Source organism: Streptococcus infantis SPAR10, assembly GCF_000279535.1.
Taxonomy (GTDB): Bacteria; Bacillota; Bacilli; order Lactobacillales; family Streptococcaceae; genus Streptococcus; species Streptococcus infantis_I.
Genome location: NZ_ALCH01000004.1, coordinates 525110 through 710905, shown reverse-complemented (window position 1 = coordinate 710905; position 185796 = coordinate 525110). Strand labels below are relative to the sequence as shown.

General features: G+C 36.6%; 168 protein-coding genes, 1 tRNA gene, 10 pseudogenes, 1 riboswitch and 2 other annotated features (1 of these 182 running past the window's edge). Of the genes and pseudogenes, 38 read left to right on the top strand and 141 right to left on the bottom strand.

Annotated elements, in window-relative coordinates:
* The 6 genes and pseudogenes from SPAR10_RS11370 to SPAR10_RS08570 form a co-directional block, all read right to left on the bottom strand.
* Nucleotides 1–162, bottom strand: a pseudogene (locus SPAR10_RS11370) (DUF4365 domain-containing protein); the annotation flags it as partial.
* Nucleotides 163–586: 424 nt separating this feature from the next.
* Nucleotides 587–2656 (bottom strand): zinc-ribbon domain-containing protein, encoded by a 2070-nt coding sequence (locus tag SPAR10_RS08590; RefSeq protein WP_004253002.1) that lies wholly within the window; start codon nucleotides 2654–2656, stop codon nucleotides 587–589.
* A 10-nt stretch (nucleotides 2657–2666) separates the two neighbouring features.
* The gene (locus tag SPAR10_RS08585; RefSeq protein ID WP_004253000.1) at nucleotides 2667–3389 is read right to left on the bottom strand and encodes a hypothetical protein; all 723 of its coding nucleotides are present in this window, start codon (nucleotides 3387–3389) and stop codon (nucleotides 2667–2669) included.
* The gene (locus SPAR10_RS08580) at nucleotides 3382–5043 is read right to left on the bottom strand and encodes a hypothetical protein (protein ID WP_025170567.1); all 1662 of its coding nucleotides are present in this window, start codon (nucleotides 5041–5043) and stop codon (nucleotides 3382–3384) included. The genes SPAR10_RS08585 and SPAR10_RS08580 overlap by 8 nt, the downstream gene beginning before the upstream one ends.
* Nucleotides 5043–6896 (bottom strand): hypothetical protein, encoded by a 1854-nt coding sequence (locus SPAR10_RS08575; protein WP_004252995.1) that lies wholly within the window; start codon nucleotides 6894–6896, stop codon nucleotides 5043–5045. Before SPAR10_RS08575 ends, SPAR10_RS08580 begins: the two co-directional genes overlap by 1 nt.
* A 13-nt stretch (nucleotides 6897–6909) precedes the next feature.
* Complete coding sequence (locus SPAR10_RS08570) at nucleotides 6910–8166, bottom strand: site-specific integrase (RefSeq protein WP_004252993.1); 1257 nt, start codon at nucleotides 8164–8166, stop codon at nucleotides 6910–6912.
* 502 nt (nucleotides 8167–8668) lie between these two features.
* On the opposite strand from SPAR10_RS08570, the pseudogene SPAR10_RS11365 reads away from it, so the two are divergent.
* Together SPAR10_RS11365 and SPAR10_RS08565 are read left to right on the top strand one after the other, a co-directional pair.
* Nucleotides 8669–8881 (top strand): annotated as a pseudogene (locus SPAR10_RS11365) (S24 family peptidase).
* A 201-nt stretch (nucleotides 8882–9082) separates the two neighbouring features.
* On the top strand, nucleotides 9083–10174 hold the full coding sequence (locus SPAR10_RS08565) for an Abi family protein (RefSeq protein WP_004252990.1): 1092 nt from the start codon (nucleotides 9083–9085) through the stop codon (nucleotides 10172–10174).
* Nucleotides 10175–10467: 293 nt separating this feature from the next.
* Here the strand turns inward: SPAR10_RS08565 and SPAR10_RS08560 are convergent, their stop codons facing one another.
* From SPAR10_RS08560 to SPAR10_RS08545, 4 genes are all read right to left on the bottom strand, one after another.
* Nucleotides 10468–11634: an HNH endonuclease family protein gene (locus SPAR10_RS08560; protein WP_004252984.1), complete on the bottom strand. Its 1167-nt coding sequence runs from the start codon at nucleotides 11632–11634 to the stop codon at nucleotides 10468–10470.
* A 3-nt stretch (nucleotides 11635–11637) separates the two neighbouring features.
* Entirely contained in the window at nucleotides 11638–12798 is a 1161-nt protein-coding gene (locus SPAR10_RS08555) for an adenine-specific methyltransferase EcoRI family protein (RefSeq protein WP_004252982.1), read from the bottom strand.
* A 417-nt stretch (nucleotides 12799–13215) separates the two neighbouring features.
* Nucleotides 13216–14199, bottom strand: a complete 984-nt coding sequence (locus SPAR10_RS08550; RefSeq protein WP_004252980.1) for an Abi family protein — start codon at nucleotides 14197–14199, stop codon at nucleotides 13216–13218.
* A gap of 265 nt (nucleotides 14200–14464) precedes the next feature.
* Entirely contained in the window at nucleotides 14465–15460 is a 996-nt protein-coding gene (locus tag SPAR10_RS08545; protein WP_004252979.1) for a DUF5677 domain-containing protein, read from the bottom strand.
* Between the two features lie 797 nt (nucleotides 15461–16257).
* On the opposite strand from SPAR10_RS08545, the gene SPAR10_RS08540 reads away from it, so the two are divergent.
* Together SPAR10_RS08540 and SPAR10_RS10895 are read left to right on the top strand one after the other, a co-directional pair.
* A complete protein-coding gene (locus SPAR10_RS08540; RefSeq protein ID WP_004252970.1) occupies nucleotides 16258–17280 on the top strand; it encodes a hypothetical protein in 1023 nt (340 codons plus the stop codon).
* Between the two features lie 504 nt (nucleotides 17281–17784).
* A pseudogene (locus tag SPAR10_RS10895) lies at nucleotides 17785–18052 on the top strand (transposase); the annotation flags it as partial.
* A 559-nt stretch (nucleotides 18053–18611) separates the two neighbouring features.
* Here SPAR10_RS10895 and SPAR10_RS08535 read toward each other — a convergent pair.
* The 8 genes and pseudogenes from SPAR10_RS08535 to SPAR10_RS08500 all read right to left on the bottom strand — a co-directional run bounded on the left by SPAR10_RS08535 (nucleotide 18612) and on the right by SPAR10_RS08500 (nucleotide 26168).
* A pseudogene (locus tag SPAR10_RS08535) lies at nucleotides 18612–19354 on the bottom strand (CPBP family intramembrane glutamic endopeptidase).
* 123 nt (nucleotides 19355–19477) lie between these two features.
* The gene (locus tag SPAR10_RS08530; RefSeq protein WP_004252962.1) at nucleotides 19478–21028 is read right to left on the bottom strand and encodes a ClC family H(+)/Cl(-) exchange transporter; all 1551 of its coding nucleotides are present in this window, start codon (nucleotides 21026–21028) and stop codon (nucleotides 19478–19480) included.
* 12 nt (nucleotides 21029–21040) lie between these two features.
* Entirely contained in the window at nucleotides 21041–21823 is a 783-nt protein-coding gene (locus tag SPAR10_RS08525) for a ribonuclease HII (RefSeq protein ID WP_004252958.1), read from the bottom strand.
* Complete coding sequence (gene ylqF / locus SPAR10_RS08520) at nucleotides 21810–22661, bottom strand: ribosome biogenesis GTPase YlqF (protein ID WP_004252955.1); 852 nt, start codon at nucleotides 22659–22661, stop codon at nucleotides 21810–21812. The genes SPAR10_RS08525 and ylqF overlap by 14 nt, the downstream gene beginning before the upstream one ends.
* Before the next feature lie 147 nt (nucleotides 22662–22808).
* Nucleotides 22809–23783, bottom strand: coding sequence for a phosphate acetyltransferase (gene pta / locus SPAR10_RS08515; protein WP_004252952.1), 975 nt, complete (start codon nucleotides 23781–23783; stop codon nucleotides 22809–22811).
* A gap of 15 nt (nucleotides 23784–23798) precedes the next feature.
* Nucleotides 23799–24698: an RluA family pseudouridine synthase gene (locus SPAR10_RS08510; protein ID WP_004252949.1), complete on the bottom strand. Its 900-nt coding sequence runs from the start codon at nucleotides 24696–24698 to the stop codon at nucleotides 23799–23801.
* Entirely contained in the window at nucleotides 24695–25513 is an 819-nt protein-coding gene (locus SPAR10_RS08505; RefSeq protein WP_004252947.1) for an NAD kinase, read from the bottom strand. The genes SPAR10_RS08510 and SPAR10_RS08505 overlap by 4 nt, the downstream gene beginning before the upstream one ends.
* Nucleotides 25497–26168 (bottom strand): GTP diphosphokinase, encoded by a 672-nt coding sequence (locus SPAR10_RS08500; RefSeq protein ID WP_004252944.1) that lies wholly within the window; start codon nucleotides 26166–26168, stop codon nucleotides 25497–25499. Before SPAR10_RS08500 ends, SPAR10_RS08505 begins: the two co-directional genes overlap by 17 nt.
* Nucleotides 26169–26301: 133 nt before the next feature.
* On the opposite strand from SPAR10_RS08500, the gene SPAR10_RS08495 reads away from it, so the two are divergent.
* The 7 genes from SPAR10_RS08495 to SPAR10_RS08465 all read left to right on the top strand — a co-directional run bounded on the left by SPAR10_RS08495 (nucleotide 26302) and on the right by SPAR10_RS08465 (nucleotide 31083).
* Nucleotides 26302–26871: a CYTH domain-containing protein gene (locus SPAR10_RS08495; protein ID WP_004252943.1), complete on the top strand. Its 570-nt coding sequence runs from the start codon at nucleotides 26302–26304 to the stop codon at nucleotides 26869–26871.
* Nucleotides 26872–26993: 122 nt separating this feature from the next.
* The gene (locus SPAR10_RS08490) at nucleotides 26994–27944 is read left to right on the top strand and encodes a ribose-phosphate diphosphokinase (protein WP_004252940.1); all 951 of its coding nucleotides are present in this window, start codon (nucleotides 26994–26996) and stop codon (nucleotides 27942–27944) included.
* A 15-nt stretch (nucleotides 27945–27959) separates the two neighbouring features.
* Nucleotides 27960–29078 carry a cysteine desulfurase family protein gene (locus SPAR10_RS08485; RefSeq protein WP_004252937.1) on the top strand — a complete coding sequence of 373 codons (1119 nt, stop codon included), beginning with the start codon at nucleotides 27960–27962 and terminating at the stop codon, nucleotides 29076–29078.
* A 5-nt stretch (nucleotides 29079–29083) separates the two neighbouring features.
* Nucleotides 29084–29431, top strand: a complete 348-nt coding sequence (locus SPAR10_RS08480) for a DUF1831 domain-containing protein (RefSeq protein WP_004252935.1) — start codon at nucleotides 29084–29086, stop codon at nucleotides 29429–29431.
* 9 nt (nucleotides 29432–29440) lie between these two features.
* The gene (locus tag SPAR10_RS08475) at nucleotides 29441–29656 is read left to right on the top strand and encodes a DUF4649 family protein (protein WP_004252933.1); all 216 of its coding nucleotides are present in this window, start codon (nucleotides 29441–29443) and stop codon (nucleotides 29654–29656) included.
* Nucleotides 29657–29736: 80 nt separating this feature from the next.
* Nucleotides 29737–30378 (top strand): redox-sensing transcriptional repressor Rex, encoded by a 642-nt coding sequence (locus SPAR10_RS08470; RefSeq protein WP_004252929.1) that lies wholly within the window; start codon nucleotides 29737–29739, stop codon nucleotides 30376–30378.
* Nucleotides 30379–30393: 15 nt separating this feature from the next.
* Entirely contained in the window at nucleotides 30394–31083 is a 690-nt protein-coding gene (locus tag SPAR10_RS08465; RefSeq protein ID WP_004252925.1) for a gamma-glutamyl-gamma-aminobutyrate hydrolase family protein, read from the top strand.
* 23 nt (nucleotides 31084–31106) lie between these two features.
* Here the strand turns inward: SPAR10_RS08465 and radC are convergent, their stop codons facing one another.
* On the bottom strand, nucleotides 31107–31787 hold the full coding sequence (gene radC / locus SPAR10_RS08460) for a RadC family protein (protein WP_004252924.1): 681 nt from the start codon (nucleotides 31785–31787) through the stop codon (nucleotides 31107–31109).
* A 63-nt stretch (nucleotides 31788–31850) separates the two neighbouring features.
* Nucleotides 31851–33131, bottom strand: a complete 1281-nt coding sequence (locus SPAR10_RS08455; protein WP_004252921.1) for an O-acetylhomoserine aminocarboxypropyltransferase/cysteine synthase family protein — start codon at nucleotides 33129–33131, stop codon at nucleotides 31851–31853.
* A 191-nt stretch (nucleotides 33132–33322) separates the two neighbouring features.
* Here SPAR10_RS08455 and SPAR10_RS08450 point away from each other — a divergent pair, with 191 nt between their 5' ends.
* The gene (locus SPAR10_RS08450; protein WP_004252914.1) at nucleotides 33323–34018 is read left to right on the top strand and encodes a VIT1/CCC1 transporter family protein; all 696 of its coding nucleotides are present in this window, start codon (nucleotides 33323–33325) and stop codon (nucleotides 34016–34018) included.
* 588 nt (nucleotides 34019–34606) lie between these two features.
* Here SPAR10_RS08450 and SPAR10_RS08445 read toward each other — a convergent pair.
* The 8 genes and pseudogenes from SPAR10_RS08445 to SPAR10_RS08410 form a co-directional block, all read right to left on the bottom strand.
* A complete protein-coding gene (locus SPAR10_RS08445; RefSeq protein WP_004252900.1) occupies nucleotides 34607–35107 on the bottom strand; it encodes a hypothetical protein in 501 nt (166 codons plus the stop codon).
* Entirely contained in the window at nucleotides 35104–35727 is a 624-nt protein-coding gene (locus SPAR10_RS08440) for an ATP-binding cassette domain-containing protein (protein ID WP_004252896.1), read from the bottom strand. Before SPAR10_RS08440 ends, SPAR10_RS08445 begins: the two co-directional genes overlap by 4 nt.
* Nucleotides 35724–37696: pseudogene (locus SPAR10_RS08435) on the bottom strand (ABC transporter permease). Before SPAR10_RS08435 ends, SPAR10_RS08440 begins: the two are co-directional and overlap by 4 nt.
* 205 nt (nucleotides 37697–37901) lie before the next feature.
* Entirely contained in the window at nucleotides 37902–39899 is a 1998-nt protein-coding gene (locus SPAR10_RS08430) for an ABC transporter permease (RefSeq protein WP_004252891.1), read from the bottom strand.
* A 1-nt stretch (nucleotide 39900) separates the two neighbouring features.
* The gene (locus tag SPAR10_RS08425) at nucleotides 39901–40659 is read right to left on the bottom strand and encodes an ABC transporter ATP-binding protein (protein WP_004252890.1); all 759 of its coding nucleotides are present in this window, start codon (nucleotides 40657–40659) and stop codon (nucleotides 39901–39903) included.
* A 341-nt stretch (nucleotides 40660–41000) separates the two neighbouring features.
* Entirely contained in the window at nucleotides 41001–41273 is a 273-nt protein-coding gene (locus SPAR10_RS08420; protein ID WP_004252886.1) for a PspC domain-containing protein, read from the bottom strand.
* Nucleotides 41274–41332: 59 nt separating this feature from the next.
* Entirely contained in the window at nucleotides 41333–41782 is a 450-nt protein-coding gene (locus SPAR10_RS08415) for a SprT family protein (protein WP_004252885.1), read from the bottom strand.
* Nucleotides 41769–43898 carry a Tex family protein gene (locus SPAR10_RS08410; RefSeq protein WP_004252883.1) on the bottom strand — a complete coding sequence of 710 codons (2130 nt, stop codon included), beginning with the start codon at nucleotides 43896–43898 and terminating at the stop codon, nucleotides 41769–41771. Before SPAR10_RS08410 ends, SPAR10_RS08415 begins: the two co-directional genes overlap by 14 nt.
* Before the next feature lie 155 nt (nucleotides 43899–44053).
* Here SPAR10_RS08410 and SPAR10_RS11295 point away from each other — a divergent pair, with 155 nt between their 5' ends.
* The 3 genes from SPAR10_RS11295 to SPAR10_RS08400 are packed head-to-tail and all read left to right on the top strand — an operon-like array spanning nucleotide 44054 to nucleotide 45903.
* Nucleotides 44054–44185, top strand: coding sequence for an SPJ_0845 family protein (locus SPAR10_RS11295; protein ID WP_000268695.1), 132 nt, complete (start codon nucleotides 44054–44056; stop codon nucleotides 44183–44185).
* Nucleotides 44186–45091: a permease gene (locus SPAR10_RS08405; RefSeq protein ID WP_004252881.1), complete on the top strand. Its 906-nt coding sequence runs from the start codon at nucleotides 44186–44188 to the stop codon at nucleotides 45089–45091.
* Complete coding sequence (locus SPAR10_RS08400; protein ID WP_004252879.1) at nucleotides 45088–45903, top strand: TIGR03943 family putative permease subunit; 816 nt, start codon at nucleotides 45088–45090, stop codon at nucleotides 45901–45903. Before SPAR10_RS08405 ends, SPAR10_RS08400 begins: the two co-directional genes overlap by 4 nt.
* 30 nt (nucleotides 45904–45933) lie before the next feature.
* On the opposite strand, the gene aguB is transcribed toward SPAR10_RS08400, so the two are convergent.
* The 7 genes and pseudogenes from aguB to SPAR10_RS08365 all read right to left on the bottom strand — a co-directional run bounded on the left by aguB (nucleotide 45934) and on the right by SPAR10_RS08365 (nucleotide 54210).
* Nucleotides 45934–46809, bottom strand: coding sequence for an N-carbamoylputrescine amidase (aguB, locus tag SPAR10_RS08395; protein ID WP_004252878.1), 876 nt, complete (start codon nucleotides 46807–46809; stop codon nucleotides 45934–45936).
* Nucleotides 46810–46818: 9 nt separating this feature from the next.
* The gene (gene aguA / locus SPAR10_RS08390; protein ID WP_004252877.1) at nucleotides 46819–47904 is read right to left on the bottom strand and encodes an agmatine deiminase; all 1086 of its coding nucleotides are present in this window, start codon (nucleotides 47902–47904) and stop codon (nucleotides 46819–46821) included.
* The gene (gene nspC / locus SPAR10_RS08385) at nucleotides 47901–49028 is read right to left on the bottom strand and encodes a carboxynorspermidine decarboxylase (RefSeq protein WP_004252876.1); all 1128 of its coding nucleotides are present in this window, start codon (nucleotides 49026–49028) and stop codon (nucleotides 47901–47903) included. The genes aguA and nspC overlap by 4 nt, the downstream gene beginning before the upstream one ends.
* Entirely contained in the window at nucleotides 49028–50287 is a 1260-nt protein-coding gene (locus SPAR10_RS08380; RefSeq protein ID WP_004252875.1) for a saccharopine dehydrogenase family protein, read from the bottom strand. Before SPAR10_RS08380 ends, nspC begins: the two co-directional genes overlap by 1 nt.
* Nucleotides 50284–51144 carry a polyamine aminopropyltransferase gene (gene speE, locus SPAR10_RS08375; RefSeq protein ID WP_004252874.1) on the bottom strand — a complete coding sequence of 287 codons (861 nt, stop codon included), beginning with the start codon at nucleotides 51142–51144 and terminating at the stop codon, nucleotides 50284–50286. Before speE ends, SPAR10_RS08380 begins: the two co-directional genes overlap by 4 nt.
* Nucleotides 51145–52598 (bottom strand): annotated as a pseudogene (locus tag SPAR10_RS08370) (aminotransferase class I/II-fold pyridoxal phosphate-dependent enzyme).
* A gap of 595 nt (nucleotides 52599–53193) precedes the next feature.
* On the bottom strand, nucleotides 53194–54210 hold the full coding sequence (locus tag SPAR10_RS08365) for a hypothetical protein (protein WP_004252872.1): 1017 nt from the start codon (nucleotides 54208–54210) through the stop codon (nucleotides 53194–53196).
* 250 nt (nucleotides 54211–54460) lie between these two features.
* Here SPAR10_RS08365 and SPAR10_RS08360 point away from each other — a divergent pair, with 250 nt between their 5' ends.
* Entirely contained in the window at nucleotides 54461–55480 is a 1020-nt protein-coding gene (locus SPAR10_RS08360) for a hypothetical protein (RefSeq protein WP_004252871.1), read from the top strand.
* 61 nt (nucleotides 55481–55541) lie between these two features.
* Here the strand turns inward: SPAR10_RS08360 and SPAR10_RS08355 are convergent, their stop codons facing one another.
* The 12 genes from SPAR10_RS08355 to SPAR10_RS08300 all read right to left on the bottom strand — a co-directional run bounded on the left by SPAR10_RS08355 (nucleotide 55542) and on the right by SPAR10_RS08300 (nucleotide 69393).
* Complete coding sequence (locus SPAR10_RS08355) at nucleotides 55542–55853, bottom strand: hypothetical protein (RefSeq protein WP_004252870.1); 312 nt, start codon at nucleotides 55851–55853, stop codon at nucleotides 55542–55544.
* A gap of 4 nt (nucleotides 55854–55857) precedes the next feature.
* Nucleotides 55858–56040 carry a hypothetical protein gene (locus tag SPAR10_RS08350; RefSeq protein ID WP_004252868.1) on the bottom strand — a complete coding sequence of 61 codons (183 nt, stop codon included), beginning with the start codon at nucleotides 56038–56040 and terminating at the stop codon, nucleotides 55858–55860.
* 13 nt (nucleotides 56041–56053) lie between these two features.
* Entirely contained in the window at nucleotides 56054–56932 is an 879-nt protein-coding gene (locus SPAR10_RS08345) for a DUF4300 family protein (protein ID WP_004252866.1), read from the bottom strand.
* A gap of 55 nt (nucleotides 56933–56987) precedes the next feature.
* The gene (locus SPAR10_RS08340; RefSeq protein ID WP_004252864.1) at nucleotides 56988–57869 is read right to left on the bottom strand and encodes a diacylglycerol/lipid kinase family protein; all 882 of its coding nucleotides are present in this window, start codon (nucleotides 57867–57869) and stop codon (nucleotides 56988–56990) included.
* 247 nt (nucleotides 57870–58116) lie between these two features.
* Complete coding sequence (locus SPAR10_RS08335; RefSeq protein WP_004252858.1) at nucleotides 58117–58689, bottom strand: hypothetical protein; 573 nt, start codon at nucleotides 58687–58689, stop codon at nucleotides 58117–58119.
* A 111-nt stretch (nucleotides 58690–58800) separates the two neighbouring features.
* The gene (locus SPAR10_RS08330) at nucleotides 58801–59127 is read right to left on the bottom strand and encodes a DUF7668 domain-containing protein (protein WP_004252856.1); all 327 of its coding nucleotides are present in this window, start codon (nucleotides 59125–59127) and stop codon (nucleotides 58801–58803) included.
* A 164-nt stretch (nucleotides 59128–59291) separates the two neighbouring features.
* Nucleotides 59292–61568, bottom strand: coding sequence for a zinc-ribbon domain-containing protein (locus tag SPAR10_RS08325; RefSeq protein ID WP_004252854.1), 2277 nt, complete (start codon nucleotides 61566–61568; stop codon nucleotides 59292–59294).
* Nucleotides 61569–61577: 9 nt separating this feature from the next.
* Nucleotides 61578–62303 carry an MreC domain-containing protein gene (locus SPAR10_RS08320; protein WP_003007349.1) on the bottom strand — a complete coding sequence of 242 codons (726 nt, stop codon included), beginning with the start codon at nucleotides 62301–62303 and terminating at the stop codon, nucleotides 61578–61580.
* Nucleotides 62296–63957, bottom strand: coding sequence for a hypothetical protein (locus SPAR10_RS08315; RefSeq protein ID WP_004252853.1), 1662 nt, complete (start codon nucleotides 63955–63957; stop codon nucleotides 62296–62298). The genes SPAR10_RS08320 and SPAR10_RS08315 overlap by 8 nt, the downstream gene beginning before the upstream one ends.
* Nucleotides 63954–65807, bottom strand: a complete 1854-nt coding sequence (locus SPAR10_RS08310) for a hypothetical protein (protein WP_004252851.1) — start codon at nucleotides 65805–65807, stop codon at nucleotides 63954–63956. The genes SPAR10_RS08315 and SPAR10_RS08310 overlap by 4 nt, the downstream gene beginning before the upstream one ends.
* 12 nt (nucleotides 65808–65819) lie before the next feature.
* Entirely contained in the window at nucleotides 65820–67079 is a 1260-nt protein-coding gene (locus SPAR10_RS08305) for a site-specific integrase (RefSeq protein WP_003007331.1), read from the bottom strand.
* A gap of 1111 nt (nucleotides 67080–68190) precedes the next feature.
* Nucleotides 68191–69393 (bottom strand): Abi family protein, encoded by a 1203-nt coding sequence (locus SPAR10_RS08300; protein ID WP_003007328.1) that lies wholly within the window; start codon nucleotides 69391–69393, stop codon nucleotides 68191–68193.
* 917 nt (nucleotides 69394–70310) lie between these two features.
* Here SPAR10_RS08300 and SPAR10_RS08295 point away from each other — a divergent pair.
* Genes SPAR10_RS08295 through SPAR10_RS08280 form a run of 4 tightly spaced genes read left to right on the top strand, consistent with a single transcriptional unit; the run spans nucleotide 70311 to nucleotide 71555 of the window.
* The gene (locus SPAR10_RS08295) at nucleotides 70311–70556 is read left to right on the top strand and encodes a hypothetical protein (RefSeq protein ID WP_001813542.1); all 246 of its coding nucleotides are present in this window, start codon (nucleotides 70311–70313) and stop codon (nucleotides 70554–70556) included.
* Nucleotides 70553–70888 (top strand): DinB/UmuC family translesion DNA polymerase, encoded by a 336-nt coding sequence (locus SPAR10_RS08290; RefSeq protein ID WP_000806926.1) that lies wholly within the window; start codon nucleotides 70553–70555, stop codon nucleotides 70886–70888. Before SPAR10_RS08295 ends, SPAR10_RS08290 begins: the two co-directional genes overlap by 4 nt.
* Before the next feature lie 12 nt (nucleotides 70889–70900).
* A complete protein-coding gene (locus SPAR10_RS08285) occupies nucleotides 70901–71269 on the top strand; it encodes a hypothetical protein (RefSeq protein WP_000567222.1) in 369 nt (122 codons plus the stop codon).
* A complete protein-coding gene (locus tag SPAR10_RS08280) occupies nucleotides 71256–71555 on the top strand; it encodes a DUF5960 family protein (protein WP_001072467.1) in 300 nt (99 codons plus the stop codon). The genes SPAR10_RS08285 and SPAR10_RS08280 overlap by 14 nt, the downstream gene beginning before the upstream one ends.
* Nucleotides 71556–71672: 117 nt before the next feature.
* Here the strand turns inward: SPAR10_RS08280 and msr(D) are convergent.
* The 18 genes and pseudogenes from msr(D) to SPAR10_RS08195 all read right to left on the bottom strand — a co-directional run bounded on the left by msr(D) (nucleotide 71673) and on the right by SPAR10_RS08195 (nucleotide 90180).
* A pseudogene (msr(D), locus tag SPAR10_RS11090) lies at nucleotides 71673–73135 on the bottom strand (ABC-F type ribosomal protection protein Msr(D)).
* A gap of 119 nt (nucleotides 73136–73254) precedes the next feature.
* Entirely contained in the window at nucleotides 73255–74472 is a 1218-nt protein-coding gene (gene mef(A) / locus SPAR10_RS08270) for a macrolide efflux MFS transporter Mef(A) (RefSeq protein ID WP_000417519.1), read from the bottom strand.
* 385 nt (nucleotides 74473–74857) lie between these two features.
* Nucleotides 74858–75028 carry a hypothetical protein gene (locus SPAR10_RS08265; RefSeq protein ID WP_000873143.1) on the bottom strand — a complete coding sequence of 57 codons (171 nt, stop codon included), beginning with the start codon at nucleotides 75026–75028 and terminating at the stop codon, nucleotides 74858–74860.
* A gap of 761 nt (nucleotides 75029–75789) precedes the next feature.
* The gene (locus SPAR10_RS08260; protein ID WP_004252845.1) at nucleotides 75790–76668 is read right to left on the bottom strand and encodes an aminoglycoside phosphotransferase family protein; all 879 of its coding nucleotides are present in this window, start codon (nucleotides 76666–76668) and stop codon (nucleotides 75790–75792) included.
* Between the two features lie 526 nt (nucleotides 76669–77194).
* Entirely contained in the window at nucleotides 77195–78562 is a 1368-nt protein-coding gene (locus SPAR10_RS08255) for a sensor histidine kinase (RefSeq protein ID WP_004252841.1), read from the bottom strand.
* Nucleotides 78553–79212, bottom strand: a complete 660-nt coding sequence (locus SPAR10_RS08250; RefSeq protein WP_004252839.1) for a response regulator transcription factor — start codon at nucleotides 79210–79212, stop codon at nucleotides 78553–78555. The genes SPAR10_RS08255 and SPAR10_RS08250 overlap by 10 nt, the downstream gene beginning before the upstream one ends.
* Before the next feature lie 75 nt (nucleotides 79213–79287).
* Entirely contained in the window at nucleotides 79288–80028 is a 741-nt protein-coding gene (gene pcfG, locus SPAR10_RS08245; protein ID WP_004252837.1) for a lantibiotic protection ABC transporter permease PcfG, read from the bottom strand.
* Nucleotides 80028–80768, bottom strand: a complete 741-nt coding sequence (gene pcfE, locus SPAR10_RS08240) for a lantibiotic protection ABC transporter permease PcfE (RefSeq protein WP_004252835.1) — start codon at nucleotides 80766–80768, stop codon at nucleotides 80028–80030. The genes pcfG and pcfE overlap by 1 nt, the downstream gene beginning before the upstream one ends.
* 4 nt (nucleotides 80769–80772) lie before the next feature.
* Nucleotides 80773–81474 carry a lantibiotic protection ABC transporter ATP-binding protein PcfF gene (gene pcfF / locus SPAR10_RS08235; protein WP_004252834.1) on the bottom strand — a complete coding sequence of 234 codons (702 nt, stop codon included), beginning with the start codon at nucleotides 81472–81474 and terminating at the stop codon, nucleotides 80773–80775.
* A 286-nt stretch (nucleotides 81475–81760) separates the two neighbouring features.
* Nucleotides 81761–82360 (bottom strand): hypothetical protein, encoded by a 600-nt coding sequence (locus SPAR10_RS08230; protein WP_004252832.1) that lies wholly within the window; start codon nucleotides 82358–82360, stop codon nucleotides 81761–81763.
* Between the two features lie 652 nt (nucleotides 82361–83012).
* Entirely contained in the window at nucleotides 83013–84500 is a 1488-nt protein-coding gene (locus SPAR10_RS08225; RefSeq protein WP_232672993.1) for an LA2681 family HEPN domain-containing protein, read from the bottom strand.
* Between the two features lie 122 nt (nucleotides 84501–84622).
* Nucleotides 84623–86380 (bottom strand): DUF4365 domain-containing protein, encoded by a 1758-nt coding sequence (locus SPAR10_RS08220; RefSeq protein WP_004252826.1) that lies wholly within the window; start codon nucleotides 86378–86380, stop codon nucleotides 84623–84625.
* Nucleotides 86381–86650: 270 nt separating this feature from the next.
* Entirely contained in the window at nucleotides 86651–86839 is a 189-nt protein-coding gene (locus tag SPAR10_RS08215; RefSeq protein ID WP_004252825.1) for a hypothetical protein, read from the bottom strand.
* Between the two features lie 137 nt (nucleotides 86840–86976).
* Nucleotides 86977–87468 (bottom strand): nucleotidyltransferase, encoded by a 492-nt coding sequence (locus tag SPAR10_RS08210; RefSeq protein ID WP_004252824.1) that lies wholly within the window; start codon nucleotides 87466–87468, stop codon nucleotides 86977–86979.
* Between the two features lie 50 nt (nucleotides 87469–87518).
* Nucleotides 87519–87650, bottom strand: a complete 132-nt coding sequence (locus SPAR10_RS11290; RefSeq protein WP_004252823.1) for a hypothetical protein — start codon at nucleotides 87648–87650, stop codon at nucleotides 87519–87521.
* An 11-nt stretch (nucleotides 87651–87661) separates the two neighbouring features.
* Complete coding sequence (locus tag SPAR10_RS08205) at nucleotides 87662–88447, bottom strand: hypothetical protein (RefSeq protein WP_004252821.1); 786 nt, start codon at nucleotides 88445–88447, stop codon at nucleotides 87662–87664.
* Nucleotides 88448–88513: 66 nt separating this feature from the next.
* On the bottom strand, nucleotides 88514–89362 hold the full coding sequence (locus SPAR10_RS08200) for an ADP-ribosylglycohydrolase family protein (RefSeq protein WP_004252819.1): 849 nt from the start codon (nucleotides 89360–89362) through the stop codon (nucleotides 88514–88516).
* Nucleotides 89363–89373: 11 nt separating this feature from the next.
* Nucleotides 89374–90180, bottom strand: coding sequence for an alpha/beta fold hydrolase (locus tag SPAR10_RS08195; RefSeq protein WP_004252817.1), 807 nt, complete (start codon nucleotides 90178–90180; stop codon nucleotides 89374–89376).
* 305 nt (nucleotides 90181–90485) lie between these two features.
* Here SPAR10_RS08195 and SPAR10_RS08190 point away from each other — a divergent pair, with 305 nt between their 5' ends.
* Complete coding sequence (locus SPAR10_RS08190; protein ID WP_004252815.1) at nucleotides 90486–91373, top strand: helix-turn-helix domain-containing protein; 888 nt, start codon at nucleotides 90486–90488, stop codon at nucleotides 91371–91373.
* A 4-nt stretch (nucleotides 91374–91377) separates the two neighbouring features.
* The gene (locus SPAR10_RS08185) at nucleotides 91378–92169 is read left to right on the top strand and encodes a CPBP family intramembrane glutamic endopeptidase (RefSeq protein ID WP_004252810.1); all 792 of its coding nucleotides are present in this window, start codon (nucleotides 91378–91380) and stop codon (nucleotides 92167–92169) included.
* 410 nt (nucleotides 92170–92579) lie between these two features.
* On the opposite strand, the gene SPAR10_RS08180 is transcribed toward SPAR10_RS08185, so the two are convergent.
* From SPAR10_RS08180 to SPAR10_RS08130, 11 genes are all read right to left on the bottom strand, one after another.
* Entirely contained in the window at nucleotides 92580–93329 is a 750-nt protein-coding gene (locus SPAR10_RS08180; protein ID WP_004252806.1) for a CPBP family intramembrane glutamic endopeptidase, read from the bottom strand.
* 260 nt (nucleotides 93330–93589) lie between these two features.
* Nucleotides 93590–94957, bottom strand: a complete 1368-nt coding sequence (rlmD, locus tag SPAR10_RS08175) for a 23S rRNA (uracil(1939)-C(5))-methyltransferase RlmD (RefSeq protein WP_004252804.1) — start codon at nucleotides 94955–94957, stop codon at nucleotides 93590–93592.
* Between the two features lie 74 nt (nucleotides 94958–95031).
* On the bottom strand, nucleotides 95032–96006 hold the full coding sequence (locus SPAR10_RS08170) for a DUF1002 domain-containing protein (protein WP_004252795.1): 975 nt from the start codon (nucleotides 96004–96006) through the stop codon (nucleotides 95032–95034).
* A gap of 81 nt (nucleotides 96007–96087) precedes the next feature.
* Nucleotides 96088–96690: a lysozyme family protein gene (locus SPAR10_RS08165; RefSeq protein ID WP_025170566.1), complete on the bottom strand. Its 603-nt coding sequence runs from the start codon at nucleotides 96688–96690 to the stop codon at nucleotides 96088–96090.
* Nucleotides 96690–97664 carry a nucleoid-associated protein gene (locus SPAR10_RS08160; protein ID WP_004252789.1) on the bottom strand — a complete coding sequence of 325 codons (975 nt, stop codon included), beginning with the start codon at nucleotides 97662–97664 and terminating at the stop codon, nucleotides 96690–96692. The genes SPAR10_RS08165 and SPAR10_RS08160 overlap by 1 nt, the downstream gene beginning before the upstream one ends.
* A 6-nt stretch (nucleotides 97665–97670) precedes the next feature.
* Nucleotides 97671–98927, bottom strand: coding sequence for a serine hydroxymethyltransferase (gene glyA / locus SPAR10_RS08155; protein WP_004252787.1), 1257 nt, complete (start codon nucleotides 98925–98927; stop codon nucleotides 97671–97673).
* Nucleotides 98924–99370, bottom strand: a complete 447-nt coding sequence (locus SPAR10_RS08150; RefSeq protein WP_004252785.1) for a GNAT family N-acetyltransferase — start codon at nucleotides 99368–99370, stop codon at nucleotides 98924–98926. The genes glyA and SPAR10_RS08150 overlap by 4 nt, the downstream gene beginning before the upstream one ends.
* 1 nt (nucleotide 99371) lies before the next feature.
* Nucleotides 99372–99974 carry an L-threonylcarbamoyladenylate synthase gene (locus SPAR10_RS08145; RefSeq protein WP_080581399.1) on the bottom strand — a complete coding sequence of 201 codons (603 nt, stop codon included), beginning with the start codon at nucleotides 99972–99974 and terminating at the stop codon, nucleotides 99372–99374.
* Nucleotides 99958–100794, bottom strand: coding sequence for a peptide chain release factor N(5)-glutamine methyltransferase (gene prmC / locus SPAR10_RS08140; RefSeq protein WP_004252780.1), 837 nt, complete (start codon nucleotides 100792–100794; stop codon nucleotides 99958–99960). Before prmC ends, SPAR10_RS08145 begins: the two co-directional genes overlap by 17 nt.
* On the bottom strand, nucleotides 100794–101873 hold the full coding sequence (gene prfA / locus SPAR10_RS08135) for a peptide chain release factor 1 (protein ID WP_004252778.1): 1080 nt from the start codon (nucleotides 101871–101873) through the stop codon (nucleotides 100794–100796). Before prfA ends, prmC begins: the two co-directional genes overlap by 1 nt.
* A gap of 2 nt (nucleotides 101874–101875) precedes the next feature.
* A complete protein-coding gene (locus SPAR10_RS08130) occupies nucleotides 101876–102460 on the bottom strand; it encodes a thymidine kinase (RefSeq protein ID WP_004252774.1) in 585 nt (194 codons plus the stop codon).
* Nucleotides 102461–102582: 122 nt separating this feature from the next.
* Here SPAR10_RS08130 and SPAR10_RS08125 point away from each other — a divergent pair, with 122 nt between their 5' ends.
* Both SPAR10_RS08125 and mnmE read left to right on the top strand, forming a co-directional pair.
* Nucleotides 102583–102765, top strand: a complete 183-nt coding sequence (locus SPAR10_RS08125) for a 4-oxalocrotonate tautomerase (RefSeq protein ID WP_001117401.1) — start codon at nucleotides 102583–102585, stop codon at nucleotides 102763–102765.
* Between the two features lie 114 nt (nucleotides 102766–102879).
* Nucleotides 102880–104253 (top strand): tRNA uridine-5-carboxymethylaminomethyl(34) synthesis GTPase MnmE, encoded by a 1374-nt coding sequence (gene mnmE, locus SPAR10_RS08120; protein WP_004252771.1) that lies wholly within the window; start codon nucleotides 102880–102882, stop codon nucleotides 104251–104253.
* A gap of 394 nt (nucleotides 104254–104647) precedes the next feature.
* Here the strand turns inward: mnmE and hemH are convergent, their stop codons facing one another.
* Entirely contained in the window at nucleotides 104648–105742 is a 1095-nt protein-coding gene (gene hemH / locus SPAR10_RS08115; protein WP_004252769.1) for a ferrochelatase, read from the bottom strand.
* Between the two features lie 154 nt (nucleotides 105743–105896).
* Here hemH and pepT point away from each other — a divergent pair, with 154 nt between their 5' ends.
* A complete protein-coding gene (pepT, locus tag SPAR10_RS08110; RefSeq protein ID WP_004252759.1) occupies nucleotides 105897–107120 on the top strand; it encodes a peptidase T in 1224 nt (407 codons plus the stop codon).
* Nucleotides 107121–107147: 27 nt separating this feature from the next.
* Here pepT and SPAR10_RS08105 read toward each other — a convergent pair whose 3' ends face one another.
* The 10 genes from SPAR10_RS08105 to SPAR10_RS08060 all read right to left on the bottom strand — a co-directional run bounded on the left by SPAR10_RS08105 (nucleotide 107148) and on the right by SPAR10_RS08060 (nucleotide 118700).
* Nucleotides 107148–110435, bottom strand: a complete 3288-nt coding sequence (locus tag SPAR10_RS08105) for a pneumococcal-type histidine triad protein (protein WP_004252756.1) — start codon at nucleotides 110433–110435, stop codon at nucleotides 107148–107150.
* A gap of 7 nt (nucleotides 110436–110442) precedes the next feature.
* A complete protein-coding gene (locus SPAR10_RS08100; RefSeq protein ID WP_416068962.1) occupies nucleotides 110443–111345 on the bottom strand; it encodes a metal ABC transporter solute-binding protein, Zn/Mn family in 903 nt (300 codons plus the stop codon).
* Nucleotides 111346–111554: 209 nt separating this feature from the next.
* Nucleotides 111555–112466 (bottom strand): bifunctional riboflavin kinase/FAD synthetase, encoded by a 912-nt coding sequence (locus tag SPAR10_RS08095; protein WP_004252750.1) that lies wholly within the window; start codon nucleotides 112464–112466, stop codon nucleotides 111555–111557.
* 54 nt (nucleotides 112467–112520) lie between these two features.
* Nucleotides 112521–113504, bottom strand: a complete 984-nt coding sequence (locus tag SPAR10_RS08090) for a dihydroorotate dehydrogenase (RefSeq protein WP_080581398.1) — start codon at nucleotides 113502–113504, stop codon at nucleotides 112521–112523.
* The gene (locus SPAR10_RS08085) at nucleotides 113467–114267 is read right to left on the bottom strand and encodes a dihydroorotate dehydrogenase electron transfer subunit (RefSeq protein WP_004252740.1); all 801 of its coding nucleotides are present in this window, start codon (nucleotides 114265–114267) and stop codon (nucleotides 113467–113469) included. The genes SPAR10_RS08090 and SPAR10_RS08085 overlap by 38 nt, the downstream gene beginning before the upstream one ends.
* A 248-nt stretch (nucleotides 114268–114515) precedes the next feature.
* Nucleotides 114516–115205 (bottom strand): sugar phosphate nucleotidyltransferase, encoded by a 690-nt coding sequence (locus tag SPAR10_RS08080; RefSeq protein WP_004252737.1) that lies wholly within the window; start codon nucleotides 115203–115205, stop codon nucleotides 114516–114518.
* Nucleotides 115206–115217: 12 nt separating this feature from the next.
* Entirely contained in the window at nucleotides 115218–116096 is an 879-nt protein-coding gene (locus SPAR10_RS08075) for a DMT family transporter (protein ID WP_004252734.1), read from the bottom strand.
* Entirely contained in the window at nucleotides 116086–116961 is an 876-nt protein-coding gene (locus SPAR10_RS08070; protein WP_416068961.1) for a phosphotransferase, read from the bottom strand. The genes SPAR10_RS08075 and SPAR10_RS08070 overlap by 11 nt, the downstream gene beginning before the upstream one ends.
* 6 nt (nucleotides 116962–116967) lie before the next feature.
* Nucleotides 116968–117990: a ribitol-5-phosphate dehydrogenase gene (locus SPAR10_RS08065; RefSeq protein WP_004252728.1), complete on the bottom strand. Its 1023-nt coding sequence runs from the start codon at nucleotides 117988–117990 to the stop codon at nucleotides 116968–116970.
* Nucleotides 117991–117992: 2 nt separating this feature from the next.
* Entirely contained in the window at nucleotides 117993–118700 is a 708-nt protein-coding gene (locus SPAR10_RS08060) for an IspD/TarI family cytidylyltransferase (protein WP_004252727.1), read from the bottom strand.
* Nucleotides 118701–119019: 319 nt separating this feature from the next.
* Between SPAR10_RS08060 and SPAR10_RS08055 the strand changes: the two genes are divergently transcribed.
* Nucleotides 119020–119319 carry a YbaB/EbfC family nucleoid-associated protein gene (locus SPAR10_RS08055; RefSeq protein ID WP_004252725.1) on the top strand — a complete coding sequence of 100 codons (300 nt, stop codon included), beginning with the start codon at nucleotides 119020–119022 and terminating at the stop codon, nucleotides 119317–119319.
* 44 nt (nucleotides 119320–119363) lie between these two features.
* On the opposite strand, the gene SPAR10_RS08050 is transcribed toward SPAR10_RS08055, so the two are convergent.
* The 12 genes and pseudogenes from SPAR10_RS08050 to SPAR10_RS08000 form a co-directional block, all read right to left on the bottom strand.
* The gene (locus SPAR10_RS08050) at nucleotides 119364–121127 is read right to left on the bottom strand and encodes a glycerophosphoryl diester phosphodiesterase membrane domain-containing protein (RefSeq protein ID WP_004252722.1); all 1764 of its coding nucleotides are present in this window, start codon (nucleotides 121125–121127) and stop codon (nucleotides 119364–119366) included.
* Nucleotides 121128–121135: 8 nt separating this feature from the next.
* Entirely contained in the window at nucleotides 121136–121726 is a 591-nt protein-coding gene (locus tag SPAR10_RS08045) for a 3'-5' exonuclease (protein ID WP_004252720.1), read from the bottom strand.
* Nucleotides 121727–121794: 68 nt separating this feature from the next.
* A complete protein-coding gene (locus SPAR10_RS08040) occupies nucleotides 121795–122286 on the bottom strand; it encodes a DUF536 domain-containing protein (protein WP_004252719.1) in 492 nt (163 codons plus the stop codon).
* 194 nt (nucleotides 122287–122480) lie between these two features.
* Nucleotides 122481–123359, bottom strand: coding sequence for a tRNA pseudouridine(55) synthase TruB (truB, locus tag SPAR10_RS08035; RefSeq protein ID WP_004252717.1), 879 nt, complete (start codon nucleotides 123357–123359; stop codon nucleotides 122481–122483).
* A 3-nt stretch (nucleotides 123360–123362) separates the two neighbouring features.
* The gene (locus SPAR10_RS08030) at nucleotides 123363–124166 is read right to left on the bottom strand and encodes an alpha/beta fold hydrolase (protein ID WP_004252716.1); all 804 of its coding nucleotides are present in this window, start codon (nucleotides 124164–124166) and stop codon (nucleotides 123363–123365) included.
* A gap of 46 nt (nucleotides 124167–124212) precedes the next feature.
* Entirely contained in the window at nucleotides 124213–124641 is a 429-nt protein-coding gene (locus SPAR10_RS08025) for a GNAT family N-acetyltransferase (protein ID WP_004252714.1), read from the bottom strand.
* 9 nt (nucleotides 124642–124650) lie between these two features.
* Nucleotides 124651–125925: a DUF2130 domain-containing protein gene (locus SPAR10_RS08020; RefSeq protein ID WP_004252712.1), complete on the bottom strand. Its 1275-nt coding sequence runs from the start codon at nucleotides 125923–125925 to the stop codon at nucleotides 124651–124653.
* 80 nt (nucleotides 125926–126005) lie between these two features.
* The gene (locus SPAR10_RS08015; RefSeq protein WP_004252711.1) at nucleotides 126006–126803 is read right to left on the bottom strand and encodes a formate/nitrite transporter family protein; all 798 of its coding nucleotides are present in this window, start codon (nucleotides 126801–126803) and stop codon (nucleotides 126006–126008) included.
* Nucleotides 126804–127057: 254 nt separating this feature from the next.
* Nucleotides 127058–127477 (bottom strand): annotated as a pseudogene (locus SPAR10_RS0102045) (formate/nitrite transporter family protein); the annotation flags it as partial.
* 12 nt (nucleotides 127478–127489) lie between these two features.
* Nucleotides 127490–128128: pseudogene (locus tag SPAR10_RS08010) on the bottom strand (hypothetical protein).
* Nucleotides 128129–128194: 66 nt separating this feature from the next.
* The gene (locus tag SPAR10_RS08005) at nucleotides 128195–128578 is read right to left on the bottom strand and encodes a hypothetical protein (RefSeq protein WP_004252706.1); all 384 of its coding nucleotides are present in this window, start codon (nucleotides 128576–128578) and stop codon (nucleotides 128195–128197) included.
* 147 nt (nucleotides 128579–128725) lie between these two features.
* A complete protein-coding gene (locus SPAR10_RS08000; protein ID WP_004252705.1) occupies nucleotides 128726–129235 on the bottom strand; it encodes a QueT transporter family protein in 510 nt (169 codons plus the stop codon).
* Nucleotides 129233–129330, bottom strand: a riboswitch (PreQ1 riboswitch). (Overlaps the previous gene by 3 nt.)
* 28 nt (nucleotides 129331–129358) lie before the next feature.
* Between SPAR10_RS08000 and SPAR10_RS07995 the strand changes: the two genes are divergently transcribed.
* The 3 genes from SPAR10_RS07995 (at nucleotide 129359) to SPAR10_RS07985 (ending at nucleotide 130423) form a co-directional block, all read left to right on the top strand.
* The gene (locus SPAR10_RS07995; RefSeq protein ID WP_004252703.1) at nucleotides 129359–129793 is read left to right on the top strand and encodes a GtrA family protein; all 435 of its coding nucleotides are present in this window, start codon (nucleotides 129359–129361) and stop codon (nucleotides 129791–129793) included.
* Between the two features lie 70 nt (nucleotides 129794–129863).
* The gene (mscL, locus tag SPAR10_RS07990) at nucleotides 129864–130304 is read left to right on the top strand and encodes a large conductance mechanosensitive channel protein MscL (protein WP_004252701.1); all 441 of its coding nucleotides are present in this window, start codon (nucleotides 129864–129866) and stop codon (nucleotides 130302–130304) included.
* 47 nt (nucleotides 130305–130351) lie between these two features.
* Nucleotides 130352–130423 (top strand) — tRNA-Arg (locus SPAR10_RS07985).
* Between the two features lie 64 nt (nucleotides 130424–130487).
* Here SPAR10_RS07985 and abc-f read toward each other — a convergent pair.
* Nucleotides 130488–132389 (bottom strand): ribosomal protection-like ABC-F family protein, encoded by a 1902-nt coding sequence (gene abc-f, locus SPAR10_RS07980; RefSeq protein ID WP_004252700.1) that lies wholly within the window; start codon nucleotides 132387–132389, stop codon nucleotides 130488–130490.
* A 79-nt stretch (nucleotides 132390–132468) separates the two neighbouring features.
* On the bottom strand, nucleotides 132469–133680 hold the full coding sequence (locus SPAR10_RS07975; protein ID WP_004252699.1) for a DUF5105 domain-containing protein: 1212 nt from the start codon (nucleotides 133678–133680) through the stop codon (nucleotides 132469–132471).
* A 238-nt stretch (nucleotides 133681–133918) separates the two neighbouring features.
* On the opposite strand from SPAR10_RS07975, the gene SPAR10_RS07970 reads away from it, so the two are divergent.
* Complete coding sequence (locus tag SPAR10_RS07970; RefSeq protein ID WP_004252698.1) at nucleotides 133919–135637, top strand: phospho-sugar mutase; 1719 nt, start codon at nucleotides 133919–133921, stop codon at nucleotides 135635–135637.
* A 107-nt stretch (nucleotides 135638–135744) separates the two neighbouring features.
* Complete coding sequence (locus SPAR10_RS07965; RefSeq protein ID WP_004252697.1) at nucleotides 135745–136092, top strand: thioredoxin domain-containing protein; 348 nt, start codon at nucleotides 135745–135747, stop codon at nucleotides 136090–136092.
* A 37-nt stretch (nucleotides 136093–136129) separates the two neighbouring features.
* Here the strand turns inward: SPAR10_RS07965 and SPAR10_RS07960 are convergent.
* The 5 genes and pseudogenes from SPAR10_RS07960 to mutY form a co-directional block, all read right to left on the bottom strand.
* Nucleotides 136130–136901, bottom strand: a pseudogene (locus tag SPAR10_RS07960) (potassium channel family protein).
* Between the two features lie 94 nt (nucleotides 136902–136995).
* Complete coding sequence (locus SPAR10_RS07955; RefSeq protein WP_004252694.1) at nucleotides 136996–137805, bottom strand: MBL fold metallo-hydrolase; 810 nt, start codon at nucleotides 137803–137805, stop codon at nucleotides 136996–136998.
* A 1-nt stretch (nucleotide 137806) separates the two neighbouring features.
* A complete protein-coding gene (gene vicK, locus SPAR10_RS07950) occupies nucleotides 137807–139156 on the bottom strand; it encodes a cell wall metabolism sensor histidine kinase VicK (RefSeq protein WP_004252692.1) in 1350 nt (449 codons plus the stop codon).
* Entirely contained in the window at nucleotides 139149–139853 is a 705-nt protein-coding gene (gene yycF, locus SPAR10_RS07945; RefSeq protein WP_004252689.1) for a response regulator YycF, read from the bottom strand. The genes vicK and yycF overlap by 8 nt, the downstream gene beginning before the upstream one ends.
* Before the next feature lie 66 nt (nucleotides 139854–139919).
* Nucleotides 139920–141077 (bottom strand): A/G-specific adenine glycosylase, encoded by a 1158-nt coding sequence (gene mutY, locus SPAR10_RS07940; RefSeq protein WP_004252687.1) that lies wholly within the window; start codon nucleotides 141075–141077, stop codon nucleotides 139920–139922.
* A 171-nt stretch (nucleotides 141078–141248) separates the two neighbouring features.
* Here mutY and SPAR10_RS07935 point away from each other — a divergent pair, with 171 nt between their 5' ends.
* The gene (locus SPAR10_RS07935) at nucleotides 141249–143528 is read left to right on the top strand and encodes a Xaa-Pro dipeptidyl-peptidase (protein ID WP_004252685.1); all 2280 of its coding nucleotides are present in this window, start codon (nucleotides 141249–141251) and stop codon (nucleotides 143526–143528) included.
* Nucleotides 143529–143577: 49 nt separating this feature from the next.
* Here SPAR10_RS07935 and SPAR10_RS11085 read toward each other — a convergent pair whose 3' ends face one another.
* The 29 genes from SPAR10_RS11085 to ybeY all read right to left on the bottom strand — a co-directional run bounded on the left by SPAR10_RS11085 (nucleotide 143578) and on the right by ybeY (nucleotide 172488).
* Nucleotides 143578–143739 (bottom strand): hypothetical protein, encoded by a 162-nt coding sequence (locus SPAR10_RS11085; protein WP_004252684.1) that lies wholly within the window; start codon nucleotides 143737–143739, stop codon nucleotides 143578–143580.
* A gap of 9 nt (nucleotides 143740–143748) precedes the next feature.
* Nucleotides 143749–145059, bottom strand: a complete 1311-nt coding sequence (obgE, locus tag SPAR10_RS07925; protein ID WP_033630851.1) for a GTPase ObgE — start codon at nucleotides 145057–145059, stop codon at nucleotides 143749–143751.
* A 76-nt stretch (nucleotides 145060–145135) separates the two neighbouring features.
* Nucleotides 145136–145270 carry a DUF4044 domain-containing protein gene (locus SPAR10_RS10860; protein ID WP_000863850.1) on the bottom strand — a complete coding sequence of 45 codons (135 nt, stop codon included), beginning with the start codon at nucleotides 145268–145270 and terminating at the stop codon, nucleotides 145136–145138.
* A 21-nt stretch (nucleotides 145271–145291) separates the two neighbouring features.
* Nucleotides 145292–145483, bottom strand: a complete 192-nt coding sequence (locus SPAR10_RS07915) for a PspC domain-containing protein (protein WP_004252681.1) — start codon at nucleotides 145481–145483, stop codon at nucleotides 145292–145294.
* 26 nt (nucleotides 145484–145509) lie between these two features.
* Nucleotides 145510–146826: a glycosyltransferase family 4 protein gene (locus SPAR10_RS07910; protein ID WP_004252679.1), complete on the bottom strand. Its 1317-nt coding sequence runs from the start codon at nucleotides 146824–146826 to the stop codon at nucleotides 145510–145512.
* Nucleotides 146827–146834: 8 nt separating this feature from the next.
* Nucleotides 146835–147878 (bottom strand): glycosyltransferase family 4 protein, encoded by a 1044-nt coding sequence (locus SPAR10_RS07905; protein WP_004252678.1) that lies wholly within the window; start codon nucleotides 147876–147878, stop codon nucleotides 146835–146837.
* A gap of 108 nt (nucleotides 147879–147986) precedes the next feature.
* Entirely contained in the window at nucleotides 147987–148316 is a 330-nt protein-coding gene (locus tag SPAR10_RS07900; protein WP_004252676.1) for a metal-sulfur cluster assembly factor, read from the bottom strand.
* 16 nt (nucleotides 148317–148332) lie between these two features.
* Nucleotides 148333–149442: an RNA polymerase sigma factor RpoD gene (gene rpoD / locus SPAR10_RS07895; protein WP_004252673.1), complete on the bottom strand. Its 1110-nt coding sequence runs from the start codon at nucleotides 149440–149442 to the stop codon at nucleotides 148333–148335.
* A 2-nt stretch (nucleotides 149443–149444) separates the two neighbouring features.
* Nucleotides 149445–151205: a DNA primase gene (dnaG, locus tag SPAR10_RS07890; protein WP_004252672.1), complete on the bottom strand. Its 1761-nt coding sequence runs from the start codon at nucleotides 151203–151205 to the stop codon at nucleotides 149445–149447.
* 246 nt (nucleotides 151206–151451) lie between these two features.
* Entirely contained in the window at nucleotides 151452–152210 is a 759-nt protein-coding gene (locus SPAR10_RS07885) for an ABC transporter ATP-binding protein (protein ID WP_004252670.1), read from the bottom strand.
* Nucleotides 152207–153073 carry an ABC transporter permease gene (locus tag SPAR10_RS07880; RefSeq protein WP_004252669.1) on the bottom strand — a complete coding sequence of 289 codons (867 nt, stop codon included), beginning with the start codon at nucleotides 153071–153073 and terminating at the stop codon, nucleotides 152207–152209. The genes SPAR10_RS07885 and SPAR10_RS07880 overlap by 4 nt, the downstream gene beginning before the upstream one ends.
* Before the next feature lie 60 nt (nucleotides 153074–153133).
* Complete coding sequence (gene trpX / locus SPAR10_RS07875; protein WP_004252668.1) at nucleotides 153134–154132, bottom strand: tryptophan ABC transporter substrate-binding protein; 999 nt, start codon at nucleotides 154130–154132, stop codon at nucleotides 153134–153136.
* A 134-nt stretch (nucleotides 154133–154266) separates the two neighbouring features.
* Nucleotides 154267–154481 (bottom strand) — a binding site (T-box leader).
* Between the two features lie 93 nt (nucleotides 154482–154574).
* Nucleotides 154575–157400 carry a phosphoenolpyruvate carboxylase gene (ppc, locus tag SPAR10_RS07870; protein ID WP_004252666.1) on the bottom strand — a complete coding sequence of 942 codons (2826 nt, stop codon included), beginning with the start codon at nucleotides 157398–157400 and terminating at the stop codon, nucleotides 154575–154577.
* A 23-nt stretch (nucleotides 157401–157423) separates the two neighbouring features.
* Nucleotides 157424–158635 carry a cell division peptidoglycan polymerase FtsW gene (gene ftsW, locus SPAR10_RS07865; RefSeq protein WP_004252665.1) on the bottom strand — a complete coding sequence of 404 codons (1212 nt, stop codon included), beginning with the start codon at nucleotides 158633–158635 and terminating at the stop codon, nucleotides 157424–157426.
* 212 nt (nucleotides 158636–158847) lie between these two features.
* Complete coding sequence (gene prsA, locus SPAR10_RS07860) at nucleotides 158848–159837, bottom strand: peptidylprolyl isomerase PrsA (protein WP_004252664.1); 990 nt, start codon at nucleotides 159835–159837, stop codon at nucleotides 158848–158850.
* A 74-nt stretch (nucleotides 159838–159911) separates the two neighbouring features.
* Nucleotides 159912–160625 (bottom strand): O-methyltransferase, encoded by a 714-nt coding sequence (locus tag SPAR10_RS07855; protein WP_004252662.1) that lies wholly within the window; start codon nucleotides 160623–160625, stop codon nucleotides 159912–159914.
* A gap of 5 nt (nucleotides 160626–160630) precedes the next feature.
* Entirely contained in the window at nucleotides 160631–162433 is a 1803-nt protein-coding gene (pepF, locus tag SPAR10_RS07850) for an oligoendopeptidase F (RefSeq protein WP_004252660.1), read from the bottom strand.
* An 18-nt stretch (nucleotides 162434–162451) separates the two neighbouring features.
* On the bottom strand, nucleotides 162452–163408 hold the full coding sequence (locus SPAR10_RS07845) for a competence protein CoiA (protein WP_004252658.1): 957 nt from the start codon (nucleotides 163406–163408) through the stop codon (nucleotides 162452–162454).
* A 237-nt stretch (nucleotides 163409–163645) separates the two neighbouring features.
* A complete protein-coding gene (locus SPAR10_RS07840) occupies nucleotides 163646–164794 on the bottom strand; it encodes a PDDEXK family nuclease (protein ID WP_004252656.1) in 1149 nt (382 codons plus the stop codon).
* Between the two features lie 192 nt (nucleotides 164795–164986).
* On the bottom strand, nucleotides 164987–165844 hold the full coding sequence (gene tehB / locus SPAR10_RS07835; protein WP_004252654.1) for an SAM-dependent methyltransferase TehB: 858 nt from the start codon (nucleotides 165842–165844) through the stop codon (nucleotides 164987–164989).
* 14 nt (nucleotides 165845–165858) lie between these two features.
* The gene (gene smpB, locus SPAR10_RS07830; protein ID WP_001051741.1) at nucleotides 165859–166326 is read right to left on the bottom strand and encodes an SsrA-binding protein SmpB; all 468 of its coding nucleotides are present in this window, start codon (nucleotides 166324–166326) and stop codon (nucleotides 165859–165861) included.
* On the bottom strand, nucleotides 166289–168631 hold the full coding sequence (rnr, locus tag SPAR10_RS07825; protein WP_004252652.1) for a ribonuclease R: 2343 nt from the start codon (nucleotides 168629–168631) through the stop codon (nucleotides 166289–166291). The genes smpB and rnr overlap by 38 nt, the downstream gene beginning before the upstream one ends.
* A 93-nt stretch (nucleotides 168632–168724) precedes the next feature.
* The gene (gene secG, locus SPAR10_RS07820) at nucleotides 168725–168958 is read right to left on the bottom strand and encodes a preprotein translocase subunit SecG (RefSeq protein ID WP_000282517.1); all 234 of its coding nucleotides are present in this window, start codon (nucleotides 168956–168958) and stop codon (nucleotides 168725–168727) included.
* A gap of 39 nt (nucleotides 168959–168997) precedes the next feature.
* On the bottom strand, nucleotides 168998–169147 hold the full coding sequence (gene rpmG / locus SPAR10_RS10855; protein WP_007519517.1) for a 50S ribosomal protein L33: 150 nt from the start codon (nucleotides 169145–169147) through the stop codon (nucleotides 168998–169000).
* A gap of 84 nt (nucleotides 169148–169231) precedes the next feature.
* The gene (gene coaE, locus SPAR10_RS07815; protein ID WP_004252651.1) at nucleotides 169232–169825 is read right to left on the bottom strand and encodes a dephospho-CoA kinase; all 594 of its coding nucleotides are present in this window, start codon (nucleotides 169823–169825) and stop codon (nucleotides 169232–169234) included.
* Complete coding sequence (gene mutM / locus SPAR10_RS07810) at nucleotides 169825–170649, bottom strand: DNA-formamidopyrimidine glycosylase (RefSeq protein WP_004252650.1); 825 nt, start codon at nucleotides 170647–170649, stop codon at nucleotides 169825–169827. The genes coaE and mutM overlap by 1 nt, the downstream gene beginning before the upstream one ends.
* A gap of 48 nt (nucleotides 170650–170697) precedes the next feature.
* The gene (gene era, locus SPAR10_RS07805) at nucleotides 170698–171597 is read right to left on the bottom strand and encodes a GTPase Era (protein ID WP_004252648.1); all 900 of its coding nucleotides are present in this window, start codon (nucleotides 171595–171597) and stop codon (nucleotides 170698–170700) included.
* A 17-nt stretch (nucleotides 171598–171614) separates the two neighbouring features.
* Nucleotides 171615–172010 (bottom strand): diacylglycerol kinase family protein, encoded by a 396-nt coding sequence (locus SPAR10_RS07800; RefSeq protein ID WP_004252647.1) that lies wholly within the window; start codon nucleotides 172008–172010, stop codon nucleotides 171615–171617.
* The gene (gene ybeY / locus SPAR10_RS07795) at nucleotides 171991–172488 is read right to left on the bottom strand and encodes an rRNA maturation RNase YbeY (RefSeq protein WP_004252646.1); all 498 of its coding nucleotides are present in this window, start codon (nucleotides 172486–172488) and stop codon (nucleotides 171991–171993) included. The genes SPAR10_RS07800 and ybeY overlap by 20 nt, the downstream gene beginning before the upstream one ends.
* A gap of 104 nt (nucleotides 172489–172592) precedes the next feature.
* Between ybeY and SPAR10_RS07790 the strand changes: the two genes are divergently transcribed.
* Entirely contained in the window at nucleotides 172593–174245 is a 1653-nt protein-coding gene (locus tag SPAR10_RS07790) for an Rqc2 family fibronectin-binding protein (protein WP_004252644.1), read from the top strand.
* Nucleotides 174246–174307: 62 nt separating this feature from the next.
* Entirely contained in the window at nucleotides 174308–175168 is an 861-nt protein-coding gene (locus SPAR10_RS07785; protein WP_004252643.1) for a YitT family protein, read from the top strand.
* A 61-nt stretch (nucleotides 175169–175229) separates the two neighbouring features.
* Here the strand turns inward: SPAR10_RS07785 and nox are convergent, their stop codons facing one another.
* Nucleotides 175230–176609 (bottom strand): H2O-forming NADH oxidase, encoded by a 1380-nt coding sequence (nox, locus tag SPAR10_RS07780; RefSeq protein WP_004252642.1) that lies wholly within the window; start codon nucleotides 176607–176609, stop codon nucleotides 175230–175232.
* A gap of 317 nt (nucleotides 176610–176926) precedes the next feature.
* Here nox and SPAR10_RS07775 point away from each other — a divergent pair, with 317 nt between their 5' ends.
* Genes SPAR10_RS07775 through SPAR10_RS07765 form a run of 3 tightly spaced genes read left to right on the top strand, consistent with a single transcriptional unit; the run spans nucleotide 176927 to nucleotide 179752 of the window.
* On the top strand, nucleotides 176927–177847 hold the full coding sequence (locus SPAR10_RS07775; protein ID WP_004252641.1) for an FAD:protein FMN transferase: 921 nt from the start codon (nucleotides 176927–176929) through the stop codon (nucleotides 177845–177847).
* A 34-nt stretch (nucleotides 177848–177881) separates the two neighbouring features.
* Nucleotides 177882–178487, top strand: coding sequence for an NADPH-dependent FMN reductase (locus SPAR10_RS07770; protein WP_004252640.1), 606 nt, complete (start codon nucleotides 177882–177884; stop codon nucleotides 178485–178487).
* 17 nt (nucleotides 178488–178504) lie between these two features.
* Nucleotides 178505–179752, top strand: coding sequence for an NAD(P)H-dependent oxidoreductase (locus tag SPAR10_RS07765; RefSeq protein ID WP_004252639.1), 1248 nt, complete (start codon nucleotides 178505–178507; stop codon nucleotides 179750–179752).
* A 78-nt stretch (nucleotides 179753–179830) separates the two neighbouring features.
* Here SPAR10_RS07765 and SPAR10_RS07760 read toward each other — a convergent pair whose 3' ends face one another.
* From SPAR10_RS07760 to rplJ, 5 genes are all read right to left on the bottom strand, one after another.
* Nucleotides 179831–180088, bottom strand: a complete 258-nt coding sequence (locus tag SPAR10_RS07760) for a DUF896 family protein (RefSeq protein ID WP_000187071.1) — start codon at nucleotides 180086–180088, stop codon at nucleotides 179831–179833.
* Between the two features lie 29 nt (nucleotides 180089–180117).
* Complete coding sequence (gene glyS, locus SPAR10_RS07755) at nucleotides 180118–182154, bottom strand: glycine--tRNA ligase subunit beta (protein WP_004252638.1); 2037 nt, start codon at nucleotides 182152–182154, stop codon at nucleotides 180118–180120.
* A 216-nt stretch (nucleotides 182155–182370) separates the two neighbouring features.
* Nucleotides 182371–183288, bottom strand: a complete 918-nt coding sequence (gene glyQ, locus SPAR10_RS07750; RefSeq protein WP_000038760.1) for a glycine--tRNA ligase subunit alpha — start codon at nucleotides 183286–183288, stop codon at nucleotides 182371–182373.
* Between the two features lie 588 nt (nucleotides 183289–183876).
* Complete coding sequence (rplL, locus tag SPAR10_RS07745; protein WP_004252633.1) at nucleotides 183877–184245, bottom strand: 50S ribosomal protein L7/L12; 369 nt, start codon at nucleotides 184243–184245, stop codon at nucleotides 183877–183879.
* Nucleotides 184246–184319: 74 nt separating this feature from the next.
* Nucleotides 184320–184820 carry a 50S ribosomal protein L10 gene (rplJ, locus tag SPAR10_RS07740; RefSeq protein WP_004252632.1) on the bottom strand — a complete coding sequence of 167 codons (501 nt, stop codon included), beginning with the start codon at nucleotides 184818–184820 and terminating at the stop codon, nucleotides 184320–184322.
* A 38-nt stretch (nucleotides 184821–184858) separates the two neighbouring features.
* Nucleotides 184859–184994: a sequence feature (ribosomal protein L10 leader region), on the bottom strand.
* Nucleotides 184995–185628: 634 nt separating this feature from the next.
* On the opposite strand from rplJ, the gene SPAR10_RS07735 reads away from it, so the two are divergent.
* Nucleotides 185629–185796: the 5' portion of an ECF transporter S component gene (locus SPAR10_RS07735; protein WP_004252631.1), read on the top strand. 360 nt of this gene lie beyond the right edge of the window; 168 of the gene's 528 nt are visible here — the first part of the coding sequence; its start codon is at nucleotides 185629–185631; its stop codon lies off the right edge, out of view.

Genomic DNA, 185796 nt, shown 5'->3' with positions numbered 1-185796 from the left:
TTTCGCTCTTTTTCTCACTAGCATTTTTAAGACATGAATTTCCCCATCCCACGCTGGAGTTTTATCATTGTTATCGAAATAAGTCTGAAGCAACTTATTTCTGTTAATAAATGTTGCCAGATATGAAACGCCTAACGTTTCAATTTGTCTATTATTTGCCAAATTATCACCTCATAACATAACACTATGTATTATTTATTATACCATCAACAAAATAAAAATCTATATCTTGTGTTCAATTGAAACTTAAATAAGCTTCAAAAAATGTACAATTGAACCACCACTTCTTCTACACCTATTAGAGTCGAAAATGTACAAATCAATTTCTTCGATTAGATGATATTATGTACTAGAAAACATACAAAATAACACTCCAGAATAATGTACAAAATAAAAATAAAGTACACTATTTAAAGAATGTACTTTATGCTTCTAATTCATTTGTATCAATGGTTTAAGTCTTGTTTGGTCAATTGTACATAAATTTTTAGTTTTTGAGAATTCAAAGTATTTTTATGTAGCTGCTGGGTTTGTTGAAATTGTCTAAAACTAAAAAACCAAGCTACTTTTTAGCAACCTGGTCTTCCTAAATATTCTTGAAAGGCACAAAATGTTGCCTTTTTCTTCTCCGTCCTTTACAAATTAAACATGGTTCTTTGTGACGTTTCTCAAATAAAACTCTATTATATAAGGACATCTTGTACCTATGTTCACCATTATTCTTGCAGGTCCACCACACATTGATCCGACTCTTTTCACTGACTTCACTAGGGTTTGCTAATAGAATATTATTTAAGTAATCCCATTCCTGAACTAAGATTGGCTGCGTAACATCAAATGAATTATATCCTGGTAGTACTTTTCGTCCAAAACAGTAAGGACAGCAATTATCGTTTTCTTCACGTTCACAGATTCTAGCTTCAAATTCCCCCTGACACCTTCTACACTTCCAATTAACTTTTGCTGTAGAGGATGGAAAGACTGCTGAAATGCTCCCATAGATATCCGACTGCCATTCTTCAATAAGGAGTGGTTTTACTACGTCTATTGATTCTGTTTTGGGGTTTGGGAGCAGATGTGTGCAATAGGGACAAATATCTTTTAGACTTTTGGTTTCCGAGGTTAAATAACGTTTTAGCACGGTATTCATTCTTTCTTTAAAGTCTAAATTACAGCTATTGCAATGCCACATAAAAGTCCGTTTTTCAACTTCATTGGGAACTATAGAATCTGTTTGCTCCTGATTTTTAGGACTCCAAATACTTACTAATTCAGGGTAAGCATCTAAAAGTGTGTTATAGCCCTTGAGGGGGGTCTCCTTGTTGCAATAAGGACATGGGTTAGCTGAGGCTCTTCGAATAGGAATAGAGCACTGATAATCTCCTTGGCAGGTTGAGCAATGCCACCAATATTTCTTGGTCTCGATTGTCGTTTGAGCTAGATAGATTGGAACATCGTTTTTATCGCTCCACTCTTTAACCAACTCAGGTTCGCTATAAAAGATTTGATTTTGGAACACTTCAGTATTCCAATCGCATAAGTTGGGACATGTTTGAAAGACTTGATTTTCGAAATTAGTGCGAAGAACCATCTCTTGGGGACTGCACTGAAAAACAATTTGGCAACAAGGGCATAGCCAAGTTAGTGGCTCGGTAGAATATTGCCAGTAATCAGTCAAGCTACCATCATTGTCAGAAGACCAGAATATATCAAGATAGGCATGAGTTTTATCAAGTGTGTTAAAGCCACTTAACAACTGTCTATTTGAACAAAATGGGCAACTCTCCTGATTCTTTTCTCGAACTAAACACGCATACTCTCCATGGCATACTGAGCAGGTCCATAGGGCTTCTATATTTGACAAGTTATCTACTTGTTCTACGGCTATATTGTTATTAGTTGACCATTCGTCTAAGTAAGATGGTGTTAAAAAGGACAATGGCTCATAATCGACATTGTCATCCAGTGGCATATCAAATGAGGCCTGACAGTTCGTACAATAATAGCCATTTCGCTTGATACGATTAAATAGTTGATCAATGGATAACTCGAATTGACTATTGCAGTGGTCACATTTCCATTGAACAGGTAGGGTGACGTTGTGATGAAGTTGTAACTGGGCAAACGAAATTTGGTTGCTATCATCACTATAAATCTTAGCAAGGTTTGGATATACCTCATGATAATAATAGTGATAACCCCATTCATTACAATCTAAATGAAAGAGCTCTTTGTCCTCTGATTGAAATAATCGAAGATTCATTACTGTGTCGCGCCAACTGACCTGACATGTAGGGCATTTTAAGTGGAAAACACGCTTTGAATTAAACTTTTCATTCCAAAGCTCTTCTAGGATGGTATCCTTGTTTTCATGGTGAAAATTGATATAGTTTTCGAAATCAGGAAAGACGGCAGGAATGCTATTCTTTTCTTTGACCAATAATTTCCCTAGCTGACAACAAGGGCAAAATGCCTTACTGTTCAAGCTACTTCTGTACACATCATAAACCTTTGCTTCCCAACTGTAAGAACAATCAGGACAAATCCAATGAGCACATGCTCGTCGATTTATTTTTGTCATTTCAATATCAAGATGATTTAATTTGAAGTCCCAATACATCAAAAGTAAAGGGCAATCTTTTATCACATCTATCATTAAAACCTCCTTAGTAATTGGTTTTACTATCCAGTAAATCTTTGATTGCTACTACCTTTTTAGGTTTTCTTATGTCGCCTTTATCATCTTTACTGTTAGTAGTATCAGAATGAAAGTTAATTTCTGAATCAGCAGTGAGAATATTATTCACCATAAACTCATCTGTAATCACTTGTTGCTCAGATTGAAGTATTCCCTCTTCTTTCAATAATTCATTTGCAATCTCAGGATATACACTTGATTTAATTAGAGCACGTAGCTTTATATTTTCCGTTTCTAAAGCTTTTCGACTTGTTTCCTTCTGGAGCAATTGTTGAATTTGCTCCTTCAGTTCTTCATTCTCATCTTGGAGTTTCACATTTTCATTTTTAAACTCAAGAGCAGCTTCTGCAACCTTCTTGTAGTATAGATTCAATTCAGATAAACCAGTGCGGATAGCATTAGGTGTCCGATTTGTCGCCATGAAACTATCAACATCAATAGTCTTATAAGTGATGACAGTTCGATACTCTTCCTCCTCGTCGTATTTAGCTTTTCTTTCGGCAAGCACCTCTCTAAAGCTAGTATTTCGTCTTAAGGTTGTGTCTGCAACACTTGGAAAGCCATTCTTTCTAAGATAGTCGCCGAATCTAGGTATTTTAAAAAGAGATACATTATTCGAACATTCTTCTTGCAAATATTTTTCAAAGTGCTCTATGATTTCAACGTCTTCTATATGTTTTCTTCTAGCCATTTGATTCTTCCTCTAACGATAGCTGTTTTGCTTTTAAATACTCTTGATACGAGTGACTAACTGATTTTAGCTTTAGTAAAGCCTCTCCAATATCCTCCACATGACCTTTACCTTCTCGAACTCGTTTTATTGCTTCATCAACACTCAGTGCCTCCTCGTCAATGGCCCTTTTATAACTTTTGTCCATGGTGAAATAGTCTTTTCCAGCCTTACGGTAAAACGGGCAACTGGTACAAGCTCCAAGCTCTGCATGTGAGCTGATCACTTTGAGGCAATCTGAAAAATCACCTTTAGCGTAACATGGAGAATAACATCGACCTTTGTTGTCTAAGGTGACATAATCCTTTCCAATGGTGTATTGACGTTGAGCTTTACTTACAGCATAGTTGGTCTGAGAACTGGTAAGTTTTCGATAAACTTGATAACTACTACATTCAATGAATTGACTAAGATTTGAGAAATAATGGGATGAAGTCGCCACATTGTCATGTCCTGCCAATAACATTGCTGTCACTGGGCTAGCTCCTTCTGCAATCAAGTTAATCATAGCAATGTGCCTAGTGTCACCAATATGAATAAAGTTAATTTCCTTGTCCTCTAGCTTTGTAGGGGGGTTTAGATAGTAAACTTGATAACCATATTGTTCAGTAATTATTTCATTGTAGAAATACTTGAGAATGGTATTAAGGTTGGTATAGGTCAAGAAACGATTGTTTACCCCAGTCCTACGTTCCCACCGTTTGTAGTGAGAATCAGTGACAAAGAGGGTGTTGAGCTTTGTTGCTGATTGACTATTTGTTAAGTTTAAATAATCTTGTATGTCCATAGCCAAACTTTTAGGAATCTCATAAGTGGTCTTATAATAATCCTCGGAAATCTTGTGAGATACCGATTTCTCTTTTCCCTTTAAGTTATTACGTCTAAGTGTGAGAAAATACTTACCATCTTTTTCAGACAAGCAATCCCTTTGAGTTAGCAAAAATTCTCTGGGTCTTAGTGGAATCACAGCTGTAATTTGCCACCAAAGATAGAGTGGGAAGTAAAAGAGCCTTTGTTCTTGAGATAAGGCTTGACCCCAATAATCCGCTAATATATCATTGAATGCAAAATAGGACTGGAACTGAGCCAATTGTCGTTGTTGTTTGGGCTTGTTTTGGTAGACAATAGTCATCGTATTATCCAGCTGCTCAAGAAGCTGGCTCACTTCACTATCATCTGGATAGGGAAGACTGGCCAGAAAATCAATACAAAGACTAGGAGAGCTGATTTTAATGACTTCAATGTCTGAAAGAATATCCCGCTTCGTCTCCTTGATCATACGCTTTATATCTCGTAAAAAAGCTTGTAAAGAGCCCAGTACATGTTGATCCATGGACAGCACAATAAAGCTTTTAAGATAGGCGATAAATCCTTCATAATCTATACCAAAGAAAGGCTGATAGAACCGTTTGTATTGAAAGGTATTGACGTTGAATAAAAAGGTGACATTAGCATATTCATTGGTAGTCTCCCATTTGTGATGATCAAAGTCATAATTGAGGATAATCCCCTTCTCTATGTAATCATCAAAAACCTCTCTGGCATGACCAATCAGATTGTTGTCGAAAATGGTAAAGTTTGTCACGGTTCGAAATAACTTAGCTGGATCACTCATCATTTAATTAACTCCTTTATAATCTCTTCATAGTCGTTTAGCACATTCTCTCCATATTGTTCAGCTAGTGCTTGTAGCATTTCAGTCAAACAAGGTTTGAGCTGTTTTTCTATAATCGCTCGAATTTTACCTTTTTCTAGATTGCTTTGCACTTTGACATATTTTTTATTCAATCGGTTAAACTCACCAACAAGTAGTAACAGGGTGGATTTTGTCTGGAGCTCATACTGACAGCCTACACAGTGCATTCTGTCATTATAGGGACAAAACTTGCCCAGGGCGGACAAGAGACACATGCTTTCTCCCTGTTTAGAAAAAGCTTCACCATTACCAATACGATGGCAAACTGTAAGTAGTTGGTCAGGGTTCATATCCTCTCTCACGACTGTTTGGAGGGCTTTTTGAGCCTTTGAATCTGCTCTAATACTCAACTCCAGCGTTTTTTCAATCTCACTAGGTGTTAGATCTAGTTGTTGAATCATTTGAGTTTGCTGGCTAGGGCTTAACTCCTTATACTTACCTCTGGTTACTATCGTTAACAGCATGGATGGAATCATAGATAAAACACCACGTTCGAAGAGTTCTTTTGCAACCATCTCAGGCTGTAATTGACCAAGTTGAGCATCCTTCAAATAAGCAGTTGTAGTTTGGGCAAATTCATTGTAAGTGCCTTTATGACTTCTAGCTAAAGCTGCTAAGAAATAGCCTTTTATATTCAATTCCGATTTTTCCTCTAGAACATCATCTGCCAACATGGCAACAGCTTGTAAGTAAGACTTATTGGCTGATCGACTACTGAAGTCCCGCTCAAGGAAGAGAGAACCAATCTCATCACCCATGTACTTACAAATCCGTTCGTAATCATTGATTTTACGGATAAGAGACTCTTCGCTATCTGTGTTATTTCCTAATTGATAATGAGATTCACAGATAGCCAATAAGGTTCCGATGAGGACCTGACAACTCTCAGGAACATGGAATTTTAGCTTACTAACATTGGAAGATCGTTTTGTTTTATTAGGTCTAACATTGAGATAGGTTAAACGTGTGGTGATACTAAAAAGGGTTCGTCTTGCCTCACTACTACTCCATGTCCCATTCTGAACGGCTTCTAGCACCCCTTTGGGCTCTCTAGGCAGTTCTGGATGGCCAAGACGTTCAAGGTCTGTTGTTCGCAAGGCACAAATGAAATGAAGGGCTAAGTATAGCCAAGTATCGGCATAGTTCTTTGAAGAAGCTGCATGATAGAGCATATCCTGCTTTTCAATATAGGCATCGTTGAAGAGGTAATACATGAGTTCTAGATAGTCATCTAACTCATATGCCCCATTTTTATCCTCTAAGGTGTATCTGGCCGTCATTTCAAAGCTCTTACGATAATGAGTAATGCCTTTAGCCATCATCCATCTGATAAAGTCGTTTAACTCTTCACCATAGGATTTACTGAGCACTTCTGTTGCCTCTTGAACCAGCCGTTCTATTTCACTATCACTGTAAAGAAACAAATCCTTGGTTAAATCATAAGCAAGAAAATCTTGAAGGTAGAATCTACTACTTCTGGACAACTTTTGCTCTTTTGAGAAATCTTGAAACAGCTCAAATGTCATTGGGAACTTCTGTTTAAAAATAGGCTGTAGGCCCGTTAAACCCACTGGACCAGATAGGAAAGCCTTTATTTTGTCAGTCAATAAATGGGCATCTGATTCTGATATGCTAAGGTTTGTCATATCTACCTTAATACCAAACCAAGCGTTATCAAGTAAAAACTGACTGATGACTTCTCTGTTCTCAGATGTATCAGCATTTAGTTCTGCTAAACTCTTCTCCAGAATATCCTTCACCAAATAAGCCATTGCTACTCCTTATCTATTTACCATACATTTCACTTGCTCGCCAGTTCATATAGTCAAAAACCCCGTCATTGACTTGTCCATATTGTTTTGCAATCTCTCCCTTGTTTTGCAGGTAAACCCATGCACTCTCAGGCGATTTGTCACCTCTTGCTGACATGAGCTCACTGATTTCAGAAACTCCTGATAAGACTAACTGTGTCGTGTACCAATGTCTAAAGATATGCGGAGAGATATTGTGCTCTTGTAAAAGCCTGCCAAAGAAAACAACCTCTTCATCGTCAGCATTGAGATAAAGAGAAATCATCTCTTCACGAATGATTTTACGGAATCGTTGGTAGTACACGTCATAGGTTAACGCCTTGCCTTGTTTATTAAGATTGAGTGGCCCATAGTCCCTCTCATATTTCTTACCTTCCAGATAAGTCATATAGTCATTGTAGGTGTCTAAAAAGACCTCCAAGAAGATATAAGGTACTGCTTGAAGTCTTTCCTTTTTAATCCGTCCAGTCGGCTTTAAATCGCTCCTAAGAGGTATTTCTTTTCGTAAGTCAATTTCTATCTTAAATACTTGGCCATCACTTTGGTGGAATAAAACACCTGGTCCTAAAGGACTATCTTCACGCCTTACGTTGCATGCTTCTGATGGTCTTAAGCCAACAAAGGCTCCCAAGGCAACAACCATGAGTAGATCTTTATGATAATGAGCAATGTGAGAAAACAACATCTCAAAAGCACTATTTGGCATATCACGAAAAATAGCTTTCTCAGTGTTACTATCATCTACGTAGATTTCAAAATTTGGTTCTTTACGTTTTATAACCCGCCCTCGACTATTCGTAAAAGTTGTCGTAGAATACAATTCTTCTGCTTTTAACTTAGCCTTTCCCTCACGCTCACTTAAATAGAAAGTTAAGAAGTCAAGAACTGCATTTACGCATTGTTCAACAGTGCTTTTTTTCCTTTTTCCGCTATCCCCTGGTAACTGAGATAATCCATAAAGCGTAAAAAACTCTCTAACCATTTCAAGTGTAAGTTGATCTACACTTTTAAGTCCAAGAGTACCAAATATGAAATTAAGAAACTTAACAACGTAAGAAAAGCGTTTATTCCCATCATCTGAGATCGACTTGATTCTTGAAGTAGATTTAACATAACGATGAAAATCAGTAAATTGTAGATTGCCATCATCGTGCTTCAAAACAATAAATTGCTTTGTCACAATGTTGTTATCGCCTAAAACCAGCGAATGTTTATAAACTACAAATTTCATTAATTCTCCTTGTTTATTATAACTGAAGGTTCTGACTGGGTTTTAGGATGTCAATACGCAAAAAAACGACCAAATCAGTACTGTCCTCCTTTGCGCTCTAAACTGCGAAAAGGGAATATCGATGAGTACTTTCATTGATCGTTATTATTATTTAAATTAATTCAAGAATAAAAGTAACTTCATCTAAGTAATAAGAGCAATTAATTAGCCCAGCAACAACGATAACCACAGCAACCCTTCTAAACGATGAAAGGAATATCTGCCGTGGCTATCTATTTACTTTTTTTCTTTTACTTTTGTAAGTTACTTTTATTATTTTTACTTTTTCTGCATTATAACATATTTTGACTAAATTGTCATCTGAGATAATGATTTTAAAGTTGTATTCGACAACAAAGTTGTTGATCTCTTCAGTTATAAAACCTATGAAGGTCTTTCTGCAGGAACGGGCTACTCCTACTTTGGAGATGAAGATTATACTCTTACTTATTCAACCTAAAATATTCCTCATGATTTTGCAACATGGGTTGTAGGTGACTCAATGGAGCCAGAACTTCCTGATGGTGATGTAGTATTGATTAAGCAATCTACAAATGTCGAGGACAGATAAATTTATGCGTTTGAGTTTAATAATCAAACCTATGTAAAAAAAGTGTATCGTTACAAAAACTATCTACGACTCGTTTCAATAAACGAAATTTATAGTAAAAATTAATTCTTCTCAAAAAACTTCACAATTTGATTATTACAGAAGTTAAATAATAGGTCATTACGTTTCAGTAGAAACGAAAAAACCTTGATTTAAGGCAAGATAATATAGTAGAAGAAATTTTCAGATATATTTTTTTGTGATATAATGAATACTATAGCAAATCATATTAATGTTATGATTTTGAAAGGTTAGAGACTTATAACTGTGGGAATTAAGAATTTTGAGACAAGAACTAATTTAAGAGATAAGTTAATAAAGAGAGGCTTGAAAGCTGATAAAAATAAATTAGAAAAAGCTTTGATCAATTATAATTATTTTGAAATGTTTAATGGAATTGAATCGTTACTCTTGGATAATTGTACCCCTAAAAGGTATCAAGGGGTACACCTAAGAGATTTTTTACATATCTATAAATTTGATAAAAAATTTACTTCGGAAGTCCTTGCCATTCTTAATCAAGTTGAAGAGAGACTGAAGGCATCTGTTTCTTACCATTTTTCTGAAGCTTATTGTTCTAGTTTAAATGATACGATGCAATATACGAATAAGAATAATTATATGGATCCGAAAGATAGTAATCCATCAAGTAGTACTTATTGTAGTTTTTCAGCTTCTTATCCGTTCCAAAATGAACAAAATTTTCCTATTTATCAATATTTTAATGACTTTGTGCTATTTAAATCTGGATTTTTGAATAAGCTTACTGTAAATTACGAACATATTGATGATAGTTTTTATCAAGACCATTCATATATACCTCCGAATGATGTAGATACTCATACTAATTTGCAAGTTGCTGTACCATTATGGGTGGCAATTGAAACACTTGAGTTTGGGAAACTACTAAGATTTCTGCATTATTTAAAAATTCCTGTATTAGAAAAAATTATGGCAGATTTTGGATTTGGAACGGGTAAAAGAAATCAATTTTTAAATATGCTGGATTTTTTATTATGTTTAAGAAATAATTGTGCTCATAATTCACTGATTCAAAGATTTAGAACACCAAATAAGTATAAAATCAATAGATTATTAATTAGAAGTTTTAAGTTAAATCCAATTAATTTAGGTAATTTGCCTTCTGGGTTAAAACTTTTTGATACGTTAAAAATCCTTAGTTTTTTTGCAGATATATCTATACTTGAAAGACATTTAAGAAAAATATACATTGCTAATATTTTTAGTATGGGACTGAAAAAAGGCAAGTTGACAAATAACTTACTTCTTAAACGAATGGGCAATGAAAATTTTAGAGAATGGAAAGCTGTATTAAGAGGCCAAAAATATATTCTGTAAAATAGTTGACAATTTTCTTTTTATTTTGTATAGTATTTGTATATGAGACGCTCTTAAGAGCACAAAGCGATGGCGGCATTGCTTTAAATAAAAAAAACCAGACAAAAATTATTGCTGGTTTTTTTATTTAGAAGTTAAATAATAGGTCATAGTTGCATTTTTTCTAAAATAATTTAGATGTTCGGATATTATAAAAGACAGTAGATTTGATTCTACTGTCTTATTTTTATAAAAAATCCCATTATAAAAGAAAGAAATATTCATTTTTGACCATGGATAAAGAATTCCTCAGTTTATCTATTCCCTTTTGCACGATTGTGTGTAACACAGAGCATTTGACAATTTGATTCGTCTGTAGCCCCCCCTTTACTCCATGCAGTAACGTGGTCTGCATCCATTTCGGATAATTTCCAAATACGATTCGAGTTGTTGTCGTTACCAATCGCACATAGAGGGCAATTTGAAGTGCCATCTTTTTCAGCTGCAATAGTTTGTTTATTATAAACGGCTTGCTTAGTTCTTTTATCAAACACACGAACATTTAGAAGACTTGGGTTCTTCTCACCTCCAAGAATATATTCAAAAATTCCTTTTCTATCTTGTATTTGAGGATCTTTTAAGAGTTCATTGACCTTTTGATTAACTGTTGATTTCGAATATGGTGTACGGTGGTATTCTTTATATAAACGCCCCCATTCAATCCCACATAACTCATTACCTGTATAGTCAAAAATAGCATCAACCCAATTAATAACTGTTTCAAAATACTTTTCTAGTTCGTTGACGTTATCATCATTTCGATGACTTGCCATATAATCTTCAATCTCTCCATCACTAACCCAACTAAGAGCTGTTTCAAGGATTGCTTGTCGTTTAGGATCACCTTTAACATATGTTCTCCAGCGATTCATATTAGCGTTTCCAGTATTTGAAAACAATTTTCTTGCCTCAGTTACAAATGTACCATGATAAGCAGCATTTCTTAATTCTTGCTTAACCAATGGGACTCCCGCTATATTAATAATTTTAAACCATTCTTGAATTTCAGAAGGTTCTCCCTCACATACATAAATTGTAAGTTTAGTATTTAGTATCAAATCTTGCTTATCTTTAGGAAGTGTACTAAAGTAGTAAGGTTTATTTTCAATATCTATCTTGAATGGGTGTGTCTCATTAACATAACGCGCAAAAGAAGTAATACGTTGTTGTCCATCAAGCACTTCAAAGTTTCCGTCTTGATTTTTTACAAAATAAATTAAGCCCAGTGGATAACCTTTTAAAATAGACTCTATAACGGCAACATCACGCTTCCCATCGTCATAAATATAGTTTCTCTGATATTCAGGTTGAATAATTAATTTCCCATCCAAGCCAAAAAGGCCCTTACCTTCATAAGTTGAAAATACAAAACCTTCACAAATATCTTCTATTGTCCAATCGGTATGCAAAGTTGTTTTCATTAGTTACTCCTTCATTTTTCTTCTAATAAAAAATCGGTCATATGTAGTATTCGCGATTCCCTTTTCATCCACATAATACGCATTTTGTACTCGCCACGTTTTTGTTTGTTGTTTGTAGATTAGTTTCTCGTCTTCAGTAGGAGGAATAAAAAAATCACACTCATCAGATTCAGCCCACTCGATATTCCCAGTTCGTCCAATTAAATCAAATTGTTCAGGATTATATTTCTCTAAGAAAGAAATGGGGACACCCATGATGCCATCGTAATCAGAAGGAATACATTCTACGTAAGGGACTTCAATTGCATCGTAATTTGCATACTTGACATATTCAGTCTTCCCAAAAGTTTTTTTAAGTTTTTTTATAAGTTTTTTATTAAATTTCAAATTATTTTTCATGGTGTCAAGCAATAATGGAGAATGTCTTAGACCATGATCGATATTTGTAAACCAACAAATATTACCAAATTTAGCAAACGTTACACCATCAGGATTAGTATACATATTATTTCTAGTTGATAAAATCTCAGGAACTACAAACTCTTTAGGATTAGTAGTTCCTAGCCAAATTTTGTTTTGTTGTAATAGTGGAAATATTTCTCTATATTTAACAGCGTTCATGTTTCCAATCACAATAAACTCTTTTTTTGATTCATTCAACCAAGACATAAATTCTCGAAAAAGAGAAAATGGAGGATTTGTGACGATAATATCAGCTTCATCACGTAATTTTTTAACCTCTTCAGATCTAAAATCTCCGTCTCCCTCAAGATAACCAGAAAATTCTATATCATTAATATCAATAGTTCCAGAATTATCTTTATCATACTCTAGAACAAATAGTTTTCCCTTTGTACTGTGCTTCTCTTCATCATAATACGATGATCCAAGTTCGAACAGTGTCATCTGCTTATTTCCTGCACCTTTTGAATAAGATGTTGAAATTAATTTTTTTAAACCTAATCGTTCAAAGTTTGCTGCAAAATATTTTGTGAAGTTCGACCATTCTGGATCATCGCAAGGTAAAAGTACAGTTTTCCCGTTAAATACTTTGGGGTTGAAATCGATATAAGAATTCATTTCTCTTTCGATATCAGAGTATAAAGTATAGAATTCATCATTTTTATCACTCATTGCTGTATGTAGAGCAGAATTTTCAGCCATTTGTTCCCCTCTCTTTTATTAGGAAGTAAAAGATAAATACAAAATCGTTGTATTTAGTTTTAAAAACATATTCAAAATTCTTTATTTTATAACGAACGATTTGTTATGAAAATAAGGAATTTTGGATTTATATCGTTTAATCTTATATTAATTCCATGATATAAGTATATTTAAACGATTATAATTTAAGTAAGTATATTAAGTTATTCCTATTTCTTACCATTTCATTTTACATTATATCATTAATTAATAATTTTTTACTAGAGAAAATTTACTCAGAGGTAATTAAAAAAAGAAAGGACGACGCTAGTCCTTTCTCGATATCAGCATTCTATCTCACTATAGTTGATTCCAAAAGAGCTTTTCTTTTTGAATTTAATTAATTAACAAATTATACAGAGATAATTTTAACACAAACTACGTTAACAAGTAGCTACCATTAGCAAATGTAGCTAAATCCAACGCTGTAGTCGAATTTGCAAATCCTATGATATTAGCGTTCAAATCAGCTTTATGAACATCAGAATCTTTGCAAATTGTAGCGATGTTACTCCTAATAGGCTTCCACCAGTATTTTTTATTTATTTCATTCACTAAAGTAATTGTAATCAAAATTATAGTGGCAACTTTATGTATTACTATTTTGTTGCCATTACTATCTGTCGTAGTATACAAAAATTTATCTTTCCATTCATTACGTATTATAGGTTTGGTTTGTAAATTGATATCAATGATATTGGCATTGTGAGCACAGACATTCCTAGCAAAGTTTAAACATTTAAGCCACGATAACAACTCTTTGAATGAACAATTATAAAATTTTGCTAGTTCATTTTGATTTTTGGTACTCATGATTTTTATTAAGTGAACTAGCTCACCAAACATTAAAATTTCAGTTGCAATCCAAATTGTTGGGAATCCTTCAGTATTCAAATTTCTTTTATCGCCTAAATCTGAGAGGGACGATTTTTTTACCGTTTTAAGTAAATCCTTTTTAAAATAGAACTGTTCTTGCTCTAGTTCAAATTTTTTGTAATCTTTTTTATTTGCCCATTTATCAAATTCTAAATACCCATAAGCACCATATCTACTCCCTAAAATGAAAGAAATATTTCTTTTTATTGATATTTCTATTTTCTCAATGGCATGAAGAAGATTTATTCTTAAATTTTTGTTTTGATAATATCTTTTAACAATATCTTCAAATGTAATGTTGGAGTATTTCAATACAGGTACTTCACCGTACATTGTTATACTAGAATAAGGTCTAGCGAAATCTTTAAGCCTGTAATAACTAATGTGCTTAAGCTTCTCTAGGGCCTTAATTTTATCTGTTATAAAAACACCTCTTCTATAGAAGAGGTCGAGTTGGTCTTCGATTTTTAAAGATTTTGGTTCCATATATGCTCCCTAGGGTAAAATAAAAGCCCTCATGTCAGAACGTGTCTGCCTTAACGGAATGAGGGGATTGTCTTTACGTTTTTATTGTACAATATCCAATAATAGTTGTCAAATCACCACTCGTGACACAACATGTAGTAATTTTCAATGAAAACTTTATGTTTACAAATGAAAAAATCAATATATTGTGTTTTGCTGAATCTTTGATAAAAATAATTTTAATTTTTTGTACTTTTTTTATTCTATCAAATATCTATCTTAGACTTTAATTTATTTCATCGTCCCATAATTTAGGTTCATCAGGAAAAATATAGTCATGTGTCTTAAAATATTGCTCTCTTACTACATCTACCCATTTATTTATCATTTTTGCAGCTACTATAGAATCACCAGATGGATATACCATCAAAAGCAACCCCGTAAGTTGCGCTATTGTGATAGCAGAGTGTTCACCAGGTATTGTTAGTCCATAATCAGTATGTCCTACACTTATTTTCTCTTCCCCGTCCATTAGACCTAATCGATTAAATGTGCCTTGTGATGATGCATGTGTGACTTCATTAGAGATTCGATATGGTTGTTGCCATAATTCTGATGGGAAATTGGATTTTTTTCTGATATCGTCAAAACTTATATATCTCTTTTTAGGACTAAATTCACCGCAAGCTCTTGCCCATTCATAACGATCTTCTGTATTATGTGATGAAATATAAGCTTCAGCAACTTCCTCTCCATATTCTGAAATAAACGACGCAATAATATTTAATTCGTAGAGTGAACGCCATCTAGAATACGCACCATCAGCAAATCCATTTTTCATTAAAGTGATTATCTCTAAAAATTGTTGTAGACCTCTTCCGTGTATGTATTTTAAGGCTGTGTATTTATGAATAGATTTTTCTCTCTCCTTGTTATCAATTTTATTTACATAATCAGAATAATCTTTTACAGATTCAAGAACCATCATATACATGGTCTCAGATGTAGCAAACGCATTAGACCACTTTTGCTCTATTCTTGCAATTATTTCTGTTTCCTCTCCTCTAAACAGTAACGTATTCTCATGCATTATCATCTTAGCATCGCTTACCATTTGATTTGAAGTGTCATTAATCATTTCTAGATATAATCCTGAAAAATCAGCCTTTTCATATTTTTCATAAAATTTATCAATTTCAGATTGATTTTTTAATTCTTTTACATGTTCTACGAGAATTTCTTTTAGTGTATCTTTAAAAAACTGTCCAAATTTATCGGCCATTATAGCTCCTACCTTTTTAATAATTTATACATAGTATTTATTGCAATAATCTTCTAGTCTAAAAGAAAATAAATTAGAAAATCTTGTATTTTACGTTTAGAAATAGCGCATCATCTATCATTAATTATACCATCAACAAAATAAAAATCTATATCTTGTGTTAAGTAGGAACATAAATAAGTTTCAAAAAATGTACAATTGAACCACCACTTCTTCTGCTGTTACTTGAGTAAAAAATGTACAAATCAATTTCTTAGATTTGAGGATATTATGTACTAGAAAACATACAAAATACCGCCTCAGAATAATGTACAAAACAAAAATAAAGTACATTTCTTGAAGGATGTACTTTATGCTTCTAATTCAGTTGTATCAATGGTTTAGCTCATGTTAAGTCAATTGTACATAAACTTTTAGTTTTTAAACTAGTTAGCTAATCTCTTACTTAATTTAAATCAGACTTTTACTTTCTATTTTGGATTTTCCATAAGGTCTCCTAACTTCATATTGAATATAGGACTCCTGAATTACTTCGATAAAAAAGTTAACTACAGAAACAACGAAATTAAATTTGTTTTTTGCGTTAAAATGATGCGCACATTTAGAATAAAACAAGTATTAAACTTACTACAAGTTTAACATAGCGAAAAAGAGGTGTAAAGAATAAATACTCTGAAAAGCTTGTATACATTTTAGATTCGTGCACAATTATGTAAATATTGTAAAACAATTTCAAAATGTGGTAGACTAGATATGAATTTTGATGGACGATAATTAGGTCAGAGAAAAGGTTACAGATGGAAAAATTAGTTTTTATCGGAATGCTAGTGTTCTTGGCATTTGTGTTTATTGGAATATTGTTTTGGCTGCGTTTTAGAATGAAGAACACCTTTGAGAACGGTGTTCCAGTGTACGATGCCCCAGCAAATAATCAGACTAGGACGAGTAAGCTAAGCGCAGGAGAGTATGCAGTGCACATAATTTTAATACTAATTAGCGCTGTAATTGCCTTTAAGGTCATGAGCATGTTCCGTCATGGGGCGGCGCCAATTGGTGCTGCTATAATCACGCCTTCTATAATGTCGCTTTTCAATGCACGAAGGAGGACCGGGAAATCTTGGATAGGTATCGTTGCAGTGCTTATGGTATTCGTGTTTTTGATGTTTGTATATATAATTATAGGTCTACCTGATAACGCACCTCCACTTAAAATTGACGGAACTGAAATTCATCTTACAGAGACTAAGATTTCGGATTTGATAGACAAGGAGTTTGAAATTTATGTGTCAAATGGTAGACATGATTATCCTAATTATAACGAGCTTTTGACAACGGGAAGCTATACTAAATACCAAGGAGCTGGGGTTAGCGTACCAAACGGCTTTAAGTCCTATGACTCAGCAGTTACGCGATCCACCTATCTTCTTGTAAAGAAGAATGTAGTTCTCGGATGTATAGGTGTTTACGGAGATAAGAGGAAGAGTACGGAGCTGAAGGACTGTGTAGTTACGCAGGTTTGCTTCGATTCTGAGTGCACAGCTGTTGCCAAAAAACATGGAATTTCATATAATATAGATGGTATAGATTTGCTAAAGAAGCTTGACGAAAACGAGTTCACGAAAGTATTTGGGAAAAAAATATGGCTGACTCCAAACGAGCCAAGAGATGAATATTTGGGTCATTATGGCGTGCAGTGGGGAGCAGGTAACAATGAATTCTTTTGGAATCATTATTTTATGAATTTAGACCTTGATTCGAATAATGATATAGTTAATTTTAATTTTAGTTCCAAGATTGCAGCTGAGCGATTGGAAAATTAGCAAGGATACTTAGATAAAATGAAAAAGAAAAAACGCTAAACAAGACAAAGTATGCCATTTATCTTCTTGTTGTCCATCTTATATGCATACTTTTCACTATAAGCAAAATAATGATACCTTCATGGGGACGCTGGTTAGAGACAACACGCTTTCTTTGGACAAGCTTTCCCATCTATGTATGTATACTAATAGCCATTTTTCCAATGGCATGTTTTTGGCCTTATTTGATTAGTGCAGATTTTAGGCCGGGTACATCAAAGACAATACTTGCGACTTTCGGCCTAATAGTAGGTAACGTGACTCTGATTTTGATATATACGACTATTTTGCACAAGGTATTATAGGTATAAAAAAATCCCTTTATAGGGATTTTTTGATTGCTTCAAGTAGCTCGTCATATTCTTCAAATGCTGGAACCTCTGGGTGATCCTTCTTGATTGATTCGGTGCTTCTAAACAAGAATCCTTGTGGGTGTCTCCTTGAAAGAAGTCGGTTTAATCGACGGTCAAGGCAGTTGATGACTTACTAGAAAATTGTTCTCAACCCTATGTTTTAGCTGATTTAGCTTATCTTAGCTATGAACTCAGAGAACAGTTGAAACAGAAAGGTTACCATCTTTGGATGCCTTTATGTCAAAAATATGGCAAGAGCTAAACAACATAATCATTGGAAACTAATGGCTATGAGACGGACTATTGAAACTCGATTTTCAGAACTTTGTGCTTTTTTTGATGTCGAACAAACACTAACTAGAGGCTTAACAGGATTGTAGTTGAGAATGGAGCAAATTGTACTGACTTATAATCTGAGATACTTTGAGATTAACTAGCACCACGAGTAAAAAATCTATATCTTACTATCAATAAGACCTTAAATGAGTAGCAAAAAATGTACAATTGAACCACTACTTCTTCTGCACCTATTAGAGTAAAAATGTACAAATCAATTCCTTAAATCAGATGATGTTATGAACTAGAAAACATACAAAATATCACCCCAGAATAATGTACAAAATAAAGTACACTCTTTAAAGAATGTACTTTATGCTTCAAATTCAGTTGTATCAATGGTTTAGCACTTGTTAAGTCAATTGTACATAAACTTTTAGTTTTAAAAAATTTTTCTAGAGCTAATTATTCTTAATTATGTACTTTATTTAAGTGAAAACTAGAAATTGTTCAAATGTACATTAACTTTTAGTTTTTCTATCAATGTTTAAATAACTTTTACATAAACTTATAATTTTCTCTAAAATCAATAAAATCCAAATCAACAAAGTGATTTGGATTTTTAACTCTCTATTAAATGTTCAAAATTATTCTAAATACTATTTAATAAGTTTTATACTTAACTTTGCTAGACATTACTAGATAACACGATGCAACAATAACAATAATTCTGATTAGATACATTCCGTAATGGTCGTCACTCATAGTCATTTGAGAAAATACATTAATCATTGAATGCGTCATCACACAAATCCAGAGATTTTTTGTTTTTAAATAAAGAGCTGAAAGAATAAACGAATTTGTCAGCAACCCAAATAAAAAAGGTACTATTTGAAGGATGGCTAGAGAACCATCTATATAAAAGAACAATAAATGCCAAATTGACCATATGATAAATGTTAAAATTGTCGCTTGAAAATAGTGGAACTTTTCTTGTAAAAGTGGCTGAAATACATATCTCCAACCAATTTCCTCCAAACCGCCAAATACAATAAACTTGAAAAACATCAGAAAAGGAAGATACCAGATAAATTGTACGATTTTCCCCCAAAAAATAGAAAAGAGAAATCAAGAATAATAAGAAAAAATGCTAATAAATAATGTTTGTAACTGGTCTGAATGTTAAAAAAATCTTTTATTATTTTCTTTAAGTCAATCTCATAATAGCAAATGGCAACAATGCTACCCCATAAGGCTGTAGAGATTCCACCAATCATTACTCCGAAAACATTTACTAGAACAGAATGAACGCCATAATAATTGCAGAAAAATACAACTAAACAAACTAATAATAATTGACTAAAAGTCCCAAATAAATAAACTGCAAGAGCTTTATTTCTACTCATAGCATCTTCCTTTAATTATTTAAAAATATCCTAAAAAATATATTTGTTACATAAATTATATTATGCAACAAATATATTCTATTATCTTTTTGTTCTTAAAAATACATAACTTTTTTTATGTTTTTATAGTAACAAATCTTTCACTTTCCCAATCTCGCTTTTTGGAATAACAAGATGGATCATATCTCCTAAATACATTCTTGTTGAACCGTTAACCGTCTTACGTTTTCCGTTATGAACTTGGGTTGTGATCAGAACGTTATGTGGTAAATTAAGTTCATGTACTTGCTTGCCTGCTATTTTATCAGAAACAGGAATTTCAATAAGAGTAACTTCTCCATCGTCACTTGCGGTTTCAGGTAACATTTTCTCCAGCATGGCTTCATATACAGGCGCTCCTTTAAGCAAATCCATAACGATGTAAGCAACAAGAGTTACCATCCCTAGAGGCATGAGATTACGGATATCTCCGACCATCTCAGTCACAAGAATCATAGCTGTCAAAGGTGCTTTTGAGATAGCACCAAAATACCCACTCATTCCAAGAATCACAAAGATAGGAAATTGCTGCTGGGTGGCGAGTCCAAGATTGACACAAATAACACCGACCAGAGCACCAAGTAAAGACCCTAAAGCTAAAATTGGTAAGAAAATACCACCTGGTAGTCCACTTCCGTAACTAATCATACTCCAGATAAAACGAATGATGAAGTAAACTAAGAGAATTTGGAAACTATAATCTTGTTCTGTTAAGGATAAGACAACCTGATTGCCCCCACCAAGTATTTGAGGTAGGAATATTCCCACAGGAATAATCAGGATAAAAGCAAAAATTGGATGATAAGCTTTGTCAATGTGAACCTTTTTCCCAATCCAATCATAAACTTTGCCGACATTCAGAACCGCTTTCTCATAAAGAAAACCTGAAAAACCAAGAAAAATCCCCATAAGCAGATAAATCCAATACTGACTCAAACTCATGAGAGGGATATTATCTGGCATATCCAGAACGGGTGTCAAGCCAAAGATAAGAAGAGAAACAAAGTTTGCTACTAGACTAGCAGCTAAGGTAGAAACCCAGAAGAATCGTGAAAAATGGTGATAAACTTCTTCTACTACAAATAATAACCCCGCAATCGGTGCGTTAAAGGCTGCAGCAAGTCCAGCAGCAGCTCCGCTAGCAATCAAAGAACGCTCCTCAACAGGGCTAGAATTGAGCCATTTAGCAATTCCTTTTCCTCCAGCGGCACCTAGCTGAATACTGGGACCTTCACGACCGAGCATAAGCCCACTCGCAATGGCCAAGATACCTAGAATGTATTTCTTCCAGAGGACACTCCACCAGTTGAGAGACATGAGACCTTTTAACTCCGCTTCAACTTGAGGAATACCAGAACCTTTGATATCTTTTTCTGAACGTGTTAATTTGGCACTAAGTAAGCAAATGAGGATATAAAACAATAAAACAATCAATAGATTCCATATCAGATTCTCTTGGTCTTGATAAAATCCTTGAACGATATGAAAGCCTTTTTCGATCAAAAATCGAAATGATCCCACAATAATTCCTACGACTAATCCGACAATAATACCTCGCCCTACTTGAGCTAAGATCGTACTGGACGCGAAGGCAAATTCTTTCTTGGAACTAAGTGTTTCCGAGTGCTCCTCCATAGTTGCTTCCTCTCAATTCTTTTCTTTACTTGACGCAACAAGTGTTTTAACGGGTTCAAAACTAGTGCGATGAATGGGTGTAATACCCTGCTTATCTATACCTTCTAGATGTTTAGCGGTTCCATAGCCAGAGTTTTGACCAAAATCATAACCTGGGAATTCTTGGTCATAGTTTGCCATGATCTTATCTCTCGTAACCTTAGCAACGATAGATGCCGCTGCAATAGACAGCGAGTTAGCATCTCCTTTAATGATGGATGTCTGAGAAATCGGCAAATCCAACTTCATAGCATCAATCAAAAGATGTTCTGGCTGAGGTTCAAGTTGCGAAACAGCTTCCTTCATAGCTAGTTTTGTCGCTTCATAGATATTGACTTGGTCAATGACATGATTGTCCATAATCCCAATACCGATTGTTAGGGCATTCTCTTTGACAGCCTGAAAAATCTCCTCGTGTTTTTTCTTAGGAATTTTTTTGCTGTCATTTAAACCTTTTATTTTACAATTTTTGGGAAGAATGACTGCCGCAGCAACAACAGGTCCGGCCAAAGGACCACGTCCAACCTCATCTACACCAGCAATTAGGGATGTCCCTTTACTATATAGATCTTTTTCATAGCGAAGCATGCCTTCTAAGCGGAGATTTTCATCCATTTCTGCTTGGATGGCCTTTTTACGCTTTTCAATTTCCTTTTGGACACCTGAACGAGAATCTTTTTCAAATTCCTTAAATAAGGGACTTTCAAGTTCTCTTATTTTTGCTAATTCTTCTTTGATTTCTTTAATCGTTGTCATTGAGATCATCCAATGTATCTAAGGTATAGTTACCAAGTTTTCCATCACGAACTTCTTTGACAAAAAGGTTGTAAAAACGGTCGTAATCATCACGAAAACCTAGGATGCGAGTCATATTCATAATGATTTCTGGAGCTTCATCGTTCAGATTCATTTGTTTAAAACGTTCTTGAAGCTTCTCGGGGTAATGTGTTTTAAAGTAATTGAGACCGAAAATCGTTACCTCATCCATTGGAAGTAACTGATCCTTGATGGCTCCCGTAAGTGCAAGTTTAAGGGCGACGGTTTCATCTTCAAATTTTGGCCAGAGAATTCCTGGAGTATCCAAAATTTCTAAATCCTTATTGGTTTTAAGCCATTGCTGGCCTTTTGTCACACCAGGCTTGTTTCCAACTACGGCAATTTTCTTACCAGCCAAACGGTTCATCAGAGTTGACTTTCCTGCGTTTGGAATCCCAATAATCATTGTACGTAAGGTCTCAATTTGAATACCACGTTCTTTTTGACGAGCAATCTTATCAGCCATGAGTTTCTTTGCAGCATCGGTCACGACTTTTACCGTAATTTGCTCTTTAGAGTTGATAGCAAGCGTTTGAATTCCTTGCGATTCAAAGTGCTGACGCCACTCTTTTGTTAATGCTGGGTCTGCAAGGTCTGCCTTGTTCAGAATCAATAGTCTTGGTTTGTCCCCGATGATTTTAGTCAGCATTGGATTTTGGCTAGACAAGGGCAAGCGTGCATCCACTAAAACTGTCACAAAATCAACAAATTTTAAATTTTCCTGGACTTGACGTCTTGCTTTTGACATATGGCCAGGAAACCATTGAATAGTCGCCATTTTATTTCCTTTTCTTCATACAAACTTATTTCATAAAATATAGATGATTACTGACTATTTTACCATATTTTGGCTATTTTTGCAGGTGAATTGTATCTTCAAAAAAGGGAAATCCCCCTTTGCCAAGAGGAAAAGAGGGAAAAATTTTTATTGATGAACAGCTTGCGCTGCAGTAATTAGAGTTAGTTTGTAGACATCATCAGAGTTACATCCACGTGAAAGGTCATTTACTGGTTTGTTAAGGCCTTGCAAAACAGGTCCAACTGCAGCAAATCCACCAAGACGTTCTGCCATCTTGTAACCAATGTTACCTGCTTCAATACCAGGGAAGATGAAGACATTAGCTTGTCCAGCTACATTACTTCCTGGAGCTTTAAGAGCTGCAGTTTCCGGAACGAAGGCAGCATCGAATTGTAATTCACCATCAATTTCAAGGTCTGGACGCAATTCGTGTGCGATTTTAGTTGCTTCAACAACCTTATCAACACTTTCACCAAAACCTGAACCTTTAGTTGAGTAGCTAAGCATAGCAATCTTAGGTTCAATACCGAACATTTTAGCTGTGATAGCTGAGTTAATAGCAATTTCAGCTAGAGCATCAGCATCGGGGTTGATGTTGATCGCACAGTCACCGAACAAGTAACGCTCAGTGCCACGGACCATGAGGAAGGCACCTGATGTACGGCTAACATTTGGACGAGTCTTGATAATTTGAAGAGCTGGACGAACAGTTGAAGCTGTTGAGTGAATAGCACCTGAAACCATACCATCTACTAAGCCCATATAAACTAACATAACACCAAAGTAGTTCACATCATTGATAAGTACTTCTCTCGCTTCTTCTTCTGTCATTTTTCCTTTACGACGTTCAACAAGAGAAGCTACCATTTCTTCAAATTGTGGGTAATTTTCTGGATTAATAACTTCGTAGCCGTCTGTAATTCCTTCAATTTCAAGATAAATTTTAATCTTTTCAGGGTTTCCTAATAGTACAGGGATAACTTCTGTTTCTTTTACCAAACGCTTGGTTGCTTGTAGAATACGTGGTTCTTCACCTTCAGGTAAGACGATGCGTGCATTTTTACCAACTAGGTTGGCTTTCAAACTTTCAAAAACTTCCATGAGTTTTGACTCCTTTTAAGATAAATTATTATTTGATAACTGTGTTATAAGTGTGTTGAAATCATCCGGCAGTGGGCATTCCAGCTCTAACTGCTCTTCTAAGAAAGGATGATAGAACGATAAGTAATGACAATGAAGAGCTTGGCGTTCTATGCCATGATCTAGGCTTCCCCCATAAAGGTCATCTCCCAGCAATGGAAACCCTATATGCGAGAAATGTACTCGAATCTGATGAGTTCTACCCGTGTGAAGACGAATATCGACTAGATGGATATCCCCATAAGATTCCACAATTTGATAGGAAGTGTGAGCATATTTTCCACCCTTTGCTACTCGCCTTGTAATGATGGAATCTTCATCTCGAGCTATTGGTGCTATGATTTCTCCCTGAGGTTCCAGATACCCATTTCCCTTGACTAAAGCGAAATACCGCTTTTCAATTGCTTTTTTTTGCAACTGCTTGTCTAATCTGGCATGCGCATAGCCATGTTTAGCAAAAAGCATCAATCCAGAAGTATCTCTATCAAGTCGTGTCACAATGTGAACCTGCTGATTCTCATAGTTTTGTTTTACATAGTAGCCTTTGATAAAGTTGGCAATGGTATTAGAATGATTGACACTAGGAATTGATGCAACTCCAAATGGTTTGTTGATAATCAAGAAATGATCATCTTCAAATAGAATCTCTAGAGGATAATCAATTGCTTCAAGTGTCTCGAATCCTTCCTCTGGCGGAATATCAATGACGACTTCATCTCCGATATCTAAGAGATAGGTTGCATTCTGCGGATGCCCGTTTACTCGAATATCACCACCTCGAAACTTAATCTTGGCAAGTAAGCCTTTTGAAACTTCATGTTTTTTCAAAAAAGTTTTGACCTTGACATGTTCGTCGGCAATAAACTGAAACCTCATTCGTCCACCTCACCAATAAAGGCATCTTTAACACGATTCCAAAAACTAGTGTGGCTTGGCGTGGCTACAAAATGAATCTTGTGGTGATCAATCTGATACTCTATTTTCTCAATATTTCGGAAAGAATAAATACTATTATCGATTGAGATTGTGTGATAGTCATTTCGTGTTGGTATCAATTCAATCTTGTCTTTTTTTGGAACAATAATTGATGAACCAAGCGTGCGGTAGATTCGGTTGTTCAAACTAGCAATTTCAGCCAATTGTAGGGCCTCTATGGTCGGGTGCAGTACTGCTCCACCAAGTGATTTATTATAAGCAGTACTTCCAGTCGGCGTTGAAACTGTTAGGCCATCACCACGAAAGCGTTCGAAGGGAACATGGTTAATAATGACATCAGCAACCATAGTTCGATCCGCTCGACGAATGCTAGCTTCATTTAGTGCTCGGAAAGACTTGACTTCACCATTTTCGAGAAATATTTTGACACTTAAGAGTGGATAAGACACTTGAGCACCATTATCCAACTGTAAATTTGTAACCAATTGGTCCAACTCAAAATCACGATAATCCGTATAAAAGCCTAAATGTCCTGTATGAACCCCAACAAAACGAACCTTATCCAGTTGGTTTTCATACTTATGAAAAGCAGACAACAACATCCCATCTCCACCAATAGAGACGACGATATCTGGATTTTTATCATTCAGGATAAAATTATTCTTTTTTAATCGTTCTTTTAACTCGAATAGAACTTTCTGACTCTGAGGCTTACGGTTGGCAATTAGGTCAATTCGTTTACCTGTATTCTTCATCGGTATCGTCACTGTTTCCTACCCCGTCATTTAACTTTCTGTGCAAAGGATCAAAGAGCGCTTGTGCTTCCTGGATATCAGCACGTATTTTACTCATTTCTTCGTCTAGCTGATGTGAAATTCTGGCTGTAATCTCAAGTCTTTCTTTGATTTCCTCTGGGAAATCTCCTTGATATTTATAGTTGAGTGAATGTTCGATTGTAGCCCAAAAGTTCATAGCCAAGGTACGAATTTGAATCTCAACTAGAATGGTTTTTGCACCGTAAATCGTATCAACCATATACTCAATAATCACATGGTAAGAACGATAACCCGAAGCCTTTCGATGAGTTATGTAATCACGTTCTTGAACAACTCTCATATCCTGTCTTTTACGAAGGATAGAAACAACTTCATTTACGTCGTCTACGAATTGAACCATGACACGTAAACCTGCAATATCTTGCAAATCCTGTTCAAGTGTGTCATAGCCAATACCCCGGCGTGCCATTTTCTCTTTGATACTTTCAATCGGTTTAACCCGACCCGTGACAAACTCGATTGGAGAATGTCGGTTTTGTTTTCTGTATTGTTTTCGGATTCCTCGGAGTTTTATTTTTAATTCTCCGACAGCTTGAATGTAAGGATCTAAAAATTCTTCCCATTCTGTAATCATATAACTCTTACGTCCAATTCTCTATGCAGTTTAATTTATCTAGTTTTTGATTTTCTCATGAAAATCATATACAATAAATACAATGCTTATTATACCATAAATCGCTTTCAAATATAAAGAAAAGGTTGCAAAAATGAAACATTTAGAAATTGAAATGAAAACACTTCTCAGTGAAGAAGAATATGATCGATTGCTAGCTCAATTTTCAGAAGTCACTCCTGTTACACAAAAAAATTACTACCTAGATTCGCCTGATTTTTACCTTCGCCAGCATAAAATCGCTATGCGAATACGTACTTTTGAAAATAGTGCCGAATTAACCATTAAGATTCCTCAAAAAGTTGGAAATATGGAATACAATCAATCCCTTACTCTTGAGGAAGCTAAATATTGTCTTGAAAATTGTAAACTTCCTCAGGGGTTGATTTTGGAAGAACTAAAAAGCCGTGGACTTTCAACAAGTGGTTGGGTGGTTTTAGGTTGCCTAACTACTGTTCGTTACGAAAAAGAAACAGCAATTGGGCTCATGGCGCTTGACCAAAGCCGCTACTTTGATATTGTAGATTATGAACTAGAGCTAGAAGTTGAAAATGGTGACCAAGGAAGTCTTGATTTTCAGGAGTTTTTACAAGCCAATGATATCCATTACAAGAAAGCTCCTTCTAAATTAGTGAGATTTATAGAAAATATGAAAAAAAACTGAAATTATCTTCTTTTTTTGATAAAATAGAAGAGATAAAAAATAATAGAATCTGTGAAAGAAAACACTTTCCTTTGAAAATGTTTTTTCACCGATTCACTTAATTTATAGAGGACGGTTTATCAATGTCAGATACAAAAAATATGAAGCTTTTTTCTCTTTCATCCAATCATGAAATAGCTCAAAAAATTGCAGATGCTGCAGGTGTTCCACTTGGAAAGTTGTCATCACGTCAATTCTCCGATGGCGAAATCCAAGTTAACATTGAAGAAAGTGTACGTGGATATGATGTTTACATCATTCAGTCTACTTCTTATCCAGTTAGCAATCATTTAATGGAACTTTTAATCACAGTCGATGCTTGTGTCCGCGCCAGTGCAAATACAATTAATGTTGTCATGCCCTATTTTGGTTATGCACGTCAAGACCGTATTGCTTCTTCTCGAGAACCTCTTACGGCTAAACTTGTTGCAAATATGTTAGTAAAAGCTGGGGTTAGCCGTGTATTGACACTGGACCTTCATGCTGTTCAGGTACAAGGTTTCTTTGATATTCCTGTAGATAACCTCTATACAATTCCGCTATTTGCTAAACACTACATTGATAAAGGTTTAACTGGTCCAGATGTGGTTGTTGTCAGCCCTAAAAACTCAGGTGTAAAACGTGCTCGTAGCCTTGCTGAATACCTTGATGCTCCGATTGCTATCATTGACTATGCTCAAGATGATTCTGAACGTAGCCAAGGTTACATCATCGGAGAGGTTGAAGGTAAGAAAGCAATTTTAATCGATGACATTCTTAATACAGGCCGTACTTTCTCAGAAGCTGCTAAAATTTTGGAACGCGATGGTGCTACTGAAATTTACGCGGTATCCAGCCATGGATTGTTCGTCAACGGTGCTGCAGAGTTGTTGGATGCAGCTAATATCAAGGAAGTCTTGGTTACAGATTCTGTATTGACAGAAAGTAAAAAGCCTAAGAATGTACAATATATTACCGCAAGCGAACTAATTGGTGATGCCATGGTTCGTATTCATGAAAGAAAACCAGTTAGTCCACTATTTAAATTTAAATAGAAATTAGGTGAGTTTTTGATTTATTTAGATAATGCTGCTACGACACCCATGTCATCTGCAGCTATCTCAGCAATGACTCAAGTCATGCAGGAGACTTATGGCAATCCTTCTAGTATTCATGGTCATGGGCGTCAAGCAGGAAAATTATTACGTGAAGCCCGTCAAGAGTTAGCAGGTATACTAGGTACAAAGCCCCAACACATTTTCTTCACATCTGGTGGTACAGAAAGTAATAATACTGCTATTATCGGCTACTGTCTTCGTCATCAAAATCGCGGAAAACACATTATTACTACTGCTATCGAACATCACGCTGTGCTTGAGCCAATTGAATATCTGGTGGAAAATTTTGGGTTTGAAGTGACTATTTTAAAACCCGACGACAATCATGAAATCACTGCAGATCAAGTCAAAAATGCACTGCGTGAAGATACTATTCTCGTTTCAACTATGTATGTTAACAATGAAACAGGTACTCTTTTACCAATCGCTGAAATTGGTCAGATTTTAAAAGTCCATTCAGCTGCTTATCATGTAGATGCTGTTCAAGCTGTCGGGAAGCTAGAGATTCTTCCTGAAGAACTAGGGATAGATTTCCTCAGTGCTTCTGCTCATAAATTTCACGGTCCAAAGGGTATCGGTTTCCTATACGCTGCTTCTACAGATTTTGATCCTTATCTACATGGTGGAGATCAAGAACAGAAAAAAAGAGCAGGGACAGAAAACCTTCCCGCAATTATAGGTATGGTTGCAGCTCTTAAGGACGATATAGATCATCTAGAGGCTAACTTTAATAAAGTTCAAAAACTACAGAAAGTTTTTCTAAATGAAATGGCTGAATCAACCTATTATCTTAATCAAGGTAAAGAGCAACTCCCTTATGTCCTAAATATCGGATTTCCGGGACAACGCAACGATCTACTACTACTTCGTTTAGACCTTGAAGGTATTTCTATTTCAACAGGTTCTGCTTGTACAGCTGGTGTTGTTCAGGTCAGTCATGTTCTTCAAGCCTTCTACGGAGAAGAATCTCCTCGCTTACACGAGTCTGTACGTGTCAGCATTTCACCTCAAAATACAGAACAAGAAATGATAACTCTTGCTAAAACTCTTAAAAATATCATCGGAGGATAAACTTAATGGCATTTGAGCAAACGATTAAACTTAAAAATTGTCGTTACGAATACACACTTAGTCCAACTGTTAAAAAATTTACGCTTAAAGATAATACTTTTTTTGAAACTAAAGTTGGGAACTATGAATTAACGCGTCTACTTGAAAAAGTTCCAAATAGCGGAGAAGGATTCCAACTTAAGATTATCATCAACAAAGACTTAACTGGTGTAAAAATCAATATCACTGATAAATTTGGTCTACGTTTAGTTGATATCTTCAAATCAGAAGAAACTCATATCCACCAAGAGAAATTTTACTTTTTGATGGATAGCCTGGTTGAACGTGGCGTATTTACAAAAAGCGAAAGATAGAAGGTCATTATGTTTCGATTAACTTACAAGGACTCCTATCAAGTAGAGCGTGTGCAAGAATATGAAGACTATGAAGCTCTTATGCTCTCTCTATCGGGTTGTGTAACTCTCCCTGATACTACTCATATTACTTCATTAACACATGATGGAGTTGAAATCTATCAAGGGCTTCTAGGTAACCTCTACCGCTTTTTAAGGACTTACCACGAAACGAAGATAAACTAAGAATTTTCTTAGTTTTTTTCGTTATTGTTGCAATTTTCACAAGCTTTCTATAAAATAGTAGATAGAAAGGTTGTGATTTTGTGAAAGAAAAACAGTCTGCTATTCCTAAAGCAACAGCAAAGAGACTTTCTCTCTATTACCGTATTTTTAAAAGATTTAATGCCGAGAAAATTGAAAGAGCTAATTCCAAACAAATTGCAGAAGCGATTGGAATTGATTCTGCCACTGTTCGTCGTGACTTCTCTTACTTTGGCGAACTTGGACGTCGTGGATTTGGCTATGATGTCAAAAAGCTTATGAACTTTTTCGCTGATCTTTTAAATGATAATTCTATTACCAATGTTATGCTGGTAGGTATTGGAAATATGGGGCATGCCCTCCTCCACTACCGCTTTCATGAGCGTAATAAAATGAAAATCATCATGGCTTTTGACCTAGATGATCATCCTGAGGTTGGTACAAAGACACCCGACGGTGTTCCAATCTATGGAATCTCTCAAATAAAGGATAAAATTAAGGATAGTGATGTTAAAACTGCTATTCTTACTGTTCCTAGTGTTAAATCTCAAGAAGTTGCGGAACTTTTGGTTGATGCTGGTATCAAAGGTATCCTCAGTTTTTCTCCTGTTCACCTACATCTTCCTAAAGACGTAGTTGTTCAGTATGTCGATCTTACTAGCGAACTTCAAACCCTCCTCTATTTCATGCGAAAAGAGGATTAGAAAGCGAATTGATTTATGAAAAAACCAGTTATTGGGATTACAGGAAACGAAAAAGCCCATCCAGACGATGAGCTTATGATGAGTTATGCTGCCAAAGGCTTTGTTGAAGGAGTTAAGGAAGCTGGAGGTATCCCCATTATCCTACCAATTGGTGATGAAGAAATGGCCGGTTACTACATTAGTTTAATTGATAAACTTATTCTAACTGGTGGACAAAACGTTGACCCTGAATACTATGGTGAGCCAAAAGCTATTGATAGCGACGATTACCACCTTCAACGCGATATTTTTGAGTTAGCCCTCATTAAAGAAGCAATCAAGCAAAAGAAACCTATTTTTTCTGTCTGTCGTGGTACTCAGCTCTTTAACGTAGCCATGGGTGGGTCTCTTTATCAAGATATCGAAGATCATTGGCAAGATACTTCCGCTGAATACACCACTCAGCGGCTTGTCACCGAACCAGATACTATTCTAAGAGAAATCTATGGAGAAATCTCTCATATCAATTCTTTCCACCATCAGAGCATCAAAGATTTAGCCCCTAATCTTAAGGTTGTAGCACATGATCCTAAAGATGGTATTATCGAAGCTGTAACAACTACGGACGGCTTCCCTTATCTTGGTGTTCAATGGCATCCTGAATTTCTCTTTGAAAATCGCCCCAAAGAGAAAACACTTTTCGACTATGTCGTCAATGAATTGTAAAACCTGTATCATATACAGGTTTTTTATACCAGATCCGTCTTCTCGCGGTAACTAAAATAATCAGAATGAGAGACAATTAAATGATCCAATAAGACCAATCCCATTAATTCGCAGGCTTCTTTAACAAGCTTCGTAACATGGTCATCATTAGGGCTAGGAACTACTGCTCCTGATGGATGATTATGAACCAGAATCACAGATGTTGCCATATGCTTCAAAGCGTAGTGGAGAATTTCTCTGGGTTCAGCAATGCTTCTCGTGGCAGACCCGATAAAAATAGTCTGCTGGTGAATGATTTGATTTTGAGTATTCAGATAGAGCGCCACTAGGTGCTCTTGTTTTTTATCTCCAAGCTCAGACTGCATCTTTTTAGCTAATTTACGACTGCTAAGAATACTCTCCATTTCCACTGTTTCCCTTTTATGGATACGGTAGCCTAATTCAATAACGGCTTGCAATTCGATAGCCTTAACACGTCCAATACCCGATAGAGTCTGCAATTCCTGTAGACTCATTCTTTTGAGGTCAGTTAAACATGTCAGCTGATTTAAGACCTTCTGCGCTATTTCAAAAACATTAGCCTGTTTTGTGCCTGTCCTTAGTAATATTGCCAGTAATTCTTGGTTGCTAAGTGCTTCTACTCCTTCTTTGACTAGTCTCTCTCTTGGTAAAAGCGAATCTTCTTGAAATGAAATACTATACATAAAAATCCTCCTCACTTTATTATTCGTGAGAAGGATGCTTAATTTCATAAAAACTAGTTATTTTCAGATTTTTTCAAGTGCAATACGCAAATCTTCAATCAAATCATCGACATTTTCCAGTCCAATTGATAGACGAATTTGATTTTTAGTTACTCCTGCTGCTTCTAGATCAGAGTCAGACAATTGAGCATGCGTTGTAGTTGCCGGATGAACGACCAATGATTTGGCATCTGCTACGTTTGCAAGGTTTGAAAAGATTTCTAAGCTATCAATCACTTTACGTGCTTCTGCTTCTCCACCCTTAACGTGGAAGGTAAAGATAGAACCAACACCTTTTGGTAAATATTTCTCCGCCAATGAATGGTAAGGGCTATCAGCTAATTTTGGATAATTAACTTTTTCAACTTTTGGATGGTTCACAAGGAAATCAACAATTTTTTCAGCATTTTGAACATGACGTTCAACACGGAGAGATAGTGTTTCAAGACCTTGTAGGAGCAAGAATGAGTTAAATGGTGAAAGGGCAGCTCCCATATCGCGAAGCAATTGCACGCGAGCAGCAACGATGAAGGCTGCAGCACCTACATCACGAGTATAGCTTAAATTATGGTAGCTTGGATCTTCATTGACGAATTGAGGGAATTTCCCTGAAGCTGCCCAATCAAACTTGCCGCTATCAACAATGACACCACCAATAGTTGTACCGTGTCCACCGATAAATTTAGTTGCCGAGTGAACTGAGATATCTACACCGTGTGAAAAGACATTAATGAGATATGGTGTTGCAAAAGTATTATCAGAAACTAAAGGAATTTGATGTTTATGAGCAATTTCAGCAATTTTTTCGATATCAGGAATGTTGATAACTGGATTGCCCAAAGTTTCAATCAAAACAAGTTTGGTATTGTCTTTAATCGCTGCTTCCACTTCTTCTAAATGATTGATATCAACAAAAGTTGTGGTGATTCCGTATCGAGGAAGAGTTTCTTTCAAAAGGTTAAAGGTTCCACCGTAGATTGTTGAAGCTGCAACAACATGATCACCTGCATGAGCAAGTCCAAGGATAGTATAAGTAAGAGCTGCCATTCCAGAAGCTGTGGCAAGTGCACCTACTCCGCCTTCTAGTGCTGCAATACGCTCTTCAAAGGCTGAAGTTGTTGGATTGGTAATACGAGTATAGATATTTCCAGCTTTTTGAAGGGCAAAAAGGTCTGCACCCTCCTGTGTATTTTCAAATACAAAAGATGTTGTTTGATAAATAGGGACAGCACGAGACTTGGTAGTAGTATCTACCACTTGCCCTGCATGCAATTGAAGAGTTTCAAATTTAAATTCACGAGTCATCATCAGACCTCCAAAGATTTCAGTAAATTAATTGTATCATCTATGGCAGTCAGTTACAAATACAACTTTGTTATATATTGGCATAAGCAATAGCTATGGCATATATTAGAATTGAAAAACTTTTTTCAGATAGTTTAAAAAGTTTGTATTCGCTATTTCTATACTTTATAATGGATAAAAAGGAGAAGACTATGTCAGAAATTACACATGAAATTGATTCAAACTTCGCTGGTCGTTTAAATATTTTACGTGCTGGTGTGCTCGGAGCCAATGACGGGATCATTTCCATCGCTGGAGTTGTTATCGGGGTTGCCAGTGCAACCAGTAATATCTGGATAATCTTTCTTTCAGGTTTGGCTGCCATCTTAGCGGGTGCCTTCTCTATGGCTGGAGGTGAATATGTTTCAGTATCCACTCAAAAAGACACTGAAGAAGCCGCTGTAGCCCGTGAACAATTACTTTTGGATAAGGATATCGAGGCCGCAAAGAAATCTCTTTATGCTGCTTATCTTCAAAATGGTGAGTGTGAAACTTCAGCTCAACTTTTAGTCAATAAAGCTTTTCTTAAAAATCCACTTAAAGCCTTAGTTGAAGAAAAATACGGAATCGAGTATGAAGAGTTTACAAATCCTTGGCATGCTGCAGCATCTAGCTTCGTCGCTTTTGTTCTTGGTAGTTTACCACCAATGCTTTCCATTACCATCTTTCCAAATGACTATCGAATCCCTGCTACTGTTTTTATCGTTGCGATTTCTCTATTGATTACAGGTTATACCAGTGCCAAACTTGGGAAAGCCCCAACTAAAACAGCTATGATTCGTAACCTTTGTATCGGTCTTTTAACCATGGGAGTGACCTATCTATTGGGTCAGTTGTTTAGTATTTAAGATAAAAATTGATGCTGAGCAAAAACTAGATTAAAAATAAAACCACACAGTGATTTCAAGCTTGAATAGCATCAAGCCGAAAGAAATACTGTGTGGTTTTTGAATAGTAGCCTTTTAGAGTCTAAACTACTGGCCAATTTTGCTAGATTTATAGTCGTGAAGGTGAATCCTAACTCTGTTTAAATGGCTTATTTGCCTCTAATACTCAATGAAAATCAAATAGCAAACTAGGAAATTAGCCACAGGCTGTACTTGAGTACATCAAGGCGACGCTAAAGCAGTTTGAATTTGATTTTCGAAGAGTATTAATTATAAACCATGGCATGAGAAAGGTATTCTGTAAGAAAAAACTGCACTGGTCCTCTGAAAAATCAAATGATGCAACAACTGCTCAATTATTGATAAACATAAATTGATGATGCGATGGACCTAACTTTGTATACACACGATGCAAATAAGTAAAATGAATGTCATTGTCTTCTTCAGGACTATTTGTAAGTTTTATCAACTAAAAAGCGCGATTATCAAGATAAGATATTAGAATTAAAAATTGACTTTTTTCTATCAAAACAGGCAAATAAATCGCAATCACTTACTTTTTTCTTTAAAAGATTCATATAATTTTTTATAGAACTCTTTTATATCTTTTTTCTGAGAATTCAACTCTTCTTTACCATAGTCAAAATTTGCTACTACAAATCCCTCGTCAGCATCAGAAAAAGTAAAAAATTCTATTTCAATGAGTTTATTATGCTTAGAGTCCTCTATAGTGTCTCCTAAATTATTATTAAATCGCTTCACTTCTTCTTCACGAACTCCGAACCCCATAGCAGCTCCATTTGCAATGATGTTTGAAAATACTTCTTCTGAAGACGCTACTTCTTTTACAGTTATGAAGTATGTAGCTTCTTCTGTTTCTACTTCTTTCACTTTATTCCATTTTTCTGTATCACTAGAAGAAACCGTATAAACTGTTAACTCCAGTGTTGGTTTATTAGTATTTTCTTTTATGATCATTTGTTTTCCAAAGAAGAAAATACCAAGTAGCCCAGCTACAAAGATCAAAGCAATATAAATTATCTTTTTCATACATTATCCCCTATATCTTTCATATCAATGATCACATCAACTTTGTTATAGACAGCTGGATCATGAGTTGCTATAATAACATATTTGTCTTCATCTCTTTCATTTAATAATAAACGAATAATTTCTTTTCCAATCTCACCATCTAAAGCTCCTGTAGGTTCATCTGCTAAGATAATTTTACGTGGTTTCATTAACATTCTGGCAATAGCTACACGTTGAGCCTGCCCTCCAGACAATTCATATATTTTTTGATGTAAATAGTCGCTCGACAGTCCTACTTTTTCAAGTACATCAGTTATTATTTTTTTGTCTTTAGTGATAAGTTTCAAATTATCATATACTGTTTTGTTCTCTATTAAAGAATAATTCTGAAATACATATCCAACAGTATTTTTAAAGAAGGTTCTTTCTTTTATCTTCCAAATATCCTGTTCATCAACTAAAACATTCCCACTATCAATTTTTTCTAATCTTCCTATAATATTAAGAAGAGTACTCTTACCAGAGCCAGAACCTCCAATCAATGCATAGCTTTTTCCAGATTCAAATCTTAAATTTAAGTCTGTAAAGATCTTTTTTGAGCCGAAACTTTTTGAAACGTTCAAAAGGTCAATTGTCATGTTTCATCTCCTTTTAAAATTTTAGTATAGCTTTCAGATAATTTTCTAAAACTCATGATTATTGACAACATCAAAACCAGCAGAGAAGCAAGACCAATATATAGCAGCTCTATTTGCCCTGTCATAAGAAATGTAAATAGAATAACCATTGTAATAGTCATCATAAAGTACTTGAGACTTGAAATTGCTATATATGTTTTTGACAGACCCAAAATGATTTTTTTCACATATTCATTCTGTTTTAGGGCAATATAAAGTTGGACATATTGATAAATGAGTATAAAGACAATACTGTAAATTATCTTCTGCAAGATTTGTGACAGTAGAATTTGGTGCTCTAAGGATTGGATCTTCAACTTCACAATTTGGTAAACATCTACTGGATTCATTGAAACATTCAACTGGGTAGTCATCTCATTTATTTTTTTACCGCTTCAGGACTAAAAAGAGATTTATATAGTATATTACTAGCCAAAGAAAACTTGTTGTTTTCGATCATTTTGTCTGTATCTAACACAACAACAATGTTATCTTTGCTATCTGCTACACTTGCCATTGGAAAAATATCTTTATTTTTATGATCGATATCAGCATCCTCATTGAAATAAAAAATTTTTTCACCATCAGGAATTATTTGTACTGCAAGTTCTTCTTTTGTATAGTTTGTTCCAATAAATTGTTCTGCTACAACTGTATTCTCAATAGATTTCTGGTTTTCTTTCCATTTTTCAGGAATATAGATGGTTGCTATCTTATTATCTAAAAGATGATAGTTTGTTCCATTCACTTTATTTTGTAGGTTAGCACCTGTTTGATTGATATAAATCAGATCTTTATTTATTTCTGGGTTCGTTATTCCATCATTTTCTAATTGTTTAGAAAAGTCTTCTAAAGCATGAGATGTATCTGGAACATAGGCCGAGGATCGTTCTATATATAAATAATCTAAGTTTTTTAAGGAAGCAGCTATCTGTAGATACTGACCATCCGAATCACTTACTTCTCCATTTTTAGCAGAGTTATTTTCAATTCCAAGGAACTCAATCCTTCTCCAGTCTTTTACTGTGTCCCATGGTACTAAATTCTGTATCTGTATGTTAATACTGGATTGGCTACTCTTTGTTTCTTGTAAAAAAATTCCTGATACAACGATAATAATCGAAATAATGGCAAGCCATACGACAAAAATAAGCTTGTTTTTCGCCTTGTTTTTGATAATTTCAATGGGCTTTTCAATCTGAATCGTCAACCAAAATAAAACAAAGGTGATGAGATCAATGATTTGAAATAGTATAAAATTCGTTATAAGCAGAGAGAAAAATAACTTAGAACTATAGGTTAAGAAACCATTTCCCAAAAAAGAACTGTAAGAAATCATCAATAAAGCCATCATAATCAGTTCAAAAATAAGAGAAATGCCATACTCTCTTCTAAGGTCGTATACAGGCAAGCCCAAAGAACGTCGTATCACTCCTTCTTTGATCTGCCTCGTCCTAACAACAAATAAAACAACTAATAAAGTTAAGTAAATGGAACCCATTAACAGTATTCTTAAAGTTCCAGTAAATTGTAAGATTCCTCCTATATACCAAGGATAAGCCATATAGACTGTTTGTAGTCCTGTCATCGTAAGTGGTTTCAAACTGTCTACATCCATTTCCCCAAGGGTGTAATACATCCCTATTATCGGTACTGACTTTAACTGTTCATTGTTTGCATCATCGAAATTTACATACTTCAACTGACCCGAACTCTGAACAATCGGCTTGTAAATGGTAACTTTTTCCGTTTTTGATAGGTCACGAATCATTTCGTAAATTTCGTTATTAGAAAGATTGCTTTTCCCTTGAATAGAAAAAGCACCATCAATTGGTAAAGGTATGGGCGTTTCGGTATCGCTAATAGTGACCAGACCAATTGCAGCAATCAAACAAAAGAAGAATCCAATGATACATAATTTTAATTTCATAAGCACTTACCATATCTTTTCATTGGGACTCTTGTTTTCATAAATTATTTTTAGAATCCATAATAATCCCAATATGCATTTAAGCGAACATCGTTTCAAGATTTTTTCTTGAAATGTCTATCTATAATCTTTTTTATCGTGAACTTTAACGTTCCCAAAATATTCGTTGGGGTTAATACTATGATTCCTTGACAAACACTTCTTATTATATTTGAACAATCTTGCGATAACTTCTTGAAGTAATCATAAAGATAAGTACGTAGATGAGGGCAAAGATACTACAAATGGAAAGTGTTACACTTAACATCATAGCTGTATCCACACCACCAATAGCCTTGAGAATCAAACTCAACATGTGATAGGCAAAAGCAAGGTGTAGGAAGGCAAAGATTACAGGGAGGAAGAAGACAGTCAAAACCTGCTTGTTAATGGTTTGCTTGATTTGTTTTTGATCCAAACCAACCTTTTGCAGGATGACAAAGCGTTCACGGTCTTCATAACCTTCTGAGATTTGTTTATAGTAGATAACCAGTACAGTACCTATCATAAAGATGATAGAGAGGAAAATACCAATAAAGAGGACACCTCCATAGAGAACATTCATTTGGGCAATTGCATCACTTGAACCATTACCCCCGTAAACCATAGCATCTTCACTCTTGAGATTATGGCTAAAATTATTTACATACGCATCAAAATCATCAGCTAGTTTTAACTGTTCCTCTAGACTTGCGGTGACATCCATACCACCATAAAACTGAGGGTAGACAGCAGAATCTTGGTACTGATCCAAAAAGCTTTGAAGATCTGGTACAACTAGGTAGTTAAAATCTGAAACTAAAAGGATATAGAGATTGGAAACATGGTTAGCTAAAAAATCTTGCTGGATTTCTTGCTTGATACTATACTCCTGACTGTTAAGACTAAATGATTTCTGACCTTTTAGTTGGTTATTTTTAGCCCAAAGACCTACTTCATTACCAGTAAGATTTAGCTTTTGTCCAGTCATTTTTTCATAGTCTTTTTGATCAAATACTAGAAAAACTGTCTTAGGTAATTCCGTGATTTGTTCTTTAGTCATGATGGTTAATTTAGTTCCATCTTGACTAGAAAGGCCAAAGCTAGCATAGCTAAGAACGTCTTTATTGCTAATCGTCAAGTTCTTTTCACTGGCATATTGAGTCAATAGTTGGTCTAAATTCTCAACTTCAATATTATTTCCCTTAGCCTTAACATCGAAATCATGAGGATACATGATATTTTTTATATTTTCAGAACCGTTGTAGATACTGGTTGCTGCTGACATAGTAACCAAAACCATGGTGGAAAGGATGGTAATGGTTGCTAAACCGACAGCGTTTTTCTTCATACGGAAGATAAGGTTAGAAACAGAGATGAGGTTATTTGGTTGGTAGTAATAACGCTTGTTTTTCTTGAGTAAGTGTAAGAAAACTGTAATACCCGCATTGAATAAGAGGTAGGTCGCAACAATTACCAACAGGACGGCTATAAAGAAAGTAACAGTCGCTGAAACTGGATCTTTTACGCTTTGTGCTAGATAGTAGCCACTACCTAGTGCAATTAGCCCTAGTAAAGTTTGAAGGACTAAGAAACGTCCCTTCTTCTCCCCTTTTACTTTTTCACGAGATAGTTGCAGAGCATCCATACGGGCGATTCGAAGGGCATTCAGAAACATGAGGCCTAGGAAAATCAAACCAAAGACAACAAGTACTGTAATGACAACTTTCATCTGGAAGGTAGCGACCAACTCAACCTTCAATTTCATCAGTTTAAGTAAGAAGGCGAAAATCAACTTGTCAAACAAGGCTCCAATACCGATACCTGCTCCAACAGTTAGAATTCCAAATAGCACCAACTCTTTAAAGGTCATACTGATCAGATGACGCTTTTCCAAGCCCAACATACCATAAATCCCCAACTCCTTGGAGCGGTTTTTCATAACAAAACTATTGGCATAAAGGACGATAATGGCTGACGCAAGGGTGACGACAAACATTCCAAATCCTAGAGTAGCTTGAATGGTGGATCCTCCACGGATTTCCGCAATCTTGGGATTGAAGGTTAGAGAGTAAAAGAGATAGCTGATAGTGACTGCCAAAATGACAGCCAAAGCAAACGGATAATAGAGTTTGCGGTTTTTAATTAAGTTGGATATGGCCAACTTATTGGTTAATCGAAACATACTAGTTCACCTCACTTGCCATAACAGTCAAGGTGTCAGAGATTTCTTGGAACATCTGACGATCCGTCTTTTCACCACGGTAGATTTGATTATAGAGAATACCGTCCTTGATGAAAAGAACACGTTTTGCACGGCTAGCTGCTGCTGTTGAGTGGGTCACCATGAGAATGGTTTGCCCTTGATCGTTGATCTGATCAAAGATATCAAGGAGGGCTGCAGACGATTTAGAGTCTAGGGCACCTGTTGGCTCATCAGCAAGGAGAATTTCTGGTTCTGTGATGATAGCCCGTGCAACTGCTACCCTTTGTTTTTGCCCTCCAGAGATTTCATAAGGGTACTTCTCCTGCAATTGATTGATTCCAAGATTTTCGGCCGTCACGACCAATTTTTTCATCATTTCTGTAATAGGCTTTCTAGACAATACCAAAGGGAGTAAGATATTGTCTTTAACAGAAAGCGTATCTAACAAATTGAAGTCTTGGAAGACAAAGCCTAACTTTTCACGACGGAAGCTTGATGCTTCAGAATTTTTAATGGTAGCTGTGTCAGTTCCGTTTAGGAAGACCTGCCCACGCGTTGGCTTATCAAGCATAGCTAGAATATTGAGTAGAGTAGATTTACCAGATCCAGACTCACCCATGATAGCAACGTAGTCGCCTTTTTCAACGGTAAAGTGAATATCTTTCAGGGCTTCTACTTGGTTGCCTTGGAATCGTGTTTTATAAATCTTTTGAACGTGTCTTACATCTAATAATGTCATGATAATCTCCTTTTTAATATTCCATTAATTGAAACTGAGCCTGCATAATAGAGCAACCGAGCTGAACTCGCTCGATCTCTTTTGGACTTGGTTTACTTGTTTGTTTCTTTTGTAAAATATTTTTCATAGTATTGCTACTTTATCTTTCTGATATAAGTGTACTCTAAAAAAAGAGTTGGTTCCATAACGCAACCTTACAAAAGAGGTCTGTAATCTTACATTTTTGTAAGATTGGATTATTTTTTTGATATGAACTACTATTAGTTTACCACAAATTTTTAAGCAAAAGAAAAACCCTTGATACTACAAGGGTTTAATACTTCAAATGAATGGTAATATGGTTAGCAAAACCAACCTTCGTCATCATTGATAGGTTCAGCCTCTTTTATCTTACGTGGTCCTGTTCCGTACATTTCTGCTTCGATATCTTCCTTTGTTGGCAAAATAGAGGCTAAGATGATGTAGATGATGATTCCAAGTCCGAAGTTTGCGATTGTAAAGATAGCAAAAATGAAGCGCACAAGAGTAACATCAAGGTCCCATTTATCAGAGAGTCCAGCAAGTACTCCTGATATCATACGATTTCGTCTCATTTTGTAAAAATTTTTATTCATAGTTTGTACCTCTTTCGGTATTCTTGAAATAAGTATAACATGAACTAAAACAGCCTGCATCAGTCCTTAGACGGATTTTGCAAAATGAGTTTACCACGACAGAGACCACAACGATAACGTTTGGTATCAATTCGTCGCTTTCGATGATAGGTTTGGCAACAAGTCTGACAAGTATAGACTAGAACTGGTGTTTGACTGACACTTGATAAGGGAGGAACAAAGCGGAGCCCGTCTACTTCTTTTAACAGATTCTTAAAGTCTACATCTTTATGTTTATACCCTTTGCCCTCATAGTATAGATGATAATGACAGAGTTCGTGACGGACAATTTTCCGAAAAACCTCTAAACCTAGTTCTTGATAGACTTTGGGATTAAAATCCAAATGCCCATCCTTTGGAAAGAATCGCCCACCTGTCGACCGTAGGCGAGTATTCCATTGAGCTTGGTGTTTGAAAGGTTTCCCAAAGTCTTCTAAAGAGACTTGTTTAACGTAATCAGTTAGATTCATCTGGTGCAAGGAGCGACAGATTTACTTTTTCGCGTTGGACATCAATCTTCTTCACCCAAACGGTTACTAAATCACCAACTGAAACGACTTGACTCGGATGTTTGATGAATTTCTTGCTCATGTGAGAGATATGAATCAGGCCATCCTCGTGAATACCAATGTCAACAAAGGCACCGAAGTCAACGACATTACGAACAACGCCCTCAAGCTTCTGACCAACTTTCAAGTCTTTGATATCCAAGACATCCTGACGTAGGACTGGAGCATCAAAAGAATCACGGAAATCACGTCCTGGTTTTAAAAGATCTGCAATAATATCTTTAAGAGTTTCTTGACCGAGGTCTAATTCTTGGGCCATTTCCTTGATTGAAATAGATTTGAGTTTTGCTTGTGCTTCTTCATTTAGGTCTTTAATGTCCAAACGTTTGAAGAGTTCCTTAACAGCAGCATAGTTTTCTGGGTGAACACCTGTATTGTCAAGGATATTGCTACTTTCAGGGATACGGAGGAAACCTGCAGCCTGTTCAAACGCTTTAGCACCTAAACGGGGAACTTTCTTGATTTGGGCGCGTGAAGTAATTTTACCTTCTTCTTCACGATACTTCACGATATTTTCAGAGATTGTTTTGTTAAGCCCAGCTACGTGCGAAAGTAAGGCTGGACTAGCTGTATTGACATTGACACCGACTTGGTTCACTACTGTTTCAACAACAAAGTCCAGACTTTCAGACAGTTTTTTCTGACTAACATCGTGCTGATATTGACCGACACCGATGGATTTGGGATCAATTTTAACCAATTCAGCAAGTGGGTCTTGCAAGCGACGAGCAATAGAAATAGCAGAACGTTTTTCAACAGTTAACTCTGGAAACTCTTGACGAGCAAGTTCACTAGCTGAGTAGACAGAGGCTCCACTCTCGTTTACAATGACATAGCTGACCTCAGGAAAATCTTTAAGTACTTCAGCGACGAAGGCTTCACTCTCACGACTAGCAGTACCATTACCGATAGCAATGATTTCCACACCATATTGGCCAATCAAATCTGCCAAATCTCTCTTTGCTTCTTCAATCTGACGAGCTGAAGCTGGTTTGACTGGATAAATGACTTGCGTCGTTAGCATCTTCCCTGTCACATCAACGACTGCAAGCTTGGCACCTGTACGAAAGGCAGGGTCAAATCCAAGGACCACGCGCCCTTTCAGCGGAGCAACAAGGAGAAGATTTCGCAGGTTTTCTGAGAAGAGTTGGATAGCTCCTTCTTCTGCCTTTTCTGTTAATTCTGTACGAATACGACGCTCAATAGCTGGTAATACTTTTTTCTTAACAGATTGCTGAATAACTTCGTCTATATAAGCATTCTTAACCTTAAAACGAGAAGCAAAGAAAGATAGAATACGATCAGTCGCATGCTCAAAGCCAATTTTCAAAATGCCTAGCTTCTCACCACGATTAAGGGCAAGCGTACGGTAGCCTTGCATGTTTGCAACTGTTTCTGAGAAATCGTAATAAATCTGAAACACTTGTTTTTCATCAAGACTCTCATCTTTGACTTGAGAAGTAATCTTAGAGCGTCTAAGTACCTCTTGATATGTCATTGAACGTAAATGAACATCCTCGGATAGTGCTTCAACCAAGATGTCTACAGCCCCAGCCAAAGCTTCTTGAGGAGTCTCGAAACCTTCACAGACAAATGCTTCTGCTTCTTTTTCTAGGTCAGAAACATTTTGTAAAATCAAGCGAGCAAGTGGAAAAAGTCCAGCCTCACGGGCAATGGTTGCCTTGGTGCGACGTTTCTCCTTATAGGGAAGATAGAGTTCTTCTACATCTGCGAGTTTTTCAGCAGCTAAAATAGCTTCTTCTAACTCCTTAGTTAGCTTGCCTTGCTCTTTGATTTTTGCTAAGACCGCTTCCTTACGATCATTTAGAGCAGTTAAACTCTTATCGAGGTCGATAATAGCCTTAATGGCTACCTCATCTAGACTTCCGGTCATATCTTTCCGATAACGGGCGATAAAGGGGATAGTTGCTCCTTCTGCTGTCAAAGACAAGACAGTATCAATCTGCTTTAAAGTTACACCCAAATCTTGGGAAATTTTTTCATATTTTTTATCCATGAAACTATTATACCATAAGCGCGAAAGCTTGTTTTCATTAATTTGTTGCTTTATTTCAACTTTATAAAGATAAAAGCCATGTTTATTTTAAAATCCAACTATTTCTTAGAAATAATAGTATAATAGTGTTAACTAAAAGAATCGAGGTATGCCTTATGGCTGTTAAATTTACAAAAACTGATGACTTAGATAAGATGTTCGAAGAATTCGCTAAACTCCCTGACTTGAAGCAAGTGACTTTCCCAGACGACAAAGAAAAGAAAGATAAGGCAGAAAAGAAAAAATAGATGACACTCTTTCAAAGTTTACCTTCTAGTGTGCTACAAGCTGGCGCCATTTTTCTTTCAATTATCATTGAAGCTTTACCCTTTGTCTTAATCGGTAGCATCATATCTGGTGTCATTGAAGTCTATGTGACACCTGAGAAGGTCTATAAGTTTCTCCCTAAAAATCGCTTGGGGAGAATCTTTTTTGGTAGCTTCATCGGTTTTCTCTTCCCTTCTTGCGAGTGTGGAATCGTTCCGATCATCAATCGCTTTTTAGAAAAGAAGGTTCCTAGCTATACAGCTGTTCCCTTTCTAGTAACAGCTCCTATCATCAATCCCATCGTACTTTTTGCGACTTATTCAGCCTTTGGTCATTCATTTAAAATGGTCTTACTCCGCGCTTTGGGTGCGATTCTAGTTGCTACTATATTGGGTATCTTTCTTGGTTTTGTCTGGGAGGGACCTATCCAAAAAGAAAATAGATTGGCTTGTCATGAGCATGATTTTTCTCACTTGAGTAAAAGTCAAAAAATCCTTCAGGTATTCATTCAAGCTATTGATGAATTCTTTGATATGGGACGTTATTTGATCTTTGGCTGTCTGTTTGCCAGTATAGTCCAAGTTTATGTTCCAACTCGTATCCTGACATCTATCAGCGCAACACCACTACTTGCGATTGTTCTTCTAATGGTTTTGTCCTTCCTTCTATCACTCTGTAGTGAAGCGGATGCCTTTATCGGATCTTCTCTTCTATCAAGTTTTGGCTTTGCTCCAGTTCTTGCCTTTCTGGTTATAGGTCCCATGCTTGATGTCAAGAACTTACTCATGATGAAGAATTATCTCAAAACTCGCTTTATTTGGCAATTCATGACAATTGTAACTCTTGTTGTTCTTGTCTATTCTTATCTAGTTGGGGTGATGCTATGATTCGATTTTTTATCTTATTTGGCTATTTTATCTTAACCCTTTATCTGCACCTATCAGGTAAGCTCAATCAGTATATAAACCTCCACTACTCTTATCTGGCTTATATCACTATGTTTTTATCTTTGCTACTAGCCATTGTCCAATCCTATATTTGCTTCAAGCGTTTGAAAGAACATAGTCACTTACATAGTTTTTCAGCCAAGCTTGCTAGTTTAGTCCTCTTAAGTTTGCCCTTATTAATTGGATTTACATTTCCAACTGTTACTCTGGATTCACAAACAGTATCGGCAAAAGGATATTATTTCCCTTTGTCGGAGGGAACTGACAAGGCAATCCAAGCAAGTGAAGGAACGAGCAGTCAGTATCTTAAGCCGGATACCAGTCGCTTTTATTCACAAACAGCTCATGAAAATATCATTCGGAAGAGTGCTGATAAATACTTAGCTCAATCTAGGATAGTTATCAATGATGAAAATTACCTGGAGGTCATGGAAGCTATCTACGATTTTCCAAACGAATTTGAAGGTAAGGAAATAGAGTTTACTGGCTTTGTCTACAACGATCCAAATCATACCAATAGTCAATTTGTTTTTCGCTTTGGTATTATGCACTGTATCGCTGATTCAGGAGTTTTTGGCCTTTTGACTACAGGAAACACCAATCAATATGAAAATAACACCTGGGTGAAAGTCAAAGGTAAGATTAGCAATCACTACCACAAAGAACTCAACCAAGTCCTCCCAACCCTTGAAGTCCAGTCCTTCATTAAAGTAGACAAACCCGAAAATACTTATGTTTACAAAGAATTTTAAAAAGTAGCCTGAGGTGGCTACTTTTTGTTATTATCTGACAATATCTTTATACATATCTGGTCTTCTATCTCTAAAGAGACCCCAGTTCAGGCGCTCGCTTGCTCCCTTGTCAAGGTTATAAGTGGTTAAGAGTATTGCTTCATCTTGTCGTTCGGCTTGACTTAAAATAGCTCCGGTTTCATCGGTCATAAAGGACGAACCGTAGAAATTAAGACTGGAACTTTGACCTCCATTTTCTTCACAAGGAGTGACTTCTTCCAAACCATAACGATTAGCAGCAATAACTGGCACAATATTAGCGGCTGAGTGTCCTTGCATGGTACGTTGCCAATGACCACAACTATCTGTATCCAAAATAGGCTCCGAACCAATAGCTGTTGGATAAAAGAGCAATTCTGCGCCATTTAAAGCAAGGCAACGGGCTGTTTCAGGGAACCATTGATCCCAACAGATTCCAATACCAATCTTGGCATAGCGAGTATTCCAGACCTTGAAGCCTGTGTTTCCAGGAGTAAAGAAGAATTTCTCCTGATAATAATGGTCATCTGGTATATGAGTTTTACGATAAACTCCTAGTACTTCTCCATCCGCATCAATGACAGCAATAGAATTGTATAAGACATTACCATCTTTTTCATAGAAACTGATCGGTAAAACGACCTTTAATTCCTTGGCAATCACTTTGAAATGCTGAATAGCCGTATTTTCTGTCACCGACTGGGCATACTGGTAGTAGTCATACTGACGCTCCTGACAGAAATAGGGACGTTCAAATAATTCAGGCAAGAGAATAATTTGAGCTCCTTGCTCAGCAGCTTGTCGAACTAAACGTTCAGCTGTTTGGATATTGGTTTCCACATCCTTAGCGCATTGCATCTGAATGGCTGCAACCGTTACATTTCTCATCTTTTTCTCCTATTCTGGGATTTGTTGGGTAATACAGTGGATATTTCCACCACCTAATAGAATATCTCTTGCAGTAATTCCGACAACATCACGGTCTGGAAAACACTGACTGAGAATATCCAAGGCCACTTGATCGTTTACATCCTGAAATTGTGGTACCAAGACAGATTTATTGGCGATATAAAAATTCACGTAGGAAGCTGCTAGTCTTTCACCTGCATAACGCTCCTCTTCGCCTTCTTCATATGTATATCCCGGCAAATCTTCTTCTGTAACTACTTGATGAATAGCTGGGATTGGAAGTTTATGAATAGTGAAACTCCGGCCTTTTGCATCGGTTTCCTTCTCTAAGAGAGCTAGATCTGCTGCAGACATGGCATACTGAGGATCATCTTGGTCATCCGTCCATGCTAAAACAACCTCAGCAGGACCAACAAAGGCTGCAACATTATCTACGTGTTCATTTGTCTCGTCTTGATAAATACCGTAAGGCAACCAAATGACTTTTTCGGCACCAAGGCTCTCTAGTAAGGTCTTTTCAATCTCCTCTTTAGTCAGGAGAGGATTACGACCAGGACTGAGCAAACAACTTTCTGTGACAAGAATGGTTCCTTGACCGTCACTATGAATAGCTCCACCTTCCAGTACAAAAGGTTTGGCATCATAAACAGGTATCTCTAAAACTTCTGCAAAGCGACTGGCTACTTGGTCATCTGCTTCATAGTCTTGGTAAAGACCGTCGACAGCACCACCCCAGGCATTGAAAGACCAATCTACCGCCAACTTTTCCCTTTGATAATCGAGGAGAATTGTCGGACCAGTATCACGAGCCCAGGCATCATTTGTCTGAATATCTAGATAAACAACATTGTCTCCAAGATAGGATTGTGCTTCAGATAGATAGTCCTCCTCAACCAAAAGGTAGACTGTTTCCCCCTGAGCAATCGTTTTGATAATCTGGCTAAAAGCTTTTTTTGCAGCCTTTCCTTGAAATGGCCAAGATCCGGGTCGAGTAGGCCATATCATGAGAGTCCCATGATGGGGTTCATACTCTGCAGGCATCCGATAACCTAATTTCTTTGGGCTGTCCATCATGATAATCTCTCCTTAAAGTCTTGGTAGCCAAATGCTTTGACTAGACTGCACTCACCCTCTTTATCCATGAGATACAAACTTGGAAGCCCAATGCCGTTAAAGGTATTATTTTTGACAAAGGAGTAAATAGCCATGTCTTCAAAATAGAGGCGATCACCGATTTCAATCGGTTTTTCAAAGCTGTAATCCCCAATGATATCCCCTGTAAGACAAGTATTTGAAGAGAGTCTATAAGTATAAGGTTTTTCTCGCGCTTCAAAACCATCTCTCAATGGAGGGCGATAAGGCATCTCAAGAACATCTGGCATATGGCAGCTTGCTGAAGCATCTAACACCAAGGTCTCAATCCCGTTTTCAACAATATCCAAGACTTCTGTCGCTAGATAGCCCGCATTAAGGGCAATAGCTTCTCCAGGTTCAATGTAGACGTCTACGTTATAAGTTTCTCGAATTCGTTTAATCTCAGAAATCAGTAAGTCCACATCATAATCATCTCTCGTAATATGATGGCCACCACCCATATTGAGCCATTTAACTTGGTGCAAATAGGCACCAAACTGGTCTTCTACTGCTTTCAAAGTCGTTTGTAAATCATCTGCCCCTTGCTCACAGAGGGTATGAAAATGAAGTCCGTCAACCAATTCCAATAAATCACTTGGTATCTTGTCTGAAGTCACTCCAAAACGAGAGCCAGGAGCACAAGGATCATAAAGCGCGTGGTCACCCTGCGTTGAACATTGAGGATTGATGCGAAGACCCACACTGATACCAGCCTCACGACAACGTTGACCATACTTTCGAAGTTGTCTCTCTGAGTTAAAATCAATATGATCAGATATTTGCAGTAGCTCTTCCATATCTGATTCCTTGAAAGCAGGCGCAAATACATGGACTTCCCCCGGAAACTCTTCTCTAGCTAACCTCGCTTCATAGAGTCCACTAGCTGTCGTACCTGATAGATACTGGCTAATTAGGGGATAGGTTTTATAGAGAGAATAAGCCTTTTGAGCTAGCAAAACCTTACAACCTGCCTTTTCCTGAACCTCTTGCAGAATGCTACAATTTTCTTCTAGTTTTGCTAAATCAATGACATAGGCTGGTGTTGGTACTTGTTCTAACTTCATTAGTCCACCATTTGTGGATTTTCAACCACAACCCATGGCAAACCGTATTTATTTAAAGCTTCCATGAATGGGTCTGGATCCAACTCTTCAAGGTTATAAACTCCAGGCTGTTTCCATGTACCATCCATCACTAATTTTGTCCCAATCATGGCTGGAACACCTGTTGTATAAGAAATGGCTTGTGAACCAACCTCTGCATAGCACTCCTGATGGTCGCAAACATTGTAGATGTAGATTGTCTTTTCAACGCCATCTTTGACACCTGTAAAGATACATCCAATATTAGTTTTACCAACTGTACGTGGGCCAAGGCTTGCAGGATCCGGAAGCAAGGCTTTCAAGAATTGGATTGGTACGATTTCTTGTCCGTTAAAATTAATAGTATCTGTACGAAGAAGCCCAACGTTTTCCAAGCATTTCATGTGAGTTAGATAAGATTGGCCAAAAGTCATAAAGAAACGAATGCGTTTAATTCCTGGAATATTCTTTGCTAATGATTCGATTTCTTCATGGTGGAGGAGATACATGTCTTTTTGCCCAACTTGAGGGAAATCATACTCACGTTTGATAGACATAGCTTCAACTTCTACCCATTTTCCATCTTCCCAGTAAGAACCTGGTGCAGAAACCTCACGTAGATTGATTTCTGGGTTAAAGTTTGTCGCAAATGGATAACCGTGGTCACCACCATTACAGTCTAAAATATCGATATAGTGGATTTCATCAAAATAGTGTTTAAGCGCGTATGCTGAAAAGACGCTTGTTACCCCTGGGTCAAAACCAGAACCCAGAAGAGCAGTCAGACCTGCTTCTTTGAATTTCTCTTGGTAAGCCCACTGCCATGAGTAGTCAAAGTAGGCAGTAAAACCAAGTTCCTTACAACGTTTCTCATAAATAGCACGCCATTCAGGGTCTTCTGTATCCTCAGCCTCGTAGTTGGCAGTATCGATATAGTGGACACCTGTTGCCAAACAAGCATCCATGATGGTCAAGTCTTGATAAGGTAAAGCTACGTTCAAAACAGCTTCTGGTTTGTAGCTTTCAATCAAGGCAATCACTTCTTCTACCTTGTCAGCATCAAGAGCAGCTGTCTCAATCTTAGTATTTGTTTTGCCTTCTAATTTAGCCTTCAAGTCATCACATTTTGACTTTGTACGGCTAGCTATCATAATTTCTTTAAAAGTTTCGCTATCTTGGCAAATCTTTGAAATAGCAACTTGGGCAACTCCCCCACATCCAATAACTAATAAACGACTCATTTTCTTCCTTCCTCTTCTTCTAAAATGTCTTCTACATACTTAGGCAACATAAAGGCACCAATATGCAAGTTTGCAGTGTAGTATTCAGTGAAAAGCTGGCGTTTTTTCCAGCCTTCCTTGTCAAAATCTTTGACAGGGTGATATTTTTTAGATGCAAATCCAAATAACCAATAGCCAGCAGGACTGGTAGGGATATGAGCCTGGTAAACCCGGCTAATTGGAAAGGCTTGATTGACCTTTCGGTGCATGCTTCGGCATGCTGACTCATCTTCGTCAAAGAAAGGACTACCATGCTGGTAAATCATGATGCCGTCTTCTTTGAGAGCCCTATAACTATTGCCGTAAAATTCCTTGGTAAAGAGCCCTTCCGTATGGCCAAATGGATCTGTCGCATCATTGATGATAATGTCGTAATCATCTTCACAATTTCTCAAAAATCTCAGTCCATTTTGGTAGTAAATGGTGACACGAGGGTCATCAAGTCCTGCAGCAAAATCTGGGAAGTATTCTCGACAAACTTCAACCAGCATCTCGTCTGGTTCCACAATATCGATTTGTTCCAATTCTGGATAGAGGGTTAATACTTGAGCAACACCACCATCACCACCCCCAATAACCAAAACTTTCTTTGGATTGGGATGGACAGCCATAGGAACGTGAACGGTCATTTCATTATAGACAAAATCATCTGCATCTGAGAACAAGACATGCCCATTTAAAATCAAAATCTTTCCAAAAGCTGGTGTATCTAATACTTCTATATCCTGCCATTCACTTTGACCAGAATAAAGCTGTTTGGCTGTTCTCATTGTTAACTTGACATCTGGAGTATGAACTTCAGAAAACCATAAATCCATCTAGTTCTCCTTTCTTTCAATGACGTTGATATGATTGACCTCTGGATCTTCCGTTCCTTGGAGGGAACAACCACGTTCTTTTGCAAATTGGATATAATCAACAATTTCTCGTGTAATGCGTTCACCTGGCGCTAGGATTGGAATTCCTGGAGGATAGCACATGACAAATTCGCCACAAACTTGCCCAATGGATTCGTCTAATGTTAAGCTTCTTCTATTTGAGTAAAAGGCTTCCTGAGGAGACAGCACCAACTCAGGCTGGATATATTCTCCAGCAATCAAGTCCTTCCCATCTCGTGAGTATAGTCTCTTGATATCAGCCAAAGCACCTACCAAGCGCTCAATGTCTTGGATACGGTCACCAATCGAAATGTAGGCTAAGATATTGCCGATATCACCAAACTCAATCTGAATGTCATACTCATCTCGTAAGAGGTCATAAACTTCGATACCTGTTAGACCAATCCCCTGAGTGTAAACTGACAGCTTGGTTACATCAAAATCACAAACCGAGACACCATCTACTAGTTCTTTTGAGTAGGCATAGTAGCCACCGATGGCATTGATTTCACGACGTGCGTACTCAGATAGCTCAATAACTTTCTCAAAGGACTCTTTGCCACGAAGGGCTAGGTTTCTACGAGAAACATCTAGACTAGCCATTAGCAAGTAGGATGCTGATGTTGACTGTGTCAGATTAATAATCTGACGTACGTACTCAGGATTCATCTGATCGCCAACTAAAAGAAGGGAACTTTGAGTCAAGCTACCACCGGACTTATGCATGGATACAGCTGACATATCTGCTCCTGCGTCCATAGCAGACAGAGGAAGTTTATCTGTAAAGTGTAGATGAGCACCGTGAGCCTCGTCTACTAAGACTTTCATTCCTGCGGCGTGAGCCATCTCTGTTAATCCCTTAAGATCTGAACAAATTCCATAATAGGTTGGATTGTTTATTAGGATAGCCTTGGCATCCGGATGGTCCTTGATTGCTTGGCCAACACGGTCATTCTCAAGCCCCAAAGCAATACCGATTTTTGGATCCACACTCATCTCGATATAGATAGGAATTGCTCCGCATAAAACAAGAGCATTAATAGCTGATTTATGGACATTTCGTGGTAGGATGATTTTATCACCGGATTTACAGGTGGAAAGAATCATGGTCTGCACGGATGAAGTTGTCCCACCAATCATTAAAAAGGCATGAGCAGCACCAAAAGCCTCTGCTGCTAGCTCTTCCGCTTCTCTGATAATCGAAATGGGATGTCCTAGATTGTCCAAGGGCTTCATAGAATTGACATCAATCCCAACGCATTTCTCACCCAGAAGTTCAACCAACTCTGGATTCCCACGGCCACGCTTATGACCAGGTACATCGAAAGGTACAATTCTTTTTTTCGTAACTTGACCAGTCCCTCATAAATTGGAGCTTGGTTTTGATTTAACATTATAGAGACTTACTCCTTTATCATAGTTTTTTTCACCTTATACAAGGTTCTAAAGGATACTTATGAAAAAAGAGCAGGTTGGCACCTGCTCTACAATCTACTGACGTGTTTATGTTTGTTTCTTTTGAGTATGTCTGTTCCTGATGTTTCCTAACTCTCTAGTAGCAAATATTACGTACTTTATTGATCGTTTCACAAGATGACGTGTGCTTTCACCACACTAACAAATGTATACGAATTAGAACCAATGTCCTAACATCAACTTATAAAAGTAGGCTTTTAACCCTATCAATAATGTGGCTTTGCAACCACGCTTCGGCATTCAACCCTGCCTGTCCGTAGGCATTTTTTACTCGGGTTTATATTTGCTAGAAAACATCATCTCATTTTCTAAGCCTTATAACTATATCATGTTTACAAAAGTTTGTAAAGTATTTTGGGGAAACTTTATAAATTATTTACATTTTTGTTCGTATTTTTACTATACACAAAAATTGAAAACTATTTCAAATTCGCTTTTAAATAATAAAATAGGAACTAAATGAATTAATTCCTTTAGTTAGGCATAAGCAAATTCAACTATTCAAAATCGTATTTACTCATCACGAGCTACTTTGGCAGCTAGTTCAAAATCAGTCATCAAGTAATTTTCATCTAGGCGGATGAGACTATAATACTCATTCCAAAATAGAGAGTCACTGTTACTTGACCACTGTAATCCATACCACAATTGAGTGACATCACTTGTATTTGATGGGGGGATTGACCATAGATGCTTTTTAAAAGTTTCTTGAACAAGTGGAAGGTCCAGTCGACTAGTCAAGTCGAGTTCATCCAATTTCAAAGCGATAGAATGTTTCTTAGCTGCTTCAATACTATCCTTGTTAAATCGAATCTGAATAATCTTAGCATCTTCTAAAGCCACATTCTGGTCCTCAGCACCGTAAAAGGAAATACTCCCCAGTACTAAGCCATCTTTTGCTATTAGATATGGAGCGTAAGGGACTGCATTGCTATCAAGTCTGAAGCCTTTTTCGATAGTGACTGATTTATCTCCTGAATACTTTTGGAAATTGCCATCTGTCAGGAGGTCTTCGTAGTCGCTAGCACCATCACCTTGTCTTACATAGATATCAAATCCAGCTTCCATCAGATCGCTTGCTTTGATTTCTGCTAACGTGATTTTACTTTCATTAATTTGCAAAATTGGTGCTTGAGGTGGCAAACCAATCGTGAGATTAAACATGACTGCTACTAGAAAGACCATAAAGGTTATAAGGAGGGCAAGTAAAGACTTTCCAGTCCTTTTTCTTGCATTGAAAAGAGCCATTATAGCTGGGAGGAGGATCATTTTAGCTAAAATAGAATTCCCCATACCACCTCTATTTAAGGTCTGAAAAGCAAAGATTCCTGCGATGGCAATCAGTGTCAGGTAGACCAAAATCTCACCTAAACCTAGTTTTTCTGTTCGAGTTTGTTGATTTACAGGAGTCTCGTACAATGACTGCCCATTCTCTTTCCTCTTTTTTAGAAAGAGATAAAATCCCAGACCGAGTAGCAGATTAAAGATTGCAAAAACTATTAAAGTACCTATAATCACCGTTCTATCCATGGCTCTCTACTCCTTTATGTTCTCTCTCAAATCTTATCTTTCTCTTTATTGTCCAATTCCCAATCAATAAAACCATTAAAAAGAAGGGGCCGCATTCTATCAGTACAATCGGTAAAGCTTAAATGGCAATGATTCTCATCTTTTTATCTTTAAGGAAACCGCTGATATTTCTAGCTCTATTTCCCTAGAAAATGCTATAATGGAGCTAACAAAATTGTTCTCTAGCAATTGAAAAACGGGGGAAGTAGTCATGCTCACCACTATTGTTTTAGGATTTTATGCTCTTTTCTTTCTATCCTTGTGCTTTACTATCTATCTCTATATTAGACTTGTAGTTGCGGTTAAAAAAGGCAAAGACATTCCCAAATGGATTTATAAACTTGGCCATGCTGTTCAAGGAAGAATTCACGTTGACTATGAAGAAATCACTGATGCTAATGCCCTTAAAGAGATTCATTGGTTCTTGCTAATCTATTTAATCGTAAATCTATTCGTATTGGCTGTCTTCTACTATCATGGTAATAGCTTTCCTCAAGCCATTTATGAATGTTTGAAAAAACAATTTTTTATCGTAATTGTTAGTATGGTTTTAAAAAGTATTGGCAAATTTGTTGTACTTGCTATAAGAAAAAACTTTCAAAACAGTCATGTCTATGCATCAACCAACGCTTTTATCGGGACAGCTTTTTTAACGAGTTATGTATTTATGTTTTGCATGATGATGAGTGGTCTTCCGGCTCAACCTGTTCCAGTAACCATTCAAGATACTACTGTCATTATCGGTGAGAGCAAGGCTTCCGAGTTTTTGGACCAAGGCTTTAGCTTAGAAGATAAAAATCCAGAGAGTTCCATCACCAATCCCAAAAACGACCACTTCTACTACGGTCAGCTTCTCGAAGTCAAGCGGGATAATCAGTCCTTTGGCTTTATGATCCTTACTCCCACAGGTAAAGATACTGATCAGCTCAAAAACTGCGTCATCACCTATTACAGAACACCTAAGGATAGCAAGCAACTAGAAGAAATTTCCATCAATCATGTCAAGCTAGCAAATCTCAAGCTCCAAGACTTTCAAACACGAAAATTAATCGATATCTTTGAAGTCAATCCTGCTGATTATAATGTCTCTGATAAGGATAACAACTTTATCCTAACCATTCAAACAGCAGATTACGACCTCTGGAAAAGATACCGTATTGAATCCAAGTTCAATTCAGATGGTTTGATTGATAGCTATGGAGTCAGAGCCCAGCATAGCATGTGGGAATGATGGAGTGTTAGTTTTAGTCATTAGCAAGCATATAATCAAATAGATGAGCGTTTAGGCTCTCCTACTTGATCTTATGCTTTTTCATTTTCTCTTGGAAAATATCTGTAAGAATTTGTCGTAATTCTTGAGCTTCTTTTTCTGGAAGTTGGCCTTCTTGTTCAGCAACAGCGTACAATTCCGGATACTCAAGAGAGATTCTCTTAATCGTACGCGTAATCGCATGTTTTCTAACAAAAAACGGGATACGCTTAATGTATTCTTGAGGGATCAACGCGATAATTTTGTCAGCAGTTTCTTTATCGTTCAGCTTAGAGAAAGTTAGTCCCTTTTTAATCATTTCTTGTTCTTGTTTCGTAAAATCTTGTAATTCCATATGTCTACTCCTCATCTTCACTGACTTCCCAAATCTCCGCTTGATAAGGTTCTCCATCTTCATCATATCGATTGATATAACCAATAAACCTTTCATTTTTTCTTGGTCTCTGCTGGTTTCCTTTGATAACCCAAACAGCCCATACCCCAATTAGGAATAAGACTATCAGTCCAAACAATGCATCCATAATGTCTACTCCCTTAAAATTGAACCCACTTATCATTATCCATAATAAATGGTTTAGCTAGACCTTCACCTGTATAGTTTTCGTATTTTGTATCTAGATATTTGTAACAATCTTCCTTGGTCGCAAATTTGATGGCTTGATAAGGCTCCTCAAAGGTTAACTTTTCAACAAAGAGATAGCCATCCTCGCTTGGTACAAGAATGCCGACATGACCAATAAAGAGGGATTGACCATCCAAGTCATCATGGACGACTACGGAGAGCATTCTTGCATTTTCATTAAACTTGAATTGAGAAAGGAATTTTTCCATCTTTGCTGCATGAACTTTGACATCTGTCGTTGCTTCGGTCTTGACTCTTGAGAATAAAATATCAAAAGCATCCTTGTCTTCTGCACCAAAGACCTTTCCTTTGTCAATGGCATCATTATCGACAAACAAAAGGGAATCATCTTTCTCTAACTTAGGAATTTCAATAGAATTTTTTAATAAACAATAACTGTTAATACGACAGTTGGTACCGACAAAATCACCCTTTTTAGGTGTCCAAAGATTGCTTATCTTTTCAACATCATAGTTTGTTTTGGTAAATGTAGAAAAATCTCCAGTCAAGCCTACTGAACCGACAGTCGCGTTGTAATCATTGACAAGGTTGAAAAATGCATCGACACTATCTTTATCCAAATGTGCAGCCAAGGCTTTCCGAACTTCTTCTGCACTCGGTTGATTGTTCAAATTGCTATAAGTTGCTTTCCAGGAAACCTGATTCAACTGTGATTGAGTCACTGAAGTTTCAGCAGTACTATCAGAAGTCTTTTGAGTTTGACTACAAGCTACTAATGTCAAAAGAAGTGTTGAGCAAAGACCAATAGTTGCTATTTTTTTAATTTTCATAGGCTTTCCTTTATTAAAAAATATCGTTAAAAAGACTTGTCAAAGTTTAAAAATCTTATTCTTTCGGTTGTGAATAGACTTCGATATGCTGACCTAGCACTTTGATTTCTACTGGTAGGTCATCAGATTTGTCACCATCAACATCCGTTTCTAATTCAGAATCAGAAGAAATTTTTATATGACGAGCTTTTATATACTCGATATTATCATTTACGACGACATCCCCTTTTAATAAATCAGGGATAACTGACAATTTTGAAAGGATTGAGGCATCTTTCAGTATCAAGATATTGGCGTAACCATCCTTATCTTCATCAAAGATTTTTTTGTCAGCGAAATAATTGGTAAGGAGAACCAAGACATGGCTAGCTGGGCCAATATAATTTCCATTTTCTGTCTCAACAGAAATATTAAATTCTTGATCTGTAACCACTGACTTCATGGTATTAATCGCATAGGCGAGCATGCCAAACTTCGTTTTATCTTCTATCCCAACATTGTGAATCGCTTCTGGTAGTGAACCAATACTAAAAATGTATCCGAAATAGTGCCCATTTGATTTTCCGATATCAATCTTATTCGTAGAATTAAAATCGAGTTCGTCAATAGCACCATCAATATCTTGATTGATTTCTAATAGTTTCGTAATGAGATTTCCAGTTCCTCCTGGGATAATCGCTAGTTTAGGAATGTAGTCTTTTTCCGCTATACCAGAAATTACTTCATTGACAGTCCCATCTCCACCAAAAACAAGAACAGCATCATATCGCTCACGAGAAGCTTCTTCTGCAAAGTTTGTGGCGTCTTGCGCTTTCTCCGTAATTTTAATCTCCACATCTTCAAAATAGTCTCTAGCTTTATTCTCCAGTTTCACCTTATAATCCAAGGCTTTTTCGCCACCAGAGGTTGGATTGATGATTACCATAATTTTTTTCATTTATAATTCTCCTTAAGGATTTTAAAAATAATATAGATCAATTAAAAAAACTTTTTGTTTCTCATTCACTTATTTGATGTCGTATTAGATAGATAGTTTTATATTGAGTTAAAAACTATACATATAGAACTATCTAAACTCATTGTACTTGATTCTAGTTTATTAAGCAAGTTTACAAGATGAGCATTAAAAAACAAACCAACCTTTCCTTTCGATTGATTTGTTTATTTGTGAAGAGTTAATAAGTTTAACTATACAAAAACTCTTCCATCGCTTCCTGCATATATCCCTCGACATCTTCAATCTCTACAAACAGCGGGTCTATGTGGCATAAGAAGTGCCAATCTTCGGCGCCTTGTTTTTTGTAGAGAATTGCTTCGCCGTCTTCACTTCCGAAAAAGCTTCTGTCAGCTTCATACCCTTTGTTTTCTAGGAATGCTTTTGCCTTGCGGAAATTTGCTTCTCGTGCTTCTACATAAGCTTTCACTTCATCGTTATTCACGACATAGGCATCTACTTTTGTAGCTCCTTCGATCACTTTATCGTTTTTAAGGGACAGATTCGAAATTTCTTTCCAAATAATGTCCACGTTTTCTTCGGGTTCAAATGAAAATCTAGATAAAGGGACAATATTTCCATTGAAGTCAATTTCCATATAATCCGGCAAGTGTGTAGGATTAAAATATTCCACTACAAACCCATCTTCTTTTTCTAAAGTATATCCAGGTATTTTGGCTACAAATTCTTTCCCTTCTTCTAAAGTCTCAAATACGACTAAATCCTTTGAATAATTGTTTTGGTACAATTCTAATAGATACATCATTAATCCTTCCAATATTTGAAAAACCAACCGAGATTTAAGCAACTTACAACCTAATTATCTATCCTTAGTCTACATATATATTACATAACGAAGATATTTAACTATAGTTTATCCAGGATCTACATTTATGGAAGTTAATTTGTAACCATCCTCATTGTATAAAAATTCTAATTGTAGGGTTAAATCTACTAATTCAGAATTAGAGGTCATCTGATATTCAACAGCAAAACCAGTTTGATCACTAAATTCATAAACTTGTAGTTGAGAATACTCATAATTCGGATGGAAATTACATTCTACACCATATTCATCAATTTTATCAAAATTATTTAATTGTAACGAATCGTCAATATATTCAAGTAACTCTTTTACATCATCAACTTCTGAACCATCTGAGAAATAACCAAAAAAATTTTTTAAGCCAATTATACTCAATTATGTACTTTATTTAAGTGAACACTGGAAATTTTTTACTACTCTCAATTCAGTTGAAAATGTACTTTATTTAAGTGAAAACTAAAAAATTTTCAAATGTACATTTTGACAATAAAAAAACACTCTAATATCAATTTAATGAAATTTAGAGTGTTTTTATTTATCTATATTTTTTCAAACTGTACAAAGTGTTCTTGCTTTCTTCTGTGGCCTTTGCAAATGGAACACGACCTTTTATTGCGTTTTTTGTATGCCATTCTTTCTTTTACTTGAATTTTGTAACGGTGATTAAGATTTTCTTGACATATCCACCATACAGGCAGAATACTCAACTCTGTAATTTCAGTTGGACTTACTATCAAGGAGTTATTTAGATAATCCCACTCATTCATTAGACTTTGTTGCGTTGTTGCTAAATCGTTAAATCCTTTTAATACTTTTTGATTTCTACAGTATGGACAAGAATTTTCTCTGTAAAATTTTTCTTTAATAACTTTCTGATATTCTCCAGTACATACAGGGCATTTCCACCATGCATTATATGTTGAATTTGCCCTTACTGAAGACATTTCTTGTTTATTTAATGATGACCATTCTTTAATTAACCAAGGATGTGTTGTTTCAAGATCATTATAACCTTTTGCAGTCTTCTTAAAAGAACAATATGGACAACATTGGTCGTTTTTGTGGCGATCAGAAATTTTTGCTTTAAAACTTCTGTGACATTTTCGACAAATCCAATTGGTTAAAGCATTTGAATCATAAAAGAAGGTATCAATATCACCATTCAGTTCTTTTACCCATTCATTGTTTAAGTACGGTTTAACATAGCTTAGTGTTTCATTTGGTTTAGGAATTTTTTTATTACAGTAAGGACATATAGAATTGAGACTATTAGAATTATTGTTTGTAAACACACCTAGAACAATCCCTAATCTCTCCTGAAATTCTAAATCACAACAATCACAAATCCAATTAAATATTTTATTCTCGGTTTCTGACGATTTCGTCACCTCATCAGGTTTTTCTACATTCTTGCTACTCCAAAGGTCACACAACTCAGGATAAGTATCTGCAATTGTATTATAACCTTTTAATGCTTGTTCATCATTACAATATGGACAGCTATCTATTACTTCTTTTCTTATTGGAATTGAACAAAGGTATTCACCTTGACAAACAGAACACTTCCACCAATATTTTTTTGTTTCAATGTGGCTCAATGCTAAATGAACAGGCAATCCATTTTTATCGCTCCATTCTTCCTGTAATTTTGGGAAATTATAGAGTATATCATTGTTAAAAACAAGTGTATCCCAATCACAACGATTAGGACAAGTTTGAAAATTACTATTCTCTAAGTCGGTTCTTAAAATCATTTCAATTGGACTACAATAAAAACTGACTTTGCAGCAAGGGCATTTCCAATTTATGCATTTAGAAGACTTATACCAGTATTCAGAAATAGGTTTATCATTACTTTTATCCCAAAATTTCTCTAAATAAGGATGAGTTTCTTGTAAAGTATTATATCCTTTTAACATCAATTTATTATCACAATAAGGGCAGCCTTCAAGATGCCTTTTGACAACACTACATTCATATTGACCATGACATTTAAAACACTGCCATCTTACTAAGATGTTGGATAAACTATCAATCATATTACTTTTTACATGAGTTGGAATAAATTGCTTAAAAAGATTTCTATCTGTATGTAATAGGGGGTTCGCTTTCACTTTAATTGAGGTATCGAATGTAGCTTTACAGTTAGTACAATAGAAACTATATCTTTTGATTCTTGAAATTAGCTGATCAATAGACAACTTAAAGATATGGTCACATTTGTCGCATTTCCAATTTCTAGGGATTGTAACATTGTCACTTAACTTCAGATCATTAAACTCTACATCGTTTTGCTCCCCTGGAAGATAAATTTTCCGAAGATTAGGGTATGCTTTAGTGTAAGGTACAAAATGTGTACTTTCATTACATCCGACATGAACAAGCTCTTGATTATGTTTATTGATTAATTTAGAAGTGTTTGCTACATCTTTCCAACCAACATGACAGGTAGGACATTTGAAGTGAAATAACCTCTTTGAAGAAAAAGATAAATTATCAATCTCTTCCTGAATGGTTTCTATATTTTCATAATGAAAGTTTATGTACCTTAGAAAGTTAGGAATCCTTGCAGATATAGAGTTTTCCCCTTTTATGAACACTTTTCCAAGCTCACATACAGGACAGATTTTTGAATGATTTTGAATATTCTTATAAGATTTTGATGTACTTGCTTTCCATTCATAAGAACAGGTAGGACATTTCCAGTTAATGTGTTTTTTACTGGTAATTGTTATTTTTTCTACATCTATTTTGATATTCTTGTCAAAGTCCCAATAGTTCAATAAGGCTGGAAAATCAGTGATTAAGTCTGACATTTTCTCCTCCTAATACTTAGTCTTGTTATCCAGTAAGTCTTTTATTTCCAAAATCTTACTTTTGCTTGTTTGCTTTTCAGTATGAGTATGTTTTTCAAAAGATATTTTTGTGTCTGAAGTAATAACATTCTCACTAAGATACTTCTTAGTTACTAGTTGCTGATCAGATTTTAACAAGCCCTCTTCTTTTAACAATTCATTCGCAATATCAGGATACAAACTAGTTTTAAGAAGATTCCTTAACTTTTTGTTTTCCTCTAATAATTCTTTGTTTAACGCTGTCTGCTCCTTTATTTCAGCATTCTTTTCATTAAGTTGTGCTACCTCATTTTTCAACTCTGAAACTCTTGTTTTGAGCTTACTGGCTTCTTCCTTATATTCTATTGCTGCATCAACAACTCTTTTATAATAATTGTTAAGTTCCATCAATGCTGATTTGATTGCTTTAGGGGTTCTATTGGTCATTAAGAAACGTTCTACATCTAGAGTTTTATACGTTATAACTGTTTGATAAGTGTCGTCTTCAAATAGTTCCAATCTATCATTAAGGGCTTGTCTAAATTCTTTGTTTCTTCTAATCGTTGTGTCTGCAACCTGCGGAAATCCGTTGCTTCTAAGGTAATTTCCAAACTGTGGAATTTTGAATAGTCTAGGATTATTCGAACAATGTTCCAGTAAATAATGTTCAAATAATAATAGCAATTCTTGATTATCAATATACTTCTTTCTAGCCATTTGAGAACTCCTGTAAGGATAAATGTTTTTCAGTTAGATATTCTTGATAAGAATGACTAACTGTTTTAAGTTTTAATAATGCCTCACCAATATCTTCTATATTCCCCTTTCCTTGTCGAACTCTTTTTATAGCCTCATCTACAATTAAAGCTTCCTCGTCGATTGATTTCTTAAAGGATTTATCCATAGAGAAATAATCTTTTCCAGCTTTTCTGTAAAATGGACAACTAGTACAAGCACCAAGCTCTGCATGTGAGCTAATGACTTTAAGACAGTCTGAATAATCACCTTCCGCAAATCGAGGTGAATAACATCTGCCCTTATTATCAAGAGGAACATAGTTTTTATTAATGGTGTATTTATGTTGAGTTTTACTTATAGCGTAAGACGTTTGAGAGTTTGTTAATTTACGATAAAGCTGATAGCTCCTACATTCAATAAACTGACTCAGATTTGAAAAATAATGTGAAGATGTTGTGATACTATCATGTCCAGCTAAGAGCATTGCTGTTACTGGACTAGCTCCTTCTGCTATCAAATTGATCATTGCAATGTGTCTAGTATCTCCAATATGAATGAAATTAATCTCATGATCGTCTAATTGATTTGGGGAATTGATATGATGGACAAAATACCCATACTGTTGAGATACAATCTCATTAAAGAAATATTTTAAAATTGTATTTAAGTTACTGTACGTCAAGAAACGGTTTTTAGTACTAGCAATACGTTTCCATTTCCGATAATGAGAGTCTGTCACAAATAGGGTATCTAACTGTGTAGATGATAAGTCTTTGGTTAGCTCTAAATAATTTAAAATCTCACTCGCAAGCTTAAATGGTACTTCGTAAGTTGTTAAATAATAATCCTCTGAAATTTTATGGGATACTCCCTTGTCTTTTCCTTTTAAGTTATTTCGTCTGAGAGTTAAGTAATATTTTCCGTCTTTTTCTGTGAGACAATTTCTCTGAGTGAGCAAAAACTCCCTTGGTCTAAGTGGTACTACTGCTGTTATTTGCCACCATAAGTAAAGAGGGTAGTAAAACAATCTTTCCTCATCTAATAATGATTTAACCCAATAGTCGTTTAAAATATCATTAAATAAAAAATAGGATTGAAATTGGGCTAACTTTCGCTGTTTTTTAGTGTTCAGTTGATAACTAACATTTAAAAGTTCATCTAGTTGCTCAATCAGTTGGGTTAATTCGTTACTCTCTAAACATGGTAGTGTAGAAAGAAAATCTATACATACTGAGGGGTTGGAAATCTTCATATTTGCTAATGAGAAGGCTTCGTTCACTTTTAGTTCTCTGACTAATTTCTTTATATCTCTTAAAAAGGCTTGGAGAGTGATTAAAACATGATGTTCCATAGATAGCACTATAAAACTCTTTAAGTAGGTAACAAAATCATCAAAAGATAATTGAAATACTTGTTCATAAAACCTTTTATATTGGAATTTATTCAAGTTAAAAATGAAGCTAACGTTAGAATATTCATTAGTCGTTTCCCATTTATTTTCTTCAAAATTGGTGGTTAGAATAATCCCTTTTTCAACATAGTCTTGAAAACATTCTTTTGCGCTCTCAATCATATTGTCATCAAACAGGATAATTTCATTTACTTTACGAAATAATTTTGATTGATTATTCAACTGACTAACTCCTTAATAATATCCTCATAATCAGACAATACAGCTTCGCCATACTGTTCTGATAAAGCTTGCAACATTTCTGTAAGACATGGTTTAATCTGCTTCTCAAGAATGGCTCGAACCTTTCCTCGTTCAAGTTCATTCTTTAATTTTTGATATTGTTTATTGAGTCGATTAAACTCACCAATTAACAAAAGCAAGGTAGATTTTGTTTGTAATTCATACTGACAGCCGACGCAATGCTGACGGTCATCATAGGGACATAGTTTCCCTAGTGCAGATAAAAGACACATACTCTCTCCTTGCTTAGAAAAAGCTTCTCCGTTACCAATTCGATGACAGATCGTCAGTAATTGTTCAGGATCAACATTATTTTCAACTAGAGTTTTTAATGCTTGTTGCGAACGTGAATCAGCCCTAATACTCAATTCCAACGTTTTTTCAATTTCAATTGGCGTTAAATCTAAACTTTTAATCATTTGAGTTTGTTGGCTTGGACTTAATTTTTTATACTTTCCTCTAGTTACAATGGTCAAGAGCATAGACGGAATCATGGATAATACGCCTCGTTCAAATAGCTCTTTTGCAACCATTTCAGGTTTTAGTTGTCCGAGTTGGGCATCTTTTAGATACGTTGTTGTGGTTTGTGCAAATTCATTAAAATCCCCTTTATGGCTACGAGCTAATGCTGCTAGAAAATAACCTTTAATATTCAGTTCTGACTTTTCTTCAAGAACATCATCTGCTAACATTGCGACAGATTGTAAGTAGGACTTGTTTGCAGAACGACTACTAAAGTTACGCTCTAAAAATAAATTTCCGATTTCCTCTCCCATATAACTAGTAATCTTTTCATAAGTTTTAATTTGTCTGATCAATGGATTTTCTGCATTGTATGGTATTTGAAGTTGGAAATGTGCCTCACAGATAGCCAATAACGTTCCAATAAGAACCTGACAACTTTCTGGGACATGAAACTTTAACTGAGCAACATTAGAAGCGTTTTTGGTTTTATTAGGTGTTAAGTTTAAATAAGTCAATCTTGTTGTAATACTTAGTAAAGTCCTTCTAGCTTCACTACTACTCCAAGTTCCATCTACTACTGCTTCTAAAACTTCTAATGGTTCTCTTGTTAATTTAGGATGTCCTAATCTTTCTAAGTCTGTTGATCTTAGTGCGCAAATAAAATGTAACCCTAGATACAACCATGTATCTGCATAGTTTTTTGAATTTGCTGCTTTACACAACATATCATTTTTTATGATGTAGTTTTCGTTGAATAGGTAGTACATTAATTCAAGGTATTCATCTAATTCATACGCTCCATTTGCACTCTCAATCGTGTAACGCTTTGTCATTTCAAAACTTACTCGATAACGAGTAACGCCTTTATTGAGTAGCCATTTAATAAATTGAATGAGGATATTGCCTTGTGACTTCGTAAGAACTTCTGTTGCTACTTCTACTAAGGTCTCTACTTCAGCATCACTATATAGAAACAAATCCTTTGTTAAGTAGTATGCTAAAAAATCAAGTAGATAGAAACGATTTGTTTCACTCAGCTTTTCTTCTTCAGCAAATTGTACGAATAATTCACTTGTAGAAGGAAATTTTTTTGAAAAGATTCCTTCCATACTCTTAATTCCAGGAGGTGTTGTTAGATAGTCTTTGATGTGATTTTTAAGAACTTCAGCATCTTTTTCAGAAATAGTATAATCATCAAGATTTATAGACACACCAAACCATTCATTGTCTAGTAAGAATCCACTGACTTTCTCACGGTGTTTTATTGTAGCAGCACCTAACTCGACTAATATTCTTTCAAGATAATTTTTTAAATCTACTACCAATAGCTACTCCTTTTAATCTTCTCCAAACAATTTTTCTGCTTGCCAGTTCATATATTCAAAAACACCATTATTAACCTGACCATATTGTTTTGCAATTTCTCCTTTATTTTGTAAATAAACCCAAGCACTTTCTGGTGAATTGTCTCCTCTAGCAGACATCAGTTCACTAACTTCATTAACACCTGACAAAACCAATTGTGTGGTGTACCAGTGCCTAAAGATATGGGGTGAAATATTATTTTCTTGCAAGAGTTGACCAAAAAAGACAACCTCTGGGTCATCAGATTTAAGAAATATTGGAATCATTTCTTCGCGAATAATCTTACGAAATCGTTGATAGTACACATCGTATGACAATGCTTTCCCTTGCTTGTTAAGGCTTAATGGACCATAATCTTTCTCATACCTTTTACCTTCTAGGTAGCTCATATAGTCATTGTAGGTGTCTAAAAAGACCTCTAAGAAGATATAAGGTACAGCTTGAAGTCTTTCCTTTTTAATTCGTCCAGTTGACTTTAAATCGCTTCTAAGGGGCATTTCTTTTCGCAGATCAACCTCAATTTTAAATACTTGATTATCACTTTGGTGAAATATGATACCTGCCCCCAAAGGGCTATCTTCACGTCTTACATTACAAGCTTCTGATGGTCTTAAACCAACAAATGCTCCCAAGGCAACAGCCATAAGTAAATCCTTGTGACATTGAGCAATGTGAGCGAAGAGCATTTCAAAGGCGCTGTTTGGCATATCTCTAAAAATTGACTTCTGTGTGTTGCTATCATCAACAAATATCTCAAAATTCAGCTCTTTTCTTTTGATGACTCTGCCTCGTCTATTGGTAAACGTATTGATAGAATAAAGGTCTTTTGGCTTCAATTTAACCTTTCCTTTTCGTTCATTCAAGTATAGAGTTAAAAAATCAAGAACTGCATTTACACATTTTTCGACTGTACTTTTCTTTCTATTTTTTCTATCTTCTGGAAGTTGTCCTAAACCATAAAGCATAAAAAACTCCTTGACCATTTCTAAAGTTAGTTGATCAAGATTGTTAACCCCAACTGTTCCGTATATAAAATTCAAAAATTTAACAACGTATGAAAATCGTTTGTTTCCATCGTCTGAAATAGATTTAATCTTTGTGGCAGATTTTACATATCTATGAAAATCAGTGAATTGTAATGTGCCATCATCATGTTTGAGTGCAATCAATTGCTTTGTCACGATGTTGTTATCACCTAAAACCAGCGAATGTTTATAAACTACAAATTTCATTAATTCTCCTTGTTTATCATGACTGAAGGTTCTGACTGGCTTTTAGGATGTCAATACGCAAAAAAACGACCAAATCAGTACTGTTCTCCTTTGAGCTCTAAACTGCAAAAAGGAAATATCGATGAGTACTTTCATTGATCGTTATTATTATTTAAATTAATTCAATAATAAAAGTAACTTCATCTAAGTAATAAGAGCAATTAACTAGCTCAGCAACAACGATAACCACAGCAACTCCTTCTAAACGATGAAAGGAATATCCGCCGTGGCTATCTATATACTTTTTTTCTTTTACTTTGGTAAGTTACTTTTGTTATTTTTACTTTTTCTGTATTATATCATATTTTGATTAAATTGTCATCTGAGATAGTGATTTTAAAAAAGCTGGAAATTTTTTCAATTGTATATTTTGACAATAAAAAACACTTTAATATCAATTTAATGATTTTAGAGCGTTTTTAGCTTATTTGATTTTAAAGTTGTCGTCTATTCCTCAGAATTACTTGAAGAACAGGAAAAATTCGACAACAAAGTAAGTCGATCTATTCAGTTATAAAACCTATGAAGGTCTTTCTGCTGGAACTAGCCACTCCTACTTTGGAGATGTAGATTATACTCTTACTTATTCAACTGATAATATCCCTCATGATTTCTCCTCATGATGCGTCTGTGGGACTCAAAAGTTTTGGGAAACCTTTTGAGGATTAATTTCGTTTCACTAACAAACTCACACACTCCACATGTAGTGTTAGCTTTTTTCTATACTAATAGACGAAAGAGAAAAAAAGTGATTTTAGAATTATACTGTAGAAATAAATATTAACTTTGGTAATGACTAACTTTCTAAAATATCTTCAATAAGCGGTTCTATCCTCTGGATAATAAATCAGAAATTCTAAACTGCATGTAAACTCTATACAATTCAAGGTACTTCAGAAATCAAACATCTTCAACACTATTTTCAACTTATCTAAATAAATAAAATAAGGAGGAAAGTTTATTAACCTTCCCCCTTATGACTTTTTGAAAACCTCTTTCAAGGATTTCACGCCGTCGTGGCACTAAAATATAACTATATTATTCTATCATAACCAGCAACTTTTTGCAACACTTACTTGCCAATTCTATTAAAAAAATTTTTATTAATATCAAACTTCAATAGTAACATATTTTTTAAATAATATGATTGAATAGCTCGATCAATCCTTTTAAGAGAGAATCTATTAAAAGAATTTAAAATTTTTAAACCTTGATAAAACTTTAAAACTCTATTATTCCTTTTAGGAGTAAGTAACAAATCAGAGATAAAAAGTCTATTGATTAGAATACTATTTCCCGTCCTATATCTGGTTATGAGACCAAAGTGTGCCAATTGGTTTCTCAACTCACGCAGTATTTCACAAGCGTTAATGAATTTTTCTCGACTCCCACTAATAGAGGAATCAAATCCCATCTCACTCATAATTTTATTTTGTATAGCAATGTCTAATCCTTGGAATAAAACCAGCAAGTCATTCAACATTAGTGTATCAATAATAACCCAAAGCGGAGGATTTTTATAGCTAGAAATATATGGATATTTAATTTTACAGAAGTCTGAATAAGATAATTCAAAAAATCTTCCCTCTATGTTATTAATTTGAATCGTCACATTCATAGAACCGTTTAATGAAGAAATATTACTAGGAGTATTAGAAGCTTTTATTGAAAATCTCCCTCGATATTGATTTATTTTAAGGTCATCAACTATTCCATCAAAATCACCTTCTAGGTTGTAATATACATCTCCGTTACGAGTATGAGAGGTACTAATTTTACCTGTAAACATTACATCTTTAATCTTGGCAGAAATAGTATGCACTCTAAAAAAAGAATGCGTTTTTTTATTATCTCCATGAGTATAAAAATACTCTGTAAAAGAATTTCGATTGTGTGCTATCGGTAGCACATAACAATTGATATCTAAATACTTTAAGTTAGAAGCAATACCATTATTGCAATGAACTTTTGAAAATTCGTATGCAATTCTCGACTTCAGTTCAACCTCAATCTTTTCGATTTCTTGAAATAGGTACTTAGCTATATTTCTATCTAATGTGTATATTCTCTCAAAATCTTTAAAAGAGACTCTTTTCATATATTTTTTAGGGTTAGAGGTCTCCAAAAAAATAGTTTCAAAACCATTTATAGAATTAAAATAATTTTTCTGCTGAATAAAACTTACCATCCCTGGCTCATCGGTAATCTTCAAATTCCTGCCCCGTTGAATCAAAATCTGCTCTTCAATAGTTTTAAACGCTTTTTCTCTAGTCATATTTTATTATCCATCTGCAATATCTTTGATTATATTATATTTTCGAAAATATAACTATCAAATATAAAAGCCTTAATAGTTATTTTTCTTGTTTACTTTCAAAGTCATTCAACAATTTCAGTATACCACAAAAACGCAAATTAGGCTGTAACGAAAATGTTTTCCAGCTGTTATTACAGCCTTTCTTTTTCTATAACTGTACCTCAGTTCCCTCTGTGAAGGGTACTCTAATTTTCCTATCCTCTTAAATGCTGATGTGGTCTAGAAGTTGATTCATCATAACTCATTCAAATTTATCTAAATCTAGTATCTGATACATCTGCTTAGCATAGTCCTTATGAAGAAGATTTGTTGCTTGCTCTAGCAAAATAAAAATTACTTGATACCTCTAATCACGTACCTCTCATCATAGATTTTATAAATTACAAATAATCGTAATCCACCTACTTGTCGTCACGATGCAAACCGCTATATATTATCAGCTACTGATCCTTTTTAAACGTTGGATAGAATTTGTTTATATAGGAGGTGAAAGTTTTGACATCAATGCTACAGCCCCGTTATAATGCATCTGTGGGACTCAAAAGGTTTGGGAGTTCAAAGCTCCACTGGAGCTTTGAAATAAAAAAGCGAGAGATTTAGCTACGTTTCACTAACAAACTTACACACTCAACATGTGCTGAGAGCTTTCTTCTATACTAATAGACGAAAGGGTGTGAAAATGATTTTTAAATGATACTGTGGAACGGAACAGTAGCCCTAGTATTGACTACTGTCGTTTCTATTCATATTGGCTATTCTAGGACTGAGATGAAAAAATCTATAAATGCTCAGAATAAAATTGAACCCGCAAATCTCCCCAAAACAATGGTGAGTCATGTACTTGTATTATTCCGAAAAAATACACCTCTGGTGCAGTGAGACAAATTGGTGTATCTTATAGTGGCTTCGTAGATGAAAGCTATACTCTACTATCACTCTTTGATGATGTAGAACAAATTGAAAAAGATAATAGACTTCAGACAGCTATTGATGTTGTCAGAGAACAGTTTGGTTTTTTAGCCATACAAAAAGGAACCGTCCTAACTGAAGGTTCCAGAAATATTGAACGCAGTAAACTTATCGGTGGTCATTCCGCGGGTGGATTGGAGGGATTAAAATGAAACAAGAAAAAAATACAGTACAATTTTCAGAAATCCGTAGCAAAGGATGTAATGATATTGAAATGCTTGAAAGATTTTTACATGGAATCGTTGAAACAGCAACTTCAAAACTTCGTCAGAGAAAACTCAAAACAACTGAAATATCGATACGACTAGTACATGCTAAATCTGAAAACCGATTACCATTGGAATTTACATTTAGCATTAAGCCAACAAGCTCATCTGTGATAATCTATACTGAGGTAATCAATCGCTTTAAAGAATGTTACACAGGTGGGGGAATTCAAGGTTTTACGATTCAATTTGATAAAAATACCCTTGCCTCTGCATAGAAAGGATTTGATATGATTGACCGTTCATATTTACCATTTCAATCAGCAAGAGAGTACCAGGATACAAAGATGCAAAAATGGATGGGCTTTTTCCTATCTGAACATGCATCAGCACTCTCTGATGATACAAACAAAGTAACGTACATGTCTGACTTATCACTAGAGAAGAAATTATTACTCCTCAGTCAAGTATACGCCGGGCAGCTACGCACACGCATTCAAGTGATTGAAAAAAACAAGCGTGTTTCCTACACTGGAACAATACCAAGTCTGACCAAAGATTTCATTTTGATAAAAACTACAACAGGTCACATCAATTTGAAATTAAAAGACATTATTAGTATTGAACTTGTCGAGGAGGTGCTCTATGAATCAGCTTGAGTTTCAGCGTAATCACCTACAAATGGACTATTATAGCGAGAGCTACCAAGATTTTGAACGTGACTTCTACCGCTACTCTAACATGAATATTCCATTGACCTTCCTAACTGATGATATCCTAAAAACAATGGCGACTTCACGTAAGAATTACTTTGTCCTCAATAAGGAAAAGTCCAGAGATAACCGCGATCACTTCTTCATATTTGAAGTAAGTACCGTAGATGAGAATCCGCTAATCTATCATTATACATATAAGAAAACTACAATATATTTAGCAGAAAAATAGGAGCAGTTCAATTGACTGTTCCTATTTTTAATATTCATAAAATCTAAAGTCTTTATACTCTTTAACAATGGAGTCGCCAACCAGAACAGACTATACTGACCAGCGACTACCTTAAATTTAATGTTTCAGATTTATTTTCTTATCTCTAATTTCATAAACTACATCTGCTACATTTTCGAGTAATCGTTTATCGTGGGTGATAAACACGATAGTTCCGGTGTACTCCTTCATTAGTATTTCCAAAGCCTCTAAACTTGGTATGTCAAGGAAGTTACTGGGTTCATCCATTATTAGGATGTTATATCTACCCATGAGCATTTTAGCAAGCAACAATTTTATAATTTCTCCACCGCTTAAAACAGATAAACTTTTTCCAATATCGTTCTGTTTGAACCCCATAGATGCTAGCACTGAACGAATTTCTGATATATTGTAGTCACAATCCTTCTGCATAAACTCCATAACATTCTGATTACTGTTGTACTTGTAACCATTCTGTGCAAAGTAACCTATTTTTGCCTTAGGCGAAATAGAAATTCCTTCTTCATGGTTTAAGATCATTTGGATTAAAGTTGTTTTTCCGATTCCATTACCACCAGTTAACGCCACTTTTGCTCCTAACGGAATTTGAAAAGATGCATTTTCAAACAGAGCCTTATCCCCAAATACTTTATTAATTTCTGCACCGACTATAGGGTATGGATTATGGAGCTCCAATGCTTTACTTTGCCTGAAACGAATTCTGCGAATGCCTTCCGGAGCTTCTACTTTTCCTAAGGCCGCAATCCTGTGCTCTAGGGTTTTAGCAGCATTATACATCTTTTTTCCTTACTTCCTATTGATTTTTGATGAGCTAAACGCCCTCCGTCTTCAGTACTTTTTTTCTTTGAAGAACCTTTTGCCTTCTGTTCTATTTTACGAGCCTGTTTTCGCTTTTCCTCCGCAGCCCTTTCCAATCGGGCACGTTCCGCAATAAATTGTTCGTATTCTGCAGCTTGGCTCTTACGTTCTTCCTCTTTCTGACGAAGATAATCAGAATAGTTTCCCCAATACTCAGTGATTTTGCCATCTTTCAGTTCCCATATTTTATCTACTATTTCATCAAGAAAATAGCGGTCATGGCTAATAACTAACAGTGCACCTGTAAAATATTTTAGCTGTCCTATTAGAAAATCAATTCCTTCACGGTCTAAATGGCTCGTAGGTTCATCCGCTAAAATACCATGAACCTGTGCCGATAAGGCCTGTGCTATTTTAAGCCTTGTTTCTTCACCACCGCTCATAGTCTGTATATTTAATTGCTCAACACCTAGCTTGCCTACAAGTGCAAAATCTTTTTCCTCCTGCAGAGTTACTTCGTCCAACTGGGGAATATAGGCAAGTTCACCCAGACGATTCATTTTACATCCTGGGGGAGTTAATTCTCCTAAAAGTACCCTGAGTAAAGTGCTTTTTCCAGCACCATTTGCTCCTACTAAACCAATACGGTCATAATCATATACTTCTAATTCATTTATATCTAAAACATCGCGTCCTTTGAATTCCACACGAATGTCTTTTGCTTTTAATATTAATTCCATAACATTTCCTCCTGTCTATAATCGCATGCTTTCATTTGCTTGTATGCAGGGAAAACCCTGCGATTTTAGCAGGAAGAGTTACATGAAAATAAGATACATAAATATTCCTCCAATATTGTTTATTTTAAATCTAATTTTCTAACCTCAGTTATCATTTGGCAAACTATAGCAATGCCAATAATTAAAATACCTGATAGTAAAAACCAATGATTTACACCGATTTTATCAGCAAAGAATCCAGAAAGAATTAACCCAATTGGCATAGCAAGTGACATGATACTTCCGATCAAAGAAAATACACGTCCTAAATATTCAGGCTTAATTTTCTCCTGAAAAAGAGCTGTTTGCACACCGCTATAAAATGGCACCGAAAGCCCCATTATTGCACAGCAAACTACGAATATTACAAATCCATTTGGAGGAAGTATTCCCGAAACGGCTAAACTGGTCCCCATTATAAAAAATGAACTTGTTATTAGTAATACATGCTTTTCGAAGCCCCCTAATCTTCCTAATAATAAGCCTCCTGCTAGCATCCCAAATGCAAAGGAAATTTCCGTAATAGAAATATGCACAGGCGTTCCATTAAAGTGTTCCATGCTTATTAAAGGAAATAGTGCATTGATTGGCATATAAACAAAAGTATATAGTGTTCCTAAGAGTAATAAGGCAAACAATCCTTTGTTTTGTCTCAGAACCACAACTCCTTCTTTCATCTCCCTTATGAAATTTGGTTCTAAACTTTGCACTTGATTACCCAGCTTAGGTATACGTACAATTGCTACCGTAATAGATGCAATCACAGCACCCAATACGTCGATGGCAATAATAGCATTTAAATCCCAAACGGAGTATAAGAGTGCTGCAACTGCCGGACTAACAATATAGCTTATAGACTGCAAAGACTGACTATAGCCTGCGCATTTCGTTAGCTGTTCTTCTGGTACTAAAAGTGGTGTAACCGCATTGAGTGCTGGGGTATGAAAAGCTGTTCCAATGCTACGGATAAACAATACTATCATAATCATCCAGACAGGTAGCTCCATACAGAATGCAACAATAGCAAGCACTGCACCAGCTGCTGCGATAATTAAATCGGCACCAATCATTATCTTCTTCCTATCATGACGATCCACTAGCACACCAATGGCAGGTCCCAAAATCGCATAGGGTAAAAAACCTACTAATGAAGCCATAGACAAGACCATCGCAGATCCTGTTTTTTCTGTAAGGTAAAAAATAATCGCCATTTGCAGGATGGCACTAGTGATTAATGATACTGCTTGCCCTGCCCATATTGCATAAAATTTTCGTTTCCAATTGTTGTATTTTTCCATTTATATTATCTCCTGCATATTATTTTGCTTGAATTTCTATTTTGAATAGCATTCTAGGCAATAAAAAATGCAGGCCAAACCCCACAATGTGGCTTTTGGTCTGCATACATACAATTTGGAAACATTCATATTAAAGACATAGTTAAATAAAGGTATAGTTAAATAACCAATATCCTCACCGTAACTAATGAATGCTCAATATCGTATAAATAAGCACAACAAAAAAGCCTATCATCGGGTATAGATTCTGCTTTTTTTATTGCCAGCTTATCTTAAACGCATTGAGGCTGTCATAGTTTCGGTTCCTCCTACATCTTTGTTTATATCAATTTATAGTATAACACAACAAGATGATATGTTCAATATAAAAGTTATGGAATGAGACTCATACTTCCAATTCGATGCCAGATTTAAAGGATATGACGAAGTTTTCTTCATAGACTGTAACGCTCTGGATTATCTTCCTTAGTAGCAAGCGATTAGCTTTCACAAAATCTTCTGTTTGTAGTTTTAAAAATTCATCAGGATTTTCTAACTCAACCTCAAAATATTTCATTTTACATTCCCTCATTTCATTTATTGATAAATTGAGTTTGCAAAAAAGAGTGGACAATTTTTGTCTACTCTTAACCTTTAAAATAGTTTTTTTAATCGATTTGAAGTTGCCTAAATTATTACTTATTCGGTAAAATGAAGTATTGCTTTCAACAGATTTCCTTCAACTACACTTCACTTGATTCAAACAAGGTGGGTACATTTCTATTCCCACAAACTCCTTGTCAATGGAAACAAACACGTACCCACAGGGTAAATGGAAATAGAAACTGATAATTTCTAGCTATCACTTCTACTCATTCCAAAAATTTTCTCACTCTGATACTTACCCACCATAAAGCAAAAAGCCTTGCAATCAAGGCTTTCATTATCCCTTTCGTTCAAAGGTTTCTAAGCTTTTACGAGCAGAGCGACACACTCAGCGGTTCGCTATCTCCGTTCTGTCTGCGTGCTAGCACTTGTCAATCACGGACAGCTATCGCATGGGCGGAAGTAAATGCTAATCTTCGTCGTTTTACTCCTTGACTAGCAAACTTACCGCCTCAACATGTGGTGCTAGTATACTCCTATATTAAAGAACGAAAGTAACTGAGTTGTTGTTTAAAATTAAAATGTAGAATGAAACTATTTTATAGTTACCATTTTTCAACTTTATAGCTGATAATTGTCACTTAAAAAATTTACTTGCTAACTTGTAAACTTGTTGAGTCTCTTTACTTTTAACGTCCCAACTACCAAATTCTTCTTTAATCAACTCTTTTATTATTCAGCTTTTTTCTCAATCAAATACCAACTAGGAATGATTTGCTTCATATCATCATACCATTCTAAAATTTCCTTAGCTTGATTTTGCATTACTGATATTTCTTCAACTCCGTAAGGAACAGACCATGGAAGAGCACCAACTATGTTATTTAGAATATAGATAGCAAGAAGTTTCCAAAATAAATCTGGAACCTTATGATCAAAATATCCATCTATCATACCAGAGGCAAAAGAAGGTGAAACTTGAGCAGACCATACAATACGATTGAATTCCTCCCAAGGATCTCCAAGGTCAAATCGATCAAAGTCAATGACATAAATATTACGATCTTCACCAATCATGAAATTCCCGATATGATAATCTCCATGTTGGAAAACCTGAGGTCTATCTTTTAATAATTCTCTATTTGCATTTAAAAAATCAATAAAAATCTGACCATTCTCGTATTGAACGGGGCATTCTTTGTATTTTTTGATTTTGTCATCAATTTTACGATTAAAAAAGGGTTCCCAATCTTCACGAACTTCTGTAACAGGAAGTGAATGAATTTTTCGAAGTATACTTCCTGCTTCTACTCCGTAAGTGTATTGTTGTTCTTTCGAAACAGTTAAAATGGTTTCTCTTGCATCTTTCCCGTCTATCCATTCGTGTAAAGAATGCACTTCATCATCACAGAGTTCTATACTAATCGGTTTACACATCGGAATTCCAAGAGAAGCTACTTTCTCCATCATATCATATTCAGATTTTTTAGAATCTAACTTCTCCTTATCAGAAACACGCAAGAAATATTTTTGCTGATTTTGATCTGTCACACAATATTTTTTATCATCTGACCAGCCTTTATTTATGGCTATCTTACTAATAAAATTCATCAAGCACTCTCCGATTCACTTTCCAACACTTCTTGCAGTTTTCACTAGTAACCCATCCAGTTCGTCTACACTTTAGTTTCCAATATGTAAAAATATCTTAATAATACGCTATCTAGTTGCTTTCCCTAATAATAAAGTTAAAATGTGTCTCACCGTATCTGAAAGCTGATAAACTAAATCGATATAAAATTCAGTTGATGATTTAATAATCATATCAATTGTTTTCATACTTTCTACTTCCTAATCAACTTTCAAATATATAGCGTTTTCATTATTTTCTTATCCTATTATATCATTATTCAAAATAAAAAACTGCAACTTACTAGTTGCAGTTAAACACAGATTTTCTTCCGTTCCTACTAGAAATTTATAAGTTAACATTTAGAATTTGTTCAGTTATCAAAGTTCATTTAGCTTTCTACTATGTAAGATTCTTGCTTGATAGCGGAGTAAATTTTCTATTCTACACCAAAAGCAAAAAGGATATATTTTTAATAAATTCCATTTGAAAACAATTCCTGTTCTATTATAGTAATGGTAATTCTAACTTTACACATGCACCATGTTTATTCGAGTTGTTTTCTAATATGATGCGTCCATTATGTAATAACATTATTTTCCAAGAATTATATAAACCTAAACCATAGTTTGTAGCTGAATGTCTACTTTTATCTCCACGGTAAAATTGCTCCGTTCCTCGTTTTAAATCCTCATTAGAAAATCCTGGGCCTTCGTCTATCACAGATATTGAAAGTATATTATCTGTAGTCATTATTAGTAATTCAATGTTGGATTTGTCTGGTGAATATTGAATAGCATTACTAAATATATTTTGAATGACTCTTTCAAATAATTGTACATCTATCATTACATCTGAATCTTCACAATTAATAGATTTAGATATAGTACGGTCATGTATTAGTGTAATCTCTCTCGCTATTTCACTAACTCTTTCGATTATTTCTGACACCTTTACTTTTTGTAAATTCAACGAGTTTAATTTAATTGACTGATTCATCTCCATCAGAGCTTTTGTATAATCTGATATACGTGTTGAATTTTTTATAATGTACGCTACATAATCTTTTTGTTCATCAGTTAGATCAGTTACCTTTAACAATTCAGCATTACCTTGGACAATAGAAACCGGAGTTTTTAAGTCATGCATTAATGCCGATATCTGACTTCTCTTATTCTCTTCTTTAATCCAATTCTCTCTTAATGAATCACTTAAGGCTTTTTTCATTATATCAAGGCTATTTAAGACATCATTAAATTCTTTGATATTTGAACTTCCTATTTCAAAGTCTAATTCATGGTTGGCGATTTTATCTGATGCATCTAGCATTGGAGATAATTGCCTTGTTATTCGTTTTGCCCAGATTAGAGTAGCCACAAATGCACTCATTAAAAAGAAAATGATTAATAAAAATATTAATAGTAAATCTATGCTAGGGAAATATTTTTCCATCCAATCATTATTGTAGCGTGGCTCTAGTGAATAATGGATTAATACATATCCATCATTCCTTTTAAATTCTATAAATGAAGAAGATGGAGTTGAAAATCCCTCATGATTGTGAAAATTCTTAGCTTTCAGTTGAATAGCTTCATCCATATTAGTTTTTATCACTTCACCATCTGGCGATAAAAACATATAGCTAGCTCCTTTAGGTATCAATGCTTCATCAAAGTCAATTTTATTTAAAATTTTATATTTATCTTCTTGTAATAAATTTTCTGTATGGTTAGCCGGAAGAATCAAACCAACACTATAAAACGCTGTAAAAGTTAATAAAGCTAGTACGATGGCACATCCTAAACCAACTCCAACAGTCATTAAGTATTTAAGAAATACTATTTTGAGCGACTGTCCTTTTCTAATTAATTCCATTTATAACCAATCCCCCAAACTGTAGAAATTGGATTTTCACCAAATTTTAAGAACTTTGCTCTAATATTTTTTACATGTTCTGATATGGCAGAAGAATCACCAATCCCATCAAATCCAAAAATCATTTCATATATTTGTTCTCTTGAAAAAACTTGTCCCTTTCTCTTTGCTAAAAGCTTCGAAATTTGATACTCAGACTTTGTCAGATGAATTTCTTCCTCCTTCACAAATACTTGATTGGAGGATAAATCAAATCTTATATTCCCTAGGTTTAAACTCGAATGTTTTTCTCTTTGTTCTCTTCTCAGATGAGCTTCTACCCTTGCTAACAATTCACCAACACCAAATGGTTTGGTAATATAGTCATCTCCTCCACTTAATAAGCCATCTACTATATCCGTTTCCATTGCTTTTGCAGTTAAAAAGATAATCGGACAATCCACTTTACTACGTATATTTTTACAATAGCTGATTCCATCAACCTCTGGCATCATTACATCAAGTAATATTAAGTCATATTTCCCCAAACTATTTTCATCAATATCTACCGTGGTTTGGTAAATATCAACAATATGATCTCCTTTTATTAAAATATTCTTGATTAGAGTCAGCATATCTAATTCATCATCTATAGCAAGAATTCTTGCCATACCAAACCACCTCCATATTTATAAATATTTTATTATTATTATACCATATTCCATTTACAAATACATTTAGAGCTATTATTCACTGATTGACTTTCCACCCCACCTATTGAACCATAATAAAGAGCCAGTAAAAATGACTACTGTAATAGGTATTGCTACATATCCCCACATGGTAAACTCTTTAATTAAATATGAGCTACCAGCCAATTCACTTCCAACAATATATGTTGCAGATAATCTCGATGCCCAAGTACAAGGTAAATAATACCAGATGTTTTCACCTAAATTGGTTATTGAAAGTAAAGCAATCAATGTTTCTACAAATCCCAATCCAATAGATGCACCACCACCTAACATAATTGATACCCACAAATGAATCATATATGTAGATAAACATCCTATAAAAACTAATAATAATTCAATTAACCAAGCCATAGTCCCTTGATTACCAAATAGCATTGCAAATATAAAAACTGCTAAACTTATAGAAAATAGGAAACTCAATAAGAGCATTATAAGTTTTCCACCATAAGCCTTGCTTCTGGATTTTGTAGTTGATAGAAGCACTTGAAATCGTCCCGCACTGGCTTCCATGTCAACAACCTTAGATGTAATAACACCACAGATTATTGGTAATACCGCTCCTAAAAGTACAAAATAATTCAGTATGATATCCATATCAGAAAAATTTTTTAGACTTGTCATAGTTGCTGCTCCATAAAATATTAGAGCATATAAAACAGGTAAGATAAAGTGAGCCCAGGGAATCCATGTATGCTTCAATTTATAAAACTCTGATTTCAATATATTCATCATTACTTCACCTCTTGCTTAGAAAACCATTTTGCAGTAATGAAAGTCAATAATGTAAACAAACATATTGATAAAATACAAGGAACAAGTAAGGATGTGTTTAAAATCATTGGATCTGATACTTCTGTTGGGATACCGTTCGGTAAAATACGCATAACGGGTACCATCAATCTAATCCCCCAAGAATAAGGGCAATAAATCCACATAGAACCGTCAGCTAACAAAATTCCTAACACAAGACCTAATACAGCGTTTACTACAATGCTTGCTATAAACCCAAACTTTTTAGCCAGGAAAAAACAAAATGGAACTTGCCATATGTTAGTTATAACCAATAATACACTTGCGAATAATAATGTCGTGAATGCATAGTTTCCTGTTAATTGTTCTCCAATGAAAAATTGAAAAACAAATACTCCTAGCATATGCAAAATAGCAGTTATACTTAGATAAATTGAAGCTGTTAATATTTTTGAAATCCATATCGTTTTTAAATCAATATTGAGTGGAAAAATTGCTCGGTAGTTTAATTTTCTCTCTTCTTTTCTATGCATCATTGCTGGTATTAAAGCGAAAGTTGCTGGCATAATCATCACATACCACCAATTATATGCATTTACACTAAAATATAATGGCATTAATACAAACGCAACAAGTAAAGATATAATTGGTGCAATAAATAATATCTTCAACAAAAAACTGTGTTTGTGTTTCAAAGTTTCTGCAAAAATATAATTTTTCATTAATCTATACTCTCTTTCCATTCTTTACAACATCCATAAAAAGTTCTTCTAAATTTTCATTATGATCAATGATGTTTTGATATTTTAATTCTCCATCATGAATAATTCCTATGTGATCTGCAGTATGTTCTACTTCTGCCAGAATATGGCTTGATAAAATCACTGTTATCCCTTTTTCAGGAAAACTACGTATCAAATCACGTAATTCTTGAATTCCTAATGGATCTAATCCGTTTGTCGGTTCATCTAGTATCAATAGTTTAGGATTATTTAATAAAGCAATTGCAATACCTAATCTTTGTTTCATCCCCAAAGAAAATTGACCGCTTTTCTTTTTTCCGGTATTTTTTAAATCTACAATTTCTAAAACTTCATCAATTCTTGCTTCAGGCAATCCAAGTAATAATGTTCTAACTTTAAGATTTTCTCTTGCACTTAAATTTTCGTATAAGGGTGGCATCTCGATTAAAGCACCAATATCTGATAAATCATTTCTACTCCATTCATGTCCTTCAAACATAATTTCACCTGACGTCTTGTGTAACATACCTGTAATCATCTTTAATGTCGTAGATTTACCTGCACCATTAGGTCCTAGTAATCCATATACTGAATTTTCCTCAATTTTTAATGACACATTATTTACAGCTTTTTGTTTTCCAAAAACTTTTGTTAGCTCATTTGTTTCTAAAATATATTTGTTCATATTTTATTCCTCCTTTAATCTTGTAAATAGTATAAAAAATAATTTTAAGGATTCTGTAAGGAAAAAATATTTTTAAAAAGTAGCAAGAAAATTCTAATATATTAAATGTTTTGCATTTTTTTCTTTAGTCTTTTATGCCATATTTCATATACTTCATAAATAAAAAAGGCAGAACCAGAGTTCTGCCATAAATAACCATTATTTATCTTACAACTTCAATCTCCACCTTACTCTAAATCAAATTTTAAGGAATTGAAGTATTCTCTTTTTAATCCTATAGATATGCCTATTCTGTTCGAGTTTCAGCTAAATATATTCTCCATTCAGCTAATTCTTCAGGCAAATCATAAACAGTTTTTCCATTACATTCATAGATTTCAGAGATTCCTGGTGAGGTCTTAGAAAAAGTTTTCCAAGCTGTCACTAGTTCTTCTACAAATTGAATATTATGAGGTTCAAAAAAGTCATTAAATTTCGATAGTTCTTTACTATAAATTGTCACAACATTATAGCTATCAAGCATGATCTCATCATGACTTTTATGCCCACCAAATCCAAACTTACTTAGTCCATCATTAACAAGCAAATCACCGTATCTAATCAACAGTTCTAGGCATTCCTCTCTTGAACAACCATCAATATAATAAACATCCTTATGGGATTCCTTGATAATATTCTTTGCTATTACTTTTTCTCTATCAATACTGACAGGCAATTCCAAAATAAAAAACAAGGGCTCGTCATGAATCGCAATAAAGTGTTGAAAAACCTCTAATATTTTTTCTGAGTGTACATTCGCCATCAAATGATGTTCAGTTAACTTTGTAAATGATTCAAACAGGTTTTCTACCAAGGTAACTCGGTGACCTTTTACTAAATTCAACATTATGCGTCCTCCAGAGTATTTAGACAATATCCACATTTATAATTACATTATACCATTAAACCCCTAAAAAGACTGCAACTTCCCAGTCACAGTCTCTTATAAATCTACCTCAGTTCCTTCAAGGAAAGTTATTACAATTTGTCCAGCTTCTGAAATAGATTGATAGCATGTCAGACTATAGTATCCAGAAGCCATACTTGAACTATTACTCTGATTCTTACCCTCTATTCGATTAGAGAAGCTACCTTCACGCTTTTCATTATTTCTTTCGTTCACTTTTAAGAGCAGAGAAACACTCTCAGCGGTTCGCTGTTACCGTATCGTTTCGTCGTAAATTCCTTACTCTAAGACAGCTGTCCCATGGGCAGAACATCTTCTTCTACCTCGCTGATGCTTCAGCTCGTACAAGCAGTGATACCGCCTCAACGTGAGTTTTAGAGGACTAAATGGAGTCTGAATTGCCTGATAGAGATGTAGTATTGATTAAGCAATCAACAAATAATGTACAAAACAAAAATAAAGTACACTGCTTAATGAGTGTACTTTATCCTTCTAATTCAGTTTTATCAATGGTTTAGCTCTAGTTAAGTCGATTAGTTAAATGAATTTAGACTATTGCTTTTTATAACGACCATAAATTGTATGCTTAATGCTATAATTTATCTTCCAAATCTACTTCTTCATAATTTATCGGAATTAAAGCAACTTCACTGCTTAGAGTAGATTGTTTTTCATTTTCACTTATTTGAATGGCATTTTTTAATGAAAAAATAACTTCTCTTACAAGATTTAATAAATCTAATGTACACTCTTGCAATTCAATTTCAGTTAGATATAATCTGCTTTCGTCATTGTCTTTATTTACATCAATAAAATTCAATGTAATATTAGTAAATCTATGCTCTAAATAATTTCTAATAGTTTTTAATAGCTTTGCGTGTGGATTTGCTGTTAAAGAATTATCACCATTATCAAAATCTTTCGATATCCAGAATATAGAAGACAAACCAATATTTTTATCCAACAATTTATTTAAATTACTATTTGTTCTCCAGATTGAATGAAAATTTACTTGTCGAGGCATGATTTTTAGACAATAATATTCATTTATAAGCATTGCTACTTTATCTAATAATGAATATAGTGTTTTAAAAGCTGCTTTTAATCCTTCAATTCTGATAGAGTATTGTACGTAGTCTAGACAATCAATAAGATTAACATACTCGTCAGCATAATGAACCGAATCAATCTCAATGCTATTAAAACAGAGATAACGCGCATAAACATATTCTTGCTTAATTTGATTAAACATAGAAAAATATTTGTTTAAATCTTTATCTGATTGAAATAATAAACTTGGTAGTAAAAGATTATCATCATATCTATTTATATCGTCAGCTTGTAAGTCATTAAGTGGATTAAGATACAGCCCGTTGTTCCAACACCATTCGCGATACTTTTGTGAATTAGGATTATAATCGATGGTTTTACAAGAGCATTCATCTAAGTCTTTATAATTAAGATATTGTTCGTAAAGTTCAATAAATCGCTTTTCTGCATAATCAACTCTGTTTGGATCTGAAACAGTTATACTTGTTTCTATTAAATTTTTAATTTTTTTAATAAAGTGAAGATGTTCGTTATCATTCAAAAAATTACGATAATGATGTAGACAAATAGCCAAGTTACCACTAGCCATTGTGAATCTTGGATTGATTTGTATACATTTACAATACATCTTAATAGCTAACTGTTTTCTACCACAAGCATCTAATAGATTTGCGTAATTGGTGTATAGTGAACATAATAATGGGTGAATAAAGCTATTGTTCTCAGGATCTATATCAATATTATTTGAAATTTCGATAGCTTTTCTAAAGTAATAAATTTGTTGAACTGTACAATCGGTATCTATGTTGAATACTAGGTTATTACTTAGTTCAAATATATCACCATATGCTGTCCCAATAGAATAAAATAATTGAATTTTGGAAATATCATCAATAGTATTTTCCATATTTTTTCCAAATTCTATTAGTCTATAGATTTCCACTATATTTTTATGTTTAAAAGCATTATCGAAATCCTTTGACAATTTAAGTACACTATGATTAATTGGATTATTTGTTAACATCTTCATCCTAAATATTTCGATTTTAAATTTGATTTTCCTTTATTTTCTTGTTCTTCAACTAACATATCAGATAAAAACTCTTTTATCATATTAAGATTAAGAAAAATTCGAGTTGCAATAAATTTAAGTTATAATACCTTATATAAATTATAAATAGGGTAAACCTGATATCTTTCTTGAGTTTCTTTATCTAACTTAGTCCAAAATAAATCAGCTTGTGGTTTTGATTTTAATAACACTGATGCACCAAAACAAATTTCATCATTATCTTTATTATTTAATAAAATATTAGTAAGCTTCTCTATTTCAGTATTATCTAATTCACGATTTCTATATTTAATTTGAAGATCATTTATGATGCTTATGCTATTTTCTTTTATATGGTTCATGTTCCAGTCAGAAAGACGTTGAGCCCAGTTAAGCAACTGTTCTTTTTTTGAAACTTCTTCTGTCATATCGGCTGCAGCAACTATTTTTATTATGGTATCGTCAGCACACACGTTTTCTACACTACAGTCAACTAATCTTTGGTATGAGGCAATAACCGAATCAAAGTTACAGTTATCAATTGTTAACCAATCTTCGGGCCTAAAAACCTCAAATAAAGAAATATCCTCATCCTCGCCTCTCCTGCACCAAGGAGTTTCAGTGAAAATATCTATCATAGTTCCATTATTACCTTCATGAAATGCATATAGAGTACTAATATGTATGTTAGCAATCTTAAGATTAAACAATTTCGATTCCTCGTAATTTAACGCCACCTTGTTTTTTAATACTAGACCTGAATTAAGGATATTTAAATTTCTTTGAGATTGTTCATTAAAGAGGGATAAATCAAGCTCTTTTTTTATCCCCATTTTCTTTATGAAATTTGATATTTTCGACAATTCTTTTATATGGCTATCTAAATCAAGCGAATTAATATCCGATAAAGACCGTTCATCTAGTTCTATACTAATACCATTGAGTGTGAAAAATCCTACTTTTCCTAGTTCTTTAAGTGCCTGAGTACACTTTATAGCATCTGACAGCATATTAGGTCTTGAATAATTAAATTTAGGTTGAGCTTTCCCATTGTTAAAGGATATTTTAAAACCTTCCCCAAAATGAAGCTGTACCTCTCCGTCAGGAAAATAATGTCTCTCTATATCTTCAAAAATATAATCTCCTATCTCAATAATTAAATCTGTTGCTTCGAAAGTTTCAACAATCTCTATTGAATTTTCAAGTGGAATTTCGATGGCAGTTTCAGGATCCCTAAGATAAAGAAAGAGGTCGTGTTCCTTCTGGTAATTAAATATTCCTTCATGCCCCTGACCATAAAAGTAAAGCTTGATCTCTTTATTATTGGGTATATTTTCAATTGACATCCCATCGATATTTATAAAACTATGCTGTTTCTGACTATTAGTAACAAAATCAACTAACATCGAATAAATTTTTTGTTCATCTAGTTTATGAATCTGTACCGAAAGTGTTTTATAATTTGCAGACTTATTTTTTAATTTACTTCTTTTAATTATTTTCTTTATAGAAAAAGGTGGCAGTGATTTATAATAAATATCTTTTAAATTGCTATTCTCATCTAACCAAACTACGAATAAAACTACCCCACCGTTTTTTGAATACAATTCTAAATCACGCATATCTACTGGGAAAGATTTCATTGAATTGTTCTTACGTTTAGTTGCTTTAATTTGGACAGGTACTCTCCCAAATATTTCGCTCTTTTTCTCACTAGCATTTTTAAGAACATGAATTTCCCCATCCCACGCTGGAGTTTTATCATTGTTATCGAAATAAGTCTGAAGCAACTTATTTCTGTTAATAAATGTTGCCAGATATGAAACGCCTAACGTTTCAATTTGTCTATTATTTGCCAAATTATCACCTCATAACATAACACTATGTATTATTTATTATACCATCAACAAAATAAAAATCTATATCTTGTGTTCAATTGAAACTTAAATAAGCTTCAAAAAATGTACAATTGAACCACCACTTCTTCTACACCTATTAGAGTCGAAAATGTACAAATCAATTTCTTCGATTAGATGATATTATGTACTAGAAAACATACAAAATAACACTCCAGAATAATGTACAAAATAAAAATAAAGTACACTATTTAAAGAATGTACTTTATGCTTCTAATTCATTTGTATCAATGGTTTAAGTCTTGTTTGGTCAATTGTACATAAATTTTTAGTTTTAACACAATCCATAATATCTCTATAATTATTTAGATGAATTGCTCTTAAAATCTTTTTAAGTGCTTCAATTACTTTTTCTTCATTTTGGGATTTTTCTTTGTACTCAAAATCATCGAATATTCCCATGACAATACTTCCTTTTCTAAAATTTAAAATGTTGTTTCCTTACTAATTCTATTACTAGCCAATATCGTATAAATCAAATAAGCAATAAAAATAACATAGCAGCCAGTCTTACAACTTACTACTTTTCATATGATAATTTACAAATGTTTTTCCAGCCACTCGATCTTTTTAAAATCCTTATTGTTATTTTGTTCATTTCGATAGGAGTCTTGAGAAGAAGCTTTGTAAATACTTAGATACTGCTCCAGACTTGGAAGACGAAAAGTGATGCCTTCAATGTGAATAAGCTCTATATCCGCTTCCGAAACTCCTGCAAAACCAGGTAAGGAATCGATACTTCCAAATTCAACACTCACTCGATCCTTTTGGAATTCATGCTCATGAATATCTATTAAGACGTAGCCTAAGTCTTTCATCACTTTCATTATTTTGTCCCAGTCATAAATTCTGAGATGATCAGGTGCTTCCCAACCTCTAGGGTCACCAGGCACATGAATGTCAATGTCAGACGGCTCCCAATTTTCTTTCGTTCTAAACTCCAATCCCAAAGATCCCATCAGTGTCGGTGTAATTCCGACTCGATTTAAATGGAAACAAATGGTTTTAAATTCTTCAAATAAGAGACTCATGTTTACTCTAAACCTTTCATATAAATGTTCGTTATTTCTACTTTATTACCTTAAACAAAATCATCTTCATTTTCTAAAGTATATCCCGGGATTTGAGCTACTAAGGCTCTCCCCTCTTCTAAAGAATAAAACTCAACTAAATCCTTTTGATAATCACTTTGATACAATTCCAATATAACCATCGATACCCCTCCTAGCTTGTTGTTTCAAGTATGCTCTCCAAATCACGCTTTTCCACACTCATGTATTCGACTTCTTTTGTTCCTTCATTGTAAAGATAGCATCTAAAAATCAATTGATCTCCTGTCGGAAACAGCGTGTCTATCCCAGAGTAGTCTCCTTGGCATATATCTAGTACCATTTCATCAATGAGCTCTAATGTCTCTAAATGAAACACAAACCATCTTTCTTCCGTTGTGGAGAATACACCGTAAGAATTGTTAATCTTCCAAACGTTTGATAACCCGTCCTGTTCAAATACTGGAAATCGTTTGCTAGACTTTATTTGAAAATCATGATTCGATATCTTATAAAATTCCGTCGTGTAAAAATTTACCAACAACGAACTATCCTCGTGAATCGTAAAAACAAACACCAAATTTCGTGGAAATTTATGTTTTACACTTAGTTCATGATTCAAAAATTCAAGGCAAAAGTCCTGTGAACTGTCCTGTTCCGCTGTTAATGAAACGATGATTTTACTATCAGAGAAACTCTTAAAAGTCACTTCAGAATCAAGAAAGCTATCTTCCAAATCTAAATAGTAACTTTGAAAATTCTGTTCGTCTCTCACTTCAATCCGAATTTCATGGCTACTTTTTCGATAAGCAAACCAAGTTAAGTTATTTTTCTGAGATTGATGGCTGCTGATTAAAGTACCTACATTGGTATCTATATTTTCAAAACTCTTATAGGATTGTTTATGATTGTTAATTAAACAAATTTCATTCACTTTTTTAAAACTGCTAAGTTGAATCACTCGGTTCACCTCCATCTGGTCTGAGAAATTTGACTATTATCGAGCAATAGCCTTTTTTCTATAAATTCAGCCAACTTCCCTTTTCCATCGTCTAAGCACCTCTTTTAAAGGCTCATCTAGATAGGTATAGGCCTTGTCCTTTATCCAATCAGGGATTCCATAAGCTGCTTCGGCAATACTTCCTGTGATAGCAGCAAGAGTATCACTGTCCCCACCAAGAGAAATCGCATTTCGAATCGCATCTTCAAAATCTGTACTTTCTAGAAAGGCAACGATGGCCTGAGGAACGGTATCCTGACACGTTTCATTGAAACGATAAGTAGGACGAATTTCATCTAGTGTTTGAGAAAGATTATATCCATACTCTTGTTCTATGTGTTCCTTGATGAGTCTCTTACACTCTATAGGATTATCGTTGATCGGTTTTCCATAGTCGCCACTGTAACCTCCAAAGTAATAACGACACATAAAGATAGCATCAGACGTCGCCATAGCTCCCTTGACCCCCTCTGGATGGTTATGAGTCACCTCTGCAGAAAGTCGTGCAAGAGCTCTTCTGGACGGCCAGGCTCCCGTTCGTGCACAAAAACTACAATCCATGGTCCAGGCACATGGAGAAACACGCATTGCTGAGCCATTGCCAAAGCTATTATAAGGTTCTCGATCGTCGCCATCAACCCAATTCCCAAATCTTGCACCGTAACCTGCATCGGGATACATCCTACCATATTTTTTCATGGCATCAATAAAGTCATCCTTCTGACCACCATTCATAATGGCTTCTGCAACGGCGCAGGTCATCACCGTATCATCTGTGAAAAAGCAGTCTTCTCTAAAAAATGGAAAGTCTTTCGTTTTAATGTTGTCCCATTCATAAACAGAACCAACAATATCTCCAACTATTGCTCCTAGCATCAGATTCCTCCTTATGATATATCAGATTCATTACACATTTCCAATGAATCGCTCTTTAAAAATGGCACCACCAAATTAATCCACTCTTGAGGCAGGTAAGCTGATAAATAGCCGTGGTTATAGCCCTTAGCTTCATACAAAATCGTATTTGGATGCAGTTGTTGAAATAATTTCGCTGATGCTTTCACACAGTTCAATTCTTTTTCACCATAAATATAAAGAACCTGCGCCTTATTAGCAGAAATCGTATCCTTTAGCTTGTAATGCCCCATATATGTTTTGTAAATGGTCACCAATGTATTGATAGGCGTCCTTGGCAGATCCTCCAAATAATAATCTTTTAGTTCCTCTGGATAAGCCAATTTAGGATATATTTTGTTCATCATGCTTAACTGAAGTTTACAAGAGGATTTACTAAACATCAGTTTGCCAAATAGACGTACCAGAAAAATGCTGATTTTAGCTAATCTTGGTTGAGGAATACAGAGGCTTCCATCTATGATGGCTTTCTCAGCTATATCTCTGTCTATTGACAAAAGCTCCATAGCAATTTGACCACCAAGTGAAACACCACCAATCGCAAACAACTTCCCGCCACAGTTTGCTTTGATATAGTCTAGAATCTCCAAAGCAGAATCTTCAGTAGAAACATAATCAAGTTGAAATTCTTCGCCGTGGCCATTCAAGGTGGGTAGAATGACACGATACTTCTCCGACAAGATCCGTGCTTGACGAAGATAATTCCACCAAGAACTGCCACCACCATGTATAAGTAAGATAGGAGGCAAATTCTTATCACCAAATTCATGGAATTTCATATTTAAACTCCTTACTGTAAGACTTCTAGTAATACTTAGTTGAGTAATCAGAACGTACAAGTAATAAAACGTTCTCAACGTGTAATTAAGGTACTTACTTCATTATATAACAAACGATGATAAAATAACTAGAATAACACTAAAAATCAACATCAAAACAACAAATGCTACGTAAAGTAGCAAAAATAATGAGGATGCAACGTCTACTTGCTTGTGACTTGATAATCGTTTATACTATACTAAATTCTGTCATATCAAATATATGACAATTTACATTATAAAATATATAGAGGAGGTCATACAACATGACATTTGCTGAAAAATTAAAATCCATACGTAAACAAGTAGGGATGTCACAAGAGCTTTTAGCTGAAAAAATCGGTGTATCCAGACAAGCTGTAACAAAGTGGGAAACTGGTGCTGGAATTCCAGATATCGACAATATGGTATCAATCTCAAACCTATTTAACATCTCAATCGATGAGCTAATCTGTAATAAAGGAACTACACTTAAGACAAGCGAATATCTCTTCGAGAGTATCACAGAGTATGATATTGATAAGATCAAGAGTTATGATATGAAATTTGGAGGCGCAGAAAAGTTTGTATTATCCGGATACAACGGAGAAAAAATTCGAGTTCGTCTGGTATCTAACCTTCTTTCTACACTTCAAAATGATTTTAAAGTAAAAATTGATGATAGTAGAAAAAGAATTGATGTAGATGTAAAACGTTATAATAGTGTAACAGAGGCTACGGCTAAAGAAACTGTCAGTATCTTTGTGGAAATTCCGACTTCCTATATTAGTCACATCGAATGTGAAGTTAATGCAAAATCTGTGGAGATTCGCTCTCTAGAATGCGATAATATTGAGCTTGACATTAAGACATCTCGTATTACTCTAGAAGATATTTCAGGCAAGGTAAAAATTAACTGTAATCTTGATATGGAAGTATTATGTAATTCATTAAACGGTGATCTTTCCATTAATCAGATTTCAGCAACATCTCGAATTTGTATCCCAGAAAATAGTATATTTACCGCTGTTTCGAAAGGGATTGGAACACACATTTATTTTGAAAAAGATGGACAAAATACTGAACGCTTTGATTCATCAGATTCTGATAATTTAATTGAACTAAATGGTATCAATAGTGAACTTGTTGTCTATACAGTTAAAGAAAGAGGGTAACTAAATGAATGTAAATTATTTAAAAAGATACATCCTCAGTTCTTATATCCTTGTTTGGGCCCTCATTATTTTTGTAGCAGCCCCCGCAAGTCTATTGTTTAAAGTCCCACCTGTTGTTATGTGGATAGTACGAAATATCGTCGCATGGTCTCCTTCATACCTCCTTTTATTTGGATGGAAGTATTTCCGGACTGATGAAGAAATAACTACTTTTCTTAAGCGGTGTTTCTCTGCTAAAGTTTCGCTACTCCCACTCCTATCTTCATTTGGTATTACATTTGGGCTCAGTATATTATCACTCTTCATTTACTCACTTATGACCCAAAAAACAATGTTCTCCTACATCAATCTAGGAACAGTATCATTGCCACTAAGTATATTCTTATCATTTACATCAGGTCCGACTGGTGAAGAATTAGGTTGGCGTGGTTATATGAGAGAAGAATTTAATAAAAAGTATCATTTTTTAAAATCCTCTATTTACCAAGGCCTAGTCTGGTGTTTCTGGCATACACTTCTGTGGGTTGTAGATTCAAAATTCACGGATTGGCGTGCGATTCCATATATTATTGCTAACATAGTTGTAATTACATCCATTACGATTTTAATGAATATTATTTTGGAGAAATATAACAATTTGATTTATACTATTTTCATGCATTTTGGCTTTAATATTGTTTATGTATTTTTGGATGCTGATATCGGATTTTTTATCATTTTGACCTTGCTATACCTACTCATCACTCCGATTGCAATGCATATACGAAATAGATCTAATTTTAAATACTATCACTAACTATAGTTAAGCTGTTTCTATTTTGAGTACAAAGACAATATCGTCTTACAAACCAGTAATTTGATATACCTCAACACATCGAATGCCAAGTCACATAATAAGAGCAGCTAACCAATCGGTTAACTGCTTTAAAAATAGAAAAATAACTTCTAATATGATATCAGTATTATTTTTATTCCTTTGCCATGAGAACCACTAATCTAATCCAATCTAAAAGAACACATAATTCATTCTCATAACTAAAATTTAATGAAAACTCATCGACCTCAAATTCATTTTCCTGACTCAATTCCATAACAAAAAGGACACCAATCTTTATCCATAACCACGTAAGTCCAATTACAATGATTTTGAATTAATACTGTGGAACGTAAAGTCGATCACTTCTTCCAAAAGAAACAACATCCATTCTAAGATTTAAAATCCTTTTCCTTACTAATTCTATTACTAGCCAATATTGTATAAATTAAATAAGCAATAAAAATGATAATAAAAATAAGATTAATTTTTAACACAAAATAGAGATTTAACAAATTTGCGAACGCATGAAATAATATACAGTATCCCACAGATTTCGTTTGACGGTAAAGAAGCCCTAAAACAAAACTTAAAAATAATGTATATATAAAAAATAAAATAAAAGGAAATCCTTGATGACTTTCTCCAACTATAAACCATAAAGGTAGATGCCAAATCCCCCAAATTGATCCTACAATCAAATTAGATTGCCAATATGTATATTTTTTATCAAGTAATGGTTGTAATATTCCTCTCCATCCTAATTCTTCATGTCCACCACCAAAAAAAATTAATTGAATAAAGAATAGTGGCATTAGATAAATGGATACTCCATTTAATTCTAAGGAAGATACAGAAAATAGTATCAAAATTGCTAACAAATGAATAATGAAATAAATACTACTATTTTTTCTTTTATTAAATACAAAATGTTTAAATTTTATATTATTCCTTTTCAAATAAAAGCCACTAGCAATAGCTGGTCCAAGTGCACCTACTATATGTAATGTTCTTCCTATAATTGTTTCTAATCCAAAGATATGAGATTGCGTAAAGATGGCAAGAATCCCCCAAGCTATATAAGTAATTCCAAATGTACAATAAAGATAATTTTTTAAATTCTTTTTGTCAATTTCTGTCATTTTATCTTCCTAATCCTGATTATTCTATGAATAATATTTTTTTACTGCTTCTTAGTTGCTGTCGATTATAACTACCTATATTCTATCACAAAAACACAAAAAAAGCCTTACAATCAAGGCTTTTCATTATTAATTCATACCAAGCTTTCTAGGCTTTTACGAGCAGAGCAACACACTCGGCGGTTCGCTGTTGCCGTATCGTTTCGTCGTAAACTCCTTACTCTACGACAGCTATCGCATGGGCGGAACATCTCCTTCTACTACGCTGATGCCTCAGCTCGTACAAGCAGTGATACCGCCTCAACATGGTGCGTTTGCGGAAAAAGGTCCACCGGCTGGACTTTCTTCAATTCATAGCCCAACTCTTGATAGAGTTTGATATCACGCGCCATGGTTGCGACATTACATGAGATATAGGCGATGCGGTCAGCTCCTGTTTGAGCGCTTGCTTTGATAAAGCTTTCGGTCAAGCCCTTGCGTGGTGGGTCGACCAGGATGGCAGTTGGTTGGATGCCTTCCTTGAGCCAATTCTTCATGGCATTTTCAGCTGTATCACAGACATAGTGGGCATTGGTAATACCGTTCAATTCTGCGTTCTTCTGGCTATTTTCTACTGCTTCTGGGATAACTTCCACCCCGTAGACTTCCTTGACATGCTTAGCGACAGATAAGCCAATAGTTCCGATTCCTGAGTAGGCATCGATCACCACATCATCTTCACTCAACCCCGCAAAATCAATAGCTGTCTGATAAAGCTTCTCTGCCATTTCTGTATTGACCTGATAAAAGGCTGGTCCAGAAATTTGGAAGCTATTCCCCAACATTTGATCCGTAATGTAATCTTGACCATAGAGAACTCGCCATTCTTTCCCAAAAATCGCATTTGTATTTTGGTCATTAATATTTTGCATGACAGACACAATCTCTGGGAACTGCTTGATGACTTGTTCAATCAACTGTTCAACTCGGAAAATTTTAGGACGAGTTGTCACCAAGATAACCATAATTTGACCTGAATGATGGCCACGACGTACAACAAGGTTACGAATCAAGCCAGAATGTTCCTTTTCATCATAGGGTTTTAAGTCATAGCGACGAAGCAAATCACGTAAAGCCACAATAACTTGATCAATGACTGGATCTTGGATATAAAAATCTTCAAGAGGCATAAGATCATGAGAATTCTTACGGAAGAAACCAGTCTCCAGAACACCATTGACACGACGAACAGGAACCTGAGCCTTATTACGATACTTGATCGGATTTTTCATGCCAAAAGTATCTGCGACCTCTATATCCATGATTCCAGCAATCTTATAAAGACTGTCTTTTACTTGCTTGGTTTTAAACTTGAGTTGCTCTGGATAAGCTAGATGTCCCAAGTCGGCAATACCTGAACGTAGGTAAGCCAAATCTAAGTCTTGATTACGATGTGGAGATTGCGTAAGGTATTCCTCGACTTTACCAAAGCCAATCTTCTTGTTGACTTTAAGGACTCGCATAAGGATTTTTTCAGTCGGAAGAGCATTCTCTACAAAAAAGACCAAGCCATCTACCTTGGCAACACCTGCTCCTTCATGGGTCAAATCGAAAATCTCAACTTCTACAATATCATTTTTCTTTAACATAATTTTCACTTTCTATAAGCCGACAAAAAAAGACGGCAACAATCCTGTTACCATCTATTATACCATGAATTGACCTAAGCACCAAAACTCTTGAAGAAATCAAGGATAGCTTGCCAAATTGAGCTGAGGATGTTTCCACCGTCTTGAATAGCTTTATTGGCATCAAAGTTTAGATCGATATTACTAAAACTATCACCTGCTTGAGCAACAATGCTTTGTTTCAAATCTTTAAGAGTCTTTGTAAAGTCTTCGTTGTTAAGAATATCGCTCTTTGAAAGATTAAAGGCAAAGTTGATGATGACATTGACTTGGTTGCCTGTAACAACTTGATCCAGTTTATAGTTCTTTAAAGTATCTTCGACAATCTTACGAACATCATCTTCTGTAAGCTCACCCTTAGACTCTTTAGCCTTAGCGACTGCAGCCTTTATATCAGCAAGGGCTACGTTCAGTTTATTGGCATCAAAGCCTGATTTGTCCTTGTTTTCATCGTTAATATCTGACAAGGCCTTGAGCTCTTCCTGAGCCAAGTCTTTATTTTCCTGAGGTAATTTTACACCATTTGACTCAAGGGAATAGTAAATACCTGCTAGGGCACTTTCACCAGTAACCGGAATTGGTGCCGCAACGGTGATACGCGCGTGCTCCACACCCAAGGTAACAGCCGCATTACGGTACATATCTTGCGTTACTTTAGTGATATTTTCAGGTGTCTCAATCTTGACCTCAAGTGGAGATTTTTCTCCTAATTTTTGAATTTTTGCTGATGAATAAAGTTGAAGACTTGAATCGTTTGCGACATTCATAATTTTTGAGTAGACATCTGGTGTCATGGTCTTCAAATCTTTAGTATCTTTTGAGGCATCATAGCCAAGTTTTTTAAGTGTTTGATTTTTTTGATCTTCCGTTAATGAAGAACCCAAGACGTACTCAGGTTGAACATAGGTTTCATCAATTACTTTTTGAACATCAGTAGCTGCCTGGGCGCTTTGCAGTGTTGCAACTGCTAAAAGTACTGCAGCGCTAGTCAGAAAGAATTTCTTTCGCATGAGACGTTCCTCCTTTTCTACTCTAGCATATTAAAGTATCCTTAAAGAAAACTTATAAAAACACCTAGAAATTCTAGATGCTTAAAATAGATTAAAAATTTTCATAATATAGAGATTCAGCTGAACCTGTCTAGAGTAATAATAGTTTCCCCCATCCACATAAAGTTCTCCACCTTGAAAAATAGAAATGGGATTGATGTAGCGATAGGTTTTCCCTGTTGTATTTCCTAATATAGGCGCAACTGTATCTCTGGAGTATTGCTTAGCTAGTACAAGAGTATTCTTTTTCCCATTCTGGGCGATAAAATCGATATAAGCAGGTCCAAAGTTATAAGCTTGAATGGCTGTCCAGACATCCACTCCTTTTTCTTGAGCAAGATAGAGATTTTCTGTCAAGGTTTGAACCCCTTGCCGAATACTACTTGCATTATCGTTTATGGTATCAGTAGAGCCACTAGCAGATTCACTTGACTGCATCACGTCCCCTTCTTTACCCTTAGTTTCTGTATAAATCATGGCGAGCACAAGCTCTTCGTTTGCTGGGGTATCTTTTTCATTCAAGATTTCGCGAACCATGGGTTGGTAGGTCATGACTTGTTTGACATCCTGACGAATCAGATAAGCTTTATATCCAGCGAAAAGGAAGACTGCTAGTACCAGCATTCTTCGTATAAATTTAAACATTATTTATTTTGTATATCCTCGATGTTTTTGATTAAGATAGAATAGGTTCCATTATCGTTTTGAATGAACTCAACTGATTCCGCATCTTGATAGACATTGTTTGGTACGATGAGTTCAATTCCATTTGACAAGGAAAGTTTCTGATTCTCAAATCTCTTTAACTGACGACTGGCATCAATCTCATCAAACTGTACTGGCTCTGGTACTGCTTCTTTAACCTGGTCAATGAAGCTAAGTCGAGCAGTAAGATTATTGTCAAAAAGATCATTGGCTAATTTTTCTGGAGAGAGCTCATTATTCTCTTCAAGATTATTGAAAATTGCTGATTTTACCTTGGATTGAAATTGAAAATCATCTGTGTTAAAGGTTTCGGCAATCTTTTGAGCCGTTTTTTCTAGTTCCTTAATGGATTTCTTTGGTGAAATCTTTGGTTGTGCTTGGATAAGATTCTCAGAAAAATAGTTTAAAAAGGCTCCATTATACTTGATGCGTTTTTCAATCAAGTGATACTTGCGACTTTGAAGATTAACAACTAGTGCTTCATCTGCTCCAGTTCCAAATCCAGGTAAGTTATTCTGAGTCAGTTTGATTGGATTGTCAACCTCGCCACCCAAGTGTGTCAAGGTTTCACGCAATGCAATTCGTAGAAAGGCAAAGTGGTCTACTCCCTCTTTTGAAAACTGGACAAAAACCAAGTCATTTGTCCTTTGGTTTTCAGATACAGAGAATTCCTCTTTCCAGAGATTAGCAATTGTAACAGATGTTTCCATTAAATCTTCTTTGATGTGATTGAAAAAAGGATTATCCTCTTCAAAAATACCAGTTTTGGCATCATCCGAATACACACGCTCCACTTTTTTACGCAAGTATTCCTCGATTTTAGGAGTGATATTGAGAAACTTATCCGCCAAGAACAACTCTGTGTCATCAGGGCTGAACTGATGGATAATGGCTTTCTTAATATAAATATCCATAAAATATTAGTCCTCATATAATGGGAAGGCATCTGTCAAGGATTTGACTGCACTTCTCACTTCTTCTAAGACAGCTTCGTTTTCTGCATTCTTAAGGGCTTTAATAATAAGTTCAGCAACTTGACGGCTTTCTTTTTCACCAAAACCACGAGCAGTAATTGCTGCCGCTCCGATACGAATACCACTTGTCTTGAATGGTGACAATGTTTCGTAAGGGATTGAGTTTTTATTAAGGGTAATGTTGACCTCATCCAATAAGTTTTGGGCTACTTTTCCACTTTCTATAACCTTTGTGACATCCACTAAGAAGAGGTGGTTTTCAGTACCACCAGAGATAATGCGGAAATTAGGATCTTGCAGGAATACTTCAGCCATAGCCTTGCTGTTCTTGATGACATTAGCAGCATATTCCTTGAAGGCTGGATCCAAAACTTCTTTAAAGGCTACAGCCTTAGCAGCAACAACATGCTCTAGTGGTCCACCTTGGATACCTGGGAAAATAGCGGAATTAATTTTCTTAGCAAGGTCTTCGTCGTTAGTCAAAATCAACCCACCACGTGGTCCACGAAGAGTTTTGTGAGTTGTTGTCGTTGTGATATGTGCGTATGGAACTGGATTTGGATGAAGACCGGCTGCAACCAAGCCAGCAATGTGAGCCATATCGACCATGAGTTTTGCGCCCACAGCATCCGCAATTTCACGGAATTTTGAGAAATCAATAATGTGAGAATAGGCTGAGGCACCAGCTACGATAAGTTTTGGTTGAACTTCTTGAGCTTGTTTCAAGATGGCGTCAAAGTCCAATAGCTCTGTCTCCGGATCAACGCTATATGAAACAAAGTTATAGGTTTGGCCTGAGAAGCTGACAGGAGCTCCGTGAGTCAAGTGCCCACCCGCAGCTAAATCCATCCCCATAACCGTATCACCTGGTTCGATCAAGGCCATGTATGCTGCACAGTTAGCTTGACTTCCTGAGTGAGGTTGGACATTGGCAAATTTAGCACCAAAGATTTCTTTCGCACGTTCAATAGCTAGACTTTCGATAACATCCACTACATCAGTACCACCATAGTAACGACGTCCAGGATATCCCTCAGCATATTTATTGGTTAAGATTGACCCTTGAGCAGCCATAACAGCCTTAGATACAACGTTCTCTGAAGCGATTAATTCAATATTATTTTGTTGGCGTTCCTCTTCTTTGGCAATAGCATTCCAAAGATCAGCATCATAAGCTTTAAAATCTTCTTTGTCAAAAATCATAGTTTTTCTCCTTTAATTAACTTAATAAATCGTTTCTGCACTTTATCGCAAGTATAACCCACTCTTTCATAAAATGCATGAGCACCAAGACGATGGTCTGCAGAGTTTAATCGAATAAACTCATAACCCCGTCTTTTTGCTTCTTGTTCTAATCCATGGAGCAAAATTTTCCCGATGCCCTTACCTTGCATCTGGGGTACCACTGCTAAAGCCAAAATATTAAAACCGGCATTAGAATAAAGGGATTCATAAACCTCAGCATGTACATACCCAAGTAAGTCATGGCTGGTCGGTTCCTCAAACCCCAGTAGGAAATGATGTGAGTCTTGGGATAATTTTGCTAGTTGACTAGCCGTTTCCTCAGGACTAAAATCATAACCTAAAGCATCTTTGTTAATCTCATAAATCGATGCAACATCTGTTGCTTTCAAAGCACGTAGCATGTCATACCTCCTCAAAAGGAATTTCAGGTATCTTGGCAAGAATATCTTCTCGAGTTATCGAACCTTGGCGTAGAATTCTTGCCTTACAAGCAGTCAAATCTAAAATAGTCGAATCTTGACCTGTCAAAAAAGCATCATCTTCTATCCCAAGAACCTCTTGTCCGAAGTCTTTTAAAATTTTTTTAAAGCTAGCACCACTAGCTTGACCCGAGATATTTGCAGATGGGCCGATTAAGGGACCAAACTCACGAATCAATTCTAGTGTAACAGGATGACTTGGCATGCGAAATCCAACAGTCGTTAAGTCTGAATTGACCCAGTAAGGGACCTTGTCATTAGCTTCTAAGATAATGGTCAATGGACCAGGAAGAAAACCATCAACAAGTTTTTGTAAATAAGGTGGCTGATTCTTTGAAAAGTTCAAGATATCATCTAAACTAGCAACATTGAGATTGAGAGCCTTATCTCTAGGGCGACGTTTGAGCTGATAAACGTAGTCAACAGCCTTTTCATCCAATGCTTTTGCAAAGAGGCCATAAACTGTCTCCGTTGGCAAAACAACAGCTCCACCTTTTTCCAACTCTTGCTTAATTTTCTCCATCATCAATGACTACCATCCTATCTTGGCCAAATTGGTCTTTGAGCGTTCGAACTCGTTTCTCTGGAAGATTTTCCATAAAGAGAGCGGGCACACTTTGACCTTGTTTGTAGCCAATTTCAAGATAAATCTTACCACCATCATTTAGATAGTCCTTGGAGTCTTCCGCGATTCTACGGTAGATAGCTAGGCCATCCTCGTCAGCAAAAAGTGCCAAATGTGGTTCTGAATGCAAAACATTCAAGCCAACTTCTTCTTGATCTTCACGAGAAATGTATGGTGGATTGGATACAATTATATCATATTTTGAAGAAATTTTAGAGAAACAGTCAGATTTGATAAAAGAGAGATTTAGATTTTGAACGTTAGCATTCTCTGTTGCAAGCTCTAATGCATCCTGTGAAATATCCGCTGCCGTAACCGACCAATCTGGCCTATTTTTAGCTAAAACAAGGGCTATTGCACCGCTTCCTGTTCCGATATCTAGAACTTTTAGATTGTCCTTTAGATTCTCGGCTAGGATGAGCTCTACCAACTCTTCTGTCTCTGGGCGAGGAATCAAGACCCGCTCATCAACCTTTAACTGCATCCCAAAAAATTCTGCATGACCGATAATGTACTGGGCAGGAATATGTGCTGCTAATTTCTTGAAAATTTCTTCCACAAATTGCTTCTCTTCCTCTGTTACTTCTTGCTGGAGGGCAAAGACGAAGTCTGTAAAAGATAGATTTTTTAGGCTACGATAGACAAAGGAGAGGCTTTCTGCTTCCTCTCCTTGTACTATTAACTTTTCCTCAAAATCTTTAAAAATTTGAGCTAATTTCATTATTTGTTTAATTCTTCCAATTTTTGTGTTTGGTCATAAAGAACCAAGGCATCTACAACTTCATCCAATTTACCAGCTAGAATTGTATCAAGTTTTTGTAGAGTCAAGCCGATACGGTGGTCTGTGACACGGTTTTGTGGGAAGTTATAAGTACGAATACGCTCTGAACGGTCACCAGTACCGATAGTAGACTTACGTTCAGCATCTTGTTCATCTTGGGCAATCTGTGCAAAGTGGTCAGCAACACGCGCACGAATGATTTTCATGGCCTTCTCACGGTTTTTCTGCTGGGTACGTTCTTCCTGCATCTCCACCTTAATATTGGTTGGCAAGTGAACAATACGAACGGCAGTTGCAACTTTGTTGACGTTCTGTCCACCAGCACCAGATGCGTGGTAGATGTCCACACGAAGATCTTTTGGATCAATATCGTACTCTACTTCTTCTACCTCAGGCATGATAAGGACAGTTGCCGTAGAAGTATGAACACGACCTTGGCTTTCTGTCACAGGGACACGTTGCACACGGTGGGCACCTGATTCATACTTGAGTTTAGAGTAAACTGACTGACCAGAAACCATGGCAACCACTTCTTTGAAACCGCCGACACCGTTCATAGATGCCTCCATAACTTCAAAGCGCCAGCCTTGGGCTTCAGCATATTTTTGGTACATTGTTAGAAGGTCTCCAGCAAAAAGTGCTGCCTCATCTCCACCAGCAGCTCCACGGATTTCAAGGATGATGTTCTTGTCATCGTTTGGATCTTTTGGAAGAAGCAAGATTTTCAATTTTTCTTCGTACTCTTCTTTTTCTGCCTTAGCATCCTTGAGTTCTTGCTTGGCCATTTCTTCCAAGTCGGCATCTCCGCCAGACTCTTTAATCATTTCTTCAGCATCAACGATGTTTTGGAGGACTTGTTTGTATTCACGGTAGGCGGTTACGGTATCACGAGTTGAAGCTTCCTCTTTTGAAAGCTCCATGAAACGCTTGGTATCAGAGACCACATCAGGGTCGCTCAGCAATTCTCCTAATTCTTCATAACGGTCTTCTACAGCTTGTAGTTGATCATAGATATTCATTCTTATTGATTCTCCTTATTGATTTCAGGGGCAAAATAATGTTTACGGCAAACCGAGATATAGGTTTCATTCCCACCTATCTGGATTTGTTCACCATCATAAACAGGCAGTCCGTCCTGCGTACGCAACACCATGGTCGCTTTTTTCTTACAATACTGACAAATGGTTTTGATCTCATCAATTTTATCTGCTAATAATAATAGATGTTTAGATCCTTCGAACAGCTCATTGCGAAAGTCATTCTTCAAACCAAAGGCCATAACAGGTATGTCTAACTCATCGACAACACGCGCTAGGTCGTAAACATGATGACGTTTCAAAAACTGGGCTTCATCGACCAAAACACAGTAGGGCTTTTCAGGTAAATCTCGAATAAACCCAAAAATATCCGTAGTATCATCGATAGCAACTGCTGGTCGCTTCATGCCAATCCGACTCGACACATAGCCTATACCGTCTCTTGTATCCAGAGCCGAAGTCATGATAACAACTCCCTTTCCTTGCTCCTCATAGTTATAGGCTACCTTGAGAATCTCGATGGTCTTTCCTGAATTCATGGTCCCATAACGATAATACAACTGTGCCATGTTTCTATTTCACGTCCATTTCTAATTTTCTGCTACATTCTAGTATATCATATTTTCCAAAAGCTTTAAACGGCAAAATGTGGTAAAATAGAAGAAATCAAAAACTAGTGGAGGAAGCTATTATGCCATTTGTACGCATCGATTTATTTGAAGGACGCACGCTCGAGCAAAAGAAAGCCTTAGCTAAGGAAGTAACTGAAGCTGTGGTTCGTAACACTGGTGCACCTCAATCTGCTGTTCATGTCATCATCAACGATATGCCTGAAGGAACTTACTTCCCGCAAGGGGAAATGCGCACTAAGTAAAGCTTAAGCAATCTGCTTAGGCTTTTCTTTATAAGTGGCATTCGTTGAATAAAAAACTTTATTTTGTTACAATTTTAAGAGATATTTGTATATAAATTGTTAAAAGGAAATGAAATGATTACACGTGAATTTGATACCATTGCAGCAATCTCGACACCGCTTGGTGAAGGGGCGATTGGGATTGTTCGCCTAAGCGGAACGGATAGCTTTGCCATTGCACAAAAAATTTTTAAAGGCAAAGACTTGAGCAAAGTTGCTAGCCACACACTGAACTACGGCCACATTATTGACCCTTTGACTGGTAAGGTTATGGACGAGGTCATGGTTGGGGCTATGAAGTCTCCGAAGACCTTTACTCGCGAGGATATTATCGAGATCAACACCCACGGAGGGATTGCCGTGACCAATGAAATCCTGCAATTGGCTATCCGTGAAGGGGCTCGCATGGCAGAACCTGGAGAATTTACCAAGCGTGCCTTCCTCAATGGTCGTGTAGACTTGACTCAGGCTGAGGCAGTGATGGATATCATCCGTGCTAAGACTGACAAGGCTATGAATATAGCAGTCAAACAACTTGATGGATCCCTATCTGACCTCATTAACAATACTCGTCAGGAAATTCTCAATACCTTGGCTCAGGTTGAGGTGAATATCGATTACCCTGAGTATGACGATGTGGAAGAAGCCACTACTGCTGTTGTCCGCGAAAAAACTATGGAGTTTGAACAACTCTTGACCAATCTCCTAAAAACTGCACGCCGAGGTAAAATCCTCCGCGAAGGAATTGCAACAGCCATCATTGGTCGTCCCAACGTTGGGAAGTCAAGTCTACTTAATAACCTCCTGCGCGAAGATAAAGCCATTGTAACGGATATTGCAGGGACTACTCGAGACGTCATCGAAGAATACGTCAATATCAACGGTGTTCCACTGAAGTTGATTGATACTGCAGGTATTCGTGAAACGGATGATGTCGTGGAACAGATCGGGGTTGAACGCTCCAAAAAAGCCCTCAAGGAAGCTGACTTGGTACTACTAGTCCTAAACGCTAGCGAACCTCTAACTGCCCAAGACCGACAACTTCTTGAAATTAGTCAAGATACTAATCGAATCATTCTTCTCAACAAGACTGACCTGCCAGAAGCGATTGAAACTTCTGAACTTCCAGATGATATCATTCGTATTTCAGTCCTCAAAAATCAAAACATTGATAAGATTGAAGAACGCATCAATAACCTCTTCTTTGAAAATGCTGGCTTGGTCGAACAAGATGCTACCTATCTATCCAACGCCCGTCATATTTCATTAATTGAAAAGGCAGTTGAAAGCCTACAAGCTGTTAACGAAGGCCTCGAACTAGGAATGCCAGTTGATTTGCTTCAAGTTGATTTAACACGTACCTGGGAAATTCTTGGCGAGATAACTGGTGATGCTGCGCCAGATGAGCTGATTACCCAGTTGTTTAGCCAATTTTGTCTGGGTAAATAACATAAAAACTAGGTCAAAAAAATGCTAGTCACCTAAAAAGAGGTTGGGACAAAAAGATCCCGACCTCACTTTTTATTATCAATCATAATTTGACGCGGTAGCTGATTGAACTTTTTGTTCGTCTTTTAGACTCCAAAAAGCTCCTAATCATCCTCGCGGGGCTGAGACTACGAAATCAAGACTTTGTCTATCGATTTCTGTTCCACCGCCTTTTCTTTCACCTTCTTAGTTATATCCTGCCTTAGCAGAAATCTGAAACAAACCTTATACTCAATTAAAATCAAAGAGCAAACTAGGAAACTAGCCGCAGGCTGTACTTGAGTACGCCAAGGCGACGTTGACGCAGTTTGAATTTGATTTTCGAAGAGTATTACCAGTTCTTTTCTATTTTCACTTAGTCTTTAGGTAATTTGCCAGCTTTTTCAAGCATTTTTTTGATTAAATAAGGCATCTTGACATTTTCACGACCTTTTTTCTCAATTAATTTTTTTACAAATTCTGGCATTTGTAAGTCTTGTGATTCATCTAAAATATTCTTAGTTTCCTCCGAAGGGACTAATTCATCAAAGGTTTCTTCTTCTGGGAGGAATTCTCTAAATTCTTTATGTTCATTAGCTCGGATAATATTGACCAAGGCATCAATAAAACGAGAATCTGTATTTGGCATTGGTGGACGATAGTAGTTCACCTCCAATTCCTGACACAAGTCATGACATTCCACATCGTTGTCAAACAAGACTTCAATATGCTCACTGATAAAACTAATAGGCACAAAAATATAATGCTCTGGATGTTCTTCCTGTTCTCTAAGATACTCCAATACATCTGGTTTAATCCAAGGAATACCAATATCACTTTCGCTCTGCCAAGTGTTGGTATATTGATCTGGTTTCAAGCCTAATTTCTCAGCAATTAACTTGCTATTTTCGAAAATCTGGTCGATATAGGGATCACCAAAATCCAAGGCAAAAATGGGTACACTGTGGGCAGAAAAGATGACTTTAAAGCTATCCTGTTTCACCTTTTCTTTTAAAATTTTAGCAATTTCAGCTGTCCAATAGTTTAATAGTGCTTCTTCTTGATACCAGTCCTTAATAACTAAAAACTGAATTTGTTTGCTTTCCAGAAACTTTTCGTACCCCATGACAGAGTAAAAGGAATAGTGTGGCTCCAAAATTAAGCAAATACACTTTTCAATTCCATCTAGTTCCATTTGCCGAATTATATCTGGAATAAAAGGGGTTGAAAATTTATTGGCAAAATAGACACTATATTCATTACCTAACCTAGCTTCTACCAAGGCAACTTCTTCACGGGTAATTTTTTGAAGTGGAGTTCCTCCAATTCGAACATAATTATCATAAAGGGTTTGAATTTCGTGGTCTTGAGGTCTAACTCCTCGACGAATGTTGGTAAAAAAGTCGGCTACTCCTTCAAAGGTAATCTCTTCTGGTGAACCAAATGTCATCATTAAAATTGCTCTTTTCATCTCTGCATCCTTGTGATATTTTTATCTTTCTTATTGTATCATTAAAGAAGCCATTAGTAAACGCTAACATAAGGATTTTATCTTCCTTTTGACTTTTGTTTTTCTCTTCTTTCTATGATACAATGGTTTTAAAAGAAGGAAAAAAAGAGTTACGATGAAATATCCAACATTGTTGGAGCGTTTTTTGACTTATGTCAAAGTCAATACACGTTCTGACGAACATTCAACTACTACACCAAGTACTCAAAGTCAAGTAGACTTTGCCACTAATGTTCTCATCCCAGAGATGAAGCGTGTCGGTTTGCAAAATGTCTATTATTTGCCAAATGGTTTTGCTGTCGGTACACTTCCAGCTAACGATCCAAGTTTAACTCGCAAGATTGGTTTTATCTCCCACATGGATACAGCTGATTTTAATGCTGAAGGTATCAATCCACAAGTAGTTGAAAATTACGACGGTGACCTTATCGAGCTTGGTGAATCTGGTTTCAAGCTCGATCCAGCTGATTTCAAGAGTCTTGAAAAATACCCTGGTCAAACTTTAATTACTACAGACGGGACAACTCTTCTCGGTGCTGACGACAAATCAGGTATCGCCGAAATCATGACAGCCATCGAATACTTGACTGCTCATCCTGAAATTAAGCACTGCGAAATTCGTGTCGGCTTTGGACCTGATGAAGAAATCGGTGTTGGTGCCAATAAATTTGATGCAGAGGATTTCAATGTTGACTTTGCTTATACAGTTGACGGTGGACCTCTTGGTGAACTTCAATACGAAACCTTCTCTGCTGCAGGTGCAGAACTTCACTTCCAAGGTCGTAATGTTCACCCAGGAACAGCTAAAGGACAAATGGTTAACGCCCTTCAATTAGCGATTGACTTCCACAATCAACTCCCAGCTGGTGACCGCCCAGAATTGACTGAGGGCTATCAAGGTTTCTACCACCTCATGGATGTATCTGGTAGTGTTGAGGAAGCGCGTGCTAGCTATATCATTCGTGATTTCGAAAAAGAAAACTTTGAAGCGCGTAAAGCTGCTATGCAAGCTATCGCTGATAAGATGAACCAAGAACTGGGTAGCAATCGTGTTACTTTAACATTAACTGACCAGTACTACAACATGAAGGAAGTTATCGAAAAGGATATGACACCAGTAACCATTGCGAAAGCGGTTATGGAGGGCCTTGGTATCACACCTATCATCGAACCAATCCGTGGTGGAACAGATGGTTCTAAGATTTCCTTTATGGGAATTCCGACGCCAAATATTTTCGCTGGTGGCGAAAATATGCACGGCCGTTTTGAATACGTTAGCCTTCAAACCATGGAACGTGCAGTTGATACTATCATTGGTATCGTATCCTACAAAGACTAAAAAAGAAGTAGCTAGGCTACTTCTTTTTTAGTTTACTACTTTCTCACTTGTTTTTGGAGATGTAGCTTCAGGAGTTAAGTTTGACTCAGTTTGTTTATCATTTGATTCTTTATTGGCTGTTTCAGTACTAGCTTCAGCTGGCTTCCCTTTTGATTGGAACTCTTGATTTAACAAAACGATTTCTTGAGCGACCGTCAGCAAAGCTTGCTTGTCTTTACTTGCCGCTGCTAGTTTATCAAACAAGGCATCGACTTTTTCAAAGTCAGCATCTGAACCATTATTCAATTCCAAATAAGTATGAAGGGCAATGACTCCGTTGTATAGTTGTTGATAGAGAGCCACGACCTCTGGATCTTGTTTGGCATTTTCACGTTCATTCTGAATAGTCTGTGAAATGCGTTTCAGAAGATCTTGGACTTGTGTATTTAATTCATCAAGGTCTGCGTCTTCTTTCTCCAAAGCAGCCTTAAGATTTTTCACTTCGTCAGAGAGTGAAGCTTTAACCCCTTCCTCATTGACTTGATTCACTAATTCTTCAGCTTTTGTTAGTAACTCTTCTACTTGCCCTTTTAAGACATGATTACTTTGTTCCTCAGGTTTAATATCATCATACAAACCTTTCAAGAACTCATAGACTGCAGTTTTAGCACTATGGCCATCCACTTTTTCTGTATCTAAGATTGTTTCAGAAGCCTTGCTTGCGACCGGCTCATTTTTCAGTGCTTCTTCTACTTCCAGTTTTGTTTGGTAGATTTCCGGGAATAGTTTGTTCAAGTCAGTCGCCTTAAGGAAGGATTGTGATTGATAAAGTGTCCAAGTTAAGTTCGCAACTTTATTTCTAAGAGTGTTATTTAAGTGATTATCAGATAAATGTTGATAGAAATACTTAATGTACTCGACTGTTGTAACTCCAGTACGATCATTGAAGTCCTGCAAGGCTTCTAGTTTAGCTTCAACTGCATCTAAACCTGCTTCATCTTGGGCTAGTTTATTTTCTTGAAGCTGAGTTAATAAATCCTTCTTAGGAAGTCCATAAGCATCTGTGTCTAAGGTATTAATCTTATCTACTAAAGCTTGATATTTCTTGTCTAAAGGACTGATTTCTGTTGGTTTGACACTTGAGTCAATGTGAATATACTGTTTATCAAACAAATCCAAAGCTGCCAAGTATCCTGCAGTAGAGTTGGTTGATAGTTTTTTCATATTTTCAGAGAATTGACCCAAGGCAAGCTCAATTTGTCTCTGTACGCTTGGCTTGTCTTTATAGAGCTCTCGACTCTCTACCAAAAGCTGTTCAACCTTATGCACTACAGCATTTTCATCAAATGCACCAGGTTGGTAGTTAGATTGCAAGGCAGGAATTTTGTTTTTCAAAGCGACTTCATAACCTTTAGTTTGAACCTTGATGTAGTGGTTATGGTCACCATGAGGGATAACAAAGCTACCATTTTCAACCTGCAAGCTATAAGGAGAAACACCATCACGTAGAGCTGTTGTATAGAGTTCGTTTAGGAAATCAAGCTCTGCATCTCCAGTTTGAATCGGAATACGAACGTGTTCCTTACGAACAGCGTAAGGGTGAATGTGAGTTGGGTCATAAGCCTGGTCTGGATTACCAAATACAAAGAATCCATTTGAAATTCTGATAGCCTCAAGAGGAACGCCATATGTTCTAGAAATATAAGCTATTTTTTCTTCATCGCTGGCATCTCGAGAGAAACTTTCAACCGTCTTGGCAAGAGGTTTTACAGACTCAGTTTTATGACTGTTTAAATGTTCTTGAGCAGCTTTAATCTGATCTTTTGTTAAATCTTTTTTAAAGAAATAGTGGTTGTGATCTCCATGAGAAACGACAAATCCTTTTTCATCTTCACTTATCACTCGATCTGCTGCAAATCCATGATCGTGCTCTTCCTCATGATGGTGTTCTTCTGGTTTACTACTGTGGTTATCTGGGCTAGTTTCTGATTGTTTATTTCCGTACAAGTGATCCTGCGCGGCCTTGATTTGATCAGGGGATAAATCTTTTTTAAAGAAGTAATGATTATGATCTCCATGAGAAACGACAAATCCTTTATCATCTTCACTTATCACTCGATCTGCTGCAAAGCCATGATCGTGTTCTTCCTCATGATGGTTTCCATGGTTATCATGATGGTGTTCTTCTGGTTTATGACTGCTATGATTATCTGGGATAGTTTCTGAATGTTTATTGCCGTACAAGTGATCTTGTGCGGCCTTAATTTGATCAGGTGATAAATCTTTTTTAAAGAAGTAATGATTGTGATCACCATGGCTCATAACAAAACCTTCTGAATCTTCACTTATAATTCTATTTGCATCAAAACCATGATCGTGTTCCTCTTCTTCATGGTGAACATGTGGTAACGGATTATTTGGTGTAGAATTAGAAGGACTTTCTAAGCTTGGAGTGTTAGATTGTGCTTGATGATTGTTAAGAAATGATTTAGGGATATAGTGATAGTGGTCCCCATGTCGTACGATATAAGCATCGCCAGTATCTCTGACAATATCATTAGGGTTAAAGACATAACCATCATCTGCTGCAGAAACACCATTATTCGGTGTCAGTGACAAGGGTTGACTGAGAGCTGAACTATTGCCAGATAAATAAGCCTTTGCGGCAGCTAATTCACCCGCTGACAGATCACTCTTAGGAATATAATGGAAGTGTCCTCCGTGGGGAACGATATAAGCATCTCCTGTATCCTCAATGATATCAGAAGCGTTAAAAACATAACCGTCATCAGTTGTATAACGTCCTTGAGCTCTAGCTGCCACAACTTCCTTAGAATCATTTTTTTGGTCAGATGTATGCCCTTGTTTTTGTTTTTCAATTTGTTCTTTGGTACGAATATTTTCAGCTTGACTAGCATTTTTTAGGTAGACATAATATTTTCCATCAACTTTGATGATGTAACCACCTTTAATTTCGTTAACGATGTGTTCATCACGCAATTGATAACTTGGATCTTTCATGACTAGTTCTTCACTAAAAATCGCATCGAAAGGAACTTTACCATTATAGTAATGGAAATGGTCTCCGTGAGAAGTCACATATCCCTGATCAGTAATTTTCACAACAATTTGTTCGGCCTCAATGCCTTCCTTTTTGCTAACTTGATCAGGAGTCAAATTTTCGTTCTTTTTAGACTCATTCTTTTTCCCATCGACATAAGATACACGATTATCTTCCTTCTTCTCTGCTTCTTGGTGCTGATTTAAAACATAAGCACAAACACTAAGCGCAATAACTACTGCTGATCCAGCTAAGTATTTCTTTGTTTTATTCATAATTTCCTCATTTCAATTCTTCTGCTAGTATTGCAATATCCTCTTCTAAATTATCTAAATAAGACTTATCATTTTGTGGGTCTGCCTCTAAAGGATTGAGAGTTTTAAGACTCACACCTGTTGACTTGATAAGCGTTTCAGCTACTTTAGACGAAGCATTGCTCTCTGTAAAAATAGTTTTAACTTTATAGGTCTTAACAAATTCTTGGATTTCAGTCAGTTGTCTTGGGCTTGGTTCTTGATCAGGAGAAATACCAGCAATACCAAGTTGATTCAAGTCAAATCTCTTTGCTAAATAAGAAAAAGCAGTGTGTTGTGTCACAAACGTTCTTTGCTCCACTTTATCGAAGATAGGTTTATATTTATTTGTTAACTCATGAGCTTGATCAATAAACTTCTTCGCATTCGACTGATATTTTTCTTTATTCTCACTATCTAATTCTGATAATTTATCAGCAATAATTTGTGCTTCCTCAGCTACCTTTTCAGGGTCTAACCAAGTATGAGGATCATAAAGACTTTTCTCATCCACACCTTCTCCTACTTTTATATCTTCTAAGCCAGATACTCTATCCAAGGTCATACCCTCAGATGCTTCTAGGACCTTAACCTTGGACTTTTGTAGACTTGGGTCTAGACTACCCGCCCAAGACTCTAAGGTATGAGAATGATAAACAAATACATCCGCATCGTAGATAGCTGCAATATCATTTGCTGACGGTTCATAAGAATGAATGCCTGAACTAGACTGAATCATTCTTACATCATTTAGTTCACCCGAAACTGCTTTTACCATAGCATATACAGGATAAAAACTGGTAACTATTTTCATTCCATGAGATTCTTTGACATCATTTTGCTTATCTTGACTACAAGCTCCTAAAAATAAGGCAAGTACCGAAGATAGCATACCTATTAGTATTTTCTTTTTCACTAGAACTCCTTAACTAGTATTTAACCATTTAATTAACTAGTAAACATTCTACTCCAAAAAATTTACGATGTCAAGCTAGAAATTTAATTTTTCCCAAAAATTTACCAATAAAAAAATAAATCTAAGACTCTTAATCGACTACTTTTGAAAAACAAAAAGCTCGAATTTTCATTCGAACTTCATTTTTATTTTCTTGCAGCTTTTTCATCTTCTTCGAGTTGTTTGACCAGTTGTTCAATGCTGTCAAATTTCACCATATCTCGGATACGGTCTAACCAATAGACGGTCACTGTTTCGCCATAAATATCTTCATCAAAATCAAAGATATTCACTTCAAAACGCTCTTCCTCTCCATCAAAAGTAACGTTCTTCCCGACACTGGCCATTCCCCGATAGAGTTTTCTCTTGATTTCGATATCGACGGTATAGACACCATCTGCCGGCATATAAGTACGATCCAAGAGCACCAGATTGGCAGTTGGATAGCCGATTGTTCGACCACGAGCATTACCATGTACGACTATTCCTCTTGTGGGAAGTGGACTTCCTAGTAACTGACCAGCTTCTTTCACATTCCCTTCAAGGATAGCTTGTCGAATACGTGTAGAGCTAATCTTTCCTTTTTCATCTTCTACAGGAGGTACTACAACTACTTCTCCATCAAAGATTTCTTTTAAATCTTCTGCTGATTTTCTATCAGAACCTAAACTATAGTCAAATCCAACTACAATGGTATCTGCTTTAACTTCTTTGACAAAAGTATCTACAAACTCTTGAGCTGTCATATTAGCGATACGACTTGAGAAGTCCATTAAATAAAGATTTTCGACACCAGCTCGTTTAAACTTGCGTTCACGTTCCTCTGCATTCATGATATGAAGTAAATTTTCTGGTGAATAGGGTTTTAAGGTTAATTTTGGTGATTCATGAAATGTAATTAAAGCAACGCTTAATCTCTTCTTAGCAGCAATTTCACCAGCAATACTAAATAATTTTTGATGTCCTAGATGAATTCCATCAAAATATCCTAAAACGAGGACTGTTGGACCTGGTGTTGCAATGTCTTTTTCAGTTTTTATAGGTATTGTTACAATCATAGTCATATTATACCAGAAAGAAGAAAGCATTCAAAATATTACGAATTTAAAAAACTATAAGTTACTTTTTACTTCTTTTCTCAATTGCTCCAGAGTTTCGATATTATATTTGTCCATGACTTTTGGTAGGTTATCAATGATATGAGGACAGGCATAAGGATTGGTAAAGTTTGCTGTTCCAACACCAATAGCTGAGGCACCAGCTAAGTACATTTCAATTGCAGCTTCAGCTGAATCAACTCCTCCCATACCAATGATTGGAAGATTAGTTGTTTGAGCTACTTGACGGATTAGTTTAAGAGCTACCGGAAAGACTGCAGGCCCAGACATTCCACCAGTACCATTGGCAATGATTGGTTTTCTAGTTTTGAGATCAAAGCGCATACCAACAAGGGTGTTGATCATAGTGAGACCACTAGCACCTGCATCCTCTACTGTTTTTGCAATGGTCACGATATCAGTTACACTTGGTGTCAATTTAACGTAAACTGGCACTGATGAAGCCTCTACGGCTGCTTTTACCACATCATAAGCTAAATCTGGGTCTTGCCCAATCAAAAGTCCGTGATTCCCATGATCGACGTTTGGACAAGAAATATTAAGCTCAATAGCTTTCACGTTAGGTGCCTTGGAAATACCACTAGAAACGGCTGCGTACTCTTGCTTTGAAAATCCAGCAACATTGGCAATGATTGGAAGATTGGGATACTCTCTTTGCAACCAAGGTAATTTTTCAGAGAGAACAGCATCTAGTCCTGGATTTTGTAGACCAATGGCATTCAGCATACCTGCAGGTGTTTCTGCCACTCGTGGAGTAGGATTACCAAAGCGTGGTTCAAGTGTTGTAGCTTTAATCATGATAGATCCCAATAGATCCAAATCATAGTATTTGGAATATTCTTGACCGAATCCAAAACAGCCTGAAGCAGGAATGATAGGATTCTTTAACTCTAAGCCTGGTAGAGAGACTTGTAATCGATTTGTAGTCATGATACTCTCCTTATAAAACAACAGTTCCTGTTTTAAATACAGGCCCATCTTCACACACACGTTGACTAACTGTTTCACTATCTGGTACTTTCAATACGCAAGCGTAGCAAGCCCCCATGCCACAAGCCATACGAGATTCTAGGGATAGGTAAGCTCTGGGATGGTCATGGAAGGTTTGATTGATATATTTCATCATACCAGGTGCACCGCAAGAGTAGATGGCATCAAATTCAGTGTCAAATTCGTTAATCACTACCGATACGTTTCCTTTAATACCATAAGATCCATCATCAGTCGTTACAAAGACCTGACTAAATTTGGATAATTCATCTTCCAAAATAACAGCATCTTTAGTAGCGAATCCTAAAACAGTTGTTATTTCAACACCTCTCTCATGTAGTTGTTTAGCTACTTCGAGTAAGGGTGGCACTCCGATTCCACCACCAACTATAAGAACACGATTCTGCTTGTCTAAATCAGATAAATCAAAGCCATTTCCTTGAGGTCCCATAACATCTATGCTATCACCTGTTTTTAAGCTTGAAAAGATTGCTGTCCCTGCTCCTTCAACTCGATAGATAAGTCTGCATTGCTTAGTCGCCTTATCAATTGATGAAATCGAAATTGGACGACGCAAGAGATGGGCATCATCAGGTACACGCAAATGAAGAAATTGGCCCGCTTTCATAGCTTCGACCATTTCTCCTTCAAGTACAAGTTCAAAGATTGCTGGCGCGATTTCCTCCTGAGATACTACTCTCATAACTTCCAAGCGAATTGCACCCATACGTTTTTTACAATTTGGATTCATAACTTTTCCTCCTTAAATTTTAAGGGGATCAGATAAAGAAAAACCTTGCACTTGCAAGGTTTCAGTTAAGATATTTACACAAAAGTAGCAAATAAGCACTTGCTTACTTGTTTCCATTGTAGTTTCTTTTCTCTGACACCTTGTGAGTCTCTCTGGACTGCCCTTAAAGGTTAAATTTTCACTAGTATACTGTATCAATCCTAAAAAGTCAAGTAAAAATAGGTGAGGTATCAGTTCATAAAAGTTGCTTATTTTTGTGAAGAAAGAATCTTTTCTAATTTTTGATAATCTTTAACACTGTCGATTTCATAGATAGAGTTTTCTTCCAACTCTTCTACATATACATCTAGTTCTTTGATATTATCTTTGACCATGTTATCCCAATAGAGGTCCACAAACTCGCCACTTGCATAAGCCTTGTCAATAAATCCAACAATCTTCTCAGCTGTTGGAGCATCCCAGAATGATACACCACTCAAGATGCGTCCATTTTTGCTATCGACAATAATATCTTGAACTTTGTAATCATCTCCGTAAACTAGGAACCACTCATTATCACAATCTTCACGATAAACACTGAAATAAGTTGAACGTTCAATATCATTACGGAACATATTCTTGAAAAGATAGTTATCCGCATCAATAACGTAGCTGTTGGCCAATTCTTCTTTTACCAAGTAAAGAGAGTAAAAGTTATTGTAATCAGCATACTTATCGTTGAAGACCAAACGAACCCCGTACTTTTCTTTAAGATAGTCGAATTGTTCTTTTAAATAACCGACAACGATGATAATGTCATCAATTCCACGTTCTTTCAAAAATTCGATTTGATATTCAACCAATGGTTTTTGATTGACTTTAACCAAGGCTTTGGGAGTATTTTCTGTCATGGGTCTCAAACGAGTTCCCAATCCGGCTGCTAAAATAATCGCTTTCACGCGTTTTCTCCTTTATTCTTTAATAATAATATAAACACCAGCCATTACGATAAGGGAAGTAATAATGGTCAGTAAATTAAGGGGCGAGCCCAAGAAAATCGCTGCAAACAAAACAGTCCATACTACATAACTCACATTTAGACCAGTAGCTTTTGCCGGCTGCAATCGATTAATAGCCATATAATAGGCTAGATAAGAAATCATATTTGATGCTGCAAAGATAATCAAAAGACCCAACAATTGACCATTTGCCACTTCCGCAAATGAATGATGCGAGAAGAGAACAATAACAAGATAGGACAAAAAAGATGTGACTTGTCGTATCAAGAGTGCTTCGAGTTCACTGAGTTCACTTTCCATAGCAAATGAGCTGAGAACACTTTCACTTCCCCAAGCAAGGGCACAGATCAAGGCACAGAGGATACCAATATAGAATGAATTGACCTGTTCAACCTTGTAGGTCTGAGCAATAATTCCTGCAATGATTAATAAAATTCCAAATACTGTATTCTTCGAAACCTTATGCTTAAGAATAAAGAAGGCAAGAAGGACAGAAACCGCAGGATAAATCGCTGAAACAGATGATGCTAAAGAACTACCGATATACTTGACTGCATAGAGATTGGCCTGCATGCCAATTGGCCCAGCCAATAGTGCTCCTATAATAACACTGACATTTCGAATATTCAAGAAGATTGAAAAACGTACTTTCCCTTCTTTAACTAGAAGATATCCTAACAAGATAAAAATACTAAGAAAGTCGTGCGCTGCTGCTACTACAAAAGGTGACAAGTCAGTAAATATAGAGAAGATATAAGCACTAATCGTTAGCCCTAATCCCCAAAAAATCCCTGAGATAAGTCCAAAGGACACTCCGTTTTTAGTCTTCATCAATTCCTCCCTGAGACTGCAATTCTTTTACAGCTCTATTGTAACGAGAGATTCCATAATCTCCGAAATCTGCACCATTTTCTTCTTTGTAAATAGTCCAAAGACTCCAAATAATGTCTTGTAAAATCTTATAGATACGAATTTTTTCTCTCGAGACAGGAGTCTTGTCACGTTCGTAATAAGCTAGAAAGTCTGCCTCTTCTTCCGGTGTAAATTCAGATTCTAGAAAGAGTGCTGCAAGGTCCCACATAGGATCGTTCATGGAGGAATATTCCCAATCAATCAGATAAAGATGTCCGTCTGGCCCTTCAATAAAGTTTTCTGGAACCAAATCAATATGACATGATTTCTTATCAACTCCGATTTTCTCAAGCTCATTTTTTAAAGAAAGAACTGATTTTCTAACAGCTTCATAATTAGGATAAGAAATCTCCCCTTGAATCAATGATTCATATTTTTTAATTTCCTCAAAAGGAGCAAACTCTCCTTTCAATTCTTTACCAGAAGCATGAATCGTTTGTAAAATTGGAGCTATCTTTTCAAATTTAGTTTTAATGGTATTAAAATTAAGTGTCTCAGCATTTTCGATGTACTGATTAACCTTGATACCTGCTTCGATATCAAAAAGATAATTTTCTACATCTAATTTTAAATCTTTCAACAACTCAAGATTGTACTTTTCATTCTGGCGGTCGATTAATTTATCAGTACCTTTACCGAAAAACTTAACGATGTACTGGTTTGAGGTTGTCTTAACCAAATAGTTTTGATTGGTCATCCCCCCCAATTGTTCAACGATCTGAATTTCTTCGTCAGCTGACAATAAGGAAGCAATCCTTGCTTTAACGATTTCCTTCACAATCATCCTCCATTATAATTCCCACTTAAAGACTGTCTTAAATGCGGTATTTAAGTCAGTTGCAAAAACTCGGTGAATATCTTTAATTTCTCTGACTGGTTCTTCTAGATAAATGATATTCTTCAAACGATTGGCAAATTTTTTAATTTCCATCATTTGGATAGCATTTTCAAAGTCAATTCTTCCTGAACGTGAAGAGCCGACTAGTAACAAGCCTTTTTCCAATGAATCCCGAGTGTTGATGTTGACCATATACTCACTAACACCCATCATCAAAATGGTCCCTTGTGGTTTGATGTAACGAATCAAGTCATTAATAGCAGGCCCGCATCCATCACCACCACAGCATTCGAAACCATGGTCAAAACTTAAATCTTCTGGAATACTATCAGTAATGTAAAGCTCTTTTGCAAATGAGAAGAGTTCTAATTTCTCCCAATGACGTCCGATAACAATAATCTCAGCTTCAGGCAAGGTGTAGTTGATAATATTGGCCATGACAAAAGCTAAACTTCCATCACCAATGACAGCAATTCGTTGACGTCTGCTGTGAGATACCGTCATGAAACGATTCATAGCATGCATGCCAACACTGACAAACTCTGTAATGGCAGCAACTGTATCTTCGATATCTTCGTATGATACCACACGATCCTTAGGCAGAGATACAAATTCTCGCATAAATCCATCATGGCCACTCGATAGAAAATACGTTCCAGTCATGTAATTTTCGTAGAATTCCTCATCGCTTTGCATAGGTGGTTGATTTGGAATCATGACAACCTTCTGACCAACTTTGTAGGTACCTGTTGGGTCAGAAATGACAGTCCCACAAGACTCATGAATCATAGCCATTGGAAGTTTCTTTGATAAGATTTTTGGATCACGTTTTCCTTGATAATAGCGCTGATCCGCATGACAAACAGCCATATAGTTTGGTCGGATGAGGATATGATTCTCTTGATCAATTTCTTCTTCCTGATATTTAATATTAATAAACTTTGGTTTTGTCAGTTGATAAATTTGATTAATCATGTCTATTCTTTCTCAATCATGCTTTTAGCAATCTTCAAGTCTGTAACTGTTGTAATTTTAAGGTTTGAGTATTCACCTTTTGCCAAGGCTACATCTTTACCCTTAATGACAAAGATTTTACATGCATCTGTTAAAATTTCTTTTTCTTCTGCTGATAAAGAACCATACAAATCAATGAAGTCTTTACATCGGAAGGTTTGAGGAGTTTGCCCTTGATAGAGATGAGCACGATTTGGAATATCAGTGATAAACTGACCGTTTGTACTTTCAACAATGGTATCTACTGCTTCAACTACTGTATCAACAGCATCATGATTTTGCGCAAGTGCAATGTTATCTTGAATCATTCGAAGTGTGATAAAAGGACGAACTGAGTCATGTGTGACCACGATATCATCTTCCGTAATTGGACGATAAGCATCGATAGCTTCAATAATCTTTTCAATACTAGAATTACGATCCGCCCCACCTTTTGTGATGATGATACGGTCCTTGTGGAGTGGAAGGAATTTTTCAACTAAGTCTTCTGCGTGTGTCACCCAGTCTCCGTGAACTCCAACCACAATCTTTTCGATACTTGGCTCTAAGACAAATTTTTCAATTGTATGGATCAAGATTGGGCGATCTCCCAACTCAAGAAATTGTTTGGGTAGGTTACTAATACCCATGCGCGTGCCGGTACCACCTGCTAAAATTCCAGCGTAAATCATATCGATTCTCCTTTAGTTTGTTCTAAAAACTCATTCTTTACTATTATATCATAATCTAGCACTATCTTGAAAGAAATACTAGTTCTTTCCAGTTAGAAACTGATGTCGAGAACACTTTAGGATTTGAACATAAAAAAATGAATCCTTGCATTTTTATTTCTCGCTTAAAATAGAGTTCTTCAGAATAATATAGTAAGCTTAAAGAAACCTTAAATCATTGGTTGATATGTATAGAGATCCTGAAATTTTAATTAGACTTTTCCAATTAAAATTGTTAAAATAAAATGGAAAATAAAAGAAAAGGAAGCTAACTACCGCCATGATGAATATGCAAAACATGATGCGTCAAGCTCAAAAACTTCAAAAACAAATGGAGCAAAGCCAAGCTGAATTGGCTGCCACAGAATTTGTTGGAACTTCTGCTCAAAACCTTGTAACTGCTACCTTAACAGGTGATAAAAAAGTCGTAAAAATCGATTTTGATCCTGCAGTTGTGGATACTGAAGATATTGAAACACTTTCAGATATGACTGTTCAAGCGCTCAATGCTGCTCTTGAACAAATTGATGAAACTACTAAGAAGAAACTTGGTGCATTCGCAGGTAAATTACCTTTTTAATATCGTACAAAAAGAGGCTGGTTTACAGCCTCTTTTAATTTATGTCAATAAGCAAAGAACTCAGTTGCTTTATTTAGCAATAAGTCACTATATTCAGGGTCTTCCTGAGCAGTTACTAGTTCTTCTTTTATGTTTTTTAAGTCATCCGTGATCATTCCGTCAACACCTAGGTGAAAAGACTTATTAAATGATTCCGAACTATTGATTGTCCAAACATAGAGTTTTTGCTCAGTATTCCATAGTTTCGTCACAAAATATTCATCTAAAGTAGAATACTCCATTGTGTAGCCTGTAGCAACCGTTCTAGGAAAAACAGAATTATAGGGAAGAATAAAGTATACAGGAATATCTGTGTCATACTCTCTCACTTTTTCAACAACCTTATAATCCAAGGATTGCATTTGATGACCATAAACCTTAATTTTTGCACCGTATTTGTCTAGAAAATGTTCCATCATCTGCGGGCTATCTTTGTGGCTGGTCTTAATCTCAATGAGAAGTTTCTGATGTAATTCATTTGCACGAGTCAGATAATCATCGAAACTTGAAATCTTTGTCTCATAACCATTCTCATGAATGTCAATCTGCTTTAACTCTTCTAAGGTCAAATCCTGTGGTGTTTTATTAATACCAGCTAAGCCTTTAAGATTAGCATCGTGCATCATAACAAATTGACCATCTTTAGTTTCCTGAATATCCATCTCGATTAAATCTGGTTTTAACTGCGCTGTCTTTTCTAAGGATTCTACTGTATTTTGGACACCATTTCCATTCGATACACCACGGTGTGAAATCACAAGAGGTGGATTGACTACAGGAGCTTCCAGATAATTATAGCCTTCAATCGCAAAGAAGATACATGCACACACCATGACACCCCACCTCATGATATGGTCCTTCTCGCGTCTTGGCATAATATCAAGTTCTTCTCCTGTTAAGAAAGACGTAAATTTTACAAGGAAATAGGTTAATGCCATATAGTGGATATTTTTGATAAGAACAAAATTCAAAATAGCAAGGACCAGAGACTCTCTCTGCGTAAGGCTATCCACTATATACTGAGTAGATAATATTGGGATGAGAGGAAGATAGAAGAATAAATTGGTTTTTACAATAATAAAGAATAAATGCCAGGCATAAAACCAAAAGAAATTCTTAGTTTTATCCAAACTATAAATGATCGCTTCCTTGACCGTCATCTTTTCATAAAAGACCTTAGGTAGAGTGAACATCAAGCGAACAGAAACATAGAAGAATAAGAGTGATAAAATAATAATGGCTACCCACCACATCCAGTACTTATCTTCCATGTAGGTTTGAATAAACTCTGGAATCACGATTTTATTGAAATAATAAATCTTAAATATCTTCCTGATAAAAGGAAATAGCATTGCTACAAATAAAAAGATAAACAAAGCTTTTGAAATAGTCATCTTCTTCATAAAAGCAAGGCTTTCACGAAATACTTTTCGACTATATTCTATAAGAGTCCTTTTTTCGTGATATAGGAGGTGGCGAGCTCCAATAAAGAGGATACTAAGTTGAAAATAGGCTACAAGTAGATTGATGGCTATTAAAATTACAAAACCAAGACTGACTATGGGTGCGTTTTTTATAATCTCAAAAATATTGTTGTAGGAAATAAACAAATATCCAGTCTGACTTAGTAAAAATCCAGCTATCACTGAGTTAAGTGGCAACCAGATATAGTCAACCAACATAAAAATTAGAAAGAATAGAAAGAGGATTTTATCTAGATTAAGGTAAATCTTTTTAAAACCCAATTTTTTCGGTTTTTCAGGTTTCATAAAAACTCCTAATCAAAAAGTTGTGATAAATCCAAAGCACCAAATGGATTCGAATTGAGACTAGTTTGAGAATTGAGTAACAGTCTACTCTCATCTGAGTCCAGAAAAGCTTCATACACTCGAGCAGTCATACGAGCATCCTCTAAACTATTATGAGATTGCCCTTTAAAACCTAGAAAATTAGCCACAGTTTGTAATTTTAGATTAGCAATTCCATGCAGATCAGAACTACGTCGCTCAAGTGCCTCATTATAGAGATCGACTAAATATTGATGACTATAGTCAAATCCATGTTCTAGTAAAATCGGTAAATCACTCTTTGCTGCATTATAACCAACAAGGGGTAAATCACCAACAAAATCTTGAAATTTTTGGAGGACTTCTTCTACCTTTGGGGCATTCTTAAGAGTCTCTGAAGTAATACCAGTCAAACCATTAATAAAACTCTTTAAAGGTACATCTGAGTGAACATAAGAGTCAAAAAGTCCTACTTCTTCACCATCTTTAAAATGTACTGCCGATACCTGAATCAAATGAGTCTTATCTTGGTGTTTGTTGAATTCTAAGTCAAATGAGATATAATCTCTTACTGTTTCCATCTTATCATTCCTTATTGATTTGTAAAAAGAAACCACCTGGTCTAATCATAGAAACCAAGCAGTTTTTCTTATTTTCCAAATAAGCGAGCAAAGAAGCCTTTCTTCGATGCTTGTACTTCTTGCTTAGCTTGATCCAACTCCAACTGAAGTGTTTCTTGATCCTTCATTGCTTGAAGAGTCAACTGTTGTTGTTGATCCAATTGCTTATCTTTTTCAGCGATTTGGCGGTCTTTGACTCGCATCTGTTCATCTTTTTCAGCCAGTTGTTTATCTTTAGCTTTCAATTGCTCATAAAGACGAATGATTTCAGCATTCTTTTCATCAACAAGAATTTCCATAAGTTCTCGTTGCTTAACTTCATCACTAACCGGTTCATCTTCAAAGATAGTCTTTTTGTAGATTTCTTCAAGTTTGATCAATCCACTGCGAGTAACAACAGTAACACCCTTGTCGTTTTTTGTAATATCTTCTTCTGGTAATTCTTTGACACGATTATTGATTGCTTGTCGGGATAGTCCCAAGACCTCAGCAATCTCACTGACAGTCATTTCAATACTCATAATATCCTCTATTTTCCTCTAGCTTTTCTTAAATTAAATCTTATCATAAGTAAGCAAAACTGTCAAATAACACTGTATTTTCAATGGTTTTTTAAGACATAAAATTTAAAAACTATTTATCGGCTAATATTTTAAAAAGATGAGAGCATCTCATCTTTAGACTAGTAGATAAAAATCGTTTATTCAGTATAATTTTAAGAGAAAACCTTTCTTGGTTTGTAGAGATAATCACGTTTCTCCATAATAGCAAGTAGCTTCTCACCTTCGAAAGCGGCAACTTCTTTCTCGCTACACACTAACTCAATAAAGCGTCCAAAGCGGACTTCCTCTGCCTGTTCCGAAGTAAGATAAACCTTAACTAAATCCCCTGTCCCAATCTCGAGTGGATGGAGAAAGTCCAGTTTTCCAGCCTCTACTTTTTGGGCAATTTCTTCTAAAGTCAAGGAATCTTCTAACCGTAAACCAGCTGCACTAGTCCGTGTAAGATGAGACATGTGAGCTGCATAACCAAGCTTCTCGCCCAAGTCAACCGATAAGGTACGGATATAGGTTCCCTTGCTACATTTTACTCGGAAGGTAAAACGCGCAAGTTTGTCCTCATAACAAATCGGACTCGTTCTTTCAAAACTATAAATCGTTACCTGACGTTCTGGACGCTCCACTTCCTGACCAGCACGCGCATACTCATAGAGCTTGCGACCATTGACCTTGACAGCTGAGTACAGAGGTGGGATTTGAGTAATCGGACCAGTTAGACTAGCAATCGCCTCATCGACAAGTTTTTCATCCAGTGAAGCTAAAACAGGAGTTTCTGCAACTATTTCACCACTAGCATCCTCAGTTGTTGTAGAATAACCAAGAGTTATTTCTCCCTCATAGACTTTGCCCTCATCCTGCATGAACTCAACCATGCGAGTCGCCTTTCCAACAGCAATGGGTAAAACACCCACAACATCCGGATCCAAGGTCCCACCGTGTCCGATTTTCTTAGTCCCTAAAATCTTACGCAGTTTAAAAACCGCATCATGCGAGGTCATCCCTGCTTCTTTTTTTAAGTTGATAATACCGTTCATTCATTAACTTTCTAAAAATACTAAAACTCTCTTTTGGAAATCCTTATTCTGTTCATATAGCGCATGCCCACACCCTGGTAAAATAATCAGTTGGCTACCTTTGATATGCTGATGCAATCCAAGCGAACCATCTACGCCAAGAACATCATCATTTTCTGCTCCAACGATTAACGTAGAGCAGTTAATTTTTTCCAAAAAATCTAAACTATCATGTTTCAAACAAGATACAGCCTGAATATCAATACGTTGTTTATCTTTAATATTTCCAAAGATTCCCATTATTCGATAAAGGTATTTAAATTTTCCAAAGGATTTAGTCGTATAAGAGTGACGAGCAATATCAATCATCAGATCTTGATAAGTACCTGTTTGAATCAGGTTCAGCCAGCAACTAATTCTCTCCCTACCTAGATTACTTAGTTTTGCAGTTGTAACAGCCAAAACTAGCTTTTGAACCTTTTCTGGGAAATCCGCCACCAACCATTGGGCAATCATTCCACCTTGCGAAATCCCCATAACATAGGCACTGGTAATATTTAATATCTCCATTGCTTCTGCTACATCTGTTGCCATATCCCGTGTCGTATACTCCTGCCTCAACTCATTGATTCGAGAAAAAACATAAATTTTGTAACGTTCGGCAAGTATACGGTATGTGATTGAAAAAGGCATAGCCATACCTTTAACCGTTTGTAGTCCATCGCCCAATCCTGGTATAATCACCAGAGGTTGATTTCCTTTTCCAAATGTTACATAGTCCATGCTCTTTTCATTAAAATATAAGGTTTTCCCTTTTGTCGAAGACATTACCTCATTCCCTCTACTATTTTTTCATGATTTATTTATGTTGAATTTATAAATACAAGGCAAAGCCGAGAGTAACTTTTTCAAATCCAACCGCCTGATAAAACTGATGTGCAGCATTACGTTCAGCGGTTAAACCACTATTTAGAGCCAGTGCCTTAACTCCTTCTTTTACCGCTTGTTTTTTCAATTCATCAATTAGCCTACTAGCAATTCCTTGTCGTCTTGTTTCTTTTGCAACTGACAAAGCCAAAATACGATAGTAAGATCCATCTGCTTCAAAAAAGAAGAGCTTTGCGTAACCTAAGAAACCTAAAATTTCTCCGTTTCTTTCAGCTAAAAGACAGCCATAATGCGGCTGAGAAAGAATCATTTCTAAACGTCGAGACAGCTTAGAAGCGGTCGTTGGATAGCCCAAGTCTTCATATAGAGACAATAGTGCTTCAGCATCTTTTATGGTTGCTTTTCGTATCTGCATAGGAGCCTCCTAATCTTCCTTCAAAGCATCAAACTTAGCCTTCATGGTTGGATTTTTCCGTGTCAATTTTTTAACGGAAACATCGTCCAATTTATTATTGGCGAGGCGGAGTTGATTTTCTGATGTGGTTAGGAATTTCTTGACTTCTTCCATCCGCTTGATGGCCTTGTCGATTTCGTCAATAGCCTTGCCGAAGTTGACTGAAGCCGAATTGTAGTTCTTAGCAAAAGCTACCTTGAAGTCTTCTAAGTCTTCTTCAAAGTGAGTAATATCAATGTTTTGCTCACGTATAAGTGCTAGTTCCTGCTTGTATTTTAGGGAATTAAGGGCAGCATTGCGCAAGAGCCCAATCAGTTGGATAAAGAATTGAGGACGCACGACGTACATTTTCTCATACTCGTGACTGACATCAACAATTCCAGTATTGAAGTAATCATTGTCAGCCTCAAGCATACTTACCAAAACTGCATACTCACAGTTCTTCTCACGGCGGTCCTTGTCCAACTCCTTGTAAAAATCTGAATTCTTGTGCTTCTTCTCAGTTCCGTCCGCTTCATTTTTCATCTCAAACATGATGGAAATGAAATCCAGCCCATTTTCATCAAAATCACGGAAGATAAAATCGCCCTTAGAACCACGCGCAGAAATCTTATTGTCTTTTTCGAAATAGGCATTAGGAAATGCGAAACTACGAACCTTGTTAAACTCGCTCTCTGCATACTGTTCTAGACTTTCACCGATAGCTTTTGTAGATTGTTGTGCCTTGAAATTCTTGTAAAACTCAACTTGCTCACTAGCTGCCTTGAGCTGTGCTTCATAGTTTTGTTTCACCGAAGCAAGAGAAAGCTCATTTTCTTTTTCTTGTAAAAGGAGTTGATTTTTAACCTGATCGCGTTCTTTTTCAAGATCAGAAAGAGTTTTTTGTAGTTGATTTTCATGCTCCAAGCGCAAGGTAGCCAATTGATTCTCAAGAGCTTGGACCTCTTTTTCTTTTTCTAACAGGCTTTGGCTAGCACTTTGCTCCACTTCTTTCTTGGCCAATTCTTTTTCTGTATCGAAGTTTTGGATTTGACTTTGAAGCTGGGCAATTTCTTGATCCTTTTGAGCGAGTTTTACCTGTTGTTCATTCAAGGCCTTTTGCTCCACCAATGTCAATTCTTGCTTGATTCGCGCATGTAACTCCTTGTCAAACTCTACAGTGCGAACTTGAGAAATCAGTTCTGCATATTGACTTTCATTAACTGTAAAAACTTCGCCACAATTTGGACATTTAATTTCGTTCATGATTTTCCTCTATATCAAACTATTCTCCATTCATTATAGCATGGAAAAACAAAAAGAAAAAGTTGGAATCAATCCAACTTTTAATCTACGTATGTATCTTCGTTTTTGTTTAAGAAGGCATAAGGCAATCCCATCAGTAGACCACCGCCGATAAAGTTACCGATGAAGGTCACACCCCAGTGACGAAGGATGTTGCCGATACCAAAGTTTGCGATCGAATCAGCAGCAACACTGAATTTCACGATAGCAAATGATGCAAAGTTTGCGGCGATGTGTTCGTTTGTTAAGAATACAAACATATAAATAGCTGAAAGAACTAACCAAAGTTTAGCTCCACCATCTTTAACCAAAACGAATGAAAGGATGGCGATGTTTACAAAGATATTCGCTAAAATACCTTCAAGTAAAACTAGTTCATTAGAGCGTCCCAACTTCATTTCTACAACTCCAGAAATAAAGCTATCATGTGTTAGATTTGCGTAGGCTGCTGAGTGTGCAAATCCCCAACCAGCGATAAGCGCACCAATTAAGTTAAAGAAAGTACAATACAAGAGAATTTCAGCTGTTTTTCTCCAGCTAATTTTTTTCAAAAAACTACCAGCTGTTAAAAACATCATGTTTGATGTTACCAACTCAGCATTCAAGAAGACAATGTAGGCCAATCCCCAAGCGAACACAAATGGGAAAAGGAAGCGTCCGCTACCAGGAGCGATCTTATTGATCAAGTCAGCACCAACAGCTCCAGCTGCTGTACTGAAGGTAAGGAATGCACCTGCAAACATTGAACGGATAGCATACTTAAATTTACTATTCGAATAAAGACTTTCCTTTTTCTTACAAGCAAATTCGATTTTTGAAATAAATTCTGATGAGACCATATAAACTCCTAAAACTTTTATTTGTGAATATTATAACATAAAATCAACTTTATGGAAAGGCTTTCCTAAATCAATCACTAATATTTTTTAAAATTATCGGAATCGTTTACACTCTTGTAGTTTTAAGGTTTTAGACTTCTAATATCACTGAAAACAATTCCTGAACTTCTAGAACTATTTATTATAATTAATATATTTTTAACTAAAATAAAAGAGAGAAACCTAGCATTTCTCCCCACTTCAATTGATAATTTTTAGTCTACATAAGTCTCTTCATTTTTATTTAAAAAGGCATATGGTAATCCAATCAAGAAACCACCACCTATTAAGTTAGCAACAAAGGTGACACCCCAATGACGGAGAATATTTGCGATTTCGAAATGCTGAACTTCATTAGAAACAATGCTAAATTTAACAATACTAAATGACGCAAAATTTGCAGCAATGTGCTCGTTTGATAAAAATACAAACATAGAAATTGCTGACAATATAATCCAAAGTTTTGCAGACGCATCTTTGACTAAGATTGAAGACAAAATAGCGATATTAACAAACACGTTGGCAAGAATACCTTCAAGTAAAACCAATTCACTTGGACGAGCTAACTTCTTAGCTACAAGTTTTGGTAAAAAACTATCCTGGGTCAGATGTGAAAATGCTGAAGAAGTGGAATAAATTCTTGTTCTTTACATTTGAATGTTAGCAAAAGCTTCAATTTCTTCTGCAGTCAATCCTACAAGCTCTGAAACCCACAAGCCGACAATATCTGATAAAACAGAATCGCTGACATATTCATTCTCACCATGACCATATTTACAAGTGAATAGAGGGGTTCTTATCGCTGAATGATAAAAATTGAACGCTAACTCTTGCAGTTTCTCTGGCTGAAATTCGAGTCCCAACTATTGTACAAGTCCAGCTCTCACTTTATCCCACTCTTCGCCTTTTGACTGGTAGTTTTCTCGTGCTTTATTGAGAAATCCTTGACAGAATTTTACCAACAAATCCTTGTTTTGATAGAGTAAACGACAAGAAAAATCAGTGATAGAACCAGCATGGAGTAAGAAAGTAAGCAAGTCGTCAAGACTTTCTGCTACCCGACCAACTTGGCCTTCACTCCCTATAAAGCCGATACTCTCATCCTCAAGAATCACATATTCTCCCCCACTACCGTCTTTAGCAAAGGCTATGGGCGAAAGAGAATAAACTTCATTGTTCTGAGAAAATTCAACCTCTTTCAACTGGTCATAAAAGAGAATATCGCATTCTTTCATCAATAAGTTTCTCAGTTGATTATCTTCTCTTATTACTTGTAGTTGAAGCATATTAGCTACTCTCCTGGATTTGACAATTGTCACAAATGACAACAATTCAATTTTAGCAATCGACTCTTAATAATAATAATAGATTTTAATATGGCACTTCTTGGCCACATTGGCAAGATTTTTCAATAACTCCTCGTTTCTTTTGCTTTTTCCAAAATGAAAAGTAAAAGATTTTCCATCTTTCCTTGTAAAGTACAGATGATACCTGTCCCCATTCATTCTTCTCCCTCGAACGTAATCAATATCAATCTGTCTAATTTCAGCCAGAGGAACAATCCTTTTTCTAAAAAGAATAATCGTGTGAATGTATAATCTTCCCTTAGCAATATGAAACGGGGCAAAATAGTTTCCACCACTTTGACGCACAATGACATAACGACGCCATAGAATCAGTAAAAGAAGGAAGGAAATAAAGTAAATAGCAAAAGTCAAAACCGAGCTTTTCATCATCGATTTTATCCCAATCAAAAATAATCTATCATGATTAAACCGCCTTTTTTAACCTATTATACCACTTTTAATGAGCATCTATTTTATTGTCAAAGAAAAAGACTGAACAAAGTTCAGCCCTTTTTACGAATGGTTGATAAGATGTCTTTATCTAGTCAAATCAATACGTTGACCAATTTTACCAATGATAATTGCACCAACAATTAGTGAAGCGAATTCTCCGATACCAGTAGTGAACCATGTAAAGAAGAATGGTGCTTCTGCTACGATGTTTAATTCAGCAGCAATAGTGATCATTGAAATTGAAAATAGAATTGAAAAGAAGAAATGATCTTTTCGAATCAATCCATTAAAAAGATAGTCTTTACTATATTTACTGAACAACCAAACTCCTAAGCTTAGGAAGACAAGAGTTGATCCTCCACCTACAGCGACATCAATGAGTCCAAAACTGAAGAAATTAGCTATCATACATCCAAGAGTAACACCGATAATGTACTTAGGATTATAAAAAGCTAGGAAATTCATCATTTCAGAAATACGGAATTGGTAAGCTCCATAACTAATGGCATTGAGTGGTGGTGTAATAGTCAAAACCACATAAATTGCTGCGACAATGGCAATGTCAGCCAAATCGCGGACAGTAAGTTTTTTCATGTTTTCTCCTTTAGCGGCTATCCCGCGTCTAATATGCTTGGTGAAAGAAGCTAAGCACCAAGGGTTGAGCAAGTCAACTTTATTAGTATAGCACATTTAAATGCTTTATGCTATACTAATCTTATGAAAAGATACATTAAAAAATTCTTCGATAACGAAATTTTATCTTATTTATTTTTCGGCGTTGCTACTACCGTAGTATCAATATTTGTCCGCATCGTCATCTTCTATCTTACTCATCAAGAGTTAGTTGCGACTGCCTTGGGAAATATTGCTGGAATCCTATTTGCTTTCTTTACAAATGACACATTTGTATTTAAGCAAGAAAGAAAAAACTGGTTTAATCGATTAATTAAATTTACCTCTGCAAGACTTATCACCTTTTTATTGGATCTTCTACTAACTTTTATTTTTGTGACATGCTTCCCACAAATTATTGGTTACTTTGTTGGAAATGATATTAATAAAATTAATACAGTTGAAATCTTCATTGCACAAGTTACGATGGTGGTTCTCAACTACGTTTTTAGTAAGCTTTTCGTATTTAAAAAAAAATAAGCACCTTTCTTGCATTTAATATAAATTTACGATATAATCTAGACTGAAAAATTTCGAAAGGAAAAAGATTATGTTAAAGGATCTTAAAGATTTCTTGCTCCGTGGCAACGTCGTTGACCTTGCTGTCGGTGTGATCATCGCCACTGCTTTTGGTGCTATCATCAATTCATTTGTTAATGATATCATCACTCCACTTCTATTGAACCCAGCCTTGGAAGCTGCGAATGTACAAAACATCGCTGAGCTTGCTTGGAATGGTGTTACATATGGTAAGTTCTTGAGCGCTGTTATCAACTTCGTTGTAATTGGTACTGTTCTCTTCTTCATGATTAAAGCTATTGAAAAAGCTCAAAACCTTCGTAAGAAAGAAGAAGTTGCTGAAGAAGCTCCAGCAGCTCCAACTGAATTGGAAGTTCTTCAAGAAATCAAAGCACTTCTTGAAAAAAATAAACATTTAAAAGGATTTAGGTATTGTCTAAATCCTTTTTTATTGTTATATTTCATCTTTTAGATGACTCTTGAGTTACACCATATTTTTTGATATAATGAGGGAAGTTTCCACCCTTAGTGTAATGGATATCACGTAAGATTCCGGTTCTTAAAATGGGGGTTCGATTCCCTCAGGGTGGATTATAGATAAAATATTATTAATAATTGAAAAAGCAGTGTATTATCACTGCTTTTTTATTTATATCTATACCTGCTCCGATAGTTCTTCCCACTCCAGCATAGCTTCTTCATGACGCTGACTAATCTTATCAAGTTCTGCTTGTAATTGCATGAGTTCATCTGCATCATTGGTGGTATGCATTTGTTCAGAGATAACTTGGGCTTGAGTTTCCAGCTCTTCGATTTCTGTCTCAAGACTTTCGATTTGTCTCATCAATTTACGAAGTTCTTTTTGACTTTCCTTTTGAGCTTGGTAGTCATTAACTGGAGAAGCCACTTTTTCTTGGCTATAAGTTGACGCTTCTTCCTCTTGACTAGCTGCCAACTCTGCTTTTTTTTCAACATAATAGTCATAATCACCCAAATAGACGGTCGAACCATTTTCGGACAATTCCAGAACATGTGTAGCGACACGATTGATAAAATAACGGTCATGGCTGACAAATAGAAGAGTTCCATCAAAGTCAATTAGTGCATTTTCCAGAACTTCCTTACTATCAATATCCAAATGGTTGGTCGGCTCGTCAAGAATCAGGAAGTTATTATTTTCCATTGATAGTTTAGCCAGTAACAAGCGAGCTTTCTCTCCACCTGAAAGCATGCCAACTGATTTCTTTACATCATCACCTGAAAAAAGGAAGGCGCCTAAACGATTTCGGATTTCCACTTCTGGCGTCAATCTAAAATCATTCCAAAGTTCATCTAAAACTGTATTACTTGGTGTCAACTTACTTTGAGTTTGGTCATAGTAGCCAACTTCAACATTCGCACCGAAACGCTTCTCACCCTTTATAAAAGGGATCTGATCAACAATAGACTTGATAAAGGTTGTCTTTCCAATCCCATTCGGACCTACAACTGCTACGGCATTCATCTTACGAAGGTCGAGGTTGATAGGCTCTGATAATATTTCTCCATCATATCCAATAGCAGCATTCTCAACTGTCAGCACAATATTACCAGATGTTTTATCAGAGTGAAAGGTCATATTGGCTGATTTATTCCCAGCTTCAGGCTTATCTAAACGCTCCATCTTTTCCAGTTGTTTACGTCTAGATTGAGCACGTTTGGTAGTTGAAGCTCGAACAAGATTTCGGCTAACAAAGTCTTCTAAAGCAGCAATTTCCTTCTGTTGCTTTTCGTAGTTCTTAGCTTCAGTCAGTAACTTCTGCTCTTTCTGCTCCACAAAGCTTGAGTAGTTTCCTACATATCTATCTAAAGAATGTTTGGTTAAGTCGAGCGTTATGGTTGCTACCTTATCGAGGAAATAACGGTCGTGACTAACAATTATCAAGGCACCACTGTAATTAACCAGATAGTTTTCTAACCAGGCAATGGTTTCAATATCCAGGTGGTTGGTCGGCTCATCCAAAACCAAGAGATTTGGCTTTTCAAGGAGCATTTTGGCTAGGGCTAATCTTGTATTTTGACCTCCAGAAAGCTCAGCAATTTTCATCTGCCACATAGACTCATCAAACTTAAAACCATTTAAAATGGCGCGAATATCAGCTTCATAGGTAAATCCTCCAGCCTGACGGAATTCTTCAGATAGACGATCGTAGTCTGACATGAGCTTATCGAGTTCTGCACCTGTCTTTTCCCCCATCTCTAGCTCCATTTGGCGAAGTTGTCTTTCAGTAGTACGTAAGTCATCAAAGACGTGAAGCATCTCGTCATAGATAGTATTTTCGGATTCAAATCGACTATCCTGTGCTAAGTAAGAAAGGGAAATATCTTTTTTCTTATTAATCTCACCAGAAGTTGGCTCTTCTTCCCCGACTAATATCTTTAATAGTGTCGACTTACCTGCTCCATTTTTACCAACGAGAGCAATACGATCTCTTTCATCTACTTGTAGATTAATATTTTCAAATAGAACATCGCCCGCAAAAGAACGTTCGATTTTATTAGCTTGTAAAATAATCATGTAACTATTTTACTATCTTTTTCTGTTTTTAACAATTCAAATAAAAAAAGTTCGAGCTTTAAACTCGAACTTTTAGATATTAATAACCAATACCACCACGGAATGTACGTGCCATATCTTTTAAGTTATAGTTCTTAGAAGATGTGTCGATTGTCCATTTACCGTCTTTCTTAGTCATCTTGATTTCGTAACCTTCTTTTTGCATATTATCGCTAGTATCAAGAGGAGTTGAATCAAATTGACTTGGTGCATTTTCTAAAATGTACTTCTCACCAGCTTTCATAGCTTCTGAGTAGCTGCTGTATTTACCTTTGTTTTCGTCGTAGAATTTACGGCTCAATTCATGGACATTCAAGTTATCCAAGTCGATTGTTTCAGGTCTTACATAGATAACTGCATAGTCTGGCAAGTAAGTTTTTACTTTGTAATCAACTTTTGCTCGTTTTGCATTTGCTTTGATATATGCTTCTGCAAATGTACGAAGTTCAGAATCAGATGGTTTGTAGTTGTAGAATCCTTTACCGAATGACTCAATAAATTTCTTGATAAATTCTTCTCTGTCAGCCTTCACATCGTTTGTAATAAGGTCAGAAGATCTTGAAGATTTTTTATCATCTGACTTCTTGTCGTCAGATTTCTTATCGTCTGATTTCTTATCATCTGACTTTTTATCTTCAAGTGCAACGATTTGAGTTTTATCATTAGTAAAGCTTACGTTTGATGCACCACCAGTGTTTTCACCATCTAGGTAAACAGCATCAACATAATTTTTCATAGCTTCTTTAGCTTCATCAATAGTATCTTCGTATTGACTTGGATCAACCTTGATAGCTACGTCATTTTTACCTTTTTTATTTTCTTTTACATCATCGTAAAAGCTCGGTGCAAAGTGAAGTTCATATTTTGCATCTTTATTAACTTCATAAACTACATAACCAGCAACACTCTTGCCTTTAGAGAGGCTATCTCCGTATGACATAAATTTTGTTTTACTGTCTGACTCATAAATTTGAATCGGTTCAACTTTTTCGTCTTTTTCGTTATAAAGTGCAATATCTTGGCTAGTAAAGCTAAACTGTTTATCACGATTGTTTTTAATCTCAACTTGAAGAGCAAGATAATGTGAATTTGAATCTTCATCTTTAGGAAGGACATACATACCGTCTTTAACAGAAACTTCAAAGTTTGAGTTAGATGCAGTACCATTATCACTTGCTTTCTTACTATTTCCACAAGCTACCAATGCTAAAGCAGTCAAAACTAAAGCAGAATGCTTAAGAACTTTTTTCATAATAGAAAATCTCCTTTTTTTATTTATTATATTGTACCATACAGTCAAAAATTTTCAAACCAGAAACAGGAAATCGCTTTTAAAAATATTGTAAATTTTTAAATATAATAAATATCTACTCATTCTATGATTAAAATGAAACTTAAATTCAAAGAACTGAGCCACGCTAACGTTTTACTAAAACTTTAAATCGTGGTATAATGAAGGCGATTAGATTATATATTAAAGGAGATATCTTATGACTTACCAAGAAAACTACCAAAAATGGGTTGATTTCGCTGACCTACCAGATTACCTTCGTCGTGATTTGGAAAACATGGATGAAAAAACTAAAGAAGATGCCTTCTACACAAATCTTGAATTCGGTACTGCTGGTATGCGTGGTTTGATTGGTGCTGGTACAAACCGCATTAATATCTACGTTGTTCGCCAAGCAACTGAAGGTTTGGCTCGCTTGATTGAATCAAAAGGTGGAAACGAAAAAGAACGTGGTGTTGCCATCGCTTATGATAGCCGTCACTTCTCTCCAGAATTTGCCTTTGAATCAGCAGCAGTTCTTGCAAAACACGGTATTAAATCTTATGTTTTTGAAAGTCTCCGTCCAACTCCAGAGCTTTCATTTGCTGTTCGCCACCTCAACTGCTTTGCAGGTATCATGATTACTGCTAGCCACAACCCAGCTCCATTTAACGGATATAAGGTATATGGTGAAGACGGTGGTCAAATGCCTCCACACGATGCAGACGCTTTGACTACCTACATCCGTGCTATCGACAATCCTTTCGCTGTTGAAGTTTCGGATGTGGAAGCTGAAAAAGCTTCTGGATTAATTGAAGTCATCGGTGAAGCTATTGATGCTGAATACCTTAAAGAAGTCAAAGATGTCAACATCAACCCTGCCTTGATCGAAGAATTTGGTAAAGACATGAAGATTGTCTACACCCCTCTTCACGGTACTGGTGAAATGTTGGCTCGTCGTGCTCTTGCTCAAGCAGGATTTGATTCTGTTCAAGTCGTTGAAGCTCAAGCAACTCCAGACCCAGACTTCTCTACTGTTAAATCTCCAAACCCAGAAAGCCAAGCAGCCTTTGCCCTTGCTGAAGAACTTGGTCGTCAAGTTGGTGCAGATGTTCTTGTGGCAACTGACCCGGATGCTGACCGTGTCGGTGTTGAAGTCCTTCAAAAAGATGGTAGCTACCTTAACCTTTCAGGGAATCAAATCGGTGCTATCATGGCTAAATACATCTTGGAAGCTCATAAAAATGCTGGAACTCTTCCTGAAAATGCAGCCCTATGTAAATCAATCGTATCAACTGACTTGGTAACGAAGATTGCTGAAAGCTACGGCGCAACTATGTTCAACGTCTTGACTGGTTTCAAATTTATCGCTGAAAAAATTCAAGAATTTGAAGAAAAACACAATCACACTTACATGATGGGATTTGAAGAAAGCTTCGGTTACTTGATTAAACCATTCGTACGTGATAAAGATGCCATCCAAGCAGTCCTTGTCGTTGCTGAACTTGCTGCCTACTACCGTTCTCGAGGTTTGACACTTGCTGACGGTATCGAAGAAATTTACAAAGAATACGGCTACTACGCAGAAAAAACCATCTCTGTAACTCTCTCAGGTGTCGATGGTGCTGAGCAAATCAAAGCGATTATGGCTAAATTCCGCAACAATGCTCCAAAAGAATGGAACGCAACAGAAATCACAGTTGTAGAAGACTTCAAAGCACAAACTTCTACTGCCGCTGATGGTACTGTAACAGCCTTGACGACTCCTCCAAGTGATGTCTTGAAATACACACTTGCTGATGGTTCATGGATTGCAGTTCGTCCTTCCGGTACTGAACCAAAAATCAAGTTCTACATTGCTGTTGTTGGAGAAAGCAACGAAGATTCACAAGCTAAGATTGCTAATATCGAAGCTGAAATAAATGCCTTTGTAAAATAAGATATTAAAAGATGAGATAAGATTGTCTCATCTTTTTTCCGTATCAAATCTAAGCATTTTTAAAGACTTTATGGCATACTAGATTTAAAAGAAAGCGAGGAAAACTCATGGAACAATTTTTAGAAAACATTAAAGATCTTGAAGTTACAACTGTTGCGCGTGCCCAAGAAGCTCTTGATAAAAAAGAAACTGCTACATTCTTTATCGGCCGCAAAACTTGCCCTTACTGCCGTAAATTTGCTGGCACTTTGGCTGGTGTGGTAGCTGAAACCAAAGCACACATCTATTTCATCAATAGTGAAGAACCAAGTCAACTTGAAGCACTACAAGATTTCCGTTCACGCTATGAAATCCCAACTGTACCAGGATTTGTTCATGTTGAAAATGGAGAGATTAAGGTCCGTTGCGATTCTTCTATGTCAGCTCAAGAAATCAAAGAATTTGCTGGATTGTAAAAAACCACTCGATTGAGTGGTTTTTGTGTTTTCTAAATTAATACTTGTTAAGTAATTCTTGTACCATTTTATGAAGTTCTTCAATTCTTTCAGCCTGCTTCTCAACTAAACGCCTTTGCATAACCAATTCATTCTGTAGTTGTTCTAATTTGGATTCTTCATTAGAATTTTCTTTAACAAAAAAATTTGTTAAGGCGCTAGTCAGCATCCCAATCGTTCCTATACCCACTAGCATTAAGATTATTGCTAACCATTTCCCAAATACCGAATTTGGGACTATATCACCATAACCAACAGTTGTTACTGTAACAATAGCCCACCAAAGACTATCTGAAAAAGCCTTCTCCTCAACAACTGATAAGATTGAGCTTCCAACAAATACAATAAATACATTGACATATAAGATATAAAGCAAGCCATTCGTTCGCAGTAAACTACTAGCTTTTCTTTCTAATTTTCCACTTAAACCAATTATTCTTAATAACCTTGTAAGTTTAACTAATTTTGTTAATTTTGCTAAACGAAAAATACGTCCCAAACGAAAAACTGTAAAAATAGCATTTAATGGAAGAATTGCTAATAAATCAAAAACATTATCAATAATGAAACGAAATTTTTTTACTAGTAAAGAAACGCCATAGATAATCCACTATAAACACTATCCAAATCATTAAATCAATAATATTGTAAGGTGGATTATCCAAATCTATAACATCCATAAATCCCAAAATAACTAGCATCACAGATATCAATGCTAATAATAATATGGTTGTGTCATAGTAATCTTCAAATTTCCAAGTCTTTTTCAATTTATATTTCTCCATCATAATCGCTTATTAAATTATTATAGCATAAATTAAAAACTAAGATTCATTAAAAATGAACACCATTAGGTGTTCATTTTTATATATCCGTTAAAGGTGTTGCAGTGTCTGGAGATGTATCGTAAACTTGAAAGTCTACTCCTACTCCTAGATCGGCTTGAGCTAACTGATTGACCATGGTCATGTGGGCTAGCTCCTTGATATTATTCTCTTTAGATAGATGTCCTAGGTAAATCTTCTTGGTACGATTACCTAGTGTGCGAATCATGGCGTCTGCTCCATCTTCATTTGAGAGGTGGCCAAGGTCAGACAGGATGCGTTGCTTGAGTCGCCAAGCATAAGATCCTGCTCTCAGGATTTCCACATCATGATTAGACTCAATCAAGTAACCATCTGCATTCTCGACAATGCCAGCCATACGGTCACTAACATAGCCTGTATCCGTCAGCATAACAAAGCTCTTGTCATCCTTCATAAAACGATAGAATTGGGGAGCAACTGCATCATGGCTAACTCCAAAACTCTCAATGTCGATATCTCCAAATGTTTTAGTTTTTCCCATTTCAAAGATATGCTTTTGTGAAGAGTCAACTTTACCTAGATACTTACTATTTTCCATAGCTTGCCAGGTCTTTTCATTGGCGTAAAGATCCATGCCATACTTACGAGCTAAAACTCCAACACCATGTATATGGTCAGCATGCTCATGCGTAATCAAAATAGCATCCAAATCTTCTGGTTTACGATTGATTTCACCTAATAAGCTTGTAATTTTTTTACCAGATAAACCGGCATCCACTAAAATCTTTTTCTTGGGGGTTTCTAGATAGAAGGAATTTCCACTAGAACCCGATGCTAAAATACTATATTTAAAGCCTGTTTCACTCATTCTAGTCTTCTACTTCATCCTCCCATACTTCTTCTTTTACAGCATCATTATCATAAGGAAGAACAATGGTAAAGGTAGAACCCTTACCGTATTCACTCTTGGCCCAGATAAATCCATTGTGTTGCTTGATGATTTCTTTTGCTATCGCAAGACCTAAACCAGTGCCACCTTGGGCACGGCTTCTAGCCTTATCAACCCTGTAGAAACGGTCAAAAATCTTCGGTAAATCTTCTTTAGGAATTCCAAGTCCTTGATCCGAAATAGATAAAATCATCTGGTCATCAGTGGTTTTCATACTAACCGTAATTTTTCCACCATCAGGCGAATACTTGATGGCATTGTTAAGAATATTATCGATTACCTGAGTCATCTTGTCTGTATCAATTTCAATCCAGACCGATGTAATCGGATAATCTCGAACCAACTCATATTTTTTTTCTTGATCCTGGGCTCGTATCTTATCGAAACGGTTTAGGATAAACGTAATGAAAGCTGTAAAGTTAATCAATTCAACATCTAAATGACTAGTTGCATTATCAATGCGTGATAGATGCAAGAGGTCCGTTACCATTCGCATCATACGGTTGGTCTCATTTAGAGATACTTTGATGAAATCAGGAGCAACAGGTTCATATAATGCACCCTCATCCAAGGCCTCTAGGTAAGATTTGACACTGGTCAATGGAGTTCGCAATTCATGACTAACGTTGGAAACGAAAAGCCTTCTCTCGCGCTCTTCCTTCTCTTGTTCAGTCGTATCATGTAGAACTGCTACCAAACCAGAGATAAAGCCAGATTCTCTACGAATCAAGGCAAAACGCACACGCAAACTAATATACTCCCCATTTACATTTTGGGAATAAATCATCATTTCAGGACTTTGAGTAATCAAGTCTCTGAGTTCATACTCATCTTCAATCTTGAGCAACTCTAAAATGTTTTGATTGAGCGCGTCATCACTTTCAACCCCAAGTTGTCTTTTAGCCATATCGTTAATCATAGTGATTTGACCACGACGATTGGTTGCAAGAACCCCATCAGTCATGTATGATAGGATACTATGCAATCTTTTACTTTCCTGCTCAAGGTTTTCTTGAGTTAGACGAATAACTTCAGACAAATCATTTAGATTATTGGTAATATTGGTTATTTCAGTATTCCCCTGCATATCTAATACCTGAGAATAATCACCAGCAATTAAATCTTTAATCTTTTGATTTAACTGTTTGAGTCGAATATTATCTCTACGGCCTTCAAGCAAGAGAAAGCTAACAAGCATGATGAAACCAAGTAATATGAGTACAAAGACGAAATCTCTGGTTAAAATTGTTTGTTTAATTATATCAATCATTATTTCTCATATAATAACCCACACCACGACGAGTTAAGATATATTCAGGTCTACTTGGTGTGTCTTCAATCTTCTCACGTAGACGTCTAATGGTAACATCGACAGTACGAACATCACCAAAATAATCATAACCCCAAACAGTCTCAAGGAGGTGTTCACGGGTAATAACTTGACCAAGATGAGAAGCTAAGTGATGCAACAACTCAAACTCTCTGTGAGTTAAGTCCAATTCTTCTCCATATTTTTTGGCTACATAAGCATCTGGAAGAATCTCTAAATCTCTAATTTGAAGACTTTGCAATTTAGTATCTTCCTCTTGGTTGTCAACTGCAACTAACTCCGTACGACGAAGAAGAGCCTTAACACGCGCTTGTAGCTCACGGTTTGAAAATGGCTTGGTCACATAATCATCTGCACCAAGTTCAAGACCAATAACCTTGTCAAACTCACTATCTTTTGCTGAAAGCATGATAATTGGAACACTACTTGTCTTGCGAATTGTTTTAGCCACTTCAAGACCATCAATTTCTGGAAGCATCAAATCCAAGATAATAATATCTGGTTTCTCAGCCTCAAACAATTCAATCGCTTCACGTCCATTAAAGGCTGTAACAACTTCATAGCCTTCCTTGGTCATATTAAACTTAATAATATCTGAGATTGGTTTTTCATCATCTACAATCAATATTTTTTTCATATAGTCACCTTTTTCCTTGTATCAATTATACCAAAAAATTGCAAAGAAGACACGCAAGACTAGTGGTCAGCATCTTTTTGAATACTCTTGCCAAATTTTTTGTTGAGGTTTTGCTAGTGGGTAGAGGTCAAAATCTTCAGGAGTTAACCAAACTACCTCTTTATCACAATATTCTTTGCTATCAACTACTTGCCCGGATAGGATTCGTACATGCCACTTTCGATGGCTAAAGATATGTTTGACTTCTTCGAAATGACTATCCTGCCACTCAACTTCTAAATCATAATCCTGCTCAAAACTTTCTTGCGGTGATGGCCCAAGTTGAATAGATGGTTCAGCTACCTGATTAAAGAGATTTAGTTCTTCATTTTTCGAAAATTCATCTACCTCAATCAAGGGAAAATGCCAAAATCCAGCAAGTAACTTTTCACTTTCATTCTTTTCTAGTAAAAACTGTCCTTTAGCATTTTGAACAACTAAAGCATTAAGATAGACGGGAACTGGCTTTTTCTTTGCCGCTTTAATCGGATAGCAATCCATTGTTCCATTTTTATAGGCAGCACTAAAATCTTTAACTGGACTATCTTCTGGCTTCGGATTAACGGGTGCCTCAATATCTGAACCCAAATCCATCAAGGCTTGATTGAAATCACCTGGACGTTCTGGATCAATCAAAATTTCCATCATAGCTTGAAATATCTTGCGATTACTTGGATTACCAATGTCGTGATTGACTTCAAATAAACGAGCCAAAACACGCATGACATTCCCATCAACTGCTGGTTGTGGTAGATTAAAGGCAATACTTGAAATAGCTCCGGCTGTATAGGGACCTATCCCTTTCAAGCTTGAAATACCTTCGTAAGTTGAAGGAAATTCTCCATTTAATTCATTCATAATCTGCTGAGCTGCAGTTTGCATATTGCGAACACGCGAATAATATCCAAGACCTTCCCAAACCTTTAATAAACGTTCTTCAGGTGCATTTGCTAAAGTCTCTACAGTTGGAAAGCTTTCTAAAAAACGTTCATAATAGGGAATAACTGTATCAACTCTGGTCTGCTGCAACATGATTTCAGATACCCAGATATGGTATGGATTTTTAGTCCTTCTCCAAGGTAGGTCCCGCTTATTTTCATCATACCAAGCTAAAAGTTTTTGACGGAAAGAGAGAATTTTCTCCTCTTCCCATATGGTCACACCGTATTTCTCCAAATCTAACATATATCTAGTATAGCATATCCTTATAGGATACTCAAAAAATGAAAATTGTCCTTGTTTTGGTATCAGCTCTCTTATCATACCTGACTATAAGTCATATCTCTACTCTTTCTGTTATTTTCTATGATTTTTTGATATAATGACTCTTGAATGATTCTTTAAAAGGAGATATCCATGCGTTTTAATCAATTTAGTTATTATCCCGTTACACCCCAACAAGCTTTACAAGAATTATCTGAGCTCGGATTCAAGCTTGATCTTTCAGCTTCACATAAAGAACAGTTTGAAGCTTTTGTTAGGACTTGTTTTTTTAATTACACAAATACGGATTATCCCCTTACTACTTTAGCAGTTGATAAAGAAACAGATTTACTCACTTTCTTCAATTCAGACCTTGAATTGACAGCAGAAATTTTCTACACTGTTGCCTTTCAATTGCTTGGATTCAGTTACTTAGTAGACTTTGAAGATGGTCTTGCTTTTCACAAAGAAACAGCGTTTCCGATCGTTTACGGAGATTTAATCGACAATTTCTACCAGCTTTTAAATACACGCACTAAAAAAGGGAACACCCTTATCGATCAGTTAGTTAGTGATGGTCTTATTCCTGAGGACAATAACTATCACTACTTCAATGGCAAGAGTTTGGCAACCTTCAATACTAACAATGTCATTCGTGAAGTAGTTTATGTAGAGACTCGTGTTGATTCTGATAAAGATGGTCTACCTGACCTCATCAAGGTAAATATCATTCGTCCAGCATACAATGGAAAGATTCCAGCTGTCATGACAGCAAGTCCATACCATCAAGGAACCAATGACAAAGCAAGCGATAAGGCTCTCTATAAGATGGAAGCCGAACTAGAAGTCAAGGAACCACATGAAATTACGTTAGAAAATCCAACCCTGGACTTGGTTGAACCAGTTGGGGATGCTGAACTTGTTTCTGAAGCTGAAGAAAAACTCACTCATATCAATAGCAGCTACACACTTAACGACTACTTCCTTCCAAGAGGTTTTGCCAATATCTACGTATCAGGTCTTGGTACCAAAGATTCACAAGGTCAGATGACTAACGGAGATTACCGTCAAGTTGAAGCTTATAAGAATGTTATCGATTGGCTAAATGGTCGTTGTCGTGCCTTTACGGATCATAGTCGTAAACGTCAAGTAAAAGCTGATTGGTCAAATGGTAAAGTGGCAACTACTGGTCTTTCTTACCTAGGAACAATGTCTAACGGCCTTGCTACTACAGGAGTTGATGGTTTAGAAGTCATTATTGCTGAAGCAGGTATCTCATCATGGTACAACTATTACCGTGAAAATGGTCTTGTGACAAGCCCAGGCGGCTATCCTGGAGAGGACTTCGATTCATTAGATGAATTAACTTATTCTCGTAATCTATTAGCTGGTGACTTTATTCGTGGAAACGAGGCTCATAAAGCTTCCATAGAAGAACTCAAGAAAAATCTAGACCGTAAAACTGGAGATTATAACCAATTTTGGCATGACAGAAACTACCTTCTTAATGCTAAAAAGGTTAAGGCTGAAGTTGTCTTTACTCACGGTTCGCAAGACTGGAATGTAAAACCACTTCATGTCTATCAAATGTTCAATGCTCTTCCAAGCAATATTAAGAAACATCTCTTTTACCATAACGGCGCTCATGTTTATATGAACAACTGGCAGTCTATTGATTTCCGTGAATCCATGAATGCCCTTTTGACACAGAAATTATTGGGTCAAAGCACTAACTACCAACTTTCAAGTGTCGTTTGGCAAGACAATACTGCTCCTCAAACTTGGCTGTCACTTGAAGATTTTGGAAATCAAACTGACCATAAAACTTTCTCTTTAGGTACTGAGGAAGCTGTCATTGAAAATCATTACCAAGATTCTGACTTCGAACGATTTGGAAAAACTTACCAAACCTTTAACAATGAACTTTATCAAGGTAAGGTGAATCAGATTACTATTGATCTTCCAGTGACTGAAGATCTTCATATCAATGGTCGTGTTAAACTAAATCTTCGTCTCAAGTCAAGTACCAATAAAGGTCTTCTCTCTGCTCAACTTCTCGAACTTGGTCAAAAGAAATACCTTCAACCTTATCCTGGAGTCTTGGCTGCTCGTACTATTGATAATGGTCGCTACCATATGCTGGAAAATCTTTGCGAGCTACCATTTAGCCCAAATGCCCAACGTGTTATTACCAAAGGCTACCTCAACCTCCAAAATCGTCATGATTTATTAAAAATTGAAGAAGTTAAACCAGATGAATGGATGGAATTCCAATTTGAACTCCAACCAACAATTTACAAACTAAGAAAAGACGATACAATTCGACTCGTTCTTTATACTACTGACTTTGAAATTACTGTCCGTGACAATACTGAATATCAATTAACAGTAGACCTTGCGCAATCTAGTCTTGAAATCCCAGATCAAAAATAGTTAGAAAACCAGAAAACCCGTGATAAAAATATCACGGGTTCTTTTACTCTTATTTTTTTTCTTCGGCTTGTTTCTTCACTCTCGCAAGTCTCAATGAACGATTGGGATTGAGGCGATTAAAAAGTTCTTCTAATTTCTTTTCATTCCAGACGTCTGCTGCAGAAACAAAATTTCCATCAGCATCTCGGAAAGATATTGGTTTATCACCCATAGCTATCTCCTAGTCTACAAATTCAAACTCAAATTTTCCAATACGGACAAGATCCCCGTCCTTAGCACCACGAGCACGAAGAGCTTCATCAACACCCATACCACGCAACTGACGCGCAAATTTCATGACAGACTCATCACGGTCAAAGTTAGTCATATTAAAGAGTTTCATGAGTTTTTCACCTGAAAGAACCCAAGTTGCATCATCGTCACGACCAATCTCAAATGGTTTTTCTTCTTCATCGAAGCCGTAATATGCTTCTTCTTCCATTTCTGATTCGTCATAAAGAAGGAATTCTGGCGTTTTATCAAGAAGCTCAGCCGTTGCATCTAATAGAGGTGCAAGACCTTGCTTAGTCAAACCTGAAATTGGAAAGATTGGCGGTAATTCTTCAAATTCATCATAATTAGCAGCCAATTTTTTCTTGAATTCTTCAAGGTTTTCCTGACTCTCAGGCATATCCATTTTATTAGCAACAATAATCTGTGGACGCTCCATAAGACGAAGGTTATAAGATTCAAGTTCCTTGTTGATTGCTAGATAGTCCTCGTAAGGATCACGTCCTTCGCTAGCTGACATGTCAATGATATGCAGGATAACGCGAGTACGCTCGATATGGCGAAGGAACTGAGTTCCTAGTCCAACACCTTGGCTAGCACCTTCAATCAATCCAGGAAGGTCTGCAACGGCAAAGGATTCACCGGACTGGGTACGGACCATACCAAGATTTGGCACAATTGTCGTAAAGTGGTAGGCACCAATTTTTGGCTTAGCAGAGGTAATCACGCTAAGGAGTGTTGATTTACCTACAGATGGGAAACCAACTAAACCTACATCCGCAAGGATTTTAAGTTCTAACTGTAATTCACGTTCTTGACCAGGTTCTCCGTTTTCTGAGATTTCTGGCGCAGGATTTTTAGGTGTTGCAAAACGGATATTTCCTCGACCACCACGACCTCCATGCGCCACGATGAACTCTTGTCCGTTCTCTATCAAATCAGTGAGAACTTTTCCAGTCTCCGCATCACGCACAGTTGTCCCTTGAGGTACACGGACAATTAAATCTTCTGCCCCTCTACCATGCATTCCTTTTGTCATCCCTTTTTCACCTGATTGGGCCTTGAAATGACGATTGTAACGGAAGTCCATAAGGGTGCGCAAGCCTTCGTCTACAACGAAAACAACGTTACCACCACGTCCTCCATCACCACCCCAAGGTCCTCCGTTAGGGACATATTTTTCACGACGAAAGGCAACCATGCCATCGCCACCATTACCAGCCTTTACTTTAATCTTGGCTGTGTCTAAAAACATACTCATATTCTCTTCTCACTTTAAAAAGGGCTGGGAAAATCCCAGTCACCAACTAATACAATTTGATCCTCTAACCAGTATTTTAAAATCTACTGAATACACCAATTGCAGTTGCAAAAATACCGGCTAAAGTAACAAACAACATGATTAATACGACAAACATTGTAAGTTTTTCAAAGAATGTTTTTTTACGTTTACCATTATCACCGAATGCCATGTTTTCTCCTTTACTCTAATATTAATACTCATCAGATACAGGAGCGATTGCCCACAAAATTAAGTAAGCAACAATGCCTGCCCCATAACAGAAAGCCAAAACTCCCCAAATAACACGCACGATTGTAGGGTCAATATCAAAATAATGTGCTAAACCAGCGCATACACCACCGATTTTTTGATCTCTACCACTTCTCATAAATTTCTTTTGCATATTTTTATTTCCTTTCTTTGATTTGATTAATCATTTAAATATTTTCTTAAATTTCTTAATTGTTTTCTAGATGCCTTAAGCATACGCTTCGAACCTTTAACTGGCATAGTAACAGCCTGTTGCGGAATATAGAAGACTGTCTTTAAAATACGTTTTGTAACCGGTTCGTCAGCCCCTGTTTCTTTGGCAAAATTATTTGAAATAATGACGTCTAGATAAAATTCATGGACTCTTCTACCAAAATTCTCAGCAGAAATTTCATATAATTTTTCAGCCAAGTGTTTTTCATCCATTGACGGTGTAGCAAGTAAAGCCTCAAGAATCGCTCCTGCCAAGTCCCTTTCCTCATAATAAAGGGTTCCAAACATTTTATCATTGATGAGATTATCCAAATAAGGATTACCATGGGCAATAACAGGTGTCTTACTAGCTAAACTTTCCAGATAAGTCAATCCCTGAGTCTCACTTGTAGAAGCCGATATGAAGAAATCAGCTGCCTTATAATAGAGTGCCGTCTCATTTGGCGGAATCATACCTGTAAAGATAACAGAATCTCGAATTTTTAAATCTTCTGCTTGCTCCTTAAGGTTGTCTAAATAAGGTCCATCTCCAGCTACAACCAGTTTAACATTTGGTTCTTCTTTTAGGACATCTGGTAAAGCTTTAAGAACTGCTTGAATATTCTTCTCGTAAGAAACTCGAGAAAGACTTAGAAGCATCTTTTCGTCTTGTTGGATCCCTAGTTTATCCCTTAAGTCACTAATGTGTTCAGGACCAATCTCAGGGCGTTCAAATTTGGCAAGTTCAATTCCAGTAGGAATGACACGCTTTTCAACTTTTACCTTATAGTCAGATAAAAGGTCGCGTACAATTTCACTCGGGCAAATAACCCCATCAACATCATGCAAAAAACCTCGAACAAGATATTTGACCATACTTGGACGAATCAACATTCCCTTAGCAATATAGTGAACATAATCCTCGTACTGGGTATGATATGTATGAATGACTGGAATTTTCAGTTCTCGAGCAATCCAAATCCCCAATAAACCAAGAGAAAACTCAGTTTGGGTATGAATGATATCGAGTTTGTATTGTTTAGCAATCTCAAGAGCTTTCGTAAATCCACGGTAAGCGAAACGACGGTCTTTAAAGGCAAAGAAAGGAACACTAGGAATACGGATAATCTGCCAGTCTTCATAACGATTGACATCCTTATCGGTTGTCGTGAAGATAAAGACTGCATGCCCTTGCTTTTCAAGCTCTGTTTTTAAGGTTCGAATACTGGTTGCAACACCCGAAACCTGTGGGAAATAAGTATCTGTAAATAATCCAATTCGCATATACTACCTCATTTTTTTCCTAAAGCCGCTTGCTCCTGATAGAATTTTAGCCATATTTCAAGGAGATGCTCCTCTGAGTATTCTCTTGAAATAGCCTTGGCCTTTTCTTTTAACTCTTTCAAATCTTCTGGATGCTCTCTATATTCCATAATAGCGTGTTTCATCTCTTCCACATCGGTGGTTGGTCTGTAATTGCCTTCTAGAATCACCTTATAAAGATCTAAGTCCCGAAGCATAATGGGAGCTTCACAACTCGCAGCTTCTAGAATGGTCATCGGAAAGAGCTCGTTATAGCTAGGAAGTAAGAACAAATCTGCCAAAGCATAGAGTTCTCTCATCCGTTCTGGCTCAACAATTCCAGGGAAAATCAGATTCTCTGGTGGATTATCCATGATTTTTTTATAACGTTCATAACCATCGGTTATCCCACCAAATGAGAAACCTCCAGCCCAAATAAAGGTGATGTCCGGTAGTTCCTCAGCAAGAGTGATGAAATCATCGATTCCCTTACGTTTCTGAACCTGCCCAGCTCCTACTACTACAAATTGATTGTCACTCAACCCCATATCTTGTCGAAGTTGACTTACTTTTTCTGCAGAAAGTGGGTGCCATTTTTCTTTGTTAACAAAGTTAGGGATATAGGTCACTTTTTCACGAGGAATACCAGCTGCAACCAAATCTTCGATAAAAGTAGGATTAACCACGACCAAGTGTTCCATACGGTCATAAAAAGAAAACACATAGCGCTTAACAATCCCTTTTAGAAAGAATGGAATCTTCAAACTACCTTCTAAGGTGTCAGGCAAGAAGTGGACATAACCAATCCTACGACCTGAACGCTTCTTTTGAAAAGTTGACAGATAATAAGGAAGGTCGATTGTATGAAAATGAGTAACATCAGCTTCTACAGGAAGATTCTCCGTTACAATTAGTTGGTCTTTCGCATCACGTTTCAAAAGTTGCACAAGTTCACGGTAAGCTCCAGAAACACCTTGTCCTGCTACCTTTTCACTCGAACTTAGCATGTTGATGCGTAATTTCTCTTTTTCCATACTATCCATTATATCATTTTATTGAAAGAAAATCAGCAAATTAAAAAAGAGATAGCATAAAAGCTAGGGAATTTCCTAACACTTATACTATTTCTTTTTTATATCATTCTATTTAATACCTAAAGCGATACGTGCATAGCGACTCATTTTTTCAACCGTCCAAGCTGGATACCAAACTAATTTCACTTCAACGTTAGTAACTTCTGGTACATCTGTCATAGCATCATAAATTTGATCTGTCAAGAGGTCTGCTAATGGACAACCCATAGTCGTTAAGGTCATATCAATCTCAGTATCACCGGTATCACCATCAAATCGAATCTCATAAATCAGACCTAGGTTGACGATATCGATTCCTAATTCTGGGTCGATAACTTCTTCTAATGCAGATAAGATTTTCGTTTTGATAGTTTCAATTTGCTCTTCTGTATAAGCCATGTGTAATCCTCCAATTTTAATCTTCGATAAAGTCACGAAGTGGTTTACTACGACTAGGCTGGCGAAGTTTTCTCAATGCTTTTGCCTCAATCTGACGAATACGCTCACGAGTGACATTGAAGACTTTACCAACATCTTCTAGAGTACGCATTTTACCATCATCGAGACCAAAACGAAGACGAAGAACATTTTCTTCACGATCTGTAAGAGTATCCAAAACTTCATCCAACTGCTCGCGCAAGACGATGCGAGTTGTGTAATCAACTGGATTTTCAATCACTTCATCTTCGATAAAGTCACCAAGATGGCTATCATCTTCTTCACCAATAGGCGTTTCTAGAGAAACTGGTTCTTGAGCAATCTTAAGGATTTCACGAACCTTATCAGGCGTCATATCCATTCGTTCAGCAATTTGCTCAGGAGTAGGGTCTTGTCCCAACTCTTGAAGAAGATTACGTTGTTCACGAACAAGCTTGTTGATAGTTTCCACCATGTGAACCGGGATACGGATGGTACGAGCTTGGTCAGCAATGGCACGTGTAATAGCCTGACGGATCCACCAAGTTGCATAAGTTGAGAATTTGAACCCTTTAGAGTAGTCAAATTTATCAACGGCTTTCATAAGCCCCATGTTACCCTCTTGGATTAAGTCAAGGAATTGCATGCCACGTCCAACATAGCGTTTCGCGATAGACACAACCAAACGAAGGTTAGCTTCTGCTAGACGTTGCTTAGCTTCAACATCGCCTGCTTCAACAGCAAGAGCTAATTCTTTTTCTTCTTCGTTAGTAAGAAGAGGTACAACACCGATTTCCTTCAAGTACATACGAACAGGGTCATTGACTTTGGCAGATGTTGAACCAATTAAGTCTTCATCGCTAAGTTCTGGTTCTTCCTCTGTACTTAAAACACGTTCACTCGGATTTCCTTCGTTATCAGTGATTGCAATACCTGCATCTTGAATTCGTTGCAAAAGATTCTCAATACCTTCTACATCAAGAGCAAAAGGAATTACAAGGACATTGTTAATTTCATCATCTGTCGCAGTACCAGTTTTCTTATGGTTACGAATAAATTCTGCAACTTGGACATCAAAAGTTGTTACTTCTTTTTGTTTTTTTGCCATTCTTACTCCATTCTTCTTTTTTGGGCAATTAAGCGTTCAAGCTCTTCTAAAGCAGCATCTGTGTCGCCTACATGACTAGCTTCCTGAACTTTCTTTTTAATTTGCAAGTTTTGTTGATTCAAAAGAGCACGATTACGAGACTCCTCCACTTCCTTTAATTCTTCTGGAGACATTTCAGAAGGTAGATCCAAGGCTAACACTTGGTACCAAGCATTTTCCACTTCTCTAGTCTGATTTGCCAAGTCTTCAGAAGAAATCGAACCATTATCAATCAAGAGTCCATACAAGGTCTGAAACTCTGGAGTTTCAAATACAAAATCATCTCTCAAACGATAATCATTCAACACAAGGGGGTGCTCCATCATACGATAAAGAATATGTGCTTCAGCTCTCATGACTGCCGTCAATTGTTTAGAAACCGACATAGTAATTGGTGTCGGATTAACAACCTGCTTCACTTTTTCTTGTCTTTGTCTGACACGACTTTCGTTGATAATGTGCTCAACTTGTTGATAATCAAAAGATGGTAAATGATCCGTCAACAAATGAATATAGGTGTTCTGGGCTGTGATAGAAGGTTCTTTGACGATAAGAGGTGCAATTTTCTCGATAAAATCAATCTGTGCTTGAAGATTTTCACTATTACTTGGTTTGTAATGATGAATGTAAAACTCAATCGGACTGATTCTAGTATTGGATAAAAGATAAGCCAAATCATCTGGAGAATTCTTTTGTAAATACTCATCAGGATCCATTGCATCAGGAATCTGGACAACTTGTACAGGTAGATCTTTAAGCTCATCCAAAGCTTTAGCAGTTGCAGCTTGTCCTGCCTTATCACCGTCATAAGTGATAATCACTTTTTTTGTAAAGCGTTTGAGATGTTCGACGTGTTCCGCAGTCAAGGCCGTTCCCATGGAAGCTACTGCATTTTCAATACCAGCACGGTAGGCTGCAATAACATCCATAAAGCCTTCCATCAGATAAATTTCAGGAGCTTTACCTGAGCCTTTTTTTACCCTATCCAAATGATATAATTCGTAACTCTTGTTAAAAATCGCCGTCGCTCGACTATTTTTATACTTGGCAGTTTGAGAATCTGTCTCTTGCCAAATCCGTCCAGAGAAAGCAATTACCTTTCCTTGGTCGTTTGAGAGTGGAAATATAATCCGGTTATGGAAAGTATCAAAAAATTGGTTACTTTCCGATAGATAAAATAGACCTGAATCCAGCAAGTCCTTCTCACTATAATCGTCTGCTAAACGCTGATAAAGATAAGAGCGTTCTGCTGGAGCTAGACCAATCATAAAGTGTTTAATGACATCATCAGTCAAGCCACGTTTATAGAGATAGTTTCTCGCCTCCTCACCCATTTTAGTCGTCATGAGGATTGCATGATAAAAGCGTGCAGCCTTGTCATGCATATCGTAGAGATTTTGATGGGGTGACGTGTGTGGGACAGAGTTATGTACGGGAGCTTCAAGGTGCATTCCGAGTCGTTCGCCCAACATCCTTACCGCATCCGCAAAAGTTACTTGTTGATACTCTTCTATAAACTTAAAGACGTCTCCGGAACGACCACAACCAAAACAGTGGTAAAATTGCTTATCTTCGACCACGTTAAAGGAAGGGGTCTTTTCACCATGAAAAGGACAGAGCCCCAAAAAGTTCCGTCCAGATTTTTGTAAAGAAATCACTTCTCCTATGATTTCGACAATATTGGTATTGCTTTTGATTTCTTCGATGACTCTCTTGTCAACCATAGACAATACCTCCATTTTATCACAGTTTCCTTTATAGTATACTTTATTTCTGAAAAAAAGTAAACCATTTCATACCTTTTACATGCTTCTATTTCATAGAAAATAGGCAGTTTCGAGAGTAAAATTTTAGGAAATTACACATTTACCTAAAATTAAAAAATATATAAATAAAAAAATCTCTATTTGCTTCAACAAAAAAACTTAGAGGTAAAATTTTATCTCTAAGTTTTTTGTAAATGAGAAATCTTATTCAAACAACTGATAGTAATCTGAAATCTTCATCTTGGCTTTTTCATCCTTGTTTAAATCTTGGATGATACGTCCTTCTTTCATGACAATGAGACGATTTCCATACTTGAGAGCATCTTCCATATGGTGGGTAATCATTAATGCTGTTAGATGGTCCTTGCTGACAAAGTCATCTGTCAATTCCATCAAGGACACACTTGTTTTAGGGTCAAGGGCTGCCGTATGTTCATCCAACAAAAGGAGTTCAGGACGTTTCAAGGTTGCCATCAAGAGGCTCAAGGCCTGTCTTTGTCCACCTGACAAGAATTCAATCGGTGTATCCAAGTGTTTTTCTAGACCATTTCCGACTTTCTCAATGGTTGCTTGAAATTCTTCCTTGTAAGCTGAGAGTCTTCTCGGAAAAAGTCCCCGTTTTTCACCACGAAACTTAGCAATCAAGAGATTTTCTGCAACCGTCATACGAGGGGCAGTTCCCATCTTTGGATCTTGAAAGACACGAGAGAGATACTTGGCGCGTTTTTCAGGGCTAAAATGAGTCACATCCTCACCCATAATACGAATAGTCCCACTAGTCAGGGGCAAAGTTCCTGCAATGCTATTAAAGAGTGTTGATTTTCCTGCACCATTTCCACCTAAGATTGTGATGAAGTCGTGTTCATAAATATCAAGCGAAACATCGTTTAGGATGATTTTTTCTTCATCAAAGCCATTCTTCACAATTTTTGTGGCATTTTTCAATTCTACAATCGCTGTCATTTGCTTAACTTGACTCCTTTCAAGTATTTATCCTTAAGGGTTGGAATGACTAGACAAGTTGCTAGGATAAGAGCACTGTATAGACGGAGGTAGCTAGTATTAAAGCCAAGAGCAATGACTCCCCATACCAAGAATTGGTAACTAATAGAACCAACAACAATAGTAACCAGACGTTCTGCTAATGTAAGACTCTTAAAGAGTACTTCACCGATAATTAAGCTTGCAAGACCAACTACGATAACCCCGATACCACGAGAAACATCTGCATAGCCTTCTTGTTGAGCGATAAGAGCGCCAGCAAGTGCGATCACACCATTTGACAAGACCAAGCCCATCAACTCCATACGTCCAGTATTGATACCAAAACTACGAGCCATATCTGGATTATCTCCTGTTGCGATATAAGCTTGTCCCAATTTAGTATCTAGGAAGAAAAGCATAAGAAGGATAACCAAAGTCACAAAAATCAAACCTGTAAATAATTGATTAAGCTCAGATGAGAAAGGAAGAACGTCCTGGATTTGTTTAGTTCCTAAGAGCCCAAGGTTTGCCCGTCCCATAATCATGAGCATGATAGAATGGCAAGAAGTCATCACCAAAATACCAGACAAGAGTGTTGGAATCTTTCCTTTCGTGTAAAGAAGACCAGTCGCTAAACCTGCAAGACAGCCTGCTCCAACAGCTACTAAGGTAGCAAGAAAAGGATTGACACCTTGTGTAATTAGGGTTACTGCTACCGCTCCTCCAAGCGGGAAGGAACCTTCGGTTGTCATATCTGGGAAGTTCAGGATTCGAAAGGTCATAAAGATTCCCAACCCCAGAATAGCCCAGACCAATCCTTGTGAAATTATCGATACTATCATGTTACATTCATTTCCTTCTTTTAAAAATTGGAGGAGATGTCTCCAACCCCTCCTTCATTCTTATTCGATTACTTGACCAGCTTCTTTGATAACTGATTCAGGAATTGTTATTCCAAGTTCTTGAGCCACTTTTTTATTGATTACTGATTTACCAGTTGAGAAGACATTAACTGGTGTATCTGCAGGTTTTTCACCCTTCAAGACTTTGGCAATCATCTTACCAGTAGCCACACCAAGATCGTGTTGATCAACAACCACTGATGCCAAACCACCTGCTTCTACCATTGCAGTTGCACTTGGGTAGATTGGTTTTTTAGCTGTTTGGTTACTTGATACTACAGTTGAAAATGCTGATGCGATTGTGTTGTCAATTGGAACCCAGATTGCATCCACTTTACCAGTCATAACATTAACTGTTGAAGCAATTTCGTTAGTTGATGGAACTGCAAAAGTTTCGACTTTCAAACCAGCTTTTTCAGCGTAAGCTTTGAACTCTTCAACTTGTGATTTAGAGTTATCTTCACTACTTGAGTAGAGAGCTCCGATTGTTTTAACGTCAGGTGTCAAAGTTTTAATCAATTCAACCTGTTGTTCAGCAGGGTTATGGTCAGATACCCCTGTGATGTTTCCACCTGGTTTTTCCAAGTTTTGTACAAGGTTAGCTCCAACTGGGTCTGTAATAGCTGCCATGATAACAGGAAGGTCTTTTGTTGCACTTGCAAGCCCTTGAGCTGCTGGAGTTGCAATACCGACAACAACATCGTTTCCGTTTGCTACCAATTGTTTACTCATTGTCGCAACCTTACTTTGGTCACCTTCTGAGTTCATAAAGTCGATTTTAACTTGATCACCTTTATAGCCTTCTTCAGCAAGTCCATCTTGGATACCTTGGTAAATCAAGTCGAGCGATGGGTGACTGACGAACTGTAGAACACCAACCTTAGCAGTTTTGTTAGCTGTCTCGGTTTTAGTATCTTGTTTCGTTAAGTTAGAGTATACCAAGCTTCCTCCAACTACAAGTGCTAGTACTGCAATAATACCAATTAAACGTTTATTCATATCTATTTCTCCTTATTTCACTTAAACTTAGTAATGTTCATGTCACTTTCAATATAACTTTACCAAGCGTCGCCATCGTTTGATTTCCATAATTTTTTCCTCCCCATAGAAAAAGTCCTCACACAAAAAACTTGTGTGAGGACGTCGATGCGCGGTGCCACCTCAATTATAGGAATTATTCCTATCGCTCTTACTCGCTTCACGAGTTGCACTATAAGGTGTGCTCACCGAATTCTTATGATTTCAAATTCTTAATAACATCCAGCCCAATTTCATCATCTTCTTCTATCTGTTTCCACCAACCACAGACTCGCTAAAAAAATTCGATGATTACTTTCTGAATGCTTAAATTATATCATTTTACTAAAACTTGTCAAGGATTTTCATGAATTATTTTAAAAAATATGAAAATTCCTACGGTTTTTGGAAAATATTGCTTGTATTAACCTGAATTACGTAATCCTGTAGCAATTCCGTTAATGGTCGTATGAATCAATCTTTCCTCATGTGAAGAAAGCTCGCCACGACGTTGGCGCTTAATCAATTCCAACTGGATATAGTTAAGAACATTGAAATAAGGCATGCGGTAATTTAGACTGTCTTTCAAATAAGTATTTTCTGCCAAAAGTTCATCATGGCCTTCGATAGCCAAGATAACGTTCTTAGTCAATTGCCATTCATCCAAAATAGTATAGTAGATTGCTTGCACTTCTTCACTTTCACAAAGTTTAGCATATTCAAAAGCAATATTCATATTTGATTTTGATAGAACCATGTCAACGTTAGATAGGAGTGACTGGAAGAATGGCCAGTTCTGATACATGTCACGAAGGTATTCAATATTTTTTGGATCTTGATCAATAAATTCCTTGAAGCTTGAACCAACACCATACCAACCTGGGAACATGACACGACTTTGTGACCATGAGAATACCCAAGGAATGGCACGTAGTCCACCAATTTCAGTGATTGTTTTACGTGCTGCTGGACGAGAACCAATATTAAAGCTTGAGATATTCTTGATTGGACTAGATTCAAAGAAATAATCGTAGAAATGATCATTTCCAAATACTAGTTCACGGTAGATATCATAGCTACGACTGACTACTTGGTCCATGATCGCCTCATAGCGATTTGATGTATTAGTATCACTCTTCTTCTGTGTAATCATACGGTTGATAGCCGCTGATACCAACATTTCCAAGTTATAGTAGGCTGCATCCTTGTTTCCGTATTTATTTCCGATAACTTCACCTTGTTCAGTTAATCGAATACGGTCCTTGATTGATTTGAGTGGTTGAGAAGCAATGGCGTCATAAGTAGGGCCACCACCACGACCAACAGTACCACCACGACCGTGGAAGAAGGTTACTTTGACTCCAAATTCATCACCGATAGCGGTTAATTGTTGTTGAGCTTTGTATAGAGTCCAACAAGATGATAGATAACCACCATCCTTGTTACTATCTGAGTAACCTAGCATGATTTCTTGATAATTATCTTTTGAAGCAATCCACTTCTTAGCAAGCGGTAAAGAGAAATACTTTCTCATAGTCTCTTCGGAATGATCCAAATCCTCAATTGTTTCAAAGAGAGGCACGATTTGAACACGTGCTTTTTCAGCATCCACAAGACCGACTTCTTTCAGCATAATCGCCAATTCTAACATATCAGACACGCTGGTTGCATGAGAAATAATCGTTTGACGAATGACGTCTTCTCCCAAACGATCTTTTAATTCACGTGCAGTTTGGAAAATGGCTAATTCTTTTTCAAGAAGTTCAGACTTTTCAGCATGTGTTGCTGACAAGATTCGAGGATCTTCTAATAGTTCATGTAAAAGCAATTCGCACTTCTCATCTTCTGAAAGATCGCTATAATGTTCATTAATTCCAGCAGATGCTAATAATTCAGCAACACAGGCTTCATGAACACTTGAGTCTTGGCGCATATCGATAGATGCCAAGAAGAAACCAAAGACTTCAACAGCCTCCAAAAGCTCGGCAAACTCTCCAGTAAGCAAGGCTTCTGCCTTATTTTCAAGCAATGAATCTTTAATGATAGCTAAGTCTTGTTTAAATTCTTCAATTGTTTCGTAGTAAGGAGGACAATCTTCAGCCAATTCTTGAATGGCTCCTGAGAGACGATTACTAATATAGTCAGTAACCACTCCTTGTTGATGTCCTTGAGCACCAAAAAGTCGCTCAATATGATGACGTTCATCTGCCGATGAGCCGACAAGAGCCCACTCTTTCAAATTTAAAAGAGTTTGAATTAATTTCGATTGAATAAAGTGAAAAGCCCGACGATAAGGTTCTTTCTCACGAAAGACAGATGTATCACTAGATTGAGCAGCCATTTCTTCAACAGCCTTGCTTGTCTTGGATAGATTAGTAGAAAGAGAGAATGTGCGATAGAGACTAGAAATCTTGCTGATATAGTAGTTGAAGATGACTTCACTTTGAATGGTTGCAGAGCGCATGAGTGTCTCAGCAGTTACAAATGGGTTCCCATCTCGGTCACCACCAATCCACATTCCCATAGTAATTGGTTTTGCTTGTTTTAGGTCAATTCCTTGTTCTTTCGCTAGACGTTTATATTCTAACATCAAATTTGGAACAGCCTGAAGGAAGGAACTATTGTAGTATTCCATCACGTTAGTGATTTCATTGGTTACTTTTAGTTTCTTCTCCCGAATCATATCCGTCTGCATAATAATCTCAATATATCGACGAAGATCATTATGCCATTTTTCTTTGTTAATAAGTCCCATTCTCACGTCACGGTATTTACGCAAGAGAGTATGGATATGATTAGTCAAGTCCAGCATACTCTTACGTTGGACCTGAGTTGGATGGGCTGTTAATACTGGCACCACGTTCAGATGTTCTAGAATTTCAGCCGCATTTTCTTTTTCAGCAACCATTTCAATGGTTGTTGACAATTTACCAAGATAATCCTGATCAATATTGTTTAGATGGTTAATCTCATAAGCTAAGTCTACATCTTCGGAGATGTTAATCAAAAGTGGTAAAATAGAGAAATATCTAGAGATGTAGACCATTTCATCATTTGAAAGGCTTCTCACTACCTTATCTAGTCCTTGATAGTCTAGATTTGATGATAGCTTCTTCAACTGCATAATCTTGTCAAAAGTCTCAGCAGGAAGCATATTTTTCGTGATATCTTCAAGTAAATCTGTCAAGATTTGAACTTCTTCTTGGACTACAGTTTTGTTTCTGTTATTTTCTAGTTTTTGAAGAGACATATTCTTCTCCTTGTCACATTTTCTTAGAGCTGTGCTTCATATTCGCGGTAGAGTTTTGCACGCTTTTCACTAGCATCGATATTTAACACAAAGGCGATAGCTACTGATAGAACCAGGAGACTATTCCCCCCTTGTGAAAGGAATGGGAAAGTTACACCCGTTGAAGGGATCAATCCTGAAATCCCTCCAATATTAACGAATACCTGAATTAAAATCATTCCACCAATACCGATTGCTACCATAGAATTAAATGGATTTTTTGCTCGTACCCCCACTAAAATAATACGAAGAATTAGGAAGAATAATAGAGCTAAAATAAGACTGGCACCAACAAATCCAAACTCTTCAATTACAATAGAGAAAACAAAGTCCGTGTGTGCCTCAGGTAGATAGCCTCGTTTTTCGATAGAGTTTCCTAATCCTAGCCCAAACCATCCTCCATTTACCATAGCATAGTATGAATTTGCCAACTGGTGTCCTGCACCAGCGACATCATCAAATGGATTAAAGAAAGCACTGAATCGTTTAGCTACGTATCCAAATACTGGAATCTTAGAAAACTTATCAACACCAACAAGCTTAATGGTTGTTAGAGAAACAAAGGATAAACTGGTCAATACTCCAAGAATAGTTGCAAACCATCGGTGAGCTATCCCACTAATTGAGTACATCAACAATGCTACCAAAAAGAGAATTGTAGCATTTCCAAGGTCAGGGAAAATAGCCAAACTACCAATCATGACCAGAAGTACAAAGCGCCAATCGTTAAATGCTCTAGGAAACCATTGATTTTGAGTTAAAACTTGGAAATCATAAACGGCAATTTCTTCTTGTTGTTTTGAAAAACGTTGAGCCAAGTACCAAATTATGATAATTTTTAAGTATTCCGCAGGCTGAACGGTAATCGGCCCTACCTTGATCCAACCGTAAGCACCATTGATGGGAATCCCAATCAAACGAGCTAAAGCTAGTAACACTAACTCAGCAAACATAACGATAAATAACAAACGTTCGTTTCGAAGAAAACCAAGTTTCAACTTATAGATTACTGCAATAAGCAACAAACTAACGATCCAAAACAAGCCCTGATTTCGAACTAATTGAAAGGCGCTCTTACCCTCCTGAATCAAGGATGCACTCGTTGTTGAATATACCACTATCAATCCTAGAACGGATAAGAGAATATAGGGCACTAAAATAGAGTAATTCAACAGGTGCCTTTTACTAATTTTCATATTTCACCATCTACTAAATTTTTAATTTTCTATTAATTCTAGTTTTACATGCTATTATACCACTTTTTAGACTAGAAAAAAACTCTTATCCGTTAAAGCCTAGAATTTAAGCTTTTAGAATTCACAAACATTTATTTATATTTTGGGCTTTTAGCTAAGAAAACTCCAAAAAAACTCTACCTTTCAAGAGTAGAAAGATAGAGTTTTCATCTTTAGTTTGAAGATGTTGTTGTCGTTTCAGCTGCAGTTGTGGTCGTCTCAGTTGCTGCTGATGTAGTTGTCGTTTGAGTTGTTGTATCACTTTGAATGTACTGAGTAAAGATATTTTGGAAGGCTTGATCTTTAACCTTGATATTTGCCGCCTGCAACTCTTTACTAATTACACCTTGAACAAAAGTAGCATCATTTTGTTTTTGAGTCAGGATAACTGTCTTCAATTTTTCTTTATAATCTTCCCAGTTAGAAGATTTTTCTGTTTTCTTGATCAATTTCACAATATAGAAACTGTTTGAATAAGCTTGTGTACCTGGAGCTGTGATCACATCTGAGATTCCATCAACATTAAGGGCAAAGGCTGCTTTTTTAACAACGTCTGGCAATTCTGTCGATGCAGAGTCAAAAGTGATTTCTCCACCATTTGCTTTTGTCTTTTCGTCAGTTGAATTATCCTTAGCCAATTGTGCAAAGTCAGCTCCAGATTCTTGTGCTTTCACAAGTACTTCTTTAGCCTTATCTTCACTGTCAAGTTTAATCACTTGAGCAGTTACTTCTGGTGTGTACTCATCGTAAGCTTTTTTGTAGTTCTCATCTGTCAATTCAGCTTCTGCAGCTTTCTTAACAGCATATTCAACTAGTTTACTTGTACGAATTTGAGCTTTACGGCTTTCTGCTGTCATACCAGCACGAGAAAGAACGATTTGATAGCTATCACCATATCTTTTTTGCTCTTCTGCTACCGCATCTTCTACTTCTTTGTCACTTACTTCAGATCCATATTGTTTTTCAAAAACTTTTTGGATTGTCATATTGAGCAAAATTTGTTGAGCAGTTGGGTTGTTTTTCACTTCTTCATAAAATTGGTGCTCAGTGATGACATCACCCTTCATACTGATGAGGTCAGCTCCTTGAGAGCTATTTGAACAAGCAGCCAAAGTAGCTACTGATAACAAAGTGATGGCACCAGCCAATAATTTTTTCTTCATGTTTACTCCTTTTTATACACTAGATAAATGTTTACCTTATCTATTTTACTAAATTGTCTTAAAAATATCTGAAATTAATCAACATCAGGCAGTTCTATTTCTGCTTGATTCTTTCTTAGCATCAAGATTCCATCTCCAAGAGGAACTAGACTAGCTGTTAATCCCGGATTGTTTAGAGTTGCGTCAAATAGTCTTTGCAAACCACGATAAATAGTTCGTTGCCCGCGTCGGACTTCCATAATATCCTTAGCAATGTCTCCACCTTGGAAAATATCATCCAAGACAACTACTCCACCAACCTCAAGGTGTTTTAGGATTTCTGGCAAAAATACGATGTATTTGGATTTTGCAGAATCCATAAAAACAAAATCATAGGTCTCTGTCAATGTTGACAAAACGTCTACCGCATCGCCTTCCAAAAGAGTGATTTGATGGCGATTATCAAACTTGGCGAAATTTTCCTTGGCAAAACCAATCATTTCAGGATTCCTATCAATGGTTGTTATTTTTGCGTTTGGAGCATGATTCGCCATTAAAAGAGCTGAAAATCCGATTGCCGTTCCAATTTCTAAAATATTTTTTGGTTGAATTGTTTCCATTAGGAAACGGAAATAAGCGACTGTTTCATGAGGAATGATAGGAATATTCTCCTTGCGAGCAAAGTTTTCTAATTCTTTTAAAGAACCAGTCACCTGCTCTTGTCTGTGGCGCATAAATTCCACAATCTCATCCTTAACAACAGGTCTACGCATGTTGTGATTGGCATTTTTACTGTAAGATTCTACCATGGATCTTATGCCAATCCTAATTTTTCTACAAGTGCTTCAAACTCATTTAAGCGACGTTCAAAGACTGCAAAAGCATCATTGAGGTAGTCTTCTTTCTCCATATCAACGCCAGCTTTTCTCATAACATTGAGTGGATAATCAGACTTACCAGCCTTGAGGTAATCAATATAGCGGTCACGATCTTCTTGACTACCATGAACAATCTTTTCAGCTAGGGCTGAAGCAGCAGCAAAACCTGTTGAATATTGATAAACATAATAGTTATAGTAGAAATGAGGAATACGAGCCCATTCATATTGAATTTCAGGGTTGTCTTCTTTTTTCAAACCATAATATGTTTCATTCAAGTCAGCATAAAGTTCATTTAGGAACTCGCTTGTCAAGACTTCACCATTTTGATCGGCTTGGTGAATAGCATGTTCAAATTCAGCAAATTGAGTTTGGCGGAACACTGTTCCACGGAAACCATCCAAGAAGTTATTGAGAATAGCGAAGCGTGTTGCGTCATCTTGAACTTCTTGCAATAATTTTTCAGTTAAGATATTTTCATTGGTTGTTGAAGCAATTTCTGCCAAGAAGATTGAGTAATCTCCGTATACATAAGGTTGTGTTTCACGCGTGTAGCTAGAATGCATACTGTGACCTGTCTCATGTACCAGAGTAAATAGATTATCGAGATTATCTTGCCAGTTAAGAAGCATGAAGGCGTTGGTATCATAAGAACCGCCAGAATATGCACCTGAACGTTTGCCTTGGTTTTCATACACATCAATCCAACGTTCGCTAAAGGCGCGTTTAACACGACTCAAGTAATCCTCACCAAGAACAGCTAAAGCTTCCTCTGCCTTCTTCAAGGCTTTCTCATAAGTAAAGCTGTATTCTACTGAAGACAATGGTGTATAGACATCATACATTTTAAGGTCTGGAATACCCAAAATTTTTGAACGAAGTGCGAGATAACGATGCAATAATGGCAAATGCTTACGAACAGCAGATACTAAGTTGTCATAGACACTTTCTGGAACAAAGTTCGCTGCAAGAGCAGCTTCACGCGCACTCTTGTAGTTCCGAACTTTTGCACGGTAGTTTTGTACTTTTACATTTGTCTGCAAGGTTTTAGCGTAAGTGTGCTGGTATTGCTCATAGGTAGAGTATAGTGCTTCATATGCACCACGACGAACTTCACGGTTCTTAGATTCTACTAAGCGCATATAGACACCGTGTGACAACTGCACTTCATTTCCATCTTCATCTTTAACAAATGGAAAGACGATATCTGCATTATCTAAGATAGCGAAAGTTTCACTAGCAGCACCAAAGATTTCACCAGCACCTGCTAACAACTCTTCTTCACGTTGTGAAAGGACATGTTCCTTATTTTGCAAGAGTTTATCAAAGAAGTGTTTATAAGGCTGGAGTTTTGGCTCTTCTGCTAAAAAGTTTTGATACTGCTCTTCTGTTATTGCCATAAATTCTGGCTCATAGAAAGAGAACACCTGGTCGAGTTGACTGTATAGAGTCATTGCCTTTGCATAGTATTCTTGATATTTAGCAACTCGTGTATCCTGGTCGTTTTTCATATGAGCATAGACATAGAGTTTTTCAAGACGACGGCTCAAATCCAAATAACGCTCTGTAATGTTAAGAAGGCTTTCTGCGCTATCCAAAAGATGCCCTTCAAGTCTAGCTGCTTCTTTTGTATCCTCGGTTAATAGGGCTAATTCTTCTTCCCATTTTTGGTCTGTTTCAAAGATCGTTGATAGATCCCATGTATCTTTTTCATTGATTTCATTTCGTTGTAATACCATAAATTTCCTCCATCCTTTCTATTTTACCATATTTTTCGAGAAATACTGCTGATAAAAGGCAGGTGGATAGAGCTTTTGTTGCTGATTTTGTGGATTCAGTTCATAATAAGCCTGAAAGTTGCGGTAATAATCATATAGATTTTGACTTATCTGACAAAAATGACCATGTTCTATCGGCCTTACTTGGGGATACCAGTCCTGAGTCTTCAAATTTAATAGGTTATCTCCTCTCAAGTAAGCTTGGGCTTGTTGCTTCATCCAATAGGAATTTTGATAATAGAGTTGTTTTTGAATGTAATGACAAATATTCTTGTCCTGTTCGACCGAAAAAGCAGTTAGCTCTTGCTGTTGATAAGGACTACGTAAAATTTCTAGAAGATTTCCTTTGCCATAAGAAAATTCCTTGAGCTGATAATGGAGTTTCCCTTTTAAATCTTGGTGAAGGAGGTACTTGAGCCTCAAAACTTGTCTTTTATGGTCTAACTCCCAAAGATAAAATCCCATATTATGACTAAAATAAAGAAAATTTCTTTGAAGTTTAGTTAGTCGCTCTTTTAGCCAGAGCTTTTCTCCCAGTAGCCAAAGAACTTGAATTCCCAGACTTCGATAACCATTACTTCTCTCCCGTAAAAGTTCACAAGAAATAGGACTACACTGAACTTCCAGTGCTAATTGCTTATTGATAAAGATATCTGCGATTTGCTTAAGTTCAGGAATCGGATATTCCATTTCTACTTCAGCATCTTTCTTAGCCCAATTTAAAAGTGCCACCTTATTCTCCAAATGTTCTGGTCCTTCATTCTCATGATAAAAATCACAACTTTTTAAACTTTCATGCGCAAAATGAGTTCTTACATTTTTTCCTTTTTTCAAGCGAACACTCGTTCCGCAAGCTGGACAATAATAAGCTTGTTTCTTTACTTCATTCTCTAACGCGTTGATTAAATGACCTTTTTTATCTCTAGCTAAAAACATATATCCCCCTTTTCTACATTATTCGAAAAGGATAAGAAAAGAGAGTGGGACAGAAATCAGTAATTTGTTAGAATTCGATTTCGTCGTCCCACCTCCGCACAGTTGAGTAGGGCTGTAAAAGCTGATGAAATCAGCGTAGTAGAGCCCACTCAACCACTGCGTCTTGCTCGACAATCCAAAGACAATTGAGAATCTAGAACTATTATCCTAGACTCTTCTTCACTATAACATCTAGTATCATTGACGTTTGTTCTTCATATATTTCCGTAACATGGGAATAAGATTCTGTATTTGATCTTGCTTTATCACCATTACACCATATTCCTGACAACGATGACTGTAAACGGGGTTAATCTTGCCTGAGCAAACAATTATTTTCAAACAATTATCACCTGCAAAATGATTGGCATATACTTCAAGTTCGTTAATAGCTTCAACTGCTAGATCCGTCATTTTACAAGAAATGAAAACTACAGAGTGACCTTTACGAAGAATAACATCAATCTCATTTTGAACATTGTCAGCCTCAGGGAAAATACCATTCCAGTCAATTTCAGTACTAATCATACATTCATCAAAATACTCCGACTCAAGGGCTAGTAAATAGATATACAATTCTAAAACATGCCCTTTTGTTCGACATAACAGATGTGCTTCTGGTGTTGGGAATGTATAAGTGACAGTATCTGTTGTTTCCTCTTCTACTTTTAATAAATTAGCTTTTGTAAACAAAGGAATCAAGCTACTGGGGTAAGAATAAATTTTTCCATTACTCTCCAAAACTTTTGCTGTTTCAGCGTGAAAATCATTTGTTTTTGCAAGTGCAAAGAATTGGGTAATCTGATACCATTTTTCAGGATTTTCGATAGCATATTTGGCCAATTTTTTTACAGCTAGCACTTGCTTATTAGAATGCTGAGGTCTTCTTGATTTAAGGACTTTTCCACCACGTAAAGCTATCAATTGTTCAATGGATAAACTTGGGATAGCTAAATCTTTATCCTTTATGTTACCCCTATCCCAGGAATACTGCCTTCCTTGTTCAACATCCATAGCAATAATGGGAATACCTTTCTCCAAACCATACTGATATAGAACTATTGCTAATAGATTATCTCCACCAAAAACATCGATGGTCACTGACTCAAAATCATTGATAAATACGTCTAATTCCTGGCAGATATTTTCTAGGTGGAATTGTCGAAAATGTACTTGTTTTAAGTGTGGAACTTGTTCCATTAGAAAATGTTTCAAGGATAGCTTATCTTCCTCAGCAATTTTTCTAGTAGAAAGGTATAAAATCTCATCACAATCACTGACAAAAGCTTGGTAGACATTTTTTTCAATGGTATGACGGTCGTATAGTTCAATTAAAAGACTAGTCATCTTAAGACCTCCTAGACAAAAAAGTCTGAAAGAATAGTGGGCGATCAGAATCGTTTTAAAACTATCACAATTCTGTTTAATTTCATCGACTTCTCCTACTTCTAGTATAGCATAAATTGAGATTTCCCTTTCTTATGAGGGGAACAAATAAGGAATAGAAAACGACCGCTCTCTATTCCTTTTATTCATTTATTATACTTTTTTAGCCAACATTGTTGCAAAACGTAGTTGGATACGATTTCCGTTTTCATCACGACGGTGGAGATGGCCAGGATTTTCATTGTACTTGATCAATTCCCAGTCCTTGTAGTAATTTGCCAACTCACCCTCTTTGAAGGTAAATGGGAAATTAACAGAACATGGATAATCTTCTGTATCCATAGCACACACAATCAAATTGTAGCCTCCAAATGAGGTTTGTTCCTGCATGTTTTTGATAATTGCAGGAATGCGATCTGCTTGTAAAAACATCAGAACAACCGTTGATACGATAAAATCATAAGTTTGTCCAATGCTAGCTGAATTGATATCGTAGATACCGACAGGCATTTCTAAATCTTCTTGCTCCACAATGCTTTGCAAGATTTCAAGAGATAGCTCATTTTGATCTACAGCTGTGACATCAAATCCATGTTGAGCTAGAAAGAGTGCATTTCTTCCTTGACCACATCCTAGGTCTAGTGCCTTACATGGTTTTACTGTATCCATAGCTTCTAAAACTTCCGAATGGACTGGATTAGTATTGTATTTCTTGGGAAAATAATCCTCTGCTTTACAATAAAATTCCAAGTACCATTCCACATCTTCTGTGGCAGCTTCTACTCTGTGCCAAGCTTGAGGTTGTGCCATAGGATTATCAGCACCTGCTTCAAAAAAGTGCTCGGCTAAAACTTCCCCGTCTTCAGTCAACTCAATAAACTTAAGAGTCCCTTTTAATACAGTAATCTTGCCCCAGGTTCCGACCTTAGTATTGTGTTTTCTTTGAACAGCTTCTGGCATGGTGTCTTTATTCCAGACAGGCATGCGTTTGTAGGCAACTAGTTTTTCCATATTCTTCACTCTTTCTATCGGTGATTAACAGCTTTCATAACACGCGCAATATCACGATCTTGCTCGCGGCGTTTGATAGACTCACGTTTATCGTAATCGTGTTTCCCTTTTGCAAGTCCTAAAAGTAACTTGGCATAGCCATCTTTGATATAAACTTTAAGAGGAACCAGCGTCATTCCTGTTCCTTTGGTTTCTTGCTCTAATTTCTGGATTTGTTTTTTATGAAGGAGGAGTTTTCGACGACGTTCTGGCTCCTGGTTCCAGATGTTGCCCTCTTCATAAGGAGCGATATGGACATTACTCAGCCAAACTTCCCCATTTTTCACTTGGGCAAAACCATCTTTCAGATTGATGCGGGCTGCTCGAACACTCTTGATTTCTGTTCCTGTCAGGACCATTCCTGCTTCTAGCGTATCTACGATTGTATAGTCGTGGTGCGCTTTTTTATTTTGCGCGACGACTTTTCCCTCGCCCTTTGCCATGCTTGGCTCCTTTCTTTGCTACTTCCTTATAAAAAGGTTTCTTGCTTTTTTTCTTCTTGTCTTTTGGAGAATGCTTGCGCTTATCACCTAAGCGACCAGATATTCTCTTGTCTTCTTTCTTATCCGAACGACGCCCTCTATCCTTACGACCAGAGCCTTTCAGACCTTTCTCAATGACATCAAATTCACTTGGAATAAAGGAGAAATCGATCTCACCAGTCATCTTATCCGCTCTTTCGACACGAATACGTATCTGTTGTCCCACTCGGAAAGTAATTCCTGATTTCTCCCCGCGGAGGGTCAAATCACGTTCATTAAAATGGTAAAATTCAGGCAGATTGGTAATGTGAATCAATCCTTCGACTGTATTTGGCAATTCAACAAAAAGACCAAATTTAACGATACTTGAAACAACTGCATCATACTCTTCACCAACATACTCTTCCATGTACTCAGCTTTTTTCATAGCTTCGACTTCACGCTCTGCCTCGATGGCACGGCGCTCACGGTTTGAAGACTGGGTCGCAATCTCTGGAATGACCTGTTCAAAATGATCTGCTACATCCTTAGAACGTCCATAGTCACGAATCATCCGGTGAACAAGAAGGTCAGGATAACGACGAATTGGGCTGGTAAAGTGAGTGTAGTAGTCTGCAGCTAATCCATAGTGACCGTGATTATGGTCAGAATATCGAGCCTGCTGCATCGAACGGAGAAGCATCATGGACAATACATCCGCATATGGCTCGCCTTCAACAGCACTCATGATGTCTTGAAGGGCTTCCTGACTTATCTCACTAGCAGTTCCATAGATACGCAATCCAAAACTTGAAGCGTAATCAATAAATTTCTGAACTTTCTCAGCTTTAGGTTCCTCGTGTATTCGATAAATAAAAGGAAGTTCCAGCTTGCTGAAGTGCTCGGCAACTGTTTCGTTGGCAATCAACATAAAGGACTCAATCATACGTTCAGCAACACCACGATGACGAAGTACGATATCGACAGGTTTCCCTTTTTTATCTACCAAAATCTTAGCTTCATTGGTATCAAAATTTAAAGCACCACGCTTGATTCGCATACTTTCCAAAGTCTCATGGAGCTTGGCCATAAGTTCGATACTAGGAACAATTTTCTTATAGTCTTGTCTCTTCTCCTCGTCACCAGCTAGAATGTCATTGACATCACTATAGGTCATACGAAAACTTGTCTTGATAACAGTCTGAGTAATCGTATAATTACGAACACGACCATTTTTATCAATCTCCATAATAGCAGATTGAGTCAAGCGGTCCACTTGAGGGTTAAGAGAACAGATTCCGTTTGAGAGGCGTTCTGGAAGCATTGGAACTACACGGTCTGTCACATAGACAGAGGTCGCACGATTGAGGGCTTCCTTGTCAAGAGCAGAACCCTCGGTCACATAGTAGGAGACATCGGCAATGTGAACACCTAGTTCGATATTTCCATTTTTCAATGGTTTGATGTGAACAGCGTCGTCCAAGTCCTTGGCATCAGCCCCATCAATGGTAAAGGTAATTTCATCTCTTAAGTCTAGACGACCTTCCAGATCTTTCTCTGATGGAGCGTCTGGCACATTTTCTGCCTCTTTGAGAACAGTCTCTGGAAACTCAGATACAATGTCCATTGATTCCAAGACCTCAAGAACATCAATCCCTGCATCTGTAGAATGTCCAACCACATCTAGCACACTAGCGACAAAAAAATCGTGTTTCTTACTTGGGTACTTATCGATAAAGACCTTGAGAACTTCTGTACCGTCTAATTGAATAGCTGGCTTCTTAACGTAGATTGGTTGACTAATCTTTTGATTTTTTGAACGGATGTAACCTGCATACTTGGGTTTTTCCTCATCAAGAACGATTTGACCAACAACCGTCGTCAAACTGTGTTCTAAAATATCGATAATCTTTGCTTCAGCTGCAGTTCCTCTTTGGCGATCCGCAACCTTCTTGATTACAATTTCAACAGTATCGCCATCAATGGCATAGTTCACATCATTTTTTCCTACAAAAAGATCGTCTTCCTCACCTTCGAGACTAACAAAGCCGAAGCCATTTTTATGGGCATGAAAAGTTCCTTTAAGAGTAATCTCGTGTTTCTTCTTTTGGTCCAAGGTGAGACTACCATCTTCTTCAAAGCGAATTTGGTGCTTTCTCTCCATTAGGGACAAGGTTTTAATGAGCTCTCGAAAGTCCTTGGAACCATCCTTTCCAAGAGCTTGAGCCAAGTCATTTACAGTGACTCGTCCCTTTTCTTTTAAATATTCTTTTATTCTATCTTTCATGTTTTCTTTCTAGATTGTTAATTTTTTTGGTGTAAAACCTTATTTCTTTCAAAAATAAAAATAGGCAAAGACCTAGTCCCGCCCATTATTTTCTTATCTACTTGATAATACCGTCAATGCTAAGGCAATGGCTAGCCAGAAAAAGACTAAGATTCCTGTCAAACGTTGCATTACGGCTTCAAATCCACGCGCTTTGCTACGTTCAAACAAATCACCTGAGCTGGCATCAAATACATTGCTAGATTGATTTTTAGTTGGTTGCATAAAAATTGCAATCACAATCACAACAGATAATACTAATAAAATGGTTAATAATAGGTTATACATATCAAACTCCTTAAAATCCCTATTATTCTACCATAATTTCTACTTAGATTCAAGATGTAGAGTCACTTTTCTTTCTTTGGGACAATACTTTAAGACTTCAATCTTATCTGGATGTGTTTTGGAGTTCTTACTGGTTAGATAATTCATGCTGCCACAAGAGGAGCATTTTAGATTAATTTTTACACGCACTAGATTTTTTTGTATTTGATACTATTTCAATCTAAGATGATTTGAACAAACAATACCAAAATTCTCCTTCCTAACAATGTTAATTTATAGACACATTTCTTCAAGCAACTGAACTACTTGAGCTATTAACTGTTCCTGATTTCTATTATTATCTAGACTATGACTAGACAGACTAATTTTTCTTTCTATAGGCCATTGAGAGTTTAAACGAGATTCAGCTGCTTCTTTTGAAATTTGGTCCCGTTTCATTAATCGCTCCAATTGAATATCACGATTTACATAGACTAGCCAAGTTTCGTCAAACCATGAAGCATAGTTCTGCTCAAAAAGCAGTGGAATATCCATGAAAAAGAGAGATTCTGTCTGGGCTAACTGATTTCGTAATGCAGCTAACTCCTCACGAATAATCTCACCTTGGGTACTCTTAGACCATTCTTGCTCTTCAGGATTTGAAAAAATAAGGCTAGCAAGTAAGGGGCGATTTAGTTCACCATTTTCAAGAAGGATTTTCTCCCCAAAATGCTCCACTAAAACCTGATAGAGTCGTCCACCAGGTTTTTGTAGTTGGTGGACGACTGCATCCGCATCTACAACTTGAAACCCCTTTTGTCTTAAAAATTCTGTGACAGTGGACTTTCCTGACGCAATACCACCGGTGATTCCGATTATTTTTCCCATCACTTTCTCCTTTGACACTTAGGACAAAAGTGGGTTCCACGACCACCTAATTGAATCTTTTCGATGATGGTTTCACAACGCGAACAAGCTTGACCTGCCTTGTCGTATACTTGATGGAATTCCTGCATGGTGCCATCTTCTCCAAATGCATTTGTATAAGTGCGAATTGTTGAACCACCCTTTTCAACCGCCTGACCTAAAACATTGATCGTTTCATCATGGACTTTTCTAGCCTCTTGTGCTGTTAAACTTTGAGAAATCCTAGCTGGATGAACTTTCGCCCTCCAAAGTACTTCGTCCACATAGATATTACCTAATCCTGCAACCAAAGTCTGGTCGAGAAGATGCGATTTGATTGGTTTTTTAGATTTTTTCAAGGCTAGTTTAAAACTCCCTAAATTAAAATCCTTCTCAGTCGGTTCCGGACCAAGTTTTTTTGAAATAAAGTAAGCTTCTAAAAGCTCAGGAGCAAGCAACTCCATAGTTCCGAACTTACGAACATCCTCATAGACTAAAGTCCCGCCATCCTCAAAATGAATCAACACATGAGCATGTTTGCGTTCTGGCACTTGGTCTGGATAATAAAAATACTTGCCCTCCATTCTCAAATGAGAGATTAAAACCTTATCGGATAAATAGAAAAGTAAATACTTGCCACGACGTCCCATTGATTGAATGACTTGACCAGGCATTTCCTTCTGAAATTGATCCAAATCTGTCTTAATCATCTTGGGGTAATGAATGTCAATGTTTGAAATCTTCTTCCCCAGAATTAATTTTTCCAGACCACGTCGGACAGTCTCAACTTCTGGTAATTCAGGCATAGCTCCTCCTTCTCTAAAAACAAGAAGCAGGCTCCTGCCCACCTCTTCTTAATATTCTTTTTCATTGTAACCAAAATCGGCAAGATCTAATTTCTTATCGCGCCAATTTTTCTTGACCTTGACCCATGTTTCTAGGAAGACCTTGTCTCCTAGCATGAGTTCGATATCTTTACGAGCCATGGTACCAATTTTCTTGAGCATGGCACCGCCTTTACCGATGATAATTCCTTTTTGGCTGTCACGCTCGACCATAATGGTTGCTCGGATATGAACCTTGTCAGTCTCTTCATCTCGTTTCATAGAATCAACCACTACTGCAACTGAGTGTGGAATTTCTTCACGAGTTAAGTGTAACACTTTTTCACGAATCATCTCTGATACTAGGAAACGTTCTGGGTGATCGGTGATTTGATCTGACGGGAAATATTGGAAACCTTCTTCTAAGTTTTCGCTCAAAATATCAATCAAACGCGAAACATTATTTCCTTGTAGAGCTGAAATCGGTACAATTTCCTTAAAGTCCATCTGATTACGGAAATCATCGATTTGGGCCAAAAGTTGGTCTGGGTGCACCTTATCAATCTTGTTGACCACTAGAATGACAGGTACTTTAGCAGCCTTGAGGCGTTCGATAATCATATCGTCGCCCTTGCCTCGTGGCTCGTCTGCTGGGACCATGAAGAGAACTGTATCGACTTCTCGAAGTGTACTGTAGGCAGACTCAACCATGAAATCTCCAAGGGCAGTCTTAGGCTTATGAATCCCTGGGGTATCGATAAAGACGATTTGTTCCTTATCAGTAGTGTAGATTCCCATAATCTTGTTACGCGTCGTCTGCGCCTTATCACTCATGATGGCAATCTTTTGCCCCATGACATGATTCAAAAAAGTTGACTTCCCGACGTTAGGACGTCCTAAAATAGCTACAAAGCCTGATTTAAATGTCATAGTTACCTCTATAATGTTTAAAATAGCAAATCCCAAATCCTAGGGATGAAAATAATAAGTCCAGTCACTGCAGCAAATAAAGACACTACAAGAACTGCACCTGCAGCCATGTCTTTAGCCTTCTTTGCAAGCATATCGAAGTGATAATGGCTAGCCAAATCCACTACATTTTCAATAGCAGAATTCAAAATCTCAAAAGCAATTACTAAAAAAATGCTTAATAGGAGAAAGAGCCATTCAATTCTGGAAACTTGAAAAACAATGCCTGCAAGTAGAACTAAGAGAGAAGTCACTGCATGCTTTCTCATATTACGCTCTTCTTTTATGGCAGTAAAAATACCTGTCAGGGCAAAATCTAAACTTGAGAGCAAGTCGCGATTCTTCCATTTTCGTTTATTGTCTTGTGAGTCCATAGGCTGTTAAAATTTCTTCTTGTAAACCGAACATTTCCGCTTCTTCTTCCGGAGTGTAGTGATCATAACCGTTAATATGTAAAAAGCCGTGAACTGCTAAGAAGCCCATCTCACGTTCAAAACTATGACCGTATTCTTCAGCTTGCTCATGCGCTTTATCAATAGAGATGAATAGTTCACCGATATAGGCATCAAATTCTGACAGCATATCTGCCAAGTCAGGATCATTGGCTAAATCTTCTTCATCAAAAGAAATCTCTAGCTCGGGCTTGTATTCAAGACTGATGACATCAGTTGGACGATCTGTATCTCGATACTCTAAATTGAGTTCATGACTCCGCTCATTCGTCACAAAAGTAACTGCCATCTCCTTGTCTTCTTTTCCTAACTTTTTGGCAGCAAACTCTAAAATTTCTTGAGTTTGTTGTAGAATTTCGTTTGAAACTTTTCCAGTTTCATCTACTATTTCAATAAACATGTGTTTCTCGATTCTCTTTACTTGGCTTTATTATACCATATTTCTATGATTTTATTCTACCTTTTTGATATAATACTATGTAATACAATCACGAGGAGAGAACCATGTCATTTGACGGATTTTTTTTACACCACATGGTTGAGGAATTACGAACAGAATTAGTAAATGGTCGTATCCAGAAAATTAATCAACCTTTTGAACAAGAATTAGTCTTGCAAATTCGAAGCAATCGCCAAAGTCATCGTCTGCTCCTTTCTGCTCATCCTGTTTTTGGACGCATTCAGTTGACAGAAACAACCTTCGAAAACCCTGCTCAACCTTCTACCTTTATCATGGTTTTAAGGAAATATTTACAGGGTGCTGTTATCGAGTCTATCGAGCAGATTGAAAACGATCGAATCGTTGAAATCACTGTTTCTAACAAGAATGAGATTGGGGACGATATTCAAGCCGCCCTCATCATTGAGATTATGGGTAAACATAGTAATATCCTCCTCGTAGATAAGTCTAGCAACAAAGTTCTTGAAGTTATCAAGCACATTGGTTTCTCTCAAAATAGTTACCGTACACTCCTACCTGGTGCAACTTACATAGCTCCACCAAGTACAGAGGCCCTCAATCCTTTTACCATTAAGGATGAAAAACTTTTTGAAATCCTACAAACACAGGAATTGACTGCTAAAAACCTTCAAAGCCTCTTTCAAGGTTTAGGCCGTGATACGGCAATTGAATTAGAGAATTTATTAACTGATAATAGGCTTTCTAAATTTCGTGACTTTTTTAAGCAAGAAACCAAGCCTTGCTTAACTGATAAGTCTTTTTCTTGTGTCCCTTTTTCAACTAAAATTGAAGGACATTTTTCAAGCTTATCTCAACTTCTTGATGTTTTTTACAAAGATAAGGCAGAACGTGATCGTGTCAAACAACAGGCTAGTGAACTCATTCGTCGTGTTGAAAATGAACTACAAAAAAATCGGCAAAAACTGAAGAAGCAAGAAAAAGAACTTCAGGCTACTGAAAACGCTGAGGAATTCCGACAAAAAGGTGAATTACTAACGACTTTTCTTCATCAAGTTCCAAATGACCAGGACCAAGTCGTCTTAGATAACTACTACACCAATCAGCCTATCACTATTTCTCTCGATAAAGCTTTAACACCAAATCAAAATGCTCAAAAATACTTCAAACGTTATCAGAAGTTAAAAGAGGCTGTTAAATATCTGACTGATCTAATTGAAGAAACCAAGGCTACTATTCTCTATCTGGAAAGTGTAGAAACGGTACTCAACCAAGCTGGGCTAGATGAAATTGCTGAAATTCGTGAAGAATTAATTCAAACAGGCTTTATTAGAAGACGCCAACGCGAAAAAATTCAAAAGCGTAAAAAGCCAGAGAAATATCTGGCTAGCGATGGTAAGACCATTATTCTCGTTGGACGAAACAATCTTCAAAACGAGGAACTAACCTTTAAGATTGCACGCAAAGAGGAACTTTGGTTCCATGCTAAGGATATCCCAGGAAGCCACGTGGTCATCTCAGGAAACCTCAATCCTTCTGACGAAGTCAAGACAGATGCTGCAGAACTCGCAGCCTACTATTCGAAAGGACGTCTTTCTAATCTCGTTCAAGTTGATATGATTGAGGTTAAAAAACTCAATAAACCGACTGGTGGAAAACCTGGTTTTGTTACCTATACCGGTCAAAAAACTCTTCGTGTTACACCTGATTCCGAGAAAATTGAATCCATGAAAATGTAATATCAGTCTTATTTTAAAAATATTATTACTTCACTTTTACACAAAAATAGGAGGGGAGCTCAATGCTACGGCATATTAAATCAACTATAACTATTATATTCGGAGCTGCTATCTTCGCCTTCGGACTTACTTATTTTGTTGTTCCACATCACTTGTTCGAAGGTGGAGCAACAGGGATAACCTTGATTACCTATTACCTCTTTAACATCCCTATTTCGCTGATGAATATCTTGATTAATATCCCTCTCTTCCTACTAGCTTGGAAAATATTTGGACTAAGATCACTATATTCCAGTCTACTTGGAACCATTGCCGTCTCCGTCTGGTTAGCTATCTTTGAAAAAATTCCTCTTCAGTTTAACCTTGAAGGAGATCTTGTTGTGGTTGCTTTAGTAGCTGGTGTCCTCCTAGGTGTTGGGCTTGGTGTTATTTTCAATGCGGGTGGAACAACTGGTGGAACCGATATTGTCGCTCGTATCCTTAATAAATACACCAATATCTCTGTTGGAAAATTGCTTTTTGGACTTGATTTTCTAATTCTGATGCTGATTTTAATCATCTTCCAAGACCTACGTCTTGTAACCTATACTCTCTTATTTGACTTCATCGTTTCAAGAGTTATTGACTTAATCGGTGAGGGGGGATATGCTGGAAAAGGATTTATGATTATCACTCAAAAACCGATGGAATTAGCCGATAAAATTAACGAAGAACTCGGTCGTGGTGTTACCTTTATCTCAGGACAAGGCTACTATAGCCAAAAGGACTTAAAGATTATTTACTGTATTGTCGCAAGAAATGAAATTGTCAAGATGAAAGAAATGATTCATACAGTTGATCCGATGGCCTTTATCACTATCACGGAAGCTCACGAAATCCTTGGGGAAGGGTTTACTTTCCCAGCAAGAGACGAGGTTTCTTAACCTAAAAATAAAAAAGTAACTTCAATAGTTGAAGTTACTTTTTTTATTGACATATCATCAATTATTTTTCTGCTGTAAGTGCAGCCATTGTGATGTAGTTGTATGGTTTATTGAAGTGTGGCAAGAAGAATAGGTCTGTCAATGCTAATTTATCAATTGTAACGTGTTCTTGAATAGCAAGTGAGAACATGTGAATTCCCATGCTAATTGCTGAATCACGAGATACCATTTGAGCACCAAGGATTTCACGGCTGTCTTTATCAAAGACAATCTTGATAGCTACTTCATAGTTGTCATGCTTCATAAATTCTGGCTTTTGAAGGTCGTTAAATCCAGTTTCAGTTGCGTTGTAACCAGCAGCTTTTGCTTTTTCAAGTGTCAAACCAGTTGAAACCATGTGAAGACCATAGATTGAGATACCATTTGATCCTTGAACACCGATTCCTTCAAGCTCATGTCCACAAGCATTGTATGCACCAACGATACCAGTACGAACAGCGTTTGATGCAAGAGCGATGTAGCTAGTGTCTTTACGAGCGTTGTCATAAACAGTCGCACAGTCACCAACAGCATATACACCTGGGATAGATGTTTCTTGTTTCTTGTCAACAAGGAAAGCACCGTTACGGAAGAGTTCGATCTTACCATCAGCAAGTGCAGTGTTTGGACGGAAACCAACTGCAAGAACAACCATATCCACATCAAATGTTTCTTTGTCAGTGATCAAGCGTTCAACTTTTCCTTCACCTTCGATAGCTTTAACAGTTTGACCAAGTGCCAAACGGATGTTGTGGTCTTCCAAGTTTTTAGCCATCATTTGTGTGAAGTCTTTGTCATAGTATCCGTTCAATACAGTGTCAACGATATCAACAAGTACAACTTCTTTTCCAAGACGTTCGAAAGCTTCAGCAAGCTCAACACCGATGTAACCACCACCTACAACAGCAATACGCTCAAGGTGTTTGCTCTTGTCAGCAAGTTTGTTGATAACTTCTTCTGCGTTTTGGTACAATTTAACGAATTGTACGTTTTCAAGAGTTGCTTTGAACTCACGGTTACCTTTAACGATTTCAACGCCTTCGATTGGTGGCAAGATTGGAGTTGAACCAGTCGCAAAGATCAATTTGTCATAAGACTCTTTGTGTTCTTGACCTTCAACTTCTGCTGTCACAACTTTATTATCATAGTCAATTGAAAGAACAGGTGAGTTCATATAAACTTTAGCACCTTTTGCTTCCAATTTTTCTTTATCAGAGTAGAACAATCCTTCAGCGCCGTCGATTTGTTCACCAATCCAAAGAGCCATTCCACATCCAAGGAATGAAATGTTTGAGTTTTGGTCAAATACAACGATTTCGTTTTCGTTTCCAAAGTTGTCCAACATAGTGTTGATACATGCAGTTCCAGCGTGGTTAGCACCCACGACTACGATTTTACTCATAAGATAAATCCTACCTTTATTTTTTTATTTACCTCTCAAGTATACCATTATCTGTTAACGTTTTCAAGACTTTTGACCCGTTTGGTGTCATTTAAGAAAGTTTTTGAAAGATATATCAATTTTTTTCAAAGAGTCCTCATTGATTTGGAGCTGTTTTTAATTTTTTAAGCATATTTCTTGACTTTTTGTAAAAAATGATTTGTGAAAACGCTGACTTTATGATATTCTATTTATATGGAAATAAATTATAAATTCTTAATTTCTTATTCATTTAAGATTTGTAGCTATTTCCTAGTGATTCGAAGGGAGTTGATTCTTTGCCTCTTAGTTCATCATCTGAGCGATTAATGGGAACTACGATTACTATTTCCTTAGTACATGAACAAGCCGATAATCTTCTCCGTCAAGCTTTTGATTTGCTCAAGGAACTTGAATTCCGCTTCAATGCTAACAGTACTGAATCTGAATTAATGGAAATTAACTATCAGGCAGGTATTGCCCCAGTTAAAGTCCACCCTGATTTGTTTGAGCTTATTTCATTAGGCCTAGAACACAGTCTAGCTCCTAAAAGTCATCTCAATATTAGTATAGGGCCTTTGGTTCAAACCTGGCGTATTGGTTTTTCCGATGCAAAGGTTGCAAGCCTTGAAGAAATTGCTTCAGCCTTACCACTAATAGACCCTCATCTTATTAAACTCGATTCAGTCAATTCTACAGTTTTCCTAGAAAAAAAGAGAATGAAAATTGACTTAGGGTGTTTAGCAAAGGGGTACAGTGCAGATAAGGTTGCAGCTTTCTTAAAAGAAAACGGCGTCACTTCTGCTCTTATCAATCTTGGAGGAAACATCCTCACAATTGGGAACAACCAATCAAAAGATGGACGTCCGTGGCAAATCGGCATTCAAGATCCAAGTAATCCACGCGGTAATCACCTGATGACCTTATCCATTACTGGAAAATCAGTGGTTACATCTGGGATTTATGAACGGCATCTTGAAATCAATGGCAAGGATTACCACCACATTTTCGATAGTGAAACAGGCTATCCTATTGAAACGGATTTAGCTAGTTTAACCATTATATCTGACCGCTCTGTTGACGGCGAGATATGGACCACACGATTATTTGGCGAACGTAGCGCCTCTATTATGTGGCAAGTCGAAAATATTGATGGTATCGAAGCCATCCTCATTGACAAAGATGGACGCCTAGCTTGTTCATCTGGTATCCAACGATAAATCATTAATAATGCAAAAAGAGAAAGGAAAGCCCATGCTTAAACTTATTGCTATTGTAGGAACTAACTCAAAACGTTCCACAAACCGCCAACTGCTTCAATATATGCAGAAACACTTTGCTGACAAAGCAGAAATCGAATTGGTAGAAATTAAAGATCTGCCTGTATTTAACAAACCAGCTGACAAACAAATCCCAGCTGAAGCTACGGAAATCGCTGCTAAAATCGAAGCTGCTGATGGAGTTATTATCGGTACTCCAGAATACGACCACTCAATCCCAGCTGTTCTTATGAGCGCTCTTGCTTGGATTTCATATGGTGTATTCCCGCTTTTGAACAAACCTGTCATGATTACTGGTGCTTCATATGGTACACTCGGTTCATCACGTGCTCAATTGCAACTTCGTCAAATTCTTAATGCTCCTGAAATCAAAGCAAATGTTCTCCCAGATGAATTCTTGCTTTCACATTCTCTTCAAGCATTTGATCAAAATGGTGACTTGGTAGATCTTGATGTCATCAAGAAATTGGATGCCATCTTTGATGACTTCCGTATCTTTGTTAAAGTTACTGAGAAATTGCGTAATGCACAAGAGCTTCTTCGCAAAGATGCTGAAGATTTTGATTGGGAAAATTTGTAAGATAGGAGATCGAAAGAATGAAATTTGTTGGACTTGTTGGATCAAACTACGATCAATCATATAACCGCAAACTCTTGGAGTTCATCCGCCGTCAGTTTAAATTTAAATTTGAACTAGAAGTTTTGGAAATCGATGAAGTTCCAATGTTTAACCAAGACGAAAAATGGGACGAGAGCTTCCAGTTACGCCTTCTTTACAACAAAATTACTCGAGCTGATGGTGTGATTATTGCTACTCCAGAGCACAACCACACTATTTCTGCTTCACTTAAGTCAGTCCTTGAATGGCTTTCATACGAAGTTCATCCATTTGAAAACAAACCAGTTATGATTGTGGGTGCTTCATACTACGATCAAGGAACATCACGTGCTCAAGTTCACCTTCGTAAAATTCTTGATGCACCAGGAGTAAATGCCTACACATTACCAGGTAATGAGTTCCTTCTTGGAAAAGCCAAAGAAGCTTTTGATGCAAAAGGAAATATTATTAACGAAGGAACTGTTAAATTCCTTGAAACTTGCTTAGATAACTTTGTCAAATACGTAGGAGTCGTATCTAATTTGAAAAAACCAAAACCAATTGAACCAGAAGACTTGGATTGTGGAAAACCAATTGCCACAACTATTACAGAAGTTGACCCTGATGATCCAGAATGGGTAGAAAAAGTTGCAGAAATTACAGGTGCTGTTTCAGGTGATACATACGTTAAACTTGACCATGGTATCCTTACAGTTAACCAAATCGATATGTTCTTGAAAGCTATGCCTTTTGAGTTGACATATGCTGATGACAACAACCAATTCCTATACTACAACAACGCTCACCAAGATCCAGAAACAATGTTTGCGAAACGTGTACCACCTCAATCTGGTAGCCGTATGTCAACAGTTCACGGATCACTTCCACCTGCACGTATGAAAAACGTTGAGTGGGTTATTGGTACGCTTCGCAATGGCAACCAAGAATACGTACGTACAATTGTTCCTGGTTCACCTGCAGGTGTTATCAATACTCACAACTACCAAGCTATGTACTATCCTGATGGATCATATGCTGGTATCAATGAAATTGTCTTTAACTTCCAACCATGGCTTGACTGGTACTTGAAAGAAACTGGTCAACGTTTGGTAGGCGGTAGCGGACCTTTTGCTCCTGCTGCAGGAGGTCACGGAGATGCCGATGCTACTTCTGGTGCATCTGACGCTGGAGGACATGGTGATGGTGGCCACGGAGCTGCTGATGCTACTTCTGGTGCAAGTAACTAAAAAATAACCTAAAGGAACCACTCGGTTCCTTTTTTCAATAAAAAATCTCGGTTCACACACAAACCGAGAATTTTTTATTTATGAATTCGGATCATCAAGACTACGGCCGTGTAAACCTTTTTCTCGTTGCACTTGACGAAGCTTTTCAGGAGTCACATCATTACCATCTTCATCGACGATTTTGATTCCTTCAATGTGATGACGTACTGAACGACGATAGCCTTCGATATATTCCTCACGAAGTTTGGCTTGTTCTACTTTTTCTTCCGCAGTCAAGCCTTCTGTTTTTTTCTTTTTAGCAAGTTCATTAATACGAGCGATTTTTTCTGGTGTCATATTTGGACCTCCAATCCACTTTTCAATTACTATTTTGTATTAATAAGGTTAAAAGCAGCCACTGTTTTTGCTTTATTGACAAGTGCAGCTAGAATAGCCAAACGATTATTCTTAACATCAATATCCTCTGCCATAACCATAGTATTGTCAAAGAACGCATCAATAACTGGACTAAGAGCAAATAGTTGTGTTAATTTATCGCTTGCTGAACCTTTCAATTCTAGGTTATCTACCGCTTGAGCTAGTTCTTTTTCCTGCTCATTTTCAAAGAGACTTGAATCAACTTTGACTGAACCTTCTGCCTTTTCTGCTAGGTTAAAGGCACGAGATAATGACTCAACTGATGATTTGTAATCTTCAGTTTTCGCAGCTTCTGAAAGAGCTTCTGCTACTTCAATCATATCAGAAACAACAAAATTTGAACTTGCGAGAACAGCTTCTTTAATATCTTTTGCTGTAGAACCCATCATCTTATCAACACGAGCTTTGATGAAGTTAAGCACTTCTTCTTGGTTATCGTAAGTTAAACTATCAAACGATAAAGCATAAAGACTGGCAATCAACTCGTCCATCGGAATATTCCATCCAAAGTCTTCTAAGATTCGAACAATCCCTTGTGTTGCACGACGAAGGGCATAAGGGTCGTTAGAACCAGATGGAATCAAACCAACAGAGAAGAAAGATAAGAGAGTATCTAATTTATCGGCTAGTGCAAGTATTGCTCCAACTTTAGATTCAGGAAGAGCCCCGTCTGCTGAATCAGGAAGATAGTGCTCTCGAATAGCTTGCGCCACTGCAGCATTTTCACCTGCAAGAAGTGCATACTTCTCACCCATGATCCCTTGAAGCTCATCAAATTCACCAACCATACCGGTTAAGAGGTCAAATTTATAAATGGCTGCAGCACGAGCAAGATCAATAGATTCATCAACTGATAGACCAGCTTTTTCTGCTAGCAGGATAGCAATTTGCCCTGTGCGAATCATGTGTTCACGAAGTGAACCAATCTTTTCATGGAAGGTAACGTGTGAAAGTTTAGCAACTAAATCTTCAATCTTGAGTTTTTGGTCTTCACGCCAGAAGAATTCTCCATCTTCCAAGCGGGCAACCAAAACTTTCTCATTTCCTCGAATGACATTTTCCAAGTGTTCAGCATTTCCGTTACGAACTGAAATGAAGTTTGGTTTTAGATTTCCTTCAAGATCACGGACAACAAAGTAACGTTGATGAGTTTCCATTGAAGTAACCAAAACTTCTTCTGGAACTTCTAGGTATTTAGGATCAAAATTCCCCATAAAAGCAGTTGGATATTCAACCAAGTTTAAGACTTCGTTTAAAAGTCCTTCATCAATCTGTACTTGAACGCCATGTTCTGCTTCAATAGTCTTGATCTGCTCACGAATCATATTTTCACGTTCAATGCTATCAGCAATGACATAGGCTTTGCGTAAGTCTTCTTCGTAACTATCAGCATGACGGATTTCAACTTCATGTCCAAGGAAGCGATGTCCTCGACTCACTCTGCCTGAATGAATATCTAAGAAATCTAGTTCAAGAGCTTCATCATCCAAAAGCACTGTCAAAGTGTGGACTGGACGGATATATTCAAAAGTATTGTTTGCCCAACGCATGCTAACAGGGAAACTTAAGCTAGCCAAGACTTCTGGAATTCCAGTCAGAACTTCTTCTGCTGGTTTTCCAGCTTCATGCTTAGTTACATAGACGTATTCTTCACCTTTGATTTCACGGAATTCAATGTCATCTACAGTCAAGCCTTTTCCACGGACAAAACCTTGGGCAGCTTTAGAGAAATTTCCTTCTGCATCCAAAGCAATTTTCTTAGAAGGTCCTTTAAAATCTTCAGTCAAATCTGTTTGTTGGTCTGCTAAACCAAGTACACGAACAGCTAAACGACGTGGAGTTGAAAATGTTTGAATCCCTTCATATGAAAGGCGGTTGTCATCCAAGAAGGCTGCCATTTTTTCGCCGAGTTGTTTTTCACTTGGTGTGACAACGTAGGCTGGTAACTCTTCGAGTCCTAGTTCTACTAATAAGTTTTTTGTCATGTTTTTTCCTTTACACAATCAATTAATTTTCTTCAACAAGACCTTTAGTAGTGGGGGACGCAAGCAAACCTTCAGTTTCATTGCTAACTGCCAAGCCTTAAGTCTCGTCAGTTCTCCAATCGGATAAGAAACTTCTTATCCGACTTTCACTACAGCGGTCTTGTTTTATTTAGCGACCTACGGTCGACTTTCAGTCATTTATTCCCGTAATTCTGTCTATTCTTCCTCTTCTGCTAGGAGTTTTGCACGTGTGGCTTCGTCTAGCAGTGGATAACCAAGTTTCTTACGTTCTGCGACGAAGGTTTTGGCTACGACACGGGCCAAGTTACGGATGCGGGCAATGTAACCGGCACGTTCTGTAACTGATACCGCTCCACGAGCATCAAGCAAGTTGAAGGTATGTGAACATTTCAAAACGTAGTCATAGGCTGGGTGCACAAGGCCTAATTCCAAAGCACGTCCTGCTTCTTTTTCAAATTTTTCGAAGTTTTCAAGAAGCATATCTTGGTCTGAAACTTCAAAGCTGTATTTTGAATGCTCGTATTCTGGTTGAAGGAAAATTTCTCCATATTTAACACCTGGAGCCCACTCGATATCATAAACTGAGTCAACTTCTTGGATGTAGGAAGCCAAGCGTTCCAAACCGTAAGTTACCTCAGCAGTAACAGGACCTGTTGCTAAACCACCGACTTGTTGGAAGTAAGTGAACTGAGTGATTTCCATACCATCAAGCCACACTTCCCATCCAAGACCAGCTGAACCAGTTGATGGGTTTTCCCAGTTGTCTTCAACGAAACGAATATCGTGTTCCAATGGGTTGATACCCAATTTTTCCAATGACTCAAGGTAGAGCTCTTGGATATTTGATGGAGATGGCTTCATAACCACTTGGAATTGGTGGTGTTGGTAGAGACGATTTGGGTTTTCTCCGTAACGACCGTCTGCTGGACGACGAGATGGTTCTACATAAGCCGCATTCCATGGCTCAGGACCAATGGCACGAAGGAAAGTATAAGGACTCATGGTTCCCGCACCTTTTTCGTTATCATAAGCCTGCATGAGCATACAACCCTGGTCATTCCAGTATTGTTGCAAAGTAAGGATGATTTCCTGGAAAGTCAATTTTTTAGACATTGTTTTCTCCTTTTTTCTATAATTTCTTGCGACACGAGTCTGCCTCGTCGATTATACGAGGCAAGACGAGTTAGTACTGCGTCTAGCTCAGGTACCTTAGTGCTGAGCGTGGGGCAGTCCGACTGTAAGGAGGTATCTGCCACTCACGCAGTGAAAGGTTAGTTTATTGGACATATTTTACTCCTTTATATTTTTTTTGCGCTCAACTCAGAAAACAAAAAAAACCGTGTCTTTGCTCCTAAGTCAAGTGACCTAGGGGCGTTAAAAACGCGGTTCCACCCTAATTTATTACTTCATTATCTTTATTAAAAAACCAAAAGTGCCACACCTATCTCTCAATCACCTGACTCTCACTATCTCAGGCTCGCTTAGGATTTACCGATAAGATATTCTTTCTTGCGTCTATTATAACAAAATGCAATTAAAAAGTAAAATTATTTCATAAGGAATCTCCAATAATTCACCTAAAATAGAAATACTAATCTAACGTCATCCCCTTTCATGCCCCTTTTTGAACAAAAAGAAAAACCGCTACTCCTAAGAATAGTGGTTTAATCATGTTTTTAAGCTACAAATGCAGTCGATCTATTATTTAAGAGTAACTGAAGCTCCAGCTTCTTCCAATTTAGCTTTGATTTCTTCAGCTTCTGCAGTTGCAACGCCTTCTTTGATGACACCTGGTGCACCATCAACAAGTTCTTTAGCTTCTTTAAGTCCAAGACCAGTGATTTCACGTACAACTTTGATAACGCCAACTTTTTTGTCACCAGCAGCTGTCAATTCAACGTCAAATGAGTCTTTAGCAGCACCAGCGTCAGCAGCACCAGCTGCAGCAACAGCTACAGGAGCAGCTGCAGTTACACCAAATTCTTCTTCGATAGCTTTTACAAGGTCGTTCAATTCAAGGATTGAAGCTTCTTTAATTTCAGCAATAATGTTTTCAATGTTCAATGCCATTGTTATTTCCTCCAAATAAGTTTAAATTTAATTTTGTTATTTTTTGTAGCTAGGCTACGCTGCGTAGCTTATAATTAAGCTGCGTCTTCTTTGTTGTCTGCAACCGCTTTGACTGCAAGAGCAACGTTGCGCACTGGCGCTTGAAGTACAGAAAGGAGCATAGAAAGAAGTCCTTCGCGACTTGGAAGAGTTGCAAGAGCAACGATCTCTTCTTTTGATGCGACAGCGCCTTCGATTGCACCACCTTTGATTTCAAGTGCGTCAGCGTTTTTAGCAAAGTCGTTCAAGATTTTCGCTGGTGCGATAACATCTTCGTTTGAAAATGCTACTGCAGATGGTCCAACAAAAACAGATGCAAGATCTTCAAGACCAGCTTTTTCAGCTGCACGACGTAAGATTGAGTTTTTAATAACTTTATACTCAACTTCGCTTCCACGAAGCTCACGACGAAGAACTGTATCTTGTTCAACTGTCAAACCACGAGCGTCTACAACGACGATTGATGCAGCAGCTTTCATTTTCTCAGCTACTACGTCAACTAGTTCCGCTTTCTTAGCAATAATTGCTTCACTCATTAGTGTGTTCACCTCCGTAATTATTTTGCTTGGGGAATTTTTCCAAAAGAAAAACGCGCCCAAACCTAGACACGAAAGTACAATACGCTTCTTTTTACATGATACGTTTTGTCCTCGGTAGGATATTTATGAGTCTTGCTCCCCTACTGTCTTAGGCAGTTTTTTCAAACCATTTATAAGTATATCACAAGAATTCTATCAAAGCAAGTATTTTTTAAAAAAATTTTAGTTTTTTCTCAATTCTACTGCCACTTAGAGAAGAATATTTAAATATTTTCTCAGTAAATTGAAAAGATTGGTACCAAGGTATTATAGATTAAGAGCGCATGAAAGATCAACATTAACACATGAAATATGAATGGAGTATTTTCCATGGTTTGAATGTCCTGATTAGATTTTTGACTGTCTAAGAAAAAAGTTAATGACAAGAAAAGTAGGATTATGCCATAAATAATGCTAATGTGATAAAGAATGAGCCCTATGATACTGAAATAGAGGAAACCGAATATGGGTATCGAGAAAACAATCAGAGCTAAGGAACCAAATACGATTCTTATTATCGAAATCATTAAGAAACTATAGGCTGAAAATGTGGTAAATTTTGATACTTTGAATTCTGTTTTTTTCTGCTTAGATATGTAATGAATGATAAAAATTGGATAAAGTATATCTATCATCTCAATCCCCCAATTTCTAAGATACTATACTATAGTTTAACTATTTTTTCCTCAAAAATCAATTTCTCTCTTGACGAGAAACATTATTTAGTGTACTATACAACTGTATATACAGATAAAAAGGAGTTATTATGAATACACAAAAGAAAACCCAATTCATGACTTTAACCGCATTGCTAACCGCTATCGCTATTTTGATTCCCTTGGTAATGCCTATCAAAATTGTCATTCCTCCTGCTTCTTATACTTTAGGAAGCCATGTGGCCATTTTCATTGCTATGTTTCTCTCCCCTTGGATG

What these genes read in the sequence shown, in the direction of transcription:
- SPAR10_RS08590 (WP_004253002.1), bottom strand. Translation starts at nt 2,656, where the DNA reads ATGATAGATGTGATAAAAGATTGCCCTTTACTTTTGATGTATTGGGAC.
- SPAR10_RS08585 (WP_004253000.1), bottom strand. Translation starts at nt 3,389, where the DNA reads ATGGCTAGAAGAAAACATATAGAAGACGTTGAAATCATAGAGCACTTT.
- SPAR10_RS08580 (WP_025170567.1), bottom strand. Translation starts at nt 5,043, where the DNA reads ATGAGTGATCCAGCTAAGTTATTTCGAACCGTGACAAACTTTACCATT.
- SPAR10_RS08575 (WP_004252995.1), bottom strand. Translation starts at nt 6,896, where the DNA reads ATGGCTTATTTGGTGAAGGATATTCTGGAGAAGAGTTTAGCAGAACTA.
- SPAR10_RS08570 (WP_004252993.1), bottom strand. Translation starts at nt 8,166, where the DNA reads ATGAAATTTGTAGTTTATAAACATTCGCTGGTTTTAGGCGATAACAAC.
- SPAR10_RS08560 (WP_004252984.1), bottom strand. Translation starts at nt 11,634, where the DNA reads ATGAAAACAACTTTGCATACCGATTGGACAATAGAAGATATTTGTGAA.
- SPAR10_RS08555 (WP_004252982.1), bottom strand. Translation starts at nt 12,798, where the DNA reads ATGGCTGAAAATTCTGCTCTACATACAGCAATGAGTGATAAAAATGAT.
- SPAR10_RS08550 (WP_004252980.1), bottom strand. Translation starts at nt 14,199, where the DNA reads ATGGAACCAAAATCTTTAAAAATCGAAGACCAACTCGACCTCTTCTAT.
- SPAR10_RS08545 (WP_004252979.1), bottom strand. Translation starts at nt 15,460, where the DNA reads ATGGCCGATAAATTTGGACAGTTTTTTAAAGATACACTAAAAGAAATT.
- SPAR10_RS08540 (WP_004252970.1), top strand. Translation starts at nt 16,258, where the DNA reads ATGGAAAAATTAGTTTTTATCGGAATGCTAGTGTTCTTGGCATTTGTG.
- SPAR10_RS08530 (WP_004252962.1), bottom strand. Translation starts at nt 21,028, where the DNA reads ATGGAGGAGCACTCGGAAACACTTAGTTCCAAGAAAGAATTTGCCTTC.
- SPAR10_RS08525 (WP_004252958.1), bottom strand. Translation starts at nt 21,823, where the DNA reads ATGACAACGATTAAAGAAATCAAAGAAGAATTAGCAAAAATAAGAGAA.
- ylqF (WP_004252955.1), bottom strand. Translation starts at nt 22,661, where the DNA reads ATGGCGACTATTCAATGGTTTCCTGGCCATATGTCAAAAGCAAGACGT.
- pta (WP_004252952.1), bottom strand. Translation starts at nt 23,783, where the DNA reads ATGGAAGTTTTTGAAAGTTTGAAAGCCAACCTAGTTGGTAAAAATGCA.
- SPAR10_RS08510 (WP_004252949.1), bottom strand. Translation starts at nt 24,698, where the DNA reads ATGAGGTTTCAGTTTATTGCCGACGAACATGTCAAGGTCAAAACTTTT.
- SPAR10_RS08505 (WP_004252947.1), bottom strand. Translation starts at nt 25,513, where the DNA reads ATGAAGAATACAGGTAAACGAATTGACCTAATTGCCAACCGTAAGCCT.
- SPAR10_RS08500 (WP_004252944.1), bottom strand. Translation starts at nt 26,168, where the DNA reads ATGATTACAGAATGGGAAGAATTTTTAGATCCTTACATTCAAGCTGTC.
- SPAR10_RS08495 (WP_004252943.1), top strand. Translation starts at nt 26,302, where the DNA reads ATGAAACATTTAGAAATTGAAATGAAAACACTTCTCAGTGAAGAAGAA.
- SPAR10_RS08490 (WP_004252940.1), top strand. Translation starts at nt 26,994, where the DNA reads ATGTCAGATACAAAAAATATGAAGCTTTTTTCTCTTTCATCCAATCAT.
- SPAR10_RS08480 (WP_004252935.1), top strand. Translation starts at nt 29,084, where the DNA reads ATGGCATTTGAGCAAACGATTAAACTTAAAAATTGTCGTTACGAATAC.
- SPAR10_RS08475 (WP_004252933.1), top strand. Translation starts at nt 29,441, where the DNA reads ATGTTTCGATTAACTTACAAGGACTCCTATCAAGTAGAGCGTGTGCAA.
- SPAR10_RS08465 (WP_004252925.1), top strand. Translation starts at nt 30,394, where the DNA reads ATGAAAAAACCAGTTATTGGGATTACAGGAAACGAAAAAGCCCATCCA.
- radC (WP_004252924.1), bottom strand. Translation starts at nt 31,787, where the DNA reads ATGTATAGTATTTCATTTCAAGAAGATTCGCTTTTACCAAGAGAGAGA.
- SPAR10_RS08455 (WP_004252921.1), bottom strand. Translation starts at nt 33,131, where the DNA reads ATGACTCGTGAATTTAAATTTGAAACTCTTCAATTGCATGCAGGGCAA.
- SPAR10_RS08450 (WP_004252914.1), top strand. Translation starts at nt 33,323, where the DNA reads ATGTCAGAAATTACACATGAAATTGATTCAAACTTCGCTGGTCGTTTA.
- SPAR10_RS08445 (WP_004252900.1), bottom strand. Translation starts at nt 35,107, where the DNA reads ATGAAAAAGATAATTTATATTGCTTTGATCTTTGTAGCTGGGCTACTT.
- SPAR10_RS08440 (WP_004252896.1), bottom strand. Translation starts at nt 35,727, where the DNA reads ATGACAATTGACCTTTTGAACGTTTCAAAAAGTTTCGGCTCAAAAAAG.
- SPAR10_RS08430 (WP_004252891.1), bottom strand. Translation starts at nt 39,899, where the DNA reads ATGTTTCGATTAACCAATAAGTTGGCCATATCCAACTTAATTAAAAAC.
- SPAR10_RS08425 (WP_004252890.1), bottom strand. Translation starts at nt 40,659, where the DNA reads ATGACATTATTAGATGTAAGACACGTTCAAAAGATTTATAAAACACGA.
- SPAR10_RS08420 (WP_004252886.1), bottom strand. Translation starts at nt 41,273, where the DNA reads ATGAATAAAAATTTTTACAAAATGAGACGAAATCGTATGATATCAGGA.
- SPAR10_RS08415 (WP_004252885.1), bottom strand. Translation starts at nt 41,782, where the DNA reads ATGAATCTAACTGATTACGTTAAACAAGTCTCTTTAGAAGACTTTGGG.
- SPAR10_RS08410 (WP_004252883.1), bottom strand. Translation starts at nt 43,898, where the DNA reads ATGGATAAAAAATATGAAAAAATTTCCCAAGATTTGGGTGTAACTTTA.
- SPAR10_RS11295 (WP_000268695.1), top strand. Translation starts at nt 44,054, where the DNA reads ATGGCTGTTAAATTTACAAAAACTGATGACTTAGATAAGATGTTCGAA.
- SPAR10_RS08405 (WP_004252881.1), top strand. Translation starts at nt 44,186, where the DNA reads ATGACACTCTTTCAAAGTTTACCTTCTAGTGTGCTACAAGCTGGCGCC.
- SPAR10_RS08400 (WP_004252879.1), top strand. Translation starts at nt 45,088, where the DNA reads ATGATTCGATTTTTTATCTTATTTGGCTATTTTATCTTAACCCTTTAT.
- aguB (WP_004252878.1), bottom strand. Translation starts at nt 46,809, where the DNA reads ATGAGAAATGTAACGGTTGCAGCCATTCAGATGCAATGCGCTAAGGAT.
- aguA (WP_004252877.1), bottom strand. Translation starts at nt 47,904, where the DNA reads ATGATGGACAGCCCAAAGAAATTAGGTTATCGGATGCCTGCAGAGTAT.
- nspC (WP_004252876.1), bottom strand. Translation starts at nt 49,028, where the DNA reads ATGAAGTTAGAACAAGTACCAACACCAGCCTATGTCATTGATTTAGCA.
- SPAR10_RS08380 (WP_004252875.1), bottom strand. Translation starts at nt 50,287, where the DNA reads ATGAGTCGTTTATTAGTTATTGGATGTGGGGGAGTTGCCCAAGTTGCT.
- speE (WP_004252874.1), bottom strand. Translation starts at nt 51,144, where the DNA reads ATGGATTTATGGTTTTCTGAAGTTCATACTCCAGATGTCAAGTTAACA.
- SPAR10_RS08365 (WP_004252872.1), bottom strand. Translation starts at nt 54,210, where the DNA reads ATGGATAGAACGGTGATTATAGGTACTTTAATAGTTTTTGCAATCTTT.
- SPAR10_RS08360 (WP_004252871.1), top strand. Translation starts at nt 54,461, where the DNA reads ATGCTCACCACTATTGTTTTAGGATTTTATGCTCTTTTCTTTCTATCC.
- SPAR10_RS08355 (WP_004252870.1), bottom strand. Translation starts at nt 55,853, where the DNA reads ATGGAATTACAAGATTTTACGAAACAAGAACAAGAAATGATTAAAAAG.
- SPAR10_RS08350 (WP_004252868.1), bottom strand. Translation starts at nt 56,040, where the DNA reads ATGGATGCATTGTTTGGACTGATAGTCTTATTCCTAATTGGGGTATGG.
- SPAR10_RS08345 (WP_004252866.1), bottom strand. Translation starts at nt 56,932, where the DNA reads ATGAAAATTAAAAAAATAGCAACTATTGGTCTTTGCTCAACACTTCTT.
- SPAR10_RS08340 (WP_004252864.1), bottom strand. Translation starts at nt 57,869, where the DNA reads ATGAAAAAAATTATGGTAATCATCAATCCAACCTCTGGTGGCGAAAAA.
- SPAR10_RS08335 (WP_004252858.1), bottom strand. Translation starts at nt 58,689, where the DNA reads ATGTATCTATTAGAATTGTACCAAAACAATTATTCAAAGGATTTAGTC.
- SPAR10_RS08325 (WP_004252854.1), bottom strand. Translation starts at nt 61,568, where the DNA reads ATGTCAGACTTAATCACTGATTTTCCAGCCTTATTGAACTATTGGGAC.
- SPAR10_RS08320 (WP_003007349.1), bottom strand. Translation starts at nt 62,303, where the DNA reads ATGGCTAGAAAGAAGTATATTGATAATCAAGAATTGCTATTATTATTT.
- SPAR10_RS08305 (WP_003007331.1), bottom strand. Translation starts at nt 67,079, where the DNA reads ATGAAATTTGTAGTTTATAAACATTCGCTGGTTTTAGGTGATAACAAC.
- SPAR10_RS08300 (WP_003007328.1), bottom strand. Translation starts at nt 69,393, where the DNA reads ATGACTAGAGAAAAAGCGTTTAAAACTATTGAAGAGCAGATTTTGATT.
- SPAR10_RS08290 (WP_000806926.1), top strand. Translation starts at nt 70,553, where the DNA reads ATGAAACAAGAAAAAAATACAGTACAATTTTCAGAAATCCGTAGCAAA.
- SPAR10_RS08285 (WP_000567222.1), top strand. Translation starts at nt 70,901, where the DNA reads ATGATTGACCGTTCATATTTACCATTTCAATCAGCAAGAGAGTACCAG.
- SPAR10_RS08280 (WP_001072467.1), top strand. Translation starts at nt 71,256, where the DNA reads ATGAATCAGCTTGAGTTTCAGCGTAATCACCTACAAATGGACTATTAT.
- SPAR10_RS08265 (WP_000873143.1), bottom strand. Translation starts at nt 75,028, where the DNA reads ATGAAATATTTTGAGGTTGAGTTAGAAAATCCTGATGAATTTTTAAAA.
- SPAR10_RS08260 (WP_004252845.1), bottom strand. Translation starts at nt 76,668, where the DNA reads ATGAATTTTATTAGTAAGATAGCCATAAATAAAGGCTGGTCAGATGAT.
- SPAR10_RS08255 (WP_004252841.1), bottom strand. Translation starts at nt 78,562, where the DNA reads ATGGAATTAATTAGAAAAGGACAGTCGCTCAAAATAGTATTTCTTAAA.
- SPAR10_RS08250 (WP_004252839.1), bottom strand. Translation starts at nt 79,212, where the DNA reads ATGGCAAGAATTCTTGCTATAGATGATGAATTAGATATGCTGACTCTA.
- pcfG (WP_004252837.1), bottom strand. Translation starts at nt 80,028, where the DNA reads ATGATGAATATATTGAAATCAGAGTTTTATAAATTGAAGCATACATGG.
- pcfE (WP_004252835.1), bottom strand. Translation starts at nt 80,768, where the DNA reads ATGAAAAATTATATTTTTGCAGAAACTTTGAAACACAAACACAGTTTT.
- pcfF (WP_004252834.1), bottom strand. Translation starts at nt 81,474, where the DNA reads ATGAACAAATATATTTTAGAAACAAATGAGCTAACAAAAGTTTTTGGA.
- SPAR10_RS08230 (WP_004252832.1), bottom strand. Translation starts at nt 82,360, where the DNA reads ATGTTGAATTTAGTAAAAGGTCACCGAGTTACCTTGGTAGAAAACCTG.
- SPAR10_RS08225 (WP_232672993.1), bottom strand. Translation starts at nt 84,500, where the DNA reads ATGAAGATGTTAACAAATAATCCAATTAATCATAGTGTACTTAAATTG.
- SPAR10_RS08215 (WP_004252825.1), bottom strand. Translation starts at nt 86,839, where the DNA reads ATGGGAATATTCGATGATTTTGAGTACAAAGAAAAATCCCAAAATGAA.
- SPAR10_RS08210 (WP_004252824.1), bottom strand. Translation starts at nt 87,468, where the DNA reads ATGAGTCTCTTATTTGAAGAATTTAAAACCATTTGTTTCCATTTAAAT.
- SPAR10_RS11290 (WP_004252823.1), bottom strand. Translation starts at nt 87,650, where the DNA reads ATGGTTATATTGGAATTGTATCAAAGTGATTATCAAAAGGATTTAGTT.
- SPAR10_RS08200 (WP_004252819.1), bottom strand. Translation starts at nt 89,362, where the DNA reads ATGCTAGGAGCAATAGTTGGAGATATTGTTGGTTCTGTTTATGAATGG.
- SPAR10_RS08195 (WP_004252817.1), bottom strand. Translation starts at nt 90,180, where the DNA reads ATGAAATTCCATGAATTTGGTGATAAGAATTTGCCTCCTATCTTACTT.
- SPAR10_RS08190 (WP_004252815.1), top strand. Translation starts at nt 90,486, where the DNA reads ATGACATTTGCTGAAAAATTAAAATCCATACGTAAACAAGTAGGGATG.
- SPAR10_RS08185 (WP_004252810.1), top strand. Translation starts at nt 91,378, where the DNA reads ATGAATGTAAATTATTTAAAAAGATACATCCTCAGTTCTTATATCCTT.
- SPAR10_RS08180 (WP_004252806.1), bottom strand. Translation starts at nt 93,329, where the DNA reads ATGACAGAAATTGACAAAAAGAATTTAAAAAATTATCTTTATTGTACA.
- rlmD (WP_004252804.1), bottom strand. Translation starts at nt 94,957, where the DNA reads ATGTTAAAGAAAAATGATATTGTAGAAGTTGAGATTTTCGATTTGACC.
- SPAR10_RS08170 (WP_004252795.1), bottom strand. Translation starts at nt 96,006, where the DNA reads ATGCGAAAGAAATTCTTTCTGACTAGCGCTGCAGTACTTTTAGCAGTT.
- SPAR10_RS08165 (WP_025170566.1), bottom strand. Translation starts at nt 96,690, where the DNA reads ATGTTTAAATTTATACGAAGAATGCTGGTACTAGCAGTCTTCCTTTTC.
- SPAR10_RS08160 (WP_004252789.1), bottom strand. Translation starts at nt 97,664, where the DNA reads ATGGATATTTATATTAAGAAAGCCATTATCCATCAGTTCAGCCCTGAT.
- glyA (WP_004252787.1), bottom strand. Translation starts at nt 98,927, where the DNA reads ATGATTTTTGACAAAGAAGATTTTAAAGCTTATGATGCTGATCTTTGG.
- SPAR10_RS08150 (WP_004252785.1), bottom strand. Translation starts at nt 99,370, where the DNA reads ATGCTACGTGCTTTGAAAGCAACAGATGTTGCATCGATTTATGAGATT.
- SPAR10_RS08145 (WP_080581399.1), bottom strand. Translation starts at nt 99,974, where the DNA reads ATGATGGAGAAAATTAAGCAAGAGTTGGAAAAAGGTGGAGCTGTTGTT.
- prmC (WP_004252780.1), bottom strand. Translation starts at nt 100,794, where the DNA reads ATGAAATTAGCTCAAATTTTTAAAGATTTTGAGGAAAAGTTAATAGTA.
- prfA (WP_004252778.1), bottom strand. Translation starts at nt 101,873, where the DNA reads ATGAATATCTATGATCAACTACAAGCTGTAGAAGACCGTTATGAAGAA.
- SPAR10_RS08130 (WP_004252774.1), bottom strand. Translation starts at nt 102,460, where the DNA reads ATGGCACAGTTGTATTATCGTTATGGGACCATGAATTCAGGAAAGACC.
- SPAR10_RS08125 (WP_001117401.1), top strand. Translation starts at nt 102,583, where the DNA reads ATGCCATTTGTACGCATCGATTTATTTGAAGGACGCACGCTCGAGCAA.
- mnmE (WP_004252771.1), top strand. Translation starts at nt 102,880, where the DNA reads ATGATTACACGTGAATTTGATACCATTGCAGCAATCTCGACACCGCTT.
- hemH (WP_004252769.1), bottom strand. Translation starts at nt 105,742, where the DNA reads ATGAAAAGAGCAATTTTAATGATGACATTTGGTTCACCAGAAGAGATT.
- pepT (WP_004252759.1), top strand. Translation starts at nt 105,897, where the DNA reads ATGAAATATCCAACATTGTTGGAGCGTTTTTTGACTTATGTCAAAGTC.
- SPAR10_RS08105 (WP_004252756.1), bottom strand. Translation starts at nt 110,435, where the DNA reads ATGAATAAAACAAAGAAATACTTAGCTGGATCAGCAGTAGTTATTGCG.
- SPAR10_RS08100 (WP_416068962.1), bottom strand. Translation starts at nt 111,345, where the DNA reads ATGCTATCTTCGGTACTTGCCTTATTTTTAGGAGCTTGTAGTCAAGAT.
- SPAR10_RS08095 (WP_004252750.1), bottom strand. Translation starts at nt 112,466, where the DNA reads ATGATTGTAACAATACCTATAAAAACTGAAAAAGACATTGCAACACCA.
- SPAR10_RS08090 (WP_080581398.1), bottom strand. Translation starts at nt 113,504, where the DNA reads ATGGGCCTGTATTTAAAACAGGAACTGTTGTTTTATAAGGAGAGTATC.
- SPAR10_RS08085 (WP_004252740.1), bottom strand. Translation starts at nt 114,267, where the DNA reads ATGAATCCAAATTGTAAAAAACGTATGGGTGCAATTCGCTTGGAAGTT.
- SPAR10_RS08075 (WP_004252734.1), bottom strand. Translation starts at nt 116,096, where the DNA reads ATGAAGACTAAAAACGGAGTGTCCTTTGGACTTATCTCAGGGATTTTT.
- SPAR10_RS08070 (WP_416068961.1), bottom strand. Translation starts at nt 116,961, where the DNA reads ATGATTGTGAAGGAAATCGTTAAAGCAAGGATTGCTTCCTTATTGTCA.
- SPAR10_RS08065 (WP_004252728.1), bottom strand. Translation starts at nt 117,990, where the DNA reads ATGATTAATCAAATTTATCAACTGACAAAACCAAAGTTTATTAATATT.
- SPAR10_RS08060 (WP_004252727.1), bottom strand. Translation starts at nt 118,700, where the DNA reads ATGATTTACGCTGGAATTTTAGCAGGTGGTACCGGCACGCGCATGGGT.
- SPAR10_RS08055 (WP_004252725.1), top strand. Translation starts at nt 119,020, where the DNA reads ATGATGAATATGCAAAACATGATGCGTCAAGCTCAAAAACTTCAAAAA.
- SPAR10_RS08050 (WP_004252722.1), bottom strand. Translation starts at nt 121,127, where the DNA reads ATGAAACCTGAAAAACCGAAAAAATTGGGTTTTAAAAAGATTTACCTT.
- SPAR10_RS08045 (WP_004252720.1), bottom strand. Translation starts at nt 121,726, where the DNA reads ATGGAAACAGTAAGAGATTATATCTCATTTGACTTAGAATTCAACAAA.
- SPAR10_RS08040 (WP_004252719.1), bottom strand. Translation starts at nt 122,286, where the DNA reads ATGAGTATTGAAATGACTGTCAGTGAGATTGCTGAGGTCTTGGGACTA.
- truB (WP_004252717.1), bottom strand. Translation starts at nt 123,359, where the DNA reads ATGAACGGTATTATCAACTTAAAAAAAGAAGCAGGGATGACCTCGCAT.
- SPAR10_RS08030 (WP_004252716.1), bottom strand. Translation starts at nt 124,166, where the DNA reads ATGTCTTCGACAAAAGGGAAAACCTTATATTTTAATGAAAAGAGCATG.
- SPAR10_RS08025 (WP_004252714.1), bottom strand. Translation starts at nt 124,641, where the DNA reads ATGCAGATACGAAAAGCAACCATAAAAGATGCTGAAGCACTATTGTCT.
- SPAR10_RS08020 (WP_004252712.1), bottom strand. Translation starts at nt 125,925, where the DNA reads ATGAACGAAATTAAATGTCCAAATTGTGGCGAAGTTTTTACAGTTAAT.
- SPAR10_RS08015 (WP_004252711.1), bottom strand. Translation starts at nt 126,803, where the DNA reads ATGGTCTCATCAGAATTTATTTCAAAAATCGAATTTGCTTGTAAGAAA.
- SPAR10_RS08005 (WP_004252706.1), bottom strand. Translation starts at nt 128,578, where the DNA reads ATGATGAAAAGCTCGGTTTTGACTTTTGCTATTTACTTTATTTCCTTC.
- SPAR10_RS08000 (WP_004252705.1), bottom strand. Translation starts at nt 129,235, where the DNA reads ATGAAAAAACTTACTGTCCGCGATTTGGCTGACATTGCCATTGTCGCA.
- SPAR10_RS07995 (WP_004252703.1), top strand. Translation starts at nt 129,359, where the DNA reads ATGAAAAGATACATTAAAAAATTCTTCGATAACGAAATTTTATCTTAT.
- mscL (WP_004252701.1), top strand. Translation starts at nt 129,864, where the DNA reads ATGTTAAAGGATCTTAAAGATTTCTTGCTCCGTGGCAACGTCGTTGAC.
- abc-f (WP_004252700.1), bottom strand. Translation starts at nt 132,389, where the DNA reads ATGATTATTTTACAAGCTAATAAAATCGAACGTTCTTTTGCGGGCGAT.
- SPAR10_RS07975 (WP_004252699.1), bottom strand. Translation starts at nt 133,680, where the DNA reads ATGAAAAAAGTTCTTAAGCATTCTGCTTTAGTTTTGACTGCTTTAGCA.
- SPAR10_RS07970 (WP_004252698.1), top strand. Translation starts at nt 133,919, where the DNA reads ATGACTTACCAAGAAAACTACCAAAAATGGGTTGATTTCGCTGACCTA.
- SPAR10_RS07965 (WP_004252697.1), top strand. Translation starts at nt 135,745, where the DNA reads ATGGAACAATTTTTAGAAAACATTAAAGATCTTGAAGTTACAACTGTT.
- SPAR10_RS07955 (WP_004252694.1), bottom strand. Translation starts at nt 137,805, where the DNA reads ATGAGTGAAACAGGCTTTAAATATAGTATTTTAGCATCGGGTTCTAGT.
- vicK (WP_004252692.1), bottom strand. Translation starts at nt 139,156, where the DNA reads ATGATTGATATAATTAAACAAACAATTTTAACCAGAGATTTCGTCTTT.
- yycF (WP_004252689.1), bottom strand. Translation starts at nt 139,853, where the DNA reads ATGAAAAAAATATTGATTGTAGATGATGAAAAACCAATCTCAGATATT.
- mutY (WP_004252687.1), bottom strand. Translation starts at nt 141,077, where the DNA reads ATGTTAGATTTGGAGAAATACGGTGTGACCATATGGGAAGAGGAGAAA.
- SPAR10_RS07935 (WP_004252685.1), top strand. Translation starts at nt 141,249, where the DNA reads ATGCGTTTTAATCAATTTAGTTATTATCCCGTTACACCCCAACAAGCT.
- SPAR10_RS11085 (WP_004252684.1), bottom strand. Translation starts at nt 143,739, where the DNA reads ATGGGTGATAAACCAATATCTTTCCGAGATGCTGATGGAAATTTTGTT.
- obgE (WP_033630851.1), bottom strand. Translation starts at nt 145,059, where the DNA reads ATGAGTATGTTTTTAGACACAGCCAAGATTAAAGTAAAGGCTGGTAAT.
- SPAR10_RS10860 (WP_000863850.1), bottom strand. Translation starts at nt 145,270, where the DNA reads ATGGCATTCGGTGATAATGGTAAACGTAAAAAAACATTCTTTGAAAAA.
- SPAR10_RS07915 (WP_004252681.1), bottom strand. Translation starts at nt 145,483, where the DNA reads ATGCAAAAGAAATTTATGAGAAGTGGTAGAGATCAAAAAATCGGTGGT.
- SPAR10_RS07910 (WP_004252679.1), bottom strand. Translation starts at nt 146,826, where the DNA reads ATGCGAATTGGATTATTTACAGATACTTATTTCCCACAGGTTTCGGGT.
- SPAR10_RS07905 (WP_004252678.1), bottom strand. Translation starts at nt 147,878, where the DNA reads ATGGAAAAAGAGAAATTACGCATCAACATGCTAAGTTCGAGTGAAAAG.
- SPAR10_RS07900 (WP_004252676.1), bottom strand. Translation starts at nt 148,316, where the DNA reads ATGGCTTATACAGAAGAGCAAATTGAAACTATCAAAACGAAAATCTTA.
- rpoD (WP_004252673.1), bottom strand. Translation starts at nt 149,442, where the DNA reads ATGGCAAAAAAACAAAAAGAAGTAACAACTTTTGATGTCCAAGTTGCA.
- dnaG (WP_004252672.1), bottom strand. Translation starts at nt 151,205, where the DNA reads ATGGTTGACAAGAGAGTCATCGAAGAAATCAAAAGCAATACCAATATT.
- SPAR10_RS07885 (WP_004252670.1), bottom strand. Translation starts at nt 152,210, where the DNA reads ATGACAGCGATTGTAGAATTGAAAAATGCCACAAAAATTGTGAAGAAT.
- SPAR10_RS07880 (WP_004252669.1), bottom strand. Translation starts at nt 153,073, where the DNA reads ATGATAGTATCGATAATTTCACAAGGATTGGTCTGGGCTATTCTGGGG.
- trpX (WP_004252668.1), bottom strand. Translation starts at nt 154,132, where the DNA reads ATGAATAAACGTTTAATTGGTATTATTGCAGTACTAGCACTTGTAGTT.
- ppc (WP_004252666.1), bottom strand. Translation starts at nt 157,400, where the DNA reads ATGTCTCTTCAAAAACTAGAAAATAACAGAAACAAAACTGTAGTCCAA.
- ftsW (WP_004252665.1), bottom strand. Translation starts at nt 158,635, where the DNA reads ATGAAAATTAGTAAAAGGCACCTGTTGAATTACTCTATTTTAGTGCCC.
- prsA (WP_004252664.1), bottom strand. Translation starts at nt 159,837, where the DNA reads ATGAAGAAAAAATTATTGGCTGGTGCCATCACTTTGTTATCAGTAGCT.
- SPAR10_RS07855 (WP_004252662.1), bottom strand. Translation starts at nt 160,625, where the DNA reads ATGGTAGAATCTTACAGTAAAAATGCCAATCACAACATGCGTAGACCT.
- pepF (WP_004252660.1), bottom strand. Translation starts at nt 162,433, where the DNA reads ATGGTATTACAACGAAATGAAATCAATGAAAAAGATACATGGGATCTA.
- SPAR10_RS07845 (WP_004252658.1), bottom strand. Translation starts at nt 163,408, where the DNA reads ATGTTTTTAGCTAGAGATAAAAAAGGTCATTTAATCAACGCGTTAGAG.
- SPAR10_RS07840 (WP_004252656.1), bottom strand. Translation starts at nt 164,794, where the DNA reads ATGACTAGTCTTTTAATTGAACTATACGACCGTCATACCATTGAAAAA.
- tehB (WP_004252654.1), bottom strand. Translation starts at nt 165,844, where the DNA reads ATGGAAAAACTAGTTGCCTACAAACGCATGCCTGTCTGGAATAAAGAC.
- smpB (WP_001051741.1), bottom strand. Translation starts at nt 166,326, where the DNA reads ATGGCAAAGGGCGAGGGAAAAGTCGTCGCGCAAAATAAAAAAGCGCAC.
- rnr (WP_004252652.1), bottom strand. Translation starts at nt 168,631, where the DNA reads ATGAAAGATAGAATAAAAGAATATTTAAAAGAAAAGGGACGAGTCACT.
- secG (WP_000282517.1), bottom strand. Translation starts at nt 168,958, where the DNA reads ATGTATAACCTATTATTAACCATTTTATTAGTATTATCTGTTGTGATT.
- coaE (WP_004252651.1), bottom strand. Translation starts at nt 169,825, where the DNA reads ATGGGAAAAATAATCGGAATCACCGGTGGTATTGCGTCAGGAAAGTCC.
- mutM (WP_004252650.1), bottom strand. Translation starts at nt 170,649, where the DNA reads ATGCCTGAATTACCAGAAGTTGAGACTGTCCGACGTGGTCTGGAAAAA.
- era (WP_004252648.1), bottom strand. Translation starts at nt 171,597, where the DNA reads ATGACATTTAAATCAGGCTTTGTAGCTATTTTAGGACGTCCTAACGTC.
- SPAR10_RS07800 (WP_004252647.1), bottom strand. Translation starts at nt 172,010, where the DNA reads ATGGACTCACAAGACAATAAACGAAAATGGAAGAATCGCGACTTGCTC.
- ybeY (WP_004252646.1), bottom strand. Translation starts at nt 172,488, where the DNA reads ATGTTTATTGAAATAGTAGATGAAACTGGAAAAGTTTCAAACGAAATT.
- SPAR10_RS07790 (WP_004252644.1), top strand. Translation starts at nt 172,593, where the DNA reads ATGTCATTTGACGGATTTTTTTTACACCACATGGTTGAGGAATTACGA.
- SPAR10_RS07785 (WP_004252643.1), top strand. Translation starts at nt 174,308, where the DNA reads ATGCTACGGCATATTAAATCAACTATAACTATTATATTCGGAGCTGCT.
- nox (WP_004252642.1), bottom strand. Translation starts at nt 176,609, where the DNA reads ATGAGTAAAATCGTAGTCGTGGGTGCTAACCACGCTGGAACTGCATGT.
- SPAR10_RS07770 (WP_004252640.1), top strand. Translation starts at nt 177,882, where the DNA reads ATGCTTAAACTTATTGCTATTGTAGGAACTAACTCAAAACGTTCCACA.
- SPAR10_RS07765 (WP_004252639.1), top strand. Translation starts at nt 178,505, where the DNA reads ATGAAATTTGTTGGACTTGTTGGATCAAACTACGATCAATCATATAAC.
- SPAR10_RS07760 (WP_000187071.1), bottom strand. Translation starts at nt 180,088, where the DNA reads ATGACACCAGAAAAAATCGCTCGTATTAATGAACTTGCTAAAAAGAAA.
- glyS (WP_004252638.1), bottom strand. Translation starts at nt 182,154, where the DNA reads ATGACAAAAAACTTATTAGTAGAACTAGGACTCGAAGAGTTACCAGCC.
- glyQ (WP_000038760.1), bottom strand. Translation starts at nt 183,288, where the DNA reads ATGTCTAAAAAATTGACTTTCCAGGAAATCATCCTTACTTTGCAACAA.
- rplL (WP_004252633.1), bottom strand. Translation starts at nt 184,245, where the DNA reads ATGGCATTGAACATTGAAAACATTATTGCTGAAATTAAAGAAGCTTCA.
- rplJ (WP_004252632.1), bottom strand. Translation starts at nt 184,820, where the DNA reads ATGAGTGAAGCAATTATTGCTAAGAAAGCGGAACTAGTTGACGTAGTA.